This window comes from Morganella sp. Je.2.23 (assembly GCF_051129855.1).
Classification (GTDB): Bacteria; Pseudomonadota; Gammaproteobacteria; order Enterobacterales; family Enterobacteriaceae; genus Morganella; species Morganella sibonii.
This window is the reverse complement of record NZ_JBCPSQ010000001.1, coordinates 461,374-692,059: the sequence shown is the minus strand read 5'-3', so window position 1 is coordinate 692,059 and position 230,686 is coordinate 461,374. Positions and strand designations below refer to the sequence as shown.

The window sequence follows — 230,686 nt, the reverse complement described above, 5'->3', positions numbered from 1 at the left end:
TGTTTATGAGTGCCGCACCACAAGACACCGGAGATACCAAAAAGGGATTAGCCCTGATTATTGACCGCATTAAGGCTGATCCGAAGGTTCCGCTGATGGTCGCCGGCGCTGCCGCAATCGCCATTATTGTTGCATTGTTCCTCTGGATGCGCAGCCCGGATTACCGCGTTCTGCTCAGCAACCTGAGTGCCAAAGACGGCGGCGATATCGTCGGTCAGCTGACACAGATGAATATGCCTTACCAGCTCGCGGATAACGGCAGTGCCATTCTGGTTCCTGCCGATAAAGTGCATGAACTGCGCCTGAAACTGGCGCAGGCCGGTCTGCCGAAAGGCGGTAATACCGGTTTTGAACTGCTGGATAAAGAACAGTTCGGTATCAGTCAGTTCAGTGAGCAGGTGAACTACCAGCGCGCCCTTGAGGGGGAACTGTCACGCACGATTGAATCACTCAGCCCGGTACAGACCGCGCGGGTGCACCTGGCGATTCCTAAGCCGACCCTGTTTGTCCGTGAACAGAAATCACCGACAGCGTCCGTTACCGTCGGATTACTGCCGGGCCGCGCACTGGATGAAGGCCAGATCAGTGCAATTGTGCATATGGTCTCCGGCAGTGTGTCCGGATTAACATCATCCAACGTTATTATTGTTGACCAGGCCGGACGCCTGCTGACAAACAATGATAACAGCCAGCAGTCTGTCAGCACGTCACAGATGCGTATGACGCAGGAAACTGAAGCACGCCTCAAACAGCGTATTGAAGATTTGCTCGCCCCGCTGGTCGGCCGCGCCAACGTACAGGCACAGGTTACCGCTCAGGTGGATTACTCCAAAGTCGAGCAGACCGCTGAAGAATACAAACCAAACCAGCAGCCGGATTCCGCCGCTGTCCGCTCACGTCAGAGCAGCCAGAGTCAGCAGAACAGCAACGGCGGCCCGGGCGGCGTACCGGGCGCATTATCCAATCAGCCGGTCAGTGCCCCTTCCGCCCCTGTTGAAACAGCAAAAGCGGATACAAAAGATAACAAAAATGCATCCCCTGCCGATAATAACCGTAACAGCAACATTAATTCGCAGAGTGATGAAACCACAAACTACGAAGTGGATCGCAAAATCAGTCACACCCAGCGCCAGATCGGTGTGGTTGACCGTCTCTCTGTTGCGGTGATTATTAACTGGCTGCCGCAGAAGAAAGAAGACGGCAGTGAGGAAATGCAGCCGCTGCCGCCGGAGATGCTCAAAGAGATTGAATCACTGACCCGTGAAGCAATGGGCTATTCCTCCGGCCGCGGTGACAGTCTGAGCATCACCAACTCCCGCTTTACCGATGAAGGTCCGCTGACCGAAGAGCCGTCTGTCTTCACAAGCCCGGTCATCATTGCGCAGGCACTGGAGTACGGCAAGATTCTGCTGCTGTTACTGGTGGGCTGGCTGCTGTGGCGCAAAGGTATCAGACCGCAGTGGCAGCGCTACCGCAAAGCACAGCAGGCGGAAGCGGAAGCCCGTATGTTTAAGGCGACTCAGATGAAAACCCCGCTCGTGGCTGATGATGTTATCAGTGACGACATGGACGAGAAAACCCGCCGCCGCCTGACCCGTCAGCGTGTCAGTGCCGAAATTCAGAGCCAGCGTATCCGTGAGATGGCGGATAAAGATCCGCAGGTTGTGGCAATGGTTATCAGTCAGTGGTTAGGAAAAGCACAATGAATTTAAGCGGAACAGAAAAGAGCGCCGTCATGCTGATGACGCTCGGTGAAGATCAGGCCGCCGAGGTCTTTAAACACCTGAACAATAAAGAAGTCCAGCAACTGAGTATGGCGGTTTCCAATATGCGCCAGGTTTCCAACGCCGAACTGGCGGAAGTCCTGACGGAATTTGAGGAAGCGGCGATTCAGTACGCGGCGCTGAACATCAATACCAATGACTATCTGCGTTCCGTGCTGGTCAAAGCGCTGGGTGAAGACCGCGCCGCCAGTCTGCTGGAAGATATCTTCGAGAAACACGAAAGTGCGTCCGGGATCGAAAGCCTCAACTACATGGAACCGCAGACCGTGGCCGATATTATCCGCGACGAGCATCCGCAGATTATCGCCACCATCCTGGTGCATTTAAAACGCAACCTGGCCGCCGACGTACTGGAGCTGTTCGACGAACGCCAGCGCAACGACATCATGCTGCGTATCGCCACCTTTGGTGGTGTGCAGCCGGCAGCACTGGCAGAACTGACCGAAGTTCTCAACAACCTGCTGGACGGCCAGAATCTCAAGCGCAGCAAAATGGGTGGCGTGAGAACCGCAGCCGAGATCATCAACCTGATGAAGAGTCAGCAGGAAGAAGGTGTTATCGGTGCAATGCGCGATTACGACGGCGAACTGGCACAGCGTATTATCGACGAAATGTTCCTGTTCGAAAATCTTATCGAAGTGGACAACCGCAGTATCCAGCGCATCCTCCAGGATGTCTCCAACGACTCGCTGGTCATTGCACTGAAAGGCTGCAACGAAGAGCTGCGTGACCACTTCCTGCGCAATATGTCGACCCGTGCGGCTGAAATTGTGCGTGATGATCTGGAGTCCCGTTCTCCGGTACGGATGTCACAGGTTGAGAATGAACAGAAATCAATTCTGCTGATTGTCCGCCGTCTGATGGAAACCGGCGAAATTGTGATTGGTGGTGGTGACGATGTCTATGTCTGATAAGGAAAACGCCGGTCTGCCGTGGAAACGCTGGCAGCCGCGGGAGCTGAACCAGTGGGATCTCAATTCCTCTGTACTCCCTGCCCTGTCCGATGAGCCGGAGCCGGAAAAGCCCAAAGTTCCCTGCCTCGAGCCGAAAGAAGTGCTCGAGCAGATCAACCTGCTGGATAACCTGAAAGAAGAGGCGCAGCGCAGCGGTTTTCAGTCCGGTCATGAGCAGGGAGAAAAAGCCGGTTATGATGCCGGGTTTGCCCGGGGTTTGCAGGAAGGAGCGGAACAGGGGCGTCAGCAGGTACTGGCAGAGCAGCAGCCGGTTACTGAAGCCTGGCAGAAGCTGTTATCTGAGTTCAGTTACTCACTCGACAGCTTTGACAGCGTGGTGACCCCAAAACTGTTACAGATTGCCCTGACCGCCGCCCGCCAGGTGCTCGGACAGCCTGCGGTCTGTGACGGCACGGCGCTGCTGGAAGAGATCAGCCGCCTGCTTCAGCAGAAGCCGCTGTTTGCCGGTCAGCCGGAACTGCGGGTCAACCCGGTACATATTGAGATGCTGGAACAGCATCTCGGTACCCAGCTCAGTCTGAACGGCTGGCGTCTGGTACCTGATCCGCAACTGCATGCGGGCGGATGCCGTGTGGTGGCGGATGACGGTGAAATTGATATGAGTGTTGCCACCCGCTGGCAGGAGCTGTGCCGGTTATACGCGCCGGAGACATTATCATGACCGCGCGGATTGGCCGCTGGATAGGCGCGCTGGAAGGCTTTGAATCACGGATGTCCGGTGTGGCGATGACCCGCCATTACGGGCGTCTGACCAAAATTACCGGGCTGGTGATGGAAGCCGAGGGCATTAAAATGCCGCTCGGTGCCACCTGCTTTATCGAGCGTGTGATCAACGGAAATACCGAAGAAGTCATCTGCGAAGTCGTCGGTTTTAACGGACCGCGTATGCTGCTGATGCCGCTGGCTGAACTGGACGGTATCGCGCCGGGTGCGCGTGTCTATGCACAATCCACCGGAAGCGGCGGGCAGACCAGCCGTCAGCTGCCGCTGGGTGATGAGCTTCTTGGCCGTATTCTGGATGCCTCCGGCAACCCGCTGGACGGCAAAGGACCGCTCGACGCCAAAATCCGTGCTCCGCTTACCACACCGCCGATTAACCCGCTGGAACGTTCACCGATTAAGGATGTGCTGGATGTCGGTGTCCGCGCTATCAACGCCCTGCTGACCGTCGGGCGCGGTCAGCGGATGGGGCTGTTTGCCGGTTCCGGTGTCGGGAAAAGTGTGCTGCTCGGCATGATGGCGCGTTTCACACAGGCGGACATTATTGTGGTCGGTCTGATTGGTGAGCGCGGCCGTGAAGTCAAAGATTTTATTGAAAATATCCTCGGCGCGGACGGATTAAAGCGCGCCGTGGTGGTCGCAGCCCCGGCGGACGTTTCCCCGCTGCTGCGGATGCAGGGAGCATCTTATGCCACGCGGATCGCGGAATATTATCGTGATCTGGGTCGCAACGTGCTGTTAATTATGGATTCACTGACCCGTTACAGTATGGCACAGCGTGAAATTGCGCTCGCCATCGGAGAACCGCCTGCCACAAAAGGCTATCCTCCGTCCGTGTTCGCAAAATTACCGGCACTGGTCGAACGGGCAGGTAACGGCAAAAACGGTGGTTCGGTGACGGCGTTTTACACCGTTCTGACCGAAGGGGATGACCAGCAGGACCCGATTGCTGACTCCGCGCGGGCAATTCTTGACGGCCATATCGTGCTTTCACGATCGTTGGCTGAATCCGGACACTACCCTGCTATCGATATTGAAGCCTCCATCAGCCGTGCCATGACCGAGCTGATTGAGAAAAGTCATTACCGGAAAATTCAGCGCTTTAAACAACTGACCTCGGCTTACCAGCGCAACCGCGACCTGATCAATGTCGGTGCTTACGCGGCGGGCAGTGATCCGATGCTGGATGAGGCCATCCAGCTGTTCCCGTATATGGCGAAGTTTCTGCAACAGGATATCGATGAGCGCTGTGATTACCCGGCCGCCTGTGAGCAGCTCAGTCAGGTGATACCGGACGCATAACGAGGTCGTCAATGTCAAATACGCATGCACTCACCACACTGTTAAATCTGGCCGAAGATGCCGCCGAAGAGGCGGCTAAAGTGCTGGCGCAGGTTCGTCAGACACACACGCAGATGAGTCAGCAGCTGACCATGCTGGAGAATTATCAGGCAGATTACCGGCAGAAACTGAATCAGACACTGCATACCGGAATGGCTGCCGATAAATGGCAGAACTATCAGCAGTTTCTGGTCACGCTCGAGCTGACTATTGAGCAGCAGCAGGGCCAGCTGACATTGTGGGAGCAGCGGGTCAGTGATGCCAACCGTCACTGGCAGGAAAAACAGCAGCGCGTCAATGCCTTCGATACGCTGATCCGCCGTGCGGATCATGCAAAAAATCAACGACAAAACCGGCTGGAGCAAAAACAGATGGATGAATTTGCCCAGCGCGCGACTTTATGGAGAACCCGTTAATGGATGTCAACGCCGGTACCAAAGCCGTCAGCTCCGCTGACAATGCACTGAATAAACAGGAATCACCGCGTGCGGAAGATGCACAGGCAACCGCCCTGCCGTTTCAGGCAGTGATGGATGCACAACAGCCGCGCCCGGAAAAACCGGCACAGGCAGTACATGCAGTGAAACAAACCCGCAACGATGCTGCACATAAACAGGCGGCAGACAGCAAAACGGCTGCTGCGCAGGGAAAACAGACCGGTGCGGATACGATGGCACAGCTGAATTTCTCCCGCCGCCTTGCCGGAGATACGGCCTCACCAGCGCTGGATGCAAAACTGCTGACCACCGGGGATGATGCACCTGCATTACCGCTGACAGAAGGTGAAGCGGACAATGCCCTGGCTGCGCTGCTGAAAGAACGGCTGACCGGACGCGAAAGCCGCACTGCGGATAAAGCGGCTGCCGATACAAAGCTGCATATTGATGACAGCGGAAAAAACAGCGTCAAAACCACAGATCTGCCGGAAGAGGTACTGACGAAGACCAGTGATAAGCCTCTGCTTACGGATGAAAATAATGATGCCCGCACCCTGTTTGTTGATGATAAATCCAAACCGCGCGTGGATCAGCCGCGTTTTTCACTGACCGATGCCCAAAAACCGGATCAGAACACGCTGCCGGATGATTTCCTGCCGCTGAATAAGAAATCCGCGGATACCTCCGTGCCGTTATCTCTGGCTTCCGCCGCTGATAACAGTGCCGATAACAGCAAGAGCGCATTCAGCATCAAAACAGAAAGCAGCGCCTTTCAGACGATAACCGCGCCGGGCAGTCATACTGCTGTGCAGAGCCCGGCACTGATGCCAACTGCGGCACAAAGTACCTCAGCTCAGACAAATGCGCCGGTGGCTCAGCCCGCCATGCAGCTGACCGCCCAACTCGGCAGTGAGTTGTGGCAGCAGCAGGTCAGTCAGAATATGCTCTATTTCTCCCGTCAGGGATTGCAGCAGGCACAGTTGCGTCTGCATCCGGAAGAACTGGGCTCACTGAATATCCATCTTAAAATTGAGGATAATCAGGCGGTTATGCACTTTATTTCTCCGCACAGCCACGTCCGTGCTGCTATGGAATCCATGATGCCGGTTCTGCGTAACGCCCTTCAGGAGAGCGGCATTCACCTGGCACAGAGTTCCGTCGGGCAGGAATATCACGGTGATCAGCAAAGCGGCGGTGACGATCGTCACAGCAGTAACAGTGCTGATGCCGTGGCATCCGCCGGTGGTATCAGTGGTGTAAATATCAGCACAGATACCATTTCCCGTCCCGCGGCACTTCATGATGCCCGCGCCCGCGGCGGGATCGATACCTTCGCCTGATTTCAGCGCATAACGGCGGTACAGGGACTAAAGCCCCGAGTTACCGCCTTTTTGCTTCGTTTTTCCCCCCTTTAGTCCTTCAGAAGCACGCCATAATGGACGGGCTTACAGAGTATGAAACCCCTGACGGGTTTTGCTATCAAGAAATAGGAATTCAGTTAACATGTCGTCTTCACGCAATGCCTCAAAAGGTTCCAATACCGGGTTACTGGTTATCTTCGCCCTGATTGCCCTCGCAGGAGCAGGTTTCGGGGGTTACAGCTGGTGGTCTTCTCAGCAGGACAACACCACCGCCGGTACCGCAGACGAAATACGGGCCAACATGCCTGAGCCTATCTTTATGGGCATTGAACCGTTTACCGTGAACCTTCCCGGTGCGGATAACGGCCGTGATCGTGTGCTGTATATTGATATGACACTGCGCCTGGCCAATGAGCGTTCCCGCAAACAGCTTCATGAATATCTGCCGGAAGTCCGCAGCCGCCTGTTACTGCTGCTCTCTCAGCAATCACCGCAGGTCCTCGGCACCCACGACGGCAAACTCCGGCTGATGACGGCAGTTAAAACCACCTTAGCCCCGACATTAGTACAGGGACAGCCGGATCAGGAAATTTCGGATGTGTTATTCACCACCTTTATTCTCCGGTAAAACTGATGAGCGATAATATTTTATCTCAGGCAGAGATAGACGCGCTGCTCAATGGTGACTCGCCGTCAGAGCCGCAGCCTGCCGATACAGCACAGGGTAAGGGTAAGGACAAAGTCCGCCCTTATGACCCGAATACCCAGCGCCGCGTAATCCGCGAGCGTATGCAATCCCTGGAAATTATTAACGAGCGCTTTGCCCGTCAGTTCCGGATGGGATTGTTCAATATGCTGCGCCGCAGCCCTGATATCACCGTCGGTGGTATCAAAATTGAACCTTATCATGAATTTGCCCGCAACCTGCCGGTGCCGACCAACCTGAACCTGGTGCATATGCCGCCGTTGCGCGGAACGGCGCTGTTCACCTTTGAACCGGCACTGGTCTATATCGCCGTGGATAACCTGTTCGGCGGTGACGGCCGTTTTCCGGTCCGTTCTGAAGGCAAAGAATTCACCAATACAGAACAGCGTATTATCCACCGCATGCTGAAGCTGGCACTGAATGCCTACCGCGATGCCTGGAAGCCGATTGCTGAACTGGATGTGGAATATGTGCGTTCTGAAATGCAGGTGAAATTCACCAATATCACCACCTCCCCCAACGATATCGTGGTCACCACCTCTTTCCTGGTGGAAATCGGCAATACCGTGGGTGAGCTGAGCATCTGTATTCCGATCGCAATGATTGAACCTATCCGCGAGCGGCTGATTAACCCGCCGATGGAACACGGTCATCAGGAAAATGAAGCCTGGGTTTCCAGCCTGGTCACTCAGGTGAAACATTCCGAGCTGGAACTGGTGGCGAACTTTGCTGAAATCCCGTTGCGGATTTCAAAATTACTGCAACTGCAAAAAGGGGATGTGATCCCGGTGGAGAAACCGGATCGCCTGATCGTCAGTGTGGATGGCGTACCTGTCCTGACCAGCCAGTATGGCACCCGGGACGGGCAGTATGCGTTGCGTGTGGAACATTTGATTAATCCTGTATTAAACACTCTGGACGAGGAAAAAACCAATGAGTGAGGCGAACAACACTCCTGATATGAACCCGGAACACGATGGCGAGTCTCTGTGGGCAGAAGCAATGGAACAACAAAAAAAAACAGAAACCGGGAGCAGCCAGGCGTTTGATAATCTCGACAGCCAGAATCCGCTGAATCAGCTGTCTGATATCAATCTGATTATGGATATCCCTGTCCGTCTCTCTGTTGAACTGGGCCGGACAAAAATGACCATCAAGAAGCTGCTGAGTTTATCCCAGGGCTCTGTGGTGGCACTGGACGGACTGGCCGGTGAGCCGCTGGATATCCTGATCAACGGCTATCTGATTGCCCAGGGTGAAGTGGTGGTGGTTTCCGATAATTACGGTATCCGCATCACCGATATTATCACCCCGTCAGAACGTATGCGTCGTCTGAGCCGCTGATATGACACCGACCGCTTCCGGAAACCCCGTTTTACCGGCCGCAGAGAAAACGGCAGACAGTGCCGTTTTTTCTTCTGTTTCCCTGACGCCGCCTGCCGTTGGTTCTCAGGCGATTAACAGCACGGACAGCCTGATTCAGGTGTCCGGTGCCCTCAGCGGCATCATCCTGCTGATCCTCGGTCTGACCTGGTTTATCCGTAAATTCGGTTTTACGGCGAAACTGGCCGGGAAAAACCCGCTGCTGACAGTCAGAAGCACCTGCTCTCTGGGTAATAAAGAGCGCCTGGTGGTGGCGGAAATTCAGGGAGAGTGGCTGGTACTGGGCGTCACCGCGCAGTCGGTTAATCTGCTGCACCGCTGCCCGGCCGACCCGGCTGCGGTGACCGATGCCCCTTCCGCCTTTCAGGCGCTGCTGAAAACCAAACGTGCCGCCGGTAAAAATGCGGCACCGGCTGACGAACCACGCTGAGATTTTTCATGATGTTATTGCTCAAACGCGCCATTCCGGCTCTCGCTCTGTTTCTGCTGGTTCCGCAGGCTCACGCTTCATTACCGGGTGTCGTCAGTCATGTGCTGCCGGACGGCGGCCAGAGCTGGTCTCTGCCGGTTCAGACCCTGCTGTTTCTGACACTGCTGGGCTTTATTCCTGCCCTGCTGCTGATGACAACCAGTTTTACCCGCATCATTATCGTGCTGGGATTATTACGTAATGCCCTGGGAACGCCCTCCGCGCCCCCCAATCAGGTTCTGCTGGGTCTGGCCCTGTTCCTGACCTTTTTTGTGATGTCGCCGGTCTTCGATAAAGTCTACGAAGATGCTTACCGTCCGTTCAGTGAAGACAAAATCAGTCTGGAAACGGCTCTGGACCGGGGCACCGCACCGCTGCGCACCTTTATGCTCGGCCAGACGCGCGAAAACGACCTGGCGCTGTTTGCCCGTATTGCCAAAACCGGTGAGATTCAGGAAGCCAAAGATGTGCCGATGCGTATCCTGATCCCGGCCTTTATTACCAGTGAACTGAAAACCGCTTTTCAGATTGGCTTTACCCTGTTTATTCCGTTCCTGATTATTGACCTCGTGGTGGCCAGTGTACTGATGGCGCTCGGGATGATGATGGTACCGCCCGCCACGGTTTCCCTGCCCTTTAAGCTGATGCTTTTTGTGCTGGTGGATGGCTGGCAGTTACTGCTCGGTTCATTATCACAAAGCTTTTTTTAGTCAGGAGAGAATATGACACCGGAATCCGTAATGGCGATGGGCACCGAAGCCATGAAAATTGCCCTGATGCTGGCAGCCCCGCTGCTGCTGGCCGCGCTGGCAGCCGGCCTGCTGATCAGCCTGTTACAGGCAGCCACACAGGTGAATGAAATGACCCTGTCATTCATTCCGAAAATTCTGTCTGTTATCAGTGTGATTGTGATTGCCGGCCCGTGGATGCTCAATCTGCTCACTGACTACATGCGCACATTGTTAACCAATCTGCCGTTCATTATCGGCTGACCTATGCTAAGTATCACCAGTGAAACACTGACGCTGTGGCTCAGCCAGGGATTTTATCCGTTTATCCGGGTACTGGCACTGCTGGGAACAGCACCATTTTTCAATGAAAAGCAATCGATCAGTAAAGTGCGGGTGATGCTGGCATTCTTTACTGTCCTGATTGTCTCCCCGCAATTGCCGGTGGTGAATATCCCGCTGTTTTCCGCTCCCGGTTTATGGGTGATTTTACAGCAGGTGGTTATTGGTGTGGCGATGGGACTGACCATGCAGATGGCATTTGCCGCTGTCCGTCACGCCGGTGAAGTGATCGGTCTTCAGATGGGCTTATCTTTCGCCACCTTTTTCGACCCGAGCGGCGGGCCGAACATGCCGATTCTGGCGCGGATACTCAACCTTATCACCCTGCTGCTGTTTCTCGCGTTTGACGGGCATCTGTGGCTGATCCACATCGTGATAAGTTCGTTTGACCTCATACCGGTACAGGTCACCCCGCTCAACCGCGAGGGGTTCCGTATGCTGGTACAATCCGCTAACCATATCTTTCTCAACGGATTAATGCTGGCATTACCGTTTATCACGCTGTTCCTGATTCTTAACCTGGCATTAGGTATTCTGAACCGGATGACACCGCAGCTGTCTGTTTTTGTGGTGGGTTTTCCGCTGACACTGACTGTCGGTATCAGTATGATGGGTCTGATTATTTCCGTTCTGCCGGGATTTACCGAACGCGTGGTTCATCAGGCGTTCGAGCAGCTATCACTTATTTTAAATCTGTTTGCTTTACAGTAACTGCTTCTGACTCATATCCGGCGTCATAACCGCATAAATATCCGTTACCCCCTGTTAATAAAAAAACCGGTAATCACCGAGAAAGTGATTACCGGCTCCGGTAATGGCGTACAAATGAATATTGCTGTGTATAATCCGGAAAACGACTTGAGAAATAACACGGTTACCAGTTACCTGCTGAATATCCGCCATCAACCGGCATGATAGTGCCGTTAATATAGTCAGACTTCAGCAGAAAACGAATGCTTTCAATAATATCATTAATGGTTCCGACTTTATCCGCCGGTGATACTAAATTAATAAAATCCTGATTGAGTTCTGTATTTGCTGCCCCGGCGATATAGCCGGGTGCCACTGCATTCACGCGGATGTTTTTCTTCGCATACTCCAGCGCCAGTGCTCTGACCAGTCCGTGCACACCTTCCTTTGCCAGCACACTCAGTGCGGCAGGTATTTTTTGTGACGGTTGCAGGGCAATGCAGGAGGTTACCACGATAATTTTACCACCGTGATTTTTCAACATGTTTTTAATCGCCAATTGACTCAGATTAAATAAACTATAAATATTACTGTTTATTAAATGCATGAAATCATCCGGCGTCGTCTTTTCATAAGTTTTGCTGAGAAAAGCACCGGAATTATGAATAATAATATCGATATTTCCGAAGTTAATAATACCCTGCTGTATTAGTTGTCCGGCAAAATCGATGCAGTGGCTTTCACCGGTAACAGGCAGAAATGCGGTTTTATTATCCAATTCCTGTAAAAAATTTTGTTTATTCTCTTCACTGCTGAATATTCCGATCACATTGTAATGCTCATCAAGCAGTGTTCTGACTAATGCTTTCCCCAGACAACTTTCTGCATCAGTGATGATGGCAGTTCGCTGTTGTGGTTTCATAGATAGCCTGTGATTATGATTTAATACTTGCAATTGATGTAAATTATTATATTTCTTCGTTGCGTGAAATAAACTACCCTGATATCACTTCATTACCAACCTGAGGTTAATAATGCCGCGCCATTTTGATGACCTGATGCTGGGAACACTGGAACTGTTTTGCTGTGCTGCTGAACTGAAAAGCTTTACCGGTGCTGCCAAAGCCATGAATATTTCACCGGCAGCCGTCAGTAAAACCATATTACGGCTTGAGCAGAAGCTCGGCAGCGCGCTGTTTCTGCGCTCCACACGACATATCCGCCTGACAGAAGCCGGTGAACAGTATCTCGGTTACTGCAAAACCGCATTGCAGGCTATGTATACCGCCGAGGAAACGCTGCTGGATATGCGCACCATTCCGGCCGGGAAAATCCGCGTCAGCCTGCCGAATGACTATGCTTACCGTAAAGTGTTTCCGCTGATGCCTAAATTTCGTCACCGTTACCCGCAGATAGAGGTCGATTTTCATCTGCGCTTCCGTATCCTGAATCAGGAAACCACGGAGTGTGATGTGGTGGTCACCAGCTGGATTAACCGCCTGCCGGACTGGGTGGCAACCAAAATCGATTATGCCCGGTTCTGGATCCTGGCCTCGCCGGACTATCTGAAACATGCGCCTCCGCTGAACACCCCTGATGATTTGGTCCATCATAATTGCCTCCAGATGCACCTGCCGGAACATACCCGCCCGCTGCCATGGCCGCTGGTGATCAATAATGAAGTGGTACATGTCGAAACCACCGGCGATCTGGCCTTTTTTGAGGATGTGATGGCAGCTTATTATATGGCGGTTGACGGTAACGGCCCGGCGATGATGCATGATTTTATCGCGCATAAAGCGGTGGAAAGCGGAAAACTGGTGCGGGTCCTGGAAGAGTACGCCAATGTCTCACATATCTATTATCTTGCCTGTCCGGCAGATACCCGCCATTCACCGCGTATCCGTGCATTTATGGATTTTCTGACCGAAGAGCTGAAACCGGAAGCGGAATTCCCGGATCACTGGGTGATAGCACCGGTGCGCTGAGCCGTATCCGGCACAAAAAAAGGCCGTCGCAGGGACGGCCAAAGGAATTCAGTACTGCATACGGATAGTTTAACGACCGAACAGCGACATGCTGTTGAGATCTTTAAAGATATCCTGTGAGGCCTGGAACAGCGCCATTTCTTTTTGGTAATTCGACACCGTGCTGGTCCAGTCGGTGTCAACCAGGCCACTGAGACGGCTTTCATTCTGGATTTTCCGGGTCTGGGAGAGGAAGTCCAGGCTGTCAATTTCCTGTAATTGTAAACCCTGTTTAGCTTCAATATTGGAGATTTTTTCCATCCCGGCTTTCACCCCGCGGTTTGCTTCTTCCATGCCGGCTTTTGCTTTGTCCAGATCGGCCTGTGAGGCATTTTGCTGAGGGATCTTCAGGGCATCCAGACCTTTGTTAATCGCGGTGAACATATCAGCAACTTTTTCGCCTTTCGCGTTGGTAGTCGTGGCAAACACTTCCGATCCGGCGAAATAACTGATCATTTCCCGGTCACTGCCCACGTTCTGGGTAATGGATTTATCCCCCCCCTTATACAGCACGTCACCGGTCGTTGCATCCACCTCAAACGGCGGGGTACCTGATTCATAACCGCCAAAAATATAACGTCCGTTACCGTCCGTCGTGTTCCCCAGAGATACCAGCTGATCTTTCAGCCCCTGTAACTGCTCAGCCAATGATGCCCGGTCATTGTCACTGAGTGCTCCCTGGTTGGATGCCTGAATCACCGTCGTATCTATCTGCGTGGAGACTTCATTCATCTGCGATAAAATGCTCATCTGCAACGTCATCCCGGTTTTGGCATAGCCGCGGGTGGATGCATACTGCTGGTTGCGGGTTTCAGACTGACTGACCCGTACTGCCTGTGCAGATGCCTGAGGATCATCCGAAGGTTTGCTGACTCTTTTACCGGATGCCAGTTTACTGCCTGCTTCCATCCAGCGCGCAGTGGCATTGTTCATATCTGTTACACGCTGACTGAACATTAAATTGGTACTGAAACGCATGATAATTTCCTTCTTAATTCAAAATCAGAATGCACGCATCAGAACGTTGAATAAATCCTCAACAGTCGACAGCACTTTGGCATTCGCATTAAAGAATTGCTGCATTTTCTGCATCTGAACACTTTCTTCGTTGGTATTGACGCCTGAAATAGCCTGTTCCTGCTCATAAAAACTGACCGTCAGTTTATTCTGAACCTCAGAGTCAATCTGAGCCTGGCTCGCTTTACTGCCCACGTCATTAACCAGTGATGCATAAAAATCTGACAACGTTGATGTTCCGCCGACCAGTTTCTGATCCTGTAATTTCACCAGCTCTTTAATGTTTTCATTGTTACTGTCGCCTCCAGTACTATCTGCTGCGGCAAAATCTGCTGCATCAGTGATGAGGGTATTCATACCGCCGATAACATTATCCACCGGCTTGAGCAGAAAACTATCGCCCGCCTGTGCTGTGTTATTACTGATCTTAATATCCATGCCATCAAAGCTCAGTGTTCCGGAAGCAGCATCGAAATTCGCATTCACAGCCGTACCTTCCGGTAATTTGGTCACATTCCAGTTGGTACCGTCAAAACTGACATCATAGTTACTGCCGGTTATCTGAGAGGTATCACCATATTTAATATCAAAATCAGCTTTACCTTTGTTATGGGAGTTACCTACCGCACTACCACCGCCGACAGCAAAGAAATCTTTACCTGTCTGACCTTTGGAATCATAACCCTTACGGTGAATCTCATTGAATTTTTCCGCAAAGACCAGCGCCATCTGATTCAGTTTTTGTCTTGCCGGGTCGATAATTTCACGGCGTGAGCGCAGAACACCACTCAGTTCACCACCACGAATTTGTTCATCTTTGATTTCACGGACGTTACCGGAAGAATCAATAAAACCGACACTCAGACGGCTGTCATCCGTACTGGATGCCACTGCTTCGAGACGGTTAGCGCGTCCGCCTGTCACCAGCGGCAGACCATTCGCAAAGGAAACATTAAAGTTACCGTTCTGTTCGATCACTTTGACGCCGACAACCGAATTTAACTCGCTGACCAGGCGGTCACGCACATCCAGCAGATCATTCGGTTCTGCACCGGTAGTCGCACGGGAGTTACTGATCTGCTCATTCAGTTTGGCAATTTTTTCTGCATAGGTATTAATATCATTGATTTTATTATCAATTTGATGATTTACATCGCTATCCATTTCACGCAGCCGGCGATCAGATTCTTTCAGTTGCCCGACCATCGCCTTGGCTTTACCGAGAAATACATCCACCAGAGTTTTATCACTGGCATCACTGGCCGCTTCGTCCAGAGAGGTGAAGAAACTGCCCAGCATCCCGGCAATATCATCCGTACTGTTAGATAACAAGTCATCCACACCAGAGGCATTTTTCATGTACGCTTCATAGTCACCACTGCGGGAACGCGCATTGTTATACTGCCCATTGACGAACTCATCAAACTCACGGCGGACATGGCTGAAATAGGTGCCGTTACCAAAGTAGCCGTTGGTTGTCATGGTGCCCGGGTTTTCACCGAATACCGCACTCTGACGGTGATAATAGCCCACCCCGGCGTTAGCCAGGTTGTTGGAAATAACACTCAGCCCGCCCTGGGCCGCGTTAATTCCGCTTAATGCGTTATTCATTACATTATTCAGCATGTGCTTTTCCTTTCTCTGGCGACTGCTTTCCCGGCGACTTACTGAAAATGCAGCGCAGATAGCATCCGTTTAAAATTATGTCTTACTTGGTTATCGGAAAGACGGCGCAAAAATTTAGTGTTTCACTCTATTTTTTTACGCCGGAAACAGTCAGAAAATGTCACTCAAATCGAGTGTGTATGCCTGTACTGCCCGTGAAGCAACCGGAGCCGCCGCCGGCGTGCCGCGAATCTGATTGATGAGGACAATCAGTTTGTCCGAATAGCCCGGATCGGTGGCGTAACCGGCTTTATGCAGACGCTGTGCGGCCTGCTCCGGACTGACTGCCTGTTTCACACCGTGATAGCGCGGATTTTCAGTCAGCAGGCGGGTGTAATCGGCAATCGCCTCTTCATAAGAGCCGTAAACCCGGAAGTTATCCCGCATTTTGATGGTCTTGCCGTTGATCACCTCAGTGGTCATGATATTGGTGACCGGCCCTTCCCAGCCTTTTCCGGCTTTGATACCAAACAGGTTGTGACTGGTTTTGCCGTCAGCGGTCAGAATTTCCCGCTTACCCCAGCCGCTTTCCAGCGCGGCCTGCGCCAGAATCAGCAGATGATGCACGCCGCTTTTTTGTGACGCCGCTTTCGCCGGTGCTGTCAGTTTTGCAATGAAATTCTGACTGTTCAGCCCCAGTTCGCGCACTTTTTTCAACGGTGAACTCAGCGCATCCCCCGCGGAACTGAATTTCCGCATCAGTTGTGCCATCGCCTGCTGCGGCATCGACTGAATAACGGTGGCATCATCCAGCGGCATCATCGACGAACGCAGCGGCAGGTCCGGCTCATTACCCGCAGAAAGCTGCTTATACATCATATCGCCGAAGCCCAGCCCCTTTTCTGACAGGTTCTGGGCTATCTGCTGGTCATACATACTGGTCAGCATCCGCGTCTGATCGCTGGAGAATAATCCGTCCTGCGGCAGTGCGGCGCGCATGCTTTTGAGCATCATCTGAACAAAGGTCGCCTCCAGTTGCTGCGTCACCTGACGCAGCCCCTCCTGCGGTTTTTCATTCAGCTGCTGTTTCAGGCTGCCCAGCGACTGCACATCGTAGGCCGCACTCTGCATCAACTGTATGTCGCTCATCAGATGATCTCCAGTTTCGCCCGCAGACAACCGGCGCTTTCCATCGCCTGTAAAATCGACATCAGGTCAGTCGGTGTGGCGCCTAATGTATTGAGTGCCTGAATAACCTGATTAAGATTCGCTCCGGCATTCACTTTCTTCAGTGTACCGTCCTGCTCACGTATCCCGACATTGGTATTGCGGGTCACGACGGTCTGGCCACCGGCGAACGGGGTATCCGGCTGACTGACCTGAGTCTCGCGATCAACTGTCACCGCGAGGCTGCCGTGGGCGACCGCACAACTGTCGAGGGTGACAGTCCGGTTAATGACCACCGAGCCGGTACGGGAATTCAGGATAACTTTGGCTTCATTCTGCGGCGGACGGATATTCAGATCCTGCACCCGCGCCAGGAAGCGCACCTGATCACTGCTGCTCGGCGGTACGCGCAACTGTACGGTACGGGAGTCCAGTGGTGTCGCTGTGCCGAAGCCGTTCAGACGGTTCACTGCGTCACTGATATCCTGCGCCAGCGCAAAACTGTCTTCATTCAGCTGAAGATTAATCACGCCGTTCTGACCGAATCCGCCCGGCAGTTCACGCTCAATCGTTGCCCCGCCGCTGATACGGCCGCCGGCCAGCTGGTTCACTTTGACACTGCTGCCTCCGGCACTGACACCGGCACCGCCGACCAGGATATTACCCTGAGCCAGCGCATAAACCTGTCCGTCCACGCCTTTGAGCGGAGTCATCAGCAATGTGCCGCCGCGCAGGCTTTTGGCGTTACCCATTGAGGAAACGACCACATCGATTGCCTGGCCGGAGCGGGCAAACGGCGGCATTTTGGCGGTGACCATCACCGCCGCCACATTTTTCAGCTGCATATTCGTGCCCGGCGGGACAGTGATCCCCATCTGCGACAACATGTTATTCAGACTTTGTGTGGTAAACGGCGTCTGCATGGTCTGGTCACCGGTGCCGTCGAGGCCGACAATCAGCCCGTAACCAATCAGTGCATTCTCACGTACGCCCTGCACGGTGGTCAGATCTTTAATCCGCTCGCTGTGTGCGGGGATACTCGCCACACCCAAAACCGCAATCAGCAGGCCGGTCAGTACTTTTTTCATTCTCACTTTACCTCTGCTCAGTACGGTGACACATTCAGGAAGAAACGCTGTAACCAGCCCATATTCTGCGATTCATTGATATAGCCGTCGCCGACATATTCAATACGGGCATCCGCCACCTGCGTTGAGCTGACACTGTTATCCGCCCCGATGGTGCGCGGGTTGACCACACCGGAGAAACGGATAGATTCCGTGCCCTGGTTGATGGCGATCCGTTTTTCACCCACCACATGCAGGTTACCGTTAGCCAGCAGCTGATCTACTGTGACTGTAATCGTACCTTTAAAGGTGTTCTGGGCATTGGCACCGCCTTTGCCGGTAAATTCACTGTTACCTTTTACGTCCAGCTCTGTATTACCGCCGCCGAGCCAGCCCTGCATAAAGCCGGGCAGAATTGCGGCGAGAAACCCGGTTTTCCCGGCTCGGTTGGCATTCGCGGAGGAGTTTTTGCTGGCGCTGACGTTTTCCTGCAGATTGATGGTGAGGATATCGCCGACGTTACGCGGGCGTCTGTCCTCAAACAGCGGCTGATAGCCGTAGTAGGCCGGCTGTGCGCTCTGAAAAATAGCACCGTTCGCGGCCGGGGCAGTCGGTGCAGCCGGCAGCGCGGTGGTGTGGGTATCCACCAGCGGTTTGGGTTTGATGTAAGCACAGCCGCTGAGTGATACGGCAAGCACTGCCGCTGTCACCAGTCCGCGCCCGCAAACAGATGTTGCAGGAAAACTTGCGCAATCCTGCTGCCGTGGAACAATGCCGCTTTCAGTCATCTTAATACTCTTGCTGTTCTGTGCGTGTCTCAGTCAAAACGCCCCGGCGGTGATAATCTCAGCGCCGGGACAGGGATTACAGTTGTGTCAGACGCTGTAACATCTGGTCAGAGGCGGAAACGGCCTTACTGTTGATTTCGTACGCACGCTGCGTCTGGATCATATTGACCAGCTCTTCCGCCACGTTAACGTTCGATGTTTCCACCATGCCCTGATACAGACGGCCTGCGCCGTTGGTTTCCGGGGCACTTTCTGTCGGCGCACCTGAGCTGGCGGTTTCCATGTAGAGGTTTTCACCGATACTCTCCAGACCCGCATCATTAATGAAGGTGGTCAGGGTTATTTGTCCGACCTGCTGCGGCTGGCTTTCACCGTACATGGTGACAGAAACAGTACCGTCACGGCCGATTTCCATCTTCTGAGCCCCTTCCGGGATCATAATGGCCGGGACAATCTGATAACCGGATGAGGTCACCAGCTGGCCGTTCTGATCCGGATGCAGAGAACCGTCACGGGTATACGCATCAGAGCCGTCCGGCATCTGGACATGGATAAAACCCTGTCCGCTGATGGCGATATCGGTAGAGGTGCCGGTTTTGTTCAGCGCACCCTGAGCATGAATACGGGTGGTCGCCACCGGACGCACACCGGTACCCAGTTGCAGGCCGGTCGGCAGAGAGGTCTGTTCAGAGCTCATCGCACCCGGCTGGCGGATGTTCTGATAAAGCAGATCTTCAAACACCGCACGCTGGCGTTTAAAACCGTTGGTGCTGACGTTGGCCAGGTTGTTGGAAATAACATCCAGGTTCGTCTGCTGGGCTTCAAGCCCGGTTTTGGCAATCCATAATGAACGGATCATGATAATTCCTTACTGAATATTAACTCACAGAAAGCAGCTGATTGGCCCGCTGGGCATTCTCATCCGCGCTGTGAACCACTTTCATCTGCATCTCAAAATGACGCGCATTGGCGATCATTTCCACCATCGCCTGAGCCGGATTGACGTTACTGCCTTCCAGCACACCGGAAGACACTTTGCCGCGCTCACTGACCGGCAGTTCATTGCCGTTGGCGTTACGCGCCGCCGCCGTAAGATGAAACAGCCCGTCTTCCCCGCGCATCAAATCCTGCGGTTTCGCTTCCGCCACTTTCAGGCGGCCAATCTGTCCGAGCATCGTCGGCGGATCCGTCGGGATCAGCGCGGTGATAGTACCGTCACCGCCGATGGTCAGTTCTGCGTGCGGCGGCACATCAATCGCACCGCCGTCACCCTGCAGAAGGTGATCACCCAGCATCAGCTGACCGTCCGCTGAAACCTGAATACTGCCGTTACGGGTATACGCTTCTTCCCCGCCCGGCAGCGCAACCGCCAGGAAATGACCTTCGTTAAGTGCCACATCCATCTGACGGCCGGTGTAATTCAGCGGTCCCTGAGTCATGTCCGCCCCGGGTGTTGAAGAAACCACCAGTGTCCGGGTCTGCTCTGTATCACCGTTTACCGGCACGGCCCGCATCGCGGACAGTTGTGCCTTAAACCCGGACGTCGAGACGTTGGCAATGTTGTTCGAGACAATGGCCTGATTTTCCAGCGCATGCTTAGCGCCGCCCATTGCCGTATAAATGACGTGATCCATGGCCACCTTCTGTCTTTATGCTTAACGTAAGTTAACCAGCGTCTGCAGCATCTGATCCTGCGTTTTGATGGTCTGCGAGTTGGACTGATAGTTACGCTGCATCACAATCATGTTGATCAGTTCCTGGCTCATATCCACGTTGGAGGCTTCCACCGCACCGCCGGTCAGGTTACCGAACTGCCCGGTTCCCGGAACGCCGTCCATCGGGTTACCGGAAGCATTGGTCGCTTTCCAGACGTTACCGCCCTGGGATGCCAGACCATTATTGTTGGCAAAGGAAGAGAGTGCGATTTTACCGACGGTCCGCTTCTGCTGGTTGGAATAGCTGGCGGTGATGGTGCCGTCATTCTCAATTTTGAAGCTGGTATATTCACCGGACTGATAACCATCAACATCAATTTTGCTGACTGATGATTCGTTGACTTTCTGCTGACGGGTTTTGTTGAAACTCAGGTCAATCGTACCGTTATCCGCACCGTTTAAGCCTGTATAGTTGAATTTAAAATCAGCGGTACCTTTTAATTTACCGTTACCGTCAAATTCCATGTTGCCCAGATCCTGAACAGCCGCTGTTTTATCACTGCTGTCTTTGGCTTTGACGGTCCATTTATTGTCAGCGGTTTTAATAAAGTAAACCGCGACCTCATGGGTATTACCCTGGCTGTCATAGGTGGTCATGGTGGTGCTGAAGTTGTAACTGTCAGGGTTATCAGGGTCAAACGCAGCCACCGTCGGCACTTTATCATCTGAGTTCAGGTTGATTGTTAATTCACCTTTGGCTGACGCTTTGGCATCCATCATATCGGTCGGGATATTCAGTGGCTGCGGCACACCACCGGTCTGGATAGTCACGTCACCATTAGCATCAGTTCCCGCCGGGAAGCCGGTGACCATCATGCCCTGGTTGTTGACCAGGTTACCGCTCTTGTCACGGTGAAATTCACCATCACGGCTGTAAACCACATCACCATTACCATCCAGCAGACGGAAAAAACCGTTACCGGAAATCGCAACGTCTGTGGCACGGTCAGTACGGGTGATAGCACCGTCTTTGAAGTTCTGGGAAACCGCCGCAACGTTAACCCCGAGACCCACACCGGAACCGGCAAACATATCAGCAAAAGACGCATGCGCCCCTTTAAAGCCGTTGGTTGCGGAGTTGGCAATGTTGTTACCGATCGAATCAAGACCGGATGAAGCGGCATTCAGGCCGCTGACTGCTTGTGAAAAAGACATGTCACCTCCATGACAATTGGGTTTAGTAATTAAGAATCCGGATAAACTTTAAATATCTCAGACAGCAGCACGCTGTGGCCGATACCCACATCCAGTAACGGTGCATCCGCACCCGGTGTGACACCATTCACTTTTGCGTATTTCAGTCTGATTACACTACTTTCTGGTATTTCCTCTCCCTTCAGACTGGCCTTAACTTCAAAGGTATATTTTCCTTTGATATCAAGTACCAGCTCACCTTTATCATTACGCCCGTCCCATGTTCTGTCGTAGATATCCGGTTTTGTTTCACCGTCAATCGTGATAGTTCTGGCAATTCCTTTATTTTTATCGCGAATAGTTATCTCGATTTTATCCGCCGGTTTAGCGAGGAAGAAACCAAACGGAGAAGATTCAAATCCGGTCTGAATGTTATTATCGTCATCCTTGCTGTCATCACCTTTGTTATCATCGGCGAATGATGCAATTGATATATCTTCGCCCGGCAGAGGATTATCCGGTTTGACCAGGGTAATATCGTTGCTGACAGGAACCAACACCAAATCACTGCCCGGGATCAGAACATTTTTTCCGACCAGCTGTGTCGCCTGTAATGACTGACCGGAGTTAATTTGTTTTGATATACCACTGACACTGTCATTCAGATTATTCATACTTTCCAGTGTGGCAATTTGCGCCAGCTGACTGGTCAGATCCGTGTTATCCATCGGTTTGGTCGGATCCTGGTTCTGCATCTGCGTGACAATCATTTGCAGAAAGGTATCCCGCATATCGTCACTCTGACTTTTCTGCGGTTTTTTTTGCGTATCAATATCGTTATTGACCGGGTCATTGGTTGTTGCATTAATCCCCATGACTCACTCCGTTACTGTCCGAGGGTTAAGGTCTTCTGCAACAGCACTTTGGCTGTGTTCATCACTTCCAGGTTTGCCTGGTAGCTGCGGGACGCGGAAATGGTGTTGATCATTTCACCCACAGTGTCCACGTTAGGCATCCGCACATAGCCCTTTTCATCCGCCAGCGGGTGTCCGGGTTTGTATTCAAGACGCGGCGGTGCCGGGTCTTCAATCAGCTGGCTGACTTTTACACCGCCGATGTCATAACGCCCCTGCGGAGCGGTCTGAAATACCACCTGTTTTGCACGGTACGGCTCGCCGTCCGGCCCTGCGACACTTTCTGCGTTCGCCATGTTACTGGCGCTGACGTTAAGCCGCTGGGACTGTGCGGTCAGTGCGGAAGCGGAAATATCAAAAATACTCAGTAATGCCATGGTGATTACCCTTGCTGTAAGACAGCCAGCATGCTTTTCACACGGCTGTTAATAAAGGTCAGGTCAGCCTGATATTTCAGGGTGTTATCAGCAAATTGACTGCGTTCAACATCCATATCCACGGTATTACCGTCCATCGATGTCTGATACGGAACCCGGTATTTGAGATCGACCGCCGACGGCATTGCGGCACCGTGCCCGCTGATATGACCTTTTGCGGTCACCGCCATTGCCAGGCCGCTGTTTTTCACCGTGCCGTTATTCATCGCCTGTTTCAGCTGATGACTGAAATCGATATCCCGTGCCTGATACCCGGGGGTATCCGCATTGGCAATATTGGATGCCAGGATTGTCTGACGCGTTTCCCGCAGCGAAAGTGCCTGCTGCTGGAATGCAAACGTGGCATTTAACTTATCAAGCATGTCTGCCCTCTGTTGATGTGTTACGCCTGTTTTAGTGACAGGTATATTATCCGCCCCGGGAAAATCTAATGGCGGGATAAACGCGAAATAACCAACCTATTTACCGGATTCAACAGTGCGGAAATTGCGTAAACTGCGACCATCAGAAATAACCGTGTTTGTGCAAGGAGAAGAAAATGACATCCCGTTACCGCACCCTGTTTATCAGCGGATTACTGGTATTTTCCGCCTCAGCACACGCCGGTTTACCGGAAGATATCAACCGTTACTTCCGTCAGCTGCATCCGAAACCGATGCAGGTATCTGTTGAGATAAAAACCCCGATCGACCGCTGGCCCGCCTGCAAAAATCCGGTACTGCAACTGCCTGCGGGCGGACGCAACACCGGTAATGTGTCTCTGCCGGTGTTATGCGGCAAAAAACGCACCTTTATGCAGCTGGCTGTCAATGTCACCGGTCAGTATTACGTGGCGACCCGGCAGATTCAGCGCGGTGATACTGTTCAGTTTGTGGATATCGGCACAAAACGCGGATTACTTCACAAATTGCCTGCGGGCGCCGTTACCGATAAAATGTCGCTCCGCGGTGCAATTGCCCTGCGCAATATTGATGCAGGCCAGACCTATGTTGCCTCGATGACCCGCAAAGCCTGGGCAATAAAAGCCGGACAAAGTGTTTTTGTCATGGCGGACGGTGATAATTTCTCGGTAAAATATGAAGGCCGTGCCATTAATAATGCCGCCGCCGGAACGCCAATCCGCGTCCGGCTGGTCAATGGTCAGGTTATCAGCGGCGAAGCCCTTGAAAACGGCAGCGTGAAAGTGTCACTGTAGTTATATGCTGAGTGATAAATTTAGATATAAAGTTTCAGATAAGATTGCCGATAAACAATGAGCACAAGGGAGGCGCCCCTCCATCTCATACAGATCGGGAAAAGGAAAACAGATATGGCAATTGAGCAAACATCCGCGATTTCAGCACTGACCAAAGTGACTAACCGCGATCCGAAAGAGCTGGCCGCGCCGGTGCGCGATAAAAAAATTCAGGCTGAAGAGACAGTCCGCGAAAGCGCATTTTCGCCGAGCGAACTTCAGAAGCAGCTGCTTGCACCGGGTAAAAACGATATTAATACGGCAAGAGTCGCTGAAATCAAACAGGCACTGAAAGACGGCACATTACGGATGGACGCCGGTAAAATTGCTGACAGCCTGCTGCGCGATGCACATGAATGCATGTTATCCATGGACAGTGCTGATAAAAATGACTGATCAACTAATGGCTGATCAACTGCTGCCGCTGCTGGATCAACAACTCTCTCATTTGCAGTCACTGCACCAGGTGATGAAAAATGAAGAGTTGTTACTCGGCTACCCGCGCGTTCCGCAGTCCCCGTTTCAGGAAGCCACGGAGCAGAAACGCTTTCTGGTTGCCGCAATCGGCCATAATGAAACCCGCCGTCAGGCGCTGGAGCAGGAAAGCGGTCTGTGTGCCCCTTATGAAAATAATGAAACCATGCACACTGTCTGGAATGCGATCAGAGATCTGACCACCACGCTGAAAGAGATGAATTACCGCAATCATCAGATGCTGAAGCTGCATATGCAGTTTAATCAGGAACGGCTGGATTTTATGAAAAAGCATAATAACCAGGCAACTTACGGCTCTGATGGCCAGGAATCCCGTACTCCGGTGCTCGGCAAAAAAATTTCTGTCTGATAATTAACTGCCCTCCCCCGGCAGTTAATCTCCCCTGCGTATAATCTCACTGTTTATCATCCTGCGTTACTGCCGTGCCTTCCTGATATCACACCGGTAAACAGGATGCTCTCACATCATACCTTTATACACTTCCCGGAGTGCTGACCTGACATAATCAGTACCGGTTGTACCGATCATTTTTCCGGATACCCGGCTGGCAACCCAATCACTACACAACAATTCAGATATCCGGATAAACAAAGCCCGTCACCGCTTTTCATCAGTGATAAAAACTTTTTCCCGGGAAGAACGGCGGTGCATATAACAAAAAGGGGAACCTGCGTGCGCGGGTTCCCCTTTGGATGGTTATGTTGTCCGGTATTAACCGCCGATCATAGAGGTCATCCGTATCTGACGGCGGTCATTCAGTTCGAGATTAGACATTACTGCCAGCTGCGGCAGACTGCGGCGCAGGAAGCGGGATAAAATCAGACGCAGTGAGTGATTGACCAGCAATACCGTTGGTGCGCCCATGGCTTCCTGGTGCTGTACGGCATTCATTGCCTGCATTTCGATATTCTGTGCCAGGTTCGGCTCCAGGCCGCCACCGCTTTTCGACGCCTGTAACAGAATCTGCTCCAGCCCCGCATCCAGACCAATGACCTGAATTTCCCCGGACGCACCGAACCACTGCTGGGTGATGGCGCGACCCAGTGCAATACGCACCTGCGAGGTCAGAACATCCGTATCTTTCTGCTCACCATTCTCACCGGCCTGCTCTGCCAGCGTTTCAATGATGGTGCGCATATCGCGGATCATGACGTTTTCAGTCAGCAGATTCTGTAATACACGATGGAAGATAGTCAGTGACAATGTATCCGGAATCAGATCATCCGCCAGCTTCGGCATCTCTTTCTTCAGGCGGTCATACAGCATCTGCGCTTCCTGACGGCCGAACAGGTCACTCGCGTATTCCAGCAGGATCTGGTTAAAGTGCGTCGCCACCGCCGTACTGGCCGATACCACTGTGTAACCCTGAATTTGTGCCTGCTCACGCAGATCATCATCAATCCATACTGCCGGTAAACCAAAGGCCGGTTCCTGTGTGGCATCGCCTTCCAGAGAGCCGGCTGCATTGCCCGGGTCAATCGCCAGCCAGCGGCCCGGCTGCGCTTCACCACGCCCGACTTCCGCGCCTTTGATCAGAATCCGGTAGGCGGTCGGCGCCAGTTCCAGGTTGTCGCAGATATGCACCACCGGCGGCAGATACCCCACTTCCTGCGCGAATTTTTTGCGCAGTCCGCGGATACGTCCGAGCAGTTCACCCTGCTGATCATTATCCACCAGCGGGATCAGACGGTAGCCGACTTCCATCGCCAGCAGGTCTTCCGCCACCACATCATCCCAGGTCGCTTCCGTGACTTTGTTCGCCTCACGGAAATGCTGCTCCTGCGCATTGGTTTCGGTTTCTTTGACCGGCTCTTTACTTTTCTTCACCAGATACCAGCCGAGTGATGCCAGCGCCACCGTAAATAACAGGAACACAAAGTTCGGCATGCCCGGAATAAGCCCCAGCAATCCCAGAACCCCTGCACTCAGCCACATCACACGCGGGTTGTTGAACAGCTGGGTGACCATCTGTTCACCGGCATCTTCATCGGTTGCCACACGGGTCACAATCACACCGGCCGCAGTGGAGATAATCAGTGCCGGGATCTGTGCCACCAGACCATCACCGATAGTCAGCAGCGTATAGGTACTGGCGGCATCGCCCAGCGCCATATGATGCTGCGCCACACCGACAATCAGACCACCGACCACGTTAATGACCATAATCATGATCCCCGCGATAGCATCACCGCGGACAAATTTACTGGCACCGTCCATCGAGCCGTAGAAATCGGACTCCTGAGTCACTTCGGTGCGGCGGCGCTTCGCTTCTTCTTCATTGATGATCCCGGCGTTCAGATCCGCATCAATCGCCATCTGCTTACCCGGCATCCCGTCGAGAACAAAACGCGCACCGACTTCGGCAATACGTCCCGCACCCTTGGTGATAACCATAAAGTTGATTAACACCAGGATGATAAAGACCACAATCCCGATAGCAAAGTTTCCGCCGACCAGGAAGTGCCCGAAGGCTTCCACCACCCGGCCCGCCGCCGCAGGACCTGTGTGACCGTCCATCAGAATGATACGGGTTGAGGCCACGTTCAGCGACAGGCGCAGTAAGGTGGAAAACAGCAGGATAGTCGGGAACGCGGCAAAATCGAGTGTGCGGCGGGTGAACATCGCCACCAGCAGCACCATAATCGAAAGCGCGATATTGAAGGTAAACAGCAAATCCAGCACAAACGCCGGCAGCGGCAGTACCATCATTGACAGGATCATCAGGATGAGGACCGGCCCGGCAAGTAACTGCCATTGTGCTCCCTGCATCGTTTTCGGTAATCTAAAAAGTGCAGCCAGATTAGCCATTTCGGGTATTTTCTCCAACAAAATCAAGTGCCTTCGGCACCGGTAAATTCTTCGGTTTTTTCGGTTTCAGGCCGCCCTCACGACGCCAGCGGCGCAGCTGAAACACCCATGCCAGCACTTCCGCCACTGCGGCATACAGTGCCGCCGGGATCGACTGCCCCACTTCAGCATGACGGTAAAGTGCCCGCGCCAGCGGCGGAGCCTCCAGCAGTAAAATGCGGTTCTCCGCACCAATCTCTTTGATCCGCTGTGCCAGCACACCGGCACCTTTGGCCAGAACCCGCGGCGCGGTCATTTTTTTCTCGTCATATTTCAGAGCAACGGCGTAGTGTGTCGGGTTCGTCACAATCACATCCGCCTGCGGCACATCCGCCATCATGCGGTTACGTGCCATCGCACGCTGCTGCTGACGGATTTTCGCTTTTATCTGCGGGTCCCCCTCCTGCTGTTTAAATTCATCCTTGATTTCCTGGCGGCTCATCCGCAGCTTTTTCAGGTGCGAACGGAACTGCCAGAACACATCGAATGCCACCATCGGGATCAGCATAAAAATGATGAGGTAACCGGCAAAAAGTACTTTTTGCATCGCGTTTGCCATCGCTGTTGACGGGGATTCCATCGCCAGATGCAGTAATGACGGCCATGCCTGCCATAAAAAAATCCATGCGCCCAGGCCAATCAGCAGGGATTTGAGAATCGCCTTGAATAATTCGGCCAGCGCATTCATGGAAAAAAGGCGTTTCAGTCCCTTCAGCAGGCTGAGTTTTGTCAGGTCAAATTTGATGGATTTGGTGTTAAACGCCAGACCGCCGACCAGCGCCGAGGCGGAAATACCGACCAGAGCCAGACCACCGACAACCGGCAGCAGCGCAAACAAGGCTTCACCAATCACCTTTCCGAGAAAACGCAGCATCAGCCCCGGGTTCTGCAGATAAAAGTTATCGAAGATAAATCCCTGACGAAAAATATCCCGCAGCTGTCCCGCCAGATGGCCGCCGCTTAACCACAGCAGGCTGATACCCGCCAGCATCATCATCAGTGAACTGAGTTCTTTCGAGCGGACAATCTGTCCGTCTTCTTTGGCTTTCTGTTTTTTATGGGGGGTGGGTTCTTCTGTTTTTTCTACATCACTTTCATCAGACACACACGCCTCCGCCGTCTGCCGGGATTTTGCTTATGGCTATAGCATGACAGAGTGCGGCAAATTCAATGGTGGAAAATGACCGAACTTAACGGTGCAATTCCCTGATTAAAGCAGGAGTGGCGGTTTTATCAGCAGAAAATCACTCAGTGACGCCCGGAGGCAGTGGCCGGCCACGTAAAATAACCAATTTCAGCTGCGGAACCTGATGAAAGTCCGTATTTCGGACAATTCGTGAAATTAGGAACAATTCCGATAGGCACTTATTACCGGTACTTTATAATTTGCCACTGTTTTATTCCACGATAATCACAAGGTACTCACGAATGAAAAAAACAATTTTAGCCTGTTCTCTGGGTTTAATGGCTCTGGCTCTGACTGCGTGTTCCGGCGAAGAAAAATCAGCATCATCCGTTCCGGGTGCCACTGAAACCTGTAATAAATACTTCGCTGAAGTCGATGATTTAATGAAGAAAGCGACTGACAAAGCAGGTGATAACGAAGCGGTTAAAGCTCAGTTAGAACCAATGATGAAACAGTACGACGATGCGAAAAAACAGATCGCCGCACTGCCTGCTGACCAGCAGGATGCCGCATGTAAAGCCGGCAGCGAAGCAATGGCCCAGGTCAAACAGGCTATGGGTATCTGATTTCCGTTCTGACGGACTGACAGATCTGAACCGCGGCATCCCTGCTGCGGTTTTTTATGTCAGAAACCAAGCTCATCCAGCAGGTCATCAACCTGTGACTGAGATGCCATCACGTTTGTCCCTTTCGGATCAATCTGCGGCCCGTTTTTCAGGCTGTCGACCGGATGTTTGGCGCGGATGTCTGCCGGGGTGTTTTCCATCAGCAGAAACAGCAACTGTTTCTCCGTTTCTTCCACCACTTCCATCATTTTTTTCACGACCTGACCGGTCAGATCCTGGAAATCCTGTGCCATCATAATTTCCAGCAGCTCACTTTTGGTTACCGCACTGCCGTCAATCACCCGGCGGATAAAGGCCAGGGTGGATTCCTGCAATGCCGGATCAACCTCCGCGGACGGGCAGGATTGCCAGCGCGCCTGCAAATCCAGGGCATCCTCGTGCATTTTTACCTGTAACGGCTTGATGGTATCGATGCCGTTGAGCGTTTTTTCCGCCGCCTGTGCGGTCATCTGAGCGATGTAACGCAGTCTGTCTTTTCCGTCCGGAATTGTCGCGACCGCCTGCTGCACGCCCTTTTCTAATCCCAGTTCACGCATGCTTTCTCTTAACATCCTCGTTAAAAAACCGACTCTGGTGATGATCTGTTTTAAGTCATCATCACTGTTTTTGTTTCTGTCCGTTGATTTATTTTCCGTCATCCTGCTTTCCTTCTGCTGATTCCTCTCAGTTCAGACCCATCTTTTCGAAAACTTTATTCAGTTTTTCCTCGAGGATCGCGGCGGTGAACGGCTTGACAACATAACCGCTGGCACCGGCCTGAGCGGCGGCAATAATGTTTTCTTTTTTCGCTTCGGCGGTCACCATCATGACCGGGATGTGTTTGAGCGCATCATCCGCACGGATGGTTTTCAGCAGCTCCAGTCCGTCCATGTTCGGCATGTTCCAGTCCGCCACCACGAAATCAATCTGACCCGCCCGGATTTTCTCCAGGGCATCCACACCGTCTTCCGCCTCTTCAATTTTGTTGTATCCCAACTCTTTTAAGAGGTTACGCACGATACGGCGCATAGTGGAAAAATCATCAACTACCAGAAAATTCAAATCTTTAGCGGCCATAACCACTCCTGCAATAATACAATGAATAAATACAATGAATAATTACCGGTTCCGTCAGGCGGAAACGGCAGCAAGTCTGCCCAGCACACTAGGGGCAATTTTGACGAGATCCTGAATTTCATCGACTGCATTCAGTTCAATCGCCGCTCTCGGCATGCCGAAGACCACACAGCTGCGCTCATCCTGGGCGTAAGTGACCGCCCCTTTCTGCCGCAGATTCAGCATACCGCGCGCACCATCCATACCCATACCGGTCAGCAGTACCGCGATACATTTGCGTGCGGCACATTCGGCCACTGAATCAAACAGCACATCCACGGACGGACGGTGACGGTTCACCGGCGGAGTCTGCTGAAGCACCACCTGGTATCCGTGGCCTTTATCCGCGATCAGCATATGCGCATCCCCCGGGGCAATATAGGCATGCCCTTTGAGCAGCACATCACCGTGTTCCGCCTCTTTTACTGTCAGCGCACAGAGCTTGTTCAGGCGCTCGGCAAATGAGCGGGTAAAACCGGCCGGCATATGCTGGGTGATCACCACCGGCGGACACTCCGGCGGCAGCATCTCCAGGAACTGACGGATAGCTTCGGTACCGCCGGTTGACGCGCCTACCGCAATCAGGCGGTTGTGGCAGACATACGATGACAGCGGTTTGCTTATCACCGCCGGTGCTGCTGTCACTTTTTCCTGACGGCGGAAGCGGTTACCCTGCGTGATTTTTGACATCGCCGCCGCACGGATTTTTTCACCGATAAGGTCGCGGTAGCTCATCATGGTTTCACGAATTCCGATTTGCGGTTTGGTGACAAAATCCACCGCGCCCAGTTCCAGGGCTTTCAGGGTCACTTCCGAGCCTTTGGAGGTCAGCGTGGACACCATCACCACCGGCACCGGGTGCAGGCGCATCAGTTTTTCCAGAAAATCGATGCCGTCCATCCGCGGCATTTCCACATCCAGTGTCACCACATCCGGTTCATGCTGTTTAATCAGATCACGCGCGACGTACGGATCAGGTGCCACGTCCACCACAGTCATATCCGGATGGCTGTTAATAATTTCACGCATTAACTGACGCATCAGCGCCGAGTCATCAACGCAAAGCACTTTTATTTTTTTCATCACTTCTCCCGGCAGCCTGAATGCTGTAAACGGTCTGTCCTCTGATGACATAACGCGAAGAGAGCTGTGATAAGTTCTCCGAGTGTCCGATAAACAGCAGCCCGTCAGGCTTCAGTAACGGAACAAAACGTTCCAGTAGTTGTTTCTGCATGTCCTTATCAAAATAAATCATGACATTACGACAAAATATGGCATCAAACTGTCCCTGAAACTGCCAGTCGTTGTCCGTCAGATTCAGATAACGGAAATCAATCATCCGGCCGAGCGCCGGTTTAACCCGGGCATAGCCTTCATATTCCCCGACCCCTTTCATAAAATGGCGCTGACGCTGAAGGGCGTTGAGGTTTTTCAGCTCTTCGATACGGTAGACACCCTTGCGGGCCTTATCCAGAACTTCGGTATCGATATCACTGGCGATCACTTTGGCATTCATGGCGTTCGCACCGAGAACATCACTGAGTGTCATGGCGATCGAATACGGTTCTTCCCCTGTCGATGCGGCCGCACACCAGATAGAGATCGGCTGGTTACGGCGGGGACGGATAAAATCAGTCAGTGTCTGAAAGTGATGAGGCTCCCGGAAAAATGCGGTTAAATTGGTGGTCATAGCATTAATAAAAGCCTGCCATTCCGGGTGCAGCGGCTCCCGTTCCAGCAAACGCAGATACTCGGCGAATGTGCTCATATTGCAGTCTCTGAGCCGCTTTAACAGGCGGTTGTAGACCATATTCTTTTTATTCATGCTAAGGACGATGCCTGACTTTTTATGAATAAACCGGCACACCCGACCAAACTCATCATCTGTGAGTGGTTCTATCTGTGGCGCAAAAAGCATCGTACTTGTTGTCCTTTCGGTAAAAACGATTCAGTGACAGTTTCAATACAAACCAATCAGTTACCGCCCGCCGCGGGTCTGCGATACGAACCGGGGCGGGCGGGGATCAGCAGAACCGTCAGCCGGCAAAGCCGGACTGCATGCCCTTGTTCTCCGGCAGCTCAAAGAAAGCGACCGTATCGACCAGGTTATTCGCCTGATCCTCCAGTGCGGCTGTCGCCCCTGTTGACTGCTCAACCAGTGCGGCGTTCTGCTGGGTCACCAGATCCATCTGGCTGACGGCGGTTGCCACCTGTTCGATACCGCGGCTCTGCTCGTTGGAGGCAGACGCGATTTCGCTCATCAGTTCCGTCACCTGGTTCACGGCAGTGACCAGTTCTTCCATTGTCTTGCCGGCGCTGTCCACCAGCTGGGTTCCCTGACCGACACGGTCAACAGATTCATCAATCAGGGACTTAATCTCTTTTGCCGCTTCCGCACTGCGCTGTGCCAGCGCACGAACCTCACCGGCGACCACGGAGAATCCGCGTCCCTGCTCACCGGCACGGGCCGCTTCCACGGCAGCGTTCAGGGCAAGGATGTTGGTCTGGAAGGCAATGCCGTCGATCACGCTGATAATGGCGCTGATTTTCTGCGAACTGTTGGCAATCGAGGTCATGGTTTCGATCACGCTGTCCGTGATCTGGCCACCGCGGCTGGCGGTTTTCGATGCCGTGACCGCAAGTTCACTGGCCTGACGGGCGTTGTCAGCGTTCTGTTTCACCGTCGCGGTCAACTCTTCCATACTGGCGGCGGTTTCTTCCAGCGATGCAGCCTGCTGTTCTGTACGCGATGATAAATTATTATTGCCCAGCGCAATCTCGCGAATTCCGGTATACATTTGGTCTGTATTCAGACGAACGTTTGAGACAGATTCTGCCAGTGATTCCTGCATCAGTTTAAGCTGGCCGAATACCACTCCGATTTCATCGCGGGTGGTCACTTCTATTTTCTGGTTCAGTTTGCCCTGAGCAACCTGCATAAAATGCTCGCTCATGCTGGTCAGCGGGTTAATCACTTTGTGACGCATCCAGAAATGGGCCAGGCCGGAAATCAGCAGAATGGTGGCGGTGACGCAAAAGAACATGATCCACGCCAGACGGTTATAGAAGGTGCCGGACTCAATCGCACTGCGGCTTTCCTCATCCAGCAGAGCCAGATAATCATTGACCACAGCACCCATTTTATCCTGATACATCTGAGTCGGATGTTCCACATACGCCGGGATATTGGCGTTATCAATGTAACCACGCAGTTCTTTGATGACACTGAGGTAAGACTGGTACTGCTCCTCAATGCCGGCAAAATCCTCTTTCTCACTGAGAACCGGCTGGGATTTGAAGTTATTGTAATCTTCCGCTGCTTTCTCCAGCAGTAAATCAAACGCCGCTTTAACCTGGCGGATATCGCTCTCCTCAGAGCCGACTTTGATATGCACAACAACCTGGGTAAGCAGGTTACGGGCCTGCATCAGATCTTCATAAGAAGACACCAGCAAAGCCCGTTTTTTTGAGCCGAGATCGACCCGTTCCAGTGATGATAATTCTGATGAAACAATCCCCAGCGATAATCCGCTGGACACTATCTGCATACCGCAAAAGAAAATAAGCAACAGATATAAACTGACAGAAATCCGTATTCTCTTACCAAACATAATGCTATCCCCACTGCGTCCGGCCGGGCTCACCTGCTTCAATTATTATTATCGCTGTGATGCACAAAAGCGCCGTCAGGTTTCCCTGACAGCGCAAAGCACAGACGCGTCGTTAAAAAGTTTCCCAATTGTCATCATCTTGGTGATTCTTCGATGATATTTTGCTGAGATCCGGGGTTTTCACGACATTGGAAATCGTTCTTGCCGCCGGTTCAGTATGTTTATCGTCCTTGTGTTTCAGGGCCGGTAAACGGAAAATAGCTATCAGTTGTGACAGTTTCGCCACCTGTTCTTCCAGCACATTTGCCGCCACCGCAGATTGCTCAACCAGTGAGGCGTTCTGCTGCGTCACTTTGTCCATTTCGGCAACTGCAATACTGACCTGTGAAATACCTTTACTCTGCTCATCGGATGCGGTGGCGATATGCGCCATAATATCGGTGACCCGAGTGACGGATTCCACAATCCGGGTCATGGTTTTACCGGCATCTTCTGCCTGACGGGCACCGGTTCCGGTACGGGATACCGAATCTTCGATGAGGATTTTGATCTCTTTCGCCGCATCCGCGCTGCGCTGCGCCAGGTTACGGACTTCATCCGCCACCACCGCAAAACCACGGCCGTGTTCACCGGCACGGGCGGCTTCAACCGCCGCGTTCAGTGCCAGGATATTGGTCTGGAACGCAATGCTGTCGATAACAGCGGTGATATCGGAAATTTTCTGGGAACTGTCAGCGATATTCAGCATGGTATTGACCACGTTGGACACCACTTTGCCGCCTTCACGGGCAATCTCGGACGCCTGACCGGCGAACTCACTGGCCTGATGGGCATATTCGGTGTTCTGTTTCACCGTTGCGGTCAGTTCTTCCATACTGGCGGCTGTCTCTTCCAGACAGGCAACCTGCTCCTGGGTACGGGCGGACAAATCATTGTTACCGGCGGCGATTTCGCTGGTTCCCTGATAGATGTTTTCACTGCCGTCACGCACACCGCGCACCGTATTAATCAGCTCCTGCTGCATGTGCTGCACACCGCGGCCGAGATCAGCGATTTCATTATGGCCGTTGACAGGCACTGTCGGAGTCAGGTCACCGGCAGCAAACACTTTGATACGATCAACCAGGCCATTAAGAGGATGAATAATCCCGCGCTGTACATAGCGATAACTGATGATACCGATCAGCGCGAGGATAACCGCCAGTGCAATCAGCATATACAGTGATTCACTGAAGTTATCTTCCGCATTCTGCACTTCACCCCGGAATGCCACCGAAATGCTGTCGAAATACGAATTAAACTGCTCTTCGAATTTCATCTGATAGCCGGATGTGGCATAGGTGTAGAACTGTTCCAGCTGGTCTTCCCGGACGTAGGACATCAGCCGGGTCAGCGCATTACGGTAGGTTTCATAGGTGGAAAGCAGTTTTTCAAACTTAGCCTTGTCGTAACTGGTGCCTTCCATCATTTTCATATAGCGGGCATACGCGGCATCCGCATCTGCTAACTGACGGGTGGCTTGTTTGATCAGCTCGTCCGGGGTGGCATCGTCTTTAAAAGTGTGCTCTCTGAGCAGAAAACCGTTTGCAGCCCGGTTTAAATTGGCGCGGGCCTGGATCAGGTTAACCCAGCTCTGGGTAAGTACCTGTCTCTGGCTCTGAAGTGAATCCAAAAAATGAATACTGTCGCGGTTTTCACCCAGTTTGCTGAACATCAGTCCGCTGGATGCCAGCTGCAACAGTACGAATATAAGAATAACGGATAAAAGCCCTGATACAATTTTAATTCTGCTATACATAATTTTCTACTGGCATAGTGTTATTGTATTTTTGATATCGGTCACACGACAAAAAACTTTAGTGATGGATTAACCAAAACTATATGGCTGAATTATCATTCAGCCATGCTGTCGATCAGTGCCATTTCCTCGCTGGAAAGCAGCTTTTCGATATCAACCAGAATCAGCATCCGCTCACCGATAGTACCCAAACCGGTCAGATACTGTGTCGATAAAGTGACCGCAAAATCCGGAGCCGGTGCAATCTGTTCATCTTTAAGCACCAGCACGTCAGACACGCCGTCCACCACAATACCGACCACGCGATCTTTCAGATTGACCACAATCACCACGGTGTTGTCGTTGTACGTGACGTTCTGATGGGAGAACTTCACCCGCAGATCAATAATCGGAATGATCACGCCGCGTAAGTTAGTGACACCCTTAATAAAATCCGGGGTATTCGCAATACGGGTGACCTGCTCATAACCACGGATTTCCTGTACTTTCAGGATCTCAATGCCATACTCTTCTTCACCCAGCGTAAAAATCAGATACCCTTCGCCGTTTTTCTCTTCATCGAGTTTGTTTAAATCTTCATCCATCATCGACATGGTTATTTACCTTTGTTTATTGCATCACGACGTGTGACGTGTTCAGTTTCTTTTTGCACAAAATTTCGTTGTTCATTCTCTGCAATTCCGCCACATCAATAATCAGTGCAACGGAACCGTCGCCCATGATAGTGGCTGCGGAGATCCCCGGAATTTTGCGGTAATTACTTTCAACATTTTTCACCACCACCTGCTGCTGTCCGATCAGTCTGTCCACCAGCAGCGCGTAACGGTTACCGGCGTTCTGAACAATCAGAGCGATACTTTTTGCCAGATCATGCTCAGCCTCTTTAATGCCGAAGACCTTGTGCATTTCGACCAGCGGCAGATATTCACCGCGGACCAGCAGCATTTTTTCCTCACCGGCAAGGCGGTAAATATCTTCCTGACGCGGCTGGAGAGTACTGATAATGGCGCTGAGCGGTACAATAAAGACATCATCAGCCACTTTGACGGACATGCCGTCGAGAATTGCCAGTGTCAGCGGCAGCAGAATCCGGGTTACGGTACCGCGGCCCTCGGTGAAACCAATCTGAATACGGCCACCCATATCCTGGATGTTCCGTTTCACCACATCCATGCCCACACCACGGCCGGACACATCGGTGATGACTTCAGCAGTGGAGAAACCCGGCGCCATAATCAGCATCGCGATTTCATCGTTGGTCATGTTGTCGTGCACATCCATACCCTGCTGGCGGGCTTTGGCCAGGATGCGTTCCCGGTTCAGACCGGCGCCGTCATCCCGCACTTCAATGCAGATATTGCCGCTCTGATGTTCCGCCGCCAGGGTCAGCGTGCCGGCTTCCGGTTTGCCGTTGGCCGCACGGACTTCCGGTTTTTCAATACCGTGGTCGAGACTGTTACGCACAAGATGTGTCAGCGGATCGATAATCCGCTCAATCAGGCTCTTATCGAGTTCGGTGGAACTGCCCTCCACTTTCAGTTCGATTTTCTTATTCAGTTTTGAGGCGATATCGCGCACCATGCGCGGGAAGCGGCTGAAGACATAATCCATCGGCATCATACGGATGGACATAACGGATTCCTGAAGTGCACGTGAGTTGCGTTCCAGTTGCACAATAGAACTGAGCAGATCCGCATATTCAGCCTGATCCACCTGCTGGCTGTGCTGGGTCAGCATGGACTGGATAATCACCAGCTCACCGACGAGGTTGATCAGCTGATCCACTTTCTCCACCGCCACACGGATACTGCCGCTGTCACCTTTGTTTTTTGCAGCTGCAGCCGGTGCTTTACGGGCTGCCGGTGCAGCAGATGATGCCGCCGGTACCGCCGCGGCAGCCGGTGCGCTGACTGTTTCCGCTTCCGGCTCTGCCGGAGTGCTGTCTGCGGCCAGAATGGCGGCTAATTCCGCTGCCGGAGTTTCTTCATAAGCAATCTGTGAATCATCCACCACAAAACAGAGCACTCCGCTGATGTCATCAATTGCGGTATTGGTGCCCAGCCAGACTTTCAGGGTATCGGTGCCCTGTTCGGTTTTGTATACCGTGCCGAACAGTGACAATTCATCCGCCAGCAAAGCGACTTCACTTTCTTTCAGCTTACTGAGCGTGAAAGTGAAATGATGTGAAAAACCGGTTTCCGTTACCGTGCCGGTATCTTGCGCAGCCGGGGTATCCTCTGCGGCTTTGCTGACAGCTTGCGGTGCGGCAGTTTCTGTGACAGCCACAGTATCGGCCACACTCTGTTCCACATGCCCGAGCACTTCACAGATCCGGTTAAAGCTCTCTTCATCCGGCAGAGTGTCGCTCTTATAGGCATCCAGCTGTGAGCCCATCACATCTTTGGTATCGAGGAAAACGTCAATAATATCCGGCGTCAGCGTCAGTTCATCGTGGCGGGCTTTATCGAGCAGGTTTTCCAGCGTGTGTGTGGTTTTCTGCAACAGCGTGAAGCCGAATGTTGCCGCACCACCTTTAATGGAGTGTGCGCTGCGGAAGATAGCATTGAGCTGTTCATTGTCCGGTTCCCGGGGATCAAGTTCCAGCAGGTGCTGTTCCATATCCCGGAGCAGCTCATCGGCTTCATCGAAGAATGTTTGATAAAACTCGGTTATATCCATCGCGGTTATCCAATTTTTTCTTGTGTTACGGCTGACAGGTACTGCCGGAAATCCGGCAGTACCTGTCCATCCTGTTTATTGTGTGGTATCCGCCGCTGCGGCACTGTTCTGCGGCGGCGTCTGATCCGGAGCGACCGGTTCCGGCCCCTCTTCCGGCGGGATCTCCGGCGGTACCGGTGTTTCGCTGCGCGGCGGCAACTGCTTCAGCTGCTGTATATCCGTAACGGGAACGGCCCCTTCATATTCATGGAGGATATTTTCCATCTCCGCTTCATTCAGAACGATGATGCTGATACGGCGGTTCACCGGCGCAAGCCCGTCGTTTTTATCCAGGTGAATAGAGGATGCCATCCCGACCACCCGCAGAATTTTGTTCTCAGCCATACCACCGCGGACCAGTTCACGGCGGGAAGCATTGGCACGCTCGGCAGACAGTTCCCAGTTACTGTAGTTGCCGCCGTTGGCGTACGGCAGGTCATCGGTGTGACCGGAAATACTGATACGATTCGGTACGTCATTCAGAATCGGCGCAATCGCCCGCAGAATATCCCGCATATACGGTTCAACATGGGTCGAGCCGACCATAAACATCGGACGGTTGGCACTGTCCACAATCTGGATCCGCAGCCCGTCATCCGTGGTATCAATCAGCAGATGCGGTTTCAGTTCATTCAGCCGCGGGTCTTTAAGAATGGCCTGTTCCAAATCCTGTTTCAGTTTCTCAAAACGACCGGCGTCATCCTGTCCCTGCTGATCCTGCATGCTGTCAGGGTCCGGCAGAGTGTCACCCTCTTTATAAATAATGTCTTTGCCGCCGCCCGGAATCGGATTGGTCGCATCCCCGGTTTTTGTTCCCGGGTTGATGGCCGTTTTCAGCGGCGTGCGGAAGTATTCCGCAATCTGAGTCAGTTCCTGCGGGCTGGAGATAGAAATCAGCCACATCACCAGGAAGAACGCCATCATGGCGGTCATAAAGTCAGCATAAGCAATCTTCCATGACCCGCCGTGTCCGCCGCCGTGCCCGTGACTGCCCCGCTTTTTGACGCGGATAATATGCGTATTGCCCGGTTTCATCGTCCGTTTACTCCCCGTCCTGCGCTTCGGTACGGTGGCTGACTTTTACCTCACGGACTTTATCTTCCAGCTCGGTAAAGGACGGACGATCTGCGCTGAACAGCACTTTACGGCCGAATTCAACGGCGATTTGCGGCGGGTAACCCTGTAAGGAAGAAAGGAAAGTCACTTTGATGCATTCCAGCATTTTCAGCTGTTCACCACTGCGCAGGCGGATCAGTGACGCCAGCGGCAGAATAAAGCCATACGCAACGAGAATACCGAGGAATGTCCCGACCATTGCATGCGCAATCAGCGCCCCCAGTTCACCGGCCGGACGGTCGGCAGAACCCAGTGCGTTCACCACGCCGAGGACGGCGGCAACAATACCGAATGCAGGCATGGAATCCCCGACCATATTCAGGCCGGAAGCAGGCACTTCGCTCTCCTGACGGAATGTTTCCAGCTCTTCATCCATCAGTGCTTCAATTTCATGACTTTGCAGGTTACTGGTGATCATCAGGCGCAGATAATCCACCAGAAACATCAGTGCGGCCTGATCTTTAAGAATGCGCGGGTACTGGGAAAAAATATCGCTCTCCTGCGGATTCTCGATATCTTTTTCCAGGGCCAGCAGCCCCTGCTGGCGGGATTTATTAAGAAGCTGGAACAACAGCGCCATCAAATCCATTGACATCGCTTTGTTGTAGGAGGAGCGGCGGAACAGACGCGGCAGCACTTTACCCAGGGCAACAATGGATTTTCCGCTGTTACCGACGACAAATGCGCCAAATCCGGCACCTAAAATAATAACAAATTCAGCGGGTTGATAAAGTGCGCCCATGTGGCCGCCAACCATCAGATAGCCGCCGATGACCGTGCCCGTAACAATGATGTATCCGATGAGTATTAACACGCTATTCCCTTTAACTCAGTTAAGTATCGGATGGCTGTCAAAGGGCACTTTCAGGAAGGACAGGCAAAACGAATTTGCCTGTTTACCAAATCAATCCAGTCACATTACCGCTTTGGCAATGCCATCCTCTCGATATAGCGTAATATCGGCGGGAAGTGAGGAAAGTTTACGTTTTTTTATTGCCCGTGAAGGCGGCTGGCATAAACTGCAGGTAAAGCTGTTTTCAGGGATGTGAGCGTAGGTGACAAATGACCCGCTGCAGCAGCGGCAGACAGAACGCTGCAGCATTCCGCTCTCCACAAACCGCACCAGTGTCCAGGCACGGGTCAGTGCCAGCAGCGGCTCTTCACCGGGAGCCGGCGGACACTGCTCCAGGTACAGCCGGTACGCCTTTACTATCACATCAACACCGGAGCACTGTCCGCTGTTCATCAGGAACTCATAAGCATTATAAAACATGGAGGCGTGAATATTCTGTTCCCATGTCATAAACCAGTCTGTGGAAAACGGCAGCATCCCTTTCGGGGGAGGACATCCGCGCAGCTCTTTGTACAGGCGGATAAGACGTCCGCGACTGATTTGAGTTTCACTTTCCAACATCTGAAGACGAGCACCCAGAGAGATTAATTCCATCGCGAGACGGATATCCTGAGCCTCTTTGATGATACTTTTTTCGGCCATGATACTTATCTTTTTCTTGCGTGTGAGTCAGTGCCAGCCGCGCCGTGCGTTTGCAGCAGGCGGGTTGACAGTAAAATTCCGGTATGAACCTGTTGTAATTCATCCACGCGGGAATCACGTGTGAGTTTTTCAATGGTTTCGCTGCTCTCAAATCTGAACTGACAGATTAGCTGGTTGGTTTCTGCCAGTTTGACCAATTGAGAGAGCGTAAGGTTTGCTAACGTAGTTGCCATTGCATCGTTAATGCCTAAGCGGAACATGGCAGAAGCTTTTTCCTGAGCAATAAGTTTTTGGGCTAACAGCAGGTATGAGAGGTTAATATCATAAATATGCTTCAGAAAATCAGTCGTCTGGCTCATTTTTTATCCTATCCGAATATCAGCAGCATCAAAGTACAGCAGAAACTATCTCCGGCGCTGTGTGATACCGGAGATCCTGTTTTACGTAATGTTATAAATACCGGAGGAGCTCATTCCATTGTTTACTGCCAATCCATATAAATATCCGGCATGCGTGCGAAACACACAAAAGTAAACTTAAATTAAATACACATCAGGAATACCTGTAAACAATAAAAGTAACGATTAAAATCAGCACCAGCTTATTTAATGTCTGAATCATCTTATATCATTTATAGACGTTATTTATTATGCACCACAAAATTAACTATTCAAGCCACTGATGTTTGTTTTTATCTCAGAAAGATAAATATCCCACCATGCATTAGTACAATTTTACTATTAATTATATTTTGTCTCAACATATCTCAAATACCCACCGCACTTATCACCCCCTAAGTCAAATGCCAGTAATCTTTAGGTAAATATGACTCAAAATACGTGTCGGCTAAGTCCTTTGCACCATGCATATAATGAATACAGATATATTGATACAGATCAAATGGTCTTATTAGGAAAGTCTGCTTTATGCCATAGCCGCGGGGAATACTTGGCAAAAATGGCGGTGTAAAATACTTATTTTTAACCGGTATGGTGATATATCGTACGCTTTAGTTCATTTTTACCTGGTTTATGACCACGTTATAACAAAGTGTAACCATGAACATTTCAGATACCCTGCGCAGATCAATGTTTAGTAATTTTTAACAAAAAATGGGCTGTTTATGACATTAAACATAAAATTATCTTATGTTAATGAGGGTTCTTTATTTAGCAGAGAAGCAATTAAAGATTAAATGAATTTAATTCATTCTTGAGGTTTTCTATTCCGGATGTGCTTTATTTCTTTTAAAAGAATAATGCCTTTTTCTTTTTATATGCTCACTTATTTGTCTTTTCGGAGCGTATAAGGTTATGTATATACGTTCAGATGATACTTTTATAAACTAAACCGCCTCTCCGATTATCTGCCTTTGCTTCTGAAAGGTACATTACCACCCGTTTGTCACAGAAATGTCATTACGTCATCACAATCCCGGTATTTTCCTATTAGCAAAGTCGTTAATTAAATGTAGCATAGATACCGTCAGATAATCCTGAAGTAATCACCTTCAATATAGTAACATATAGTTACTATATACTTTTTTTTTTACAAATTAGAGTAGTATTACGGTTGTCCCCGGATTTTGGATAAACATTTCATCCTGTTCCGCCCGGTACGGAGATACATTTTTTCTGTCACACCCGGAATAAGTAAGCAGATCAAAATTTTCAGTTTTTTGCTTTTTATGTCAGCGACAGATTGCCGGGAAAAAAGTACCACCTTGTGATTACCATCACGATTTATCACCATTTTTCTGAAAACTTTCTTAAATCCGGGCAGGCCGTTATGATGAAAATCGTGTTTTTCATCCCGGGATCCCGCTTCACCCCCACGAAAAATCAGCTGTAGTGTGACACTGATCAGGTGATTTCTATCCGCCGGACAGCTGAGGATTTAGTTCTTTATTCTTAAAATAAGTAAAAAACACTCTGCATCCCTATCAAAAATTATCGCTAAATATGAATATTCTGTTGATACACAGAATAAAGCCGGTGGATTTACCCCCGGCTGAATCTTAAGAATTTATTAAAATAATCACGGTAGTCACTGTATAGCGCACAAAAAGTATCAAACCGGCAGTTCAGATGCAATCATCCAGTTTACTGCACTGACACTTCTTTCCAGACTGACCCGGCAGACAATACCTTCAATCTCTTTTTGCTCTGCCGGTGTCGCACGAACTTCGGCACAAACCTCCAGTTTGCCGCCGGTTGTATCTGCACTGCTGAGTGAGTGCAGCCGGACATGTGAACCATTCAGCGCCTGAAGGATCACCGTTCTGACCAGAATTTCATCTTTTTCATGACAGATAACCCGGATTTTGTAGTCCTGTACGAGATCTGTGGCGTGAATAACCGGCCGTGCATTGATACGCTGCGCAGCTTCCCGCAGCAAAATATTAGCGCATAAGATCACCAGTGCAGCTGTCAACGCCGGACCAAACTCCCCCAGTCCGCACAGCACGCCAATACCGGCAGAGCACCATAATGTGGCGGCCGTGTTCAGTCCGCGGATATTCATACCTTCACGCATAATCACCCCGGCACCCAGAAAACCGATCCCGGAAACCACCTGTGCGGCTATCCGGCCCGGACTATCCGGTGATGTCGTGACAGAACTTAAGATAAATACAGCGGCACCTACTGCCACCAAAGCATTGGTCCGCAGACCGGCCATCCGCTGACGCCACTGGCGCTCCGCACCAATCAGCGCGCCAAGTGCCAGCGCAGCCAGTAAATTGAGTAAATAAGGAATTGCAAACATAGTAACCTCCACCCGAAAGACGCAACAGCGTCAGGTGTTAACAGCAGAAAATGTAAAAATAACGAAAGAATTCTGCTCAGTAACCAGGAGGAAAGAGTGCGTGAGAAACGATAAACATACTGCATACCTGTCGCAGTGATACAACCGGGAACCGGCAGATCATCTGTAATTATAAAAAGTGCAGTACCGCAGAGAGGTGCTGCCCGCCATCATCGTACCGGCAGACAGTTTCAGAAAAGAAAGGTGTGCCGGATCAGTTATTAATTGAGTGATAACTGTGACTGTCCAAATCTGGGTCCTCTGTTCAGAAAAGATGCGCGGAGTATAGGGTGTCCGCAAAAATATGTAAAGTCAGAAATTATTTTTCGGCGTGATGAATACACCATCCCCGCCCTCCTTTTCATTGAAGAACCAGATGCCGTCCGGATATTCCGGCAGAGCCACCAGATACATCACACCTTCACTAAAAGGTTCGATCAGTAATATCCGGCCTTCGCGGGGCTCATCCGCATCCGTTTTGACATAAACGGTGTCGTTAATCTGCATAATCCGGCTCCCGGTGATCATAATAAGGTGATAGATATAAAAAAAAGATATAAAAAAAGCCTGCCACTTACGCGGCAGGCTTGGAATTCGGTTTGGCTATATCTTACAGCGGAGTTACGTTAGCTGCAGCCGGGCCTTTAGCACCATTCTCGATGGTGAATTCTACTTGTTGGCCTTCGCCCAGGGTTTTGAAACCTGCGCCTTGAATGGCAGAGAAGTGAACGAAAACATCTTTGCTGCCATCAGCTGGAGTGATGAAACCAAAGCCTTTAGATTCGTTGAACCACTTAACTTGACCTTTCATTTTGTCAGACATGTGACTTTCCTATATATAAATAAATGCATTGCCATTTTGGCAGGTACTGGCCGGAAGCAAAAACTAAATGGAGGCACACAGCATATGAAACGGTCAAAGGCTATCCTGGATAACACTCAACTTAAACGCTCAAACTCAGTTGTCATACATAAAGCTGCTCTTTTTAGGGCCGCAAACATTAACTCATGAGTGGGGATGAATAGCAACTGATTTATTGCCGTGAATTTTAAAAAAAGTGAAAGAGCTCATATTTATTAACTTTTATCCGGCTAATTGTCTGCGAATTCAGCAAATTGAGCTGCCGGACGCACCTGATTTAACAGCAGTAAGACTATTCTTAATAATCCTTACAACATAACAGTTATTCCTCACAAACGCCGTAACTGTTCTGCGCGGTTGTGTTCCGGACATGTTAATATAATGTATCAGAACAGCAGCAGACCTCCGGAGGTCATTCTATGGATGTCGTCAGAACACTAATTACCGGCGCTCTTGATAATATCAACCAGCGTGAGAAGCGGGACGGGAAACCCCGCTTCAGCAGTCATTTTATCCGCACCTATCCTTATTTATGTCTGGCGATGGTCGTATCCTATCTCGTGCTGGGTGTTCTTATTTATTATGCACCCTACTTCGGTTTTTACTGGCTGCTCGGTTTCAGCGCCCTGTTCCTGGTAATGGCCACGGTTTTACTTTTTGAAGTTAAGCCCGTTTACCGTTTTTCCGATATCGGCGTACTGGATTTACGGGTGTGCTATAACGGCGAATGGTTTGTCAGCGAAGCCGTGCCGCAGGAAACACTGGCCGCAATACTGAGTCACCCTCAGGTCAGCGATACACTGAAGCAGGATATCCGCCATATGACAGAGACAAAAGGTACAATGTCGTTTTATGACCTGCATCTGATGGCTTATCCGGAAGAACACCCGGAAAAACCACGCTCTCACTGGATGAAAGGTGCGGCTTAACCCTCTGTTTATGCCTGTTTTTTATTCACCCGGGTTACTTGCTGAGCAAACGGTATAAAATTGTTTTTTTCCCGTTGACACAACCGGGTCACCCCGTTAATATGCGCCTCGTTCCCAAGGGAACACGCTTCCTCCATAGTTCAGTCGGTAGAACGGCGGACTGTTAATCCGTATGTCGCTGGTTCGAGTCCAGCTGGAGGAGCCAGATTTAAGAGCCCGCTCACTGAGCGGGCTTTTTGCATTTCTGCCCCTGCTTATCTGCAATTGCTCAAGCCTTAGCCACTCAGTCATTTTTTTGCATTTTGCCCTTTACAAGCTGCCGCAGGATAGCTATGATTCACCCCGTTCTCGCGAGAACGCAATTCCTCCATAGTTCAGTCGGTAGAACGGCGGACTGTTAATCCGTATGTCGCTGGTTCGAGTCCAGCTGGAGGAGCCAAATTTAAAAGCCTGCTCACTGAGCGGGCTTTTTTCATTTCTGCTGATCATCTGTCTCCCTTATCGCCTTTCCTGTTATCTCCGTCAATTAAAAACCCGGATTTATACCTGTTAACCCTGTGATTTTGATGATTATTCCGCCTGAATGCTCATAAGTACAGCAAACAGATCACATTCCCTGATTTTCGCTTTGACAATCCGTACTGACCGCATTACTATGCACCCCGTTCTCACAGAGAACACGCTTCCTCCATAGTTCAGTCGGTAGAACGGCGGACTGTTAATCCGTATGTCGCTGGTTCGAGTCCAGCTGGAGGAGCCAGATTTAAGAGCCCGCTCACTGAGCGGGCTTTTTGCTTTCTGACACGCCGCCATCTTTTATTTAGCTGTTTTTATTTATCTGTTTTTATTTCCTGTGACTGACTGATTTACAGGCAAAAAATTCCGTTTCACGCTGTTATTTTCCGCAAAGTGATCATAAACAAAGCGAACGATTCAAAAAGTTATTTTTCATTTTGACAAACCCGCACCACCGCACTACTATGCACCCCGCGTTGAAGATATTCCTCCATAGTTCAGTCGGTAGAACGGCGGACTGTTAATCCGTATGTCGCTGGTTCGAGTCCAGCTGGAGGAGCCAACGTTTACCTCTCCTGTTTATTTCTCTGTTTTATCCGCCGTATCCCGTATCAGACCCTGAACATATAATGCGTGCCGTCCGGCAGCTCAACATCAATATTCAGTTTTCCGCCGATAGCGTCCACATAGCGTCTCAGCGTGGATAATTTGACATCACGCCCCGGTTTTTCCATCCCGGCGACCGTCGGCTGTTTGATTCCCAGCGCTTGTGCCATTTCCACCTGTGTTTTGTTCACTTTTTCCCGCAGTTCCGCCAGATGGATATTCAGCAGGATCTCGTCCGCCTGAACCCGTGCTGCTGCCGCAACTTCCGGCTTTTCCTCAGCCAGCAGTTGTCTGAGTGACTTTCCCATTGTTAACTCCTGTTTTCCGGCCTGTTCAGCCATTCTGTATACTCACGGTCAGCCTGCGGGATCATCTGCATATAAAAACGTTTTTCTTTGCCGGTTTTATATCCCGCGCACAGCAAAACACCTCTCCGTTCAGGGTCGAATGCGAAAAATGCCCTTATCGGCTGTCCTTTGCTTTGTATACGTAACTCTTTCATATTCGTATAACGCGAACCTTTCACAGTATCCGCATACGGTCTTGATAAACCGGGTCCGGTCTTCTCCAATACCAGCATCGCCGCCAGTATTGCTGTACGATCCCCGTCATCCTGCTCAGCAAACCACGCTGCAAAATTATCTGTTGTAATTATCTTCCACACGTTATGTCCTTATAATATAGATCAGATGCTATATAGGTGCAAAGCAATAGTGCGGATTTTACAACAGACACCAAAAACAACCGATCAATGATCCCGCTAATCCCGGTACACCTTCAATATTCCCCCGCCTGTTTCTGTAACAACACCGCCGTTTTTCCGCCGGTCACGCAGAAACGCAAATTAACATGGTATTTACCGGCGAATCGTTCTATCATTCTTTTCCGGCTTATGGCACCCGCCATCAGGTTATCCTTTACTTATTTCGGAGCCGGTTCAATGACTCATCCTGTTACTTCCCTGAAAATCCGCCGCCCTGACGACTGGCATATCCATTTCCGTGATGGTGCGATGCTCAGTACTGTTGTGCCTTTTACCAGTGAATTTTTCGGGCGCGCTATTGTGATGCCGAACCTGGTTCCGCCGGTTACCACGACTGATGCCGCAATAGCGTACCGCGATCGCATTCTGGCCGCAGTGCCGCAGGGACACAACTTTACCCCGCTGATGACCTGTTATCTGACCGATAACGCAGATGCGGCAGAGATTGAGCGCGGTTTCCGTGAAGGTGTGTTTACCGCCTGCAAACTGTATCCGGCAAATGCGACCACCAACTCCGCTCACGGCGTGTCGGATATCCGCAATATTTATCCGGTGCTGGAGATGATGTCCCGCAACGGCATGCCGCTGCTGGTGCACGGCGAAGTGACTCACGCCGATATTGATATTTTCGATCGCGAAGCCCGCTTTATCGATGATGTGATGATCCCGCTGCGCCGTGATTTTCCGGCACTGAAAGTGGTTTTTGAACATATCACCACCAAAGATGCCGCGCAGTATGTACTCGGCGGGGATGATAATATCGCCGCCACACTGACACCACAGCATCTGATGTTTAACCGCAACCATATGCTGGTCGGCGGTGTGCGCCCGCATCTGTTCTGTCTGCCGGTACTGAAACGCAATGTGCATCAGGAAGCACTGCGTCAGGCAGTGGCGGGCGGCTGTAAACGTTTCTTCCTCGGCACAGACAGTGCACCTCATGCGCGCCACCGCAAAGAGTCTGCCTGCGGCTGTGCCGGGGTGTTTAATGCCCCGACTGCACTGGCTGCTTATGCCACTGTCTTTGAGGAGATGAATGCGCTGGCACACTTTGAGGCGTTCTGCTCACTGAACGGCCCGGCGTTTTATGGCCTGCCGGTCAATGACGGTTTTGTCGAATTAACCCGCCGGGAAGTTATCACACCGGAAACTATTAACGGTGCAGAGGATATATTAGTTCCTTTCCTGGCCGGAACCGATGCCCGCTGGGATGTAAAAACCTGCCGTTAAGTAATACTGACCGGGTATAAATACGCAGCCCTTCAGAGCAATAAGATGAAAAACGTCTTATTGCTCAGTTTTTATGTTCAGAGAAGACAATTTTCCCGTTTTTTGCATAATAAAAGTCTTATCCCCCCCTTTTTACTTTGCAAAAAGACCTTATACTGATACTACCCGTTGTTAACGGGATGTCAGCTCTTAGTCAGAGATATTAACCATCTTGCAGTATGATTAGGAGGTTCAATGAACGATAAAAAAGCCGTCATTCAGACTCATCCGGTCATCGGATGGGACATCAGTACCGTCGACAGTTACGACGCTATGATGCTGCGCCTGCATTATCTGCAGGATCAGTCCCAGTCTCCCGAACATGCAGAAGTGGATAAAACCATGTGGCTGACGACAGATGTCGCCCGTCAGTTAATTGATATACTTCAGGCCGGTATCGATAAAATTGAATCCGGTGAATATTATAATCAGTCAGACAATATCAGACACTGACCGGTAAAGACTGCACAAGAGGGACACCATTTGGTGTCCTTTGTGTTTTCTGCGGCAAAAAAAGACCACCCGGAGGTGGTCAGAGGTATTGCATTACAGCTTTATAATAATTGTCGGATGATGGGTTGAGGCAGATAATGTAATCAGGCCGCGGAAATCCGTTCCACTCTCGCCGGCAGTCCCTGCCGTACAGAAGCACCGGTTACCCAGTCCAGCCAGGTGTTCGCCACCTGACGGGTCGGGTCAGCGAAGCCCAGGTCGTTAATATTAATACCGGACGCGATGCGCTTATCCGTCGCCAGCGCTTCACCGTCAAGATAATGCTGGCGTGCACCCATTTCGTGATGTCCGTAACCGTGTTCAATCGCCACCACACCCGGCATCACACCGCTCAGCAGGCTGATTTGCGCTTCGACGCTGCCGCCAGGTGTGGTGATACGTACCAGATCCCCGTGCTGCACACCGAATTTTTCGCCGTCGGCCGGGTTAATTGCCACCAGATTTGACGGTTTTACATGGTGCAGACGCTCTATCATGGTGGTTGAGCTGCTCATCACATGTGATTTAAAGGACATCAGTTTCAGCGGCCAGTTTTCTGCCGGATAAACACGGTCAATATCACTGCCGTCAGACAGGCGCGGCGGATAATAGGCCGGACATCCGCTGAAACGCTCACCGGTGATGGCATGGCGGTTTTGCGCCACATCCGCATTCCAGATCTGCAGCGGCTGTTTCCATTGCGGCCCGGTTTTCTCTCCGTCCCAGCCCTTTTCATACGGTGCAAAACGACCGCCGCGGCTGTAGAGATATGCCACCCGGCTGATTTCATCCGCTTTCAGTACCTGCTGCATGGCTGGCATGATGCGATCCACCCCGGAAAGACGGATATCCGCCTCTTTGGCTTCCGGCCCCGGTTTCTCGCCCATAAAGGCGGTATTCGCGGCCACACGCAGATAATAGTCCTCTGCCGTGTTCAGCGGGTACGTGTTGCCGTCATTGTCTGCGATAGCATTGTCGCCGAATCCCGGCAGATCCAGGGCTTTTGCCACAGCAATACAGAAGGATTCCATGGCAACCGGCTGGCCATCCGCTGTTTTTGCCACACGCGGCTCAACAACCGGCCAGCGGGCGGTGGTGGCTTTGGTCTGCACACCGGACCACGGCGCACTGAATCCCCAGCTTTCAAAGTTATGGGTATCCGGGACGATGTAGTCCGCCAGTGCGGTGGTTTCATTCATAAAGGCATCAATGCCGATAATCAGCGGCAGATGTGCCGGATCTTTCAGTTTCTCTTCCATCACCTGACGCATTCCCGCAATACCATACAGCGGGTTGGTCATATTGGTGATCCAGGCTTTCAGCTTGTGCGGATACCCCTCAAGCGCGGAGCCGAGCTGTTCTGTCAGCTGACCGGCTGCCAGCGGATACCACGGTGCTTTAGCCGGATACGGGTTCTGACCGGCAGACACTTTGTTTTTGTATTCATCGGATTTTTCATAAACTGACTTACTGCGCGCCAGATTCATGCCTTTCGGTTTCACTTTGCCCGGGAAGCTGTCCATTTTGTAGCACGGCCCGTCATTGGCGCCGTTGAACTTACCACCGCCGACAGACACACCACCTTTCAGGTTCATGTTGCCAATCAGTGCGTTAAGCATGATCACCGCCCAGGCATTATAAAAACCGTTACCGGACATCATACCGCCGTGGGAAATCACGGCTGCCTGACGCCCGTACGACGTCAGTGTTTTCGCCAGTGCGGCAATTGTTTCTTCCGGCACACCACAGCGGGCGCTGTATTCTGCCGGGGTAAAGCGCTGCGCGGATTCTTTCAGCAGCAGGAAGCTGCTTTTCAGATTCACCGTCGTACCGTCTGCCAGGGTGACCGGCTGACTGACTTCCAGTACCGCACGGTCACAGTTATCCGCAGGCACCAGCTCACCCTGCTCTGTCAGCACGATATACACCGGTTCTTCAGATGTCTGTCCGTTCAGAGCTTCCGCTGTCAGATGCTGACCGGCCAGCGGATGGGCATCATCGGTGATCACGAGGTGCGAGGCATTTGTCCAGCTGCACTCCCCCGTACGTTTCATTGACACTTCACCCGGAACCGCAAGATACTCCCTGTTGCAGCGGTTGTTCTCAATCATCCAGCGGATCATCCCCATCACCAGCGCGGAATCAGTACCGGGCGTGATCGGAACCCAGTGTCCGTGATCATTGGCGAGTGTGGTGGTCAGCGGCAGTGCCGGAGAGACAACCGCATAGTTAAAACTGTCCCGGATCCGTGCATTGGCCAGCTGGCGCCCCTGTCGTTTGAACGGGTTACCGGACTGCGCCGGAGAGGTGCCGAGGAACAGAGCAAACTTCACATAATCCCAGTCCGGTTTGACGTGGGCGTTTTTGTCGAGATCGTTCATCAGCGCCCCGGAACCGGCACGGTAAGCCAGCCCGCAGTACGAGCCGTGCGCACCAAAGTTTTTGCTGCCGAACGCATTCAGGGCAAAACGGCGGATAAAGGTATCGCGCCCGTCATCCCCGGCGTTGGTCACCAGTAGCTGGTTTGCCACCGGTCCGAGTGCCGGCTGTGCCGGGTCAATCAGCGTATTGAGGTCACGGATAGCACGCAGACCGTCCACATGACCTTCACCGAACAGATCCCCGCCTTCCGTCACTTCTTTTATCAGTTGTTCAAAGCTGATGCGCTGCCACTTGCCTTCGCCGCGTTTACCGGCGCGCTTCATCGGCTCAAGGATACGCAGCGGGCTGTGCAGGCCTTCCATCAGGGTCGCACCGCGGGCGCAGGCAGTGGATCGCCCCTCCAGGCCGCTTTCGCCGCCCATATTTTTCAGGGCTTCCGCCAGCGGCGTGTTATAGGCGATATGGCGGTCATGTGAGAGCGGATGATACGGGTTACCGGCAATGCGGATCACCTGATTGGTTTCACGGTCAACACGGGCGCGGATACCGCACTGCGTCCAGCAGCCGAAACACTGCGTCATCGAGACCGCCTGTGTGCTTTCCGCCTGCCAGCCCTTCACCGCGTTCCCTTCCGGGATCAGCGAGTTGCCGTTAATACGATGCAGAGTCACTTTTCCGGAGGTACCGTTCATCAGCCCGTCGACGGCGCGTTTCGCCACATCGCGGTAACTGTAACCGAACGCTGCCAGTCCGCCGATCGCCAAACCTGCTTTTAACCACTGACGTCTTGTTGACTTAGCCATGTTGTACACCCCCGTCCTGCGCGACTTTCTGTTGATTCTGTACTTTGTTATTAACCCAGCGGATACCTTCACGGAATATAATCACGAGAGCTATCCATAAACCGATCGTACCGATAATGGCCTGAATACCATCCGTCCCCATCGGCAGGCTGTACGGATTGTGCATGACATTGTATTTCGGTAACGTCTGTACCTGCATCAGAAGCAGCCAGCGCAGCGACCAGGTCAGGAACAGCGTCAGCAGCGTGTGAATGGTGACATACGCCACTGAACCACGATGTGTCAGCAGACGAACCGCCAGCACCATCAATGCAATCCACAGAACAATTTCCCCCATAGCCAGCGTCCATCCGGTTGTGCCGAAACGGAGCTGTTCACGGATAGCCGCACCGGAAATGGTATCACCGGCGATCCAGAACCCCATGCACACTGCCAGCAGCAGTAAGGAAACCACCTGTAAACGCGCCAGTTGTGCCTGGTACTGCGGCTCACGGCGGGCACCCAGCATCATCAGGGCAGGCAGAGCCTGCAATGCACTGAAAAAGAGCAGCACAGGTATCCAGTAACTGAACCAGATAGGATGCGCACGCACCACAGAAACCTCACGGCCGGTATACAGCAACAGGCCGATGGCGAATGCGGCACTGCCGAGCGCCACCCAGCGGGTCAGTTTAAATTGCTTATGCCAGATTTTGTCCGCCACCAGCGCCAGAAAATAGAGACCAATACAACCGGTAAACGCCGGCAGGAACACAGCTCCCCACGGCATCCATGACCACGGTGTCGGATAGGCGTAGAAGTGCCAGACGCGGGCGGTCTGATGCAGATCCGCCGTCAGTGCCAGCGGAGCAGCGATCCCGAGCGTGATACTGATAAAGACCGCGAGCATCTCCAGACGGGCATCCCGTTTATCTCCGCGCCAGCGCTGCCAGCAGGCATACAGGGCGGCACAGGCGGCTATCCCGATCATAAAGAAGTATTGTACCGCCCACGGCAGCCAGGTAATTTCCTGCGGCCGGACCAGCACTTCCTGAATTAACATCACTTGTTCAGTCATCAGTGGATCTCCTGCCATAATGCGGGCTGTCCGCGGTTTTCCAGAGGATGAACAAAAGCCTCATCCAGTCCCAGATAGAACACCTGCGGCAGTGTGCCGTTTTCCGGTTTCAGTACCTTAATCGCCGCTTCGTGCTCTCTGAGCATTTTGCTGATGGTACTGGACGGATCTTTCAGGTCACCGATAATACGCGCGCCGCCGACACAGGATTCAACACAGGCCGGTAATAACCCGGCTTCCAGGCGGTGGGCACAGAATGTGCATTTATCTGCGGTTTGTGTGCTGTGGTTAATAAAGCGGGCGTCATACGGACAGGCCTGCACACAATAGGCGCAGCCGACACAGCGGGTGTTATCCACCACCACGATACCGTCTTCCCGCTGGAAGGTGGCCTGTACCGGACAAACCGGAACACACGGCGGATTATCACAATGGTTGCACAGACGCGGCAGCAGCACGTTGGTTGTTGCCTCTTCATTACGGATCTGAATCTGATACTGACTGACACTGGTGCGGAACTGCCCCTGCGGGCTCTGATTTTCAACAGAACAGCTGACGGTACAGGACTGACAGCCGACACAGCGGCGTAAATCAATCAGCATACCGTAGCGCTTTGACGGGTCACCTTCACGGCGGGTCGGCGAAAAATGCAGACCTGCCTCCGCCATCGGAACCAGGGCCGTACCTGCTGTCAGGACGCCCAGGTTTTGCAGAAATTTTCGTTTGCCAAGATCCATACTGCTCTCCGGTGTATTTGGAACTTCATTGCTCGTCGTATTCAAACTCAACCAAAAAGGAATAAACATGTTGTTGAGTAAAGGGATATGTCATTATGGGGATTGTAAAAATTGCCGGAGACTTCCCCTATTGTGGTTAACCACATAACGGGGAATACGTTGATCTAAAACAACAGATTTTTCCCGGAAAACTGACTCAGGACGCACTGAACCCGGAACATATGTAAGATGGCCGTACGCACAGGGTTGCTGACCATACTGTTATTATTCACCTCCTATTCGTTTGCCGCACAATGGACTATCGGTGTGCTGGCTCTGCGGGGGGATGCACCGACACGTCATTACTGGGAGCCGCTGACAGAACAGCTTAACCGCGCGCTGCCCGGTGAACACTTCACGCTGCTGCCGCTGACGCTGGATCAGATGCGGGAAGCCCTGCACAGTAATAAAGTGCAGTTTGTCCTCACCAATCCGGCACAATTTATTCAGCTGGACAGTAATTTTCCCCTGCGCTGGCTGGTTTCCCTTCGTTCGGCTTATGAGCCGGATAACGCCACCCGGAATGTGATCGGCAGTGTTCTGCTGGTGCGCAAAGAGAGCCCTTATCAGACACCGGCGGATCTGACCGGTAAAAAAGTCGGTGCGGTCGCACCCGATGCCTTCGGCGGCTATTTATTAGGCTATAAAGCATTACGCGATGCAGGTATCAACCCGCCGCGTGATTTCCATCTTCAGTTCTCCGGTTTTCCGGCCGATGCCCTGCTCTATCTGTTACGGGACAACGCAATTTCCGGCGCGATTGTCCCGGCATGTCTGATTGAATCCATGGATAAAGAGGGGCTCATTCATCAGGATGATTTCCGCCCGCTGATCCGGCACGACAGCACCATTCCCTGCTGGACGAGCAGTGAGTTATACCCGAACTGGTCATTTGCCGCAGGCAGTGATGTCCCGGATGAACTGGCGGATGAAGTCACCCGCGTCCTGCTCAACAGTCACGGTGAAAAAGCGATGCGCTGGGGTGCGCCGTCATCCACCCGCCAGGTGGAAAACCTGCTGCGTGAGGTCAATCAGCACCCGCAACAGCGTCAGTTCTGGCAGGAGATTATCAGCTGGAGCCGGAAAAACAGCTGGCTGTTAGGCTCGGTTGCCCTGGTCTTTCTGCTGCTCGGCATTAATCATGTCTGGATTGCTTTCCGGGTACGCCGCCGCACCCGCCAGCTGGAAGCCGCGCATTCTCAGTTACAGCGCCAGCAGCAGGATCTGGAAAAAGCCCAGCAACTCAGTGTGCTCGGGGAGATGGCCTCCGGCTTTGCTCATGAACTGAATCAGCCGCTGTCCGCTATCCGTCATTATGCCCAGGGCTCGCAAATCCGGCTGGAACGGGAAGATCCCGCGCATCCGCTGCTGCCGGTTATGTCACAGATTGACAGCCAGGCCGAACGCGGCGCCAGTATTATCCGTAATCTGCGGCTGTGGGCGGGAAACAGCCCGTCGTCACCGGAAGGCGCACCGGTACCGCAAAATGTGGCCGCAGTGCCGGATCTGGTCTGGAAACTGCTGCGGGTTACGGAACGATATCCCGCTGCGGTTTTATATAACACCGTTGCTCATGATGCCGTATTACACTTACCCCCGGCACTGCTCGATCAGGTGCTTTCCAATCTGTTCAGCAACAGTCTTCAGGCCGGGGCGGACTGCATCCGGGTAACACATCACCACACTCCCGGCGGGCAGATAGTGGTGGTACAGGATAACGGCGGCGGGATGGATGAAACGCAGCTGATACAGCCTTTCTCACCGTTCCGGTCCACCCGTGCGGAAGGGCTCGGGCTCGGACTGGTGATCTGTCAGCGCCTGATGCGCAGCCAGGGCGGTGATATTCATATGGAAAATTGCACCGGTCCGGACGAACAGCCCGGCTTATGTGTTACCCTTATCTTCAGTGAACCGACAGAGGAGCCCCCATGCCCGTGATCCACCTGGTTGATGATGATATTGCTGTGACACAGGCGTGTCAGTTTTTACTGGAGAGCCTCGGTTATGACGTCTGTGTCTGGAATGACAGCCGGACATTTATTGCACAGGCACCGCTGCACACTTACGGTATTGTATTACTGGATATGCGCATGCCGTATATGGACGGCTGCCGGGTGCATCAGATCCTTCTGGAGCAGCACAGCACACTGGCGGTTATTTTCCTGACCGGCCACGGTGATCTGCCGATGGCGGTTGAACAGATGAAACTCGGTGCGGTGGATTTCCTGCAAAAACCGGTTGCCACACAGCCGTTACAGGCGGCGCTGACTCTGGCGGAGGCGGCGACTGCCAAAGCAGTGGCCTGCGCACAAATCCGCGAACGTTTTCAGACCCTGACACCCAAAGAGCGGCAGATCGCCGGTTTCGTGGCACAGGGGCTGATGAACCGGGAAATCGCCGATATCGCCCACGTTGCGGTAAGAACCGTCGAAGTGCACCGCGCCAAAGTGATGGAAAAAATGGCGGCCGGCAGTCTTGCTGAGCTGGTCACGCAACTCAACAGTATTACCGCTCCTGAAAACAGCACTGCGGAATACTGACATCTGCCGCCGATACAACGTATAATTTAGTGTTATATCATTTACATGAACCCGCATCTGCTGATGCTTCTGATAACAACGATGTCTGACTATGATTACAGCTCCTGAATTTCAACGCTCGTTTCTGCATCCCCGCTACTGGCTGACCTGGCTTGGCCTGGGCGTGCTGTATGTGCTGGTGTTGCTGCCGTATCCGGTGATTTATTGGCTTGGCACCCGGCTGGGCCGCCTGTCCATGCGCTTTCTCAAACGCCGTGCGGAAATTGCTGATCGCAATCTGCAATTGTGTTTTCCGGATATGCCGGATGAAAAACGCAAAGCGATGGTGGTGGCAAACTTTGAATCCGTCGGTATGGGGCTGTTTGAAACCGGCATGGCCTGGTTCTGGCCGGACTGGCGGATAAAACGCTGGTTTCGTACTGATGGCTTTGAGCACATCTATGAAATACAGAAAGAGCGTAAAGGCATCATTGTTGTCGGTATCCATTTCCTGACGCTGGAACTGGGCGCGCGGATTATCGGGATCATGAGCCCCGGAATCGGTGTTTACCGTCCGAATGATAACCCGGTCATGGACTGGGTACAGACAATCGGCCGTATGCGTTCCAATAAATCCATGATTGACCGTAAAGATGTCAAAGGGATGATCCGCGCCCTGCGTGACGGTGAGATTCTCTGGTACGCGCCGGATCATGACTACGGCCCGCATAAAAGTGTTTTTGCGCCATTCTTTGCAGTGGAGAAAGCCGCAACTATCACCGGTACCTCTATACTGGTTAAAGCAGGCCGCGCTGTTTTGGTGCCTTTTACCCCCCGCCGCTTACCGGACGGTAAAGGCTATGAATTACTGGTTCAGCCGCCGGCGGAAAACTTCCCGGAGAATGATGATATTGCCGCAGCAACGTTTATGAACCATATTGTGGAAACTGAAATTTTGCGCGCCCCGGAGCAGTATATGTGGCTGCACCGGCGCTTCAAAACACGGCCGGAAGGCGAACCGTCCCTCTATCATAACCGGGATAACGTCCATTAATCCGCTCACGGCTGTTTCATCTGAAACAGCCGTGTTTGTTTTACCGCTCTGACAAAGGAATGAAATCACAACACTAATGCAGAACAAAGCCCCCAACCGTAACTGGAAACGAAATCTTTATGTTGTGTGGTTCGGCTGTTTTCTGACCGGCGCCGCCTTCAGCCTGATCATGCCCTTTCTCCCGCTCTATGTGGAAGAGCTCGGGGTAACAGACCACGAAGAACTCAATTTATGGACGGGAGCGGCATTCAGTATTACTTTCCTGTTTTCTGCTATCGCTGCACCTTTCTGGGGCAAACTCTCTGACCGCAAAGGCCGTAAACTGATGCTGCTGCGCTCGGCGCTCGGTATGGCTATCGTCATGCTGCTGATGGGCTTTGCGCAGAATGTCTGGCAGTTGCTGTTTCTGCGCGCTCTGCTCGGGCTGCTGGGCGGTTTTGTACCGAATGCCAATGCCCTGATTGCCACTCAGGTGCCGGTTAAACGCACCGGCTGGGCGCTGGGCACACTCTCCACCGGGGCCGTCAGTGGTGCACTTATCGGCCCGCTTATCGGCGGTTTTCTGGCGGATCACACCGGGTTGCGCCCGGTCTTCTATATTACCGCCACCGTGCTGTTTATCTGCTTTTTTGTCACCCTGTTTTTTGTCCGCGAAAACTTCACCCCGGTTTCACGTAAAGATGCCCTCAGCACAAAGCAGGTCTTTGCAGCGATAAAAAATCCGCGCCTGGTGATCTGTCTGTTCTTTACCACGATGTGTATTCAGATAGCCGCGGGATCGGTCAGCCCTGTTATCACCCTCTATATCCGGGAGCTGGGCGGACATACTGAAAACCTTGCCTTTATCAGCGGACTGATTGCCTCCGTACCGGGACTGGCAGCGCTTATCAGTGCCCCGCGCCTCGGGAAGCTGAGTGACCGGATAGGGCCGGATAAAGTACTGATTGCCATGCTGGCTGTCTCTGTTTTTGTCATCCTGCCGATGGCCTGGGTAACCCATTACTGGCAGCTGGGTGCCCTGCGTTTTCTGCTCGGTGCCGTTAATGCCGCCTTACTGCCCGCTGTACAGACGCTGATTATTTATCATATCACCCATGAAATTGCCGGACGGATTTTCAGCTATAACCAGGCACTGCGCGATGCCGGTAATGTTACGGGACCGTTAATGGGCGCCTGGGTTGCCGCACATTTCGGCTTTGCTTCTGTCTTTTATTTCACCGCCGCCGTTGTACTGTTCAATCTGTTTTATTCGTGGCGGTGCATAAAATCGCAGAGCACACCGGAAATTAAACCGGCCGATATCGGATAGATATCGCCGGTTTTCATCCGCTTACTTTTCACTGTCAGCAATTTGTTACCGAAGTTTCATCTTTCCGTTACCCGTCAACTTTAACTTGTTGTTTTAAAATAATTTTATAATTATACGAAAGCCTCATAATCCACATCTTCTGTCAAGAGACCTTGTCACATTTTGTATAAATAAGTCTTGTGAAATGAGATTTTTGTCGACATTTCATCTAAAAAATGGTTTATAAAATAGAAAACGTGCTTTAAGTGAATACGATTCACGATAAGTATGTTAATAATACTTTAATAAGACAGGATGTTTATTGATACGCAAAAGTATCATTTTGTTAACAGGAACTGTTTATCCTTACCATTTTCAGGCTTATTCCCAGGAATAAGCCTTTGGGAAATTACAGATGCAATCAACAACAAACAAAAAACGTACTTTCTTCGGGCACCCTTACCCGCTGAGCTCTCTGTTCTTTACCGAGATGTGGGAACGCTTCTCCTTCTACGGTATTCGTCCGTTACTTATCCTGTTTATGGCAGCCACCGTCTATGAAGGCGGGATGGATATTCCGCGTGAACAGGCGTCCGCTATCGTCGGTATTTTTGCCGGTGCGATTTACCTGACCTCCCTGCCGGGCGGCTGGCTGGCGGATAACTGGCTGGGACAGCGCATGGCGGTCTGGTACGGCTCCATTATCATTGCACTGGGTCACCTCTCGATTGCCCTGTCGGCAATCTGGTCACCAAAGCTGTTCTTTGTCGGTCTGCTGTTTATCGTTATCGGTACCGGGTTATTTAAAACCTGTGTGACGGTGATGGTCGGTACGCTGTACAAACAGGACGATACACGCCGTGACGGCGGTTTTTCCCTGTTCTATATGGGGATTAACATGGGCTCCTTTATCGCGCCGCTGGCGACCGGCTGGTTAGTACCTAACTTCGGCTGGCACTGGGGCTTCGGTATCGGTGGTCTGGGTATGTTAGTGGCACTGCTGGTCTTCCGCTTCTATGCTGTACCGCTGATGCGTCAGTATGACGGTGAAGTGGGTCTGGATTCCAGCTGGGATCGCCCGACTGTCGTGCGCAAAAATGTCGGTATGTGGGTCGGTCTGGCAGCGGCGGTTATCGCGGTTGTCACAGCACTGATCGCTACCGGTGTTATCCCGTTCAACCCGATGCTGGTTGCCACCAACATGGTTTACCTCATCTCCGGGATGGTTATTCTCTACTTCATCTACCTGTTTGTGTTTGCCGGTCTGGAAAGCAGTGAGCGCATCCGGTTGTTTGTCTGTTTTATTCTGTTAGTCACCGCCGCCCTGTTCTGGTCTGCGTTTGAACAGAAACCGACGTCATTCAACCTGTTCGCGAAAGATTACACTGACCGCAACCTGTTCGGTTTTGAGATCCCGACAGTCTGGTTCCAGTCCATCAACGCCCTGTTTATCATTCTGCTGGCTCCGGTGTTCAGCTGGTTATGGCCTGCCCTGGCGCGCCGTAATATGAACCTGAGCAGTATCACCAAGTTTATGTTTGGTGTGCTGTTTGCGGCGGGTGGTTTTGCTGTGATGATGATGGCGTCTGAGCGTGTAATTGAAACCAGCGCCGGTGTGTCACCGATGTGGCTGACCTTCAGTATCCTGCTGCTGACGCTGGGTGAACTGTGCCTGAGCCCGATTGGGCTGGCGACCATGACATTACTGGCGCCGATGAAAATGCGCGGCCAGGTGATGGGTCTGTGGTTCTGCGCCAGTGCGCTGGGTAACCTCGCAGCCGGTATCATGGGCGGTAATGTGCGTCCGGATCAGCTGATGAACCTGCCGGGCTTCTTCTCACACGTTTCTGTTGCCCTGCTTATCTGTGCAGCGGTACTGTGTGTGCTGATTGTGCCGGTGCGGAAAATGCTGCAAAGCGCAGACAACAAATCTGCCTGACAGCGATAGTATATAAAGACAGAAAGGGTGAGCCGAAGCTCACCCTTGAGATTGCAGACAAAGCAGGATAAAACGTGGTTTTTCCTGCTTTGTGTTATCAGCCGAAAATCAATAAATTGATTTTCCTGGTTTATTTTTACAACCTCTGGCGGTCGTCGCCCCCCCCTGCGGGTTTGTCAACGGCCTGAAGGGTGAGCCGAAGCTCACCCTTTTTTTATGCGCAGGCTGCCCGGCGTGTCACCGTAAAAACGGCGGAACGCACTGGTCAGGGAGGATTGGGTACTGTAGCCGCAACGCAGCGCAATTTCCGGCAGAGCCAGCGACGTATGGCAGATAAGATGGTGTGCCCGGCGCAGGCGGATTTCTGTCAGAAAAACGGCCGGTGTCTTCCCGGTTGCTGTCAGCATGCGGCGTTGCAGTGTACTGGCCGACAGCGCACAGCACGAAGCCATTTCACTGACCGTCCACGGATAATCCGGGCGGGCTGTCAGCCGTTGCGTCAGTTTTTGCAGCCAGCGCCGATCCTGCCCGTCCGGCTGTAACTGAGACACGAGCTGTTCTGCCAGCAGGATGCGTGCACTTTCCGGATGCTGCTCAATCATGGACGGATAACAGATAAGCCAGTCCACATAAGCACGGGTGGCATCAGGCAGGACTGACCACAGAGAATCAAGGTTTGCGAAGGAAAAGCTGTCAGCAGGCAGTTCGAGCACCACCTGCCGGTTATGACCGGTACCGCAGAAACGATGATGATATCCCGGCGGGATCGCCGCCATCCGTCCCTTCTCCACCGAACCGCTGTCACTGCCGACCGTCAGTTCCATTGCGCCGCTGCCGCCGAGCACCAGCTGCCACATATCATCATGACTGTGTTCCAGGATCTCGTGCTGATAAGTACGTAATGCAATAACAGGTCGTTTCATGGGATATTGAGCCCGGCTTGCGGAAAACGACAGACGGCAGTGTATTACATCAGCCGGTGACCCGCCGGCACAGGCAGGGAAAATTCCGCGATAACGATATCCCCGTCCGCATTGGCGGCACCGGTGATCAGCACTTCAGATTTTACGCCTGCCACCCGTTTCGGGGCAAAATTGCATACGCATAATACCTGACGTCCGATTAATTCTTCCGGTTTATATAACACAGTTACCTGTGCGCTGGAGGTTTTCACACCGAACTCACCGAAGTCCACGGTGAAGATAAAGGCAGGCTTACGGGCTTTCGGGTTTAATTCTGCGGTCAGTATCACACCGACCCGCAGTTCCACTTTTTCAAAATCGGCCCATTCAATTTCTGCTGATGTCATAGCGCTCTCTGTCTGCTGTACAACGGTTAATAATGAGAATCTTTCACCTCATTATAACGGTGATACACTACCGCTGCTGTTGCCGGACAGTCAAATCTTATCGCCGGACAGGCAACTCAGCGGTAAGCCTCTGAACCCGGCAGTGATTCACGGGTCAGACCGAGAGAGAGCATCATTTCCTCCACTTCCTCATCCAGACGGCTGAGATCCAGGACCCGGTCAACAACAATATTCTGCTTATCATTATCCAGCAGTACCACCGGCACTGCACGATAACTGTTAATCATTTCAATCGCTTCTGACAGCGGAATCTTATTCAGCACCAGTGAACCGGATAACCAGTCAATATCGGTATATTTACGCTGAAATACTTTAGCCCGGCCTTCCGGCAGAATTTCCAGACGTTGTCCCGGCCCCACAGTTTCAGTTTTGCCGTTAAAAAAGGTAGTGACCGTTTTATCCAGCGGGCAGACAGAGACTTTGTTATCCGCAATATCCACCACAAAGTTACCGTTGCCGGACTCCACACGGACACCATTGGCAGAGACCCGGAACGGGCGCTGCTCCTCATTATTTTCGCTGACAGCAAAACGCGCACGGCCGGACAGCAGTTTTACCACACGGCTGCTGTTATCATAGGCCACCACAGCACGTGACTCGGTATCCAGCTTCAGCTGGCTGCCGTCCCGGAGGGCGTATTGTTTAATCTCTCCCCGGTGTGTGTAATGTTCCTCCACACCGTCAGCTTTCATCCTGATGGCATTGTATATTCCGTAACCTGCCATGATAATCAGGAAGATTAGTAATGTAATGAGTAAACGGCGTCGCCGTTGTCTGAAAAATAGGCGTTTCAACTGCATTCTCCTGCGGATTGTAATCCCCGGAATCTGTTTTTTCCGGCGTCACATATAGCGTCCGGCTGCCGGATTGTTCCGGTTGCCTGTTGATAAGAAATTCCGATTAATCACTGCCGTTATTGTCAAAAACTGCGGGTGTCAGACTGTTATTGTTAATTATCCGCAGAAGCCGCGTACAGTGATGAATATCAGATAATTATCATTTACAAAGAAAAATAAGCTCGCAGATATCTGGTGATATCCACAACAAAAATAAGGTAAAAATCAAAATATCATCTTTTAATTCAGCTAATTAATCGATGATTCGATTCCATTAGTGCAGCTGAGTATAATACACTTTGTCTGATGTAAAGCCGTGGTTTTACGTTTTGTTACACTATCTGCCATCCGGAAACACTCTTTTGATGCGTACTCTTTTTCCGCCTGTCTTTTGTACCGGGTTGATAATAAAGTGAGTAATTCATTATAAATATTAAACAAGTTTATATGATTCAGCTTATCAATAAATGCATACAAAAAACCGGCAAAAATGTCATTTGCCAGAGGATCATACTTAATGGCATTATATCTTCCATAATATAACGTTTTCTCTGACCCCGGAGGGCTGTCGCATGCTGGATATTATCCATTACCCGCTGTTTTTACTGTCTGTGTTTATCTTTGCAGTAACCCCGGGACCGGATATTGCCTATGTTTTGGGACAAAGTCTGGCTAACGGCCGCAAAGCCGGTATTTTGTCCGCACTGGGTGTGATGCTCGGCAGCAGCGTGCATGCGATTGCAGGGGCGGTCGGGCTGGGGGCGATTATTGCCGCGTCGCCGACACTGTTTACGGTGATTAAGTATCTCGGTGCGCTTTACCTGGCATTTCTCGGTGTCAAAATGATCCTCGGCACACTCAGAAAACGCGGGCAATCTGCGGATGAAGATAAAGACGTGGTGATTCAGAAAGCAGCAGCAAAATCGATTCTGATCCGCGGATTTATCACCACGCTGACCAACCCGAAAGTACTGCTGTTTTTTATTGCCTTTTTCCCGCAGTTTATTGCGGTTGGCGGAGGTTACTATGCAGAATCCTTTCTGCTGCTCGGTGCAACCTATGCCCTGCTCGGGTTCTGCACCGATACCATACTGGCTCTGATTGCCGGAACACTGGCCGCGCGGATTTCCGGCAGCCCGAAAGCACATTACTGGATTGACCGTCTGGTCGGCACCACTTTTATTGCGCTCGGGCTGCGTCTGGCGTCAGTGGCGCGCTGAGGATTCAGGCCGCGATATTCGCATCCAGATGGGTGAGATAGCGGCGGATATCCTCATCAATATGCGGATCTTTAACCACGTCGAAACAGGCAAATGTCGGCAGTGATGTCATCCCGGTAAACTGATTGGTTTTATGCAGCGGGAAATACACACTGTCGATACCCTGCCCCTCAAAAAACTGATTTTCATCCTCAAACGCGTCCTGCGGTGCGTTCCAGGTCACCGATAACATATACTTTTTATCTGTCAGCACACCGCCGGAACCGTATTTTTTACTGCTGTCACGGCGGCTGCGCCCGTCATTAATATGAAAACGGTCATCAGATTGTGTAAAGACCTCATCGATATATTTTTTCACAATCCACGGCCCTTCCATCCACCAGGCCGGCATCTGGTAAATAATCACATCCGCCCACAGGTAGTTCAGCACTTCCTGCTCGTCATCATAACCATCATCAATACGGGTGACGCGGACATTCATGCCTTTTTCTGTCAGATGGCGGCGGGCGATGTCTGTCATGTGATCATTCAGTTTGCCGTCAGAACCACCGAACTCTTTCGAACCATTAATAATAAAGATATTTTTCATTGTGTTACCTGATCAGTAATGATGCCGTTAATATCGTTATCCTAACCGGCTCACTCTGCAAATACGTTAGCCTGTCCGCTCTGATATTTGCCTGATCCTGTCATTTTGCGCAAAATCCATACGCAAATCAGATCAGAACCCGTTTTTTATCCTGACCCGGCGGCAGCCCGAACAACCGGCGGTATTCACGGTTAAACTGTGAGGCGCTTTCATACCCGACGCGGAAAGCCGCTTCTGATGCATCCGCAGATTCCACCAGCAGCAGACGCCGGGCTTCATTGAGCCTCAGCCATTTCTGGTATTGCAGCGGACTCATCCGGGTCACCCGGCGGAAGTGGCGGTGAAAGGAGGATTCACTCATCTGTGCATGACGGCAGAGCGTTTCAACCGATACCGGCTGATCAAAATGCGCTTTCAGGTAGTTCAGTACGCTGCTTATCTGACGGCACTGCTTATTATGGGAAGCCATCAGCTGAAGCCGTGCCCCCTGGCCGCTTTTCAGCAGGTAATAGAGAATTTCTTTGTGGATCAGCGGCGCCATTACCGGAATATCATCCGGTTTTTCCAGCAGCGCCACCAGGCGGCAGACCGCACTGAGCAGCTCTTCTGTGACCGGGCAGACTGCCTGCGGCACGGCAGATGCTGAGGAGAGCAGCCGGAAGCCGCTTTCCTGCAATAGTGCAGGAAGATCGCTGAGATTAAGACTGACCAGCAGCGCCAGAAACGGCGCCTGTTCTGATGCCTCACAGACCTGCGCGATAGCGGGGATATCCACGGACGTCAGCAGCACGTCCCCGGCACGGTAACAATAGGTGTGATCCCCGAGCGTGATCCGTTTTGCCCCCTGAACCGCGAGTGCGATACCCGGTTCGTAAGTCCAGGTTTGCGCCTCCGCCGGCGCGGTCCACCGGCACAGTGCCAGCCCCGGAACATCCGTATCCCACCCGCCGCAGCGCTCTGCGGTGTGGAACTGTAACCGCGCTTTCAGACAGCGCAGGCGATCATCCGTTTCCATTACACTCTCAGACAGTAATTAAGACGGTTACAGCATAACGGAAAATCCCGGCGCCGTACTGTCTTTTACACTACAGCGCCGGTTGTCAGATTCAGCGGAAGAAATTATCCCCCTGCGACATCAGAGTGGATTCTGTCGCTTCCAGTAATTCCAGCATATTCGCCATATGCGCTTTGATTTCACAACTCGCGGCATCCAGCAATGTACACATATTGGTGACTTTTTCGACATAATGCAGGCTTTCATGAAAACTCATCGCCAGGTCTGTCAGTTCTCCGCGGATCACGGATAAATCATGACTGCCGAGATGGTTGTGACTGTGGCTGTTCAGCAGTTCAATCCGCTGCTGAGTACTTTGTCCGCGGTTTTGCAGCACCACTACCGACTGTTTCAGCTTATAGAGATTGCGCTGTAAATCACCGCCGAGACCGCTGAGGGTTTTGCAGCTCCATTTGGCGGATTTACGTTGTGCTTCAGTTTCGCCGATTTCCGCTGCAACGCCCTTCTTGTCATGCAGATAATGTTTCATTTTGCGGCCACGGCGGATCGCTTTTCCCTGCGCCATTACAGTCAGTGCACAGGATGCGACCATTTTACTGATCCCGCCGTCAGGGATAAAGGCCAGCGGCGCGGTCAGCCCGGAGGTCAGATTTTTTTTCAGCTTATCACGTCCCATATCCGCCATTTTACGCATAATCCGGTAAGTGCTCTGACTGCGGCCTTTTTCATAGTAATCCGCCGTTTCCTCCAGCAGACTTTTTCCGCCGATCACGTCTCTGTCGAGGTGTGTGCGTTGTGTGCTGTCCGTACCGACCATCACTGCGGTATGCGTTCTGATGCTCAGTGCCTGAGAAATATAGGTCGCATACATTTTCTTCACCGATTGCGCAATTTTGGTGCGCTCTGCGGCCATGATTTTTTCATCCAGTGCAGTGAGCGGTATCGCCGTCACTGATGATGCGTATCCCAGTACCGTATTGGTATATCCGAGACCCGTATTGATATCTGCTGCCGATATTGCCATAAAATTCCCTTTTTATTGTTGGAGTCAGACTAGCCGCCGATCAGTACTGACGGCATTCCGGAGACAATGATGCCGCCGTGTGCCGTACTGTCACCCAGACGGGCGGCAGGTTTATTGTTAATAAGAACGGTCATGCTGCCGGTGATGATACTGTCAGGCACGCCAATACAGAGACACATCTGTCCCAGCGTCGCCGCCGGTAAGCCTCCGGTCAGTACGGTCGCCGGTGCGGGCAGTACCGGGCCGCCGACATGCGGAACCGGTACCGGAGGTGTTTGTGCCGGGCACAGATGCATATCGCCGCTTCTGGCCGCCGGTTTCATTGTTTATCTCCGCGGGCAATCGCCAGCCCGTGTGCCAGAAAGATCCGGTAACGTTCCGCAAGGTGCGCGCCATCAGGCATCACCGCCATCAGGTTTACCGCACCGCTCAGCGCCTGTGCATATAAAAACGGCGGTGCCGGTAACGGCGGCTGTTCTGCATCCAGCATGCTGCCGGTACTCCAGAAAACTGCCTGTGCCAGCCAGCCGGCGGCGGCGGATAATCCCTGCCGCTGTGCCGCCTCACCGCAGGCACGACGCTCTGATTCACCGGAACGGGTGATCCAGTGCCTGACACTGTCCAGCACAACACGCTCCGGTTCGCTCCACTCCGTCAGTTGCTGTGTACAGCAGTATCCCCACCAGAGTGCTTCTTTCAGCGGCAGGCCGTGTGCCAGAAAAAGGACGGCATCACCGTAATGTCCCTGCTGTTGCGCCGCACCCAGAAAATCAGCCGGATCAGGATATTGCGCTGCCAGCGCGGTTGCCTCACCGGATGGGGTATAGTGTTCCATCACCGGTATTACGCTGCTGTATGGCATTTTGTTCAGCATCGCCGCTCCTTAATTAATTTTTGTCAGTGCACCACTGATTTGCACCATTGCCCCGGCTTTGACTTCTGTCATTGCCGAACCATTGATTTCCACCAGCGCACCGCTCAGTTGTGCTTTTGCCTGTGCCGCCATAGTCAGCACCGCACTGTCGAGTGCAATTTTGCCGTTCCCTTTCAGGGTAATCTGAGGAGCCTGTATGGTAATGCCGGAAGCGGAAAGCTCAATTTTGCTGCCGCCCGCCGTCAGCGTCAGGGTCTGAGATGCGGATAAGGTGATCGTTTTTGCGTCCCCCGAAAGGGTGCTGTCAGCCTGTAATGTCAGGTTTTTTCCGCTGTTCTGGGTTATCCCCTCAGCTGCTTTCAGCTGCCATTGTTTATCGCTCCGATAGTGCGAATTTTCTTTGCTGCTGATAGTCAGGTTTTTTTCTGTTTCACAGCGGATGTTGCCTTTAATCAGACTGGTCCAGTCATTGTTGGCTGTCAGCTGTAAATCCTTCTGTGCCGCCAGCGCCAGACACTCCTCATCCCGTTTGTCCTCAAAGCGCAGCTGATTACCGTCGCCCCCGGCACCCGCCGGAGATGAGCGGCTGTATATGCCGCCGGTCAGCGGTCCGGAAAAAGGACGGGCATGATTCTGATGCCAGAGTGCGCCTGTGACCACAGGTTTATCCGGATCACCGTTGAGAAACTGCACCACCACCGCATCCCCGGCGCGCGGCAGAAACTGAATCCCCGCCCCGGCACCCGCGCTGTGCGAAAGTACCGGCAGCCAGGCCTGAGATAATCCGTTGTCCTGATCGTTATTTTCCCAGTGAAAACGGACTTTAACCCGCCCCTGAGCGTCATAACAGGTTTCGTCTCCTTCACGGGCAACGACGGTTGCCGCCTGAATACCGTCATAACGGGGCGCGGAAACCGGCGGCAGCCGGAACGGTGTGCAGACCTGATGACAGCGGAATGTATTGCTGTACACCGGGTTTCCGCCGCTTTCACTGCAATCAAGGGTGTGCGTGATATCGCTGACATAATATTCGCCGTTGTATTCCCCCGCCGGATGGTCACTCATCCGGAAGCGCATACCGGCACACAATGTCATCACCGCCGACCCGGCCTCATAATAATGCGCGGCCGCGGCGGCAGCTTCACAGGCAAACCGTGCCGCAGCAGGCTGGCCGTCATAATAGTGTGTCTGTTGCGTGGTACCGCTGCCGGTGAGTGTCTGCCGGTCAGTGCGGCTGTGATGCTGCTCCTGTGACCAGCTTTCTGCGGAGAATACCCCGCTGCTGACCCGGCGGCAGTCGCGGAACGGTGTGATAAGACGGGCGGAAATCTCCCCGGCTGACGGCACATGCTGTAATCCGTCCGTGATTGTCCACTGCGTGATATTGCCGGGATTGCGCAGGCAGAACCAGCCTTGCCCCGCCATTATCCGGCGGATCATGGCGCTGTCACTTTCATCCATCTGACACACGCAGGGACGGGTTTCCCCCTCCCCGCTGAGAGAAAAACGGACAAATGCCGTCAGCTGATGCAGATTGAGCAGTGTGCTGATCTGCCCTTTGCTGTTCTGATTCTGAAATAAGCGCCGCTGACGTCCGTGACGGAGAAAGGTCAGCGGATCAACCGCAATAATACGGTAAAAATAGAGCTGTTTATCCGGATGAAAACCGTCACATTCAATTTGTTGTATCAATCCGGCAAATGTCCGTTCACGACAGGTGACCACAGCCATTTTTCCCGGCAGCCCTTCATCCGGCGGTGACGGGCTCAGAAGATGTACTTCCAGCCATGTGCCGTCTGATAACGACTCCTTTGCATGCAGACGGGTCGCCACATACGGTGCACTGTTATCCAGCGTTACGGTAAGCGGACGGGGCTGACCGGCATAGTTTTCCATAACATAATACTCATCATTCAGCCTGACAGAGTACACAGAGTGCCACAGTACGGCGGCGTTCTGCCCTCACCTGTCAGCGGGATTTTGTGGATTTTCAGCGGAATTACCGCTGCTGAACAGTGACGGCGGCAGATGATAATCCGCAAACAGTCCGGCGGCTGACGATACCGCTCTGCCGTTGATCCGGCTGCGGAACCGGAACATATAACCGTTTTCCGTGACCACACTCTCCGGTGATGCGGCAAGCCCCTGAGACTGTGCCGTCAGCAGCCAGCGCAACAGTCCCCATTCCCCCGGATAAGAGGCGGAATACACGACTTTGCCGTGACGGAAATAGTCCGCTGTCAGCGGCTCTGCATCTGCGGCAGGCGGCCAGTAAAAATCCTGCCATAACGACGGGCCGTGCTGGTAGAGCAGCGTGTCATTTCCCTGTGCCAGCCGGATGCCCGATAATTGCGGTGTCAGCGCCACCGGACGTAATGAGATCCGCATATTCAGCGCCGCGGGGGCATCCGCATAGAATAACTGACGTAACTGTCCGGTCTGTGCTTCCGGCTTTTTCAGTGCCGCATACAGCGGATTGTTGTGGTGATCCGGCGGCAATAACTGCATAAAAGTGTCCATCACTCCGCCGGGGGTCAGAAAAGTATGCAGATCATCCGGTTTCACGCCCTGTGCATTGTGGCTGAACGGGTAGTACGGGGCGAGCCGGTCACGCCAGAACGGGTAGACGGTGGTCTGCCATTGTCTGTCAAGATAGTGTGCCGCCAGACCGGACTGTAACTGTGCAGACGTCTGCTGCCACTGCCGCAGCAAAGTCTCCAGTACCGGCGGCACATTTCCCGGCCCGGCCTCCGGCAGCTCCGTGCTCTTCATTACCTGCTGATAGCCCCATGCCTGCGGATCATCTCCGGCCATTCCCTGCTCCCAGTACTGCCGGAGAGATACCGACGATTGCTGCAGGGCAGCCAGCGCCGGTGACGGCATACCCTCCGGAGTCAGTAATACGTGCCATGCGGAAAACGCGCGGCTGATATTGCCCCCCGCCGGTTCATCTGTTTTTTTATATTGACTGAACGCGGATTGCAGCCGCCCTGCTTTTCTCAGCTTACTGCTGAGCTTGCTCATCCCCAGTAATGAGGCAGTCTGCTGTCCGGATTTCAGATCCGGTGCGGCACCGGGTTTCGCCGCCGCAAACGTGGTGTTGCGGCTGATCCCCTGCACCAGCGCCATCACCGGGTCACTGAACGGCTGTTCTGTCAGCCGCAGTACCGTGATCAGTGCTTCCGGCGAACCGGTATGACGCGGTGCCAGCGATAACAAAAACTGCTGCCAGTAGCGGATATATTCCTCATCATACTGACGGCTGATTTGCGCGATGATACTCTCCGGGGCAACCGGTGTATTCTCCGCCCACTGTTGCAGGAGATCCGCAAACCGGGACTGAAAATCCGGGTCTTCCCACTGTGCCTGCCAGGCGGTGTAACCGGCTTTGGTCATGTTATACGGGACCGACAAAAACCGGTGTTCCGGCTGAAACAGTGGTGTGATATCCGCCGGAAACAGGGTGTTCAGCGGCACCGTGCCATGTTCCCGGAGAAACTGCTCCCGCAGCACCGGGTAGATCCATTGCGCGGGTTCAGACGCAGCCACTTTCTGCCGTGCCTGCGCCACCAGCGCGGCGTTGTATAAACGGCGTTCCTCCTGAGTCAGCGGCTGAACCGGATAATCATCCAGCAGAGAAAGAATATCATCACCGCTGTCAGCATCACTGATATCTGTTCCGCGGTGGTCATCCGCAAACAACTGCCGGTAATCACCGGTAATCTGTAACAACTGCGGTGAAGATGATATCACCGCCTGTTGCAGACGCTGCTCCCGCTCAGCAGCCAGCAGCGGAAATAACACCGTGCGGATCTGCTGCTGATAATCACGGTACAGCGGCAGGAAAGAGGAGGAGAACCAGCGCTGATCATACTCACGGCGGATCTCTGTGACCACCGGCTGTAAAAGATGCAGGTGGCGGACCCGTTCTCCGGCCGGTGCCGGTGCAATGCGTGACAGATATTCAAGGTGTTCGCTGAGAGTCTCCTGCTGTACCTGAAAATGGTGCCATTGCATCACACCGGCGGCGGCCGTGCCCGCCAGACACACGCTGACCGCCAGACAATACCCCGTCAGTCTGCGCCGTTCCCGCCCCGGACAGATAACTTCATCACGGCCATGAATAACCCGTTCAAATAATGGTGTGGCGATATGCTGTTCCCCGCATTCCGCCGCGCACAACAGTGCCGATGACATCACCAGACGTGTGCCCGCCGTGTGCTGGTGCTGCAGGGCCGCCACATACTGTGTCTGTCTGTTAAGGTGTGCCTCCAGTTGTGCGGGGAACGACAGCACGGCCGCATTCTGTTCCGGCTGCCCGTCTGTCAGCCCGGTGAATTGCTTCCGTTGTAATGACAATATTAAATCCGCCGTAAACTGTACAAACGGGGCATCGGGCAGCGCTTTCCGCTCACGGCTGAAATCCGTGCTGTGACAAAACTGTGCCCGCTGCGGATCGGCAAATCCGCGCCGCAGAGCAGGCACACTGCCGAGCCCCGGGAACATCAGATGCAATGGCGGGCGGCATCCGAGCAAAACTGAAAATGTGATACAGGCTTCATGGTGCTGCCGCCCGGACTGAATCACCTGTTCATCACTGAGCGCCGCAAGTGCCGGTGCCGGAGACAATAAGATAAAACCGTGCAGCGGCTGAGACGGATTCAGACGCACCAGGTGACGCGCACTCTCCTGCCCGCCATCTCCGGTGAGCCACGCCGGTGTGCTGATACGGATCACGGTATTACCTGCCTGATAACAGAAAGGCACCTGCTCTTCCGCCAGCGGGGTAAACCCGTGCTGACGCATAAACACCTGTGCCTGCGGCAGATCGTCACACAGCAGCCAGTAAGTGCTGATGCGGCGCCTGTCCCACCGGGGTGCCCCGCCGCTGCGGCGCAGACGGCGGCGTGTCTGATACAGGTACCGTCGCAGCTCACGGCGCTGTTGCTGCCGCTGTAACTGCTTCACATCCGGCTCTGCCCGCCACGAGGTTTTAAACAGTCCGTAAACCGCAAGACACAAACTCAGCAGCGACACAAATACCGGCAAAAGTGCGCTGCCGCCCTCTGTCAGCCAGTAATACCAGGCCGTTGCGGTCAGTCCGGTAAGCAGCAGAATCACCAGCGCATACATTATTGCGGTTCTGATTTTCATCACCAATCTCCGTTGTTCAGAACAAGGCTGTCAGCGCATCACTCACTTGCTGTAATAACTGCTGATAACTGAAATCCGCCGCCGCCCGGAATGCTGCGCACAGCAGCAGTGAACAGGAAAAAATCAGCGGCAGAGGAATACATTTCGCAGGCCGGTTCCGGACGGTACAGCGTCCCGGCGGCGCAGACAGCGAGTCCTGACGGCTGCTGATCAGAATATGGCGCAACCGGCTGTAACAGGCGGCCAGAGCTTCCGGTCGTGCGCGGTATTCCCCGCGGAATCCGAGTGATAACAGATAAAACTGTAATTCGAGAAAATCCCGCAGCGGAACGGGGTTATGCACCGCAAGGTGCAGATAGCGGAAAAAGTCCTCTCCGCCGCGCCGGTTCTGAAACACCGCCCCGGTCAGCGTATGTTCCTGCCAGACCGATTCCGCTCCCCACGACGTGCTCAGCACCGCTTCATCCAGCGCGGCACACCAGACAAAGGCACTTTTCCCGATCAGGGAAGGATGCAGCTGACGGGCGGCGCAAATCCGGTAAAACCGGCTCACGCCCTGTAACATCTGCTGCCGGAACAGTGTCAGATCCGGCGGAGTCCCGCCCTGCACCAGCATAATCAATGCCTGAAGCAGCGGTTGTCCTGCGCTGATCAGCACATTTTGTCCGGTGTCCGGATGTCCGGCTTCTGCGGTTGTTACGGAACCTGTCTCCATGACGTATTACCTCCGGGTTATCAGGATGGCATTCAGCCGGGCATGCGGCAGCTGGCCGTCAATGTGCAGCGCCAGAACCGGGTCGTCCTGTGCCATCTGCGCCCACAGCGGGCTGCGGATATCCGGTTCAAAATAAATTGCGCCCGGATGTGTTGTGATCCCCTCCGGAACGCTGTTCAGATGCAGCAGCGGAATACCGGTCAGCCCGTTATTCACACAGGCCGCTATCTGACGGTTTCCGGCCAGTTTCAGCAGGCGTGCTGTCCGGCCTGCATCCGGCGGCCTGCCGCTGTCATCCGCATATTCCACGATCAGGCGGCTTTGCTCCGCAAAGGCGGATCCCGGCAGCGCAAGCCGCAGTAAACGCCGGGTTGTCAGCAGCCGGGTATCCCAGTTCAGCGGCTGTATATGCTGCCGGGTCTGCGGGGCAAGAAAGTGCTTCAGTGACTGAATACAGGGCGTAAACAGCCCGGCGTGATCGTCATTCCGCCACGGTTGCGGTTCGGGCGATGGTGTCGCGGCCAGCGCATATAAAACGGATTGCAGATGCAGACAGAAACGGTAAAAATCCCGGCAGAAGATACGATCGTCCGCCGCCAGACTTTGCAGTTGTGTCAGCAGCGGTTGTAAATGAAGACAAGCCGTTTCCCCGGCCGGAGCGTTATAAAGCCACTGAAGCCGCTGTACCAGCAGCAGCCGGATATCCTCAGCCCTGCGGCTCAGCCACGGGTTATCCTGCACAAACAGATACGGCGCACAAAATTCCGCCTCCGGCAGCGGGTGTCCGGCTCCCTCCCGGCAGTGCAGCCGGGCAACCGTCAGTCCGGTTTCATCCTCACGGCACTGTGAGGCACATTTAAGCTGAAGATTCAGATGCGCGGTACTGGTCATCACCGGTTCACGCATCTGCGGTTCCCGGTTTTCACTGACGCTGAGCGGTTTTGCGGTAAAACGATCCGGCGCACTGCTCAGCGGCAGAGTCAGCAGAAACGTCATATCCCCCGCCAGTCCGTCCAGACTGACACTCAGCGGCGTATCCGTGATAAACGGTGTACCGTCCGGCATCACACCGTGTGCCTGTAACAGCGTCAGTTTTCCCGCCCCCGTCAGGGACTCATCTGTCACCAGCCGGGAAAAACCGGCAAGACCGCCGCTCAGCTGTTGTGTCACATCACGCAGACAATGGCTGTGCAGACGACTTTCCTGGATAAAATGCTCCGGCTAGAGAAATAATCCCTCCTGCCACCAGATACCGGCCGTTTCATTAATCATCATTGCCCCCTGCTGAGAGTGACAATGTCTGCCCGTCCAGAAACAGCGATATCTGCATCACCGGCAGCGGAAGAACCGCAATCACCTGCTTGTTACCTGCCTCTGCCGCCGAGAAACCGGCAAGCACACCGATATGTGTCACACCGGGCTGCAATTGCAGCAACAGCGTTTCCAGACCGCCGGGATAGACCGGCGCCGTCACCTTTCTGGCCAGCAGCTGTTCTTTGAGTAACCTCTGATCCTGCTGCCACAGCGGCATAAAGCGTTCACGCTGAAAGATTTCATCGCTGCTGAGCTGGTAGATCCGCAGCACAACCGGCGCCGGACGGTTATCCACATTCGGGTTACTGTTTTCATGCGCCCGGATCACCACACGTAACAGACCGGTATCCGGCGGTGTCCCGAAGCGGCAGGACACCGGACCGAAAAATAAAAAAATAAAAATAAACAGATAGATACGTCGTTTCATGATGACTGAATAATTTGGGTGTAAAATTCACTGCGGAAATAATCTGTCAGTTTGGTTTTCAGATGGTCATCCGCGATCTGCTGGCTGAAGAAATGCTTGTAGGTCTGCCAGTAATCAATTTTTCCGGCAATTTTCTGGTCACGGTGCAGTGCTTCCAGATGCTGAGGGGAGATATCACGGATTATTTTTTCCGCCGCCAGGTCCAGTGCCCGGCTGATTTCCGGCAGCAGTGATTGCAGCAGCACCAGTTTGTCGCCGGCCAGTACCGGCGGTAAAACAGCTTCCGGCGCCGCCGTAAACACGGGAACGGGTTCAGGAACAGGCACACCGGCCGGTTCAGAAACACACGCCGGTTCCGGTACGGGTTCTGCAACCGGTGCAGGGCTGCCGTACGGTCTGGCCACCGCTGAAAAATGGTAACGGATATCATGCGGTGCCGGTTTTTTCACCGGCGCGGTGCCGAGGAACGGGTCATCATCAAAACAGGTGTTATCATCTGCCGGAGAGAACAGGCTGCGCAGGGCATTTTCTTCGCCCTGTGTATTCAGCGGCTCCGGTGTCCGGCTCAGCGGGGAAAAACAGGATACCAGCAGCCGGAAAGCGCCGATCCCCAGCATGTCGCCGTCCTGTAACAGATAGTCCGTGCCATGACCCAGCGCATCGTGCCGGTTATTGATAAACACGCCGTCACGGCTGGTATCGGTCAGAATATAACCGGCGGCAGTGCAGCGGAGTGTGGCGTGAATATCCTCAATACGGGAATGCGGGTCATCCAGCACAATATCGGCCTGAGCATCACGCCCGATAGTGCCGTCTCTGCCGTCAAAACAGTATTGTGACAGAGGGTTATTCTCCGGCGCGCTGACTATCCGAATCGTCAATGACATAGCGGTGATCCTGATGTTAATCAATAGAAACAACGGGGTTATTATCAGTCACTGATAATGAAACCCGGGTAATGGCAGTCTGCTGTCTGCGTTTTTCAATACAGGCTTCGGCAATCTGCGGCAGAAGTTTACCCGTGATCCCCTGCTCAACCGCTCTTGCGCCGGTTTCTGCTGAATAAGGCAGTGACAACAGATAAGTGACTAATTCATCTGAATAATCAAACGCGCACTGATAGGTTTCCTGAATGCGTTTACCCACCCGTTCCAGTGACAGCCGGGCAATCGCCGCCATTTCCGTGTCATTGAGCGGGTAGTACGGGATAATGGTGGTGCGGCCGAGAAACGACGGCCGGAAATGACGCAGCAGTGCCGGGAAGATCAACTGCACCAGCCCGGCTGTACCCGGACGCTCTTCACGGCAGTGCGCCGCAATCTCTTCTTCCGCCGCATTGCTGGTCATAATGATGATCGTGTGACGAAAATCGATTTCCAGCCCTTCACTGTCAGCGATACGGCCTTTGTCGAAAATCTGATAAAACACGTCATGAATGGCCGGATGCGCTTTTTCCATCTCATCAAGCAGCAGGATCGTATACGGATTGCGGCGCACGGCTTCGGTCAGCACACCGCCTTTGCCGTAGCCGGTATAGCCCGCCGGGGCACCCAGCAGCATGGAGACTTTATGCGGCTCTTTAAACTCCGTCATGTTCAGTGTGACCATCCGCCGTTCGTCGCCGCAGAGCGCCTCACAGAGTGCCAGAGCAGTTTCGGTTTTGCCGGTACCGCCCGGGCCGCACATCAGAAATACCCCCTGCGGCCGCAACGGGTTATTCAGACCACTGCGGGCAATGCGGATAGCCTGTGCCACCGCCGCAACCGGCGCGGTCTGGCCGATCACCCGTTCCGCCACTTTTTCTTCCAGGCGGCTCAGCCGGGAAATGTCATCCGCGGCCAGATGCCCGGCCGGAATGCCCGTCCACAGCGCAATAACCTCCGCAATATGATGGTCATTCACGGCATCTGCCGCACTTTCCGGAGTGACGGAGCGTGCAACCGATAACCCGGCGCAGGCGGTATCCAGCAGACTGATCGCTTTATCGGGCAGTTGCCGCTCCGGCAGATAACGGACAGAAAGCCGTACCGCCGCTTCACAGGCAGCTTCCGTCACCGGCAGGCCATGATGCTGTTCCAGTACCGGTTTCAGGGTATTGAGGATGGTCAGCGTGGTGGCCTCATCCGGCGGAGCGATTTTTACCGGCTGGAAACGCCGCGTCAGCGCGGGATCCGGCTCAATAAACTGTTTGTATTCGGACCAGGTGGTTGCAGCCAGCGCTCTGAATTCACCGCGTGCCAGCGCCGGTTTGAGGATGTTGGCCGCATCCCCCTGACCCGCCGTGCCGCCTGCCCCGATCAGGGTATGGGCTTCATCAATAAAAATGATTTTTTCTGTGCTGCCGGTGCGGATCTCCGCCAGCAGGTTTTTCAGCCGCTGCTCAAATTCCCCTTTCATAGCGGCACCCGCCTGTAATGCTGTCAGATCCAGCTCCCAGACTTCGCAGCCGCGCAGACGCTCCGGCACATTGCCGTCACTGATCTGCTGCGCCAGGCCTTCCGCAATGGCGGTTTTTCCCACACCAGCCTCGCCGACCATAATCGGGCTGTTCTGACGGCGGCGGCAGAAAATATCCAGAATCTGGCGGATTTCACTGTCACGGCCAATCACCGGGTCGAGCTTTCCCGCCCGCGCCAAAGCCGTCAGGTCGCGGGCATACGTCTCCAGCAGTGTTGTACCGTAGCTGTCCTGTGCCACCGGAACGGCGCCCGGCGGCAATGCCGTTATCTGCCGCGCCAGCCACTGTGCGTCCACGGATTGTGCCCATGCCGTCACTGCAGGCGGAATGCCGCTGCACGCTGACTGCCGCAGCAGTTGTAACAGATGAATATCACTGATCTGCTGCCCGCCCTGATTCAGCGAGACATGCAGCCAGAGCTGTTTCATCAGTTCTGTCAGTTCCGGGGCAAACACCGGGGACGCATCCGCCGCCTGCGGCAGCAGCGCCAGTGCATCATTCAGGCTGTATTGCAGTGCCGCATTATCTGCCGGTGCCTCACACCAGTACAGATCACGGCAGGCGGCGATCATCAGCAGCCAGTGCAGCGGTGTGACCGCCCGGTGATGACGGCGGACACACTCCTGCGCCGCATCCTCCAGTGCCGTCACCAGCGGCGGCGATAACCGCCGGATAAGTTGATGTAAATCGATAGTCAGCATAGCGGTTCCTTGTCAGAGCCGGGTATTTCGTCCCAGCCGTAATGCGGCAGCAGCAAGTTGTGCAGGCATCATCTGTGTGTTATCTGTCCGGAAAATAACGTCAAACGTCAGCGGACGGCGGAAAAAGGTACGGATAAATAATCCGAGATAATGGTGATATTCTCCGCCGGTCTGCCAGCTGTCGCGGGGTTGCAGCGGATCAGTAAATACATGTACCTGCAGATGCGCATTCCGCAGATAGCAGTGCGTGCCTGCCAGCGCACCGCCGCCGAGGCAGTTTCCGGTGCCGGCAGGCGGGTGATACGGCATACGGACAGGCGGGGCGTACTGAAATTCTGTGCGGCAGGCAAAAAAAGCCGATACTGTCCTGTTCAGTGCCCGCAGCCGGGTATTGCCGCCCCATACCTGCGCCGCTGCCGGGTAACAGACAGCCGCTTCCGGCAGCAATGTCTGTATCAGCGTTGTCAGCGGTAATTCCGCAGCAGCGGATTGTCCGCCGTGCTGCCGGTCTGCCGTCTGCTGTAACCGGCGGCAGACCGCATCAAAAACCAGAAAAAAATCCTGCGGGGCGGTCTGCTGGTGAGCCTGTGCATATTCCGCCACCGGGCCGGTAATATAACGCGGCAGCACACCACCGGTACCGAGCAGGCCGGGGGGATCAGAACGGCTCATCAGCGATCCTTACCGGCCCGTGATATGCCGCACCACGGTCATTACGGCAGCGCAGTATGAGCTGAATAAATTCATGGTCATGACTCAGTGCGGAGAAAAGTGCTTCCAGCAGTGCGGCAAAGAAGGCCGTTCCTGCCACGGGCGTGTTGTGTGCCAGTGTGACGGTAATATGCCGCCCCGGAATCGTCAGCGGAAGGTGATGATAAAAACGGACAGTCACGCCGGGTGAGGATGTGACCTCTTCAATGGCGGCAATCAGCGCGGTGATCACCGGTGAATTCTGCCGGTCATACAGCGACAACAGGGCTTTGAGTGGTGCGGCACCGTCCGGTGAATCAGTAAGATCCGTCAGCCGGGTCTGCCGGAGCCGTAAAAAGAGCGCGCACGGATCCGGCTGCACCGGCAGAGGAAGCTGCATTGCCCGCTGAGCAGCCATAGCATGATAGGTCAGCGGATCGGCCTGCTGCGGTGTGACCGGTTCTCCGGCCGCTGTCTCTGCCAGCGCTCCCTGAGTCCCTCGTCCGCACACAACCCAGAGCCGTTCATGTCTCTCCCCGCTGTCTTCATCAGATAACAGGCAGTTAAGATGTGTCACGTTTCCCGTCGTGCCGCACACCGGCTGCCAGCAGCAGCCAGAGCGCTGCGTGACCGGCTGATGGTACAGCTGCGGCACCGGCCGGGCAGGCAGTGTGGTGATATCCGTCACCGCGTCCGCTGAATACAAAAGTACGTCCGCCCGGGTATCTGCGCACAGCGGGTGCGGATTGGTGTCCGGCGATACCCGTAACGGCTCACTCTGATGTTCAAAGCAGTTTGTCAGAACCGTACGGAACAGCACGATGCTGTCACTGCGGGCAAAGCGTGCCGGTTCCGGCAGCATGTCGCGGAAAATAAATGTCAGTGTGAAATCCTGCCCGCTGCACTGCTGCAGTGAATCCGCCGGTGATATCACCGTGCCTGCCGCCTGTTCCGGATACCACAGCGCGTCATATAACAGTGCCTGCACATTATCTTCCGCTTCCGTACGCTGAGTCAGCGGTAATCGCTGACACGCCTGCGGCGGTAAAAACATCTCTGTTTCCCCGGCATTCAGCCGGATGGCGGCACACTGACGGTGAACAGCATCATCAATCAGCCAGGGAAGCTCGCCATCGCCGGTAAAATGCAGCGTCAGAGATGTCAGATTCAGTTCTGATACCGGAAGCCCCGGCACGGTCACCGAAAAAGTCAGTTGCAGGGAACAGGCTGCGGTACGGCTCTCCCCCTGCTCCGGATAGATCACCGCCTGCGGAATAAACCGGTGTCCGGTTATTGCCAGCGGCGTCAGCGTCAGCGGCTGCTGTGTCCGCCAGTGTATGGTATCCCCGGCGGCGTTCAGGGTGGTGAACGGTGTATCCGCCGCCAGCGTCTGCACCTGTGCCGCCGCCTGCGGTGTGAATACCACCGGCAGCAGCGCAGGCACCGGGCGCAGGTAGTCCGGAAACACAGTACGGACAAGTGTTTCTGTCAGCTGCGGCGCAGTCAGATCCAGCTGCTGCGCCGTCAGACCCGTCAGATACGCCACGCCATCGAGAAGCGCACGCAGTTGCGGATCGGTAATCGTCTGTCTGCTGATCCCCAGCAACTGCGCCTGATGCGGATGCTGACGACAGAAAGCATCCAGCCCCTCCAGCAGCTGCTGCCGCTGCTGTTCAAAATAATATAGTGTGTTGTCACGCACCGGCGGCCTCCGTGTTTATCAGTTGTCCGGCATTAAAATCCAGACAGACCGGCAGACACACTTCCCGGCCGCCGTACAGTGCGGTGATCTCAAAATGAATCTGATGCTGCCGGTATGAATGCGGCACGATGCTGACACTCACCTGCTGTAAGCGCGGCTCATAGCAGCGGATAAGACTTTCGATTTCCTGTGTGATTGCCGTGAGATGGAATTTTCCCTGCGCCCGCAGCAGATGGCTCTGACCAAACCCGGCGATACCGCTGCCTTTCCTGCCGTCCTGCCAGATCGGTGCTCTGGCGTTGATGATCCGGTACAGATGCGCCGTAACCGCCCGTTCCGTACAGGGCTGATACGGCGGCTCATCCGCTTCGTGGCACAGCCGTTCGAGCAGGCTCATAACAACACCTCTCCCTGCGGCCGGGAAAACCAGAGTGTGAGATCCACATTCGCCTCGCTGATATCGTACTGATACTGCGGCTGCAGGCAGATACGGCACTGATAACGCGCCGGATCCGCCGGGTCCGCACTCATGATGACAGACGCACGGCGCAGCGGATAATCAGCCATAATGACATCCTCGCCGTAATCAACATCGCTGACATAACGTTTCAGCCATTTTTCCACTGCACGCTGACACGCAGCCGGGGAATCAAAATTGCCGATTTTGTCGCGGATCTGCGTCCGGATGGCATGCGCAAACCGGCATGCCATCAGATTCACCGGCAGCATGGTCAGTTGCCGCCAGCGGGGCTCCGGCGGCAGCCAGACACTGTAATAACTGAAAAAACCGTACTGCCCGCTGAGATACAGTGAAGTACAGGCGGTCAGCCCCTGTTCTGCCCAGAAATTATCCTGTTCGCAGGCCAGATCGGTTTCCGTGACTATCTCCGGCGGCGTAAGCGCATCTCCTCCTGTCAGCGGAGCCACTATCGCCCCCTGCGTGCCGCCGCTGTCATAACTGCGCAAAAAGCCAAACCAGCTGATCCGCTCAAACTCACGGATAACATTCATCACCACCAGCCAGGCAGCATTGCCCCATAATTCCCCGCCATGCGGATTATCCGGCTGATAAACAAAACCGCAGCGGGGTGTTGTATGCGGATAACGCAGCAGAAAACGCGGCAGCGCGAGATAAAGAAAGCGCGCCTGTTCGTGACAACGTAACTTTTGCCACAGGCAGTAATCCGGGCTGTTCAGAATACGGGAAATTCTGTCGTGATCCGCGGAGAACCAGTGCAGGTCATCTCCGGTAAAATGCGGGTCAGTTCCGGTGATCACCGGACATAATGACACCTCTCCCAGCTCAGCCAGCCGGGTGGCGGTATACAGCTCGTCATACTCACCACCGCCGGTAAACACCATCTGGTGATCCACCAGCAGCAGCCCGAACGGCAATCCCCCCGCCGTGTTCAGTTCACGCTGATACAGCAGGCGGTATAACAGGGTATGACGGATATCAAAGGCGGTGTTCAGCTCCCGGGCCAGCAGCGGCCAGGAGAGATCCAGCAGACGGATAACCACCCGCCGGGGGGATGTAACCAGGGCGGTCAGATGACGCAGACTGCGCCAGCGGGCTTCCAGCGCGCAGAAATCCGGGTGATGCAGCACCTGTTGCAGCTGAGTGGTGCACAACCGGTCGATACTGTGAACAGCGTGTTGTATCAGCGCACAAAACTGACTGTGATCCTGCCGGGCCGCCGCCTGATGCAGCGCAGTCTGAAAATCCGTCATCCGTGACATCCTGTATTACCCGCCCGGAATATCCGCCACCATCCGCAGCGAAGCCGTAAGCGCTTCCATCTGCAGCCATGGCCGTATCCACGCCACCGCCGCATACATACCGGGACGGCCGGGTAAATCTGTCACAGTAACTTTGGCCTCCGCCAGCGGATGCGTGGCTTTGGCTTCATTGCCGATAGCATTGGGATTAACATACTGATGCAGCCAGCGATCGAGGGATTTTTCCACATCCGCCGCCGAAAGATTTGAACCGACACGGTCACGGCCAATCACCTTCAGATACTGTGCGATACGGCTGCTTGCCATGACGTAAGGCAGTCTGGCTGAAATTGCCGCATTAGCGGTCGCCGCCGGATCAGTATAGATTTTCGGTTTATGTACAGTCTGCGCGCCCATAAATACGCCGTGTGCAGCATTTTTGTAATGCACCAGCGGCAGAAAGCCAAGGTCACTGAGCTCTTTTTCCCGCTCATCGGTGAGATTCACCTGTGCCGGGCAAAGCTGAACGGTGTCACGGGCATCATTGCGGTAAATATAATTCGGCAGATTATCCACTTTGCCGCCATTCTCCGCCCCGCGCACCGCAGTACACCAGCCGAAGCGGCGGTAAGCCTGTGTCAGCAGCAACCCGTAAGCATAGGCCGCATTGCTCCAGACAAACTGATCCTGTGACGATACCTGCGCAGAGCCGTCCGCCCGCTGCGGTAATTCCTCAAACTCAAATCCGCTGATACTTTTTCCGCCGGTGCCGTAAGGCTGACGCGCCAGGGTTTTCGGCAGTGTCAGTGCCACATAACGGGATTCATCGGAGGAGCGGAATGCATTCCACGAGGCATACGCGGGAGCATCAAACCCGGCGGCCACCGGTTTGCCGTCTGCAAATTGGGTCACTGACTGAAAATCAAACATCGACTGCCCCGCCGCCGCCACAAACGGCGCATGTGAGGCACTGGCCACTTCGCCGATGTAACGCAGCAGCGCCACATCCTCATCACCGTAGCCAAATTCAAAATCCCCGAGCAGCACCCCGTACGGCTGACCGCCCGCGGTACCGAACTCCGCCTGATAAACACAGTTAAAAAACGGGCTGCGATCAATCGCCGGTGCATTCTCAAACTGTTGCAGCAGCTCGGTTTTGGTGTAATCCGCCATACGGATTTTCAGATCAGCGCCGGGGTCACTCTCCCTGACCAGCTTATGCAGCCCCAGCCAGCTGCCCTCCAGCCGCCGGAAATCCGGAGCGGTCATCACTTCGGATAATTGTGCTGAAATTTTTTCATCAATCAGTGCGATCGCTTTACGCAGCGTGAGCGTCAGGTTTTTGTCCCAGCTCACGGTGCCCGCCATGGCCTGACGGGTCAGCGCGCTCATCAGATCACGGGTGGTATCCGGCGGCGTCTGCACGGTGGCCTGCACTGCGCGATCCAGAAAACTGAGTTCCGCCGTGCTCTGTGATGCTGCCGCCTGTTGCTGCAGGGTGTCGCTCATCAGCGTTCCTCCTGTACAGCCAGCTCGGAGGAAAGCGAACTCAGCGCTTCAGTGTTTTGCAGGATTTCTTTGAGCAACTGCTCCAGATCACGGGAGCGGTCTGCTTTGCTGAGCAGCGTTTTCAGCTGATTACGTGTTTCAACCAGCGATTTAAGCGGTGCAATCTGATTAACCAGATTTTCCGGATGGAAATCCGCCATCGAGGTAAAAGAGAGTTCAACCGGAAATTCACTGCCGTCATCACTGAGTGTATTGGTGACATTAAAGGTCAGTTCCGGGTTTACCTGCGCCATCACATCATTAAAATTGTCGTTATCAATACCGGTAAATTCCCGGTCTTCCGGCGCACATTTTTTATCCGCCGGTTTGTGGCCGGAGAAATCACCGACCACCCCGACGACAAACGGCAGCTCCCGGTTTTCTGATTCCCCGTTTACTTCAACATCATACGTAATACTGACGCGGTTTTTATTTACCCGCTTGTGCTGTGCATTCATTGCCATAACAATTTTCCTGCGGTTATCAAGAAAACGGGAAGCCCTCAGGCTTCCCGTTCAGTATTATTTCGCGCCGGACAGCAGTTTGCCCTGCGGCAGGTTGTAAGTAACAATGCCGCCCTCTTTCAGCTCACCGCCTTCCAGTTCATAGGAATGTTTCTGTGAAATCTCCACATAGGAGAACGTGATCATTTCATGCGGCTGTGCGCCGTCATAACCGCTGACGTTGTAACCGGTCAGGCGGGCATGAGAAAGTTTGATCTGGAAATACACCGATGCACCGGAACCGTCAGCTTCCGGTTTGGTAAAGGCGATTTCCACCGTTTTACCTTCTTTGCCCGGATTAAACAGGAAAGAAAGCAGATCTTCCGATGCACCATCAATCTGTTTTGCCACACTGACCGGCTGAATCGCGACCATACCGGAATCGGCGTTATTGCCGTTACCGATATCCATCGCCACATTGCGGGAACCTCCCCAGCTGTAAGAATCCACCGCAAACCAGTTTGTGCCGTCCAGGCCGATAACTGTTGCGCCGCCTTTAATATCAACGCCATCAATTCGCATATAAATACTTGCCATAACTATCCTTATTATGTGTGTGTAATAATTACCAGCGCAGTGCGGTATTACCGCGCTCTGCCGGTAAGGTCGGGTTTTCATCTGCGGATGCCGTGCCGGATATAGCGCTTTCCGGCTCCGGCAATTCCGTCATCTGCATGTCATTCAGACCGGTCAGTGAAAAAATCCGGTCCAGCAGTGTACTGTTGTCTTCCAGTAATATTTCCTGCCACAGCCCGGCCAGAGACATCTGTCCCCAGCGGATGGCTTTTTCCAGCAGGTAGGAGATCGGGCTGTGAGGTTCGCTGTCTCTGAAATAGCGCGAAATTTCGCGCAACTGCCGCAGTGCCGTATCACGGTTATGATGATTACGCTGACTGAGTGCCGGAAAATCCGGGCGGGCGGTCTGTCCCGCTGCCGGCGATACCGGTTTTTGCGGCGGAGATTCCGGCTGTACATCCGTTACCGGGGGGGCTGACAACGGCAGACCGCTGACAGCCATCACAGCGCTGCGGTAACCGGTCAGTAATTCGGTAAAAAAGGCGGGATGTACTGTGCCGGCAGCGCTTCGTGCCGCAAAAAATGCAGCCAGCGGCTGTAAGTGCGCCAGGCACTGTGTCAGCATATCAATGCGCTGACGGGCATCTGTCCGGGCTTCTTCAGAGCGCGCCGGGAGATCCGGCAGCGCTCCGCGGTGCTGACATTGCAGATAATGGTAATAGGGGATGTCATCCGCCACCGGCAACAGTAATACCGCACTGTAAAACAAACAATTTTCGGTACCGGTGCCCAGAATCAGACTCAGTTCCTGTAATTTTATCTGCTCTGCCTGCGGGTCTTCCGTATGTTGCGGCGGCAGGTGTTCCCAGTGCTCTGTCATCTGGACAGAGAACCAGGCAAGAGACTGCTCAAGGGCGCAGAGAGACGGGTCCTGTAAAATCTGACACCAGAGATACCAGCCGGAAAGACTGATATCACGGGCAGTATCTGCCAGAACCGGAAACAGCGCATCCGCCAGTGCGGTCTGATCGGCAAGCATCTGCTGCCGGTGCTGCACCCTGCTGTCCTCATCGGTTTGCTGTAACAGGCGGCGCAGTGAAGACTGGGCGATATTGAACAGATTACGCAGCGGCCGGTAACGGGCACTGTCTGCTTTTAAATACTCCCCCTGCGGCTGTGTTTCACAGACGGGCAACCACAGTGCTTTCTGCTCATCCTGAGACAATGGCATACCTTTCCCTTTACTTTCCGAGCCTGTTTTCCGATGCGGAAAGTAAACCATATTGAAAGGATTACCACTGTCAGCAACTTCATTGATTTTTTTAGCTTTGCGCCAGACTGCGGCAGCAGATTGTGCAGGAGAACACCGTCGGCACTGAATTTACTTTATCTTTTAAAAACATAAAATTAGCTTAAATATCAGATAATAATCCTGATCATCCTTTATTAGCAGACTTATTATTTTAGCTTTACCCATTATTTTGTGATCTGTTGCTGTTTATTTTTGATGAATTTCAGCGGTAAAATAAAAACAATAATCCGCCCTGAAGATTTATTCAGGACAAAACTCGGTCGGCGGTGAAATTATCACCGCGTTTGCATAATGTGGCTAACTATCATGAGTAATGTAATTGCGTTTACTGATGCGGACACCAATCCCTGTATGCAGTGCGGGGCATGCTGTGCCTATTTCCGGGTCTCATTTTATCACGGAGAAATGGATATCACGGGCGGTGTGGTACCGGCAGAGATGACAGAAAAAGTGAATGATTTTATGGCCTGTATGAAAGGTACAGATCAGAAATCCCCGCGCTGTATCAATCTTCAGGGGGAAGTCGGTCAGTGTGTGGCATGCAGTATCTACACACAGCGTCCGTCCCCCTGCCGTGAATTTGATCAGTCATGGGTCAGCGGTGTGCACAATGCCGCCTGTGACCGGGCAAGAGCCGCACACGGCCTGCCTCCGCTGGAACCGCCATCCCGGCATAATGATCACGCCGCCTGAGCACCGCCGTTTTGCACTAACGTTTTTACGGCTGTTCAGGTAGGATAGCAGCATTAAAATCAGACTGAATAAGGACAGCCGTATGAGCGATTATGCACAAAGTGTTGCTGATGTGGAAAAAGCCATTGAGAGTAACAGTATCACTGAAATGAATGAACTGATGGTCAGCCTGGGTGACAGTAACCCGCTGCCGTATGAACAGCGTTATGAGTTACAGCAGCGCCTCCGTCAGGCGATAATGGATCACGGAAAAATACATCACTAGTTAATTCTTATTCCGTACCGGCTTTTATTCAGCATAATATGCCGGTGCGGAGTGTCATGTTTATTCCGTTAATGTCAGCTTTTGCAAAAATCGCTGTCATCCCTGTACTAACGGCCGCTTAATCCGCTATTCTTTTCCTGTCAGCTACCTTATTCATTCATCTGATTATTATTTATAACAAATCAATCTTATCTGCCCATTAATTAAAAACCGAAAATAAGACACAGTATATTATTGTTTTATATTACAGTTTTATGAAATTTATCATTTTATTCTCTGCTAAAAAATACCTTATTTATCTATAGAGGAAAGGGAATAATCAGCATATGATATTGAATATGTTTCACCGACGTGACCATTTAAACGTGCGTTGTATGTTGTGTTCTGTTTTGCTGAACATCTGCCGGGTTTGTAAGGAATGCTTATTATGGAAGTATCAAACTATTCACCGTTACTGAGCTATTACGCGTACATTAAAAAATTTATTGCGTCTCCGGCAACCATGGGAACCATTACCCCCTCATCACGCTGGCTGTGTCGTGCAATGGTCCGCCACGTCGACTGGAACGGTGTTCAGCATTTTGCTGAACTGGGTGCCGGTACCGGGGTTATCACCCGTCAGATTCTGGATCAGATGAATCCGCAGGCAAAACTGGATGCCTACGAGATTGATCCGTATTTTGTCAGTCTGCTGAATAAATTTCAGGACAGCCGTCTGGGGATTTTTTCGGACTCGGCAGAAAAACTGAACCACCCGTATAATGTGATTTTTTCCGGCCTGCCGTTCCTGTCAATTGACCGCCGGGTCGGGCTGCGTATTCTGAAAGCAGTACGTGACAATCTTGAAATCAGTAACGGACAGTTTATTCTGTTTCAGTACACCACCAAGTTTGAGAAATACCTGCACCGCTATTTCCATTTCCGTAAAGAGCGTGTGATGTTTAACGTTCCGCCGGCGTGGGTGTATATCTGTACCCCTAAAAGACGTCATACCAATAACTGATCATCCGCAGGTGTCCCGCCATACCGGGACACCTGCCATCTCAATACCTCTGATTTACAGGTTATTATGTTAACTGTCATTCCTGCAAAACCGGCTTATTTTCCGCGCCTTGTGGCTATCTGGGAATCATCCGTCCGCGCCACACATGATTTTTTAAGTGAGGCTGATATTGAAAAGCTGCGTCCGCTGCTGCTGAATACCTATCTGCCGAATCTGAATGTAGTGATGGCACAGGATGAAAACGGAGAGATTCACGGCTTCCTCGGCACAGACGGAAACCGGATTGAGATGCTGTTTGCGGATGCGGCAATACGCGGCAAAGGCACCGGTAAATTCCTGCTGAATTATGCGGTTGAGCAGTTACAGGCCGATGAGCTGGATGTGAATGAACAAAACCCGCAGGGCGCCGGTTTTTACCGCCATATGGGCTTTATACATACAGGCCGTTCTGAACTGGATGGTGAGGGAAACCCGTTCCCGCTGCTGCACATGAAATATACCGGCAAAACAGCGGGATGATGTCTCAGCCGAAGACACCGGTTGAGAGATAACGGTCACCGCGATCGCAAATGACAGCCACAATCACCGCTCCCGGTTTTTCTTTCGCAATCCTCAGCGCACCGGCTACCGCCCCGCCGGAGCTGACCCCGCAGAAAATACCTTCCTGCTGTGCAAGCTGACGCATGGTGTTCTCCGCGTCCTGCTGGGTAATATCCAGAATATCATCCACCAGCTGCGGCTGAAAAATACCCGGCAGATACCCCGGTGACCAGCGCCGTATCCCCGGAATCTGGCTGTTTTCCGCCGGTTGCAGACCGGTGATATTCACCTGCGGCGCGACCTCTTTCAGGTAACGCGCCACCCCGGTGATGGTGCCGGTGGTGCCCATCGCGGAAACAAAATGTGTGATACGGCCAGCGGTCTGCTGCCAGATCTCCGGGCCGGTTGTCCGGTAGTGGGCCAGCGGATTATCGGGGTTATTAAACTGATCGAGCACATACCCCTCCCCGTCCGCTGCCATCTGCCGCGCCAGATCCCGTGCTCCTTCCATGCCCTGCGCCCGGCTGACCAGCACCAGTTCCGCACCGTACGCCTTCATGGCGGCCTGACGTTCGGCACTCATATTTTCCGGCATCAGCAATTTTAATTTGTATCCGCGTATGGCGGAAATCATCGCCAGTGCAATACCGGTATTGCCGCTGGTGGCTTCAATCAGCGTGTCGCCGGGACGAATTTCCCCGCGCTGTTCAGCGCCTTCAATCATACTTTTTGCCGCACGATCTTTTACCGAGCCGCCGGGGTTATTGCCTTCCGGTTTGATCCAGATTTCCGCACCGTACTCTTCCCCCAGCCGGGCAAGCCGGAAAAGCGGGGTATTACCGATACTATTACTGATAGATGCCACGTTATTCAGCCTCCTGAGCCGTAAACTGAAACCATACCGCCGCAGCAAGGCAATATGCAACCGGATTTATTCTCATGTTCATGCGCACTGCGCCTGCGGCAGCAGTGCCAGTTCGTGTTCACCGCGGAACAGCCGCAGCTCTCTGATAGTCAGCCAGACAGAATCACCGGCAGCAGCGCGGGTGTCCGGCGGTAATATCACCGTCACTTCATCTTCTGCGGCTTCCGTGGTCACCACCGCAGTACGGTAGTGACCGTGTGAACGGAGCGTCACTATCCGTGCAGCAACCGCATCTGCTGAAAACGTATGTTTCAGTGTCAGCGACCACGGGCGGACAAATACCGCCACCGGCCCGGAACCGGCCGTCAGCGCGGTAACCGGCTGATGCACACCGCCGACCCGTACCACACCGTCAGTACCGATATCACCGCGAAAAATATTTATCTGACCAAGAAATTCCGTCACAAAACGGTTACTGTCATCATTGCCGAGGCTTTCCGGTGCCGCGACCTGCTCTATATGCCCGCTGCGCATTACCACGATACGGTCGGCCACTTCCAGTGCTTCTTCCTGATCGTGTGTCACAAACACAGCGGTGAATCCCAGCGACTGATGCAGCTGACGCAGCCAGCGGCGCAGTTCGGTTCTCACCCCGGCATCCAGTGCACCGAACGGCTCATCCAGCAGCAGGATACGCGGCTCCGCCGCCAGCGCTCTGGCCAGTGCCACCCGCTGCTGCTGCCCTCCGGAAAGCTGCGCCGGATACCGGTCCGCCAGGTGCGGCATCTGAATTTTTTCCAGCAGTGACATTACTTTATCGCGGATCTGTATTTTTGACGGCCGTGTTTTACGCGGCAGAACGGTCAGCCCGAACGCAATATTGTCAAACACCGTCATATGCCGGAACAACGCATAGTGCTGGAATACAAACCCGGCACGGCGCTCACCGGCGGCCATTCCGGAGACTTCCTCACCGCTGATATACAGTTCACCGGCGGTATGAGGCGTCAGCCCGGCAATAATGCGCAGCAGTGTGGTTTTTCCGGAGCCGGACGGCCCCAGTAACGCCACCATTTCACCGTCCGCCACCGACAGCGAGATATCCTGCAATACCGGCTCTGCGCCGAAATGATGTGTCAGATGACGGATTTCAATGCTCATATTTCCTCCGGTATCCCTGATATGCCATCACCCCGTGACGAATGCATAAGGTCACAACAGCCATCAGCGCCAGCAGCCCGGATGCGGTAAACGCCGCCACCGTCTGATAATCCTGATGCAATAATTCCACCTGCAGCGGCAAAGTGAACGTCTCCCCGCGAATCGCCCCGGAAACCACTGAGACCGCACCAAACTCCCCGATAGCACGGGCATTGGTCAGTATCACACCGTAAAACAACGGCCAGCGGATATTCGGCAGCGTCACCCGCCACCAAATCTGCCACGCACGGGCTCCCAGCAGTACAGCAGCTTCTTCTTCCTGAGCCCCCTGACTGAGCATCACCGGCACCAGCTCCCTGACCACATAGGGACAGGTCACAAAAATAGTCACCAGCACAATCCCCGGCAGCGCAAACATGATTTGGGTATCCAGCGAGCTTTCCAGAAACCCGCCAAGCCAGCTGTTCGAGCCGTACAGCAGCAGGTAAAGCAGCCCGGCAATCACCGGCGATACCGCAAACGGCAGATCAGCCAGCGTCAGCAGCAACTGACGGCCGGGAAAACGGAACCGTGTCACCAGCCACGCCAGCAGTGTGCCGAAAATCAGATTCACCGGTACGGTGATCAGCGCCACAATCAGCGTCAGCCAGATAGCATGCAGCATATCCGCCTCCGCCAGCGCCCGGACCACACCACCGATACCGTCAGATAACGCGGTGACAAAAATCCATATCAGCGGAACAATCAGGATCACAAACGTCAGCAGCAGACCGGCGCCAATCAGCAGCCACTTCTGCCACGGGAAACGCCTGCGGCGCAATGAATCAGCCATGTGACCTGCCTGTGCGCAACCCGGCGCGGCTCTGGATGATATTCACCGCCAGCAGCAGCACCAGTGATGTCATCAGCACCACAGAGGCAATAGCTGCTGCTGCCGGATATTCAAATTCCTGCAAACGGACAAAAATCAGGAACGATACCACTTCCGTCTGCCACGCCAGATTACCGGCGATAAAAATCACCGCGCCGAACTCACCGAGACTGCGGGTAAACGATAAAACGGTGCCCGCCAGGGCGGCAGGCGCAATTTCCGGCCAGATCACACGGCAGAATATCTGAAAACGCGAAGCACCCAGCGTTTCTGCCGCTTCCTCATATTCCGGTTTCAGGGTTTCCAGCACCGGCTGTACCGTGCGGACAACAAACGGAATACTGGTAAACATCATCGCGACAGCAATACCAATCCAGGTATTCACCAGCGTGATATTAAATGAGTCAAAAAAACGGCCGTACCAGCCGTTGGGGGCAAACAGTGTGGCGAGTGTCAGCCCCGCTACCGCGGTGGGCAGTGCAAAGGGCAGATCCATCAGGCCGTCGAGAATACGGCGGCCGGGAAAGCGGTAGCGGGTCAGAATCCAGGCCATCAGCACACCAAAAACAGCATTGAACAGACTGGCGGCCAGCGCAGCGAGCAGCGTGACTTTATAGGCGGCAACCACCTGCGGACCGGTGATCACCTGCCAGTACTGCGCCCAGCTCATCTGTGACAGCTGTAATACCAGCGCGGTGAGGGGCAGCAGCAGGATCAGCCCGCTGTAAAGCAGGGTAAACCCGAGGGACAGGCCGAATCCCGGCAATACCCGCCTTGCCATATCAGCGTCCCTGAGCCATCAGAGTGTCAAATTCACCGCCTGAATTAAAACGACTTTTCATCACTTCAGACCATGAACCAAACTGATCTTCCACTTTAAACAGCGTGACCGGCGGAAATTGTCCTTTGGTCGCCGCCATCACATCCGGGTCGGTAACACGGTAATTAAACTGAGTCATTTTTGCCTGCGCAGCCGGGCTGTACAGGAAAGTCAGATACGCATCAGCAACGGCCTGAGTGCCATTTTTTTCCGTGTTTTTATCCACCCGCGCCACCGGAAATTCCGCCAGAATATTCGATGCCGGAACGATAACATCGTAATCATCCGCGCCATATTCATTGCGGATATTATTCACTTCTGATTCAAAACTGATCAGTACATCTCCCAGCCCGCGGTCGATAAATGACGTGGTGGCTCCGCGGCCGCCGGTATCAAATACCGCGACATTACTGAGGAATTTTTTCATCTGCTCCTGCGTTTTAGCACTGTTTTTACCGTTTTTCTGCTGCCAGAAACCCTCCGCAGCCAGGTAAGTATAGCGGCCGTTACCGGAGGTTTTCGGATTCGGGAAGACGATTTTCACATCATCACGCAGCAGGGAATCCCAGTCTTTTATCTGTTTCGGGTTTCCTTTGCGCACCAGAAAAGCCATGGTGGAATAATACGGAGAACTGTTATTCGGCAGACGGGCCTGCCAGTCAGCCGCCAGCAGGTTTCCTTTATCATGCAGAATCTGCACATCTGTCACCTGGTTATAAGTGACCACATCTGCCCGCAGTCCCTGTAATATCGCCAGGGCCTGTTTTGAGGAGCCGCCGTGCGACTGGCGGATAGTCAGCGGATCGTCCGGGTGTTCCGCATTCCACTGTTTTTCAAACAACGGATTAATGTCCGTGAATAACTCACGGGCAATATCATAGGAGCTGTTCAGCAGCTGAGCAGCACCGGCGGCGCCACTCCACACCGCAGAGAGGAGCAGCAGACCGGCAGGTAATACAGCGTTGGCAGACAGTTTCACGGCGGAGAACCTCATTATGATGATGCGTTTCAGGGAACTCCGGTCAGTGTGCATATATCAGTAAAGTGATACAAGCCATTTACTTATACCATTATGGAATTATATATAGTGATTATTTCCTTCCGGATATTATGCATCGATATGTTTCTTTTCTTCCTGCTTTGCTGATGCTTTTTCATTATGCTGATTGTGATCACAACTGCCGTGTGAACCGTGTCCTCTGTGCATAAAGAAGTGCATCAGCGGGCAAATCAGTAACATCAGCAGAAACCAGTTTTCTCTGAAAAATTCGTACATGGGGAACCTCCTGTGTGGTTGATACCTGCAGGATAGGGGTTGCCCTCAGGGGAAGGTACAGCGGAATAGTGTCATTTAACCTTTGTTTTTGTAAGGATAAAGACAGTGCCGGTTGGTAGTGTCCGGGAGCGCTGCCACAACAGACAAAACGAAAAGCCGCTGTAAATACCTCCCTGTAAGCTCAGGCGCGTCATCCATGACGCGCATGCTTTTCGTTCACTTGTCCGTTGCTTCAGCTATACATAAGCAACTGTGTGACTCACCGCATAATCTGCTATTACAGCGCGCTCAGCTGTTCCAGCGACGGCGCATAATAGTAAGCACCTGTTTTCGGTTTACTGAAACGCAGCAGATCATCAAATTTGCCGTCAGTTTCACCGAACATACTCAGCAGTTGCTGCTCAATATTGTGCAGACGACCGCAGTACGCGATAAAGAACAGTCCGTGCTCACCACTGGCAGTACCGTACGGCAGGCTCTGGCGCAGAATGGAAAGTTCTTCGCCCTCCTCCTCAATGACCACACGGGATACATGGGAAGTCACGTTACGCACATTCTCATCCAGCTCGGTGCTGTCTGCTTTGGTGCGGCCAATCATTTTTTCCTGCTGCTCTTCGGAAAAACGCGTCCATTTATTCAGGCTGTGCGCCCAGCGCTGTGTGAGGATATAACTGCCGCCCGCATCTTCTCCATCCGCGATCAGTGCCACATCCGGACGCTCTTCCCCTTCCGGGTTTTCAGTACCGTCAATGAAACCGCTCAGGTCGCGCTCTTCTGTCCAGCGGAAACCGTGTGTTTCACCCTGAATATCAACCGCACCGGCAAATGCCGCCACCGCCGCCTGTGCCAGCGAGAAGTTGATATCATGACGCTGAGAATGAATGTGGATCAGTAAATCATACTGAGTGGCCGGTGCCAGACCGCGCCCCAGTTCACGGAAGTTTTTCAGTTCCGGCGCACTGCTCTCACTGCCCAGCTGACGCCACAGATCATGACCGAATGCCACTGTCGCACTCAGCTGATCAGAGGCAAATTGTGCCTGTAATTTTTTCAGTGCCGCCAGGAAAATCTGACAACCGCGCCGGATTGCCGGTAAATCATCTTTCGTGTTTGCTTCAATAAAAATACCGAAACGGCAGTGTTCCGGCAGAATACCGCTTTGTGCTTGTGACATATTGCTCCCTTTGCATCGTCAGTCTGATCAGGAAATGGCCTTATCATAAATCACTGACACGGAATTACATTGCTATTCCGCAAGTTCATCTGTCATTGCGGGTTATTTATTTGCCCAGACGATATAACTGACTGTCCAGTTTTTCAGAATATCATCTGACGGCATCAGTGTTTCAGGACCAAACCAGATTCCGCGGAAAACATAGGAAATACGCGGGGTCTGTGGTGAACGACAGATAACCTGTGCAACATTGTCAAATTCAGATGTCAGCGTACAGGCACCGGCAGCGGCCTGCGGATAGATATCAGAAAACCGTGTTCCGGTTCCGGTATCCCACTCAGTGCGGATATCCGCATCATTGACGACAATACGCTGCACAGTTCCGTTTTCCGGCCCGGACAGCCGGATAACGGTTTTATCATCCTTCCGGCCCTCAAAAATCTTAACGATCTCACCCTGCTCTGTCTGCATACCACCGCGCAGCGTGTATTTGTCGTCCAGACCCTGACTGATTGCACTTTCTGTCATGGCGGTCTGATTATTCACATCACCGACCCCCTGTGCCGTCATCGTCATTGCACTGCTGCTGAACCAGCTTACCGGCGATAATGATGACCATGAAAACGAACTGCACCCGTTCAGCATCAGTACGGTACCGGCCACGGCGGCCAGTTTAATTGCCTGATAACACTTCATTCATTGCTCCTTTCATTCGGTTCAGATATCAGACTCCGGAATTGACAAAACATTCATTCTGAATTATTACATCAAATAACTTTAATGAAATAAGTATATTTACGAATTCAGTAAATTAACGTTTCCGATAAGATATGTCCCGGCATATCACCGACATTCTCATTTACCGGCGTCGTAAGCTATGGCTGAAATGACATTCACATCATCGTCTTTTTACCTGTTTTCAGCAGTTGTTCTGACAGGTATATCAGGGTTTCAGCCTGCTGCTGCTTTGCCGTCATTTTCCGCGTATGAATATCATCAGAGTACTGTCAAATGTGAAACGCCGCAGCGTTTTGTCATCAAACAACTGCCCTATCTGCAGGATAACAGCCGTGTGATCCTGGAAGGTAATATTCAGTCTCAGATTTCAGCGGAACACTATCTGCTGGGGGATTACAGCGGTATTGTCGAAGTAAAAATCCCGGCAGATTTGTGGGGAAAAAAGATTATCACGACTAACGATATTATCCGTATTGAAGGCGGAATGGAAAAAGACCGCCATGAGATTGTGGTGACTGCCGATGCGCTCAGTGTGGTGAATCCGGGCAGTTAATATTCCGGATCGGTGAGCAGGCGTTTCGTGTAGGTCAGGCTGTCCTGCTGACATTCGTCGTAAGCCAGTTTGTCAAACATACTCAGCGTGGCGGTATTGTCATCCGGGATCACCAGCAGCAGTTGCGGACATCCCCGCGCCAGCAGCTTTTTCTCCAGTCTCACCACCATGGCGTTTGCAATTCCCCGCCCCTGAAACTCCGGATGCACGGCCAGGTAATAGGCATAACCCCGGTATCCGTCATAGCCGCCCAGCAGCGTACCCACCACTTCACCGTTGACCTCTGCCACCAGAAACAGTGCCGGATCATGTGCCATTTTCCGCTCGATCACGGTTTCCGGGTCATCCGGAGGGGTGACCAGATCACAGCGTTCCCAGAGCGCAACAACCTCTTCAAAATCACCTTGCTGAAATGTGCGAATGTCCATACCGTTACCTGTCTGCCGGTTGTCTGCCCGTGTCCGTGACGGAACGGGTGTGATATCTTATAAAAACAAAATGATATACTAAAGTTTATCCGCAGCTCAATGGTCGTGATGTAATGAATATCCCTGATAGTGACAGTGTTAAAGATTTTTTCCTTCAATTGCAGGACTCCCTTTGCGGACAACTGGCCGCCAGTGACGGCGGTGCGGCGTTTACTGAAGATAAATGGCAGCGGGAGTCCGGCGGCGGCGGACGCAGCCGGGTACTGAAATCCGGCGCACTGTTTGAGCAGGCCGGTGTCAATTTTTCACACGTCAGCGGGGATAATCTGCCGCCATCTGCCACCGCACACCGGCCGGAACTGGCCGGGTGCCGCTATCAGGCCATGGGTGTCTCTCTGGTGCTGCATCCGCATAATCCGTATGTGCCGGCCGCGCACGCTAATGTCCGCTTTTTTATGGCTGAAAAAGCCGGATGTGAGCCGGTCTGGTGGTTCGGCGGCGGTTTTGATCTGACACCTTTTTATCCGTTTGCCGAAGATGCTGTACACTGGCACACCGTGGCGCGGGATATCTGCCGGCCGCTGGGTGAGGATGCCTGGCCGCGTTATAAAAAATGGTGCGATGACTATTTTTATCTGAAACACCGTAATGAAGCCCGCGGTATCGGCGGTCTGTTCTTTGATGACCTGAATAAACCCGGTTTTGAGGAATGCTTTGCCTTTACTCAGGCTGTCGGCAACGGCTTTACCCGCGCTTATCTGCCCATCGCGGAGAAACGCCGTTCCGTCCCTTATGGTGAGCGCGAGCGGCAGTTCCAGCTCTACCGGCGCGGCCGCTACGTTGAGTTCAATCTGGTGTGGGATCGCGGAACCCTGTTCGGCTTACAGAGCGGCGGCCGGACAGAATCTATCCTGATGTCAATGCCGCCGCTGGTGCGCTGGGAATATGATTACCAGCCGCAGGCCGGTTCCCCTGAAGCCGCGCTGGACGATTTCCTGATCCCGCGGGACTGGGTCTGATATCAATTCACAGTGTGCTGACTGAAAAGCAGGCTGATAGTCTGCTGCGGTAAGTATTTTCCCCCGTAAAAATAGCGGTTCCAACCAGAGGAGAACCGCTTATGTCAGCACACGCCCCGCGCTATTCATTTTTACCGCCCTGGATTCTGAAGAAACGGCTGCTTCATGAAAAAAATAATGAAGAAGCGCTGTTATGCTATCAGCATATACACCAGCTTTTGGGTTACAGTCACCAGCCCGGCACAGACACCACTCCGTGCAATTATGCCTCTCTGACAGAAACCGGATGCCATTTACCGGTACACCGCCGTGTTATGCATCTGAAAAACCTGACTACCGTTCCTGCGCTGTATTACCGGGAAGACAGAAAAGCAAAAAACACACAGCACTATCCGGCCGTTCTCAGTGATACAGACACGGACAATATGTTTGAATACCTTAATATTATTTACGGTTTTTTCGACGATGTTTTTGATTACAAATCGTTCAATGACAGCAATGCCACTATCTCTGCCATGACACATTACGGGCGCGGCTATTGCAATGCGTTCTGGAACGGTGCTCACCTCGTTTTTGGTGCCGGTGATGCCCCGCTGAGTGAATCCCCGCTGTTCCTGAGTTTTGCTCAGCTGGATATCGCCACACACGAGTTTTCCCATGCCGTCATTGACCACCTTTCTCCGCTGACTTACAGCCATCAGTCCGGTGCCCTGAATGAATCCGTCTGTGATGTGTTTACCATCATGCTGGGCCATTATCACCGCCGCCACGCGAGCCACCAGGGGGACTGGCATATCGGCAGAACATTATTTAATAAACAGAGCGGCATAAAAGCATTACGTTCACTATCTTCACCGGGAAATGCCTATAACCATCCGGTGATTGGTAAGGATAAACAAGTGGCACATATGCGCGATTATGTTGAGCTGCCGGATGACCCGGAAAATGATAACGGCGGAGTGCATTGCTACTCCGGTATCCCGAATCATGCATTTTATCATTTCGCTTCCGCTCTCGGCGGGTACAGCTGGGAAGTGGCAGGCCAAATCTGGTTTGATACCCTGCGCAGAGGTAATCTGCCGCCGGAGTGTGATTTCCGGACTTTTGCCCGCGAGACCATGACCGTCGCCGGCGATAATTATGATGAGGAAGTTGCAGCGGTACTGATGAGTGCCTGGCACGCCGTCGGGCTGGAGCCGTGACCGCACCGGAGAAAGGCCACTGTATTCATTCCCGGGCTATCTTTCCCGGAATAACAACGGCTTTCATAACTGAGAGCCGTTTTATGCTATTTTCGCTTTTTTGCCGGCATTCTCCGTATTAGTCATTTCATTCTCATCTGATGGATTCGGCGTACTCAGCGTGATGATCGTGCTCTCCGTCAGGCCTGGGTTCTTCCCTGCATACCACAAGCCGGATCTTTATCCTCAATCAAAAAACTCAACCTACTTTAATTGGCCGCAAACTACGGCAGGGCAAGGCTATCCGGTTCCGCTGATTTACGGAGACCAAATTCTGCCGGATCCGCAGTTAACCGGCCTGAAACTATCGGTTGAGCAATTAATACCTGATCCGGTTATACCGGATATAGTACTACCATGACATTACACATATAGCGGAAAATTCTATTAATAATTTCATAAAAAACAATTTTTTCAATTCTCTAATGGTATTTATTGGTTAGGAAAACAGGTGCCAATAAATTGTACTTCCCCATTGCTTGATATTTCTGATGGAATCATATTTATTCCATTTTTTTTCATAAAATCGGATAATTCTTTAGTACAAAAATGATCTGTCCACTTTGTAATTCTTGATATATTTTTATCGTATGCAATGGAGTCGTTTGCTGCATCAGGTAAAGTAAATAGATTTTTATCAGATGTACTAAAGCGAATCATATATACATTTACAGGAGTGGTGGATGTATGTATTGAATCAATATATTTAACACGCCATTCTTTTGATTTTTCTGTTTTTTTATTAGCGTATTGTTCTAACCATTCGATCGCACTGTCATTTTCCTCAGATGTATCCGTTGAAATAAAATCTTTCTTAGTATATATATTTGATGCTAATACCTTTCCATTATTAATATCTCTAATTGTTAAAACATCATTAACAGTTGAAAAAAATATCTGAGAATCCGCCAAATCAGAACCATACCAACGAGCACCATTTAAGCGCTCATCTAAAGTACTAAGACGGGACATTGATTCTTTTCTGCAGAGGTACGACAAATGTGCTCCGTCTTGACTTCTTATATATTTTATTCTGACTACTTTATCTGATATTGATTGTGATTCCATTATATCAACATTACGTCCATAGACTGTAGATAAGCCAGCTTTACATATTTCATCCAGTGTGAATAGTTCCTGTTTTTCTGATGAAAAAGCATTTCTCATGCATACCATATTAAGAGAAAATAATATAATAAAAATTATCTTTGTTTTTTTCATATTAACACCCAATTATTTAAGTTAAGGCTATTTATTTTTAACTGGCAGGCAAAACAAAAAACCCCGGTAATCGGTTGTCCAATTATCGGGGGTCACTTCACAATGCCGGTTTTATTTTTTGTTAACGCCCTTTCTTAATATGGGACATCAGGCGTTTACGTTTCCGCAGTTGGGTCGCTGTCAGGACGTTTTTCTTATCCGCAAACGGGTTTTCACCCTCTTTAAACTGGATACGGATAGGCGTACCCATCACTTTCAGTGACTGACGGAAATAGTTCATCAGGTAGCGTTTATAGCCATCCGGTAAATCCGATACCTGGTTACCGTGGATAACAATAATCGGCGGGTTATAACCCCCTGCATGCGCATATTTCAGTTTGACACGGCGACCGCGCACCAGTGGCGGCTGATGATCGTCGGCTGCCATTTTCATAATGCGGGTGACCAGTGCGGTACTGACACGACGGGTCGCGCAGTCATACGCTTCCTGTACAGAATCGAACAGATTACCGACACCACTGCCGTGCAGCGCAGAGATAAAGTGGATACGGGCAAAATCAACAAAGCCGAGGCGCAGTTCCAGCATATCTTTGACATGATCACGGTCGTCTGCGGTCATACCATCCCATTTATTGATGGCGATAACCAGAGAGCGCCCGGCATTAAGAATAAAGCCCAGCAGTGACAGATCCTGGTCTGAGATCCCCTCACGGGCATCAATAACCAGCAGCACCACGTTAGCATCCTCAATGGCCTGCAATGTCTTGATGACCGAGAATTTTTCAACCGTTTCAGTGACTTTCCCGCGCTTACGCACACCCGCTGTATCGATAATGATATATTCGCGTCCGTCACGTTCCATCGGGATATAGATACTGTCGCGGGTTGTACCCGGCATATCGTAAACCACCACGCGCTCTTCGCCGAGGATACGGTTGGTCAGTGTGGATTTCCCGACATTCGGACGCCCGACAATCGCCATTTTAATCGGCTGATCAATCGGGTTGAAATCATCTTCCTCTTCACCGTCTTCCGTTTCTGCGGCCTGAGCCAGCGCTTCCTGCTCTTCCCAGTAAGCGGCGTTAGCTTCTTCTTCGGTTAACTCGCGATCATCATCCTCACTTTCCGGCTCGCCGTAGAACGGCACCAGAGCACGGGTGATCAGCTGACTCACGCCGCGTCCGTGTGATGCCGCGATAGGCACCACTTCGCCCAGACCCAGGCTGTAGAACTCGCCCAGCGCCAGATCCTGATCGATACCATCGATTTTGTTCGCCACCACAAACGTGGTTTTGTTATCGCGGCTGCGCAGATGTTTGGCGATACCGCTGTCCGCAGGCATCAGACCGGAACGGGCATCCACCATAAACAGCACGATATCGGCTTCTTCAATCGCCAGCAGTGACTGTGCGGCCATGTGGGTTTCAACACCCTCTTCCGTACCGTCAATACCCCCGGTATCGATAATAATAAATTCCTGTCCCTCAACCTCTGCACGACCGTACTTACGATCCCGCGTCAGGCCGGGGAAATCAGCAACCAACGCATCGCGCGTACGCGTTAAGCGGTTGAATAATGTGGACTTCCCGACATTGGGACGCCCGACCAGAGCAACGACAGGTATCATGCTTTTACTGCCTCATAACACTGAAAAAATCCCCTGCACCATACAGGAGATTAAAGACGAAACGGCCCCTGTCATTCAGGAGCCGTCAATGAAACCACTCCGCAGTCAGTTACCCTGCCGGAGTGATGCCGGAAACAGCGGTTTACTGTCAGCGGCGGAGTAAATACAGGCGTCCGTCACGGGCCTGTACCATCAGTTTATCACCGGCAACTGACGGACGGCTGAGAATACCTGAACTGCTCAGTTTATTCTGTGCCACGAACTGCCCGTTGGACGTATCCAGCCAGTGGAGATAACCTTCACCATCACCCACCACCAGGTACCCGTTAAAGAGTTCCGGTGCGGAAAGATTACGGTGCAGTAATTTATCCTGTGACCACATAGTGACGCCATCAGCAGCCCGCAGGCCATAGACGTTATCATTCTGATCAACGACATAGAGCGATTCGCCATCCAGCACCAGTTCATTCACTGAGCCGAAATCACGTTTCCACAGGATCTGCCCGCTGCGCATATCCATCGCCACCAGATTACCGTTATAAGCGATAGCATAAACACGGCCGTCAGCAACAACCGGCGTCATATCCACGTCATTCAGACGGCTGATTTCGGTGGTCCCGGTAGCCTGCGAAATACGCTGCTGCCAGATAAGCTGCCCCTGACCCAGCATAACCGCACTGACACGGCCGTTATCACCGCCGACAAACGCGGCGCCCATTGCCACGGCAGGTGCGGATTCACCACGGACCGACAGGCTCGGGGTATCCAGGTTCAGGCTCCAGCGCTGTTCGCCGGTAGCGGTATCGAATGCCTGCAGCAGACCATTACCGGTATGCACCAGCACCAGCCCCTCACTGACTTCCGGACGGGACAGCACTTCGCCGCCGGCGTTTGCCGTCCAGGCTATTTCACCGTCATTTGCGTTCAGGGCGATCAGTGTACCGCGTTCAGTACCCACATAAAGGTGTTCACCGGAAACAGTCAGACCGCCGGATAACATCGCCGGGATACCGGCAGATAAGAAACCGGTTTTTTCCGCCAGGTTCACTGACCAGATTTCAACGCCGGAATCGGCATCCAGCGCTTTGACCAGGCCATTGCGATCTGCGGCATAGATACTGCTGCCTTCCCATGCAGGGGAAAGGTGAGAATAGTATTTACCGATACCGTCACCGACGGATTTATCCCACACCGTTTCCGGTGTGAACTGATTTGTCACTTCTGGCAGTGGTGACATCACGATAGTATCCTGTTCACTTGAACAGCCGGCCAGCAGCACAGAAGCGACTAATCCCACCAGCAGTGTTTTACGCAGTTGCATTATCGATAGTCCCCTCACCCGGCTAAGTTATCGAGTTTGAATGTCATAACGGATTTGATAGTCCCGGCGCCTTCACTCTGAATACCGGCGGTATAGGCTTCCTGCGCGCCTTTTACATCCCCTTTCTGTAACAGGGCGTCACCGCGGATATCCTGTGCGTAAGCCGCCCAGCCTTTCCCTTTTATTGCCGCAACGGTTGCCAGCGCGGCATCCGGTTTTTTCTGTCCCAGCTGTACGCGGGCCAGACGTGCATTAATCAGATCTTTCAAATCTTCATTATCGGTTTTTGTCAGCGCCTGACTCAGGGCATTTTCCGCCGCAGGGAGGTCGTTGCTGTCAACCGCTTTCATCGCCAGATCAAGACCGGCGATGGCACCATAGTTATTGTTGGCATCCTTCGCAAAGGCCTGCAGACGGGCAGCCTGCTCCTCCGGAGAGCCTTTTGCCGCGATCGCCGTTTCATAGGCAATAGCCGCGTCCTGTAATTTGCTGACCTGGTGAGACTGATAATAGTTCCAGCCGGCGATACCGCCGATACCGATGATCAATCCTGCTGCGATTGCTTTGCCGTTTTCAACAAAGAAACTTTTCAGCGCTGATACCTGTTCATTGTCTGTGGTATAGACTTCCACACGTCTCTCCTTAACCTAAAAGTTCGCTCAGACGAGCGGAAAGCCCGCTCTGTGCCAGCGTCTGCTGCTCACCGGTGGCCAGTTCTTTGACAGTGACTGTCCCGTTGGCAATTTCATCCTCACCTAAAATCAGAGCGATACGCGCACCATTTTTATCCGCACGGCTCAGCTGTCTTTTAAAGTTGCCGCCGCCGTAGTTGGTCATGATACGCACATCCGGCAGGCTGTCGCGGATCTGTTCCGCCAGCATCATCGCTGCCACCTGGCTGCCTTCACCGAAAGACGCCAGATAAATATCGGTCACCGCTGTTTCGCTCACAAAATCAGGATTCACAGCCTGCACCAGCAGTACCATGCGCTCCAGACCCATCGCAAAACCAACCGCCGGGGTATTATGACCGCCGAGCTGCTCTACCAGCCCGTCGTAACGGCCGCCCGCGCAAACAGTCCCCTGCGAGCCCAGTGCGGTGGTTACCCACTCAAACACGGTGCGGTTGTAGTAATCCAGACCACGGACCAGACGCTGATTGATGCGGTACTGAATACCGGCAGCATCCAGAATCGCGCACAGGCCGTCAAAGTGAGTTTTGGATTCTTCATCAAGATAATCAAACAGTGCCGGTGCATCGTTCAGGAGCTCCTGAACAACTTTGTCTTTGGAATCCAGCACACGCAGCGGGTTGGTGTACATCCGGCGTTTGCAGTCTTCATCCAGCTTGTCTTTGTGCTGTTCCAGGAACGCGACCAGCGCTTCGCGGTAGTTTGCACGCGCCTGCAATGAACCGATTGAGTTCAGTTCCAGGGTGACATGCTCCGCGATGCCCAGTTCACGCCACCAGCGGGCGGTCATCATAATCAGCTCGGCGTCAATATCCGGACCGCTCAGGCCGAAAATTTCCGCTCCCAGCTGATGGAACTGACGATAACGGCCTTTCTGCGGACGCTCATGGCGGAACATCGGCCCGATATACCAGAGACGCTGTTCCTGATTATACAGCAGACCCTTTTCAATCCCGGCACGAACACAGCCCGCTGTTCCTTCCGGCCGCAGTGTTAAACTCACATTTTCTTCGCGGTCCTGAAAAGAGTACATTTCCTTTTCAACAACATCAGTCACTTCACCGATGGCGCGCTGAAACAGGGGGGTATGCTCGACGATCGGCGTACGGATTTCACTGATCCCGTAGCTTGTCAGAATGCGTTTAAGCGTGTTTTCAATACGCTGCCATACCGCAGTATCAGCAGGCAGATAATCATTCATACCACGAACAGATTGGATTTTTGTCGCCACGTTAATTCTCTTAACTCAATGAAATATGTTTCCGATTATAAAAGCGACCCTGTGCGGGCGCAATATCGGGAGGCGGATATATCGTCTTAAAACAGCATATCGTCTTAAAACCGTATCTCTGCCAAAACAGACAAAACCGGCTCATCAGTCATGAGCCGGTCCGCGATTACTCTTTATCAACCAGACTGATATCAATCCGGTTATTCTTATCCAGCATGGCCGCCTTGGCACGGATTTTCGCTTCCAGCTGATCAATCATATCCGTGTTATCCAGACGCTCTTTCTGACGGACGCCGTCTTCGTAGAATCCGCTGCGGGTTTTCGCCCCGGTCACGCCCAGTGTGGAGACTTCCGCCTCGCCCGGGCCGTTGACCACACAACCGATAATCGATACATCCATCGGTGTGATGATATCTTCCAGACGCTGTTCCAGGGCATTCACCGTGCCAATCACGTCGAACTCCTGACGGGAGCAGGTCGGACAGGCGATAAAGTTGATGCCGCGTGAGCGGATGCGCAGGGATTTCAGGATATCAAACCCGACTTTCACCTCTTCCACCGGATCAGCCGCCAGTGAGATACGCAGAGTATCACCGATACCCTCCGACAGCAGCATACCTAATCCGATCGCGGATTTCACCGAACCGGCGCGTGCACCGCCCGCTTCGGTAATCCCCAGGTGCAGCGGCTGATCAATCTTCTTCGCGAGCAGACGGTATGCACCGACCGCCAGGAAAACGTCAGACGCTTTTACACTGACCTTGAATTGATCAAAGTTCAGACGATCGAGAATATCCACATGACGCATGGCAGATTCGAGCAGTGCTTCCGGGGTCGGTTCGCCGTACTTCTCCTGGATATCTTTTTCCAGTGAGCCGCCGTTCACCCCGATACGGATAGGAATATTATAGTGACGGGCGCAATCCACCACCTGACGGATGCGGTCTTCACTGCCGATATTGCCCGGGTTGATACGCAGACAATCCACACCGTATTCCGCCACTTTCAGCGCAATACGGTAGTCAAAGTGAATATCTGCCACCAGCGGTACTGATACCTGTTGTTTAATCAGTTTAAAAGCTTCCGCCGCATCCATCGTCGGTACTGACACGCGGACAATGTCCACGCCGACGCGCTCAAGGGATTTTATTTGTCTGACGGTCGCCTCAACATCCGTTGTCCGGGTGTTTGTCATTGATTGCACTGCGATAGGTGCACCATCACCGACCGGCACATTCCCCACATAAATACGGGTGGATTTGCGTCTTTTTATCGGGGATTCATTATGCATATGTCTTTCTCCGGAACATCCTTGTGCCCTTAATCATTGCTGTGTTTATTATGTAGTAAAGATTTAATTTATAAATCAATTATTCACCGGCTTTCGGCACACTCAGTTTTGCCACTGTGTTTGCTTTGATGAAACGGCTCAGGTCAACGCTCTGACCTTTGAACTGTACATCGACGGCAGCCGGAGCGCCGATTTTCAGACGGTAAGGTTCTGCGCCCGCAAATTCCAGGGTATCCCCTTTCTGTTTGGTGCCGCTGAAAATTTTTGTTCCTTTATTATCAGTCACTTCCAGCCAGCAGGTATTTTTGAACGTCAGCACCAGACCATCCTGTGTCTGCGTGGTCGTCGGCAGCGTTCCGCCTTCGCTGTCCACGGCACGGTTAACAACCGGTGGTATGCGGTCACTGCCCGGCAGCGGTACGATTTTACTGCTGTCAATTTCCTGATCCTGCGGAGTGGCCGCTGATAATTCCAGTGCAGCGGTATTGGTATTACCTGCCGGTGCTGAATCCGGTGTTCCTGCCGGGGTATTCAGTACCTGAGGTGCGGTACTGTCTGCCGGATCGGTTCCCGGAACATCTGCCGGGGCATTGACCGTGACATCATTCTGTTGTGCCAGTGAAGCTATATCGGCCTGCTGTGCCTGATACTGCTGCCACCACCATACGCCCACCAGGGCCAGTACCACTAACAGAACCAGCCAGGTAAATTTCATCAGCCAGCCTTCGCGTTTTTTACGCTGACGCCCCAGCGTCACACTTTTCATCGGCTGGACTTTGGTCATTTGTGCGGGGGCGATTTTATCAAGATAAGGCATGATCTCCGGTTCGGGGATCTGCAGCAAACGGGCATAGGCACGGATATAACCGCGGATAAACGTCGGGTTGGCTTCTTTCAGTGCATCTTCTTCGATTTCACGCACTGTTGTCAGTTTAAGACAAAGTCTGTCGGCGACTGTTTCCCGTGATAACTGAAGTTGTTCCCTACGTTGTGTTAAAAGCTGGCCAAGAGTGAGTTGGAAATTATCTTGAGATTGAGAGTTATTCATGAGTTTCAGGACACAAACAGTTCTGGTTACGAGAAAGCGCGGAGATCTGCCCTTCCGCGCACCGAAGTTCCGTATTCCGGCATACAGCATGCCACCTGTGATGATAAAAATAATCCTGAAAACAACATCACTTTTATATTGTTTTACAGACTGTTATCCGGCGGACACTCATAAGCCAAAATGTACTGTACCACACTATCACTGCCTGACGGGGAATTCACGGCTAAATTCAGGTATTTTTCCGCGATTTCAGGCTGCTGATCGCATTTTGCACTCAGCGCCGCGCCTGCCAGCGCACCGGTATGCTGCGGCTGTGCTTTCAGTACCCGGTCAAAATGATAGCGTGCGGCATCATACCGGCCGGCCTGAAGATAAGCCTCACCCAATGCAAGACGGGTACCGGTCGCCGCCGGTACTGTCTGTGTCACGGGTGCTGTCCGGCATCCTGCCAGCAGCATGACTGCAATTAATCCCGGGGAATACGTCCTTATCATACTGCCTCCTTGTCTGTAAGGCAGGTATATTAACGTAAAGTGTCACACGGGAATGTTACTTAATATTACTGTCAGACTGTTTTGACAGAAATTGGTTCACCGGCCATGCGTTTTTTCAGTGTCCGTTTGGTCCGGTCGATGACATCACCGGCCAGCTGTCCGCAGGCGGCGTCAATATCATCACCGCGTGTCTTGCGGACAATGGTGGTAAATCCGTATTCCATCAGCACTTTGGCAAAGCGGTCAATCCGGCTGTTGGAGCTGCGTCCGTAAGGTGCGCCCGGGAACGGATTCCACGGGATCAGGTTGATTTTGCTCGGTGTATCCTTCAGACAGGCCGCCAGCTGATGTGCCTGATCAGTGCTGTCATTGATGTGATCCAGCATGACGTATTCCACAGTGACACGCCCGCCGTTCGCATTGGATTTTCCGAGATAACGGCGCACAGATGCCAGGAATGTCTCAATGTTATATTTCTTGTTGATCGGAACAATCTCATCACGCACATCATCCGTCGGGGCGTGCAGGGAAATCGCCAGCGCCACATCGATCATATCACCGAGTTTATCCAGCGCCGGTACCACACCGGAGGTTGAGATAGTCACGCGGCGTTTGGACAGCCCGAAACCAAAGTCATCCAGCATGATTTCCATGGCCGGAACAACATGGGTCAGGTTCAGCAATGGTTCACCCATTCCCATCATGACCACGTTGGTAATCGGACGGCGGCCGCTGGATTTCAGTGAGCCGATAATTTTCGCGGCACGCCAGACCTGGCCGATAATTTCGGAGACCCGCAGATTGCGGTTAAAACCCTGCTGGGCGGTTGAGCAGAATTTACATTCCAGCGCACAACCGACCTGGGAAGAAACGCACAGTGTGGCGCGGTCTTCTTCCGGGATATAGACGGTTTCCACTTCCTGATCGCCGACACGGATAGCCCATTTGATGGTGCCGTCCGCAGAGCGTTGTTCTTCCGATACTTCCGGCGCGCGGATTTCCGCCACCGCTTTCAGTTTGGTGCGCAGTACTTTGTTGATATCGGTCATCAGATCGAAATCATCATAGCAATAGTGGTAAATCCACTTCATTACCTGGTCAGCACGAAAAGGCTTCTCGCCCATATCGGCGAAAAACTGGCGCATTTCTTTGCGGGTCAGGTCGAGTAAATTAATTTTTCCGTTGATTTTTTCAGGAGCAATCGGAGCGGAGCCTGTTACACAGGCGTCTTGAGTGGTCAGTTCTGACATTGTTAACATTGCCTCGTTGTTACACTTTCGGCGGTGACACGCGATGCGCATCACAGATACAGGAATAAGAATAGCCGCTGAAACGGACTGCGTCACGGATACGGCGGAAACATAAAAGCCCCGTATCATGACGGGGCGCGGCATTGTACAAACATTAACGGTGATATGGCAAATTAAAACACGCAAATGTAAATCGATTTATTAAATAATAATACTTGTTTAAATCGATTTTTTAGATATTAATGATATTAACACTCATCTTTTACAGGTAATTAAATCTGAAACAAAGGAGTTGTTATGCATAAAATTATACTTGTCCCGATCGATCTGAATGCCGGTGCGTTATCTCAGAATGTCATTACTGAAATTAACGACTATGCTAAAGATAAAAATGTGAAGTTTCATTTTGTTACCGTTATCCTCCCGTCTGAGCAGCTGTTTGACTATGGCCTGACCTTTCCTGTTATGACCGAAAATGCAAAATCAGAAGATCAGCGCATCAAAATGCTGCTGGAGAAACTCGACGCGGTGACAGAAAAATTTGCCGTACAGAAAAGTCAGATATCCACCGGTGTTCTTATCGGAAGTGCGGCAGAAGCCATTCTTGAAAATGCAGAAAGAATCAACGCCGACCTGATTGTTATCGGTTCCAAAAACCCGACCATGAAAAGCCGTTTCCTCGGCTCCACCGCATCGGCACTGATCCATTACGCCACTATCTCTGTCCTTGTTGTCCGGTAAAAAAGCAAAAGCCCGGATTACCGGGCTTTTGAGACTGAATTCACTGATAAAGCAGGATAACACAGGGTTTTTCCTGCTTTATTTTATCAGCGCGGGCAGATTTCATCTTCAGTAAAGAAATAAGCGATTTCACGGGCGGCGGATTCTTCCGCATCAGAGCCGTGTACCGCGTTTTCAGTGAAGCTGTCCGCGTAATCAGCACGCAGTGTACCGGCCAGTGCGTTATCCGGATTGGTGGCGCCCATCAGGTCACGGTGACGCTGTACGGCATTTTCCCCTTCCAGAACCTGTACCATAATCGGCCCGGAAGTCATAAATTCCACCAGACCATCAAAGAACGGGCGGCCTTTGTGCTCGGCATAGAAACCTTCCGCCTGTTCGCGGCTCAGGTGCAGCATTTTGGCGGCAATAATACGGAAACCGGCACTTTCAAAACGGTGATAAATAGCCCCGATAGCATTTTTCTTTACGGCATTTGGCTTAATGATAGAAAATGTGCGTTGTACAGACATTTAATTGACCTCAAATGTGCGCATGTGCGCTGTTGTCATTGTTATTTGCGGCTGACGGCAGACCGGTCCACACCTTGTGGTAAGGTGATGATTATACGGGCTCACCGCTGTTTCGCCTACAGTTACGCAACATTTTTGCAAAGTATTTCTGATAACAGATCACAGATTTTCCGTCTGTATCACACTTTTTCCGCTGAACTTCCCGTCGTTTCTGCTATTTCAGGGTAAAACTGACCGAACTGACCTGCCCGCTGAGATCCAGTACCGTCAGCTGATAACGCCCCGGGGTATCCAGCGTCAGCAACAGCGGCTCACCGGATTCTGTGTTGCCGGCCTGATCACCGTTAAGAAACCACCACTGTGTGCCTTCGCCGCCCTGAGTCACCACCCGCAGATCAAGGGTTTTCGCCAGCGGCAGACGCCGCAGCACATCCCCTTCACGGATACCGGAAATCAGCAGGGGTGCGGCTTCCACCCGCAGCGGCGGGCAGGTTTTGCTCACCGGCGGCAGGCGATGACTGCGGCGCTCCCCCGGCGGCAGCCAGCTCTCCAGCGCAATCGGCCACAGTGCCACGGTTTTCTCCTGTGCATCCGGACAATCCGGAGACACCCGTTCCCCCTGCCCGTTCACCCAGATCACCGCATTGGTGCCGGACAGGCTCTCTTGTCCTGCTGACGGCAGTGTCGGCGGTACGGTATTATCCAGCACCAGCGCTATCCGCTGCTGGCGGCAGTTCGGGTCCTGCTTGTCAGCGGCCAGTCCGGACGGCCAGCAAATCATTTTACTGCTGACACTGACGGGTTTCGGGTCCGGTAATTTTTTGCCGCCGCGTGTGCGCAGATAGCTGTCAACCTGATACAGGATCGGAATCGCGGTCGCAAACCCGGCCTGTCCGGCCACCGGTGTCCCGTCCGGACGCCCGACCCACACCCCGATGGTGTAGCGGTTATTCACGCCCAGCGCCCAGGCGTCGCGGTAGCCGTAACTGGTGCCGGTTTTCCATGCCAGCGGTACGTCCTGTGCCAGACGGTCATCTGCCAGCGGCCGTGTTTCCCCTGCCATCACCCGCCTGGTGATCCACGCCGCCCCCGGGGAGATAAGCTGACGTTCAGCCAGCGGATCGTCCGGCCGGAAACGTACCGGTGCCACTTTACCCTGCCGGGCAAACGTACTGTACGCGGCAATCAGCTGATCCATCCGCGCCCCGGTACCGCCCAGAATCAGCGACAGGTTCGGATCACTGCCAATCGGGAAACGCAGTTCCAGGCCGACGTTACGCAGTTTGGCACTGAAACGTTTCGGACCGTAGACATCCAGCAACTGAACCACCGGCAGGTTCAGAGAGCGGCGCAGTGCCTCGCTGACACTCACCGGCCCGCTGAATCCGGTATCGAAGTTACCCGGCCGGTAATCATTAAAACGGCGCGGTACATCCTGCAATAAGGATTCACTGTGGATCAGCCCGTCATCTATCGCAAGGGCATATAAAAACGGCTTCAGCGTTGAGCCGGGCGAACGCCAGGCGCTGTTCACATCCACATGACCGAAACGGGTGTCATCAGAAAAATCAATGGAGCCGACATAGCCCTTCACACTCATGTCCCGGTTATCCACCACCATAATGCCGAGGGAGGTTTTTTCCGGCAGCTGATATTTGCGGTTGCGGGCCATCTCCTCCAGCTGACGCTGAATGGCAGGGTTGATGGTGGTGCGGATCACCGGGTCTTTCACCCCCGACGCCACACGCCGTGCCAGCAGCGGTGCGGAGTGCGGTACCTGGCGGGGTGCCAGCCAGATGCTTTCCTGTTTTAAGTCATTTACTTTTGCCTGCGGCCACACCTGAAACTCCGCCAGCCGGTCGAGTACTTTATTCCGTGCCGCTTCCGCCCGCTGCGGATAGCGATCCGGACGCAGACGGCTCGGTGCCTGCGGCAGAACCGCCAGCAGCGCCGCTTCCCCGGCAGTCAGTTCTGACGGCGGTTTACCGAGATACATCCAGCTCGCCGCCCCAATCCCCTCAACCGTCCCGCCGTACGGAGCGCGGTTGAGATACATCTCCAGAATTTCATCTTTGGAATAGTGCCATTCCAGCTGAATAGTCCGGAAAACCTGCTTCAGTTTGCCGGTCAGAGTACGATCATGGGGGTCAATCAGGCGGGCGACCTGCATGGAGAGTGTACTGCCGCCGGAGACAATGCGTCCGGAGGTCAGATCCTGTAATGCCGCGCGGCCGATAGCCACCGGGTTAATCCCCGGGTGCTGATAGAAATAGCGGTCTTCGTATGTCAGAAGCGCTTCAATAAACTCGGGTGATACATCCTTCAGTGTGACCGGGTAGCGCCACACACCGTTGCTGTCGGCAAAACGCCACAGCGGTGATCCGTCCTCAGCCGTGACCGTACGTGCCATCACCACCTCATCCAGCGGTAACGGCCAGATTTTATCGGCCAGCCAGAGCAGCGGCGGCGTCAGAACAATTGTTATCAGACCGGTGAGCGCAAGACGTTTAAACCACACTTTCATGTATCAAACCGCATTATCAGAATTTCTGAGATAAAAATGCCCTTATAGTTTGTTATAAGGGCATAAAACATTTTTCCATAAAGGCAATTTTGCTGCCGCAGCCCGGAGGCTGCGGACAACAAACGGTGCTGTTAACGAACCACTTCCAGTGTTGCCGGTGTCACACCAGTGGCGCGCCAGGACGGAATATACATCGATTCCACCTGCGGAGCCGGAACACTGTATTTACCCGGTGTGACCGCACGGGCCAGATAGACCAGCGTCACCGGACGGTACTCTTCCACCGCCACCTGGGAAACAAAGCGGTCATCACGGTACTCGGTATGGCGGATATTGGCCTGCTGCATATCCTGGATTGCTTCCGCCAGATTCGGCGCGCTGTCAGCCAGGCTGGCACTTGCCGCCGCCAGATTCTGGTTTTCCAGCTCCAGACCGGCCGGTAACAGATCCACCACCAGCGCATCCGGCACGTTGCGGTCAGCCTGAATATCCAGGCGGACAGCCACCAGATCACCGCTGCTCAGGCGGTCAATACTGATCGGATTACCGTTCAGATCCATATACGTCCGTTTGATCTTCAGCACTTCAGAAGACGGAGCCGGTGCCTGCAGCGGATAACCGGTGATATTGACACGTCCGAACAGCTCCGTATCGCCCCGGTTTGCCACACTGATACCATTATTCAGCTGTGCGGCAGTGAGGGTTTCACGCAGCGCACTGTCACGGCTGACTGCCGGGGCCTGCCCGTTGATCAGTGCCGACCACGGTTTTTCACTCTGATTAATGTACTGACGACCTGCCAGGTACAGCGCGTTACTCTCCTGAGTGGAGAAGTAACGGTTATTCTGTATCTCCGCAGAAAGCGCCTGCAACTTGCCGTAACGCTGATCTGCATTGGTATCTGCCTCGCTGAGCAGTGCAATAATCATCGCATCATCACGGATGGTGCTGCCGTAATCGCCGGTATAGACGCTGTCACGGTTTTTCATCACACCCAGACGGATGGCTTCATTACCGCGATCCGCATCACCCATTTTCTTCAGGGCAATACCGAGCTGCACCAGTGCCAGACCACTTGCGGCATCATCACGGCGCTGATACACCTGACGCAGTGCACCGAGCGGTGCTTTCTGCTGCTGTGCCAGCACATAACCGGCATACGCCTGTACCGCAAAGCGCATCTGGTCACTGTTGCCGTAATAGCTGCTGCTGATCACCGAGCGATCCTGCAGATAGCGCAGCAGGCGGTTATTGGCGTTGCTCAGGGCATCTGCCGGAACCTCAAAGCCGCGCTGTCCGGCACGGAACAGGAAATCGGTCGCGTAAGCCGTCAGCCACGGCTCTTCCGCACCGCTGTTGTCCCACAGGGAGAAACTGCCGTCGCTGCGCTGCATACCGAGCAGATGCGGGATGCCGGTCATCACCGCCTGGCGGCGTCCGGCGTCAGTCTGGGTTTTGATGCCCAGTTTTTTCAGTTCTGCTTCAGATGAGTACAGGGACGGATACAGCCCGCTCACGGTCTGTTCCAGACAGCCGTACGGATAGGCATAGAGTTCGCGGATGTAACGCGAGATATCCAGCGGCGGACGACTGGTCAGCATCATTTCACCGGACACCGTATTGCCGTCCAGATAACCAAGCTGGTCAGCCGGTAATGCCCATTCCGCGCTATTGCCGAGTGACATGGAGTAAGACACCGTTTCTGCCGGATACGCCGGACGGACACCGATTTTCCAGCTGTTTTTATAGGTATTGCTGCTTTCATCAGGCAGTTTCAGCCCTTTGACAGTCATAAACACCTCGCCCTGACCAAAGCCGTTTGCGGCTTCAACCGGGACATTCACAGATGTGCGCTGGCCTTTCGCCAGCGTGATTTCTTTCTCTGCCGCACCTTTGAGATGCACCATGCCGTCCGCGCTGAAATTAACGGTCAGGTTCTGTGTTTCATCGGTCAGGTTGGTCAGATCGAGTGTCAGCTGCGAGCGGTCACCGCCGGCCATAAAGCGCGGCAGCGCCATCTGGCTGATTACCGGCGCGGCAACAATCACTTTATTTTGTGCGTGGCCGAAATCCTCATCTGTCCACGCCTGCGCCATCAGACGCAGTTCGCCGTTGAAATCCGGAATCGCCAGGGTAACGGTACCTTCGCCCTGCGCATTCAGTTCCACCGGTGCCGCCTGCTGCGCGATAATCTGTACTTCGGTCAGCGGTTTCAGGCCGCCGCGATCAAGATCATCGCCGCCGTCACCACCAAACCGCAGCGTACCAAGACGACCGCCGCCCTCAATCAGCTGACCATAGACATCATACTGATCAACACTGTAGCGTTTGCGGCCGAAGAAGGCATCGTACGGATCAGGTGTTTTATAGTCGGTAATATTGAGCACACCGGTGTCCACGGCAGAAATCAGTACATTGACTTTTTCCGGTGCCGGTTTGCCGTCCTGTGCTTTTGCTTTGATTTTGACAGTCAGATCCTGATTCGGACGGATACGGGCCGGGGTATCCAGCGCCACATCAATCTTACGGGCCGGATCGGCCATCGGAATATGCAGAATACCGACCGCGCGTTTGACGGTCGCCTGGCGGGAGCTGTCCCCCGGACGGACAACCACGGCAGTCGCGTACAGGTCATGACGCGTCCACTCTTTGTTCAGCGGTACTTCCACATCGGTGCCGCCTTCCGGCACATCCACTTCCTGCCACCACAGCGGGCCGTCACTGGATTCCAGCAGCACATAGCCTTTACCGGCCTGTGGCGCGGTGACATTCAGTTTCACTTTATCACCGGCGTGATAATTTGGTTTATCCAGTTTCAGTTTCACCTGATCCGGGCGAACCGCGCCGGTGCCGCCGGTGTTATCCTGCCAGGAATATCCCGCCCAGAAACGTACACTGCTGGTCAGCCCGGTGGATGGATCCACCACCTCCAGGCGGTACGCCCCCCAGGAAACCGGAACGGTCACTTTTGCCGTACCGTCTTTGGCGATGGTGATTTTGTCATCGGACATCACCAGATCTTTCTGGTCATAACCGGATGACCAGCCTTCGGAATCAGACCAGCGCCAGTAATAATCGCGGCGCTCATAAATCAGACGCGCATTCAGATCATCGGCCTGTAACTTATTCCCCTGACGGTCGGTATAGACAATTTCAAATTCAGCCAGTGAATCTTCATCCATACTGTACTGAGATACATATTTGTCTGTACGGTAGTCATACACCTCTTTTTTGGCGAAGATCGGACGAATACCGGCCATTTTCGCTGCAGGCCATACCGCAACATCCGCACGGCGTGTCACCGGACGACCGCCGGTTTCCATCAGGCTTGCCTGGAGGATCAGTTTGAACGGCGATTTAACCTCTTTCCAGTAATCATTACTGATGGTGAATGCCAGCTCTCCGCTGTCATTCATGGTTTCATCGAATTCGTCCAGAGTACGGGTCAGGTTTTCTTCCTGAATGTTACCGAATTCAAAACCCGGCAGTCTGGCGGAGATTTCGCGATCCGGACGCATAAATAGCTGCCCGGTCAGCTGGTTACCGGCTGCCGGTGCACCGTAGAGATAATGGCCTTCAATCTCAAAATCGGCGGACTGCTGTGTGGTGATCGGCTGCTTGTCGGTTTTGATTTCCATCGCCATACGTTCCGGCATGAAATCTTCCACATTGACGCTGTAGAAGCGCGGTGTGTTGTCCCCGAGGTCAAAACGCAGTGTCAGTTTACCGGTTTCGATATTTTCCGGAATCGCATACTGGTACTGATAAAGGCCGTTTTCCGGCTGCCAGACGAAGGTGGAGGCCACCTGGCCGTCATTTTTCAGCACATCCACTTTGACCGGCTGATCTTTGACCGGACGTCCATCGCCGTCACGCAGCAGACCGTTGATAACCAGGGTTTCCCCCGGACGGTACAGATCACGCGGACCAAAGACGAAGAATTGTTTTGCATAGCCCTGCGGACCGGCGATATCAAATTCCGCCAGGTCGAGTGCCGGGTTTTTCAGGTCGATCATACTGGTCTGGCCGTTCTGAATAGCCAGCAACAGCGCGGCATCCGCCCCGCGATCCAGTTTTGCATGACCACTGCTGTCGGTTTCGGCTTTGCTCAGAAGCTGACCTTTGCTGTCGAGCAGACGGATTTCCACCCCTTTCAGGGCGCTGCCTTTCGCCAGCGACTGTGTGAACACATCCAGCTCATTCAGATAGCTGTGCATGGAAACGCCGATATCACTCAGGGTAAAGAGTGTTGCAGGCATGGTATAGCTGTAGCGCCCGGCCTGCTGCATAACCGCCAGGTACACGCCCTCTTCCTGTAACTGCTTGATATCTTTGAGCGGGATCTGCATATTTTCGCGGGTGTTTTTCTGCGGATTGAGATCAAAACGCCCGGTATAGACCAGATCGGTGTTATTCAGCAGGTCATCAGAATTCCAGTACTGCAGATTGTTACCGTACTGCCAGCTTGCGAGGAAAGAGGCCAGGGAATCCGGTTTGATCCGGTAAAAGTTAACATCAATGCTGTCCACGTTCAGTGCAAATACCGGCAGTCCCTGCAGGACATCCGACGGGAACAGTGAACCACGGCTGGCAAAGCCGACACTCGGGACCACATCAGCTGTGGTCAGTTTTAAATCATAACCGTTAACCAGTGTGCGTTCGTTAATACCGCGCACGCCGCGGTCGATACTCAGCTGTAATTCCCGCGACGGCGGCAGATGACGCATGCGCAGTTCCGTCAGGTTATCCGACAGCTCCCACGCGCCTTCCAGTTTTCCGTTTTTCACATCCACCAGACGGGCAAACTGACTGAAATCCTGGTTCGGGTCCAGCGGAACAGAGAACGTCACCACCATCGCATTCGCACCGTCGAGCTGAATCTCAGAGGCATCGATGATCGTCACATCTTTCCCGGCATAACGTTTGGCCAGCTCTGCCAGTGATGCGGCGTCATGTGTTTTTTTCGGAGACTGAGGGGAAGCAGATGAGGAAGACGAATTTTGTTTATTATTGGCCGGCGCGCTGTCATTACTGCCCGCCGCCGTGGTGTTACTGCCGGTATCATCACAACCCGTGAGTGCGAGCGCTGAAGCAAGCAGCACTGCAATGCAGCGCTTTTTGCCGGGACCCTGTCCTGCAATCGGAGAACGCATAATCAATCCTTTCTGGTGAGCCCGGAAAACGGGCACTTGTTCGGTATTATTTCACGAAGTGTAAACAAAGCCTAAACAAGCGTATAGTGCATTATTCTGAATATATGCACCATACATATTCACCATCCGGATAAATTATTGTTACGCCTCCGTTACCGGAATCGCATTACGCAGCCAGCCACCGAGACGGCGCTGATAGAATGCCTGTATATGTTGCGTCAGAAAGTGTGTCAGTCCGTCATTTTCATCCGGATTTAACAGACAAAAATCAATGTGTTCCCCGTCAGCGAGATGCTCCATGGCAGCCTCTGCCGCCTGCCGGATCACCGTATCCGCCTCTTCTTCCTCGCTGAGTTCCAGCACAATCAGTAATGCCGCCTCATCCGGGGCCGTCGTATTTTTTTCGGCTGCCATCACCCAAAATGCACGGCGTACCGGTTTATGCTGTTTAAACACACCGATCAGTGCATCAAGTACTGCGTCCGGTTTATTTTCCGGCACGCTGAGCAGCAGTGCTGTACCCTGTTCAATCATGACTTCCTGTACCGGGAGTATATCCGCCATCACAGATCTCCTTATTTCAGCTTCTGTATTTCAGTGTCTGTTTTTTTAATGTTACAGAAAAACGGCCACACGTGTGTGTGACCGTTTTACAGCAGAATCAGTATTGCGCTGTCCAGTTACTGTCCGGCTTTTTTCAGCAGCAGTGCCGCCACGGTGCGCACACCATACCCGGTTGCACCCGCTGACCATAATTCAGACGGCGCTTTGCGGTAAGTGGCTGAGCAGTCAATGTGCAGCCAGCTTTTGCGGTAATCTTCCACAAAGTGGGACAGGAATGCCGCTGCGGTGCTCGCCCCGGCGGTATTCGGTGCGCCGGTGTTGCTCAGATCAGCGAAAGAGGACGGCATCTGACGACGGTGGAATTCCGCCAGCGGTAGGCGCCAGAACATCTCTTTTTCCTGATCAGCGGCTGACATCAGTTCATTGTACAGTGCGTCATCAAAACTCATCACAGAGTGATAGTCGTTACCGACGGCAGTTTTTGCCGCACCGGTCAGTGTCGCCGCATCAATAATAAACCCGGCGTTATCTTTGTCCGCTTCAATCAGACCATCCGCCAGCACCAGACGCCCTTCCGCATCGGTATTCATGATTTCAACGGATTTGCCGTTGCTGTAACGGATGATATCACCCAGTTTGAACGCATTGCCGCTTACCAGGTTATCCGCGATGCACAGATACAGTTTGACGCGTTTTTTCAGACCACGGCAGACTGCCATCGCCAGTGCGCCGGTCAGTGTGGCCGCGCCGCCCATATCCGATTTCATGGAATCCATAGAGGAAGACGGTTTCAGGCTGTAGCCGCCTGAGTCAAAGGTGATCCCTTTACCGACCAGGCTGGCGAAGACAGGTGTGTTTTCCTGCTTGCCCGGGTTGAAATCCAGTGCCAGCAGTACCGGCGGGCGTACCGAGCCGCGCCCGACAGTGTGGATCCCCATGTAACCCTGCTCACGCAGGTCATCACCTTTGATGATACGGTAGCCGACAGAATCACAGGAAACACCGCACAGCAGATCAATCGCACGCTGCGCCAGCTGTTCCGGGCTCTGCTCTTCCGCAGGGGTATTGATAACATCACGTACCCAGTCAATGATGCGGATACGGTGTTCCAGTTCGGTTTTATCCGCTTCCGGCAATTCCGGCCATTCAATAGAGCGTGCGCCTTTCGGACCGCGGAAGCCCTGCCAGAATGCCCAGCTGGTTTCCAGATCCCAGTTGCTGCCGCTCAGGACCACATTGCGGATACCCTGACCGTCAATTTTGCGGCCTGCGCTCTGCACGGCGCACAGCATCCCTTTGCGGCTTAAATGAACGGTCATTCCTTTGTCAGTCGCGCTGACCAGGGCTTTTTCTCCCCACGCCGGAGAAGCAGGTTCATACGATAAGGTTACAGGCATGATGAGTTGCGTCATTTCGTTCTCTCTTTTGACTTTTAGACTGCCGTAACAGTCAGATTTTATTTGAGGAATGCACGGCGTGCCGGTCTGCACAGGAGGCGGTAACAGCATACGCGCATCAGAGACCGCACGCTAACACAATTGTGCGGCCTGATGCGCGTAACAAAAGACATCATTCGAATTCGTCGAGCCAGACTAACAAAATTGCTTCTAATACTTTTTCGTTAGATTTTTCCGGTGCATCGTCGAAATCATCCAGTTCGCAGATCCACTGGTGCATATCGGTGAAACGCACCGTTTTCGGGTCCGTGTCCGGGTACAGATCATACAGCGCTTCACCGATTTCACGGCTGTCCTGCCATTTCAGTCCCATTTCAGACTCCTTTATCAGTGCTCACGTGCATGGTTGATGGTGTATTTCGGGATTTCCACCACCAGATCTTCATCCGCGACTTTCGCCTGGCAGCTCAGACGGCTTTCCGGCTCCAGTCCCCAGGCTTTGTCCAGCATGTCATCTTCCAGCTCACTGCTCTCTTCGAGGGAGTCAAACCCTTCGCGGACGATACAGTGGCAGGTGGTGCAGGCACATGATTTCTCACAGGCATGTTCAATTTCGATACCGTTACGCAGGGCAACATCCAGAATTGACTCACCTTCATTTGCGTCGTATACCGCACCTTCAGGGCATAATGACTCATGCGGTAAAAAAACAATCTTAGGCATAATCTTCCCGTTATATCTCATCCACAGAGTGACCCGCGAGTGCCTTGCGGACAGAATTGTCCATCCGGCGTGCCGCGAATACCTGTGTTTGCTTGTCCAGTTGTTTAATTGCGTTTTCAATCGCGACAGGAGAGTCGCCTTCAACGCTCTCAATAAGCACGCCGACTGCCGCATCAATAGCGGCATTTTCGTCGTCGCTCAGTAAATTGCCATCCTCTGAAAGTGCCTGGGTCAGGCTCTCCAGCAGGCGGGCAGCTTCCACTTTTTGTTCCGCCAGACGGCGGGTGGATAAATCATTTTCTGCGTTTTCGAGTGAATCTTTGATCATCCCGGCGATATCGGTATCGCTCAGGCCGTAAGACGGTTTGATCTGGACAGAGGCCTGCACACCGGTGGATTTTTCCAGTGCGCTGACACTCAGCAGTCCGTCCGCATCCACCTGGAAGGTGACACGGATATGGGCATTACCGGCGGCCATCGGCGGGATACCGCGCAGTGTGAAACGGGCCAGCGAACGACAATCACTGACCATTTCCCGCTCACCCTGTAACACATGAATGCTCATTGCGGTCTGACCATCTTTAAAGGTGGTGAATTCCTGAGCACGTGCCGCCGGGATGGTGGTATTGCGCGGAATAACTTTTTCCACCAGGCCGCCCATGGTTTCCAGCCCCAGCGAGAGCGGGATAACATCCAGCAGCAGCATGTCGCTGTCCGGTTTGTTACCGGCCAGAATATCCGCCTGAATGGCCGCACCGACAGCAACCACTTTGTCCGGGTCAATCGAGGTCAGCGGCTCTTTGCTGAAGAATTCGCCGACCAGTTCACGCACCAGCGGCACACGGGTTGAACCACCGACCATCACCACTTCGCGGACTTCATCCTGATCCGTTCCGGCATCTTTCAGCGCACGGCGGCAGGTCATCAGGGTTTTTCTGACCAGCGGACGGATGAGTTCCTCAAACATGTCACGGGTCAGTACGCCCTGCCAGCCATCCAGTGTAATCGTGGTTTGTGCGGCACCGGACAGTGCAATTTTCGCTTCCGCCGCCGCGTTTAATACTTCGCGGTGCTGCGAATGCCCCTGCGGCTGAATGCCGCGCTGCGCATAAACCCAGTCGGCGATCAGGTTATCGAAATCATCGCCGCCGAGCGCGGTATCACCACCGGTCGCCAGAACTTCAAACACACCACGGCTCAGACGCAGCACTGAGATATCAAAGGTGCCGCCGCCGAGATCATAAACCGCAATCACCCCTTCCTGACCGGAATCCAACCCGTAGGCGATCGCCGCAGCAGTCGGTTCATTCAGAAGACGTAACACGTGTAAGCCGGCAAGACGGGCAGCATCTTTGGTGCCCTGACGCTGAGCGTCATCGAAATACGCGGGAACGGTGATCACCACGCCATCCAGTTCACCGCCGAGGGTTTCCTGCGCGCGCTGTGCCAGCACCGATAAGATATCCGCTGAGACACGGACAGGATCAGTCAGCCCGGCTGCGGTGCGGATGATCGGCAGGCCGTTTTCACCCGCCTGTAACTGATACGGTAAATCAGGGTAGCGCTGCGTGATATCTGCCAGTGAGCGTCCCATCATGCGTTTGACTGAGATAATGGTATTCTGAGGATCTGCCGCTGCATTTGCACGGGCATCCCAGCCGACCAGGCGGCTGTCCGCGCTGTACTGCACCACGGATGGCAGTAAATAACGCCCTTCGTGATCGGGCAGCACGTCGGTTTCCCCGCTGCGCACCGTTGCGACCAGTGAATGGGTGGTGCCTAAATCAATACCCGCGGCAAGGCGGCGCTGATGCGGGGCGGGAGCCTGTCCCGGCTCGCTGATTTGTAACAGTGCCATATTTTTCCCCTAGAAACTATCGAGCAGACGTTCTTCAAGATTTTCAATTTGTTGCGTCAGTTTACTCAAAAATCGTAATTTACGCACGCTGTCCGCCGCAGCGGCCCACTCTTCGCCATCAAGCTGACGAACCATCTCTGCCATCCGGGTTTTTGTCATTTTAGTGATATTGGCAGCAAAACCGGCCAGTGCATCACTGTCCTGTTTCTGTCCGATGATATCGAGGGCTTCGCGCAGCTCCAGCTGCTCCATCAGAAATGTGGTGTCATGCATTGTGTGCTGTTCATTATTGATATCAATATCATGTAACAGCAGCATATATTCCGCACGTTTGAGGGGATGTTTCAGGGACTGATATGCATCATTGATGGTTGCGGCCATCGTCAGTGCCTGCGCCTGCTCTTTTGCATCACCGGCGGCAAATCTGTCCGGGTGATACTGACGCTGCAAATCCTGATAACGACCGGCAAGTGCCTGTGTGTCAAGATCATAACGCACAGGCAGGCTGAACAGGGAAAAATAGTTCATAGTTTACTCTTCGCGGATAAATGGATCGGTTAAACGTGAAAACTCTCGCCGCAGCCGCATTCGCTGCCGACGTTCGGGTTATTAAATTTAAACCCTTCGTTTAACCCTTCCTTTACGAAATCCACTTCAGTTCCGTCAAGATAAACAATACTTTTTCCGTCGATGATCACTTTTACGCCGTGATCTTCAAACACAACGTCATCATCATTAATGACATCGGCAAATTCAAGTACGTAAGCCATACCAGAGCAACCGGAGGTTCTCACGCCTAACCGCAGACCTACTCCTTTACCGCGGTTTGCCAGAAAACTGGTGACCCGGTTTGCCGCACTTTCTGTAAGAGAAACGGACATTACACACCTCGCTCTATAAACCAGTATGGCGGATGACCGATGAGATCAGTATCCGCCATTATTTTATTGTTTTACCTGCTGCACACCGGCAGCGGCGGGCTATTAGTTGCCCCGGCGTTTACTTTTGTAATCCGCAATTGCTGCTTTGATTGCATCTTCAGCCAGAATCGAGCAGTGAATTTTCACCGGCGGTAATTCCAGTTCTTCCGCAATCGCTGTATTTTTGATGGCTTCTGCTTCATCCAGGGTTTTCCCTTTCATCCACTCAGTCACCAGTGAGCTTGATGCAATCGCCGAGCCGCAACCGTAAGTTTTGAAACGCGCGTCTTCAATCACGCCGTTATTGTCAACTTTGATCTGTAACTTCATTACGTCGCCACAGGCCGGTGCACCCACCATGCCGCTGCCGACAGTCGGGTCTTCGTTGTCGAATGAACCGACGTTGCGCGGGTTTTCGTAGTGATCGATTACTTTATCGCTATAAGCCATTGTTTATACTCCTGAAACCGTCTGATTAATGGTGTGACCATTCAATGCTGTTAATATCAACACCTTGCTTGTGCATCTCCCACAGAGGGGAAAGATCACGCAGGCGGCCAATTGCGCTATGGATAAGTTTAATCGCATAGTCAATCTCTTCCTCAGTCGTGAAACGACCCAGAGAGAAGCGGATTGAGCTGTGCGCCAGTTCGTCAGTCATTCCCAGGGCGCGCAGAACATAAGACGGCTCCAGGCTGGCGGACGTACAGGCAGAACCGGATGATACCGCAAGATCTTTCAGCGCCATCATCAGGGATTCACCTTCAACATAGTTGAAACTGACGTTAAGAATGTTCGGTGCCGAGTGCTCAGGGCAACCATTCAGATAGGTTTCTTCGATATCTTTGATGCCGTTCCACAGACGCAGACGCAGTGCGGACAAACGCTCAGATTCCGCTGCCATCTCTTCTTTGGCGATACGGTAAGCCTCACCCATACCGACGATCTGATGCACTGCCAGTGTACCGGAACGCATACCGCGCTCGTGACCACCACCGTGCATCTGTGCTTCGATGCGGATACGCGGTTTGCGGCGGACATACAGTGCGCCGATACCCATCGGGCCGTAAATTTTATGGCCGGAGAAGGACATCAGATCCACTTTCAGCTTGCTTAAATCAACCGGTACTTTACCGACGCTCTGGGTAGCATCCACATGGAAAATAATCCCTTTGCTGCGGCACAGTTCACCGATTGCTTCGATATCCTGAATCACACCAATTTCATTATTGACGTGCATGATGGAAACTAAAATAGTGTCCTCACGCATTGCCGCTTCCAGCTCAGCCAGGTCGATCAGACCATTACGCTGCGGCGCAAGATAGGTCACTTCAAACCCTTCGCGCTCTAACTGACGGCAGGTATCCAGCACCGCTTTATGTTCGGTTTTGCTGGTAATGATGTGTTTGCCTTTTTTACCGTAGAAATTGGCCGCACCTTTAATCGCCAGGTTGTCAGACTCAGTGGCACCGGAGGTGAAAACAATTTCACGCGGGTCCGCACCGACCAGGTCTGCAATCTGGTTACGGGCAATATCGACGGCCTCTTCGGCCTGCCAGCCAAAGCGGTGGGAACGGGACGCCGGGTTACCGAAGACGCCGTCCATTGTGAGGTATTGCATCATCTTTTCAGCAACACGCGGATCAACCGGGGTGGTTGCTGAATAATCTAAATAAATCGGTAATTTCATCGCTCAATTGCTCCATGAACTACGGTTGCGTTATTAACGCAGGTTTCTGCTTATGCTTGCAGATTGATAATTGTTTCGTTAATTGCCAGACTATGTGTACGACGTTTATCATCCTGCCGATCAGCAACATCAATCACTTCTTTATGATTTACTAACTCTTCAAGACTGATACTGCTTAAGAAATCAGTAATACGGTCACTCAGGTCACGCCACAGCGCGTGTGTCAGACAGCGGTCACCGCCCTGACAACCTTCCTGAGTTCCCTGACAGCGTGTCGCATCAACGGATTCATCGACGGCCGAGATGACCTGAGCAATGAAAATCTCACCGGCACCGCGTGCCAGCAGATACCCGCCACCCGGCCCGCGGACACTGGAAACCAGCTCGTTTTTACGCAGACGGGAGAAGAGTTGCTCAAGATAAGAGAGGGAGATACCCTGACGTTCAGAAATGTCAGCCAGTGGTACGGGCCCCTCATGGGAGTGCAGCGCTACGTCGAGCATAGCGGTTACCGCATAGCGCCCTTTTGATGTCAGTCTCATAACCGGATCCCCGTGATAAATGGTGAAGAAATTGTGTCATTCCTGAGTAATTTAGTCAACTATTTAACCCAGTAATTTACTCAACTATTTTTTCGCCCATTTTTCAACAGAAGTCAGGATGCCGCGCAGAATATTCAGCTCCTGAACTTCCGGATGCGCGCGGGTAAACAAGCGGCGCAGACGGTTCATAATCTGGCCCGGATGTGCCTTACGGATAAAACCGGATTCATTGAGAACCGATTCCAGATGCGAGTAAAATCGCTCCATATCATCCGCCGGCGGATAGTGTACCTCATCTGTGTCATCATTATTTGCCGGTTCGCTCTCATTCTGAGAGGCAAGAAATGCCATCCGGATCTCATAACTGACCAGTTGCACTGCCATCGCCAGATTCAGCGAGCCGTATTCCGGATTGGTCGGAATATAAAGATGATAATTACATTTCTGTAATTCATCGTTGGTCAGCCCGACACGTTCACGGCCGAAAATAATAGCGACCGGCGCAGTCTGTGCGGTTTTAACACTTTTTTCCCCGCATTCACGCGGTTCAACCATCGGCCACGGCAGCGTGCGCGAACGCGCACTTGTACCGATCACCAGTTCACATCCGGCAATCGCCTCATCCAGCGTGCTGACAATCTTTGCATTGCCGATAACATCACTGGCACCGGCGGACAGCGCGATGGCGTGAGAGTCCGGTTGTACCTGAGGATTGACCAGATAAAGGTTGGATAACCCCATCGTTTTCATAGCCCGCGCTGCGGAGCCCATATTGCCTGTATGTGAGGTTTCCACCAGGACGATTCGGATATTTTCGGACATAACACACTTTATTTGAGAAATTATCGCAATATCTTAACACAAGAATAGTCAGATTGACGATCACCTGTTATACTCTGCCGCGATTATTTTCGTTCTTTAACATCCCGGTGGACAACCCCATGCATCCGATGCTTACCATCGCCATACGTGCTGCACGTAAGGCCGGCAACCTGATTGCCAAACACTATGAAATGCCTGACACTGTTGAGACAACTCAGAAAGGTGCCAATGACTTTGTGACGAATATCGATCGCGAAGCTGAGCAGATGATTATCGAAATCATCCGCAAATCTTATCCGGCACATACTATTGTTTCTGAAGAGTGCGGCCTGTCAGCCGGCGAAGAAAGCGACATGAAATGGGTTATTGATCCCCTGGATGGCACCACCAACTTCGTTAAACGTCTCCCGCATTTCGCTGTTTCTATCGCATTTTGTATCAAAGGCCGCACTGAAGTGGCGGTTGTCTACGATCCGATGCGTAACGAATTATTCTCCGCGGTCCGTGGTCAGGGCGCACAGTTAAACGGTTACCGTCTGCGCGGTGCCACTGCCCGTGATCTCGACGGCGCAGTACTGGCAACCGGCTTCCCGTTCAAAGCAAAACAGCATGCTGATACTTATATCAAAATGCTCGGTAAACTGTTTACCCGCTGTGCAGATTTCCGCCGTACCGGCTCTGCCGCACTGGACCTGGCTTATCTCGCTGCCGGCCGTGTGGACGGTTTCTTTGAGATCGGTCTGAAGCCATGGGATTTCCTGGGCGGTGAACTGCTGGTCCGCGAAGCGGGCGGTATCGTTACTGACTTCACCGGTGACCACCGTTATATCGACAGCGGCAACATCGTTGCCGGCAGCCCGCGTGTGGTACGTGCACTGCTGGCAGAAATGCGTGATGAACTGACTGAGTCACTGAAACGCTGATCCTGCTCCGCCAGATGTGAAAAAGGGTTATGGCTCTCGTCATAACCCTTTTTTGTTATGCATTTTCCGGGGTCTGCGGGCGGATTTTAGGCCGCAGGAACAGCGCAGGAACCACCGTCAATGCCATCAGATAAAATATCCCGCCGTGGATATCTTCATACAGATACCCCGCCACCAGTGTCATCACCGCAATTGCCCCGCCCATGGCCAGCGCGGAATACGCCGCCTGCAACGGAATGATTTCGGTGGATTTGCGGGCGCCGATAAAGCGCATTGCCGCCAGGTGACACACAGTATAGGTACCGCTGTGCAGGATCTGCGCCACAATCAGCACCGGCAATGCGGCCGACATGCCCAGCAGCGACCAGCGCAGAATACCGCAGATACCGGAAAGCAGCAGCAGGTTTGCCGCGCTCCAGCGCCGGAACAGCTTATTACTGAACGTAAAGACGATCACTTCCGCCACCACGCCCAGCGACCAGAGATAGCCAATCGCAGCATCCGAATACCCGACCTTCTGCCAGTAAATCACACTGAAGCCGTAATAGGCGGCATGCGCCCCCTGCAATAAACTGACGCACAGCAGAAAGCGGACAACCGCACTATCTTTCAGCAGAACACTGAACTTCACCTGCGGCCCGCGCTGCTTCATTTCCCCGGACGGCATAATGCGCGGACGCAGCAGCGACGTCAGCAGCAGAGTTCCGGTACTGACCACCAGCGCCGCCAGAATCACCTCATGCTTCCAGATATCCATCAGCATGCCGGTGACAGAAGTGGCAATGATAAAAGCCACTGAACCCCAGACACGGATCGAGCCGTAATCCATCGGAAACTGTTTTTGCCAGGTCGCGGCGAGAGAATCCCCCAGCGGGATCATCGGTGAGAAAAAGAGGTTGAATCCGGCCATCACAAAAAAGAGCCAGAGCCAGTGTGAGCCGAAATAAAACGCCAGCGCAAACAGAAAAGCGCAGAGTGCCATCAGGCGCAATGCAAAAATCAGCCGTGACGGATCTTTAAACAACGGTGTAATAAACAGACTGCCGATAAAACGCGCCACCAGCCCCACACTGAGCAGCATACCGACCGTTGCCACATCATGCCCTTCACCTTTCAGCCATGCGCCCCAGTAGGGAAGAAAAATCCCGTAGGAAAAAAAATACGTAAAATAATCAAGCGCCAGCCAAAGCGATGACGGAACAAACATCTGCCTCTCCTTTTCAGAAATACAAAAAACCCGCTTGCGGCGAACGAAGCGGGTTTTGGTTACATCAGATTGGTAACGCGATTATGCGTAAACCGGGTATTTCGCGCAGATAGCCAGAACTTTTTGTTTCACAGTTTCAATGGTCGCTTCATCATTGAGGTTATCTAACACGTCACACATCCAGCCGGCCAGTTCACGGGCTTCTGCTTCTTTGAAGCCGCGGCGGGTAATTGCCGGGGAACCGACACGGATACCGGAGGTCACAAACGGGCTCTTCGGATCGTTCGGCACACTGTTTTTGTTCACAGTGATGTTAGCACGGCCCAGTGCAGCATCGGCATCTTTACCGGTGATGTCTTTATCGACCAGATCCACCAGGAACAGATGGTTCTCAGTACCACCGGACACCACTTTATAACCACGGTTCAGGAAGACTTCAACCATTGCTTTGGCATTTTTCACAACCTGGACCTGATTTGCTTTAAATTCAGGCTCCATTGCTTCTTTTAACGCCACTGCTTTACCGGCGATAACGTGCATCAGCGGACCGCCCTGGTTGCCCGGGAACACGGCTGAGTTCAGTTTTTTGTACAGATCTTCATCACCGCCTTTCGCCAGGATCATCCCGCCGCGCGGACCCGCCAGGGTTTTGTGCGTAGTGGTGGTGACAACATGCGCATGCGGAACCGGGTTAGGATAAACACCCGCAGCAACCAGACCGGCAACGTGTGCCATATCAACAAACAGGTAAGCACCGATGCTGTCCGCGATTTCGCGCATTTTCGCCCAGTCAACCACACCGGAATAAGCAGAGAAGCCGCCGATGATCATTTTCGGCTGATGTTTTTTCGCCTGTTCGGCGACATCGTCATAATCGATTTTACCGGCAGAATCGATACCGTAAGGGACGATATTGTACAGTTTACCGGAAAAGTTTACCGGAGAGCCGTGAGTCAGGTGACCGCCTTCCGCTAAATTCATCCCTAATACTGTATCGCCCGGTGAAAGCAGTGCGGAGTACACTGCAACGTTAGCCTGGGAGCCGGAATGCGGCTGAACGTTGGCATAATCTGCACCGAACAGTTCTTTTGCACGGTCAATCGCCAGTTGTTCCACGATATCCACATATTCGCAGCCGCCGTAATAGCGTTTGCCCGGATACCCTTCCGCATATTTGTTGGTGAGCTGGGAGCCCTGAGCTTCCATAACGCGCGGGCTGGTGTAGTTCTCAGAGGCAATTAATTCAATATGCTCTTCCTGACGACGATCTTCGTCTTTCATCGCCTGCCAGAGTTGTGGGTCGTAATCTGCAATATTCATTTCACGCTTTAACATTAGCTTCTCCTGACTCGCCTGATGCCGATAAAAAAACACCCCTTTCCGGGGACGAATGCCCTACAGTGTAAACCCTTTTTCTGAATTGAGATAGCCCCTGAAACAAAAAATACGCAAACGATTGCATAGTGGTAAAATCAGGTAATTACCGCACTTATTATTTCATAAGAATATCCTGTTCATCGGACGCAATACCGGATTTGTGATCCCCTCCTGCCCCCGCTCACTGATCAATTTCGCTATTTTCAGCGGATTTTCAGAAACAGCAGAAAAATTTGCGCTTTACAAATTCTGCCCTGTATTATAAGTTGCATTAAAAATACATGTTATAAATTTCACACTGATGTGATGCTTTTTCAGGAGCCCTGCTATGCTCGATGCACAAACTATCGCCACCGTAAAATCCACTGCCCCGCTGATTGCCGCCACCGGCCCGAAACTGACCGCGCATTTTTATGACCGCATGTTTCGTCAGCATCCGGAATTAAAAGATATCTTCACCATGAGTCACCAGCAGAATGGTGCACAGCGTGAAGCCTTGTTTAATGCGGTCTGCGCCTATGCCATGAATATTGATAACCTCGGCGCACTGGGCGCGGCAGTCGAAAAAATTGCCAATAAACACGCCAGTCTGATGATCAGACCGGAACATTACCCGATTGTCGGGGAAAACCTGCTTGCCACCATTGAAGAGTTACTCAATCCGGGTGAAGAAGTGCTGACCGCCTGGGGTAAAGCTTACGGCGTACTGGCAGATATCTTTATTCAGCGCGAAGCCGGGTTATATCAGGAAAAAGCGGCGTCACAGGGCGGATGGGAAGGTCTGCGTGAATTCCGCGTGATCCGCAAACAGCCGCAGAGTGAGCTGATCACCAGTTTTGAACTGGCGCCGGTTGATGATCAGCCCGTCGCGGATTACCGGCCGGGTCAGTATATCAGTGTCTATATCAATGATGACGCGCTGGATAATCAGGAAATCCGCCAGTACTCCCTGACACAGGCACCGGACGGTAAAACCTACCGTATTGCGGTTAAACGTGAGGACAAAGGTACGATTTCCGGCTGGCTGCACGCTAATATACAGGAAGGCGATGTGGTAAAACTGACGCCGCCGCTGGGTGATTTTTTCCTCGACGCTGAAAAAGAGACACCGGTCGTTCTGATTTCAGCCGGTGTCGGCCTGACACCAATGATGGCGATGTTACAGACACTGGCTGCACAGCAACATCCGGCGGATGTGACCTGGCTGCATGCGGCAGAGCACGGTGGTGTGCATGCCTTTGCGGATGAAGTAAACCGCACCGGTGCTCAGTTACCGGCGTTCAGTCAGACTGTCTGGTACAGAGAACCGCGTGCTGATGAAGCTCACCCTCACCTGACCGGGCTGATGGATTTAACCGCTCAGCAGGATGTCCTGCTCAGTAAAACACGCCACTATTACCTGTGCGGCCCGGTGGCCTTTATGCAGCATATTGCGCGTCAGCTGACTGCAATGGGCGTCAATGCAGACCAGATCCATTATGAATGTTTCGGTCCGCACAAAATTTTATAATCGCGACAGAATAACAATAACAACACACTGTCCGGGTATCGGACAAAACAGTTGTAACCCGCAGATATCCGTGTATTGGACTGAATAGTTGTAATACGCGGATATCCGGTAAAAATGCGGATGAATAACAGTTCAGAGCTTATATCATTTATACTGGCGCACCGGCCGAAAGAAAATGGTGTGATACTGAATTTTTTATATTGATTTTTATACCCGTCAGACAACCCTCTTTTCAGAAGATGTAATCAAATAAAAAACAGACCACATAAGTATCCGGTAAATTAATTCAGCTTATAATATCGAAATCAAAATACATTATTGATCTCATATATGGCAATTAAACGTCCCAAAATCTTTGTTTGAACTGTAGTAATGATGAACATGGCTTGTTGTTTTTACATTATGCTTTTTAGCAACAGATATCGAATGAGCATAAAATGTGGTAATACACATATTGATAGATTTTGCAGCCAGGCCCATATTTTCGTAATGTTTAAATGACTGTATGACTTCACGCTCAGTCGGAGTAAAAATATCCATGTGAGCTATTTTAAGTAATTTTTCCAGAAGGATATTAACTTTCATTGAGTTTTTAATAATTTTGGTGTTAGTCCAGGCGGATAATGCGCTTTCTATACGTATGCCTGCTATATTACTTAACATGCAGGATACGATATTATCAGCAAAGATTAGCGTTGCCCTCTGGTCATGGCTGAACATGCTAATATCCCGGATGACCTCCTCAATTTTATTATAGCTTTCCAGATCTATAAGAACGACGGGGGTTGCACAACTGTGTTGCCCTGTTTTCGATGTCACCCCTTCAGCAAGGAATATGTTTTTTGACAATAAAACAACATCAACACTCTGAGCGTGAGTCATTTTAATTCTCCGGATAGTTTTACAATATAGTCAAACGGTTTTGCCGCCGTATGTTCCTGTTGTTCCGGCACCGGGCTACTCTTATTACACGAGAGGCCATACATCCATCGGGACATAGGGTGATACGGAAAAACTCTGGTGCTGAGGATTGTAATGCGCAGAAAACCAGCGCGGTACAATTTATTGAATAAACCATGTTTTATAAATTAATATATTGAAAACATCAGGCGATATAGACATATATTCCGATAAATATAAGCCGGTGATCCGGCCCGGCAAGTGATAAGACATGTCCATCTGTTATCTCAGGTAGTTTATAACTGCACGTACAATGCAATTTCTTACCTTTGCTGAAAATGGCTCCCGTCATTGATAAGGCTCGTACCGCACTCAGTTGATAATTGTTTTTTATACCAGACGCAATTTTAACTCTAAACTTACCCTGCGCGGTATATTTTATAAAAACATGATTGCTTTATGTGATTTTATACCAAATAAAAGTCAGGTTATGATTTTTTATCCTGGCTGGTATTTTGATCTGTTTTCACTTCCCCCGGGAGTCTGTAGAATAAGTGATTAATAACATCTGTAAACTTGCAGGATAACGTACTCATATAATTTATTAATGTATAATATCCCTTTCAGCTCACTACTGGATTTGTTCTATGCTATACATAATCGATGATGAAATAATTTTCGATAACGATGGACGTTCTCTTTATCACAAATCAGTACCTGATGAAGCTATTTCTGTTTCTGAGACTGCATGCCGGTTACTACACTATCTGGTTCAAAATCCGAACATTGTACTTGGCAAAGAAAAAATTATTGAAGAAGTCTGGGGAAAATTTGGTTTTTCAGGCTCGGGAAACAGCCTGTCTCAGTATATAACTATTTTGCGTAAATATTTTACAGCATATGGTTTCAGTCAAATTATTAAAACCGTACCTAAATATGGATTTTCGTTTAACGCTGACATTACGGTTTTTGATCAGGATACAGATACTGATTTATTTCCATCACCCGTTGTTTCTCCTCCGAAAAAAACTGACGGGAGAACATTGCCAAAATTCAAAGCATTAATCACATGCTTCAATTTATCGCTCATCATACTCCTTATTGCTTACTCGGCAGATATGACGCGCCGGGACAAATTTGAGTTCAAATCTGTTTCACTTTATGACATTGGCCGAATCGGGACTTGTCCGGTGTTTACTATTTATCCCGGTTCTGAATCATTCAAAGAAACCAAAATAAACCTGGTAAAAAGCATGACCCATGAAGTGCTTCCTTGTGTAAAAGATAACTTTTATATCTTTGATTCCGAAGACCTCTTTGTTTTTGAATCAAAAGGACGAGCCTTCGTTTCGAGATGTGCATATCAGCAGAATACGGATAAAAAACTTTCAGGATGTGAGGTTGTTTATGTACGCAACTATTAAGAAGTCCGGTCACATTGTGACTTTACTTTTAATGGTGTTTACAGCGGCCGTTACTGGTGTAATTTATTACGATAAAAATAACCCGGATATTACGCTGGAATGTTCCGCAACAAATAACTGGGTTAAATTACCCGGAGGCTACAGGCTTAATGACACAATGACACTGATTCTTGGCGAAGGCAAAAAGGGCCGGATTCACTTATCGGGAATAATTGAAAATAAGGAAACTGAATACCTTCTGTCCAGATCAATTCTCTTTACTTACCAGGTCGTAAACGGAGAGACAGTTGCTATGAGGAATATCCGGCTTGTGAAGGGTGCCAGCGATTCTTTCCCTGACCCGCTTTTTAATAGTATGATTTACGACCTCTCCGAAACAGAAAAAGAACTTCATATACAAAAACTTCATAACAGCTATATTCTCAGTACACCTTATTCAGCCTATTCGATGTGTGTGGAATATAATTAGGTTATTCTGTGTCTCCGCGCCCCTCACACGCCTTTAACCGGGCGTGTTTTTTCCGGCTCACAACTTATCTGTATATTATCCCCCGCCTGATACAGGCGGCCACAGACCGGGTTTTCCGCTCTTACAAGAGGCATGCCATATAGTACTCCGGATGAAATAAGATCACAGAATTTTTACTGCCTGAAAATAACAGGCTGATATCAGGGAACAGAACAAATACAAAATTAATGAGAGGTCTGATTACTGAAAGATATTTGCAGCTGAAATTATCTCTTTATTACTAATATATTATTTTAAAGAATATTTTTATGTACTTTCAGATATACTTCCCCCATATTGAAATACAGCCTCACCTGAGTTTCAGGTGAGGCCTTTTTATCAGATCAGAAATTCCTTACACATATTGCCCTGCCATTTGATATTGCGGTTGCATTCTCCATCATATAACCATCCGTCAGATTGAAATAGTGGTTAATTAAACTATCCTCTAACACCCAGTAATTATTTACAGCACCGGGCACAAAACCAGCCAAAAAGTATGTATATGGCCATTGATTCATACTATTAACCGATGACGGCATGACATCAGCTTCATGCGCCCATTCGCCATAGGGCTGGCAAGCGGTTGATATATCTGCAACAGAACTCGCTGTTGTTATAAAAGTAAACCACTTTTTCACGTTAAAATCATATTTAAGCGGTGCACCCCCGTCTTTTGGCGCAGCAGTTATTGTTACAGCTCCCCCTGAATTAAGGGTTACAGTACCTGTCTGGTCAACATCAGCTGATGATGAACTGCTGCTCCACTGATAATCACTGTTTGATGTCGTTAAGTCATCTATCAGAAGCTGAAAGACTGCACCTTTAAACCCGGCGCCGGGAAAACCTTTTGTCACCCCCCGGGGCCTGGCGTCATTTTTACCTGCAGCATGAATAATCGCACCTGTAATTTTACTAACCTTCATAAAATTAACAGATACTGACGCATTGGCACCATTATTCAACGCAGCTGTGACATCAACAGAACCCTCAGTGGTATGAGTCAGAGAAGCATTTATCTTCCCGTTAGCGCGGGTTTTACCTGTGAAGAACACCTTATTATCCGCACTAAACGATACGTCAGTATCTGGTACAAGGTTACCATTGGCATCAGTGACTGTCGCCTCAACCTCACCGGTATCCTTTCCGTCTGCCAGAGCTTTGTCTTTCGTCACAATCAGATTACCCTGCTCAATCAGCGCTGTTGCAGGGTCCCCCGTAAACGTCGCTGCAACCATCCGACTGCGACCATTTTTCAATGTGGCGCGAACGTAAGCCTTTCCTGCCCTGATGCTGGTCAGGGTTACTTTCACTGTACCGTCCGTACCCGTGACACCAGACGCCACAATCACAGCATCGTTGTCCGCAGTGAAGCCGACATTGATACCTGCGGCCGGTTTACCGTTTGCATCGGTAACCTTCGCCCGCACTTCATCGGCAGCCTTACCATCTGCAACCGCGTTATCCTGCGTGACTGTCAGATCCCCTTGGGCAATGTTTGCTGTACTTTCGTCCGCGATGAAGGTGGTTGTAACCTGCTGACTGCTGCCGGTATTATCTACCGTGGCAGTGACGACTACCGGCCCGACTACCGGGCTTGTCACTTTAGCTTTCACGATGCCGTCTGCTGCAGTGTCGCCGGTAATGGTATTGTGGGGTGTGGTAAATGTCACGCGCGTGTAAGCCACCACGTTGCCCCACTTGTCGGTCACTTTCGCCTGTACTTCATTGGTATCTTTACGGTCAGCCAGAGCATTGTCCTTCGTAACGGTCAGGTTCCCCTTTTCAATGATACCGTTGTTCCCGTAGAATTTGCCCCGGTATTGTTTGCTGACGCCGTTTGGCAGCGTTGCAGTAATGGTGGTTTCTACTGCTTTTGTGCTTATCAGGAAAGCCTGCAGGGTTCCGTCCGGCCCCGTCACGTCAGACACTACACCACCATCGTAACCGGTATGGTCAATACTTACACCATTATCAGCCTTAAAGCTTACCTTTATCCCGTCAACCACCTGCCCATTTTGATCCCCGACCTTAACCCGTACCCAACCGGTATCTTTGTCACTGGCAGGCCAACCATCCGAACCAGAGTCCATACTCAGGAACACTAACTTACTGGTATCAACCCTGAATGTGGTTGCAACGGTCTGACTGGCTTTATTCACCGTGGCTGTGACATTCGCCACGCCGGCGGTCTGGCTGGTCAGGGTCACTTTCACGAGACCGTCCCGGTCAGTTTTGCCCGTCGCCGCAATAATTGCGCCGTTATCTGCGCTGAAGGCCACATCCACATCCGGAACCACGTTGCCGTTGGCATCGGTGACTTTTGCCCGGACTTCATTAGTCGCCTTACCGTCTGCAACAGCGTTATCTGTCGTTACGGTCAGGCTGCCGCTGATGAGGGTCGCTGTGGTCGCATCAGCTATGAACGTTGTGGTAACCGTCTGAGTGGTTTTATTCACGGTAGCGCTCACATCTGCCGGGCCCGCTTTCAGGCTCGTCAGCGTCACTTTCACCGTACCGTCAGCCCCTGTCGTTGCGGTTGCTGCAATAGTCGCCCCGTTATCTGCACTGAATGCGACACCTGCATTCGCGACCGGGTTACCGCTGGCATCAGTAACTTTTACCATAACCCCGTTAGTTGCCTTTCCGTCTGCAACAGCATTGTCCTGTGTGACCGTCAGGTTGCCTTTAATGATGGTAGCGGTGCTGCCGTCAGCTACAAAAGAGGTATTCACGGACTGACTGCTATTGGTACCGCTAACTGTTGCTGTTACCGCTGTGATGCCTGCAATGGTGTTAGTCAGGGTGACTTTCACCGTGCCGTCTGCGGCAGTTTTGCCGGTAGCGGTAATAACAGCACCGTTGTCTGCCGTAAAGCCGGCATCGATACCGGACAGCAGGTTGCCGTTCGCATCCGTGACTGTCGCCATAACTTCGTTGGTGTCGGTACCGTTGGCAATGGCGTTATCCTGCGTGACTGTCAGGTTACCTTTGGTGATGGTCGCTGTGGACGGGTCAGCGTTAAAGGTCGTGGTAACCGTCTGGCTGGTTTTATTCACCGTCGCCGTCACGTCTGCCGGGCCCGCTTTCAGACTGGTCAGGGTCACCTTGACGGTACCGTCTGCACCGGTGGTGCCGCTGGCGATGATTTTCGCGCTGTTGGTCGCCGTGAAATCAACCTGAACGCCGGACAGCAGGTTACCGTTGGCGTCAGTGACTTTCGCCATGACTTCGTTGGTTGCCTTACCGTCTGCAATGGCATCGTCTGCCGTAACGGTCAGATTTCCTTTGGTCAGGACGGCTGTCCCGCTATCTGCCGTAAAGTGAGTATCAACAGACTGACTGCTGGTGTTCACTTTCGCGGTGACGATAGCCTTACCGGCGTGAAGGTTAGTCAGGGTGACCTTCACCGTACCGTCCGCTGCTGTGGTCCCGCTTCCGATAACGGATGCACCATTGGTGGCAGTGAAGTTCACCGTCACACCGGACACCTGGTTACCGTTCGCGTCAGTGACTTTCGCCATGACTTCGTTAGTGGCTTTACCGTCAGCCGTTGCATCATCTTTGGTTACAGTCAGGTTACCCTGAGTGATGTTTGCAGTGCTGCTGTCAGCCTTAAAGGTGGTTTTCACCGTCTGACTGTTTTTGTTCACCGTCGCCGTGACGTTCACCACTCCGGCCTTCAGGCTGGTCAGGGTCACTTTCACGGTACCGTCGGTGCCGGTTTTGCCGCCGGCAATAATGGTGGCGTTATTGTCCGCCGTGAAGCCGACCGTGATACCGGACAGCACATTGCCGCCTGCATCGGTGACTTTGGCCATCACTTCGTTGGTAGCTTTACCATCCGCTGTTGCGTCATCCACGGTGACCGTCAGGTTACCCTTGATGATGGTGGCCGTGCCGGCATTCGCATCAAAGGTGGTGTTCACCGTCCGGGTACTGCCGGTGCTGCTGATGGTGGCCGTAACCGGGGTCTTGCCCGCAGTGGTGTTCGTCAGCGTCGCTTTGACCGTGCCGTCTGCACCGGTGGTGCCTGTCGCCACGATTTTCGCGCCGTTCGCCGCAGTGAAGTCTACTTTGATACCGGACAGCAGGTTGCCGTTGGCGTCGGTGACTTTGGCCTGTACCTCGTTGGTGGCCTGCCCGTCTGCAACAGCGTTATCCTGCGTCACGACCAGGTCGCCTTTCGCCAGCGTTGCCGTGGACGGGTCAGCCGTAAAGGTGGTGCTGACTGTCTGACTGCCGCTGGTACCCGCTTTCGCGGTCACGGCGGTGGTACCTGCGGTGATGTTGGTCAGGGTGACTTTTACCGTACCGTCAGCCCCGGTAGTGCCGGTTGCGGCAATTTTCGCACCGTTGTTGGCGCTGAAGTCCACCTGAATACCGGACAGGACGTTACCGTTGGCGTCAGTGACTTTGGCCATCACTTCGTTGGTGGCGTTACCGTCGGCAATCGCATCATCCCGGGTCACCGTCAGGTTGCCCTGAGTGATGGTCGCCGTACCGGTATCCGCCTTAAAGGTGGTGTTGACGGACTGGCTGCCGCTGGTGCCGGTTTTCGCGGTCACAACAGCCGTGCCTGCGGTGGTGCTGGTCAGGGTGACTTTTACCGTACCGTCAGCACCGGTGGTGCCGGTTGCCGCGATTTTCGCGCCGTTATCCGCACTGAAGTCCACTTTAATACCGGCCAGCACGTTGCCGCCCGCATCGGTGACTTTGGCCATCACTTCGTTGGTAGCTTTACCGTCTGCAATCGCATCATCTTTGGTGACCGTCAGGTTACCTTTAATGATGGTGGCAGTGGACGCATCAGGCACAAAGGTGGTGTTCACCGTCTGACTGGTTGTGTTCACGGTCGCCGTAACCACGGCAATACCTGCAACCGTGCTGGTCAGCGTAACTTTTACCGTTCCGTCTGCCCCTGTCGTGCCGGAGGCAATAATTTTCGCACTGTTGTTCGCGCTGAAGTCCACCTGAATACCGGACAGGATATTTCCGCCCGCATCGGTGACCTTCGCCATCACTTCGTTGGTGGCCTTGCCATTGGCAATTGCGCCGTCAGCGGTCACCGTCAGGTTGCTTTTGGTCAGTGTTGCCGTGGTTGAGTCAGCCTTAAAGGTGGTGTTCACAGACTGGCTGCTGGTGTTCACTTTCGCGGTCACCGCAGCAACGCCCGCTTTCAGGCTGGTCATCGTGACCTTCACGGTACCGTCCGCGGCCGTTTTGCCGGTGGCGGTGATTTTTGTGCTGTTATTCGCACTGAAGTCTACGCTGACGTTGGCCACCGGGTTACCGTTGGTGTCAGTGACTTTAGCCATCACTTCGTTGGTATCAGTGTCGTCGGCTTTCGCACCATCCCGGGTAACGGTCAGGTTGCCTTTGGTGATGGCGGCAGTGCTGCTGTCAGCCACAAAGGTAGTGTTCACCTGCTGATTATTGCCGTTTTTCAGGGTCGCTTTCACGGCAATGGTTCCGGCCTTCAGGCTGGTCAGGGTCACTTTGACCGTGCCGTCTGTACCCGTTTTGCCGGTCGCCGCAATCGTCGCGCCATTGTCCGCACTGAAGTTAACCATGATGCCGGGGGCCGGATTGCCTGAAGCGTCCGTGACTTTCGCCATGACTTCGTTGGTATCGGTGCCGTTGGCTGTCGCGTTATCTTTTGTGACGGTCAGGTTGCCCTTGCTGATGGTGACGGTGCCCTCATCCACAGTAAAGGTGGTGCTCACCTGCCGGGTGCTGTTGTTGACCGAGGCCGTCACCGGTGCGGTGCCGGATTTGAGATTCGTCAGGGTGACCTTCACGGTACCGTCTGCCCCGGTGGTACCGGTGGCGGTAATTTTCGCGCCGTTACCCGCACTGAAGGTGACCGCCATGTTTGTGACCGGGTAGCCATTCGCATCGGTGACTTTGGCCATCACTTCGTTGGTGTCGCTGCCGTTGGCCACGGCATTATCTTTCGTGACCGTCAGGTTGCCCCGGGTAATGGCTGCCGTGGACGGATCCGCCACAAAGCTCAGCGGGGTGTCTTTGTTATTGCCGTTAATACCAAACCGGTAGGTGTCGGTGCCCACTTTATGACTGGTGATGTTCACCAGCAGCTGGCCCTGACTGTCCGTCAGGTTACCGGCAGGCCGGGTGGTGTAGTGCGCCCCGGCCGGAACGGTGATGGTGACCGGCAGACCCGGCAGCACGTTGTGATTATCATCCGTGACCGTCAGCCGCACGCTGTCCTGCGCCTGGTCGTTAGCGTAAGCATTATCTTTTTCAACCTTCAGAGTATCTATCTGCGCATGGCTGATATCCACCATAAACTGCGCGCTGACGCTTTTCTGTGTGCCGGTACCGCTGACTGTCAGAACGGACTGGCCGGCTATGTTGTTGCTGAAGCGGGCAGTGATCTGTCCTGCAGCATCAGTGACCTGCGACGGGGTTTGCATCTGTGCCCCGTTGGATGCATCCGCACTCAGGGTGAAGTTTTCCACCGGGTTACCGAACTGATCCTGAACTGTCGCCAGGGCTTCATTCATGGCCTTGCCGTTGGCCAGCGCTTTGTCGTGCGTCAGGGTCAGAGTACGTATCTGCGCGGAGGTAATATCGGCGGCAAAAGTCAGCTCTTCCGCCAGGCTGTTGCCGTTTTTCATGGCAGCTTTCACGTTGCCGCTGCCGGAGACCTTACTGCGCACCTTCACGGCCGCCCGGCCCTGGCTGTCGGTTACCACGGTCTGGCTGCTGTCCGCGTGACCGCTGTTATCCAGCAGTGTCACGGCGGTGTTGTCCCGGAAGCCTGTCGTGGTAAAGGTGATTTCACGTCCGGCCAGCGGGACATTTTTCTCATCCAGCACCACTGCCGCGGCGGTAAAGGTATTTTTGTTGTCGGCCATCACCGGGGTTCCCGGGGTGACAGTCAGACTGGTAATAGTTTCCTGAGACGGACGAACCCCCACCCACATCACGGCAGTATTGGAGACATTGCCTTCAGTGTCAGTCCCGGTGGCGGAGACGCGGTAGATCTGTGGTTCATTGCTGCGGGTAAATACGTATGCAGGCAAAGTCAGGCTGGCGGTGGTCAGAGAAGTCATCACCAGTCGTCCGCCCTGTGAGGTCAGCTCCGGTGCGGACCAGTCTACGGACTTCAGGCCGTACTTCGCTTTATTCACGGTCAGCGGCACGCTCAGAACCCCGGCGGCTTCACCATCCATACGCGCCGGCAGAGAGATGGACAGCAGTTCCTGCTTACGGTACTGCATGACGATGTTGTAGTTACGGTCAACAAAGTCGTAGCGGTTCCCGGCCAGACTGCGCATCAGATCGACGTTCTCACTGTCAAGCTGACGGGAGAGCGGCACGCCAAACCGGTAGGTGATGTCCATGCCGATACTGCTGTCGTTGTCATCACCGAACGCGGTCTGCCCCCGGAAGGTCACCAGCGGTACCGGGGTATAGGTCAGCCCCAGGGTAGTGGCAGACGGATTGTTTTTCAGATCACCCGGCGTCGTGCTGTAGCCCGGATCAATACCGTCACCAAAATACTGTTCATAGCGGGCAAAAGCGCCGAGTTGCGGGTAAGACGGCAGATAAGCTTCGGTGCGGATGTCAAATCCGTTAGCCGGACGTTCGTCGTAGTCGCGCATCGCGTCCGGCGCAGACTGATGCCAGTTTGTCAGGCGAAAGTAGCCGTTGGCAGACACTTTCAGGTAGTCAGCCCACAGCTCTCCCCCGACACCCAGACGGGAGTTGTTCCCGGTCATGTCGTGGTCCCAGAAGGTATTGACGCCCCACATCCATTCATCCTGCATATGACGATAGCCGACCCCGGCATTCGCCGTGGTGCGGTCTTCGTTAGCACGGATGCCGGCCTGAGAGAAAAGCAGACTGTCCGGTGTTTCATGCAAAGGGATCAGCAGGTCCGCATCTCCGGTGCGGTCAGAGCCGAACTGCACCCTGGCGTGACCGAACTGGTTCAGCCAGTCGGTGACCTGCTGGTTAATGAGGTTCTCACCCATGCTCCGGGCGTAGCCGACAGAGGCATCGAGGGCGTTCGTGTTCTCCTGTGAGAGCATGCTGCCCACCTGACTGACGCCCTGCGCCACCCGGGCGGCACCACTGCCGGACCGGTTGTCATCGCCGGACGTCAGGTAGTCTTTTTTACCGTCTGCATCCGTGATTTTCGGGCTGCCCAGATCCGGCAGGGCACTGAAGATGTCATCCCGGCGGACGGTGTTGTCATGAGCCGGGATGTCGTGTGCGGTTACCGCTGCACTGCTGCCGGAAGAGAAGAAGCCATCCTGCCCGGGCATCATCATCGCATTCATGCCCTCAATGGTCTCACGGACCGCCTGATCATCAGCAGCAGACGTGCGGAAAGCTGCACGGGCCGGGAGGGATAACATGAGCGGAGTGAACAGCTGGGTGAGGATCACCAGCCACACAGTAACCACCTGACGGTTAAGTCGGGGGAAACGGCGAATACGTTTGTTCATTATATATTTCCTATGCACAAGCATCGCAAAGGACGACAGAAAATATCATCCCTTACGGTGCCGTTATTAATACCAGAGGAGGAGCAGGTTAAATATTCGTTAATGTCCTGAAATTATATTTCACCCAAACAAAGGCGGTGTACTGTACTTCAGCACACCAGGCTTCTTATTGAGGGTCATTGATAGTAGTTCATCAGAAATAGCCATTCATGATTTTTTTAATATTGTATTGTTAATATTATGTTGTTAATATTATGTAATGTGTAATTGCGACTGATATTGCTGTAATTCCGGGAACAAGTGTTAAACAGCCCCTGATTTATGCCTCTGAGAAAAATAAACCCGTCAATGCAGGCATGTTTGTCGCGGGTACTTTCATTTTATGTTGTGCAGTTACCCCTGAGCACACAGATAATAAGATTGTTGCAATTACGATACCCGTGCTTTTATAAAAAGTCATCACCTTACCCGTTTTGTAATAATAAATCAGATATTTCGAAGACGTCACCGCCATTCGCTGACAATAACTATAGCCATATAAATCAATCAATTAAGTTTGTATTGAAATTAAATATTTAAATTAAAAGTATGCGGATAGCAGAGAAATTAAGACATTATTCAGGCAGGCAGGGTTGAATAAATAACTGCAATTTGACAGGTGATATCTTTGATGAGGAAAAGTTGATTAACAATAGTGTGACATTACACTATTTATTAACTTTCCGGCTGTATTTTCACAGCATAAATATTTTACCGGACTCTATATACCCTTCCTGAGAAAAAACAAATATCTTTCAAAGAACATTCGTTACTTTTCGGAATATTATTGTTTGTTTATGAGTTTTATTCTGCACAAAACTTTATAACCGCGACAGAACAACAATAGCAACACGCCGGATATTCAGCATATGTGTTTAAAATACATCACATACGAGTGACAGTAACATAACCGCCGAATTTATATCTACCCCATCCTTTCGCCCGGTTCACTGTTACTCTTTTTTTTGGTTCTTTTTTTAGTTCTTATTTTTTCAGTTTTTATACCGCGCCCGGTTCACACACTTTTTTACTGCCTGTGAAAAATACATCACTTTGGCCGACTGAATGCATGTTTCCAGCTCTTCGCTTTCCTCTTTATTTAAATTCATTCCGGAAACCTGCGCAAACAGCGCCGGTAATTCATGCTGACCGGGATCTTTCAGTGCAAACTGCACAATAATCACCCCGGCCATCACCAGCATAATAACCACCGCACATACCGCAACGATCCATTGTATTACCCGTACATGTATTGTCCGCACTGCTTTCTCCTTTTGCTGACAGATAAAAAAATCCGGCGGTGTCAGAAATAACAGCCGCCGGATGAATATGATTGACCGATATGATCAGCAGAACTCAGATAGCATCTTCATCCTGTTCACCGGTACGTATCCGCACCACCTGTGCCACATCGAACACAAAGATTTTACCGTCACCGATTTTACCGGTCTGCGCCGTCTGCATAATGGTTTCCACACAGGTATCGAGAATGTCATCGGCGACAACAATTTCGATTTTTACCTTCGGCAGGAAATCCACCATATATTCCGCACCTCGATACAGTTCGGTATGCCCTTTCTGGCGGCCGAACCCTTTCACTTCTGTCACGGTCATCCCGGTGATCCCGACTTCAGCCAGTGCTTCGCGGACATCATCGAGTTTAAACGGCTTAATAATTGCCTCAATCTTTTTCATTGTCAGATCCTGTTACCAATTTTTGCGGCCAAACCCGGATGTAATCGGGTAACGGCGATCTTTGCCAAAGTTCCGGGCGGTAATGCGCGGCCCCACCGGTGACTGGCGGCGTTTGTATTCATTGATATCCACCAGCCGGATAACCTTGCGGACTACCGCCTCATCAAACCCGGCAGCAATCAGCTCATCTGCGGACATATCTTTTTCAACATACCCGGCCAGCAATGCATCCAGGATGTCATACGGCGGCAGGCTGTCCTGATCCAGCTGACCCGGTGCCAGCTCCGCAGACGGCGGACGGGTGATAACCCGCTCCGGAATTGCCGGTGACAGCGTATTGCGGTATCTCGCCAGCTCAAACACCATGGTTTTCGGCACATCTTTCAGGACGTTAAAGCCCCCGGCCATATCCCCGTACAGTGTGGAGTAACCGACAGCACATTCACTTTTATTACTGGTGGTCAGCACAATGCGGCGGCGCTTATTAGACATTGCCATCAGGATCACAGCACGGCAGCGGGCCTGTAAATTCTCTTCGGTCGTATCGGCCTGTGTTCCGGCGAATTTCGGCGCCAGTTCGTGCATAAAGGCGTCAAACATCGGCTCAATCGACACCACATCAAATTCCACCCCCAGCAGCTCTGCCTGCTCACGGGCATCGTGGATGCTGATATCGGAGGTGTAGCGGAACGGCATCATCACCGCCTGCACTTTATCTCTGCCCAGTGCATCGGCGGCAATCGCAACGGTCAGGCCGGAGTCTATCCCGCCGGACAAGCCCAGCAATGCCCCCTGAAAACCATTTTTGCGGACATAATCCCGTGTCGCCAGCACCAGCCCCTGATAAACCTGCGCAAGGACAGATAACGACGGTGCCGGATCCGCCATCGGTGTGATGGTCAGATCGGTAAAGTGGCATTGCGCGATTTGCTCTGAAAATGCAGCAAGACGATGCGTTACGCTGCCATCAGCTGCGAAAACAGCAGAATCACCATCAAAAATCAGTTCATCCTGGCCGCCGACCTGATTGAGATACACCAGCGGCAGCCCGGTACGGCGGCAATGTGCCTGTATCAGCACATCCCGGGTATCAATTTTATCAGTGGAATACGGCGATGCATTCAGCGTAAGGATGACTTCAGCCCCGGCGGCCTTCAGCGCATCAACAGGGCCGTCAGTCCAGATATCCTCACAAATGAGTAACCCGAGACGGTAACCACGGAAATCGATCACACAGCTTTCAGTACCCGCTGTAAACCAGCGTTTTTCATCAAACACACCGTAGTTCGGCAGTTCCTGTTTGAAATAACGGGCGCGGAGTTCCCCTTTCTCAAACAAAGAGAGAGCATTATAAATGCGGCCGTTTTCCTGCCACGGGTGCCCCGCCAGCACAGCGCAGTCACCGCTGGCCTGTTGTATCCGGGTAAGGCTCTGTGCTATCCGCTGATGAAAATCGGGACGAAAAACCAGGTCTTCCGGCGAATATCCGGACAATGCCAGTTCGGAAAACATGACCAGGTCAGCTCCGGCTGCCTGTTGTTCCGCCATGGTTTTCAGAATACGTTCACCATTGCCTTCGATATCTCCGACCAGAAAATTCAGCTGGGCCAGGGCGATATTAAGTGTACGACGCATAAAATCCTGCTCTCCCGGGATGAGTCTCACCGTATGTAAAAATTAATAATAAAACAGCTAATAATGAAGATGATAGCAAAATGTGCCGGCCAGAGCCGATTCTTTGCTTATTCTTTAAAGTCGGCCGCATCCAGCTCATGACGGGACAGCAATTTATAAAATTCTGTCCGGTTACGCCCCGCCAGCCGTGCGGCATTGGTCACGTTACCTTTGGTCATCTGGAGAAGTTTGCGTAAGTAATTGAGCTCAAACTGATTACGGGCTTCCGCAAAAGTCGGCAATGCGGTATTTTCGCCTTCCAGAGCCTGTGTCACCAGCGCCTCACTGATCACCGGCACGGTGGACAGCGCCACACATTGCTCGATAACGTTAAGTAACTGACGGACGTTACCCGGCCAGCTTGCGCCCATCAGACATTTCATGGCATCCGGAGAGAAACTGCGGACAAACGGCTTATGTTTTTTTGCCGCTTCACGCAGAATATGATTGGCCAGCAGCGGGATATCTTCTGCCCGCTCATGGAGTGTCGGAATTTTCAGGTTAACCACATTGAGGCGGTAATAAAGATCTTCACGAAATTCGTGTTTTTCCATCGCCTTGGGTAAATCGCGGTGTGTCGCGGAAATCACGCGGACATCAATATCAATGTCGCGGTTGCTGCCGAGCGGGCGCACTTTACGCTCCTGCAAAACACGCAGCAGTTTGACCTGCAACGGCATCGGCATATCCCCGATTTCATCGAGAAACAGCGTACCGCTTTCCGCCGCCTGGAACAGCCCTTCCCGGCTGCTGACGGCACCGGTAAAGGCACCTTTGGCATGGCCGAACAATTCAGATTCCAGTAACTGCTCCGGCAATGCGCCGCAGTTAATGGCAATAAACGGTTTTTTCGCTCTCGGGCTGGCTTTGTGGATGGCCTGTGCCAGTACCTCTTTCCCGGTACCACTCTGGCCGTTGATCAGAACACTGACATCGGACTGCGCCACCATGCGCGCCTGTTCCAGCAGACGCAGCATCAGCGGGCTGCGGGTAACAATACTCTCACACCAGGATTCATCACTGACCGTGGTGGTGGAAAGCGCCAGTGCATCATCGATAGCTTTATATAAGGCATCGCGATCCACCGGTTTGGTCAGAAAGCTGAAAACGCCCTCACGGGTGGCCGCCACCGCATCGGGGATAGAACCGTGGGCAGTGAGAATAATCACCGGCATCCCGGAATGGGTTTTCTGGATCTCGGCAAACAGCGCCATACCGTCCATTTCATCCATCCGCAAATCACTGATGACCAGATCAATCTTTTCTTTGCTGAGAACCTTCAGCGCTTCAGGGCCGCTTTCTGCCGTTGATACCCGGAAACCTTCACTGCTCAGGCGCATTCCCAGCAGTTTCAGTAAACCCGGATCGTCATCAACCAATAATAAGTTTGCGCTGCGGCGTGCTGTCATGCCGGGGTTACTCCTTTTTATCCTGTGCCGGTTGTTTTCCGGCGGTTTTCGGTTCTGCCGGTTTAACACTATCGACTGGTTTAACGCTATCGACTGGTTTAACACTATCGGCTGGTTTAACACCATCGGCCGGTTTAGCTCCATCGGCCGGTTTAATATCATCAGCCGGTTTTGCCTGCTCCGGTTTGACTTCCTCCGGTTTCTGCTCTGCCGTACCTGCCGCTTCCTCTAAGGCTTCACGACGCTCTTCAAGGGTGTTTTCCAGTTCCGCCTCTGCTTTGGTCGGCTGTTTGCGGCCGGCCAGCTGGCGCTCAATGTTGCTCAGGTTATCGAGCTTGCGGGTGGTATTTTGTAATTCAAACTGCAGACGGGCGTTTACCGCGCGCAACTGATCAATTTTACCATCAGTATCACTCTGCAAACGGCGGTAGCGCTGGCGTTCATCACTCAGGGCTATCGCCTGTTTCAGCTGGTCACGCCACAGGGTCATCAGCGGGCGCAGTGACACCGGGAACCCGGCACTGTAGGTATTCAGGGTATCGAGCACCCTGCGTTTATCATTCGCTGACGAGCCGGTATTATTCAGTAAAATACTCTGGCGGAATGCGGTATCCCAGCTGTCGGGTGTTATTTTCCCCGCCATAATGCGGGCCGTGTCACTGCTGAGCAGATCAGCGCAGTCGATCATCCGCAACCAGTAAAGGCCGTTTTCTGTTGCCGCTGCGGAGTTGAGTTCCCAGATAGCGTGGCAATCCGCAATCCGGTAATCCGTCGTCCGCTCCTGCGGCAGAACAACAGAAGCCAGTGCAGAGAGATCCGGCGGTGTTGCGGTTTTTACGCAGCCGGCCAGCAACAGCGGGACGGCGGCAATCAGGGACTTAAATGTCATTTTCAAGTTAATGCTGACCTGTTATTCCAGTAAGGTGTGGAACGGAAGCTGAACACGGAAGCACACATCCGCACCTTCAGAACCGACTAATATCAGTTCGCCGCCCATCCGGTTAATACAATCCCGGGCGATACTCAGTCCCAGCCCGCTGCCTTTGACAGCACCTTTGCGCTGAAGCGATCCCTGGTAGAACGGTTCGAAGATCATTTCCTGTTCTTCCTCCGGGATCGGCGTACCGGTATTGGCGACATCAATCTGTATATGCTGACCGGCTTTCCGGCTGGTTATCCGGATCTTACCCGATTCAGCGCCATAGTGTACCGCATTTGAATAGAGATTATCGAGTACACGTGTTAATAAGACAGGCTCTGCCCAGACACTTGTCTCATCCAGCCCGACTTCCGTAGTGATTTCTTTGCTTCTCGCCGGTAAGCTGTGTGCATTAACGACCCCATGCACTACCGTATCCAGGTTAACCCATTTGGCTTCTGTCGGGCTGTCCACCAGAGTGCGGTTATACTCCAGCAACTGTTCAATCAGAACCTGTAAATGACGGCTGCTTTCACTCAGGATAGAGACAACATCTTTCTGGTCAGTTGTCAGCGGCCCCGCCACTTCATCAGCCAGCAGTTCAGTACCTTCACGCATACTGGCCAGCGGTGTTTTCAGTTCATGAGAAATATGACGCAGAAATTCATGGCGCTGGGATTCCAGCCAGTCAAGACGTTCACTCAGCCAGACAATCCGCAGTGCCAGTGAACGCAGCTCTCTCGGGCCGTTAAAATGATCAAGGCGCTGTATCAGATTACGGCCTTCTCCCAGCCGGTTAACCATCCGCTCGATAACTTTCACCGGCCCGATAATCATCCGGGTAAACAGAATGATAAGCCCGGTACTCAGGACAAACACCAGCAGGCTCTGCCAGCCGAACGATTGCCCTTTGCGGGCGATGGCATTCTGAAGTTCTTCACCGCGCCGGAAATTGGCCTCGCGGATAGCCTGCACCAGGTCAGCATTACTGCGGGCAAAGGCTTCGAGATGGGTCATCATAGCCGCTACCGGCTCACCGTTTTCACATTGCAGGACGGACAACTGCCCGAGACTGGCGGCGATGTCATCAGTATAGCGCGGATCAGGCGTGGATTGTTTCTGGCGGGTGAGATAGTTCTCATAGCTGAGATACTGTTTATGCCAGACATTTTTCAGGGTTTCATTTCCCAGCACACAGTACTGGCGGTAGCTGCGCTCCATTTCCAGCGCCAGGCTCGACATTTCCTCACTGCGCCGCGCATCCTGTACTGTTGAAATACTGATTTGCGCCGCCTGATTACTCAGCTCATCAAAACTCTGATACGCCTGCCAGGCCAGTCCCAGCAACGGCAGCAGAACCAGACAGAATGCCACCACAACCAGCTGACGCAGCGAACGCGGAAATAATCGCCATTTTTTCAAGATTATCATCTCTTAACCTGTTGTCATGTCCATGATGCTAACCGGTTCCGGGATAAGAGAAAAGGATCAGCGTGCATCAGTGAGAAAAAGAGAACAGAAAGAATGCAGGGAAGGTATAAAATGATGACGGGACGACAGTTTCCTGCCGTCCCGCCAGTGAGATTAAGGTGGTGCCTCACTCAACGTGTCGCCCTGTGTCTGATAAAGCTTGCGCAATTATCGGTATTAACGGACGGTAGGCACCTTACTCTGGCATCATTCCCGGGCTTATGTGGCATGTTTCCGCCATATTGCGGGCCGACATAAAAAATTGAATGAGCAACTGCAGAAGATATTGCAACCGCCGTGCCAACTTTCAAAATTAAAAATTAACATGATGTTATTTAAAGAAAAATATTTAATATTATCCTTCTGTTATTTTACGGATACTGCCACAACTGAATTATTTCCCGGTTTTCCCGTTGTTTTGTGAAAAAACGTCTCCGATTTGCGACAGTCTTTTTTGCTCTTTTTTACCTCTTTAAATATCAATGCATTAGATGTCTCCTTTTGGAGACATTAAAAATGATGAATGTCGTTATTTTATGACACAGATGATTTTTTATACCGGACATGCAAACAAACACGCAGTTTACTTAATAAAATCCACCGTCAGGACAATGCTTTTGTCTAACCCCGGCGGAGGGATCCCCACCGGCTGATATTGACTGACCGCACCGAGGGCAATTTTATCCAGTATCCGGTTACCCGAACTTCTGATCACCACGGGGTCAGAAAGCGCGCCGGTTCCGGAAATACTGACATTAATATCAACGGCTGCGCTGACCTTTCTGATTCTGGCTGGATAATAAATATACCGCAGGATCTCTCTGCGCATTTTTTCCCGGTATAACCACAGGTCGTCGTCACTCTGCTGTCCGGCAACGGTATCGGCTGTTGTCAGGTTATGATTTCCGGCCGACAGAGATGACTGTAAACCGGTATCCGGAACCTCTGCCGGTTTATGCACATCTTTATCATGCCGCGGTGCAGTAACCGGCTTTTTAATTTTCTGCCGCGGTTTATTCTCACGTTTTTTTCTGTTTTTTTCCGCCTGCCATTCTGATTTTTTATCCGCTGCCGGGCTTATCACCGGCAACGGACTTTCCGCGCTCTGTTCCGGGATATCCGGAGAGTGTTCCTCCGCCTTTTCCGGCGCAGGCAGCAATAACATGGCATTGCGGTTATCCGCACGGATATTGCCGTTCTCCGCATAATCAGCCCGGCTGATACAGAATAAAAAAATAAGCAGTCCGCCGTGAAGACACAGAGAAAAGAATAAACCGGCCAGTTTGCAGCGATTCATTGATTACTCCGCAGGCAGTAATACCGCATGGAATTTTCCGGCATGACGTAAAAAGTCCTGTAAAACCATTTCAGTTTCTTCCGGAGATGCCTTTTCATTTGCCCGCAGTGAAGCACCGATTAATAACGGGCCGCCGGTCAGCATATAACTGCGTTCAATATCTTCCAGTATGCCGGTCACCGAATGACGGGTTCGCTCAAGGATATCGCGGCTCTGAACGATTTTATTTCTGAATACCTGCCGCTCAATCCCGTTGTGCTCAAATTCCGTCAGTACGCGTTCACTCAGGGCAATCAGTTCATCCACCCGTTCCGGTGCACAGGTGAACATGATCCGCCCCTCATCCTGTATTTCAGACGGGTTATGCCAGAACCATGCGGTGACACTGTAGACACCCGATGCTTCCTCACGTAATTTTTCCCGCAGTTTTTCCTGAATCAGCTCGCCGCCGATCTCCAGATAATAGGCATTATCCGGCCGCCAGCCATTTCTTCGGACAAGATAGATCTCCACTTCCGCCCGCGGCTCCTGCAATCCCCTGACAATTAATGGTGTTTCCGGTGTTCCGGCTTCAATCGCAACGGGTTTTCTGCCATCCTTTTTTACACCAACAGATGCCAGATATTTTCCTGCAATTTTTTCCGCATCGCGGGGCTGAATATCACCGGTAATAAAATACGTAAAATCGGTTTTATTACTGATATAGCGTTCATACAACTTCGTCAGTTTTTCCGCACTCAGTGCGTCAAGATCCTGCTGTGTGGCATCATATATGGTATGTTTTCCCGGATAACGCAGTGATGATATTTTCTGCATAAAGAGATGCTGACTGTCTTTATTATTCTCCGCCAGCTGTTTATCCGTTTCTGATTTATATTTACGCCATACTTTTTCCGTTACCCGGCTTTCATTTAATTTCAGATGAAAAAGTGTCAGAATTTTTTCAAGATTATCCGTCTCTGCCCAGCCGGAAAACCCCTGCTGATGTTCATCGAGTAATGTTGACATCACCACCGGACTTTTATTAAAAACAGCCTGTAATGCGGATAGCGGATAACGGCCAAAACCGGTTTCATCCGTCAGGCTGACGGCAATCCGCAGCGCATGATAATCGTCATCCGGTACTGATCGTAATCCGCCGGGTGTCAGCGCTTTAAAGAACACTTTCCCCGGATTATCATTATTGTACTGATAGATTAACCGGCTGCCGTTACTCAGCTGATATTCCCTGATATTATATTCTTCAACCGTTCTGATAAATTTCACACTGCCGGCCGTGACATTAATATCCGGTAGTTCCGTTATTTGTTCTGCGGCCGGGTCCCATTTTTTCTGTGGTAACCGGTGGCTTTCAATCCAGCTTTTTTCCAGTGCTGCCGCATCCATGGCCTGCGGCTGTATTTTCTCCGGATACGTGATCATCACCAGCCGGGATTTCACGGCTGTCATAGTATTAAATGCGCTGTTCACATCCGCTAAGGTGATATTTTTCAGATAATAGCGATTGAGAAGAAATTTATCATTCTGCCCTGCAAGCAGCTGATGGCTGGCTGCCGCCGTCATCATATCCGCCGCAAGATCGATACTGTAAATGGTTTTATCTTTCTGTTTTTCATTAAGCCGGGTTAACCGCTCAAGCTCTTCATCCAGCTCAGCCTGTGTAAACCCCTGCTGCTCAACAGCGGCAAGAAAATTAAAAATACTCAGCGTGGCTTCATCATATTTTTCATCTGATAATTGCAGGGAAAATACAGATTGTATGGTTTCCCGTCCGGTCGCTGAAGAGTAATAATTTGCGGTACTGATAAACTCATCATTCTCTTTTTCCAGATGCTGTAACCGGATATTTATCAGCCGGGTCATAATCTGATTAACCAGGTCATCCTTATAACGGGCCAGTGAATAATCCTCCTGATAAGGACTGAAAAAACTGATTTCCACCGCCGGTGTCCGGATTTCATCTTCATGAACAAAAGCCGCACGCCAGTGTTCCGGCAACGGTACAGAATAATCAATCATCTCAGGCGGATCTTTTCTGACCGGAAGCGTTGTTAATTTTGTTTTCAGCAGAGACAGGATGTGTTGTTTATTAATATCCCCGGCGACTACCAGAGACATATTATCCGGTCTGTACCAGCGATAATAAAAATCAGCCACCCGTTTACGGCTGACATGCTGTATTGTTTCCGCATCCCCGATAGGGTCACGTAATGCATAGCGCGACCCCGCCATCTCTATGGCGCTCTTTTTATCCCCCAGCCGCAGCATGGCCCCCAGTCTGGCGCGCCACTCTTCCAGAACAACGCCTCTTTCTGCATCCAGGTCCGCCTGATTTATGGTTACCCGCCCTGCCCAGTCAGCAACAATATCCAGTGCAAGGTTAATTTTTGCCGGGTCATTGTCCGGCAGATTTAATGTGTAGACCGTATTTTCAAAATCGGTGAATGCATTAATATCAATACCGAATTTTAATCCTGCTTTTTCCAGGTCACGGATCAGCTTATTACCGGGGAAATGCGTTGTTCCGTTAAATGCCATATGTTCGACAATATGTGCAACGCCTCTCTGGTCATCATCCTCATTCATTGACCCGGCATTAACAACCAGCCGGATATACACTTTTTTCTCCGGTGTGCTGTTTTCCGCCAGAAAATAACGGAATCCGTTATTCAGCGTACCGGTTTCTATTGCCGGGTCATACCGGAGAGTTTTCATTTTCAGCAGGTCATTAACCTGTGTCTGCTGACCGGAACAGGCAGCCAGAATAAATAACATACCGGTTATCAGTAGTATTTTTTTCATAAAATCAACCCGGGCTTATCATTGCTCACGTCTTCCCTGTGAGATATTTCGATAATATGACTGTGAGCCAGTTTTTCCCTGAGTAACCGGCTCAGTGTTTTATAATTTTCCTCATCGAGTGCAGATAAGGCCTCATCAAGAAACAGCCAGGCCGGTTTTTGTATCAGACACCGCGCCAGCATTATTTTCTGGAGTTCTCCGCCGGATAATGTGTGCTGCCAGTTTTTCCCGGTATCCAGTTCAGGAATAAAATGACTGAGTCCCACATCCGTTAATGCACCGGCCAGCAATACATCGTCATATTCCCCGTGAATATGGGGATATATTAAAATTTCCCGCAGTGTGGCTTCCGGTAAATACGGTTTCTGGGGAATAAACATGCAGTTATTATCCGGAGGCATGGATAATGAACCTTTATAATGCGGCCATAATCCGGCGAGTGTGCGCAGGAATGTACTTTTTCCGCATCCCGACGGACCTGTTATTGCGCTGCTGTCCGGAAAGGCGCCGGACATATTTTCCTGAACCGGACGGTTATCCGGTAAAAATACCGATAACTCAGACCATTCGGGAGAATCAGACTGACGGATTGTGCCGGTGCCGGTAATAGAATCGAGCTGTGAGCTGAATGTCACCAGACGCCCGGTGACTGCCCGCCAGTTTGCCACTGACTCATAAGAATCGACAAACCAGCTGAATGCTTCCTGTACCCGGTAAAATCCGGTTGCGGTCTGCATCATATCGCCGAGTTGCAGACTGCCGCTCATCAGTCGCGGCGATGCCACCAGATACGGGAAAATACGGGCAACCTCATTATATCCGCTGTTAAAGGCCTGATATTTCATTTTCATTCCGGTCAGATATTGCCAGTTCTGCCATATTTTTCCGAATAACCGTTTTGATGAGGATAATTCCGCCTTTTCACCGCGCAGAAAACTGATCGATTCCGCATATTCCTTTACCCGCATCAGATGAAAACGAAAATCGGCTTCGCATTTTTCCTGCTGAAATGTCAGCGGGATCAGTTTTCTGGTAATTTTATGGGTTAGCCATGTACCGATAACGGAATACAGTATTGCCACCCACACCATATATCCCGGTATTACCCATGTCATTCCGCCCAGTTCAAATGTCAGCGTTCCGGAAAGATTCCATAAAATAACGGTAAAAGACACCAGGCTGGTGACAGTCCGCAGTAATCCCAGTCCCAGCTGCAATGTCTGGTCGCAAAATTCTTTTATATCCTGAGCAATACGCTGATCCGGATTATCACTTTCTTTATATAAAAGCTGATGCCGGTAAATGCGCTTATGGCTCAGCCACTGTGTAAGAAACCGCTCTGTCAGCCAGCCCCGCCAGCGGATACGTAATGTCCTGCGCAAATACTCTTCAATAAGATCGACAGAAGAATAAACCGCCATGATCAGAACAAACTGGCTCAGCATCGGCCAGAAATTATCCCAGTCCTTATTCTGCATCAGATTAAAAAAATCACGGTTCCAGTCGCTGTATTTCACCGCAATTTCAACAACAATATAATTAAGTGCAATAACAGAAATAATCAGCGGCCAGGCTATTTTCCATTCCCGGCTTTTCCAGTACGGACAGGCCAGGCTCCAGACCTGTTTGATAAATTTATTTTTATTTAATTCGGATTTGCTATTCATACAATAATTTGCCATGGGCCTGCCGGCAGAAAACAGAATTTTCCGCCGGCAGTTGCTTATGTCTCAATTAAAATTCATAACCGACTTCAAGCCAGAATTCACGTCCCGGAGTATAAATTCCGTATTCATTTGAACTGTAGCCTTTATTTTCCATTTTCCTGACCTGGTTCAGCACATTGAGTACTTCGGCACGGAAATAGAGCTGATGTGAACCATAAATAGCCGGCTGCCAGCTCAGGCTGGTATCCCATTGAGTATGTGTTCCGAAGTTCTGCGTTTTATAAACAGTAATATCATCCGTACTGTTGGTTTCTGCATAAGAATGGACCGGTGCTTTAATATAAAATTTATTCGACCAGGTAATATTATTATCCGGGATCTTCATATCAACACCCAGACGGACCATCCACTCCTCTTCATTATTATTGACTTCTTTTTCCATCTGAGCACGGGACATCAGACGGCCATCAAGAATAACCGCCTCATCCGGATCTAATGTTTTCTCAAGATCGGCTCTGCCGGTATTCAGCCAGTCAGCACCTAATGTGGTATTCCACTCTGTCGCACCAAGAGTCCACGGTGTTTTATTAGTTATTTGCAGCGTATAAATCTGAGCATTGAAATCATCGCCGTTGGTGAATGAATCAACTTTCTTATCATCCTGAGTACTGCGCTTAACCACAATCCGCTGCTTATACTTTCTGTATGTATAATCCGCGGAAATACGCCAGTTATTCCAGTCCTGATTAACACCGAAGTTCAATTCATCTGAATGCGGCGTACTTAAATGTGACAGTGAACGGTAATCCCGGGTACGATCCTGATTCAGTTCCAGTATTTTCCCGGATAACTTCATCGTGGCAAATGAACGTCCGTAATAACGGTTAAGTCCGAACTTAAACCGGGTATCCGGTAATGCCTGCCAGTAAGCCGTAAAACGGGGAGCGATATTTGTGTTACTTAAATAATTATCCCGTTCCAGACGTAAACCGGGACGGAATGTGAAATCACCGGTTTTAATCGTGTCCTGAGCATAAAGCGCATAATTCTGGTGAGAGGTATTTACGGTTCCTTTTGACGCGGTCAGTTCACTTAAAAGAACATCCCGGCCGGTGCTGTCAATAAATGATACCGTTGAGTGAACATCTTCATCCCGCTTAAACGCATATGCCGTATGACGGTAATCGGCCCCGGTATTGAAAACGTGCTCTGTATTTCCGAAGAATACGGGATCAGTATTATAATCCAGAATTAAATTGATATTTTCCTGCGTCAGCTGACTGTTACCATATCCGCCTTCCTCAAAATCAAGACCGGTATCCAGGTCAGTCACCACACTGGCTTCGGTACTGTTGGAACGGCGTTTATCGGAAAACTTGTCATACGCTGCTGTTGATGTCAGTTTACCGCCCGGCACAGACTGAATATACCGGATCGTCGTACCGTAAGCCTGATGGGTATCATTGACGTTATTATCAATATTATTGGCGTAAAATTTACCCTCTTTATAATCTGACATACGGAACCCGGCTTCCAGCGTCCGGTCGGTATCCGGTGTCCAGTTAAAATTGACCAGCATATTATCGGAACGGCGGGTGTGATTACGGTTATCCGTCTCTCCTTTCGAATTCAGCATCCGGGTCTGGCGGATATCAGAATCACGGCGGCTGAAGCCGAATACCATACCGGTATTCTCCGTTAATCCGTATTCCGCCGTCAGATTAAAGAATTCTTTTTTATAAACGGGCTGAAATTCTGCATTCATTCCGTTGGGGACTTTTTTATCCAGCGCTTCTTTTACCGCCTCATCCGCTTTTAATGATGCCCAGGAAGACCGGGTGGTACGGTAACTGACTGATGCGTGATTTTCTCCGCTGTACTGCCGGGTTTCCGCCACAACTGCCCCGCCGGTAAATCCGCCCAGGTTTGCCGGAACGTTATTACTGTAAACCGTTATTCCCGAAAGCAGTTTCGCATCAAAGAAATAAGCCTGCTCTGAACTCTTATTCGGATTGACGCCCATGGTGCCATCAAATAAGGAGGATGCCGGGTCGATATCGTTATTAATATTCACCCCGTCTATCATATACGCCGTCTGTTCTGAAGGCGCACCGTTAATGGAAACAGAGAGCGGTTTAATCTCACCATTGGTAAATCCTGTTTCTGATTTACTCTCCACACGGGCACCGGGGACGGCTTTCAAATAATCACTTAGGTTACTATTAGACGATGGTGAATCCTTTATTTCCTGCTCTGTTATCGTTTGAGACGATAAAGGATCATCTGTCTCTGCGTGCGCATCCGATTTAACCGCAACCTTAATATGGTTATCGGGGTTATATTGAGCTGCATGTGTATAAAAACTACAAAATGAACTGCCTGTAATAGCTGCAATAAGTAATTTATCTGTATTTTTCATTGGGTTAACTTTATTTGAAAGCAAATGATAGTTATTCGCATTATCATTATTGTTTGCGAATGCTAACATGGTGAAACTACGTATTCAACGAAAAAAATGATAATGAAACTATGTTTCATCACATTACTGATAAAATCATTATTGAATATAATTGGATGGCAATATCGATACAGTGAAATTTAAAACTGGCTAAAATGCTATTTTTAAATAAATTATCTTATTATTTATGTTTGTATTCAGGCGGGAACTAATAAATAACGATTATCAATGCTGTTTCGCAACTGACAGAAGCAGAGAGGATTTATTATTGCAGTAATATTATTGTGGTAAATAAAAAAAGCGGGTAAAACTGAAAAGTTATACCCGCCTGTTTATCAGCCTAATTGTTTACGGGCATTACGGAAGATCCGCAGCCACGGACCGTCCTCGCCCCAGTTTTCCGGATGCCATGAGTTACTGACAGTCCGGAAGACCCGCTCAGGATGCGGCATCATAATGGTGGCACGTCCGTCATCGGTGGTCACCGCCGTGATACCGGCCGGTGAGCCGTTCGGGTTAGCCGGATAGCGTTCAGTGACCTGACCGTAGTTATCCACATATTGCAGTGCCACCAGGCCGCGCTGCATCAGTGCATGCTGATGCGCCTCATCACGGAATTCTGCCAGCCCTTCGCCGTGAGAAACCGCAATCGGCATCCGTGAACCGGCCATACCGCTCAGCAGCAGTGACGGGCTTTCTGCCACTTCGACCAGACTGAAACGTGCTTCAAAACGCTCAGAGCGGTTACGGGTAAAACGCGGCCATAAACCGGCTCCCGGAATCAGGTCACGCAGATTTGACATCATCTGACAGCCGTTACATACCCCGAGAGATAAGGTATCCGGACGCGCAAAGAACTGCGCGAATTCATCCCGCACCTGCGGATTAAACAGAATCGATTTCGCCCAGCCCTCACCGGCCCCCAGCACATCACCGTACGAGAAGCCGCCGCAGGCGACCAGCGCCTGAAAACGGTTCAGCGGAAGATGGCCGTTCAGCAGGTCACTCATATGCACATCGATAGCATCAAAACCGGCACGATGGAACGCAGCCGCCATTTCCACATGGGAGTTAACGCCCTGCTCACGCAGTACCGCAACCCGCGGGCGCACACCTTTTGCAATATAAGGGGCAGCGATATCCTCATTCTGATCAAACGTCAGTACCACGTTGAGACCCGGGTCTGCCGGATCCTGTTTCGCTTCATGCTCTTCATCGGCACAGGCCGGGTTATCACGCTGACGCTGCATCTGCCAGGTGGTTTCCGCCCACATAATACGCAGTTCACGGCAGGATTGGTGATAGACTTCTGTATTGTGGCTGCGGACAATGAAATCATCCCCCGGCACGGCTTCACCGAGAACATGCAGCATGTCAGCCAGCCCGGCATCGGTAAAGGCCTGAACAACCGCATTCAGATCGGCTTCACGCACCTGGAGCACCGCACCCGGCTCTTCGGTAAACAGCGCGCCGAGAATATCTTCATCAAACGCACTGATATCCGCATTCACGCCACAGTGTCCGGCAAACGCCATCTCCGCCAGGGTGACAAACAGACCGCCGTCCGAGCGGTCATGATACGCCAGCAGTTTTTCATCCCGCACCAGCGTCTGCATGGTGTCAAAGAATGCACGCAGCGCCTGAGGATTGCGGAGATCTGCCCCTTTCTGCCCCAGCTGACGATACACCTGAGCCAGCGCAGTCGCACCGAGAGTATTACGGCCCTCGCCAAGATCCACCAGCAGCAGACGGTTCGGCACATCCGCACGCAGTTGCGGAGTCACCGTCCGGCGCACATCATCCACGCGGGCAAATGCCGTGATCACCAGCGACAGCGGCGAGGTCATTTCGCGCTCTTCACCCTGCTCATTCCAGCGGGTTTTCATCGACATTGAATCTTTACCAACAGGGATAGTCAGGCCGAGCGCAGGACATAACTCCTCACCCACGGCTTTCACGGCCGCATATAACCCGGCATCTTCCCCCGGATGTCCGGCTGCCGCCATCCAGTTAGCAGACAATTTAATGCGTTTGATATCCCCGATCTGCACACCGGCGATATTCAGCAGCGCTTCCGCCACGGCCATCCGCGCAGACGCGGCAAAATCCAGTAAGGCAACAGGTGCACGCTCACCGATTGACATCGCCTCGCCGTAGTAGCTGTCGAGGCTGGCGGTCGTCACTGCACAGTCCGCCACCGGGATCTGCCACGGGCCGACCATCTGATCCCGGGAAACCATACCGGTCACCGTACGATCACCGATGGTGATCAGGAAGGTTTTTTCCGCAACCGCCGGTAAGTGCATCACACGTTTTACCGCTTCATGCAGATTGATATCACGGCGATCAATCGGTGTGCCTTCTGCGGTCAGTGTCGTAACATCTCGGCGCATTTTCGGGGTTTTTCCCAGCAGGATATCCAGCGGCATATCAATCGGCTGATTATCAAAATGGCTGTCATTCAGAATCAGATCACGTTTTTCTGTCGCCTCGCCAATTACCGCATACGGTGCGCGTTCACGCTGACACAGTGCCTCAAACAGCGGCAGCTGCTCCGGCGACACCGCCAGCACATAACGTTCCTGGGATTCATTACACCAGATTTCCAGCGGGCTCATGCCCGGCTCATCGCTGAGGATATCGCGCAGCTCAAAACGCCCGCCGCGGCCACCGTCACTGACCAGTTCCGGCATGGCGTTGGACAGACCGCCCGCGCCCACATCGTGGATAAACAAAATCGGGTTGTTATCACCCAGTTGCCAGCAGGCGTCGATCACTTCCTGACAACGGCGTTCCATTTCCGGGTTATCGCGCTGCACGGACGCAAAATCCAGATCCGCATCTGACTGACCGGATGTCATAGAGGATGCAGCACCGCCGCCCAGGCCGATATTCATCGACGGGCCGCCTAATACAATCAGTTTCGCGCCCGGCGGGATCTCCCCTTTCTGCACGTGGTCAGCACGGATGTTGCCGATACCGCCCGCCAGCATAATCGGTTTATGGTAGCCGCGCAGTTCTTCGCCGTTGTGGCTGCTGACTTTCTCTTCATACGTACGGAAATACCCGAGCAGTGCCGGACGGCCGAATTCGTTATTAAATGCCGCGCCGCCGAGCGGGCCTTCGGTCATGATGTCATACGCGCTGACAATACGGTCCGGTCTGCCGAAATCCTGCTCCCACGGCTGGGTAAAGCCCGGAATGCGCAGGTTGGAAACCGAAAATCCGGTCAACCCCGCTTTCGGTTTGGCGCCGCGCCCGGTCGCGCCTTCATCACGGATTTCACCGCCGGAGCCGGTTGCCGCCCCCGGCCACGGGGAAATAGCGGTCGGGTGGTTATGGGTTTCCACTTTCATCAGGATATGTGTTTCTTCCTGATGATACTGATAGCTGCGATCATCCCCTTCCGGGAAGAAGCGCCCGACGGACGAGCCTTCCATCACTGCCGCGTTATCTTTATAAGCGGACAGCACATGATCCGGGGTCTTTTCAAAGGTGTTTTTAATCATTTTGAACAGGGATTTCGGCTGTTCTTCGCCGTCAATCACCCAATCCGCATTAAAAATCTTGTGGCGGCAGTGTTCAGAGTTTGCCTGAGCAAACATATAGAGTTCCGCATCAGACGGGTTGCGGCCAAGCCCGGTGAATGCATCCGCCAGATAATCAATTTCATCTTCCGCCAGCGCCAGTCCCAGCGAAATATTGGCTTTTTCCAGCGCCGCACGCCCCTGTCCGGACAGATCAATCACGGTCAGCGGTGCCGGTTCATGACGGGCAAACAGCGCCTGAGCCTGCGACAGCTCACTGAAAACAGTTTCTGTCATACGGTCATGCAGCAGTGTACTCAATTGCTGATGTTCATTCTCAGTCAGCCCTGTGGTAGTAATATAGTAGGCAATTCCCCGCTCCAGCCGGGTAACGGCTGACAGACCGCAGTTGTGCGCAATATCGGTGGCTTTTGACGACCAGGGCGATAATGTCCCCGGACGCGGTGTGACAAGAAACAGAACCCCTTCCGGTGCATGTTCCGCCAGTGACGGGCCGTAACGGAGCAACTGCTGTAATTTGGTGTGCTCATCGTCGGTCAGAGGTGCGGAAAGATCAGCAAAATGCACATATTCCGCATAGATGTTGGTCACCGGCAGGTGGTGTTCAGTGAACGCGCTGATAAATTTTGATACGCGAAACGCAGATAACACAGGTGAGCCACGCAAAATTTCCATAATTGTCAGTTCTCTCTTTTTAACACGCAGAGCCATCGGCCCGGAGGGGAAACGGGCACATTATAGAGCAATACTGACGCCGACGAAACCGTTTGCGTGACGTTTTTTCCGGGAGGGAATTTTTCCGGATTTCAGCCCGGAAAAGCGGAATAAAGTTGCACCGTGACAAAATGTTGAGCAAAATGTCCGATTACTGGAAATATAACCATGGTAATTTATGCCTCTGAATGAACTCTTTTGTGTAACCGGTGAGATGCGCCTTTGGTACATAAAAAGCTAAATTATGTCGTTATCGTCGTCGTCGCGCTGTTCGCTGCGGCGCTGATCGCCATCAATATCAGCTGGCCGTCCCAGCAGCCGCAGCTCAACCGTATTCTTGCGCGGGGAGAACTGCGTGTCAGCGCGATCACTTCGCCGCTTATCAGCTTTAATAAGCAGGGACAGGCCAACGGTTTTGATTACGAGCTGGCGCAGCGTTTCGCCGACTACCTCGGTGTGAAACTGGTGGTGCAGGAGCGCGACAGCGTTAATGACCTGTTCAGCGATCTTGCCAGTAACGATGCCGATCTGCTCGCTGCCGGGCTTATCTACAATGAAGATCGCCTGGAAACCGCGCTGACCGGCCCGGCGTACTACACTGTCGCGCAGCAGCTTATCTACCGCATGGGTAACAAACGTCCGCGGGATTTGGGTGATCTCGGCTCACCGGTCTGGGTCACCGCCGGCAGTTCACATGCCCGCCTGCTCCGCCAGCTCAAAGCGGAAAAATACCCGGCTCTGGAGATCCGCGAGGTTGCAGATAAAAACAGCAATCATCTTCTTCAGCGCCTGGCAAAAGGCGAGATTGACTATGTCATCAGTGATTCTGTCAGCGTGGCACAAGAGCAGCATATTCACCCGAATGTTACTGTCGCCTTTGAAATTACGGAAAACCAGCCGCTGACGTGGTATCTGAAGCGCAGTGAAGACAGCAGCCTGCACGCCGCCCTGCTCGATTTCTTTAACCAGACACGGGAAACCGACACCCTGGCACGTCTGGAAGAAAAATATTTCAGCCACATGAATCAGTTTAACTATGTGGATACCAAAACCTTTATCAATGCCATCAATACCCAGCTGGCCACTTACCGTCCGTTATTTGAAAAATACGCGGGGAAAATGGACTGGCAGGTACTGGCAGCGATTGCCTGGCAGGAATCACACTGGAACCCGACCGCCACCTCGCCGACCGGTGTGCGCGGTATCATGATGCTGACACGGCCGACGGCGGATTTCTTCGGTATTGAAGATCGGCTCGACCCCGAGCAGAGCATCAAAGGCGGCGGAACTTACATTAATTATCTGATGGATAAACTGCCGGATTCCATCCCGGAAGATGAAAAAATCTGGTTTGCGCTGGCGGCTTATAATATGGGTTACGGCCATATGCTGGATGTCCGTAAACTGACCGAAATGCAGGGGGCGGACCCGGACAGCTGGCTGGATGTGAAATCCCGTCTGCCGCTGCTGAGCAAAAAAGCCTATTACCAGTCACTGCCGTACGGCTATGCGCGCGGCTATGAAGCTTACCGCTATGTGGAGGGAGTACGCCGTTATCAGCTCAGTTTACAGGGCTATCTCGATTTACATCAGGAAGAGCTGCGCTTACAGCAGCCGGAAGAAGAAACGGCAGAGGTTCTGACCTCTGCCGCACCAGACTGATCACTCACCCTCTGTCTGCTGACTGTCCGCATTCTGTTTTTTCAGGGCTTTTTTCTCCGCCCGGCGGCGGCGGAAAAATTCACTGAGCATCACCGAACACTCCTCTGCCAGTACGCCCCCTGTGACTTCCATATAGTGATTCAGCCGCGGTAAGGTCAGTAAATCAATAAATGACCCTGCTGCGCCGGTTTTGGGCTCTGCCGCGCCGTAAACCAGACGTTTTATCCGGCTGTGGATCAGCGCACCGGCACACATCATGCACGGCTCGAGGGTGACATACAGAGTGGCATCCGTCAGGCGGTAATTTTCCAGCACCTCTCCCGCCCCGCGCAGCGTGATAATTTCGGCATGAGCTGTCGGATCATGACTGAGGATCGGCTGATTGAAACCGCCGGCAATACGCTGGTTATCTTTTACCAGTACCGCCCCGACCGGGATTTCCCCGGCCAGCGCAGCCTCTTCCGCCAGCGCCAGCGCCTGTCTCATCCAGAATTCATCATTATTATAAGGTGTTGTACTATCAGTCACGTTAATACCTGCTTGTGTAAAATCAGGCACAGTATAACGTCACTTTTACCGGGCAGGCAGTTTCTTTACGCAGTAAACAGTGCCAGTTTCGCGGCAAATCCCATAAAAAACAGTCCGATGGTGCTGTTACCCACTTTCGCCGCCTGCTTTTTATGGCGGAAAAACTGCGATAATTTAGTACCGCTGTAAATTAAGAAGGAGAGATACAGAAAGCTGACCGTTTCCAGTATCAGTGCCAGCACGCCGTAACTCACCGCAGGATGAGCATAATTAAAATCAATAAACTGGATAAAGAAAGAGACATAAAACAGGATCGCTTTCGGGTTTGTCAGGCTCAGAATCAGCGCTTTATTAAACGCATTTTCCGCTTTCAGCGGTTTATCCTCATGATGCCCCTGTTTTTGCATAAACGTGGCATAGAGAATTTTCAGTCCCAGATACAATAAATACGCCGCGCCGAGATAACGTACAGCGGTAAATAATGCCGGAGAGGCTTTAATAACCGATGCCACCCCCAGAAATGACAGGATAATCAGTACCGCATCGCCGGTGAATACCCCCAGTGCGGCCTGGTAACCTTTTTTATACCCGAATGTCGCACTGGATTTCAGGACATACAGCGAGTTCGGCCCCGGCACAAGAATAATAAAGATAACGCCGATAATATAAGTACCGATATTCAGTATGCCCAGATTTTCAAACATAACGCCTCCGTGGTGTGTGCAAGTTTACTGCTGTCTTTTATTATTTTGTGTTCAGGTTAATTAAACACAAAATAAGCACCACGAACAGACCTTCTCTGTTATGAGGTTATTTTCCCTTTTTCCTGCGGCATTTTGCGGTGGCGGGGGTAAAATATCAGGATAAACACCCATACTGCCGATAATGCTGCGCCCGCCATGGCCAGATTAAATCCGCCCGCAAACGCCTCATAAACCGTATGCTGCACGGCTGACGTCAGTTCCCCGGACTGTGCGCCGGTGATCATCTGCTCTGCATCCGGTAACCTGCGGTGCTGCGCAATAGTGACCGCCCGCTGAATCATCAGTGTTCCGAGCAGCGCCACTCCCAGTGTCATACCAGTCTGGCGCATCATATTCAGTGTCGCCGAGGCCACACCGGAACGGGCCGGGTCAGCCGCGTGCATAATCAGTGCGCCGGTGGCGGGAATAGATAACCCCATACCGGTGCCGAGCATAAACAACATCAGCCCCGTCAGCAGATACGGTGTATCAGGTGTCAGCAGTGTCATCAATCCGCACGCTGCCGCTGTCAGCAGCAGACCGGTGCCGAGGATCAGACGGATACTCAGCCTGCGGGCGATCCGTCCGAATGAAAATGCAAACAGCGCCATGGCGATAAACTCCGGCGACATCCGCCAGCCCGCCTCCAGTGCATTCCAGCCCTGTGCTTTCTGCAAAAACAGTGCGATAAAAAACACATTGGTGTAAGCCGCAAAACCAATCACAAACGAGGCCAGATTGTAGTGCAGATACTCGCGGCGTCTGAAATCCGCCAGCGGCAGAAGCGGTTTTGCCACCCGGTTTTCGGTGTACAGAAACAACAGAAGAAAAATAATCCCGCCGGTGACAGTGAACAGCGTCAGCGGATGCAGCCAGCCATGAGTACCCGCTTCCGTCAGTCCGTACGTCACGCAACCCAGCGCCGCAATGCTCAGCAGTTGCCCGGCAGGATCAAACGCTGCTTTTTCCGGGTCCGCACTTTCACTGATGCCGTACTGCCCGAGCAGAAACGTGATAATACCGATCGGAATATTGATAAGAAATATCCCCTGCCAGCCGGTAGTATGCACCAGCACACCGCCGAGGATCGGCCCGGTAATCAGCGACAACGCACTGACGGACGACCAGATACCAATCACACGGATACGCTGCTGGTTATCCGCAAAGGTATGCGTAATCAGCGACAATGCGCCGGGGATCAGCAACGCCGCCGCAATCCCCTGCACAACCCGTCCCGCCAGCAGCAGCGGCAATGTCCCTGCCATTGCACAGAGCAGTGAGCCCAGAGTAAAAATCAGCACGCCTGCCAGCCACATTTTTTTACGTCCGTAACGGTCGCTCAGCGGCCCGGCTGACAGAATAAGTGCAGATAAACACAGAGCATAAGCATCTATCAGCCATTGCAGTGACACCATCGGTGCCTGTAAATCATGCTGAATGGCCGGGAGTGCCACATTCACAATACTGATATCCAGCGTTGCCATAAAGGTACCCAGGCAAATCGCGGTGGTAACGGCAAAATAACGAAGTCGGTTCATGATGTTCTCCTTTCTCACAGGCAGAATACACATCGACCGACCAACGGTCAATCGAAATGAGAACACATTTCATTTGCGTGTTTTTTTCGCCTTAACAACCGGGAAATGGCATAATCAGGTTTTTCCGTTATAAAAGGCGCATTTATGACTCAGTCAGCAGAACACAAGCCCCGTTTTAAACCTGCCGATGTCCGGATCAATGAACTGATGGATGCCGCCGAATCGCTGTTTCTCGAAAAGGGATTTGATGCCACCACCGTCAGTGACATTGTGGCGCGGGCCGGTGTCGCGAAAGGAACCTATTACCACTATTTTGCCGCCAAACCGGATATTTACGAGGCCTTGCGCCACCGTTATATGGACTGGTTTCTGTCGCAGACGCAGCAGGCGATGGATGCCTGTGCTGCGGGTGATGCGGATGCCAAACTGGCGGCCTGGTGTGATCGCTCTGTCACCGCTTATACTGAGAAACAGGAACTGCATGATGTCCTGTTTCATCAGGGGTTTCACCAGCAGGGAAATGATCACGAAAATGCGGTTCTTAATCAGTTGCTGGCTCTGATCGCTGAAGGTGAGCAACACAGTCACTGGCGTGCAGCACATCCGGATATCACCGCGATGATTATTTATCACGGCATGCATGCCGCCGTGGATACCCTGCCGCAATCCGATCTCTACACCGTACAGACACTGGGCGGCGTACTGTATGAACAGTTTCTCCGCTTTGTCAAAGCCTGACCGGCTCTGATAAAAAAAGAGCCCGGTCGCAGCCGGGCTTTTTACACTCTGTTGTTTATACTGATAAAAATCAGCGCAATGTTTCATCCGCACGCAGCGTTAATACTTCATAACCCGTTGCGGTGACCAGAATAGTATGTTCGGACTGCGCGGATAATTTTTTATCCCGAGTGACCACAGTCCAGCCATCTTTTTTGGTTTTGATTTTAGCTCCGCCCTGATTAATCATCGGCTCGATGGTGAAGGTCATCCCCTCTTTCAGTTCCGTTCCTTTACCGCGCACACCATAGTGCAGCACCTGCGGGGATTCATGCATCTCACGGCCGATACCGTGACCGCAATACTCGCGTACCACACTGTAGCCGCGTGACTCCGCATAATGCTGAATGGCAGAACCGATATCACCCAGCGTCGCACCCGGTTTCACCTGCTGAATACCTTCCCACATCGCTTCATAGGTCGCTTTCACCAGTTTGCGTGCCAGCGGTGAAGCTTCCGGCATCACATACATCTTGCTGGAATCCGCAATAAAGCCGTTCTTTTCCAGCGTGATATCCACATTAATGATATCTTTGTCTTTTACGATCTCATCCGCTTTCGGGACACCGTGGCACACCACTTCGTTCAGCGAGGTATTCAGCACATACTCAAACCCGTACTGTCCTTTACTGGCAGGACGTGACTGAAGGGTATTCACAATATAATCTTCAACTTTGTCATTAATCGCCAGCGTGGAAACACCCGGCTTAATGAAATCATCCAGCATGGCAAAAACGCTTGCCAGCAGACGGCCTGATTCCCGCATCAGCTCAATTTCTTCAGGTGTTTTTATAACGATACTACTCATGCTGTTCTCCTTTCCGGCTGACAGATTCTTTTTCCAGCATTTCGCTGACAAGCATTGTGAAGGTTTTATCCGGATTCATTTCAGCCTGCATTCCGATTTTGATCCAGAATTCTGCCTGTGCGTTGATAGAGCGGGACATTACTGTACTCGCCCGGCGCAGATATTCATGCAGTTCATCGGAGATTTTAACAATACCCACGTGAAATCCTTAACTGATAAACCATATATAAAACAGATATGGTTCGTATAATAGACCTCACGCAAACGGGAATCAATCGCATCCTGCCGAATCAGCATATTCTGTCAATCAGAAGAGCAGTAACCCCATACCCCTTTTCACCTGATCCAGTGTCTGCTGTGTCACTTCCCGCGCTTTTTCTGTTCCGCTGCGGATGACTGAGAGCAGATAAGGCTTATCCGCCATCAGACGTGCCCGCTCTTCGCGGACAGGTGCCAGCAGCGCCTGCAGACACTCATTCAGTACCGCTTTGCACTCTCTGTCACCTAATCCGCCTGCCTGATAGCGGATTTTCATCTCGGCCACCCGGGACGTATCCGGATGAAAGGCATCAAGATAAGCAAACACCACATTGCCCTCAATCCGGCCGGGATCGGACACCCGCAGATGCTGCGGATCCGTAAACATAGCATTGACGGCACGGGTCAGGTCATCCGCACTGACAGAGAGATTAATCGCATTACCCAGTGATTTTGACATTTTCCCGTTACCGTCAATTCCCGGCAGACGTCCGGTTTTACCGGTTTTCGCACGGCAGTGAACCAGTAATTCCGCCCCTGTGATGTTATTCACTTTACTGACAATTTCATTGGTTTGTTCAATCATCGGTAACTGGTCTTCCCCGACCGGCACCAAATCAGCTTTAAACGCGGTGATATCTGCCGCCTGACTGACCGGATAGATCAGAAACCCGGCAGGCAGTGTGCGGGAAAACTGCTTCTGAATAATTTCCTGTTTAACGGTCGGATTGCGCTCCAGCCGGGAAACGGTCACCAGATTGAGATACAGCAGCGTCAGCTCTGCCAGTGCAGGCAGCGCGGATTGCAGACAAATCACAGAAAGGCCGGGGTCGATTCCTGCCGCCAGATAATCCGCCGCCACATCATAAAAATAACGGTTTACCTTTTCCGGCTGCGCACCGTTATCCGTCAGTCCCTGCATATCGGCCATCAGAATATATTGTGTTGCTGTGTGCTGGAGAGTGACCCGCTGTTGCAGCGAGCCGGTATAGTGCCCGAGGTGTAATGGCCCGGTAATACGGTCGCCGGTCAGAATAACGGATCGGGTGTGATGAGCAGACATACGAATTCCTCTTTATAAAGTGATAAGAGGCCGCCGGGGTGAATGCAATATATCTGAAATAAAATCGCCGCACTCCGGCGGCGATTTTTGAAATTAAAACTGAATAACAAAACCGGCGCCGCACGTTGTGCGCCACCAGAAAGCATTGTGTGATAAACAGACTGCAATTTTATTATTCATCATGCAGACAATGTACAACCTTTATCGCTTATTGCCACTCTTTTTCTCTCCGCGACGGATATTTTCATTTCTGCTGTTTTTATTTACATACTTTATTCTTTGTCAGCACGAGCGGGGTAAAAATGACAAATCATGACAATAAATCAGTTTTCTTTCATTGAGTTACCGTCTTTATCCGGTAGAATCAGTCAATGAAAACCCATTATGATTTATCACCTCTTCCGGAGAATGTTTATCGGACCAGATTAAAGTTACGTTAAGGAGAATATATGTTTTTACTGACACTCGGATTTATTATCTTATCCTGTCTGTTTGCCACGGTTATGAGCCCGAAATGGGATGATTAAATGAACACAGACTTATTGTCTCTCTGAACGCCTTTCAGGAATATATCAATACTGAAAGGCGTTTTTATTGATACTGCTGCTCACTACGCCGTTCTCCTTCTCCCTCACATGATGACACACTTTTTGACGGATCATTTTTTGACTAATTCGCACAGCTTAACTATTCTTAAAATGTTACCACGCTGAAAGTAACACCTGACGCCTCTGAACCGGTTTCGTTTGTTCAGAGGCTTTTTTATCCCTCCGGGAAAAAGCACTACAAAAACTCGTCAACATATTGTATATACGAAGAAAATAACATTCGCACATCTCTTAACGACCTGATAAAAACAACTACGTGCAAATACTGTAAATAGCAGCAAGGGTGTTTTTGTTCTGTACTTCTCCGGATCAATGGCTATATTGATAAGCAGTTTTAATTAATTGATATTCACATTACTGGCCTGCTCCTGACCTTGCAGGCACTATTTCTGATATGATTTACCCGTACCCCATTTGTGCGGGTATTTTTTTATTCTCAGGATGACGGGCAACAACAGGATTTTTTTCCGGTTAACGCAGCTTCCTGTACCGGCGGGCAGGCAACGGTTCCGTATGAACAGAATACACAACAGTCACCCGGAAGCGGTTTTAATAATGTATGGCAGTGCTCACATTCATAAAACCACTGACAGGCGTTTACCGGCATCGTTTCTGTTTTTTCCGCACCACAAGCCGGACACCGCAGTGTCGATTGCAACTCAATTGCTGCTGAATTCCCCATTTCTTTAAGCCCCTGATTTTATCGTGACGTCGTATAAAACAACACGCTGTTCATCTGGTTTCACTGTAACGGCCTTGTGTTGTCTTTTTGTTTAGACTGCTGCCCTTATTATACATACATGAACTTTCCATTCTGTTCATGATTATCATACCTATATCCTTTCCGCCCGGTCACACTATGTGTCCGGGCTTTTTTTTTATTTTTCTTTTCTGTCCGCATAAAAAAAGGCCACCGCAGTGACCTTATGTATTATTCTGTATCAGAACGGGATTTTAATCATTCCGCCAATAAACTTCCCGATTATAAACGGAAAAATTCCGAAGCCCAGACCAATCCCGCCGCCGATAATCAATGTACCACCGGGTTTTACCGGAGTTACCGGTGTTACCGGCGGGGATACATTACCGGTGCCCGGACGAAATAAACCGGCTAACCCGCTGCCGCTGACAGCTTCACATTCACGAACAGATAATTCTTTCATACGGATATCCTTATCAATGAAATGAAATCGCATGATGACATACCGGATTTACAGATAAATATTACGATATGTCATTATCTATAGTCTGCTCTCTTTCAGCCTTAATCAAGCAATTCTTCTTTATGTCATGAAAAACAAACATTTGTCAGTATATATCATTATTTGCGTTAAATAATCTGTGGTCTTTTCTCTTATCCCGGCTGGCATGTTTCTTAACTAAGAATAATTATCATTAATTAACCATTAAATCTGAAACATATTTGTGGTTATTCTGAACAGCGCATTACGTTAATATGCTGCCGCTTTATTTCAGGAACAGTAAATTACTCGTTATATGCAATAAAGCCCAAAAGCCTGTCATACGCGTACAGACAATACCCGCATCCGCCTCCGCATAGTAACATTCCGATACATTTAGTCTGACTTTCATTGCCGTTATATGATATTTTATTAACATGGAGTATTTTTAGCATTTACACCTGTCTTTACTATCCTATATGCACAAAAACAGAACAATAAACCAATACAGTAAATGAGTATTTTTTTGATACAGATCAAAGAAAAATACTGAACACCATGAATAGTAACGCTTATTTACTATTTTACCAATATATGACCGGTTTATTCACATTTCTTCCATTCTTATTTTACACATATTACGACTATTGCATTAACAATTACCGTGAGTAAAATAAACATCGTCGCCACACAGATTATTTATATTGGTCAGGTACGGCATACTAATTAAATTACTTTTATTATTATTCCCGGATAACATTGTTTATCTGCTTATAAGGCACTTATTTATGCCCGTTAATAACAAACGAAATTCCGCTGCCATTAATCAGGCAGCCGGTGCTGTTATTCGTTCATTACGGAAAGAAAGAAATTTATCAGGCTATGACTTAGGTTGTTTAACCGGTTTAAGCCAGCAGCAGATCTCCCGCTATGAGCGCGGCAGCAACCATCTGACACTGAATCTGCTCATTGAGATATTACTTGCTCTGGATACGACACTGGACGAATTTTTGTATCAGATGAATATTCATTGCGGCTTTACTGACAGTAAGAACATGCTGTCAGTATTCAGAAAGGAACATAGTTTTAATTCATCGTTTAATGATGATAACACTATATTCCACAGCTGATATTTATCGCTGAATATCAGTAACATTATATTTGTTGTATAAAAGCTTCAATATAATTAAACAAAAAACGATGACAATAATATCATTTTATTCATTAAGAATAACTGATGAATATTTTGTCACGGATACTCTTTTATTTTTTATTACTATTCGATAGGAATTCAATATGACGTTCAAAACAAAATTACTTTCCGCTGCCCTGATCGCCGGCCTGTCTGCCACCAGCATGAATGCACTGGCGGCACCGTCAGCAGAAGTGACCTTACAGGGAATTCTGACGGATACCACCTGTGATGTGACCATCAACGGCGGCAAATCTGTCCTGAATGTTGGCGTGTTCAACACCAAAGTCGGTGGTGCGGATGCCGGATTCACCGCAGCCAATGCCATCACCACACAGCAGGCGGACATGCCGGTTACCCTGACCGGGTGTGCCAAAGGTGAAGCCGGTGACCTGATCATCCAGGGTATCACCTCTGTCGGTAACAATGAGCAGAGCGTGTTTGTTGCCCAGGATACCCAGACTGTCGGCTTTATGATTCAGGACAGCAGCGGTAAGACCGTCACTAACGGCAAAGGCGCTGCTGTTGCCCTGGATGCGGAAGAGACCAGCGCACAGTACACCTTCAAAGTCGGTATGGCGACCACCAACGCCACCCCGGCTGCCGGTTCTTACAGCGCACCGATCCTGGTTGCTTATATCGTTGACTGATAGCAGTCAGCCACGGCAGCGCGCTTCACCGCGCTGCCTTATCCCATTAATTATCTGACGGAAAACGCATGGAAAAATTTACCCTACTCAGACACGCAGTCAGCAGCCTGGTATTGCTCTCCGCGACCTCCGTTGCCGGGATAGCCATCGACAGCACCCGTATTATTTTTCAGGCGGCTGATGATACCACCGGCAAAAGTGTCGGTATCACCAGTTCATCCGGCTCACTGACGCCGTATCTGATCAAAACACAGATCCTGAAAACACCGGCCGGTGAGCAGGCGGATACCCCGTTTCTCGTCACGCCGTCACTGTTCCGTCTTGAGCCCGGCAGTACCAATCAAGTCCGGATTATGAAAAAAAATACCGCACTGCCGCAGGACAAAGAATCGGTATTTTATCTGCGTGCCATTGCGACACCGGCGGGTGAAAAAAACAATGCACAGCAGGAAAACCATATCGGCGGCACCGTACAGGTTTCATCCGGCAATATTATCAAATTATTTTACCGTCCTTCCGGGCTGAAAATGAAACCACAGCAGGCCATGCAGTCACTGCAGTTTTCTGCCGCCGGGAACGGATTACAGGTCACAAATCCGTCCCCGTATCACGTCACCCTGAAGTCCCTGACGGCCGGCGGACGCAAAGTCCCGCTGAGTATTAAAGCAGGCAATACCATGATCGCCCCGATGAGCAGCAATATCTATCCCGGCGCACCACATCAGGGCCGCGTGGAATGGAAAGCAATTAATGATTACGGGGGCACGGAGGTCTTTCATGGGCAGATCCGTTAACTGGTTACCGGGGCTGTGCCTGGCACTGTACTGCCTGTCTCCGGCGCTCCGGGCCGGAACAACCGAACTTTCCGCCGTTATTACCGATGATATCGGCTGCGGGATGAGCATTCCGTCCGTATTGCAGTTCACCCCTCAGCGCACCACGGATTTTCAGGGCGTACTGAAAACCCATGAAATCAAGAGATTACAGGCTGTATTCAGCTGTGTGGATAAGACAGGAAAACTGACACCGAAAATTACATTACAGGGCAACACCCCCTACAGCACCGATACCCTTTTTCTTGACGGTGCGCCCAACAGTGCCGGTTTTATGCTGCGTTTGTATGACGGTTCACAACCGTCTCTGAATGATTTTTACGACACCGGAAAGGCAATCGCCCGGGGTAAACAAATCGCTCTGACACCGCTGAATGCGGGAAACCATTTCCGGACAGAGGAGACATTCCTGGTCGGACTGGTCGGCCCGGTGGACGGCCCGGCGACCCCGGGAGAATTTTCGGCAGCCCTGATTTTTAATCTTATTTTTCAGTAAATTTTGAAGGTTCACACTATGTTATTTATCAGAAAACCTGTTTTTGCCTTTTTACTGCCGGTGATGATGAGTATGACAGCCGCAAACGGAGCGGTGGCGGCCACTTCCGCATCCACCGAATTCAAAGCGACCATTGTCGGCGGGGCCTGTGATATCACCGTTCCGGCCACCGTATCAGTGAATAAAGGGGCGGTGATCCCGTCAGAAGATATTATTGCCGGTAACAGCCCGGCGGAACCCTTCAACCTGAGACTGACCGGCTGCAAAGGCTATGGTCTGACACCGGAAATCACCCTTGAAGGGGATGTGGATAACACTTCCGGCATGCCGCTGTTCCTGACCAATACCAGCAGCACCAAAGGCTACGGTATTTTGCTGACCTTTGCCGGTAACAGCAATTTCAAAGCCAGTACCAACCTTGCCGCCGACCTGAAGCTGGCGGCTGCCAATAAAACCTGGTCAACCACGATGGCATCCGTGCTGAACGGCGACATTCCGTTAAACGCCTCTGTCAGCTGCGGCAGTTGTGCAGCAGATGCAGATATTCAGGGCGGTGAACTGAAAGCTAATGTCACCTTTAAATTTGCTTATAACTGACAGCCGCTGCGCATCAGTTTTTCCTGAAACCACGGGTTAACAATGAAAATAAATACTCTGTACAAAGCATTAGCCCTGACAGCAGGATTGCTCCCGGCGGCTTTTCAGACAGCGGAGGCGGGCAGCCTCACACAGACGATTAATTTTAATGCCACATTTTACGGCGGCAGCTGTGAAATTACCGCGCCGGCTCAGTTGCCTTATAACAACGGTAACCCGCTTCCGGATGACCTGATTACCGGTGATCAGCGTTACCGCCAGTTCAGCATCACACTGGCCGGTTGTCAGGGCTACTTTATGGCACCCAAAATCGCTGTTACCGGCAATACCATTACCACCAGCGACGGTGTGAAATTATTTGCCGATGCAACCAGTACCTCAAAAGGTTACGGCGTGCGCCTGGCGACAGACGGCAATACCCGTTTTAACGCCAACAGTAATGCGGCAGTCACCGGTACTATCAGTGCCAAAAACTGGCCGGCAGACGGCAGTAACAACGTCACATCGTTAAACGGCCCGCTGGAATTCAGAGGCTATCTCTCCTGCGGGGCCTGCACACCCGGCGCCGGATTACAGGGTGGCGAGCTCAAAGCCACAGTGACATTCACTTTTTTATATAACTGATCCCGGAGCGGCTATGCAACATTCACTTTTATCCCGCACATTTTTACCGGTGGCTGCATGTATTCTGCTGTCACTGCTCTCTGCAGCACAGGCAGCAGAAGGTGGTCTGCGTCTGGCGCAAACCCGCGTTATTTTTAATGCGGACAACAAAAATGCCGCTGCTGTTATCAAAAACAACAGTCAGCAGGTTTATCTGATCAAAGCCGGTGTGATGAATACCCCGGAAGGCAATAACCCGGCATTACCCGCCGCACCGTTTATGGTGACACCACCGATGTATCGTCTGGAAAAAGAGAGCCAGAGCACCGCCCTGGTTGTCCGTAACGGCACCGCACAATTACCGCCGGACAGAGAATCCGTCTTCTGGCTGAGCTTTCTCGCCATCCCCGCTGTCAGCAAAAATGGTGAGACGCCGGACAATATGACCAGCGCACAGGTGTCTGTCGGTATCCGCAATGTGATTAAGTTGTTTTACCGTCCTGCCGGGCTCTCCCCTTCTTTTGAACAGGCACAGGAAAAGCTGACATTCCGCCGTGAGGGTCGCAGTGTCTCGGTGAATAATCCCACCCCTTATTACCTGACACTGGCGGCACTGTCATTCAATGGCAAAGATGTCAGTCTTCAGGATCACAATCCGATGATAGCGCCGTTTTCTTCTGCGGTTTTCCCGGCAGAAGGGACAGTATCACAGGCTCAGTGGGCGGTGATCACCGATTACGGTGATATAGGACAAATACACACTGCCGCTGTCAGTGCAGGAGAATAATGATGATCCGCCGCTGCCTTCTGAATACTGCCGCATTGCTGTTTGCCGTGACTGCCGCACAGGCAGGAAACCTGTCGCAGGGACAGGATGGGATCACGCTCAGCAATACGCGGGTTATCTATCCGGGCGATGCCCGTAACGGTATCACTTACACGCTGACTAATAACACACCACGCCCGTATCTGCTGCAATCCCGGGTACTGCCGTACGGTGACAGCACACCGGAAGATGGGACCGGGGAAGCGGAAAAAATGCCCTTTATTGTGCTGCCGCCATTAACCCGTTTTGAACCGGATACTGCGCTGACCTTGCGTATCCGCCTGACTCAGAATGCATTACCGCAGGATCGGGAATCTGTGTTTACGCTGGCACTGAATGCCATTCCGGCACAAACAGAAACCGGTGAGCAAACCCGGCTGATCATGAGCACCCAGAACAATCTGAAGCTGTTTTACCGCCCTGCCGGTCTGCCGCCGGCGGATGAAGCAGTGCTTGCGGAGCAGCCGGTATTCCGGCGCAACGGTAATACGCTGACAGTGAAAAATCCGTCACCGTTTTATATCACGTTCAGTTCTCTGTCAGCCGGAAACACGGATATTGACCTGCGTAATGCCCGGATGGTCGCGCCTTTTTCAGAACAGTCATGGCCGTTACCTGCCGGTGCCGCCGGTGATCTCCGCTGGCAGCTGATAACAGATGACGGAAGGCCCGGCAAAACCGTCACCCGCCCTGCCGGCTGACCATATACAACAATAAAAACAGATGATAACCCCGTTTCTGATGAAACGGGAGGAGCCCTGCATCCGCAGGCCAGAGGAAGTCGATGAAAATACCTCATAATATGAATAACATAACATCACAGCGCCCGTTTTTCCGTTACCGCCCGCTGGCATGGCTGCTGCTTGCGGCTACAACGCCGGTGATGGCGGATGATTATTTTGACCCCGGTTTTCTGAATATTGCCGGAGATAATTCAGATGTTGATTTATCTGCATTTTCTCAGGCCGGCAGTGTGGCGGAAGGTGAATATACGGTTTCCGTTTTTGTTAACCAGCAGGATACCGGACAGTACACACTTAATTTCGTTAAAAATGCACAGGGGCAGATTGCACCGGAAATAACCCCTGCTCAGCTGGAAACCTGGGGAGTGAATGTTCCGCAGGTTCCGGAATTAAAACATCTGCCGAAAGATCTGCCGCTGACCGATTTAGACACGCTGATCCCGGATGCATCCGCTCGCCTTGAGCTCGGGCGCCTGCGTCTGGATCTCAGTATTCCTCAGGTTGCCATGCAGCCCGCACTCAGCCGCAATGCCGACCCCGCATTATGGGATAACGGTATTCCTGCACTGATGATGAACTACAACCTCAGTGCCGGACGGACAACCAACAGCTATAACGAAGGTCTGAAAACCCGCAGCGATAACCTGTTTGCCTCTGTCCGCGCCGGTGCCAACGCCGGACCATGGCGTCTGCGCAGCACCATCACGCATACCCGTTTTGAATACAGCGGCGGGCGTAATGAATCCGCCGGCAGCCAGAGCCGGACCACCTTTACCAATACCTATCTGATGCGGGATATCCGGCCGCTGCGTTCCTCGTTACAACTCGGGGAAACCAGCACCGGCAGTGATGTGTTTGACGGCTTTTCCTTCCGTGGTCTGAAACTCAGTTCCAATGAACAGATGCTGCCAAGCCAGATACGCGGCTATGCCCCGGCAGTCAGCGGTGTGGCGAACAGTAACGCCCGTGTCACTGTCCGCCAGAACGGTAACATTATTTATGAAACCTATGTCGCACCGGGGGCGTTTTATATCAATGACATCCAGCAGGCAGGGTTATCCGGTGACTATGATGTCACGGTAACCGAAGCGGACGGCACAGAGCGCCAGTTCGTGGTGCCTTACTCTTCCCTGCCGGTCATGTTACGCCCCGGCGGATGGAAATATGAGGTGGCAGCCGGACGCTATGACGGCAATATCACCACCAGCTCACGCCGTTCTGATTTTATCACCGGCACCCTGATCTACGGGCTGCACAATAATGTCACGCTCTTCGGCGGTGCATTGCTGGCAAAAGATTATCAGGCACTGAATGCAGGCACCGGAGTATCAATCGGTGATTTCGGGGCGGTATCCGCAGATGTCACCCATTCAACCGCAAAATTTACCAGTGAAAATCATCAGAATGATGAACGAAAAACCGGCCAGTCATACCGTATCCGTTACTCGAAAAGTATGATGTCAACCGGCACATCGGTGGATTTAACGGCGCTGCGCTATTCAACTGAACACTTCTATAACTTCAGTGAATTCAACAGCCAGGGATACCGTCTTGAGGAAGGCGTCAGTCCGTGGACCTTACAGCGCCGCCGTACCAGTTTCCAGACTCAGCTCAGTCAGCAGATGGGGCAGTATGGTTCCCTGCACTTTCGCGCCAACCGGGATGACTACTGGGGAAGTGACCGCACACTGACCGGGTTATCGCTGGGCTACAGTAACAGCATTAAAGGCGTCAGTTACGGCGTTAACTACAATATCGACCGGGTAAAAGATAATAACAATCACTGGCCGGAAAACCGTCAGTTATCCCTGAGTGTCAGCGTGCCGTTCAGTCTGTTCAGTTACGGGCAGAATATGCAGTCCATGTACGCCACCTATTCGGTCACTCATGACAATACCGGCAGAACTCAGAACAACACCGGCCTGAGCGGCAGCCTGGCGGACGGCCGGTTCTCGTACGGTGCATCACAGAATTGGGGAAATAAAAATCAGGTTGCCAACACCAGCCTTAATACCGGCTGGCAGGGTGACAAAGGCAGTATCAGTGCCGGTTACAGCTACAGTGATTCAACACAGGCCCTGAATATGAATGCCTCCGGTGGTGTGCTTGTACATCCGGAAGGGATAACGTTCAGCCGTTCAATGGGGGATTCCGTGGCACTGGTCAGTGCGCCGGGTGCCGAGGGTGTCAGTGTGAACGGCGGCAGTGCCGTCACCGACAGCCGGGGTTATGCAGTCGCACCTTATTTGTCTGATTACAACAAAAACAGCATCGGACTGGATCCGGCAACGCTGCCGGAAAATGTGGATCTGGTGCAATCCAACGTCAACGTTTACCCGACTCAGGGGGCCGTGGTGAAAGCTGATTTTGCCACCCGTGTGGGCTACCAGGTATTAATGACGCTGAAACAGGGTACCAAAAGTGTTCCGTTCGGTGCCATTGCCACCCTGATCGACAGCCATTCCGGCGAGGCGATCAGCGGCATTACCGGTGATGCCGGTCAGGTGTATCTCACCGGCCTGCCGGAAACCGGGAAATTACAGGTGAAGTGGGGAGAAACAGCGGCACAGCAATGTCAGATCAGTTTCGATCTGCGTCATCTGACCACCAGCGACGATATGCCTGTCCGCCAGGTGACGTATCAGTGTGCGGGCGGGGGTGCGGAGGGTGAACACATTATGGAAACACCTGTCTCCGCTGACAGTGAACCGGCAAAAATACCCTCAGCAGAGATACCTGTGAAATCACGTTGGTTACAAACGCAGTAACCTGACGGCTGTCAAAACTACCCACTATTTAATTTACGGACAACAACCATATGAAAATGAATAAAAATTTTCGTTTTATTAATCTGCTTAATCATAAGAACATACCAATCATTGCCGGAGTTTCATTCTTATTAGCATCAGTAACCTGCTTTGGTGCCTATACCATCAGGCCGGGGAGCCAGATTCAGATACCGGTTAATGTCGTCCAGAATAACAGAAATTATCCCGGAGGCCTGGGGGGGCAAATGAATGGCCCTATGTGGGGAGCTATAGTACCGGCAACCGGCACAATTCCCGGATGTGAAAAACCAGCCGGATATTCATTTGGCTGGTCAAGCGATAATAAAATATACGGACTTGTTTTGGCTGATGATGTCATCCTTGGTTTTACCGGAACTGGTTACAACAGCCCATACACATACAGAGGCAACGGGAACACAATATACGGAGAGTGGGCTGTTAATGCATCTACCGGAAAAACAACTTACGGTGGTGCGGCAAAAGCATGCAGTCTGAATAGCTGGGGAGGATACGAAGTCGGTCAACTGAATGTCGATGGTACAGGAACAGCCAGAGTCAGTGGCAATCTTATTGCTTATGCAGGCCCTAAAGCTCAGCCGGGAAGTTATCCCGTATCATTAATTCTGGTAACCGGTGATTTTCAGAATAAAAATACTCAGGTTTTTAACAATACTATTCTTGTGGAAAAGCCTTTACGTAAGTGTACAGTCAGTACAGACAACACCATCACCTTCCCGGCGGTGGATATTACAGATGCTGTCAACGCAAAAGCACTGGCAAATAAAGCAGGTAACTTTACTATTACCTGTGACGATACAACCAATGCCCCTGTTACGGTGGAAATGCAGGGACTCAAAGGACGGTATACCGATACCATGGCACTGACCATGACTGACGGCACAAATGCACCGGCCGAAGTCCGCGGATTTATCGGTTCTGATATCCCGCTTGGCGGTGAATGTAATGGCCGTCTTAACGGATATACCGGCATCGTTTATTTCATTCCGAATGCCGGACTGGAAAAAATGCCGTTCAAACCGGGGTCATATAAATATAACTGGGTACTGTGCAGTACCGGTGCATATAAAACCGGCAAAGCCACCGGTTCCGCTAAAATGGTTGTCAGCTGGGATTAATCGTGATGCCTGTATATTCTCCGCTTGTCCCGGCCGGGCTATGCCATTGTATAGCTGCAGCCATATTATCGCTGGCTGTATTACCGGCAGTTTCCGGTGCCGCTGACAATAACGCCGGAACAATACATGATCTCGGTGTTCAGTATATTAACGGCGATGGTCTCCCCGCCGATGCAGAAAAAGGGCGTTATCATATTCACCGCGCCGCCCTTCTGCATTTTCCGCAGGCGCAATATCATCTGGGGATTTTATTTTATACCGGGGAAGGCGGTGACAAAAATACCGCCTGTGCCCGCTGGTGGCTGGGAAAATCCGCACTTGCCGGTGGTGATATTAATATTATGGCACAGCAGGTACTGGCCGATATTTATCAGGAAATAACGGACAATCCTGCTGAACATATATTACTGACTCAGCCGACGGATATTACCCGTTGTGAAAAATTACCGGAGCGCACCGCTGCAAAAATGGCTGTTCAGGCTGTACAGCAGATTGTTTCCACCGCAGAAGCCCTTCCGGTTACTCCGCCTTTTCTGGCCCGGATGAAACAGTTTACCCGGCTGTCAGACCATCTGACAGACTTACTGGTAACACGGTTCCCGCCGCTCTGGTCTGTACTCTCCGCACCGCCGGTAACGGATGAAATGACCATTACAATTATTCCGCCGGTTAAAACAGAACAGGAAACCACAGCACCGGTTATCCCCCCGGAACCGCCGGTCGTCATCACCATTTATCCGTCTGAAACGGTTATTCCGGATAGTCTTATCAGTCCCTCTGTACCGGATAGCCACGCAGCTCCGCGCAGAGAGAACAAAAACGTACGCCCGGCATCACGCAATACCGGCCAGAATCTGCGTACCGCTCCGGCGCATCACTACACATTACAACTCAGCAGTGCCGCAACACCTGACGGCCTGTATCAGTCAGCCCGCCGTCATAAATTATCAAATTATCTGGTGTATGAAACTGTCCGCCATGGCCGCCAATGGTATGTGCTGGTTTACGGTGATTATCCTGATTTGTCATCGGCAAAATCAGCATTACACTCACTGCCACCAGCCTTTTATAACAATAAGCCCTGGGTACGCAGCCTGAAACAGGTTCAGCGTGAATTACCCTGACCGGTCATAATACCGGTTTTCTTACCGGTATTATGACATCGCGTACTATTTATACAGATGAAGGGGCGCATTTCAATATATCTATTTATTTCCTCGCAGAAGAGCAAAAGTAAATCCCGGATATAATTAAGAGTCCGCTTAAAAAATGATAACTGTGTAATTTTTCACTGAGGAAAAGCACGCCAAAGAAACCACCACTCAGCGGGATCAGGTGAGAGAAAATCTCCCCTCTTGTTGCGCCTATAGTCAGTATGCCTTTATTCCACAACAGATATGAGAGCCATGACGGAAAAATAACCAGATAAGCAAGCCCGGATATAAACAGTGGTGACGCATAATTCCCCACATTACTGATCTGAAAATCATGTGAAAACAGATAAATAATCAGTATCGGCAACATCATCAGGCTGCCGGTCACCGAGCTGATAGCCACAAAGGCATTACCGTTCACCTCACGGGGCTTCAGCCTTAAAAAAGCGCAATATAACGCCCAGCTGATGGCCGATCCCAGCGCCCACAAATCCCCTTTATTCAGATGACTGATGACTTTTGCGAAATTCAGGTCACCTTTAAATATCAGATAAATCACACCAAGCGTACTCAGTAATACGCCAATATAATTTTTACCCTGAATTTTTTCTTTAAATATCAGCGCATTTATCAGTAAAACAATTGATGGTGTTGCAGACATATAAATGGCGGCATTAAGTGCCGTAGTATATTGCAGGCCGATATACAGTGTGACCGGGAATAAAACCTGTCCGCATAGCGACAGAAACAAAATAATCCCTTTCGCCTTTTTCATAAATGCCCACTGCTGTTTCACCTGACTGAAATACAGCGTCATCAGTAAAACAGCGGTCACCAGCCAGCGAAGTTGCGATAAAATAACCGGGTCGGCCTCTGATACCAAAAGATGCCCGACAACATAGTTCCCGCCCCAGAAACACGCCGCCAGCGTCAAGAATAAATAAGGCATATCCTGCTCCCCGTTTGGTCAGTATTTATCCGACCGTAGCATGGCATCCACCGTGCAGGCTTGCTATTTGTCAAAATATTTATAGATATTTAAAATAATGTTTAGTGAATGTGACTTTGCCTGCCTGCGATTACCTTAAAAAGGCACTGGCTGAAAGCGGCAGGTTTTGAGACCGATTTCACATTTAAGGTGAAGATTTTAAACGGCTGTTTGGTATTAATACCGGACAGTGAGGATATCCGGACGATTAAGAAACAAAATCAGCAGCAACAAGCCCAGATCGCTGCGTTTAAGCTTAAGGTTAAGGCGCTGATCGGGGAGTGATAACATATCAAAATAAAGCAGTACACTCACAATAAATGTACTGCTTTGAAATATATGTTTCAGTCCAATTCATTTTCATTAATGAGGTGATCAATAAAATCACCGAAAGAATGTGTCAAATATCTTTGCGCATATTTATGATTATCTTCTAAACTTAATTCATCATCAAATGAATCTACAGAGTAGAAAACAATACTATTGTCGTTTTTATTTACACAGAAAAAATTTCCGCCCCAATCAATACCAAACGGTATTAAATTATCAGGGATCACAGCCTTCATTAACATATTGAAATAGCAACACTCTATTAAAGAATTATCTGAACCACCAGAAACCTCATTATACTTAAATGACTTAAATCTAGAAATTTCAATAGGTTCAAACTCATCATCACTACACCACCAACTATTTGAAGGTGTGCCACCATTAAACTGTAGATAATGCTCTATAAATATATCTTCAAAATTGTAATTTAACTTTCTTTCTATTTCATCAATGTCAGATTTTGTAACGCTTTTTTCGCAATTGATAAAAAAATTATTCATATACAGCATCCTTATATTCTAGCACTTACCTTTCAATGCTTTTGGTACTCGACCTTTTAACCATCCTTTGGTGTGTGATTTTTCTACTGCATCAGCAGTACCATATTTCACATCAAAGTGCTTTTCAAATTGGGATACAGAACCACCGTGCGGGAATGTTGCTTCATGCGCAGAGGTCTTAACCAACTGCATAGTTGTTTTTCCTGTTTTTGGATCAAAGTCGTCATAATGATGCCATGTATAATTCGCTGCATCAGCTTTTGATATACCAGCGGCTTTAAATGCCTCTGCAAAATCTCGGCTACGAGAACCTTGCATTGTTATCGATACAATATTTTTCTGATTACCTGTTGTTGGAAATAAATCAGGACTACCCGTAAAGTCCACACCTGAATATCTTGATAACCCCCACGGATCAACCCAACTCAACGGATTTGGCGCATACTGATACAGATTCAACCCGCCCAGCAGCCCTATCGGGTCCTGCTGGGTAAATCGTCCCGTATCCGGGGCGTAGTACCGGAAAGTATTATAGTGCAGTCCGGAATACTCGTATCATCCTGATACTCGCCCTACGGGTCAGCGCAAGCGCTGCTCAAATTTGTTCCCGACAAATTTGTCTCTGTCGAAATATTGACCCTGAAAACGTAAATTCTGCTGACCCCGGAATCCCGCTACCGGGTGTTGTTCCCGTTTTAATTTACCCCACAGGCTGTAGTCGCCGTGCCAGATTATACGTCCCTGACTGTCCGTCAGTTCTTCCGGCAGGCCGTTCAGTGCAACGTGGTAATAACTGATATCCGTTGTCTGTTTTTCCGGATGATCAAAGCTTTCTATCCGTGCCAGCGGGTTGTAGCTGCCGCTGTTATAGACGTAATGTAAGGTCAGATGTGCGGATTTACTGCTTTTCTCTGCTGCCAGCCGCAGGCCGTTCCAGCAGAACTGCACCGTTTCTTCCGGTGCCCGGTTTTCCGGGGGCTGCTTCAGCCGCTGTGCCTGTGCGGACTGCCAGACCCGTTTGCCGGTTCTTCGCCCGAGGATGTCGTACTCATATTCCGCCCGCTGGTGCCCCTGAGGGTCATGTTCAAAGGTCACCGCGGTAATACGGTGCTCCGCATCATAGTGATAATGCTGGCATACCGCGCTGTCACGCACCCGGCGCTGCGCCATTCGGCCGAAGCCGTCATACGTGTAATCGTATTCCTCACTGGTGGTGACCTGGTTATTAAATACCACCTGCCGCTGATGCCCCAGCAGGTTCGCCGCTTCGTCATACAGAAACAGCTCTTCACTGAACCCGTTCAGACGCCGGGTCAGCTGCCCAAGCGGATCATAACGGTAGGTTTCATACTGCCAGTGACCCTGAGTGGCCGGGGAATCGGTCTGTCCGTAACTGACGCTGCGCTCCGTCAGATTATTGTGCTTATCCCAGGTATAACGCTTATCAATGGTTGCCGCCGTGACCCGCGTACTGTTCGCCAGCCTGGCTATCTGTGCGGTGATACGCCCGCTGCTGTCATACTCCGTCCGCTGATCAAGTCCGCCGGAGAGCCGGTTAGTTTCACGGTGCAGCCGGTCGCGGCTGTATTCCGCCAGTACCGTCTGTTTACCGCGCTCACGCCAGTTCATCTGCTGAAGGTGTCCGGAGCCATAATACAGATAACTCAGGGACTGCCCGTCCGGCAGTTCCGTACTGTTGAGATTACCGTTGTCATCGTAGCTGTGACGGTATACCCCGAAGGGCAAAAACAGCAGCCCGCCGCCCGCCATTACCCTAAAAGGGCACTGGCTGAAAGCGGCAGGTTTTGAGACCGGTTTCACATTTACGGTGAAGATTTTAAACGGCTGTTTGGTATTAATCCCGGACAGCGAAGATATCCGGACGATTAAGCAGCAAAATCTGCAGCAACAGGCCCAGATCGCTGCGTTTAAACTTAAAGTTAAGGCGCTGATCGGGGAGTGATGTGGGGTGATTTACCTGCTTTGGTGTGCAGTGGTGCCAAAGCAGGTAATATATAATTTAAATCACAACCTCATGACCAAAAATCAATCGATATATGTTGTTCCTGGTGTACAGTGATCTTGTTTGATCAGCTTAATTTTTAACTCCCAACCTTCATCTATATACTTTCTTCCTGCAAACGTATACAGGACATCTCCTGTAGATAATTTATTTTCCATAATTTCATTATTTAAAAAAGTAACCTGATTAATAAATACCATTGGCTCTTCATCAATAAACCTCCAACTAGGCTCAGAAACCCATTTGGGATTATTATCCATGGAAATAAACTTATCTTTTAGGTAATTTGTCATCCACTTCATTACTGAGGACGGCAGTCTGTCCAACCATTCTATACTAGGAAAAGGCAATCCTAACTCACTGTATATTTTGAAAGATTTCTTAACAAAAAGATCAGCTTCCTCATGACCAATGCCTGCATGATATTTTTTTAATGCGACAGAAGACAAAGCAGATGTATAAATAATAAATTCTTTATTCATAAAATCACCATGAGTTTACACCTTTTATTACTTCAATTAGTTCAATGCCGGGATGCCTATAAGGATCTACATGTGCATGTTGCCAAGGATCAACTTCTGTTAGATTATTTTTATTATGAACATTTGGCCCACCTACTCTTTGAGGAATGTTTGTATGATGAAGTTCATAAGGTATATCTCTTGTTTCAATAGCTCCCGTTTTGGTGACTTTCACTTTTGCTCGTATTTTCGGTGCATTACCCAAAGCCATTTCTGAAATATTTCTTGCAGAATACATACCCGACGGCTTTTCTAACTCTTTTTTAGCTACATCTTTCCAATAATTCTTCTTTGATGTTCCCCAACAAGCCCAACCCCAAGGATCAACCCAACCCACCGGATTCGGTGCATACTGATACAGATTTAACCCGCCCAGCAGCCCTATCGGATCCTGCTGAGTAAATCGTCCCGTGTCCGGAGCGTAGTACCGGAAAGTATTATAGTGCAGTCCGGTTTCCCTGTCGAAATATTGACCCTGAAAACGTAAATTCTGCTGACCCCGGAATCCCGGTGCCGGGTGTTGTTCCCGTTTTAATTTACCCCACAGGCTGTAGTCGCCGTGCCAGATAATCCGTCCCTGACTGTCCGTCACTTCTTCCGGTAAGCCGTTCAGGGCAATGTGGTAATAGCTGATATCCGTGGACTTTTTTTCCGGATGGTCAAAGCTTTCTATCCGTGCCAGCGGGTTGTAGCTGCCGCCGTTATAGACGTAATGTAAGGTCAGATGCGCGGATTTACTGCTTTTCTCCGCCGCCAGCCGCAGGCCGTTCCAGCAGAACTGCACCGTTTCTTCCGGTGCCCGGTTTTCCGGGGGCTGCTTCAGCCGCTGTGCCTGTGCGGACTGCCAGATCCGTTTGCCGGTTCTTCGCCCGAGGATGTCGTAATCATATTCCGCCCGCTGGTTTCCCTGAGGGTCATGCTCAAGGGTCACTGCGGTAATACGGTGCTCCGCGTCATAGTGATAATGTTGACACACCGCGCTGTCCCGTACCCGGCGCTGCGCCATGCGGCCGAAGCCGTCATACGTGTAATCGTATTCCTCACTGGTGGTGACCTGGTTATTAAATGCCACCTGCCGCTGATGCCCCAGCAGGTTCGCTGCTTCGTCATATAAAAACAGCTCTTCGTTGAACCCGTTCAGACGCCGGGTCAGCTGCCCCAGCGGGTCATACCGGTAGGTTTCATACTGCCAGTGACCTTGTGTTAACGGCGAATCGGCCTGTCCGTAACTGACACTGCGCTCCGTCAGATTATTGTGTTTGTCCCAAGTATAACGTTTATCAATGGTGGCTGCCGTGACCTGCGTGACATTTGCCCGCTGCGCTATCTGGGCGGTGATACGCCCGTATGATCGCTGCACATAACTTTAATCTAAAGTTAAATATTATATTTCATAACCATATCACAGCACTCTATAAAAAAGATTAAATCATTTTCAATATTTTTAAATCAAGAAATGAAGTATCAAATCCCAATGAAAAAATATCATTCTTCATTTCTTCTGAAATAATTATATTAAATGCCCCACCCCAATCCTTGAGTCGAAATGCTTTTATTCCGTGTGGAATTTTATTATAATAAATAACTGGTTCTGTAAAAAACCTTCCTTTTTTGTTATCCCAAGGGTCTGGTTTGTAATCTACTGGCCATGGTTCAAATATTGATGACTCCCAACATATGCAATTTATATTATGTAGAACATTCATTAGGAAGTACTTTATTTTTTTTTCACTATTAAAAAGAGGAACTAATTGAACATCATTAGATTCCAAAATGTTTATATTCTCCAAACTTGAGTCATATGCAATAAATTTTGTTCCGATAGATGTTATAGGTGTGTAAAATCCATCTTTGATTATCTTATAAAAAAGAACTTCGTTTATCTTTCCATCAATCGAGGATAATTGAAATAAATTAACTCTTTCACCGAGGTTATTAAAAAGTTCATAACCGATGTTGATGCTTTTTTCCCATTTCTTATTTGATGAGTTAATTCCTAATTTATAATAACTTATCATTTATTTGCCTTTATTAAAATATCATTTAGCCAGGAACCTTGTGTAATAGCTTCAATTCTAAGCTTTTCTATTTCTTTTTTAAATGCATCAGGCCCGAACTGATCAGCCATAGATAATCGATCGAATATTTCTTGATGCATATCTTCCGGATGTGGCCCCTTATGGCCAGGAACATCTATTTTATTAAGTGGATCGTTAAGTACATCCTTTCTTAAATTACCGTTTTTAAATTTCCCTAATCCATTCTTTTTGAACAAATCTCTGAAACGATCTGACCAAACTGAATGTTTATTTGTTGCCAAGTGATGCGTCGGTGCGCATGCTGACAACCCCCACGGATCAACCCACACCACCGGATTCGGCGCATACTGGTACAGATTTAACCCGCCAGCCAGGCCAATGGGGTCCTGCTGAGTAAATCGTCCCGTGTCCGGGGCATAGTACCGGAAAGTATTATAGTGCAGTCCGGTTTCTCTGTCGAAATATTGCCCCTGAAAACGCAGATTTTGCTGACCCCGGAATCCCGGTGCCGGGTGTTGTTCCCGTTTTAATTTACCCCACAGGCTGTAGTCGCCGTGCCAGATAATCCGTCCCTGACTGTCCGTCACTTCTTCCGGTAAGCCGTTAAGGGCAATGTGGTAATAGCTGATATCCGTGGACTGTTTTTCCGGATGGTCAAAGCTTTCTATCCGTGCCAGCGGGTTATAACTGCCGCTGTTATAAACGTAATGTAAGGTCAGATGCGCGGATTTACTGCTTTTCTCCGCCGCCAGCCGCAGGCCGTTCCAGCAGAACTGCACCGTTTCTTCCGGTGCCCGGTTTTCCGGCGACTGATTCAGCCGCTGTGCCTGCGCGGACTGCCAGACCCGCTTCCCGGTTCTCCGCCCGAGGATGTCGTAATCATATTCCGCCCGCTGGTTACCCTGCGGGTCATGTTCAAAGGTCACTGCGGTAATGCGGTGCTCCGCATCATAGTGATAATGCTGACACACCGCGCTGTCCCGCACCCGGCGCTGCACCATGCGGCCGAAGCCGTCATACGTGTAATCGTATTCCTCACTGGTGGTGACCTGGTTATTAAATGCCACCTGCCGCTGATGCCCCAGCAGGTTCGCCGCCTCATCATACAGAAACAGCTCTTCACTGAACCCGTTCAGACGCCGGGTCAGCTGCCCCAGCGGATCATACCGGTAGGTTTCATACTGCCAGTGACCTTGTGTTAACGGCGAATCGGCCTGCCCGTAACTGACACTGCGCTCCGTCAGATTATTGTGTTTGTCCCAGGTATAACGTTTATCAATGGTGGCTGCCGTGACCCGCGTACTGTTCGCCAGCCTGGCTATCTGTGCGGTGATACGCCCGCTGCTGTCATACTCCGTTCGCTGATCAAGTCCGCCGGAAAGCCGGTTAGTTTCACGGTGCAACCGGTCGCGGCTGTATTCCGCCAGTACCGTCTGTTTACCGCGCTCCCGCCAGTTCATCTGCTGAAGGTGTCCGGAGCCGTAATACAGATAACTCAGCGCCTGCCCGTCCGGCATTTCTGTGCTGCTGAGGTTACCGTTATCATCATAGCTGTGACGGTATACCCCGGCACTGTTCTGCTCGGACAGCATCTGCCCGTTCAGGTCATACTCAAATTCCAGGATATCCTGCCACGGCACATCCTCCCCGCTGAGCTGCGCCGCTGACCAGACCGTCAGCGGTGCCCGCCGCAGTGTCAGTGCCGTTTTGCCGTACTGATACTCAGTGCGGTAATCACGGTTTTCCCGCATGGTCAGGCGGCCAGCCGGATCATAGCCATACTGTGTGATAACCGGCTCTTCTCCCGCCTGTGCGGGGATCTCTTCACGGCGGATAAGATTACCGCCCGCATCATACTGATACTGTTTTTGCTGGCCGATCAGATCCTGCTCACGGGTCAGGCGGTGCAGTGCATCATATTCAAACCGGTAAGATTCTTCTTTTTCATTGACCAGCGCTTTCAGCCGCCCGAAGCGGTCGTAACGAAAGCCGAGACGGTGTCCCGCCGGGTCGGTACGCTCTGTGATTTGCCCGAAGATATTACGGGCGAAGGTGATTTTCTTGTCACCGCTGTCAGTAAACCCGGTGACACGCCCGGCATCGTCATAGGAATAGCGGTTATCCCTGCCGTCCGGTAATTCCTCCCGCAGCAGCTGTCCACCCTCCGACCAGTGATAGCGGGTGGTCTGGCTCAGTGCATCGGTGATAGTGACCAGTTGCCCGCGATCATCATAGGACAGTGTGGTGTGATAACCGGAGCAGTCGGTATAGCGGGTCAGTTGCCCCCGGGTATTGTAGCGGTAACGGGTGATACTGCCGCCCGGGTCAGTCTGCTGAAGACAGTCCCCCTGTTCATCCCAGACCAGCCGGGTAGCATGCCCCTGCGGGTCCATATACAGATGGATATCCCCTTTGGCATTATAAAACCAGTGATGTGCCGCACCATTCGGCATTACCTGAATCAGCGGAAACGCAAAGTCTTTATCCCACTCAATAGTGGTACAGTCGCCGTTCGGATCTGTTTCAGCGGTCAGGTTACCGCGTTCATCGTAGGTGTACTGCGAGGTGTGACCCAGAGGATCTGTGGCTTTTTTCAGTTTACGGCTCTGATCCCAGTCAAAAAACCAGGTGGCGCCGCTTTCATCTGTAAATTCGGTGATCTGATGTTGTTCATTCCAGCGACGGAACGTTTCACCCAGTCCGGCTGACTCCGTGCGCAGGGTTCTCTCCGCCGGAGAATAGTGCAGTAATGTGTGTTCAGGCCGTCCGCCGTCCGGAGTCTGCAACCAGTGTTCCGCCACGCGGTATACCGGTCGCTGTTCATCATCTGTTTCATTTTCAAACTGTGCCCAGCGGTAATGACTCTGTAACCCGGCGGCATTTATATGCATGTTCATCAGCCCGGTGTCATCATCCCGGGAAAAACGGCGGGTCACTTTCCCGTCAGCACCCATGACGGCAACAAGAAACTGATGTTCATCATACTGATAGCTGACCAGCGTTCGCTCATCATCCGGATCAGATTGTGATACCGAGAGCAGGCGTTGTCCGTCATCCGTATAATGCAGCTGAACATTAATCAGTCCGCTGTTATCCTGAATGGTACAGAGCTGACCTTCCGGGCTGTAGCGGTAAAACAGCGTGTTACCGTGGCGATCATGTGACTGAGCAAGACGTAACCAGCCATTGCGCTGCGGGTCTGTTTCAAACAGCTGATAATCGCCGGTATCGGACTCCAGCAAAAAGATATTTTGCAGACTGCGGTAGACACGAAACCCCTCATCCACATAGAACGCGTCCTGTCCCAGCGCCAGTTCCCCCAGAGACAGGCGGCGGCCGGACATATCATGATAATACAGCGGTGCATCTTCAATAGAGCCGCCTGTGTAATCGATTTCAATACTGACATCAAACGGCAGTGCCCAGCCTGTTCCCAGACGGCTTTCACGGGTATTGCTGCTCTGATAGATACGGTGCCAGACCAGCGGGTAACGGCCTTCCAATACAAAATCCAAATCATCATCACCACTGAGGACTTTACTGCCGGTGGCTGCGTGAACAGGACGGGTGACGGCATTAAAAGAGCGGGTTAATCCGCTGATTACCAGTCCCATACCGATATTCCCGGCCAGTTCCATCACCAGGCTACAACCGGCTTTACTCAGGCACTGACGAACAGCTGCCATCCCGCCTTTCCGGATGATACTGGCCCAGCCGCCCAGTACCGCGCCGACAGCTTCACCAACAAAAGTACAAAACGGATTACGACCGCTGATAATATCCCGCACCACTTCTTTGTTACCGCCGATACGGACAACACGGGATTCCTGTGTGTGATCAATTTTTGCCTCGCAGGTGCTGCGGTCACCATTCCGGCAGGCAGGCTGGCTGTTTATCTGAACTTTTTTTGATCCTTCAGCCAGATAATACGGTGCTGAGGCAATATGCCATTTCTCACAGGTAATCTGATCATTATCGACAGGTGCGGCATAAAGGTTTTTATTTGCAACGGTGGGTGAAAAAAATCCTTCAAAAAAGCCACGCTCTGGTGAGGGATATTTCGGGAACGGATCATTTTCAACCGGCTCAGCCGGATTGAACACTGAAGAAACTAAATTATTTACTGCTGAACCCATACCCATAGGTGTCAGCATATAGGCTTTTTGCAAAACACCTTCAGCAAGTGAACGGGCTTTTCCTTTCGGCGGATTTTGCGTGTCCGCTATAATAGACTCGATCAATTTTTCATGCGGGATAATACCAGCTGCACGTGCTGCGGGCTGATCTTTTGTTTTGACATTCAGGGAACCGCTGATAATTGTACCGTCCGCACCCCGTCCGAAACCGCAAAAATTCAGCGCATCATCAACCCATCCTGAAACAGTATCGGCCACTTCATCAATAACATCACCGAGAACAAAGCCACCGGCAATAGCAAGTAATGGTGCAGCAAGCCCGCCGGTTCCTGCGGTCAGTGCGCCCGCAGCAACAAACAGACCAACGTACGCAGCACCTTTGACAACACCATTAACAAAATCTGCAATCATGGACTGATGAAACAACTCATCTCCGAGTTTGGCTGCATGAAATTCATTTCCCATGATGCAGGTTCCTTTTTAAATAACCGAAATCAGACTGTACGGGCAAAACGCAATTTCAGCGTTTGCCAGTCCTGTAAGTCAGCATCAGTAAACGGGTGCAGCAGGCAATACGTCATCACCAGAATTGAGTCATCCAGTTCATAACCTGCAATGTACTGATATAAATGTGTCCCTTTTTGTTCCGGTTCACAGTAGAAAGCCCACCCGTTCACACCGGACTCTGTTGTAAACGCAACCGGGTCAGTCATCGCAAATAGTTTTACCCCTTTGCGAATCACCGCAATTTGTGACACCAGATAGTGTTCCGCTGTCTGTCCGTCAGCCAAATCATCACGGGTCAGCGATAAACTGGCTTTTTTCTCCGGAAACTTAATAATATGCAGGCTGTTATCCCGGTAGTCTGATGAAGGCAGCGTTATGGCACCTTCCTGACATACATACTTCATTGTTATTCCTTATTTTCCCGCAAAGAAATTGCCTTTTTGACTTTTTATTGTGCCTGTATCAGGTTCGATTTTATCTTCAGCCGGTCCGCCGCCTTCCATATTCAGGTCAAGCACATGGCCGGTATTAATCTGTCCGTCATTTTTCGCTGAGATATTGAAGTTTTCACAAGTAATATTCACAGCGCCGGAAGCGGTCATTTCTATCGCTGATTTACCGCTGACCAACTTAATCCCCGTTGCTGATGCCAGGAGACAAACACCTTCCACATTCGTCAATTGTCCGCCAAAAATGTAATTCAGCTGATCCATCTGAACCGCAGTCGTCTGCTTACCGGCGACTGTGACTTTCTGGTTCTGCCCGACATTTTCCGTATGATTTGCCACTACTGACGTACTGCGGTCATTCTGCACCACCGTATTCATGTCTTTCTGAGCATGCATAAAGACTTCCTGCTTCCCGTTTTCATCCTCAAAGCGCAGTTCGTTGAAACCATCGCCTTTGTGGGTCTGTGTGCGGAACGCAGTCTGGGTTTTGCTGCCGGGGAAAGAGGATGGCGGGCCGTTACGGCCATTGTAGGTACAGCCGGTGACTATCGGACGGTCAATGTCGCCGTTGAGATAAGAGACGATCACTTCCTGGCCGATGCGCGGCACGGCAGAGAAACCATAGCCGCCGCCGTTCCAGCCCATCGCCACCCGCACCCAGCAGGAAGCGCTGTGATCGGGTCGTCCATAGCGATCCCAGTGGAAATAGACTTTCACTGCGCCCTGCTCGTTGGTGTAAATCTCTTCCCCTTCCGGCCCGACAATCGTTGCCAGCTCATCACCGTCGGCCTGCGGGCGGAAGCGGTACGGCGGCCGCCATTCACGGGTGCCGGGGATAAACTGCACGGTATTGCTGAATTTGGTTCCCTCTCCGCCGCCGTTATCCGCCAGCGGCTGGATACCGTGGTGATTGACCATAGTCACCTGCCAGGCTTTATTCATACTGTCAGACGGATGGTTTTTCAGGGTAAAGATTTTGCCCGGCATCAGTGCAAAGCAATTGGTACCTGCGGTACCGGTCTGGCGCTGGTTCTGAGATTGCTCGTAGCGCAGTTGGGTGAACGGTTTACCGGTCTCATCGTCACGGTAACGGCCATAACTTTCATAGACAGGGTGCTGTTTGTGAACGTCGCCGGTAACCTCGTGTTTAAACGGATAAGACGGACGATCGGGATTGTAATCTTTCTGGATAATGACATCACTGCACAGCTGTTCGGCGTAACGCCAGGAAAACGCGGTGCTGTCACTGATATCGGTATCTGCCTGCGGATTATAGGTCAGATTAATTCCGGCGGTCATACCGAGGTGGTTATCACTGTAAAACAGTTTCGGGCCTTCCTCGAACCAGAAGTTAATCCCCTCCTCGGCGGCCAGACGACACCAGAAATCATAGGCAGACTCGCGCTTCTGGGTGATGTAATCACGCTTCTGGTGTAATTCATTCTGATAGAATTTCAGGTCGTTTTTGACGTGCGCTTCGTCCAGGAGTGTCGCCAGCACTTCCGGAACGGATTGTTTCTGGAAGATGCGGCTGTCCTGGTTAAGGGTCATGATCCACATTTCAGGGCGGATCAAGAAGTAATACCAGGTTTTGTTGCCGTCAGTATTGCCTTGTTCAGCAGACGCCAGCAGCCCCTGCACAGTGCGGACTTTGACGCCGTCGCGGGTCACCGTCAGAGAAGAGGCTTTTCCCAGATGTTCATCAAATGTGATTGACGGCAGCGTGCTGACGGCACTGATCGACAACGAAAACAGCGAAGAAAGCCCTTCACTGAGTGAAAATTCGGTTACCTGAAAAGTTTGTTCCGGCAATCCGCCGATTTTACAGGTAAAAACAAGACCGGAAGGTGAACGTCCGGTAAGCGTGCCCGCCAGACTGCCGGCAGCACCGGGAAGTTTCGGGACACTGCTGAGACCACCGGCAATACCACCACCGGGAATAAGATCTGCCGCAGAAGGAACCTGCGCGGCGGCTTTTTGTGCCTGTTGTACGGCGGAGACGGCTTTTTGCGCCGGTTCTGACATTTTTTTGCTGACTTTTGATGCAACAGCATCCTCAGCATATTTTGCGGCACTGTCTTTCAGCGCTGCCGGGTCAATGACCTTTTTTTTGGGATCTTCAGCAAACATACCGGCTCCGGAACTGATCAGGCGGATGACCCGCCGGGGGACGGAGGATCACTGCGGTAAAGCAGGAACACCACAAATCCCCGGAGGAATTTGTGGTGTCAGTGACCACATTACGCTTCGATTGGCGCACGCCAGTCGTCAGCACCGGAGGTGCCTGCGACGGTGTGTTCCCAGTCGATTTTGCGGTAAGAGAGTGACACTTCGATCAGTTGGGTGTAATCCGTTTTTTCCGGGTCCTGGCAATGCGGCATTTTGCAGTCGATATTCACGATGGTCGCATCTTCCAGCGAGGTGGTGAAGAAATGCTCCTGCTTACCTTCAACCGAGGTGCGATACCATTTCAGCTGCACTTTCGGCAGCATTTCACCGGCCGCCAGGGCGTTGTACAGCAGCGGAACTGCTTTGTTCAGTGCCACAGTAAATTTAAACGGACGGTGTGCACGCTGGCCGGATGGCTGGCCTGATTGCGGGTCAGTCGGGACAGTCACAACATGGTCAAACTGCTGTACCAGCATTTCATCTTCATGACCCTGCACGTAGATGTTGCCGACAGACTCAGCAGTAAATGCACCGGCAGTGATATTGCCCTGCGTTTTGCCTTCGATAGAGATATAGCATGGAGTTGGCATGATAAAATTCCTTATTTATTAACAGGTAACAAGTCGTTACCGGACGAGTGACTTCGTCATCAGCCAATGCGCATGGTGATAATGCAGAAAGCATAAATTTAACTAATATCTATGTAAAGCCTTCTGGTGTTCAAATTACCCTCTGTATCTCCTGGGATAATCATCTTAAGTTAAAATCCATGCAAAAACAGGATATAAAACTTAAATAACTAAAATAGAAACATGTAATTGAAATTAAAAACCAGAAATCTGCGATCAGAAATTTAACAAAAAAACCATAAAAGCAGATAAAACATTAATAAAACAATGAATTACAAACATTTTAGGTTATGATCAGAAAAATAAAGTTTATAACAAGATATTATTTCTCATAAGGTAATGATATTTATAGATAAAAATACATTCATATAAACTACGCTATACATGGAGTGATAATGCCTCAATTTTATTGCACTGTTATTTTTTAATATACAAAATAAAGTATTGACCATGGGATAATAATATTCATTATTACTTATAATAAGAGTAACAGCTATATCCCCTATCCATGATATTCACCCGAAAAATACTTTCAGCTATCAAAAATGTTGCCGTTTATTAAAAAATACATCTGATGAAAAATACGTAACCGGATACCGAAATTCCTCTCGTTCTTGTTGACGCATTTTGAAAATCAGCACAGTGATATTTGTATCTTTACCAACAGATGTAAAATAATATTTCAAAAATAAAATTTACATTTCCCATGAATCAGTACATATCAATCTATGCCTGATATAGATATGCCACAGTTACCATCAATATGCTTCCCTGTCCCTCTGCTCTTTTCATTATTTTTCTTTATTTTCAATACATCATGGAATAATTACTACTTATACGGCGGATCTGTAAAACACATCACTAATTAAAGAAATAATTATTTTAACACCCACCTATCAGTTGACTAACATACGCATGTTATTGGTAAAATAATTTTACTGATTGACACCCGCATGCAGGAGAAGATAAATTTTGCATTAATGTAATTTTTAATTTACCTTAAGCTAAATATTTTAATTGACACTCAATACAATGAATTACGTAGCTTACGCGTATTTGCATGATAGCCAAACCCGGATAAGGCAATCGCTTATCTTATGTATATATACGGGGAAATGAATTCCCCAAACTTAATCCATAAGGATAATCAATGAGTAAGAATGGTCTTGGCAGCGTTGCGCCGAAAGAACGCATTAATATCAAATACACTCCGCATGATGGCGGAAGCCAGGCAGAAATTGAATTACCTCATAATCTTCTGGTTATTGGTGATTTCAAAAATAAAGAAGAAGATACCCCGATTGAAGAACGAAAAACGGTTTCGATTGATCAGAACAATTTTAATTCCGTGATGGAAAATGCAGGTATTAATCTGACATTTGCTGTTAAAAACCATCTTGAGGAAGAAAGTGATTCCGACATCCCTGTCAATCTTGATATTAAATCTCTCCGTGATTTCTCTCCTGACAATATTGCTAAAAATGTTCCGGAATTAAATAAGTTACTTGAATTGCGGGAAGCATTAGTCGCACTGAAAGGTCCTCTGGGAAATATTCCTGCATTTCGTAAACAGCTTCAGGCACTGCTGGATAATGAATCCACCCGTGAACAACTGTTAAAAGAGCTGGATATCGTCAGCAATAAATAATTGATGGGAATCGTGTTATGTCTACAGCAACAGAAAGTGTAAAACAGGAAGCAGGCCAAATCCCTGCCGGAACATCACTGCTTGATGAAATTATGTCACAGTCCCGGATGACCCCGGAAACCGAAGCATACGATATCGCCAGACAGGGTGTGGCAGCTTTCATCAGTAACATCCTGGCCAGTGATTCCAAAGAAGAACCGATCAATAAGTTACTGATCGATAAAATGCTGGTGGAGCTGGATAAAAAGCTGAGTGCGCAGATGGATGAAATTCTGCATAACGACAACTTTCAGGAAGTGGAGTCCTCCTGGCGTTCCCTGAAGTTACTCGTGGATCGCACTGATTTCCGTGAAAATATTAAGATTAATATTATTCATGCCACCAAATCCGAATTGCTGGAAGACTTTGAATTTTCGCCTGAAATTGTCCAGTCCGGTTTCTATAAGCATGTCTATTCTGCCGGTTATGGTCAGTTCGGTGGTGAACCGGTTGCCGCTGTGGTCGGGAACTATGCCTTCAGCAATACCACACCGGATATGAAACTGCTTCAGTATGTCAGCGCTGTCGGCGCCATGGCACATGCGCCTTTCCTGTCATCCGTTTCCCCGGACTTTTTTGGTGTAAGCAGCTATACCGAATTACCGGCAATCAAGGATCTAAAATCCGTCTTTGAAGGCCCGGCACACACCAAATGGCGCGCCTTACGTGAAGCGGAAGACTCCCGCTACCTCGGCCTGACCGCCCCGCGCTTTTTGCTGCGTCTCCCTTACGATATGGTTGAAAACCCGATTAAAAACTTCAACTACCGTGAAAGTGTTAAACAAAACCATGACCACTATCTGTGGGGTAACACGGCATTCCTGCTGGCTGCCGGTATCAATAACAGTTTCGCCAATTACCGCTGGTGTCCGAATATCATCGGGCCTCAGAGCGGCGGTTCTGTCAGCGATCTGCCGGTTCATTGCTTTGAGGCGATGGGCGAACTGCAGACTAAAATCCCGACTGAAGTGCTTATCACTGACCGTCGTGAATTTGAGCTGGCAGAAGAAGGCTTTATTACCCTGACGATGCGCAAAGGCAGTGATAATGCCGCATTTTTCTCCGCCAACTCCGTGCAGAAACCAAAGCATTACCCGAACACACGTGAAGGTAAGATGGCGGAAACCAACTATAAACTGGGTACTCAGCTGCCGTACATGTTCATTATCAACCGCCTGGCACACTACATCAAAGTGTTACAGCGCGAGCAGATCGGTGCATGGAAAGAGCGCCAGGATCTGGAACGTGAACTGAATATCTGGCTGAAACAGTATATCGCCGATCAGGAAAACCCGCCGTCAGATGTCCGCAGCAAGCGTCCTTTGCGTTCCGCACAGATTCAGGTACTGGATGTCGAGGGCGATCCGGGCTGGTATCAGGTCGCTATCCAGGTGCGTCCGCACTTCAAATATATGGGTGCCAGTTTCGAACTGTCACTGGTTGGCCGGCTCGATAAGGAGTAACCGGAATGGGGGCGTATTATCATCGTCACTCGTCACAACCTGTACGCCTTTTTGAACGGATAAGAGGGAAGCACGCCGGTGCTTCCCGTCAGTCCCGCACCGCTGCCCTGATTAATTCGGTCAAATCACATCTGACGCTGGTACTGAATACCCGGCCGGAAACCTGTCAGAGCAGCCGTGAACTGGGTGTGACCGATCTCAATGACGCCACCGCAACAGCAGTAGATTTTCGTGCCAGTCTGGAAACGGCCATCCGCGAATGCATTCTGCGCTATGAGCCGCGGATCAGTGATGTCGCGGTGGAAGGTGTGATTGATGAGCATAATCCGCTGCTTCTGGAGTTTCGGATCACTGCACTGGTATTACTGGAAAATCAGTCTCAGGTAATTGAATTTAATATGCAGATGGACAGTCACCGGCATTACAGACTGAAACAGGCCTGACAGTATGCCCCGTAATTCCCGTTTTTCTGATGAACTTGAGTACCTGCAACTGCTGGAAGATACCGTTGCGCGCCACAAGCCGCATCTGGTTAATTTTCTGGCAGAAAAGAGCACGGACCCGGATGTGCTGCGGCTGCTGGAGGGGTTTGCTTATCTGTCTGCCTCTTTACGCAGTCAGATTGAACGTCAGTTCCCGGAACTGACCAACAGTCTGGTCACAATGCTGTGGCCCAGCTATGCCCGGCCGTTTCCGTCAATGACCGTCATGCAGTTTACGCCATCCCCCTCTCTGCGGCTTCCCGTTTTTGTGCCGGAGGGAACGCTGTTTGAGAGTCAGCAAATCACACTGGATGAAAGCGATGCGGAAGACGATGTTCTGCATCAGATGACCTGTCATTTCACGCAAAGCCGTGATCTCAGGGTGATGCCGTTTACCGTCACGTCGGTCACCGCCGGCCCGCAGTCAGTGACGATTTCCTTTGCACTTTCGCAACCAGCCCGGTTATCGGATACCGGTCTGACAGCGTTACAGTTTTATCTCGGCGGGGACGATTATACCGCTCATGAACTCTATTTTCTGCTGAATCACGCGGTGTCCGGAGCAACACTGACAACGGATAAACACACGTATCAGCCGGAAAACTTTGCCGTGTCACCGGCGGGATTCAGCCGTGAGGATGCCCTTCTGCCCTATCCCAGAAACAGTTATGAAGGGCACCGGCTGTTACAGGAATACTTCAGTTTTCCGCGCGCCTTTTTGTTTCTGAATATTGAGGGGCTTGATGATATTCCGGCCGTGATGTCCGGAGATCACTTCTCCCTGACCATTCATTTCTCCCGTCCGCTGCCGCCGGCGGCGGATATTAACGATGACAGCATCCGGATCAACTGTGTGCCGGCGGCAAACCTGTTCCCGATGGAAAGTGAAGCAGTGGAACTGAACGGCAGACAAAGTGAGTACCCGCTGAGTCCCGGTTTTGCTCATCCGGCAGGTTACGATATTTTTTCTGTCACCCGGGTGGACGGACTGCGCCGCTGCGGTAACCAGCCGGCAAAAATGACACATTACACGCAGTTTGAAAGTTTCCATCATCAGGACCCGGTCAATAAAGGCGATGAAGAGCAGTATTATCGTCTGCGCACACTGCCGTCACCGGATGACAGCGGATTCCGTCACCGGATTTCCTTTGTCCGCAGTAATGAGCCTGCACTGACCGGCTGTGATGAAACGGTTTCTGTTTCTCTGCTGTGCACCAACCGGGATGTGGCCGGCTATCTGCGGACCGGCTCTGTTACACGCTGTACAGAGCAGCTGCCGGATATCAGTGCTGTCCGCAATATCATGAAGCCGACACAAACACTGCGGCCGCTGCTCGATCACTCGCTGCACTGGTCAGTACTGACGAATCTGTCTCTGAATTATCAGTCACTGCTGAGCCTGGAAGCGTTGCGGGAACTGTTGCAGCTTTATGATCTGACATCCGTTTTCCACCAGCAGACCGCCCGCCAGGCACAGAAATGTCTCGATGCGCTGGTCAGCATGACCACACAGCCCGTCGAATATCTGTACCGCGGATTACCGGTGCGCGGGCTGAAATCCACCTTATCTGTTTACCAGAGTGCGTTCTCATCTGAGGGCGGACTCTATTTGTTCTGTTCCGTTATTGCTCATTTTTTCGGGCTCTATACCAGTGTGAATACCTTTCATGAGCTGGAAGTGATCAATATGGATAACCGGGAAGTGTATTTATGGCCGGCGAAAATCAATCGCACCGTTCTGCGCTGACAACCTCTGTCAGCGACGGCACCGCCGCCATGACAGAGTATGACTTTTATCAGCTGGCAGAGTTGCTGAATAAATCCGTGACAGCCGCCGGAAAGTCCGCACAGGAGAATATCCGTTTTTCGGCAAGTGCCGGGATCGCATTTCCGACACGGGATGTCACCGGTGTAACCCGCCGTGAGGACGGCAGTTATGACGTCAAAGTGGCATTTTTGGGTCTGCACGGCAGTCAGTCCCCGCTGCCCGGGTATTACCTCGACAGCCTGGCGTGGGAAGAAGCACAGCAGACGGAAAGCGTTACGGACTTTCTTAATCTGTTTAATCACCGCTTTGTCACGCTGCTGCACCGGATCTGGCGGAAATACCGCTATTACATCTCGTTTGAGCCGGACGGCCGCGATCCGTTTTCCCGCTATATGTTCACGCTGCTCGGGCTGGGCAGTGAAAGTAACCGCAGCCGGATCCGGATCAATCACAACAAAATGCTGGCCTATGCCGGGTTACTGGCCAGTCCCGGACGTTCACCGGATGTGGTGTGCAGTCTGATTTCCCACTGTTTTGATCTGGACAATGTGAATTTATCCGGCTGGGAAACCCGCCGGGTGGCAATTGCCGATGATCAGCAAAACCGGCTGGGGGAAACCTTGTACAGCGCGAGCCGCACCGCGCAACCGCGCTCCCTGCTGGGGGAAAATTTCAGTCTGGGCGCACGCATTGAAGACTGTAACGGCAAATGCACCATCGAAATCAGTGAATTATCACTGACCCGTTATATGCGTTTTTTACCGAACGGCCCTGACTACCTGCCGCTGGTCGCGTTTGTGTCTTACATCATGCACGAACAGCTGGCCTGGGATCTGCGGCTGAGAATGGCGGAAAAACAGGTCGGCGGGATGGTTCTCGGCGAGAAAGATAACAATCAGCTGGGCTGGCGGAGTTTCATCGGGCAACCGGAACTGAAGCCTTTTATGACGATCTCAGTATTGGAATAACATAATGGATAAACCACAACTTAATTTTCATTTGGTGAACAGTAACCGGCTGGAAAGCGGCCGGGCTGCTGCTGCCCAGTTTACCTCACAGGGCGGTACCATCGGCAGTAATACCGACTGCACCTGGTCACTCCAGGACAGCCTCGGCAAAATCGCCGGGGTTCAGTGCCGCATTATCCGTCAGGATCAGACATTCTGCCTGAAAACCCTGACCGAGCCGGTTCGTCTTAATCAGACCGCCATTCCCCGCCACGCCGGTGCCGTGCGTCTGTCACAGGGCGATATTATTGAGATCGGTGAGTTGCAGTTTAAAGTGCATCTGACCATAACCGGTGAACCCTACCGTGATCCGATGGCAGTGGCACCTCAGGATATTGTGTCCGCCGGCAGCAACCCGCTGGATAGCCTGATAGATAACCAGACTGCACCGGATAATCCCCCGTATCAGGGAGATGATACCGCACCGACCGTCCGCGGTTCCCGTACCCGCGATCCGTTACAGGCTCTGGAAAATGAGAGCCTGACCACCGGCAGTTCACCGGCAGAACATAACGCCTCCGGCCTGCTGGCCGACCACCATACGGCGGCATCCGCCGCTGTGCCACTCTCCGATAACAGAGGGAATACCATTGTGCAGGAATATATGGATCTGCCCAAACTGTCCGCCACCGATCACGCGGATGATCTGCGGCCGGTCACCGATGCGGATCATATTGCGGTAAACCCGCTGATGCACGGGCTGGAAGCACATCTTCCGCTGCATAACTCCCGCCAGGCCAATGATTTTCTGACCGAGGTCGGCCGGACGCTCAAAGCCGCCATTGAAGGTCTTCTCGCATTACAAAAAACTCAGGATAACCTGCGCGACAAGCAATTACGCCCGATTGAGGATAACCCGCTGCGTCTGAATGTGGATTATCAGGAAGCCCTGCATCTGCTGTTCGGCGACGAACGCAGCCCGGTGCACCTGTCACCGACGGCGGCGGTCAGCGAAAGTCTGACCAATATGCAGCTCCATTACCGCGCCAATCTGGAAGCTATTTCCGTCGCGCTGGAGACCATGCTTGACGCGTTTTCACCGGAACGGCTGCTGGCACGTTTTGCACAGTATCAGCGGGCCGGTGAAGAGAGCAGTTCAGATCCGGCCTGGGCGTGGCAGATGTATGTCAGTTACTACCGTGAGCTGAAATCCTGCCGTCAGCAGGGATTTGAAAAACTCTTTTATGAAGTTTACACCCATGCCTATGACCGGGCGTTACGTAAAGGCTTATAAGGGACATCCATCATGAGTGTGAAACTGCGATACGGATTGTTGCTGCTGGTACTGGTACTCACCGGATGCAGCAAATCCTGGGAGGCAACCAAAAAGGTCGGCAAGGTGCTGTGGGACCCCGATATTCCGGTGGGTAAAGCGAACCAGCAGCCATCTGAAATTGCGATCACACTCCTGGCGGAGCCGGATATCAACCCGAACCCGGATGGTGAGCCGTCTCCGGTGGAGATGCAGCTGGTGTATCTCAGCGAAGACTCCCGTTTTGAGTCGATGGATTTTGACCAGCTGGATGAAAAGCCGCTGCCGGATGTACTCGGTAAAAACTATATCGACCACCAGGATTACACACTGACACCGGATCAGTACAAACCGCTGGCTCTGCTGCGGACCACCGGCGAAAACCGCTATCTGGGTGTCATTGTCCGCTATTCGTCCCCTAACGTTACCGAATGGAAGAAAATCATCAAGTTAAGCGGAATCGGACGACAGTATTACATCCTGGTTCATGTCAGGGAAAATGAAGTGGAATTGCGCAAAGAGGAAGAAGAATAATATGTCGATGAAAAACCGGGTTATCTGGCGCGAAGGTTTGTTTATCAAACCCCAGCATTTTCAGCAGCAGCAGCGCCACCAGGACTATGTGACAGAAAGCCTGCTCTCTGCGTTCTCCGGTCACTATTCCGGGTTTACCTCTCTGGTGATCAACGAAGATATTCTGCGGCTGGGCCGGGTCGGCATTTCAGAGGCGACCGGTATCATGCCGGACGGCACGCTGTTTTCCCTGCCGTCACAGGATGAGCTGCCGCCGCCGATTGATATCACTCCGCTAAATGATACCGGCAACAACATTATTTATCTTGCCCTGCCGCTGCACAGTGCCACGGTCAATGAAATTGCAGCCGGGCATAACAATCATCTGACGGCGCGCTATAAAGAATTCAGTCTGGATGTCCGCGATCTGCACACCGAAGCCGGTGATGTCAGTATGCTGAATGTGGCAAGACTCAGCCCGGTGCTGAAACAGGGCACTGCCGAGCTGAATGCGTATGTGTCGGTACCGGTCTGCCGTATCAGCGAACAAACAGCCGATGGCGGACTGATCCTCGATGATACGTTTATCCCGTCCTGCCTCAATGTGCGCTTATCACCCTCCCTGACCGGATTTCTGGATGAACTGAGCGGCACACTGGCTGAGCGCGCCCGGCAACTGGCCGGTCGGATCGGCTCACCGGGGCAGCAGGGTATCGCCGATGTGGCGGAATTTATGATGTTACAGCTTCTGAACCGGGCATCACCGCGTTTTGCCCACTTTGCCGCACAGGATGTGCTGCATCCGGAGCCGTTATTCTGCGAACTCCGCTCATTATGCGGGGAACTGCATACCTTTACTGATCAGTCCCGGCTGGCCGGACAACTGCCGAAATATAACCATCAGGCACTGACAGAGTGCTATCCGCCACTGATGCGGGCGCTGCGCCTGGCATTAAGCGTGGTACTGACACCGCGCGCTATTGCGATTCATCTTCAGGAGCAGGAACACGGTATCCGCGTGGCAACGATTCAGGATCAGCAACTGTTGCAGCAGGCCGAATTTATCGTGGCAATCCGCGCTCAGATGCCTCAGGAGCAGCTGCGCCGCCAGTTCACCCAGCAAACCAAAGTTACATCCATCAACCGCATCCGCGACCTCGTCAGTGTCCAGCTGCCGGGCGTACCACTGATTTCCCTGTCTGCCGCACCACGCCAGTTGCCGTATCACGCGGGTTACACCTATTTCCGTCTGGATCGCCAGGGTACCGCATGGCAGGAAATTCAGCAAAACGGCTCCGTCGCTTTCCACGTTTCCGGTAATTTCCCGGAACTGGATATTCAGTTCTGGGCCATCCGTAACGGGGGCGATTTATGACCGATGATTTACTGACCGGCAGCCTGTCTGATGATCTGTCCGGCGATACCGGTTATCTGCATCAGCGGATGCACAAGCAATACCGGATCCCGCTGCGCGGGGAAAATATTAACCCGATGATTGACGCGGCCACCCCGCTGCTCGGCATGGTTATGCGGATGCATACAATGTCCGGCTCACCGCTGCCGGATAAGCTTTATCAGCAGGTGGTGACCGATATTCAGGCGATTGAGCAGCAATTACAGTCTCAGGGTTATGAGCCGGGCGCGATTGTCTCCTTCCGTTATGTGCTCTGTACCTTTATTGATGAAACCGCACTGGGCCTCGGCTGGAACACAGATAACGGCTGGGTGAAAAAATCACTGCTGGTGCATTTCCATAATGAATCCTGGGGCGGGGAAAAGGTGTTCATTCTTATTGAACGCCTGCTCGGTGAGCCGAAACGCTATCTGGATCTGATTGAGTTTATCTGGCTGTGTCTGTGCCTGGGTTACCGGGGCCGCTATAAAGTGACGCAGGGCCATAACGATGAATTTAACCGCCTGTTACGCCGCCTGCAAAAACAGATCCGTCAGCTGCGCCCTGAACAGGGCTCTGTTGTGCTGTATGAGGATACGATCTCTGACCCGCACCGCTACCGGCTGGGGAAACGCCTGCGGCTCAAATATATCGTTATCGCCGGTCTGCTGCTGGCCGCCGGTATTTACGGCCTGTATCTGTCTCAGCTGAATAATCAGACACAACATATTCTGGAGCAACTCACTCCGTTACTGAATCAGGGTATACACTGATGATAAATGTCGATCTCTCAACGTTAGTTAACCGTCTCGATCCTGTGGCCAGACATGCACTGGAAAATGCCGCCGCCCGCAGTGTCAGCGAGCAGCAGCCGGAAATCACCACCGCACTGTTTTTCAGCAGCCTGCTGGAAACGCCGTTAACCGATGTGCGGGTGATCTGCCAGTGTGCCGGTATTGATAACACTGAACTGGCGGATATGACAACAGAACTGATCCCCCCGCATCAGGCACTGACTCAGGGTTATCCGGGTTTTTCACCACTGCTGACTGAACTGCTGAAAGACAGCTGGCTGGTCGCCTCCGCCGAATATCACCATACCACGCTGCGATCCGGTATTGTGCTGCTGGTGCTGCTGCAAATGCCGCAGCGCTATCTGCCGCAGCAGGCCTGTAAGCTGCTCAGCAATATCAACCGTGAACAGTTAAAACAACAGTTTGATGAGTGGACTGCCGGTTCGGCGGAAAGCCCGTCCGGTGATCTCAGCAGTCCGTCAGCAGGCGGCAGTACACCGGCCGCCGACAGTCTTCTTGCCCGTTTCACACAGAATATGTCTGAACTGGCACGGCAAAATAAGCTGGACCCGGTTCTGTGCCGTGATAACGAAATTGATCTGATGATCGATATTCTCTGCCGCCGCCGTAAAAGTAACCCGGTGGTTGTCGGAGAACCCGGTGTCGGGAAAAGTGCGCTGATTGAAGGTCTTGCACTGCGTATTGAGGCCGGTGATGTGCCGGAAAAACTGCGCGGATGCCAGCTGCACGTGCTGGATCTCGGCGCAATTCAGGCCGGTGCCGCCGTCAAAGGTGAATTTGAAAAGCGGTTCAAAGGGCTGATTCAGGAGATCATCAGCTCTGCCACCCCGGTTATCCTGTTTATTGATGAGGCCCACACCCTTATCGGTGCCGGTAACCAGCAGGGCGGCACCGATGTCGCCAACCTCCTCAAACCGGTGCTGGCGCGGGGTGAGCTTTGCACGATCGCGGCGACCACCTGGAGTGAGTACAAAAAATATTTTGAGAAAGACGCGGCACTGGCGCGGCGTTTTCAGTTAGTTCAGGTTAAAGAACCGACGGCCGCTGAAGCCGTGATCATCATGCGCGGCCTGCGCACCGCTTATGAATCCGCCCATCAGGTCTTTATTGATGATGATGCCCTGCGTGCCTCGGCTGAGCTGAGTGACCGCTATCTCTCCGGCCGTCAGCTGCCGGATAAAGCCATTGATGTGCTGGATACCGCCTGTGCACGTACCGCAATTAACCTGACCTCACCGCCGAAACAGATTTCAGCCCTGAAAACACAGTTACACCAGATTGGTATGGAGTGCGATGTGCTGGCGCGGGAAGATTTGCTCGGACTGACCGATCACACTGACCGTCTGGCCGCGCTGCATCAGCAGTCCGCACAGTTACAACAGTCACTGGAACAGTTACAGACTGACTGGCAGGCGCAGCTGACATTAGTCCGCGATATCATCCGCCTGCGGGCTGCATTGCTGAACAGTGCTGAATCAGCGGCTGAATCCGCAGAAACAGAAAAATCAGCAGAGACAGAAGAAACCGCAGAAGCGGAAACGCCGGAGAGTATCCGCGAACAGTTACAGGTACTGAATGCAGAGCTGGAAACCCGCCGGGAACAGTCTTCCCTGGTGTCTCCGCATGTCGGCAAAACACAGATTGCTGAAGTCATCGCCGAATGGACCGGTGTTCCGCTCAACCGTCTGTCACAGGATGCCCTCGCTGTCGTCACTGAATTACCGGCTTACCTGGAGGAATCCATCAAAGGCCAGGATCTGGCGATTGCTCATCTGCATAAACACCTGCTGACCGCCCGTGCTGATCTGCGGCGTCCCGGCCGTCCGCTGGGGGCATTCCTGCTGGTCGGCCCGAGCGGTGTGGGAAAAACCGAAACGGTATTACAAATCGCTCAGCTGATGTTCGGCGGCACACAATATCTCACCACCATTAATATGTCCGAGTTTCAGGAGAAACACACGATTTCCCGTCTGATCGGGTCCCCGCCGGGATATGTCGGTTATGGCGAGGGCGGTGTGCTGACAGAAGCCATCCGCCGCAAACCTTACTCCGTTGTATTACTGGATGAAGTGGAAAAAGCCCATCCTGACGTGCTGAATCTCTTTTATCAGGCTTTTGATAAAGGAGAAGTGGCAGATGGTGAGGGTCGCGTGATTGACTGTAAAAACGTTGCTTTTTTCCTGACCTCAAACCTGGGTGACAGCACCATTGTTGCGTATGAAAACCGGCCTGATGAGCTGTTGGATGCGCTTTATCCGGAGCTGACTACGTTCTTCAGACCGGCTCTGCTTGCAAGGATGGAAGTGATCCCGTTCCTGCCGCTCAGTGACGAAACACTGACACGGATCATCCGTTTCAAACTCAGCCAGCTGGAAACACGGCTGGTGCAGCGTTTCGGTGCTCAGGTCACTATCCATGATTCTGTTTATCAGGCCATTATTCAGCGCGCCAACCGGGCTGAAAACGGTGCCCGTATCCTGGAGTCGGTGATTGACGGCCACTTACTGCCGCCGCTTTCCCTGTTACTGCTGAAACACACAGCAGACGGAAAAACGATCCGTCATATCACCCTGTCTGCAACCGGCGATGAATTCACGGCTGAGGTGGATACGGAATAATGAGGAACCGACTGAAAAATGCGCTGTCACTGATGGACTGCCAGACCACCGAATCGCTGATATCGCAGTTTCTGCCGCACTGTTTTTCCCGCAGTTCCCTGAGTGCTCTTGCTGTGATGGTGCTCAGCCCGCGGGATAACCGGCTGCTCAGTTACTCTGTCAACTATGCACAACCGCAGGTCACCACCGGCCTGCTGGATACAGATGCATCGGATATCCGCCAGCCGCTGGTTCAGGTGACATTCAGCCGGACACCCACCTGCTGGGAAAACCTGTCACAGGGCAGCCATCTCGAAGACAGCAGCCTGAAGACATTTATCCGCGGGCTGCCTGCAAATACCGGTATACACGGGTTCCCGTTCTGCGATCACGAGGGTAAACCCGCGGGGGCTATCTGCCGCCTCGGCACCGATCTGAGCCACAAAGAACACGAAAAAGGAATGACAGCAATTTATTACCGGATCTTCTGTCATCACTACGGCACGCTGACCCGCCGGATGCAGGTCCGGACGCAAAACCAGCAACTGCACAAACTGCTGCAGCTGGCACAGGAAAAGGAGCGGCGGCTGGAAGCCATGATGACACACACTATGGTGACTCCGGCACTTTCGCAGGTATCCGCTCCGGATCTGTCCGGGATCAGCGATCTGACCGAAGCGCTCGACCGGTATGAATCTGACATTCTGACCTACCGGATGCAGGCGGACAACGACGACCTGAAAGAAGTCGCCACAAAGCTGAATATGTCCAAACGTGCACTTGTGTATAAATTAAAAAAATACGGATACCTATCATGACCAAAAGGATGCTTCAGAGCGTGTTCACCCTGCTGATACTGACGCCGCTGTGGAGTCCGGCACAATCTGTCCCCGCACTTTCCGGGGAAATCTCAGCGCTGCTGGACACCTGCCGCAAAGAGCCGTCACCGCTGATACGGCTGGACTGCTATGACAACATCGGACGGGAGAACGCTGTGCCGCCGGCTGACCAGACGGTAAAAGGTGAGATCCGGCTCCGGGCAGCAGCCAATGAAGAAAAACGGACAGCACATACCGTCACCTTCATTACCACCCAGCCCCGCGAAGGTACCTGGCCTGTGGTCATGACCGCCCCGGCGATCGGTACGCAACCACCCCGCCCGGTTCTGATGCTCAGTTGTGTGGATAACATCACCCGCATGCAGCTGGTAATGAATTCGCCGGTAACAACACGCAGTATCCGTTTATCCACCCCGCAGACCACATTCAGCAGTGACTGGTTTATCCGCGAAAACGGCTATGTGCTGGAATCCAGCCGGGGTCTGGCCGGCATTGATGAAATCAAACGCATTATGACCGGCGATAAGCTGACTATCACCCCTGAAAACGGGGAACCGGTAACTTTTGATCTGTCTCAGCTGACAGAAAGTATCAAACCTTTACGTGCGGCCTGCCGCTGGTGAATAGCATGATAGCAACACGTTTTAACTGGTCTGAACAACTGCTTGCCCCGCTTGAGCCGGAGCAGGTCAGCAGTGCGGTCAGTGACAGTCACCCGGACTGGGAATATATCGACAGCGAAATGGTTAAATTCGGCTCCCTGACGCATGCCTCTCTGGATACTGAGGCCATTCAGTCACGGATACTGACTCTGCTGGCCACCACCACAAAAGATTTCCGTCTGGTGGTCCATTTGCTGCGCACCCTGCAACATGCCGGAAACGCCGGTGAAGTCACACTCGGTGCGCACCTGTTTGCCCTGTTCTGCCGTCAGTTCTGGCACAACTGTTATCCGGAAAATATCAGACTGAAAGTCCGCCTGACGCAGCAGGTTTTGCAGCGCTTTGAGCTGGCACAGGATAACTTCATCCGGCAGGCTGCTGCGGCACAGCGGGATGATGTTTTAGGGGATTTTGCCGGACTGGCGCAATTCTGGAATGACGATCACCCTGCATTGTCACAAACGCTGGATGAGCTGAGCCGCGGCTACCGCCGTATTGAAAACCGTGTACCGGAAGAGACCACACCCGCCGTCCGTCCGGCAGAAGACACGACCGGAACCGCACCGTCCGCAGCATCTGTACCACAGGATACCCCCGCCGGAACCGATACAGACTTTCCGGCCGAAGATATTGACAGCGGAAATGATCGCACCCGTAAATCAGCGCTGCTGAATGCCGCAGATGCGCTCTGCCGCCGTGCCCCGGAAAATGCTATCGGCTATCAGCTGCGCCGCTATGCTGTCTGGCACACCATTCAGTCAGTACCGTCCGCCGATGCCACCGGCAAAACACCGCTGGCCGCCGTATCCGCCGACCGGGTTACTGCCTACCGCAAGCAACTGACACAGGCCGACCCGGTATTGCTGGCTGATATTGAACAGAGCCTCAGCCTTGCCCCTTACTGGCTGGATGGCCATTATCTGGCCGCGCAGGCAGCACAGCAACTGGGACTGGACGCCGTTGCACAGGCCATCCGCCGCTGTGCAGCGGAGTTTACCGCCCGTCTGCCGCAACTGACCACCCTGAGTTTCGCCGATAAAACCCCGTACGCGGATGCGGACACTCTGGCCTGGCTGAGCACCACAGAATCAGCCTCTGCAACCGCTGTCACTACCGCAGGGGAACACGATGAGATCACCCGCTGCTATCAGGAAAACGGTCTGGATGCCGCACTGCAAAAAATTGATGACGCCATGCAGCGCGCTGAACAGTTACGTGATCGTGTCTGTCTGCAATTTCTGGCCGCATCGTTGTTTGAGCAGTCAGGTATGACCGGGATTGCCCGGGCGCAGTATCAGCAACTGTATGACATCGTGTCACGCAGCACAGTAACGCAGTGGGAACCCGCTTTACTGCAACAGCTTACCGGAAAACTGCCGGAGTCCGATTTAAAAAGGAATAACGTTTAATGAAAAAACCATCCTTATCATCCGTGAATGCACAGGGTCTGATCAGAAAATGGTTTAAAGCCGACAAACCAAAACTCAAATCGGCATGGGCCATTTTTCTGGCCATCGTTCCTGCACTGATCCTTCTCTGGATTTGGATCTGGGGTGCGGATTTCCGCTTCCGCGATGATTATCCGCTGCGGCCGGTCAGCGCCCGCTGGCTGGCAACGCTCGGGTTATTCCTGATTGTTATCGGCTGGATTGGATACACCGCCCGGCGGCGTGTCCGCGAACTGGAAAAGCTGAAACTGGATGTTGAACTGGCCGTGGCAGATCCGGTCCGCAAAGATATTGAATTCCAGAACCGCTATCTCAGCCGCTGGCTCAGTGAGCTGCGCCGGCATCTCGGCGACAACGGCCGGTCGCTTTATCAGCGCCCGTGGTATCTGGTGCTCGGGGCGGAAAACAGCGGGAAACATACCCTGTTTTCAGCTAACCTCGGCCTGCTTGACCTGATACCGCAGGACAGGATCATCTCAGAAGAGGGTATCGGTCTGCATGTCCGCTGCTCGCTGACCGATAAAGCCGTCCTCCTGATGCCGCGCGGACACCTGATCACCCAGCCGCACGAGGACAGCGAAAAACCGCAGTTGTACCACCGCCTGTGGAACAGCCTGCTGGAACGCATGGTGACAGAGCGCACCCGCCAGCCGCTGAACGGTATTATCCTGACCATCGACACCGCACGGCTGATGACAGAAGATAAAGAAGCGGGCAGCCGTTATTTCACGGATATTCATATGCGTTTGCAGGAGATCCGTCTGGCCTTTAACACCCGTCCGCCGGTGTATATCGTGCTGACCAAACTGGATCTGTTACAGGGATTCAGCGCAATGTTCCAGTCACTGGATGTGGCTGAGCAGGAATCTGTTCTCGGCGTGACCTTTACCCGTGACAACCCGCACAACATGGTCAGCGAACTCACCACCTTCTGGGAAAAATGGATCACACGGCTTAACGCTGCCCTGCCGGAAATGATGCTGAACTGGGTGGATGACAGTCAGCGCAGCGAGCTGTTCAGCTTTATCCGCCAGATGGTCGGGCTGCAAAGCCGGGTAACAGAACTGACTGAACAACTTATCGGCAGCAATGACGCCGAAATTCCGCTGATCCGCGGTATCTATCTGACCTCCTCCGCACAACGCGGTCAGATTGACGATATCTTTACCCAGAGCGCCGCCGTGCAGTACAACCTGCCGCCGGCACCGACTCATACCTGGCCTGTCAGCGAAAACCAGACCTGGTTTACCGGCCAGCTGTTCCGTGATGTCCTGTTTTCAGAGCCGAACCTGGCGGCAGAAAACCGTTTCTGGTTACGCCGTCATCATTACAACCTCTTTTTTGCCTCAGTTGTCACCGCAGCGGGAATCATTGCCCTCTGGAGCGGCTGGCATCATTACTATGATCAAAACTATCAGGCCGGTAAAAATGTGCTCTCCGAAGTCAGTGCTTTCAGCAGTGTGACCGCGGATAACCAGCAGGACACCACCGGTGTACGCCAGTTGCCTATCCTCAATCCGTTGTCGGAAGCAACGCTGGCTTACGGTAATTACCGTGAGAAGAACGGCGTTCTGACCGATCTCGGTCTCTATCAGGGTAAAAAAATCGGCCCGTATGTGGAAAAAAGTTATCTGCAACTGCTGATCGAGCGTTTCCTGCCCGCCATTATGGCCGGATTACAGCAGGATCTGGCACAGGCTCCGGAGAACAGTGAGGAAAAACTCGCTATTCTGCGTGTGATGCGCATGCTGGAAGATAAAAGCGGCCGCAATGATGCGATTGTCAAAAATTACCTGCGCAAACGCTGGAGCCGTGAGTTTACCGGGCAAAACGAAATTCAGTCACAACTGATGACCCACCTGGATTATGCCCTTGAGCATACTGACTGGGCGGCAGACCGCAATCGCGGGGATATCGTGGCCAGTCAGGCCTTTAAGCCGTTCTCTGCGGTTATCCGTGACGCCCAGAAAGAACTGAGCCAGCTCTCACTCTATCAGCGGGTCTACCAGACACTGCGCCTGAAAGGTTTTAATGAGCTGTCATCACCGCTGGATCTGCGCCATATGATCGGGCCGGGCTTCAGCCATGTTTTCGTCTCACTCGATGATGAAAAACTGGAAGTACCGCAGTTTCTGACCCGCAACGGAATGATCAATTACTTTATCCGGCAAAATGAAGAGCTGGTGGATCTGACGGCACTGGATGCCTGGGTACTGAACCTGTCACAAAACGTCCGTTACAGTGAAAGCGACCGCCGGGAAATACAGCATCAGATCAGCGAACAGTATCTTGGTGATTATGCCGCGAACTGGCGGGCGGCCATGAGTAATCTGGAAATCCGTGAGTTTGAAACTATTCAGGATGAAATCAGTGCGCTGGAGCAAATTATCAGCGGCGAACAACCATTACGCCGCGCACTGCAAATACTGCGCGATAACACCAGCCTGCCCGCAGTGGACAGCAATCTGACGGAGAAAGAAAAACAGGCCGTTATGGCAGAGAGCCAATACCGGTTACTCAGCCGGATCAGCCGCGAATTTTCCCCGCAGACGGACATTCTGGTCAGTAACAACGGTGAGAACCTGCAAAATGTTAACCAGAAACTGAATGAACTGCATCGTTACCTGCTCAGTATCGAAAATGCCCCCGTACCGGGGAAAGCTGCACTGAAAGCCGTTTTCCTGCGTCTGGAAGAAAATAACCGCGACGCCATTTTTGAAGTCAGCCAGATGGCGAAAACCATGCCGGAACCGCTCGGCCGCTGGATTGGCGAACTCGCGGATCAGGCCTGGATTGTGGTGCAGAAAGAGGCTATCCGTTATCTCGAGGTGGAATGGAATGAGTCCGTGGTCAAACAATACAACAGCTATATCGCAGGCCGTTATCCGTTTGATCCGAAATCAAACCGTGATGTGCCGCTGAGTGAGTTTGAACGCTTCTTCAAACCGGGCGGAACACTGGACGCTTTCTGGCAGCAGAATCTGCGGCCGTTTGCCGAGAACAACCTGCTGGTTAATGAAGACGGACAGTCGCTGATCCGCCCGGATGTGCTGGAGCAGATTGAAACGGCCAACCGTATCCGCAACACCTTCTTTACACCGCAGGGCAACCTCGAAACGCAGTTTGCGATTGAACCGGTACAGCTGTCCGGTAACAAACGGCGCAGCGTGCTGAATCTCGACGGGCAGATCCTCGATTATGCTCACGGACGCAGCAACACCGCTCATATGATCTGGCCGAACTCGATGCGTTCCGGCGGAGAGAGCAAGCTGACGCTGGTTTCCGGTACTGCCGGTAAATCACCGCGTGCGATTGTCCGCAACGGCCCGTGGGCGCAAATCAGACTGATTCAGTCCGGAAAACTGACCAACGTAAACACCAACAGTTTCGATGTCCGTTTCGCGGTGGATGACGGGGAAATGACATACCGCATCTATATTGATGAGTCGGATAATCCGTTCTCCGGCAATCTGTTCTCCCGTTTCAGCCTGCCTGAAACACTGTACTGATGACGGAGCGGAATATGGACGGCATTATTATCCGGACCGGTGCTTCTCCGCTGGATTACCCGGAATTCGCGGAAATCCGTGAAGAGATCAATAAACTCAGCCACCCGTCGCAACCGGAGATCAGCTGGTCGCGGGTGGAAGCGAAATCCCTGTCACTGTTCAGACAAAACGGCGTGGATTTGCAGACCGCGGTCTACTACACCCTCGCCCGCCTGCACCGCAGCGGTCTGGCCGGGCTGACCGAAGGTTGTGAGCTGATCGCCATGATGGTGGTTCATGACCGGGAGACGCTGTGGCCGCCGCAAATCAATCACCGCATTGATATTCTCAACTGGTTTATCACGCGGGCGATGGCGGTGGTACGCCGCCTTACTTTCAGCCGTGACGATTTGCGCCTGCTCTACCGGGCTGAGCGGGCATTACAGCTGATCACAGAACGGCTGACACAAACGCCGTCCGGCAAAACGCTGACCACGGACAATCTGCAATTTTACTTCCGCAATGCCGCCACAGAGATAGAGCAACCCACGCCTGCGGCGGAAAGCGAGCTGCCGCCGGTCACCCTTGCCCCGCTGGTGTATATCGCGGAAGAAAGCCCGGCCGTTTCCGGAACAGACACGGCTCCGGCAGGCGGTGCGGGGCACAGCACCGTCCGCTTTGTGCAGATTGCGGCAGAAACGCCCCCGGCACCACGCAAAACCTTCCCGTTCGCCGGTTTTGCAGCCGGACTGCTCACCGGGCTCATTCTGATCGCCGTGTTATTCTTCACGGTTTATAAGCCGGTGAAAGATGAACTGGATACATTCGCCGCCCAGCCCGGCAGCGCACGGGTCATGTGGTTTGCCGATCCGCAGTTGGCGACTTACGGGCAATTACTGACCAGTGAGGAACAGCAATCTCCGGCTGCCGCACTGCTTCTGACGGAGAAAATAACAGAAACAGCCCGTCAGCGCTGGCCGAATGATCCGGATCAGGCGTATGCCACCCGCCGCTGGCAGGATGTATTACAGACACGGATTGCGGATGCATCCCAAACGGACAGTTGGTATCTCACCGGTAAGCGGTTACAGGCACTGACGGACACCATTGTTGCCAGAGAAAAAGATCGCGGCAGTTTTACCCTGTCCTATCTGAAAACCGAAATCCACAACATTCAGCAGGCTCACTCAAAAACAACCCCGGCAGAGGAGTATCTGCGAGTGCTGTCCGACGATATCCGCAACGGTAAACCGGTTTCGGCAGCACAACTGCACCGCATTGACCTGCAGCTCAACGGCCTGATCGCGCTTTATGCCGATCTGCAAAAACAGGCTGAACAGGCAGGACTGAAACCCGGTAACGGTAAACAGGAATAAGGAAGACAATTATGGCGAATATGATCTATTTGAGTCTCAACGGTAATCAGCAGGGCAATATTTCACAGGGTTGCTGCACGCTTGATTCCATCGGCAATAAATATCAGTCAGGTCATGAAAATGAAATCTTTGTGCTCCATCTGAATAATATGTTTAACCGTGCACAGAACCTGACGTTCAGTCCGGTAAATTTTGTCAAACTGCTGGATAAATCGACCCCGCTGCTGGCAAATGCCATCGCCAATAATGAAGTGATGGAGATGGTATTCACTTTTTACCGGACATCACAAAACGGCTCTCAGGAAAAATATTTTATTGTCACACTGCGTCAGGCATCCATTGTCAGTATCAACAGCCATTATCCGCACTCTGCGGATAACAATGACGCACAGCCGGAAGAAACGGTTAGTGTGAAATACAAGGATATTATTTTCCAGCATGTCATGGCGGGAACATCCGGTTATTGCTGCTGGGAAGAAAGTACGTGTTAATTATTCTGTACGATAAATACTGATTACCGGCAACCGCAGAGTCATTCATGAGCGAAATTAAATTTTTACAGGAACAACACTATTTACAGCAGCTCAGCCGCGAGTTTATCCGCGATTATCCGCACCTTGCGGATATTCTCGACCCGCATGATGAGCAGAGCGGCAGCCTGCTGGAGGGATTTGCGTTTCTCAGCGCACGGTTGCAGGAAAAGGTGGATGATGCATTTCCTGAAATTACCCTGCCGCTGTTACAGCGCCTGCAATCCCGGGCAATAAAAGGTATTCCGGCGACTGCGGTTGTCCGTTTTGATTCACAGGAACGAATTGGCTTCCCGCTGGATATCCCCGCCGGAACCGTGGTGAAAGGCACCGCAGAGGAAATATTCACAACCTGTAACCCGGTCGTGCTGCAGCCTTATACATTATTGCGCCGTTATGTGACTCACCATCCGTCAAAAAGCTGCCTGTCACTGGAATTTAAATACCGCGGCAATCACAAAGAGCCGGAAACCGCATTATTATCCTGTTTTCTTGATCCGTCAGTCACCTGCGCCGGGATTTTATTATTATGGCTGAGCCAGTATTTTGATCACATCGAACTGGCGCACGCGGATAACCTGTATCACGGTGATGAAACCCGGTTCAGTTTTATTCCGCAGATCGGAAAAAATAATTCAGTATTATCCGGTGCTGATGAAAAACCGAACTGGCCGCAAAAGTTGCTGGAAGGGTTATATATCGATCATGTCCATCATTTTATCGATATCGATATTCCGGCCATTGTTCCGGAACTGGACTGGGCATTATCAGACACTTTCACGCTGAATATTTATTTCAGCAAGCAGCTGCCACTGCGTAATGATCAACTGACAGAGAGCTTTCGTCTTAATTGTGCAGCCGTGGTAAATCAGGAAGAACAAAATGAAGTTATCCTGGATTTTCATGAAAATGAGGCTGTTTATCGTCTGCCGGTGGATGACAGCCACTATATTACCGAACTGAAGCATATTCAGCTGGCTTTTGAACCTCATGAGGAATTCAGGGGTATTATTGCGGATTTCTATCCGGTGACTCACCTGGCGCCCGCTTCCCGCCTGCTGCCGCAATATCAGGATGCCTGGTTCTACGCACTCAGCATTGATAAAACCATCACCGGCCGGAATCATTACTCTATCCACTTTTATGATAATCACGGCAAAGCACTCACCACCCCGCCCGGGCCGCACTTCCGCTGTACTTACCGTTGTATTATCAGTACACCGCAAAGCCGTGCTGAGGATATCTGCCATCTCAGCCCGCTGCTGCCGGATCTGCTGGAAGCCACCGGTGTCACACAATGCACGCCGTGCTATCCGCCGATAACGGATAATCATGCTTACTGGAATCTGCTGTCACACTACAGTGCCAACAGTTTTATGCTGTCATCTGTCGATTCGGTAAAACAGCTTATCCGTGATTATATACTGTATCAGGATACAGACCGGCAGCGCTGCAAACAGATAAGTCAGCTGCTGAGTGGTATTCACGCGGTTGACTCGGTACTGGACGACCGTCTTGTCCGCGGAAAACCTTATCGCTGTCTGGATCTGACAATGACACTGGACCCGCATATATATGACAATCCCGGCGATGCCTTTATGTTTGTGATGCACTTATATCATTTTTTCCCGTTCTGCCTGTCAGAAAATATGCTGCTGAAAATAAATGTGCAATTTACCGACAATGATACAGTCTGGCATTTAGCGCCTTATTTGCTGAATGGGTATAAATCGCTGATTTAACTAAAACGAAACGAAAATCAGAAATAAAGACGGTTAATTTTTTCCCGGAACGTCATCCGGATTCATCACTGCTGACAATTTCCGTCACTCAACAGGACTATGATATGAAAAACCACAGGAGGCAGCATGTTTAAGCCAAACAGCATTATTCTGTACGTCAGTGATGTTGAGAAAAGCACCCGTTTTTACACCAGATTACTCAATGCAGAGCCTGTTGAACAATACAGTGAATTCTCTGTTTTTGCCTTATCGGACGATATGATATTAGGGCTTCAGGCAAAGTCCGGCATCGATCCTGCACCACAACCGCACATTGGTGGTACGGAAATATGCATGTCTGATGTCAGTAACCGGGAAGTTGATGATATTTTCCGCAAATGGAGTGAACTGGGCGTGGAGATTATTATGAAACCCGCGATGCTGGATTTCGGCTATACCTTCGTGGTAACCGACCCCGACGGCCATCGTCTTAGAGTCTGCGCGACTGACACCACAAACATTGATTAATAAATAACCATGCACGATAAAAAATAACAGGGAATATACTCTCTGTTATTTATTGCATAAAGCAGCATCAAAAACATAAATCGTTGATGACCTGAATGAAGACTTCGGGCATCTAATATACCCCTCTGACATAAGTTCTTTATCCATATATATCGATCCAATGATTAAAAAGACAAAAGAAAAAAAAGCCAAAGCAAGAAAAAAGTAAACTAACACCCTGAACAATTTATATTTTCTCAACACTTTCTCTTTATTCAATAAAACCATGATACCAATGAATGAGAAATAAAGTAACAACGGCGCAAATAGGATAAAGAATTGACTAAAATGAATTTTGATGATGTCTTTTCTATTTATATAGTCCAGAAAATAAATTGATGACAACCATATATAAACAGCAGATAGCATAATCAGCAATAATACCCCGAACGCTATATTATCTTTTTTTATCACCAGTTCATCCATGTCTACTTTCCCTGAAAACATAAATCTATGATGAAAATTATGCCCTGAATCAGTACATATGTATATTATATTTATTTCCGTTCACTTTTAATCTTTTAAGGCCATACTCTCTGCATACAGGAATTTTTTGCGTATACTGTCATCAGTAACGGCCTTACCGGGTGTTCCCGGCCGGTAAAAGCCGCTATAATCAGTTCCGGGAATACTGCCGGAAGCGGCAGAGAGTAACGTATAAGTGCAAGATATAAGTTACTGAATTTTAAATAATTTATATGGTGATAGCGACTATGGCGTTACTGATTACTGCACGTTGCATAAATTGTGATATGTGCGAACCCGAATGCCCTAACGAAGCAATTTCGATGGGGGATTCCATCTATGAAATTAACCCTGATTTATGTACTGAGTGTGTCGGGCATTATGATAAACCGACCTGTCAGTCGGTCTGTCCGATTAACAACACCATTATTATCGACCCTGCGCATACCGAAACACAGGAAATGCTGTGGGATAAGTTTGTGCTGATACATCACGCCGATAAGATCTGAACAGACAGAGACGCCCGCAACCGGGCGCAACTGTCAGGTATTTGTTTCAAGAATAACCGTGGCACAGGCGTAATGACGCTCGTCGGCAATCGAGACATGGTAGTGTGTGACTTCACGGGCGGCAGCCAGTTCTCCGGCATAGCCGAGGAAAGTCAGATTGGGTTTTCCGAGTGAATCATTACTGACTTCAAACTGATTAAATGCCAGCCCCTGACGTATCCCTGTTCCCAGTGCTTTGGATGCGGCTTCTTTGACAGCAAACCGCTTTGCCAGAAAACGTACCGGCTGTTTATGCTGCCGGTAAACGTCCCACTCCGCCTCACTGAGGATCCGTTTTGCAAAGCGGTCACCGGAACGCCCGATAACCGCTTCAATACGACTTATTTCAACAATATCCGTACCGATACCGACAATAGCCATTAACGACGGGCTTCCCGCAGCAGGGTTTTCATATCCGCGACAGCTGCAGCCAGTCCGCTGAAGACTGCCCGGCCAATAATAGCGTGACCGATATTCAGCTCATAAATAGCAGGCAGTGCTGCCACGCGCTGAACATTATGATAATTCAGGCCGTGTCCGGCATTCACTTTCAGGCCTTTGCCTGCCGCATAGGCAACCGCATCTTTGATACGGACAAATTCTTTATCTTCTTCCTGAGATGTTTCCGCATCCGCATAGGCACCGGTATGGATTTCAATAAACGGTGCGCCGACATCATCCGCCGCATCAATCTGAGTATGGTCAGGATCGATAAACAGAGAGACTTTAATACCGGCTTCGGTCAGACGTTTAACCGCACGGGCAATTTTTTCTTTCTGACCGGCGACATCCAGCCCGCCTTCTGTTGTTACTTCCTGACGTTTTTCCGGGACCAGGCAACAGAACGCCGGTTTGATACGGCAGGCGATCTCCACCATCTCATCGGTGACGGCCATTTCCAGATTCATACGGGTCTGAATGGTTTGTCTCAGCAGTTCCACATCGCGATCCGTAATATGACGGCGGTCTTCGCGCAGATGCACGGTAATACCTTCCGCTCCCGCCTGCTCTGCGACAAATGCCGCCTGAACCGGGTCCGGATAGTTGGTGCCGCGTGCGTTACGGACAGTTGCAATGTGGTCAATGTTTACACCCAATAAAACTTCACTCATTTTTTCATCCTCCGGGTAACTTATATTGTTCAGTTTAACCTTTTTCAGACGAAGAGGAACCATCACGACTATTTTCTTTTGAAACCAACGGCGGGCGCACAAATTGACGAAATAATTCGCGGCTTTTCAATGGCTTTCCGCCGAGATAAGGTTTTAAAGCGATACGGGTGAAACGTTTGGCGGCACGTAAAGTTTCCGCATCAGGGAATTCCCGGGCGGCAAGGGCTTTCAGTTCACGGCCGGTAAAGCTGCTGTTATCCACCACCAGGCTGGCGATAAAGCCTTTTTCTTCGCGGTAGCGGTACGTCATGGTGTCAGAGACTTCCTGGCCGCTGCCCGCGCAGTGAAGAAAATCCACGCCGTAACCGATATGGTGCAGCAGCGCCAGTTCAAACTGACGCAGAGCCTGTTCCGGCGTGGTTTCGCTGGCCGCAAGATACTGAAGACAACGCAGATAATCAAAAAACAGCGCGGAATACGTGACACCGTTAGCCAGCACACGGGAAAGCAACTCATTGATATACAGGCCGCTGTAAAGAACAGTGCCACTCAGGGGTAATGCGAGGGAGATAGGGTCAGCATCGCGCAGGGTTTTCAGTTCCCCGCGCCCGCCCCAGCGGATCAGAAGCGGTGTAAAGGGCTGTAATGCCCCTTTGAGACCGGAACGGCGGCGGCGTGCCCCTTTTGCCAGCAGGCGCTGCCGCCCTTCCTGTTCAGTGAACACATCCAGCATCAGGCTGGTTTCACTGTAAGGGCGACTATGGAGTACAAATGCGCGCTGCCAGCCGTCCATCGGTGTGTTACTTCAGGTCGTCAACATAACCCAGGCTGCGCAGTGCACGTTCATCATCTGCCCAGCCGGCTTTGACTTTCACCCACAGTTCGAGGTGAACGCGGGCATCAAACAGGCGTTCCATATCAATACGGGATTCCGTCCCGATAGTTTTGATACGGCTGCCTTTGTTGCCGATAACCATTTTTTTCTGGCCTTCGCGTTCAACAAGGATCAGACCGTTGATCTGAAATACACCGTTGTCCTGCACAACAAACTGTTCGATTTCCACTGTTACCGAGTACGGCAGTTCATCGCCGAGGAAACGCATCAGTTTTTCACGGATGATTTCAGAGGCCATAAAGCGCTGTGAACGGTCAGTAATGTAATCTTCCGGGAAGTGGAACGGCGCCTGCGGAATGTGCTGACGCACGATGTTCGCGATGGTATCGACGTTCATTTTCTTCTCGGCACTCAGTGGCACCACGTCGAGGAAGTCCATCTGCTGACTGAGGAACGCAATATGCGGCAGCAGTTTGGTTTTGTCTTCCACGTTATCCACTTTGTTGATAGCAAGCAGAACCGGGCAGCGCAGCGAGCGGACTTTATTCAGTACCATCTCATCATCCGGCGTCCAGTTAGTGCCTTCAACCATAAAAATCACCAGCTCAACATCACCGATGGAGCTGCTGGCCGCACGGTTCATCAGGCGGTTGATTGCCCGTTTTTCCTCAATATGCAGCCCCGGGGTATCCACATAAATAATCTGGTAATTATCCTGTGTATCGATCCCCATAATGCGGTGGCGCGTGGTCTGCGGTTTCCGCGAGGTAATAGAAACTTTCTGCCCCAGTAACTGGTTCAGTAAGGTGGATTTGCCCACATTGGGACGTCCGACTATCGCGACGAAGCCGCAATAGGTGTTTTCTTCGCTCATTCAAGCTCCAACAAAATTAATGCTTGTTCCGCCGCGGCCTGTTCGGCTTTCCGGCGGCTGGAACCGGTTCCTTTTACCGGCTGTTCAACACCGCTGATTTGGCAGTGAATGGTGAACTCCTGATCGTGAGCTTCACCTTTTACCTGAACAACCAGGTAGTTCGGCAGAGGCAGATGCCGCCCCTGAAGGTATTCCTGTAACCGGGTTTTCGGGTCTTTTTGTTTATCCCCGGGCGAAATTTCGTTCAGTCTGGATTCGTACCAGCTGAGGATGATCCGCTCAATTGTCTGAATATCACTGTCGAGAAAAATCCCGCCAATCAGGGCTTCGACGGTGTCCGCAAGGATCGATTCACGGCGGCTGCCGCCGCTTTTCAGTTCCCCCGGCCCCAGGCGCAGACATTCGCCGAGGTTAAATTCGCGGGCCAGTTCCGCCAGGGTATTTCCGCGCACCAGTGTGGCACGCATCCGGCTCATATCCCCTTCATCCACTTTCGGGAAGCGGTGATATAAATCATTGGCAATAACAAAACTTAAAATAGAATCGCCGAGAAATTCCAGGCGTTCATTATGTTTGCTGCTGGCACTGCGGTGAGTGAGTGCCTGCATTAATAAGTCCTGACGGGTAAAAGTATAGCCGAGTTTTCGCTGCAGCTGGTTTATCACTATCGGGTTCATGTGCGACCAAAAATTAGGATGTTTATAAAACGCACACGCAACAGACCTGTAGCCGCGAAAACCGCGATACAAAACTGTTGCGTTTGCACTGGCTCCCCGCTACCGGGGAGCCAATCATTTTGCCGGGCATATTCTACACTGTGATTACATGTAATGCTCAGCAAATTCTGTTTTTTCTATTCTATCCGTCCGAAACGGCTCAGGCGCAGACCGGTAGGCCATTCACCTTCCTGTTTTTCAAGGCTTAACCAGATAAAGCTGGCACGACCGACCAGGTTTTGTTCAGGCACAAATCCCCAGACGCGGCTGTCCGAACTGTTATCACGGTTATCACCCATCATAAAGTAATGCCCTTCCGGCACTATCCAGGTGTACTCCGGTAATCCCGGCTGACGGAACAGACGCTGCCCGCTGATGCTGTCCGGTGTGATTTCCGGTACGGTCAGAATATGGTGAGCAACCGGCCCCAGGTTTTCAATCCGTTCCGCCTGACGGCGGTAACCGACTTCCATATCATCCTCGATCGGGAACTGATGTGCGCCGCCGCTCATAAAGGAGCCGCCCAGCGGTGATTTCTCCCAGCGGATAGCCCACTCGCTTTCGTATTCCTGACCATAGGTGACCGGCAGGGTTTCACAACTGCTCTGGTCTTTGGTACAGCCCGGATAGACCTGTAATTCTTTGGCATACGGATCATACACCACTTTATCACCCGGCAGACCAATCACGCGTTTGACATAATCGACACGCGGATCATCCGGATATTTAAATACCGCTATATCACCACGCTTCGGCTCCCCGGTTTTAATCAGAGTGGTCTGCGTGATCGGATCTTTTAACCCGTAAGCGTATTTCTCCACCAGCATAAAATCGCCGATTAACAGTGTCGGCATCATGGAGCCGGACGGGATCTGGAATGGCTCATAAATAAATGAGCGTACAATCAGAACAATCGCCAGTACCGGGAACAGGGATGCAGTACCTTCCACCCAGCCCGGTTTGGCCACAGTTTCAGCCAGATGAGCCTGATCCATGGTTCCTTCGGTCAGCTCTGCCATGCGCGCCAGTTTTTTCTTACGGGCCGGCTGAATTTTAAATTTATTCACCGCCCAGATGATCCCGGTAACCAATGTTGCCAGGGTCAGGATCAGCGCAAAGGTGTTCGCCATTATGTCTCCTTACAACCTGCTGAATGTTTAATCTTTGCCGACATGGAGAATGGCTAAAAACGCTTCCTGCGGTAACTCAACGTTACCAACCTGCTTCATGCGTTTCTTACCGTCTTTCTGTTTCTGCAACAGCTTTTTCTTACGGCTGACGTCACCGCCGTAGCATTTCGCCAGGACGTTTTTACGCAGCTGTTTCACTGTTGAACGCGCAATAATATGCATACCGATGGCAGCCTGGATCGCGATGTCAAACTGCTGGCGCGGGATCAGCTCTTTCATCTTCTCAACCAGTTCACGGCCGCGGTACATGGAATTATCACGGTGTGTAATCAGTGCCAGTGCGTCAACCCGCTCGCTGTTGATAAGGATATCAACACGCACCATGTCAGAAGCCTGGAAACGTTTAAAGTTGTAATCCAGTGATGCATAACCGCGTGAGGTGGATTTCAGGCGGTCAAAGAAATCGAGCACCACTTCCGCCATCGGAATTTCATAGGTCAGAGCAACCTGATTACCGTGATAGACCATGTTGGTCTGCACGCCGCGTTTCTCAATACACAGCGTAATCACGTTACCGAGATACTGCTGCGGCAGCAGCATATGACATTCCGCAATCGGTTCGCGCAGCTCTTCAATATTGTTGAGCGGCGGCAGCTTGGACGGACTGTCGACATACACTATTTCGCCGCCGGTGGTTTCCACTTCATAGACAACCGTCGGCGCGGTGGTGATCAGATCGAGATCATATTCACGTTCCAGACGCTCCTGGATAATCTCCATATGCAGAAGACCGAGGAAGCCGCAGCGGAAACCGAAGCCAAGCGCGGTAGAACTTTCCGGCTCATAGAACAGGGAAGCATCGTTGAGGCTCAGTTTGCCGAGCGCATCACGAAATGCTTCATAGTCATCAGAACTGACCGGGAACAGACCGGCATATACCTGCGGCTTCACTTTTTTAAAGCCCGGTAATGCTTTTTCGGCAGGCTGACGGGCCCCTGTCAGGGTATCCCCGACCGGCGCCCCGAGAATATCTTTAATGGCACAGACCACCCAGCCGGCTTCACCGCATCTGAGGACATCTTTATCCACCTGTTTCGGTGTGAAGATCCCCAGACGGTCAGCGTTATACACCTGGCCGGTGCTCATCACTTTAATTTTATCGCCTTTGCGCAGTGTGCCGTTTTTAATCCGGATCAGAGACACAACACCTAAATAGTTATCAAACCAAGAGTCAATAATCAGTGCCTGTAACGGCGCATCAGGATCACCTTCCGGCGGCGGAATATCGCGTACCAGGCGTTCGATCACATCGTTGACGCCCACACCGGTTTTCGCCGAGCAGCGCACCGCATCGGCCGCTTCAATCCCGACGATATCTTCAATCTCTTCCGCCACCCGCTCCGGGTCGGCAGCAGGCAGGTCAATTTTGTTGAGAACCGGAACAACTTCCAGGTTCATTTCCATCGCCGTATAGCAGTTCGCCAGTGTCTGCGCTTCCACGCCCTGACCGGCATCAACCACCAGCAACGCGCCTTCACACGCCGCCAGTGAACGGGAAACCTCATAAGAGAAGTCAACATGGCCCGGGGTATCGATGAAATTGAGCTGGTAGGTTTCACCATTCTGCGCGGTGTAATCCAGCGTTACGCTCTGTGCTTTGATGGTAATGCCGCGTTCGCGTTCCAGATCCATTGAGTCCAGAACCTGTGCGGCCATTTCACGGTCGGATAAACCGCCGCAAATCTGAATAATGCGATCAGATAAGGTCGATTTGCCATGATCGATATGAGCAATAATGGAAAAATTTCGGATATGGTTGATTTTCAAGATAAAATTCTTCTTTGTAATGCCCTATAAAACTAGCTTTGGACACCTGTAAGGACTCAAAGCCAACACTCTATATTGCTGGTTAACAGACTTATTGCCAGCATTCTACATGCTACAGACACTCAACTCAAAGAAACGTTCATTTTGCGGGGAAAAAACCCGCTTTCCCTATTAACCGGCCAATCATTCTGCACCAAGTGTAGTCATCCGAATCTGTTAAACCAATCATCTGATTATATAAATATAGCTGGATTTATAAATTTTAATGATGATTAGATAAAAAATAATAACACGAAAATATACCTAATAATCAAATAATTAATATAGCTATAAAAAATAAGCATCTTATGACAACCCGTTTATTTGACTAAAGAATCATTGGCTATAATGATTGTTTATAGTGACTTTTACTTACAAATGGATTTAGTTTAGCCATAGATAGGAACATAAAGTAAATCATAAGAATATTTTACCGGATAAATCACTTACATCAGATACTTTAACATTTATGAGGCAATCATTAATGGAAAAAATAACCAGAGTCCTTGAAAAGCTGAATCAGGGACGTACCGACCAGCCTCTCACCCTGACCGATTTTATGCCACTTTCCCTTGCCGAAATCCGTAATACGAGTCAGCTTTCACGGGATGAAGCACGGTTACTGTTCCGTGCAGCGCAAAAAGAAAAACAAAACAACCTGCTCTATACTGCACGGGCACTGACCCGCGCCAACCCGCTGCTGCGCAACGAGATGCGCCGGGCCCGTTATCACGGTGCCATGCCTTATAGCTATGATGATATGATTGTGCCGCGTGCCGATGAGTTTGCCGCCCCGGGCGCTGTCTCTTCCATGTTTTCCCCCGCCGGTTATTTGACTGAGCTGTACCGTGAAGCCCGGGGACTGCATCCAAAAGACAGTGACCATAATCTGGATAAGCGCCGTCCGGACCTGGCAAAACTGGTGCTCTCTCAGGACAATCTGGATAACGAAATCTCTGCTCTGTCACTGGCGAATGAGCAACTGGAAACGGCTCTGATGACACAAGCCGCCCAGACAGACAAAAGCAAATACTATGACGCACTGGCAACGTCCTGCAACAGTGGTGTAACGCCGTATAACCTGCCGTTTGAGGGAATGCATAACGCCCTGGCGCAGCGGAATTTTGTTCTGCCGGATAATATTCTCAGCACCCCTGCGAAGTTTGCCATACTGGCGGCATACAACGCCGGTATCTCACCAAAGTTGTATGCCATACTGACAGAGGATACAGAGTCATTAACCGGTTCCGATCTGAAAAAATCTCTGAAAAAAAACTTCCCGATGATTAAGATTAAAGACCTTATGACTCTGGATGCGCTGGCCAATTATTATGAGCTTCCGGCAGATGAAATTCAGGCCCTTATTGCCGCCGAAATAACAGGCCTGTTATCAACACCGGATATGTATGACGACGATTATAAACTGGTAATACCGGCAATAAGCACCGGCGGGAAAATGACATTCAGTGAACTGGCCAAAACACCGGATGATAAAAAACAGGCAATCTATATTGATTTAATTCCGCAGGGTGGTAATCAGTTTTTAGTTAATTTTAGTGTAACGGAAACCCTGAAAGACGCGACGCATTTTAGTATAGGCTATAATGAATCGTTTAATAATCTGGCAGATAAAAAGGGGTTTATTCCTCTGGCCGGGGAGCACTACAGTATCCCCGTCACACTGGATGCTAAGCTTTTAGAAGCAAAAACTAAAATCGGAATCACCAGAAAAAAACCTGAACCAGCCAGCGACGGGAACTATTACACCTCAACCACCTTCACCATCCGTCCCGATGCGAAACCGGGTACATGGCTCCTCAGACTCAATAAAACACTGCGTCTGGCAAAAGTCAGCGGTATGACCCCACGCGAAACACAACATGCATTAATCCACGAAAGAAATGATTCAGACGAATACGAATTACGCCGTTTCACCGAAACGCTGCTTTACCGTAAACGTTATGGCATTGATACTGAAACAGCATTAATGCTG

The 230,686-nt window shown here is 51.6% G+C and carries 203 protein-coding genes, 4 tRNA genes and 1 pseudogene (1 of these 208 cut by a window edge); 78 read left to right on the top strand and 130 right to left on the bottom strand.

Annotated features, from left to right (window positions below):
- Nucleotides 1-5 precede the first annotated feature (5 nt).
- From fliF to fliR, 13 genes are all read left to right on the top strand, one after another.
- Nucleotides 6-1,706: a flagellar basal-body MS-ring/collar protein FliF gene (gene fliF / locus AAZR23_RS03205; RefSeq protein WP_218428067.1), complete on the top strand. Its 1,701-nt coding sequence runs from the start codon at nucleotides 6-8 to the stop codon at nucleotides 1,704-1,706.
- Complete coding sequence (gene fliG / locus AAZR23_RS03200; protein WP_052927391.1) at nucleotides 1,703-2,695, top strand: flagellar motor switch protein FliG; 993 nt, start codon at nucleotides 1,703-1,705, stop codon at nucleotides 2,693-2,695. The genes fliF and fliG overlap by 4 nt, the downstream gene beginning before the upstream one ends.
- On the top strand, nucleotides 2,688-3,419 hold the full coding sequence (gene fliH / locus AAZR23_RS03195; protein WP_218428065.1) for a flagellar assembly protein FliH: 732 nt from the start codon (nucleotides 2,688-2,690) through the stop codon (nucleotides 3,417-3,419). Before fliG ends, fliH begins: the two co-directional genes overlap by 8 nt.
- On the top strand, nucleotides 3,416-4,780 hold the full coding sequence (fliI, locus tag AAZR23_RS03190; protein WP_046892411.1) for a flagellar protein export ATPase FliI: 1,365 nt from the start codon (nucleotides 3,416-3,418) through the stop codon (nucleotides 4,778-4,780). The genes fliH and fliI overlap by 4 nt, the downstream gene beginning before the upstream one ends.
- Nucleotides 4,781-4,791: 11 nt before the next feature.
- Nucleotides 4,792-5,235, top strand: coding sequence for a flagellar export protein FliJ (gene fliJ / locus AAZR23_RS03185; protein WP_046892412.1), 444 nt, complete (start codon nucleotides 4,792-4,794; stop codon nucleotides 5,233-5,235).
- Complete coding sequence (locus tag AAZR23_RS03180; protein ID WP_434690498.1) at nucleotides 5,220-6,596, top strand: flagellar hook-length control protein FliK; 1,377 nt, start codon at nucleotides 5,220-5,222, stop codon at nucleotides 6,594-6,596. Before fliJ ends, AAZR23_RS03180 begins: the two co-directional genes overlap by 16 nt.
- Before the next feature lie 163 nt (nucleotides 6,597-6,759).
- Nucleotides 6,760-7,245: a flagellar basal body-associated protein FliL gene (fliL, locus tag AAZR23_RS03175; protein WP_218428061.1), complete on the top strand. Its 486-nt coding sequence runs from the start codon at nucleotides 6,760-6,762 to the stop codon at nucleotides 7,243-7,245.
- A 5-nt stretch (nucleotides 7,246-7,250) separates the two neighbouring features.
- Nucleotides 7,251-8,264: a flagellar motor switch protein FliM gene (gene fliM / locus AAZR23_RS03170; RefSeq protein ID WP_218428059.1), complete on the top strand. Its 1,014-nt coding sequence runs from the start codon at nucleotides 7,251-7,253 to the stop codon at nucleotides 8,262-8,264.
- Nucleotides 8,257-8,667 (top strand): flagellar motor switch protein FliN, encoded by a 411-nt coding sequence (fliN, locus tag AAZR23_RS03165; RefSeq protein ID WP_218428057.1) that lies wholly within the window; start codon nucleotides 8,257-8,259, stop codon nucleotides 8,665-8,667. Before fliM ends, fliN begins: the two co-directional genes overlap by 8 nt.
- Before the next feature lies 1 nt (nucleotide 8,668).
- Entirely contained in the window at nucleotides 8,669-9,136 is a 468-nt protein-coding gene (gene fliO / locus AAZR23_RS03160) for a flagellar biosynthetic protein FliO (protein ID WP_218428055.1), read from the top strand.
- Nucleotides 9,137-9,147: 11 nt separating this feature from the next.
- A complete protein-coding gene (fliP, locus tag AAZR23_RS03155) occupies nucleotides 9,148-9,885 on the top strand; it encodes a flagellar type III secretion system pore protein FliP (RefSeq protein ID WP_373876591.1) in 738 nt (245 codons plus the stop codon).
- 12 nt (nucleotides 9,886-9,897) lie between these two features.
- Entirely contained in the window at nucleotides 9,898-10,167 is a 270-nt protein-coding gene (gene fliQ, locus AAZR23_RS03150) for a flagellar biosynthesis protein FliQ (protein ID WP_046892418.1), read from the top strand.
- Nucleotides 10,168-10,170: 3 nt separating this feature from the next.
- A complete protein-coding gene (fliR, locus tag AAZR23_RS03145) occupies nucleotides 10,171-10,956 on the top strand; it encodes a flagellar biosynthetic protein FliR (RefSeq protein ID WP_434690493.1) in 786 nt (261 codons plus the stop codon).
- Nucleotides 10,957-11,119: 163 nt separating this feature from the next.
- On the opposite strand, the gene AAZR23_RS03140 is transcribed toward fliR, so the two are convergent.
- Complete coding sequence (locus AAZR23_RS03140) at nucleotides 11,120-11,857, bottom strand: SDR family NAD(P)-dependent oxidoreductase (protein WP_218428049.1); 738 nt, start codon at nucleotides 11,855-11,857, stop codon at nucleotides 11,120-11,122.
- Nucleotides 11,858-11,969: 112 nt separating this feature from the next.
- Between AAZR23_RS03140 and AAZR23_RS03135 the strand changes: the two genes are divergently transcribed.
- Nucleotides 11,970-12,923, top strand: coding sequence for a LysR family transcriptional regulator (locus AAZR23_RS03135; protein ID WP_218428047.1), 954 nt, complete (start codon nucleotides 11,970-11,972; stop codon nucleotides 12,921-12,923).
- Between the two features lie 69 nt (nucleotides 12,924-12,992).
- Here AAZR23_RS03135 and flgL read toward each other — a convergent pair whose 3' ends face one another.
- From flgL to flgB, 11 genes are all read right to left on the bottom strand, one after another.
- Entirely contained in the window at nucleotides 12,993-13,940 is a 948-nt protein-coding gene (flgL, locus tag AAZR23_RS03130; protein WP_434690488.1) for a flagellar hook-associated protein FlgL, read from the bottom strand.
- A 24-nt stretch (nucleotides 13,941-13,964) separates the two neighbouring features.
- Nucleotides 13,965-15,605, bottom strand: a complete 1,641-nt coding sequence (gene flgK / locus AAZR23_RS03125; protein WP_218428045.1) for a flagellar hook-associated protein FlgK — start codon at nucleotides 15,603-15,605, stop codon at nucleotides 13,965-13,967.
- 150 nt (nucleotides 15,606-15,755) lie between these two features.
- A complete protein-coding gene (flgJ, locus tag AAZR23_RS03120; protein WP_052927386.1) occupies nucleotides 15,756-16,733 on the bottom strand; it encodes a flagellar assembly peptidoglycan hydrolase FlgJ in 978 nt (325 codons plus the stop codon).
- A complete protein-coding gene (locus AAZR23_RS03115; protein WP_218428043.1) occupies nucleotides 16,733-17,839 on the bottom strand; it encodes a flagellar basal body P-ring protein FlgI in 1,107 nt (368 codons plus the stop codon). The genes flgJ and AAZR23_RS03115 overlap by 1 nt, the downstream gene beginning before the upstream one ends.
- Nucleotides 17,840-17,856: 17 nt before the next feature.
- Nucleotides 17,857-18,606, bottom strand: a complete 750-nt coding sequence (locus AAZR23_RS03110) for a flagellar basal body L-ring protein FlgH (RefSeq protein ID WP_218428041.1) — start codon at nucleotides 18,604-18,606, stop codon at nucleotides 17,857-17,859.
- A gap of 76 nt (nucleotides 18,607-18,682) precedes the next feature.
- Nucleotides 18,683-19,465, bottom strand: coding sequence for a flagellar basal-body rod protein FlgG (gene flgG / locus AAZR23_RS03105; protein ID WP_046892427.1), 783 nt, complete (start codon nucleotides 19,463-19,465; stop codon nucleotides 18,683-18,685).
- A 19-nt stretch (nucleotides 19,466-19,484) separates the two neighbouring features.
- A complete protein-coding gene (locus AAZR23_RS03100) occupies nucleotides 19,485-20,240 on the bottom strand; it encodes a flagellar basal body rod protein FlgF (RefSeq protein ID WP_218428039.1) in 756 nt (251 codons plus the stop codon).
- Between the two features lie 21 nt (nucleotides 20,241-20,261).
- Nucleotides 20,262-21,476 (bottom strand): flagellar hook protein FlgE, encoded by a 1,215-nt coding sequence (flgE, locus tag AAZR23_RS03095; RefSeq protein ID WP_218428037.1) that lies wholly within the window; start codon nucleotides 21,474-21,476, stop codon nucleotides 20,262-20,264.
- Between the two features lie 29 nt (nucleotides 21,477-21,505).
- On the bottom strand, nucleotides 21,506-22,330 hold the full coding sequence (locus tag AAZR23_RS03090) for a flagellar hook assembly protein FlgD (RefSeq protein WP_218428035.1): 825 nt from the start codon (nucleotides 22,328-22,330) through the stop codon (nucleotides 21,506-21,508).
- Nucleotides 22,331-22,341: 11 nt separating this feature from the next.
- Nucleotides 22,342-22,746 carry a flagellar basal body rod protein FlgC gene (flgC, locus tag AAZR23_RS03085; RefSeq protein ID WP_004236840.1) on the bottom strand — a complete coding sequence of 135 codons (405 nt, stop codon included), beginning with the start codon at nucleotides 22,744-22,746 and terminating at the stop codon, nucleotides 22,342-22,344.
- 5 nt (nucleotides 22,747-22,751) lie between these two features.
- Nucleotides 22,752-23,168: a flagellar basal body rod protein FlgB gene (gene flgB / locus AAZR23_RS03080; RefSeq protein WP_434690483.1), complete on the bottom strand. Its 417-nt coding sequence runs from the start codon at nucleotides 23,166-23,168 to the stop codon at nucleotides 22,752-22,754.
- A 176-nt stretch (nucleotides 23,169-23,344) separates the two neighbouring features.
- On the opposite strand from flgB, the gene flgA reads away from it, so the two are divergent.
- From flgA to AAZR23_RS03065, 3 genes are all read left to right on the top strand, one after another.
- Complete coding sequence (gene flgA / locus AAZR23_RS03075) at nucleotides 23,345-24,001, top strand: flagellar basal body P-ring formation chaperone FlgA (protein WP_054425700.1); 657 nt, start codon at nucleotides 23,345-23,347, stop codon at nucleotides 23,999-24,001.
- A 114-nt stretch (nucleotides 24,002-24,115) separates the two neighbouring features.
- Nucleotides 24,116-24,436, top strand: a complete 321-nt coding sequence (gene flgM, locus AAZR23_RS03070; protein WP_434690480.1) for a flagellar biosynthesis anti-sigma factor FlgM — start codon at nucleotides 24,116-24,118, stop codon at nucleotides 24,434-24,436.
- A gap of 7 nt (nucleotides 24,437-24,443) precedes the next feature.
- Nucleotides 24,444-24,884 (top strand): flagella synthesis protein FlgN, encoded by a 441-nt coding sequence (locus tag AAZR23_RS03065; RefSeq protein ID WP_182105064.1) that lies wholly within the window; start codon nucleotides 24,444-24,446, stop codon nucleotides 24,882-24,884.
- 363 nt (nucleotides 24,885-25,247) lie between these two features.
- On the opposite strand, the gene flhA is transcribed toward AAZR23_RS03065, so the two are convergent.
- Nucleotides 25,248-27,344, bottom strand: a complete 2,097-nt coding sequence (gene flhA, locus AAZR23_RS03060; protein ID WP_434690477.1) for a flagellar biosynthesis protein FlhA — start codon at nucleotides 27,342-27,344, stop codon at nucleotides 25,248-25,250.
- Nucleotides 27,337-28,488: a flagellar biosynthesis protein FlhB gene (flhB, locus tag AAZR23_RS03055; protein WP_054425696.1), complete on the bottom strand. Its 1,152-nt coding sequence runs from the start codon at nucleotides 28,486-28,488 to the stop codon at nucleotides 27,337-27,339. Before flhB ends, flhA begins: the two co-directional genes overlap by 8 nt.
- 323 nt (nucleotides 28,489-28,811) lie before the next feature.
- On the opposite strand from flhB, the gene AAZR23_RS03050 reads away from it, so the two are divergent.
- Nucleotides 28,812-29,135 (top strand): DUF5339 domain-containing protein, encoded by a 324-nt coding sequence (locus AAZR23_RS03050; protein WP_046892437.1) that lies wholly within the window; start codon nucleotides 28,812-28,814, stop codon nucleotides 29,133-29,135.
- Between the two features lie 59 nt (nucleotides 29,136-29,194).
- Here the strand turns inward: AAZR23_RS03050 and AAZR23_RS03045 are convergent, their stop codons facing one another.
- From AAZR23_RS03045 to cspE, 15 genes are all read right to left on the bottom strand, one after another.
- Entirely contained in the window at nucleotides 29,195-29,833 is a 639-nt protein-coding gene (locus tag AAZR23_RS03045) for a protein phosphatase CheZ (RefSeq protein ID WP_046892438.1), read from the bottom strand.
- Between the two features lie 25 nt (nucleotides 29,834-29,858).
- Nucleotides 29,859-30,251, bottom strand: coding sequence for a chemotaxis response regulator CheY (gene cheY / locus AAZR23_RS03040; protein WP_004236857.1), 393 nt, complete (start codon nucleotides 30,249-30,251; stop codon nucleotides 29,859-29,861).
- A gap of 54 nt (nucleotides 30,252-30,305) precedes the next feature.
- Complete coding sequence (locus AAZR23_RS03035) at nucleotides 30,306-31,373, bottom strand: protein-glutamate methylesterase/protein-glutamine glutaminase (RefSeq protein WP_046892439.1); 1,068 nt, start codon at nucleotides 31,371-31,373, stop codon at nucleotides 30,306-30,308.
- Nucleotides 31,345-32,208: a CheR family methyltransferase gene (locus AAZR23_RS03030; RefSeq protein ID WP_218428027.1), complete on the bottom strand. Its 864-nt coding sequence runs from the start codon at nucleotides 32,206-32,208 to the stop codon at nucleotides 31,345-31,347. Before AAZR23_RS03030 ends, AAZR23_RS03035 begins: the two co-directional genes overlap by 29 nt.
- Before the next feature lie 118 nt (nucleotides 32,209-32,326).
- On the bottom strand, nucleotides 32,327-33,901 hold the full coding sequence (locus AAZR23_RS03025; protein WP_434690471.1) for a methyl-accepting chemotaxis protein: 1,575 nt from the start codon (nucleotides 33,899-33,901) through the stop codon (nucleotides 32,327-32,329).
- A gap of 112 nt (nucleotides 33,902-34,013) precedes the next feature.
- Entirely contained in the window at nucleotides 34,014-35,699 is a 1,686-nt protein-coding gene (locus tag AAZR23_RS03020; RefSeq protein ID WP_046892442.1) for a methyl-accepting chemotaxis protein, read from the bottom strand.
- Between the two features lie 95 nt (nucleotides 35,700-35,794).
- The gene (gene cheW / locus AAZR23_RS03015) at nucleotides 35,795-36,292 is read right to left on the bottom strand and encodes a chemotaxis protein CheW (RefSeq protein ID WP_046892443.1); all 498 of its coding nucleotides are present in this window, start codon (nucleotides 36,290-36,292) and stop codon (nucleotides 35,795-35,797) included.
- Between the two features lie 16 nt (nucleotides 36,293-36,308).
- Nucleotides 36,309-38,378, bottom strand: coding sequence for a chemotaxis protein CheA (gene cheA / locus AAZR23_RS03010; RefSeq protein WP_434690468.1), 2,070 nt, complete (start codon nucleotides 38,376-38,378; stop codon nucleotides 36,309-36,311).
- 75 nt (nucleotides 38,379-38,453) lie between these two features.
- Nucleotides 38,454-39,452 (bottom strand): flagellar motor protein MotB, encoded by a 999-nt coding sequence (gene motB / locus AAZR23_RS03005; RefSeq protein ID WP_434690465.1) that lies wholly within the window; start codon nucleotides 39,450-39,452, stop codon nucleotides 38,454-38,456.
- Nucleotides 39,453-39,459: 7 nt separating this feature from the next.
- Entirely contained in the window at nucleotides 39,460-40,347 is an 888-nt protein-coding gene (motA, locus tag AAZR23_RS03000; protein ID WP_046892445.1) for a flagellar motor stator protein MotA, read from the bottom strand.
- 99 nt (nucleotides 40,348-40,446) lie between these two features.
- Nucleotides 40,447-41,028: a flagellar transcriptional regulator FlhC gene (flhC, locus tag AAZR23_RS02995; RefSeq protein ID WP_218428022.1), complete on the bottom strand. Its 582-nt coding sequence runs from the start codon at nucleotides 41,026-41,028 to the stop codon at nucleotides 40,447-40,449.
- 5 nt (nucleotides 41,029-41,033) lie between these two features.
- Nucleotides 41,034-41,387, bottom strand: coding sequence for a flagellar transcriptional regulator FlhD (flhD, locus tag AAZR23_RS02990; RefSeq protein WP_004240016.1), 354 nt, complete (start codon nucleotides 41,385-41,387; stop codon nucleotides 41,034-41,036).
- A gap of 1,711 nt (nucleotides 41,388-43,098) precedes the next feature.
- Complete coding sequence (locus AAZR23_RS02985) at nucleotides 43,099-43,794, bottom strand: MgtC family protein (RefSeq protein ID WP_046892447.1); 696 nt, start codon at nucleotides 43,792-43,794, stop codon at nucleotides 43,099-43,101.
- Between the two features lie 351 nt (nucleotides 43,795-44,145).
- On the bottom strand, nucleotides 44,146-44,340 hold the full coding sequence (gene dsrB, locus AAZR23_RS02980; protein ID WP_046892448.1) for a protein DsrB: 195 nt from the start codon (nucleotides 44,338-44,340) through the stop codon (nucleotides 44,146-44,148).
- Between the two features lie 103 nt (nucleotides 44,341-44,443).
- Nucleotides 44,444-44,656: a transcription antiterminator/RNA stability regulator CspE gene (gene cspE, locus AAZR23_RS02975; protein WP_004240014.1), complete on the bottom strand. Its 213-nt coding sequence runs from the start codon at nucleotides 44,654-44,656 to the stop codon at nucleotides 44,444-44,446.
- 458 nt (nucleotides 44,657-45,114) lie between these two features.
- Between cspE and AAZR23_RS02970 the strand changes: the two genes are divergently transcribed.
- The 5 genes from AAZR23_RS02970 (at nucleotide 45,115) to AAZR23_RS02950 (ending at nucleotide 46,702) form a co-directional block, all read left to right on the top strand.
- Nucleotides 45,115-45,624 (top strand): YlaC family protein, encoded by a 510-nt coding sequence (locus tag AAZR23_RS02970; protein ID WP_434690461.1) that lies wholly within the window; start codon nucleotides 45,115-45,117, stop codon nucleotides 45,622-45,624.
- Nucleotides 45,625-45,753: 129 nt separating this feature from the next.
- Nucleotides 45,754-45,829: transfer RNA gene (locus AAZR23_RS02965), tRNA-Asn, on the top strand.
- A 158-nt stretch (nucleotides 45,830-45,987) separates the two neighbouring features.
- Nucleotides 45,988-46,063, top strand: a tRNA-Asn gene (locus AAZR23_RS02960).
- 245 nt (nucleotides 46,064-46,308) lie between these two features.
- Nucleotides 46,309-46,384 (top strand) — tRNA-Asn (locus AAZR23_RS02955).
- A 242-nt stretch (nucleotides 46,385-46,626) separates the two neighbouring features.
- Nucleotides 46,627-46,702: transfer RNA gene (locus AAZR23_RS02950), tRNA-Asn, on the top strand.
- A 49-nt stretch (nucleotides 46,703-46,751) separates the two neighbouring features.
- On the opposite strand, the gene AAZR23_RS02945 is transcribed toward AAZR23_RS02950, so the two are convergent.
- Complete coding sequence (locus tag AAZR23_RS02945) at nucleotides 46,752-47,054, bottom strand: helix-turn-helix domain-containing protein (RefSeq protein ID WP_046892450.1); 303 nt, start codon at nucleotides 47,052-47,054, stop codon at nucleotides 46,752-46,754.
- A gap of 2 nt (nucleotides 47,055-47,056) precedes the next feature.
- The gene (locus AAZR23_RS02940; RefSeq protein ID WP_434690458.1) at nucleotides 47,057-47,410 is read right to left on the bottom strand and encodes a type II toxin-antitoxin system RelE/ParE family toxin; all 354 of its coding nucleotides are present in this window, start codon (nucleotides 47,408-47,410) and stop codon (nucleotides 47,057-47,059) included.
- Nucleotides 47,411-47,686: 276 nt separating this feature from the next.
- Between AAZR23_RS02940 and pyrC the strand changes: the two genes are divergently transcribed.
- Nucleotides 47,687-48,739, top strand: coding sequence for a dihydroorotase (pyrC, locus tag AAZR23_RS02935; RefSeq protein ID WP_314048179.1), 1,053 nt, complete (start codon nucleotides 47,687-47,689; stop codon nucleotides 48,737-48,739).
- Between the two features lie 234 nt (nucleotides 48,740-48,973).
- Nucleotides 48,974-49,231: a biofilm formation regulator BssS gene (gene bssS / locus AAZR23_RS02930; protein WP_024473889.1), complete on the top strand. Its 258-nt coding sequence runs from the start codon at nucleotides 48,974-48,976 to the stop codon at nucleotides 49,229-49,231.
- Nucleotides 49,232-49,374: 143 nt separating this feature from the next.
- On the opposite strand, the gene ttrA is transcribed toward bssS, so the two are convergent.
- From ttrA to ttrB, 3 genes are read right to left on the bottom strand one after another with little or no spacing between them, the layout of a single operon-like run.
- On the bottom strand, nucleotides 49,375-52,455 hold the full coding sequence (gene ttrA, locus AAZR23_RS02925) for a tetrathionate reductase subunit TtrA (RefSeq protein ID WP_434690455.1): 3,081 nt from the start codon (nucleotides 52,453-52,455) through the stop codon (nucleotides 49,375-49,377).
- The gene (gene ttrC / locus AAZR23_RS02920; protein ID WP_218428016.1) at nucleotides 52,448-53,512 is read right to left on the bottom strand and encodes a tetrathionate reductase subunit TtrC; all 1,065 of its coding nucleotides are present in this window, start codon (nucleotides 53,510-53,512) and stop codon (nucleotides 52,448-52,450) included. The genes ttrA and ttrC overlap by 8 nt, the downstream gene beginning before the upstream one ends.
- Complete coding sequence (ttrB, locus tag AAZR23_RS02915; protein WP_046892453.1) at nucleotides 53,512-54,249, bottom strand: tetrathionate reductase subunit TtrB; 738 nt, start codon at nucleotides 54,247-54,249, stop codon at nucleotides 53,512-53,514. Before ttrB ends, ttrC begins: the two co-directional genes overlap by 1 nt.
- Nucleotides 54,250-54,477: 228 nt before the next feature.
- On the opposite strand from ttrB, the gene ttrS reads away from it, so the two are divergent.
- The 5 genes from ttrS to AAZR23_RS02890 all read left to right on the top strand — a co-directional run bounded on the left by ttrS (nucleotide 54,478) and on the right by AAZR23_RS02890 (nucleotide 61,088).
- Entirely contained in the window at nucleotides 54,478-56,226 is a 1,749-nt protein-coding gene (ttrS, locus tag AAZR23_RS02910) for a tetrathionate respiration histidine kinase TtrS (RefSeq protein WP_218428014.1), read from the top strand.
- A complete protein-coding gene (gene ttrR / locus AAZR23_RS02905; RefSeq protein WP_166707489.1) occupies nucleotides 56,217-56,828 on the top strand; it encodes a tetrathionate respiration response regulator TtrR in 612 nt (203 codons plus the stop codon). The genes ttrS and ttrR overlap by 10 nt, the downstream gene beginning before the upstream one ends.
- Nucleotides 56,829-56,919: 91 nt before the next feature.
- Nucleotides 56,920-57,861, top strand: coding sequence for a Kdo(2)-lipid IV(A) acyltransferase (locus AAZR23_RS02900; protein WP_107678427.1), 942 nt, complete (start codon nucleotides 56,920-56,922; stop codon nucleotides 57,859-57,861).
- A gap of 76 nt (nucleotides 57,862-57,937) precedes the next feature.
- A complete protein-coding gene (gene mdtG / locus AAZR23_RS02895) occupies nucleotides 57,938-59,170 on the top strand; it encodes a multidrug efflux MFS transporter MdtG (RefSeq protein ID WP_166707488.1) in 1,233 nt (410 codons plus the stop codon).
- 394 nt (nucleotides 59,171-59,564) lie between these two features.
- Nucleotides 59,565-61,088, top strand: coding sequence for a peptide MFS transporter (locus AAZR23_RS02890; protein WP_052927354.1), 1,524 nt, complete (start codon nucleotides 59,565-59,567; stop codon nucleotides 61,086-61,088).
- A gap of 203 nt (nucleotides 61,089-61,291) precedes the next feature.
- Here the strand turns inward: AAZR23_RS02890 and AAZR23_RS02885 are convergent, their stop codons facing one another.
- The 3 genes from AAZR23_RS02885 to AAZR23_RS02875 all read right to left on the bottom strand — a co-directional run bounded on the left by AAZR23_RS02885 (nucleotide 61,292) and on the right by AAZR23_RS02875 (nucleotide 63,182).
- Nucleotides 61,292-62,011: a helix-turn-helix domain-containing protein gene (locus AAZR23_RS02885; RefSeq protein WP_434690451.1), complete on the bottom strand. Its 720-nt coding sequence runs from the start codon at nucleotides 62,009-62,011 to the stop codon at nucleotides 61,292-61,294.
- A 44-nt stretch (nucleotides 62,012-62,055) separates the two neighbouring features.
- Entirely contained in the window at nucleotides 62,056-62,397 is a 342-nt protein-coding gene (locus AAZR23_RS02880) for a tRNA-binding protein (RefSeq protein ID WP_046892460.1), read from the bottom strand.
- A gap of 116 nt (nucleotides 62,398-62,513) precedes the next feature.
- Nucleotides 62,514-63,182, bottom strand: coding sequence for a FecR family protein (locus tag AAZR23_RS02875; RefSeq protein ID WP_434690449.1), 669 nt, complete (start codon nucleotides 63,180-63,182; stop codon nucleotides 62,514-62,516).
- A gap of 683 nt (nucleotides 63,183-63,865) precedes the next feature.
- Between AAZR23_RS02875 and AAZR23_RS02870 the strand changes: the two genes are divergently transcribed.
- A complete protein-coding gene (locus tag AAZR23_RS02870) occupies nucleotides 63,866-64,513 on the top strand; it encodes a LysE family translocator (RefSeq protein WP_046892462.1) in 648 nt (215 codons plus the stop codon).
- 4 nt (nucleotides 64,514-64,517) lie between these two features.
- Here AAZR23_RS02870 and AAZR23_RS02865 read toward each other — a convergent pair whose 3' ends face one another.
- From AAZR23_RS02865 to AAZR23_RS02770, 20 genes are all read right to left on the bottom strand, one after another.
- A complete protein-coding gene (locus AAZR23_RS02865; RefSeq protein WP_434690447.1) occupies nucleotides 64,518-65,102 on the bottom strand; it encodes an NAD(P)H-dependent oxidoreductase in 585 nt (194 codons plus the stop codon).
- A gap of 127 nt (nucleotides 65,103-65,229) precedes the next feature.
- Nucleotides 65,230-66,117, bottom strand: coding sequence for an AraC family transcriptional regulator N-terminal domain-containing protein (locus AAZR23_RS02860; RefSeq protein ID WP_434690444.1), 888 nt, complete (start codon nucleotides 66,115-66,117; stop codon nucleotides 65,230-65,232).
- A gap of 91 nt (nucleotides 66,118-66,208) precedes the next feature.
- Nucleotides 66,209-67,141: a hypothetical protein gene (locus AAZR23_RS02855; RefSeq protein WP_218428006.1), complete on the bottom strand. Its 933-nt coding sequence runs from the start codon at nucleotides 67,139-67,141 to the stop codon at nucleotides 66,209-66,211.
- A gap of 29 nt (nucleotides 67,142-67,170) precedes the next feature.
- A complete protein-coding gene (locus AAZR23_RS02850) occupies nucleotides 67,171-67,464 on the bottom strand; it encodes a PAAR domain-containing protein (protein ID WP_112549798.1) in 294 nt (97 codons plus the stop codon).
- A complete protein-coding gene (locus AAZR23_RS02845; protein WP_218428004.1) occupies nucleotides 67,461-68,015 on the bottom strand; it encodes a DUF6931 family protein in 555 nt (184 codons plus the stop codon). The genes AAZR23_RS02850 and AAZR23_RS02845 overlap by 4 nt, the downstream gene beginning before the upstream one ends.
- A gap of 9 nt (nucleotides 68,016-68,024) precedes the next feature.
- A complete protein-coding gene (locus tag AAZR23_RS02840) occupies nucleotides 68,025-69,911 on the bottom strand; it encodes a type VI secretion system Vgr family protein (RefSeq protein ID WP_434690442.1) in 1,887 nt (628 codons plus the stop codon).
- Nucleotides 69,912-69,977: 66 nt separating this feature from the next.
- Nucleotides 69,978-73,169 (bottom strand): ImcF-related family protein, encoded by a 3,192-nt coding sequence (locus tag AAZR23_RS02835; RefSeq protein WP_434690439.1) that lies wholly within the window; start codon nucleotides 73,167-73,169, stop codon nucleotides 69,978-69,980.
- Nucleotides 73,170-73,185: 16 nt separating this feature from the next.
- The gene (icmH, locus tag AAZR23_RS02830) at nucleotides 73,186-73,884 is read right to left on the bottom strand and encodes a type IVB secretion system protein IcmH/DotU (protein WP_434690438.1); all 699 of its coding nucleotides are present in this window, start codon (nucleotides 73,882-73,884) and stop codon (nucleotides 73,186-73,188) included.
- A 6-nt stretch (nucleotides 73,885-73,890) separates the two neighbouring features.
- A complete protein-coding gene (gene tssK / locus AAZR23_RS02825) occupies nucleotides 73,891-75,093 on the bottom strand; it encodes a type VI secretion system baseplate subunit TssK (protein ID WP_434692375.1) in 1,203 nt (400 codons plus the stop codon).
- 55 nt (nucleotides 75,094-75,148) lie between these two features.
- Nucleotides 75,149-75,625, bottom strand: a complete 477-nt coding sequence (gene tssJ, locus AAZR23_RS02820) for a type VI secretion system lipoprotein TssJ (RefSeq protein WP_434690436.1) — start codon at nucleotides 75,623-75,625, stop codon at nucleotides 75,149-75,151.
- Nucleotides 75,622-76,512, bottom strand: coding sequence for an FHA domain-containing protein (locus AAZR23_RS02815; RefSeq protein ID WP_434690434.1), 891 nt, complete (start codon nucleotides 76,510-76,512; stop codon nucleotides 75,622-75,624). The genes tssJ (AAZR23_RS02820) and AAZR23_RS02815 overlap by 4 nt, the downstream gene beginning before the upstream one ends.
- A gap of 16 nt (nucleotides 76,513-76,528) precedes the next feature.
- Nucleotides 76,529-78,784, bottom strand: coding sequence for an AAA family ATPase (locus AAZR23_RS02810; protein ID WP_434690433.1), 2,256 nt, complete (start codon nucleotides 78,782-78,784; stop codon nucleotides 76,529-76,531).
- Nucleotides 78,785-78,796: 12 nt separating this feature from the next.
- Nucleotides 78,797-79,456: a type VI secretion system baseplate subunit TssG gene (locus tag AAZR23_RS02805; RefSeq protein ID WP_434690431.1), complete on the bottom strand. Its 660-nt coding sequence runs from the start codon at nucleotides 79,454-79,456 to the stop codon at nucleotides 78,797-78,799.
- Entirely contained in the window at nucleotides 79,443-81,176 is a 1,734-nt protein-coding gene (locus tag AAZR23_RS02800) for a type VI secretion system baseplate subunit TssF (protein ID WP_434690429.1), read from the bottom strand. Before AAZR23_RS02800 ends, AAZR23_RS02805 begins: the two co-directional genes overlap by 14 nt.
- The gene (locus tag AAZR23_RS02795) at nucleotides 81,169-81,573 is read right to left on the bottom strand and encodes a GPW/gp25 family protein (RefSeq protein WP_218427985.1); all 405 of its coding nucleotides are present in this window, start codon (nucleotides 81,571-81,573) and stop codon (nucleotides 81,169-81,171) included. Before AAZR23_RS02795 ends, AAZR23_RS02800 begins: the two co-directional genes overlap by 8 nt.
- A complete protein-coding gene (locus tag AAZR23_RS02790; protein WP_434690426.1) occupies nucleotides 81,570-82,907 on the bottom strand; it encodes a type VI secretion system contractile sheath domain-containing protein in 1,338 nt (445 codons plus the stop codon). The genes AAZR23_RS02795 and AAZR23_RS02790 overlap by 4 nt, the downstream gene beginning before the upstream one ends.
- Before the next feature lie 15 nt (nucleotides 82,908-82,922).
- The gene (gene tssC / locus AAZR23_RS02785; RefSeq protein WP_434690424.1) at nucleotides 82,923-84,404 is read right to left on the bottom strand and encodes a type VI secretion system contractile sheath large subunit; all 1,482 of its coding nucleotides are present in this window, start codon (nucleotides 84,402-84,404) and stop codon (nucleotides 82,923-82,925) included.
- A complete protein-coding gene (gene tssB, locus AAZR23_RS02780; protein ID WP_166707469.1) occupies nucleotides 84,404-84,907 on the bottom strand; it encodes a type VI secretion system contractile sheath small subunit in 504 nt (167 codons plus the stop codon). The genes tssC (AAZR23_RS02785) and tssB (AAZR23_RS02780) overlap by 1 nt, the downstream gene beginning before the upstream one ends.
- Before the next feature lie 57 nt (nucleotides 84,908-84,964).
- Nucleotides 84,965-85,483, bottom strand: a complete 519-nt coding sequence (locus tag AAZR23_RS02775; RefSeq protein ID WP_166707468.1) for an Hcp family type VI secretion system effector — start codon at nucleotides 85,481-85,483, stop codon at nucleotides 84,965-84,967.
- 28 nt (nucleotides 85,484-85,511) lie between these two features.
- Entirely contained in the window at nucleotides 85,512-86,693 is a 1,182-nt protein-coding gene (locus AAZR23_RS02770; RefSeq protein ID WP_434690421.1) for an ImpA family type VI secretion system protein, read from the bottom strand.
- A gap of 387 nt (nucleotides 86,694-87,080) precedes the next feature.
- Between AAZR23_RS02770 and AAZR23_RS02765 the strand changes: the two genes are divergently transcribed.
- From AAZR23_RS02765 to AAZR23_RS02750, 4 genes are all read left to right on the top strand, one after another.
- Nucleotides 87,081-87,467 (top strand): YkgJ family cysteine cluster protein, encoded by a 387-nt coding sequence (locus tag AAZR23_RS02765; RefSeq protein WP_166707466.1) that lies wholly within the window; start codon nucleotides 87,081-87,083, stop codon nucleotides 87,465-87,467.
- Nucleotides 87,468-87,549: 82 nt separating this feature from the next.
- Entirely contained in the window at nucleotides 87,550-87,732 is a 183-nt protein-coding gene (locus AAZR23_RS02760) for a DUF2526 family protein (RefSeq protein WP_004241466.1), read from the top strand.
- 427 nt (nucleotides 87,733-88,159) lie between these two features.
- Complete coding sequence (locus AAZR23_RS02755; RefSeq protein ID WP_166707465.1) at nucleotides 88,160-88,735, top strand: class I SAM-dependent methyltransferase; 576 nt, start codon at nucleotides 88,160-88,162, stop codon at nucleotides 88,733-88,735.
- Nucleotides 88,736-88,801: 66 nt separating this feature from the next.
- Nucleotides 88,802-89,254, top strand: a complete 453-nt coding sequence (locus AAZR23_RS02750; RefSeq protein WP_434690418.1) for a GNAT family N-acetyltransferase — start codon at nucleotides 88,802-88,804, stop codon at nucleotides 89,252-89,254.
- A 4-nt stretch (nucleotides 89,255-89,258) separates the two neighbouring features.
- Here the strand turns inward: AAZR23_RS02750 and cysM are convergent, their stop codons facing one another.
- The 8 genes from cysM to AAZR23_RS02710 all read right to left on the bottom strand — a co-directional run bounded on the left by cysM (nucleotide 89,259) and on the right by AAZR23_RS02710 (nucleotide 96,138).
- Nucleotides 89,259-90,140, bottom strand: coding sequence for a cysteine synthase CysM (gene cysM / locus AAZR23_RS02745; protein WP_434690417.1), 882 nt, complete (start codon nucleotides 90,138-90,140; stop codon nucleotides 89,259-89,261).
- 78 nt (nucleotides 90,141-90,218) lie between these two features.
- The gene (locus AAZR23_RS02740; protein WP_434690414.1) at nucleotides 90,219-91,301 is read right to left on the bottom strand and encodes an ATP-binding cassette domain-containing protein; all 1,083 of its coding nucleotides are present in this window, start codon (nucleotides 91,299-91,301) and stop codon (nucleotides 90,219-90,221) included.
- A complete protein-coding gene (gene cysW / locus AAZR23_RS02735; protein WP_166707461.1) occupies nucleotides 91,291-92,133 on the bottom strand; it encodes a sulfate/thiosulfate ABC transporter permease CysW in 843 nt (280 codons plus the stop codon). The genes AAZR23_RS02740 and cysW overlap by 11 nt, the downstream gene beginning before the upstream one ends.
- Complete coding sequence (cysT, locus tag AAZR23_RS02730; protein WP_434690411.1) at nucleotides 92,126-92,953, bottom strand: sulfate/thiosulfate ABC transporter permease CysT; 828 nt, start codon at nucleotides 92,951-92,953, stop codon at nucleotides 92,126-92,128. The genes cysW and cysT overlap by 8 nt, the downstream gene beginning before the upstream one ends.
- 1 nt (nucleotide 92,954) lies before the next feature.
- Complete coding sequence (gene cysP, locus AAZR23_RS02725) at nucleotides 92,955-93,986, bottom strand: thiosulfate ABC transporter substrate-binding protein CysP (protein ID WP_046892484.1); 1,032 nt, start codon at nucleotides 93,984-93,986, stop codon at nucleotides 92,955-92,957.
- Between the two features lie 114 nt (nucleotides 93,987-94,100).
- The gene (locus tag AAZR23_RS02720; RefSeq protein WP_166707459.1) at nucleotides 94,101-94,268 is read right to left on the bottom strand and encodes a DUF2933 domain-containing protein; all 168 of its coding nucleotides are present in this window, start codon (nucleotides 94,266-94,268) and stop codon (nucleotides 94,101-94,103) included.
- 277 nt (nucleotides 94,269-94,545) lie between these two features.
- Nucleotides 94,546-95,442, bottom strand: a complete 897-nt coding sequence (locus tag AAZR23_RS02715; RefSeq protein ID WP_218427961.1) for a Dyp-type peroxidase — start codon at nucleotides 95,440-95,442, stop codon at nucleotides 94,546-94,548.
- Between the two features lie 102 nt (nucleotides 95,443-95,544).
- Nucleotides 95,545-96,138 carry an RpoE-regulated lipoprotein gene (locus tag AAZR23_RS02710; protein ID WP_218427959.1) on the bottom strand — a complete coding sequence of 198 codons (594 nt, stop codon included), beginning with the start codon at nucleotides 96,136-96,138 and terminating at the stop codon, nucleotides 95,545-95,547.
- A gap of 181 nt (nucleotides 96,139-96,319) precedes the next feature.
- On the opposite strand from AAZR23_RS02710, the gene AAZR23_RS02705 reads away from it, so the two are divergent.
- Nucleotides 96,320-96,733 (top strand): YgiW/YdeI family stress tolerance OB fold protein, encoded by a 414-nt coding sequence (locus tag AAZR23_RS02705; protein ID WP_166707456.1) that lies wholly within the window; start codon nucleotides 96,320-96,322, stop codon nucleotides 96,731-96,733.
- Here AAZR23_RS02705 and AAZR23_RS02700 read toward each other — a convergent pair.
- Nucleotides 96,730-97,161, bottom strand: a complete 432-nt coding sequence (locus tag AAZR23_RS02700) for a GNAT family acetyltransferase (RefSeq protein WP_127376424.1) — start codon at nucleotides 97,159-97,161, stop codon at nucleotides 96,730-96,732. The two genes, AAZR23_RS02705 and AAZR23_RS02700, sit on opposite strands and share 4 nt — an antisense overlap.
- A gap of 113 nt (nucleotides 97,162-97,274) precedes the next feature.
- Here AAZR23_RS02700 and hemF point away from each other — a divergent pair, with 113 nt between their 5' ends.
- Nucleotides 97,275-98,180: an oxygen-dependent coproporphyrinogen oxidase gene (gene hemF / locus AAZR23_RS02695; RefSeq protein ID WP_434690405.1), complete on the top strand. Its 906-nt coding sequence runs from the start codon at nucleotides 97,275-97,277 to the stop codon at nucleotides 98,178-98,180.
- A 101-nt stretch (nucleotides 98,181-98,281) separates the two neighbouring features.
- The gene (locus AAZR23_RS02690) at nucleotides 98,282-99,382 is read left to right on the top strand and encodes a M4 family metallopeptidase (protein WP_434690402.1); all 1,101 of its coding nucleotides are present in this window, start codon (nucleotides 98,282-98,284) and stop codon (nucleotides 99,380-99,382) included.
- Between the two features lie 471 nt (nucleotides 99,383-99,853).
- On the opposite strand, the gene AAZR23_RS02685 is transcribed toward AAZR23_RS02690, so the two are convergent.
- The 9 genes from AAZR23_RS02685 to AAZR23_RS02645 all read right to left on the bottom strand — a co-directional run bounded on the left by AAZR23_RS02685 (nucleotide 99,854) and on the right by AAZR23_RS02645 (nucleotide 109,596).
- Complete coding sequence (locus AAZR23_RS02685; protein WP_434690399.1) at nucleotides 99,854-100,642, bottom strand: hypothetical protein; 789 nt, start codon at nucleotides 100,640-100,642, stop codon at nucleotides 99,854-99,856.
- Nucleotides 100,643-100,763: 121 nt separating this feature from the next.
- Nucleotides 100,764-102,269, bottom strand: a complete 1,506-nt coding sequence (gene der / locus AAZR23_RS02680; RefSeq protein WP_112550682.1) for a ribosome biogenesis GTPase Der — start codon at nucleotides 102,267-102,269, stop codon at nucleotides 100,764-100,766.
- 148 nt (nucleotides 102,270-102,417) lie between these two features.
- The gene (gene bamB / locus AAZR23_RS02675; protein ID WP_434690397.1) at nucleotides 102,418-103,590 is read right to left on the bottom strand and encodes an outer membrane protein assembly factor BamB; all 1,173 of its coding nucleotides are present in this window, start codon (nucleotides 103,588-103,590) and stop codon (nucleotides 102,418-102,420) included.
- Between the two features lie 14 nt (nucleotides 103,591-103,604).
- Complete coding sequence (locus AAZR23_RS02670; RefSeq protein WP_107678392.1) at nucleotides 103,605-104,222, bottom strand: YfgM family protein; 618 nt, start codon at nucleotides 104,220-104,222, stop codon at nucleotides 103,605-103,607.
- A gap of 10 nt (nucleotides 104,223-104,232) precedes the next feature.
- On the bottom strand, nucleotides 104,233-105,513 hold the full coding sequence (gene hisS / locus AAZR23_RS02665) for a histidine--tRNA ligase (RefSeq protein ID WP_046892495.1): 1,281 nt from the start codon (nucleotides 105,511-105,513) through the stop codon (nucleotides 104,233-104,235).
- Nucleotides 105,514-105,679: 166 nt separating this feature from the next.
- Entirely contained in the window at nucleotides 105,680-106,804 is a 1,125-nt protein-coding gene (gene ispG, locus AAZR23_RS02660; RefSeq protein WP_046892496.1) for a flavodoxin-dependent (E)-4-hydroxy-3-methylbut-2-enyl-diphosphate synthase, read from the bottom strand.
- A 79-nt stretch (nucleotides 106,805-106,883) separates the two neighbouring features.
- A complete protein-coding gene (rodZ, locus tag AAZR23_RS02655; RefSeq protein ID WP_247717341.1) occupies nucleotides 106,884-107,852 on the bottom strand; it encodes a cytoskeleton protein RodZ in 969 nt (322 codons plus the stop codon).
- A 143-nt stretch (nucleotides 107,853-107,995) separates the two neighbouring features.
- Nucleotides 107,996-108,346: a tetratricopeptide repeat protein gene (locus tag AAZR23_RS02650; RefSeq protein WP_054424515.1), complete on the bottom strand. Its 351-nt coding sequence runs from the start codon at nucleotides 108,344-108,346 to the stop codon at nucleotides 107,996-107,998.
- A gap of 71 nt (nucleotides 108,347-108,417) precedes the next feature.
- Entirely contained in the window at nucleotides 108,418-109,596 is a 1,179-nt protein-coding gene (locus AAZR23_RS02645) for a bifunctional tRNA (adenosine(37)-C2)-methyltransferase TrmG/ribosomal RNA large subunit methyltransferase RlmN (RefSeq protein ID WP_046892498.1), read from the bottom strand.
- A gap of 297 nt (nucleotides 109,597-109,893) precedes the next feature.
- Between AAZR23_RS02645 and AAZR23_RS02640 the strand changes: the two genes are divergently transcribed.
- A complete protein-coding gene (locus tag AAZR23_RS02640) occupies nucleotides 109,894-110,337 on the top strand; it encodes a universal stress protein (protein WP_054424513.1) in 444 nt (147 codons plus the stop codon).
- Between the two features lie 86 nt (nucleotides 110,338-110,423).
- Here the strand turns inward: AAZR23_RS02640 and ndk are convergent, their stop codons facing one another.
- The 14 genes from ndk to trmJ form a co-directional block, all read right to left on the bottom strand.
- Entirely contained in the window at nucleotides 110,424-110,849 is a 426-nt protein-coding gene (ndk, locus tag AAZR23_RS02635; RefSeq protein ID WP_046892500.1) for a nucleoside-diphosphate kinase, read from the bottom strand.
- Nucleotides 110,850-111,063: 214 nt separating this feature from the next.
- Nucleotides 111,064-113,373, bottom strand: a complete 2,310-nt coding sequence (pbpC, locus tag AAZR23_RS02630) for a peptidoglycan glycosyltransferase PbpC (RefSeq protein WP_434690390.1) — start codon at nucleotides 113,371-113,373, stop codon at nucleotides 111,064-111,066.
- Nucleotides 113,374-113,504: 131 nt separating this feature from the next.
- Nucleotides 113,505-118,526, bottom strand: coding sequence for an alpha-2-macroglobulin family protein (locus tag AAZR23_RS02625; RefSeq protein ID WP_434690387.1), 5,022 nt, complete (start codon nucleotides 118,524-118,526; stop codon nucleotides 113,505-113,507).
- 141 nt (nucleotides 118,527-118,667) lie between these two features.
- Nucleotides 118,668-119,090: an enhanced serine sensitivity protein SseB C-terminal domain-containing protein gene (locus AAZR23_RS02620; protein WP_434690385.1), complete on the bottom strand. Its 423-nt coding sequence runs from the start codon at nucleotides 119,088-119,090 to the stop codon at nucleotides 118,668-118,670.
- 116 nt (nucleotides 119,091-119,206) lie between these two features.
- Nucleotides 119,207-120,502 (bottom strand): aminopeptidase PepB, encoded by a 1,296-nt coding sequence (pepB, locus tag AAZR23_RS02615; protein ID WP_046892504.1) that lies wholly within the window; start codon nucleotides 120,500-120,502, stop codon nucleotides 119,207-119,209.
- Between the two features lie 157 nt (nucleotides 120,503-120,659).
- Nucleotides 120,660-120,860, bottom strand: a complete 201-nt coding sequence (gene iscX / locus AAZR23_RS02610) for a Fe-S cluster assembly protein IscX (protein ID WP_046892505.1) — start codon at nucleotides 120,858-120,860, stop codon at nucleotides 120,660-120,662.
- A gap of 14 nt (nucleotides 120,861-120,874) precedes the next feature.
- Complete coding sequence (fdx, locus tag AAZR23_RS02605) at nucleotides 120,875-121,210, bottom strand: ISC system 2Fe-2S type ferredoxin (RefSeq protein ID WP_046892506.1); 336 nt, start codon at nucleotides 121,208-121,210, stop codon at nucleotides 120,875-120,877.
- A 10-nt stretch (nucleotides 121,211-121,220) separates the two neighbouring features.
- Nucleotides 121,221-123,068, bottom strand: a complete 1,848-nt coding sequence (gene hscA, locus AAZR23_RS02600) for a Fe-S protein assembly chaperone HscA (protein ID WP_434690381.1) — start codon at nucleotides 123,066-123,068, stop codon at nucleotides 121,221-121,223.
- 9 nt (nucleotides 123,069-123,077) lie between these two features.
- On the bottom strand, nucleotides 123,078-123,596 hold the full coding sequence (hscB, locus tag AAZR23_RS02595; protein WP_434690379.1) for a co-chaperone HscB: 519 nt from the start codon (nucleotides 123,594-123,596) through the stop codon (nucleotides 123,078-123,080).
- Between the two features lie 29 nt (nucleotides 123,597-123,625).
- On the bottom strand, nucleotides 123,626-123,949 hold the full coding sequence (gene iscA, locus AAZR23_RS02590) for an iron-sulfur cluster assembly protein IscA (RefSeq protein WP_046892509.1): 324 nt from the start codon (nucleotides 123,947-123,949) through the stop codon (nucleotides 123,626-123,628).
- 102 nt (nucleotides 123,950-124,051) lie between these two features.
- Nucleotides 124,052-124,438, bottom strand: a complete 387-nt coding sequence (gene iscU, locus AAZR23_RS02585) for a Fe-S cluster assembly scaffold IscU (protein ID WP_046892510.1) — start codon at nucleotides 124,436-124,438, stop codon at nucleotides 124,052-124,054.
- Between the two features lie 25 nt (nucleotides 124,439-124,463).
- Nucleotides 124,464-125,678: an IscS subfamily cysteine desulfurase gene (locus AAZR23_RS02580; RefSeq protein WP_046892511.1), complete on the bottom strand. Its 1,215-nt coding sequence runs from the start codon at nucleotides 125,676-125,678 to the stop codon at nucleotides 124,464-124,466.
- A gap of 50 nt (nucleotides 125,679-125,728) precedes the next feature.
- Nucleotides 125,729-126,220: a Fe-S cluster assembly transcriptional regulator IscR gene (iscR, locus tag AAZR23_RS02575; RefSeq protein WP_046892512.1), complete on the bottom strand. Its 492-nt coding sequence runs from the start codon at nucleotides 126,218-126,220 to the stop codon at nucleotides 125,729-125,731.
- An 84-nt stretch (nucleotides 126,221-126,304) separates the two neighbouring features.
- Nucleotides 126,305-127,042, bottom strand: coding sequence for a tRNA (cytosine(32)/uridine(32)-2'-O)-methyltransferase TrmJ (trmJ, locus tag AAZR23_RS02570; RefSeq protein WP_166707446.1), 738 nt, complete (start codon nucleotides 127,040-127,042; stop codon nucleotides 126,305-126,307).
- A 119-nt stretch (nucleotides 127,043-127,161) separates the two neighbouring features.
- Between trmJ and suhB the strand changes: the two genes are divergently transcribed.
- Complete coding sequence (gene suhB, locus AAZR23_RS02565) at nucleotides 127,162-127,965, top strand: inositol-1-monophosphatase (RefSeq protein WP_052927311.1); 804 nt, start codon at nucleotides 127,162-127,164, stop codon at nucleotides 127,963-127,965.
- 55 nt (nucleotides 127,966-128,020) lie between these two features.
- Here suhB and AAZR23_RS02560 read toward each other — a convergent pair whose 3' ends face one another.
- Complete coding sequence (locus tag AAZR23_RS02560) at nucleotides 128,021-129,172, bottom strand: 3-phenylpropionate MFS transporter (RefSeq protein WP_046892514.1); 1,152 nt, start codon at nucleotides 129,170-129,172, stop codon at nucleotides 128,021-128,023.
- An 81-nt stretch (nucleotides 129,173-129,253) separates the two neighbouring features.
- Entirely contained in the window at nucleotides 129,254-130,507 is a 1,254-nt protein-coding gene (glyA, locus tag AAZR23_RS02555; protein WP_434690371.1) for a serine hydroxymethyltransferase, read from the bottom strand.
- Between the two features lie 370 nt (nucleotides 130,508-130,877).
- Between glyA and hmpA the strand changes: the two genes are divergently transcribed.
- Complete coding sequence (gene hmpA / locus AAZR23_RS02550; RefSeq protein WP_434690369.1) at nucleotides 130,878-132,059, top strand: NO-inducible flavohemoprotein; 1,182 nt, start codon at nucleotides 130,878-130,880, stop codon at nucleotides 132,057-132,059.
- Nucleotides 132,060-132,383: 324 nt separating this feature from the next.
- On the opposite strand, the gene AAZR23_RS02545 is transcribed toward hmpA, so the two are convergent.
- Nucleotides 132,384-132,941, bottom strand: a complete 558-nt coding sequence (locus AAZR23_RS02545) for a hypothetical protein (protein ID WP_434690367.1) — start codon at nucleotides 132,939-132,941, stop codon at nucleotides 132,384-132,386.
- A 665-nt stretch (nucleotides 132,942-133,606) separates the two neighbouring features.
- On the opposite strand from AAZR23_RS02545, the gene AAZR23_RS02540 reads away from it, so the two are divergent.
- Both AAZR23_RS02540 and AAZR23_RS02535 read left to right on the top strand, forming a co-directional pair.
- On the top strand, nucleotides 133,607-134,383 hold the full coding sequence (locus tag AAZR23_RS02540; RefSeq protein ID WP_166707443.1) for a winged helix-turn-helix domain-containing protein: 777 nt from the start codon (nucleotides 133,607-133,609) through the stop codon (nucleotides 134,381-134,383).
- A complete protein-coding gene (locus AAZR23_RS02535; RefSeq protein ID WP_218427942.1) occupies nucleotides 134,367-134,852 on the top strand; it encodes a hypothetical protein in 486 nt (161 codons plus the stop codon). Before AAZR23_RS02540 ends, AAZR23_RS02535 begins: the two co-directional genes overlap by 17 nt.
- Before the next feature lie 383 nt (nucleotides 134,853-135,235).
- Here AAZR23_RS02535 and AAZR23_RS02530 read toward each other — a convergent pair whose 3' ends face one another.
- From AAZR23_RS02530 to purL, 12 genes are all read right to left on the bottom strand, one after another.
- On the bottom strand, nucleotides 135,236-143,371 hold the full coding sequence (locus AAZR23_RS02530) for an Ig-like domain-containing protein (RefSeq protein ID WP_434690363.1): 8,136 nt from the start codon (nucleotides 143,369-143,371) through the stop codon (nucleotides 135,236-135,238).
- A 1,031-nt stretch (nucleotides 143,372-144,402) separates the two neighbouring features.
- Nucleotides 144,403-144,672: a hypothetical protein gene (locus AAZR23_RS02525; protein ID WP_166707440.1), complete on the bottom strand. Its 270-nt coding sequence runs from the start codon at nucleotides 144,670-144,672 to the stop codon at nucleotides 144,403-144,405.
- A gap of 94 nt (nucleotides 144,673-144,766) precedes the next feature.
- The gene (gene glnB / locus AAZR23_RS02520) at nucleotides 144,767-145,105 is read right to left on the bottom strand and encodes a nitrogen regulatory protein P-II (RefSeq protein ID WP_046892517.1); all 339 of its coding nucleotides are present in this window, start codon (nucleotides 145,103-145,105) and stop codon (nucleotides 144,767-144,769) included.
- Nucleotides 145,106-145,117: 12 nt separating this feature from the next.
- Complete coding sequence (locus tag AAZR23_RS02515) at nucleotides 145,118-146,740, bottom strand: NAD+ synthase (RefSeq protein ID WP_434690359.1); 1,623 nt, start codon at nucleotides 146,738-146,740, stop codon at nucleotides 145,118-145,120.
- Between the two features lie 107 nt (nucleotides 146,741-146,847).
- On the bottom strand, nucleotides 146,848-148,188 hold the full coding sequence (gene glrR, locus AAZR23_RS02510; protein WP_046892519.1) for a two-component system response regulator GlrR: 1,341 nt from the start codon (nucleotides 148,186-148,188) through the stop codon (nucleotides 146,848-146,850).
- Nucleotides 148,189-148,195: 7 nt separating this feature from the next.
- A complete protein-coding gene (gene qseG, locus AAZR23_RS02505) occupies nucleotides 148,196-149,077 on the bottom strand; it encodes a two-component system QseEF-associated lipoprotein QseG (RefSeq protein WP_434690356.1) in 882 nt (293 codons plus the stop codon).
- Between the two features lie 21 nt (nucleotides 149,078-149,098).
- A complete protein-coding gene (locus AAZR23_RS02500) occupies nucleotides 149,099-150,538 on the bottom strand; it encodes a sensor histidine kinase (protein WP_046892520.1) in 1,440 nt (479 codons plus the stop codon).
- A gap of 622 nt (nucleotides 150,539-151,160) precedes the next feature.
- Nucleotides 151,161-151,874, bottom strand: coding sequence for a TonB family protein (locus AAZR23_RS02495; protein WP_434690353.1), 714 nt, complete (start codon nucleotides 151,872-151,874; stop codon nucleotides 151,161-151,163).
- Nucleotides 151,875-151,877: 3 nt separating this feature from the next.
- Complete coding sequence (locus AAZR23_RS02490; protein ID WP_434690350.1) at nucleotides 151,878-154,676, bottom strand: insulinase family protein; 2,799 nt, start codon at nucleotides 154,674-154,676, stop codon at nucleotides 151,878-151,880.
- Complete coding sequence (locus AAZR23_RS02485; RefSeq protein WP_434690348.1) at nucleotides 154,673-156,343, bottom strand: ABC transporter ATP-binding protein/permease; 1,671 nt, start codon at nucleotides 156,341-156,343, stop codon at nucleotides 154,673-154,675. Before AAZR23_RS02485 ends, AAZR23_RS02490 begins: the two co-directional genes overlap by 4 nt.
- A gap of 67 nt (nucleotides 156,344-156,410) precedes the next feature.
- Nucleotides 156,411-158,762: a TonB-dependent receptor plug domain-containing protein gene (locus tag AAZR23_RS02480; protein WP_434690345.1), complete on the bottom strand. Its 2,352-nt coding sequence runs from the start codon at nucleotides 158,760-158,762 to the stop codon at nucleotides 156,411-156,413.
- A gap of 374 nt (nucleotides 158,763-159,136) precedes the next feature.
- Nucleotides 159,137-163,027, bottom strand: coding sequence for a phosphoribosylformylglycinamidine synthase (purL, locus tag AAZR23_RS02475; RefSeq protein ID WP_434692372.1), 3,891 nt, complete (start codon nucleotides 163,025-163,027; stop codon nucleotides 159,137-159,139).
- 258 nt (nucleotides 163,028-163,285) lie between these two features.
- Here purL and mltF point away from each other — a divergent pair, with 258 nt between their 5' ends.
- Nucleotides 163,286-164,725 (top strand): membrane-bound lytic murein transglycosylase MltF, encoded by a 1,440-nt coding sequence (gene mltF / locus AAZR23_RS02470; protein WP_434690342.1) that lies wholly within the window; start codon nucleotides 163,286-163,288, stop codon nucleotides 164,723-164,725.
- Here mltF and tadA read toward each other — a convergent pair whose 3' ends face one another.
- The 3 genes from tadA to AAZR23_RS02455 all read right to left on the bottom strand — a co-directional run bounded on the left by tadA (nucleotide 164,726) and on the right by AAZR23_RS02455 (nucleotide 167,534).
- On the bottom strand, nucleotides 164,726-165,253 hold the full coding sequence (tadA, locus tag AAZR23_RS02465; protein ID WP_107678457.1) for a tRNA adenosine(34) deaminase TadA: 528 nt from the start codon (nucleotides 165,251-165,253) through the stop codon (nucleotides 164,726-164,728).
- Between the two features lie 65 nt (nucleotides 165,254-165,318).
- On the bottom strand, nucleotides 165,319-165,957 hold the full coding sequence (gene leuE / locus AAZR23_RS02460; RefSeq protein WP_107678368.1) for a leucine efflux protein LeuE: 639 nt from the start codon (nucleotides 165,955-165,957) through the stop codon (nucleotides 165,319-165,321).
- A gap of 98 nt (nucleotides 165,958-166,055) precedes the next feature.
- Nucleotides 166,056-167,534, bottom strand: coding sequence for an MFS transporter (locus tag AAZR23_RS02455; RefSeq protein ID WP_434690338.1), 1,479 nt, complete (start codon nucleotides 167,532-167,534; stop codon nucleotides 166,056-166,058).
- Nucleotides 167,535-167,678: 144 nt separating this feature from the next.
- On the opposite strand from AAZR23_RS02455, the gene AAZR23_RS02450 reads away from it, so the two are divergent.
- Nucleotides 167,679-168,272 carry a TetR/AcrR family transcriptional regulator gene (locus AAZR23_RS02450; RefSeq protein ID WP_052927302.1) on the top strand — a complete coding sequence of 198 codons (594 nt, stop codon included), beginning with the start codon at nucleotides 167,679-167,681 and terminating at the stop codon, nucleotides 168,270-168,272.
- A 70-nt stretch (nucleotides 168,273-168,342) separates the two neighbouring features.
- Here AAZR23_RS02450 and map read toward each other — a convergent pair whose 3' ends face one another.
- The 5 genes from map to AAZR23_RS02425 all read right to left on the bottom strand — a co-directional run bounded on the left by map (nucleotide 168,343) and on the right by AAZR23_RS02425 (nucleotide 172,211).
- Entirely contained in the window at nucleotides 168,343-169,119 is a 777-nt protein-coding gene (gene map / locus AAZR23_RS02445; RefSeq protein WP_046892528.1) for a type I methionyl aminopeptidase, read from the bottom strand.
- A complete protein-coding gene (locus tag AAZR23_RS02440) occupies nucleotides 169,112-169,318 on the bottom strand; it encodes a ParD-like family protein (protein ID WP_004241949.1) in 207 nt (68 codons plus the stop codon). The genes map and AAZR23_RS02440 overlap by 8 nt, the downstream gene beginning before the upstream one ends.
- 108 nt (nucleotides 169,319-169,426) lie before the next feature.
- On the bottom strand, nucleotides 169,427-170,440 hold the full coding sequence (trpS, locus tag AAZR23_RS02435; protein WP_434690334.1) for a tryptophan--tRNA ligase: 1,014 nt from the start codon (nucleotides 170,438-170,440) through the stop codon (nucleotides 169,427-169,429).
- A 1,044-nt stretch (nucleotides 170,441-171,484) separates the two neighbouring features.
- A complete protein-coding gene (locus tag AAZR23_RS02430; RefSeq protein WP_166707431.1) occupies nucleotides 171,485-171,730 on the bottom strand; it encodes a GDCCVxC domain-containing (seleno)protein in 246 nt (81 codons plus the stop codon).
- Nucleotides 171,731-171,989: 259 nt separating this feature from the next.
- Entirely contained in the window at nucleotides 171,990-172,211 is a 222-nt protein-coding gene (locus AAZR23_RS02425) for a hypothetical protein (protein WP_107678456.1), read from the bottom strand.
- Nucleotides 172,212-173,017: 806 nt separating this feature from the next.
- Between AAZR23_RS02425 and AAZR23_RS02420 the strand changes: the two genes are divergently transcribed.
- The 11 genes from AAZR23_RS02420 to AAZR23_RS02370 all read left to right on the top strand — a co-directional run bounded on the left by AAZR23_RS02420 (nucleotide 173,018) and on the right by AAZR23_RS02370 (nucleotide 183,218).
- Nucleotides 173,018-173,359 carry a helix-turn-helix domain-containing protein gene (locus tag AAZR23_RS02420; RefSeq protein WP_434690330.1) on the top strand — a complete coding sequence of 114 codons (342 nt, stop codon included), beginning with the start codon at nucleotides 173,018-173,020 and terminating at the stop codon, nucleotides 173,357-173,359.
- Between the two features lie 166 nt (nucleotides 173,360-173,525).
- Nucleotides 173,526-174,071 carry a fimbrial protein gene (locus AAZR23_RS02415; RefSeq protein ID WP_218427922.1) on the top strand — a complete coding sequence of 182 codons (546 nt, stop codon included), beginning with the start codon at nucleotides 173,526-173,528 and terminating at the stop codon, nucleotides 174,069-174,071.
- A gap of 68 nt (nucleotides 174,072-174,139) precedes the next feature.
- Nucleotides 174,140-174,865 carry a fimbrial biogenesis chaperone gene (locus tag AAZR23_RS02410; protein WP_218427920.1) on the top strand — a complete coding sequence of 242 codons (726 nt, stop codon included), beginning with the start codon at nucleotides 174,140-174,142 and terminating at the stop codon, nucleotides 174,863-174,865.
- Complete coding sequence (locus AAZR23_RS02405) at nucleotides 174,849-175,400, top strand: fimbrial protein (protein ID WP_434690326.1); 552 nt, start codon at nucleotides 174,849-174,851, stop codon at nucleotides 175,398-175,400. Before AAZR23_RS02410 ends, AAZR23_RS02405 begins: the two co-directional genes overlap by 17 nt.
- Nucleotides 175,401-175,418: 18 nt before the next feature.
- Nucleotides 175,419-175,997, top strand: a complete 579-nt coding sequence (locus AAZR23_RS02400) for a fimbrial protein (protein ID WP_166707428.1) — start codon at nucleotides 175,419-175,421, stop codon at nucleotides 175,995-175,997.
- Nucleotides 175,998-176,039: 42 nt separating this feature from the next.
- Entirely contained in the window at nucleotides 176,040-176,621 is a 582-nt protein-coding gene (locus AAZR23_RS02395; RefSeq protein WP_080947958.1) for a fimbrial protein, read from the top strand.
- Between the two features lie 13 nt (nucleotides 176,622-176,634).
- Entirely contained in the window at nucleotides 176,635-177,387 is a 753-nt protein-coding gene (locus tag AAZR23_RS02390; protein ID WP_434690321.1) for a fimbrial biogenesis chaperone, read from the top strand.
- Nucleotides 177,387-178,127, top strand: coding sequence for a fimbrial biogenesis chaperone (locus tag AAZR23_RS02385; RefSeq protein ID WP_434690318.1), 741 nt, complete (start codon nucleotides 177,387-177,389; stop codon nucleotides 178,125-178,127). The genes AAZR23_RS02390 and AAZR23_RS02385 overlap by 1 nt, the downstream gene beginning before the upstream one ends.
- A gap of 101 nt (nucleotides 178,128-178,228) precedes the next feature.
- Entirely contained in the window at nucleotides 178,229-180,937 is a 2,709-nt protein-coding gene (locus tag AAZR23_RS02380) for a fimbria/pilus outer membrane usher protein (protein ID WP_434690315.1), read from the top strand.
- Nucleotides 180,938-181,299: 362 nt separating this feature from the next.
- Entirely contained in the window at nucleotides 181,300-182,094 is a 795-nt protein-coding gene (locus AAZR23_RS02375; protein WP_166707424.1) for a hypothetical protein, read from the top strand.
- Nucleotides 182,095-182,099: 5 nt separating this feature from the next.
- On the top strand, nucleotides 182,100-183,218 hold the full coding sequence (locus AAZR23_RS02370) for an SPOR domain-containing protein (RefSeq protein WP_434690312.1): 1,119 nt from the start codon (nucleotides 182,100-182,102) through the stop codon (nucleotides 183,216-183,218).
- A gap of 85 nt (nucleotides 183,219-183,303) precedes the next feature.
- On the opposite strand, the gene AAZR23_RS02365 is transcribed toward AAZR23_RS02370, so the two are convergent.
- Nucleotides 183,304-184,197 (bottom strand): DMT family transporter, encoded by an 894-nt coding sequence (locus AAZR23_RS02365; protein WP_434690308.1) that lies wholly within the window; start codon nucleotides 184,195-184,197, stop codon nucleotides 183,304-183,306.
- 120 nt (nucleotides 184,198-184,317) lie between these two features.
- Between AAZR23_RS02365 and AAZR23_RS02360 the strand changes: the two genes are divergently transcribed.
- On the top strand, nucleotides 184,318-184,521 hold the full coding sequence (locus AAZR23_RS02360; RefSeq protein ID WP_434692369.1) for a SymE family type I addiction module toxin: 204 nt from the start codon (nucleotides 184,318-184,320) through the stop codon (nucleotides 184,519-184,521).
- 59 nt (nucleotides 184,522-184,580) lie between these two features.
- Here the strand turns inward: AAZR23_RS02360 and AAZR23_RS02355 are convergent, their stop codons facing one another.
- Nucleotides 184,581-185,066: an SMI1/KNR4 family protein gene (locus AAZR23_RS02355; RefSeq protein ID WP_434690305.1), complete on the bottom strand. Its 486-nt coding sequence runs from the start codon at nucleotides 185,064-185,066 to the stop codon at nucleotides 184,581-184,583.
- A gap of 18 nt (nucleotides 185,067-185,084) precedes the next feature.
- A pseudogene (locus AAZR23_RS02350) lies at nucleotides 185,085-185,858 on the bottom strand (RHS repeat-associated core domain-containing protein); the annotation flags it as partial.
- 976 nt (nucleotides 185,859-186,834) lie between these two features.
- On the opposite strand from AAZR23_RS02350, the gene AAZR23_RS02345 reads away from it, so the two are divergent.
- Entirely contained in the window at nucleotides 186,835-187,029 is a 195-nt protein-coding gene (locus tag AAZR23_RS02345; RefSeq protein ID WP_434692367.1) for a SymE family type I addiction module toxin, read from the top strand.
- 83 nt (nucleotides 187,030-187,112) lie between these two features.
- Here AAZR23_RS02345 and AAZR23_RS02340 read toward each other — a convergent pair whose 3' ends face one another.
- The 7 genes from AAZR23_RS02340 to AAZR23_RS02310 all read right to left on the bottom strand — a co-directional run bounded on the left by AAZR23_RS02340 (nucleotide 187,113) and on the right by AAZR23_RS02310 (nucleotide 197,500).
- Nucleotides 187,113-187,571: a hypothetical protein gene (locus tag AAZR23_RS02340; protein WP_369445123.1), complete on the bottom strand. Its 459-nt coding sequence runs from the start codon at nucleotides 187,569-187,571 to the stop codon at nucleotides 187,113-187,115.
- 4 nt (nucleotides 187,572-187,575) lie between these two features.
- The gene (locus AAZR23_RS02335) at nucleotides 187,576-188,970 is read right to left on the bottom strand and encodes an RHS repeat domain-containing protein (protein WP_434690302.1); all 1,395 of its coding nucleotides are present in this window, start codon (nucleotides 188,968-188,970) and stop codon (nucleotides 187,576-187,578) included.
- 64 nt (nucleotides 188,971-189,034) lie between these two features.
- Nucleotides 189,035-189,628: a hypothetical protein gene (locus AAZR23_RS02330; RefSeq protein WP_434690299.1), complete on the bottom strand. Its 594-nt coding sequence runs from the start codon at nucleotides 189,626-189,628 to the stop codon at nucleotides 189,035-189,037.
- Nucleotides 189,625-194,250: an RHS repeat-associated core domain-containing protein gene (locus tag AAZR23_RS02325; protein ID WP_434690297.1), complete on the bottom strand. Its 4,626-nt coding sequence runs from the start codon at nucleotides 194,248-194,250 to the stop codon at nucleotides 189,625-189,627. The genes AAZR23_RS02330 and AAZR23_RS02325 overlap by 4 nt, the downstream gene beginning before the upstream one ends.
- 29 nt (nucleotides 194,251-194,279) lie before the next feature.
- Nucleotides 194,280-194,696: a DcrB-related protein gene (locus tag AAZR23_RS02320; RefSeq protein ID WP_046892542.1), complete on the bottom strand. Its 417-nt coding sequence runs from the start codon at nucleotides 194,694-194,696 to the stop codon at nucleotides 194,280-194,282.
- Nucleotides 194,697-194,705: 9 nt separating this feature from the next.
- Nucleotides 194,706-196,871 (bottom strand): type VI secretion system Vgr family protein, encoded by a 2,166-nt coding sequence (locus AAZR23_RS02315; RefSeq protein WP_434690294.1) that lies wholly within the window; start codon nucleotides 196,869-196,871, stop codon nucleotides 194,706-194,708.
- Between the two features lie 110 nt (nucleotides 196,872-196,981).
- Nucleotides 196,982-197,500 carry an Hcp family type VI secretion system effector gene (locus AAZR23_RS02310; protein WP_046892544.1) on the bottom strand — a complete coding sequence of 173 codons (519 nt, stop codon included), beginning with the start codon at nucleotides 197,498-197,500 and terminating at the stop codon, nucleotides 196,982-196,984.
- A 1,189-nt stretch (nucleotides 197,501-198,689) separates the two neighbouring features.
- Between AAZR23_RS02310 and tssB (AAZR23_RS02305) the strand changes: the two genes are divergently transcribed.
- From tssB (AAZR23_RS02305) to AAZR23_RS02220, 18 genes are all read left to right on the top strand, one after another.
- Complete coding sequence (gene tssB, locus AAZR23_RS02305) at nucleotides 198,690-199,187, top strand: type VI secretion system contractile sheath small subunit (protein WP_046892545.1); 498 nt, start codon at nucleotides 198,690-198,692, stop codon at nucleotides 199,185-199,187.
- 17 nt (nucleotides 199,188-199,204) lie between these two features.
- Nucleotides 199,205-200,689, top strand: coding sequence for a type VI secretion system contractile sheath large subunit (tssC, locus tag AAZR23_RS02300; RefSeq protein ID WP_052927285.1), 1,485 nt, complete (start codon nucleotides 199,205-199,207; stop codon nucleotides 200,687-200,689).
- Between the two features lie 5 nt (nucleotides 200,690-200,694).
- The gene (tssE, locus tag AAZR23_RS02295) at nucleotides 200,695-201,132 is read left to right on the top strand and encodes a type VI secretion system baseplate subunit TssE (protein ID WP_046892547.1); all 438 of its coding nucleotides are present in this window, start codon (nucleotides 200,695-200,697) and stop codon (nucleotides 201,130-201,132) included.
- A 4-nt stretch (nucleotides 201,133-201,136) separates the two neighbouring features.
- Complete coding sequence (gene tssF / locus AAZR23_RS02290; protein WP_166707418.1) at nucleotides 201,137-202,918, top strand: type VI secretion system baseplate subunit TssF; 1,782 nt, start codon at nucleotides 201,137-201,139, stop codon at nucleotides 202,916-202,918.
- Nucleotides 202,882-203,907, top strand: a complete 1,026-nt coding sequence (tssG, locus tag AAZR23_RS02285; RefSeq protein ID WP_434690287.1) for a type VI secretion system baseplate subunit TssG — start codon at nucleotides 202,882-202,884, stop codon at nucleotides 203,905-203,907. Before tssF ends, tssG begins: the two co-directional genes overlap by 37 nt.
- 4 nt (nucleotides 203,908-203,911) lie before the next feature.
- A complete protein-coding gene (gene tagH / locus AAZR23_RS02280) occupies nucleotides 203,912-205,180 on the top strand; it encodes a type VI secretion system-associated FHA domain protein TagH (RefSeq protein ID WP_434690284.1) in 1,269 nt (422 codons plus the stop codon).
- 12 nt (nucleotides 205,181-205,192) lie between these two features.
- Nucleotides 205,193-205,732: a type VI secretion system lipoprotein TssJ gene (tssJ, locus tag AAZR23_RS02275; RefSeq protein ID WP_046892551.1), complete on the top strand. Its 540-nt coding sequence runs from the start codon at nucleotides 205,193-205,195 to the stop codon at nucleotides 205,730-205,732.
- 1 nt (nucleotide 205,733) lies between these two features.
- Nucleotides 205,734-207,086: a type VI secretion system baseplate subunit TssK gene (gene tssK / locus AAZR23_RS02270; RefSeq protein WP_046892552.1), complete on the top strand. Its 1,353-nt coding sequence runs from the start codon at nucleotides 205,734-205,736 to the stop codon at nucleotides 207,084-207,086.
- 68 nt (nucleotides 207,087-207,154) lie between these two features.
- A complete protein-coding gene (icmH, locus tag AAZR23_RS02265; protein WP_166708942.1) occupies nucleotides 207,155-207,877 on the top strand; it encodes a type IVB secretion system protein IcmH/DotU in 723 nt (240 codons plus the stop codon).
- A complete protein-coding gene (gene tssH / locus AAZR23_RS02260) occupies nucleotides 207,877-210,537 on the top strand; it encodes a type VI secretion system ATPase TssH (protein ID WP_166707416.1) in 2,661 nt (886 codons plus the stop codon). The genes icmH (AAZR23_RS02265) and tssH overlap by 1 nt, the downstream gene beginning before the upstream one ends.
- On the top strand, nucleotides 210,537-211,334 hold the full coding sequence (locus tag AAZR23_RS02255) for a hypothetical protein (RefSeq protein ID WP_434690279.1): 798 nt from the start codon (nucleotides 210,537-210,539) through the stop codon (nucleotides 211,332-211,334). Before tssH ends, AAZR23_RS02255 begins: the two co-directional genes overlap by 1 nt.
- Nucleotides 211,331-211,978, top strand: coding sequence for a type VI secretion system-associated protein VasI (gene vasI, locus AAZR23_RS02250; protein ID WP_054424996.1), 648 nt, complete (start codon nucleotides 211,331-211,333; stop codon nucleotides 211,976-211,978). The genes AAZR23_RS02255 and vasI overlap by 4 nt, the downstream gene beginning before the upstream one ends.
- A gap of 5 nt (nucleotides 211,979-211,983) precedes the next feature.
- Nucleotides 211,984-213,426: a type VI secretion system protein TssA gene (gene tssA / locus AAZR23_RS02245; protein ID WP_434690276.1), complete on the top strand. Its 1,443-nt coding sequence runs from the start codon at nucleotides 211,984-211,986 to the stop codon at nucleotides 213,424-213,426.
- Nucleotides 213,426-216,974, top strand: coding sequence for a type VI secretion system membrane subunit TssM (tssM, locus tag AAZR23_RS02240; RefSeq protein ID WP_434690273.1), 3,549 nt, complete (start codon nucleotides 213,426-213,428; stop codon nucleotides 216,972-216,974). Before tssA ends, tssM begins: the two co-directional genes overlap by 1 nt.
- A 14-nt stretch (nucleotides 216,975-216,988) precedes the next feature.
- Nucleotides 216,989-218,329 carry a VasL domain-containing protein gene (locus tag AAZR23_RS02235; RefSeq protein ID WP_434690270.1) on the top strand — a complete coding sequence of 447 codons (1,341 nt, stop codon included), beginning with the start codon at nucleotides 216,989-216,991 and terminating at the stop codon, nucleotides 218,327-218,329.
- 11 nt (nucleotides 218,330-218,340) lie between these two features.
- Nucleotides 218,341-218,820, top strand: a complete 480-nt coding sequence (locus tag AAZR23_RS02230) for an Hcp family type VI secretion system effector (RefSeq protein WP_107678339.1) — start codon at nucleotides 218,341-218,343, stop codon at nucleotides 218,818-218,820.
- Nucleotides 218,821-218,867: 47 nt separating this feature from the next.
- Complete coding sequence (locus AAZR23_RS02225) at nucleotides 218,868-220,601, top strand: type VI secretion system baseplate subunit TssF (protein ID WP_434690268.1); 1,734 nt, start codon at nucleotides 218,868-218,870, stop codon at nucleotides 220,599-220,601.
- Nucleotides 220,602-220,727: 126 nt separating this feature from the next.
- Nucleotides 220,728-221,108 carry a VOC family protein gene (locus AAZR23_RS02220; protein WP_218427896.1) on the top strand — a complete coding sequence of 127 codons (381 nt, stop codon included), beginning with the start codon at nucleotides 220,728-220,730 and terminating at the stop codon, nucleotides 221,106-221,108.
- 45 nt (nucleotides 221,109-221,153) lie between these two features.
- Here AAZR23_RS02220 and AAZR23_RS02215 read toward each other — a convergent pair whose 3' ends face one another.
- Nucleotides 221,154-221,573, bottom strand: a complete 420-nt coding sequence (locus AAZR23_RS02215) for a DUF1240 domain-containing protein (RefSeq protein WP_434690264.1) — start codon at nucleotides 221,571-221,573, stop codon at nucleotides 221,154-221,156.
- A gap of 287 nt (nucleotides 221,574-221,860) precedes the next feature.
- On the opposite strand from AAZR23_RS02215, the gene AAZR23_RS02210 reads away from it, so the two are divergent.
- Entirely contained in the window at nucleotides 221,861-222,121 is a 261-nt protein-coding gene (locus AAZR23_RS02210; protein ID WP_052927272.1) for a YfhL family 4Fe-4S dicluster ferredoxin, read from the top strand.
- Between the two features lie 33 nt (nucleotides 222,122-222,154).
- Here the strand turns inward: AAZR23_RS02210 and acpS are convergent, their stop codons facing one another.
- From acpS to lepA, 7 genes are all read right to left on the bottom strand, one after another.
- Nucleotides 222,155-222,541, bottom strand: coding sequence for a holo-ACP synthase (acpS, locus tag AAZR23_RS02205; protein WP_046892564.1), 387 nt, complete (start codon nucleotides 222,539-222,541; stop codon nucleotides 222,155-222,157).
- The gene (gene pdxJ / locus AAZR23_RS02200; protein ID WP_052927423.1) at nucleotides 222,541-223,272 is read right to left on the bottom strand and encodes a pyridoxine 5'-phosphate synthase; all 732 of its coding nucleotides are present in this window, start codon (nucleotides 223,270-223,272) and stop codon (nucleotides 222,541-222,543) included. Before pdxJ ends, acpS begins: the two co-directional genes overlap by 1 nt.
- A 34-nt stretch (nucleotides 223,273-223,306) precedes the next feature.
- Nucleotides 223,307-224,065, bottom strand: a complete 759-nt coding sequence (gene recO, locus AAZR23_RS02195; protein WP_046892565.1) for a DNA repair protein RecO — start codon at nucleotides 224,063-224,065, stop codon at nucleotides 223,307-223,309.
- 7 nt (nucleotides 224,066-224,072) lie between these two features.
- Nucleotides 224,073-224,981, bottom strand: coding sequence for a GTPase Era (gene era / locus AAZR23_RS02190; protein WP_004236984.1), 909 nt, complete (start codon nucleotides 224,979-224,981; stop codon nucleotides 224,073-224,075).
- Nucleotides 224,978-225,658: a ribonuclease III gene (gene rnc, locus AAZR23_RS02185; RefSeq protein WP_004236985.1), complete on the bottom strand. Its 681-nt coding sequence runs from the start codon at nucleotides 225,656-225,658 to the stop codon at nucleotides 224,978-224,980. The genes era and rnc overlap by 4 nt, the downstream gene beginning before the upstream one ends.
- A 176-nt stretch (nucleotides 225,659-225,834) precedes the next feature.
- Nucleotides 225,835-226,827: a signal peptidase I gene (lepB, locus tag AAZR23_RS02180; RefSeq protein WP_046892567.1), complete on the bottom strand. Its 993-nt coding sequence runs from the start codon at nucleotides 226,825-226,827 to the stop codon at nucleotides 225,835-225,837.
- A 27-nt stretch (nucleotides 226,828-226,854) separates the two neighbouring features.
- Complete coding sequence (gene lepA / locus AAZR23_RS02175; RefSeq protein ID WP_107678452.1) at nucleotides 226,855-228,648, bottom strand: translation elongation factor 4; 1,794 nt, start codon at nucleotides 228,646-228,648, stop codon at nucleotides 226,855-226,857.
- A gap of 529 nt (nucleotides 228,649-229,177) precedes the next feature.
- Between lepA and AAZR23_RS02170 the strand changes: the two genes are divergently transcribed.
- On the top strand, nucleotides 229,178-230,686 hold the beginning of the coding sequence (locus AAZR23_RS02170) for a neuraminidase-like domain-containing protein (protein WP_434690259.1). Its footprint extends 5,907 nt past the window's final position; 1,509 of the gene's 7,416 nt are visible here — the first part of the coding sequence; its start codon is at nucleotides 229,178-229,180; its stop codon lies beyond the right edge, outside the window.

Excerpts from the sequence above, each read along its gene's own strand:
- tssM (WP_434690273.1), top strand. The coding sequence starts at position 213,426 with ATGAAAAAACCATCCTTATCATCCGTGAATGCACAGGGTCTGATCAGA.
- AAZR23_RS02325 (WP_434690297.1), bottom strand. The coding sequence starts at position 194,250 with ATGGGAAATGAATTTCATGCAGCCAAACTCGGAGATGAGTTGTTTCAT.
- AAZR23_RS02705 (WP_166707456.1), top strand. The coding sequence starts at position 96,320 with ATGGCTGAAATGACATTCACATCATCGTCTTTTTACCTGTTTTCAGCA.
- AAZR23_RS02220 (WP_218427896.1), top strand. The coding sequence starts at position 220,728 with ATGTTTAAGCCAAACAGCATTATTCTGTACGTCAGTGATGTTGAGAAA.
- AAZR23_RS02715 (WP_218427961.1), bottom strand. The coding sequence starts at position 95,442 with ATGTCACAAGCACAAAGCGGTATTCTGCCGGAACACTGCCGTTTCGGT.
- tssJ (WP_434690436.1), bottom strand. The coding sequence starts at position 75,625 with ATGAAACGACGTATCTATCTGTTTATTTTTATTTTTTTATTTTTCGGT.
- flgK (WP_218428045.1), bottom strand. The coding sequence starts at position 15,605 with ATGCTGAATAATGTAATGAATAACGCATTAAGCGGAATTAACGCGGCC.
- AAZR23_RS02645 (WP_046892498.1), bottom strand. The coding sequence starts at position 109,596 with ATGTCAGAACTGACCACTCAAGACGCCTGTGTAACAGGCTCCGCTCCG.
- tssG (WP_434690287.1), top strand. The coding sequence starts at position 202,882 with ATGGCCGGCGAAAATCAATCGCACCGTTCTGCGCTGACAACCTCTGTC.
- flgM (WP_434690480.1), top strand. The coding sequence starts at position 24,116 with ATGGCAATTGAGCAAACATCCGCGATTTCAGCACTGACCAAAGTGACT.
- AAZR23_RS03045 (WP_046892438.1), bottom strand. The coding sequence starts at position 29,833 with ATGACGGAAAATAAATCAACGGACAGAAACAAAAACAGTGATGATGAC.
- AAZR23_RS02210 (WP_052927272.1), top strand. The coding sequence starts at position 221,861 with ATGGCGTTACTGATTACTGCACGTTGCATAAATTGTGATATGTGCGAA.
- AAZR23_RS02515 (WP_434690359.1), bottom strand. The coding sequence starts at position 146,740 with ATGCGTCGTACACTTAATATCGCCCTGGCCCAGCTGAATTTTCTGGTC.
- AAZR23_RS02855 (WP_218428006.1), bottom strand. The coding sequence starts at position 67,141 with ATGGCAATATCGGCAGCAGATATCAATACGGGTCTCGGATATACCAAT.
- AAZR23_RS03180 (WP_434690498.1), top strand. The coding sequence starts at position 5,220 with ATGGAGAACCCGTTAATGGATGTCAACGCCGGTACCAAAGCCGTCAGC.
- lepB (WP_046892567.1), bottom strand. The coding sequence starts at position 226,827 with ATGGCGAACACCTTTGCGCTGATCCTGACCCTGGCAACATTGGTTACC.
- AAZR23_RS02490 (WP_434690350.1), bottom strand. The coding sequence starts at position 154,676 with ATGAAAAAAATACTACTGATAACCGGTATGTTATTTATTCTGGCTGCC.
- ttrB (WP_046892453.1), bottom strand. The coding sequence starts at position 54,249 with ATGGATCTTGGCAAACGAAAATTTCTGCAAAACCTGGGCGTCCTGACA.
- hmpA (WP_434690369.1), top strand. The coding sequence starts at position 130,878 with ATGCTCGATGCACAAACTATCGCCACCGTAAAATCCACTGCCCCGCTG.
- AAZR23_RS02750 (WP_434690418.1), top strand. The coding sequence starts at position 88,802 with ATGTTAACTGTCATTCCTGCAAAACCGGCTTATTTTCCGCGCCTTGTG.
- cheA (WP_434690468.1), bottom strand. The coding sequence starts at position 38,378 with ATGGATATAACCGAGTTTTATCAAACATTCTTCGATGAAGCCGATGAG.
- AAZR23_RS03020 (WP_046892442.1), bottom strand. The coding sequence starts at position 35,699 with ATGTATAGCAGAATTAAAATTGTATCAGGGCTTTTATCCGTTATTCTT.
- fliQ (WP_046892418.1), top strand. The coding sequence starts at position 9,898 with ATGACACCGGAATCCGTAATGGCGATGGGCACCGAAGCCATGAAAATT.
- ttrC (WP_218428016.1), bottom strand. The coding sequence starts at position 53,512 with ATGACTGAACAAGTGATGTTAATTCAGGAAGTGCTGGTCCGGCCGCAG.
- ttrR (WP_166707489.1), top strand. The coding sequence starts at position 56,217 with ATGCCCGTGATCCACCTGGTTGATGATGATATTGCTGTGACACAGGCG.
- AAZR23_RS02685 (WP_434690399.1), bottom strand. The coding sequence starts at position 100,642 with ATGAAAAAAACAAAGATAATTTTTATTATATTATTTTCTCTTAATATG.
- AAZR23_RS02455 (WP_434690338.1), bottom strand. The coding sequence starts at position 167,534 with ATGAACCGACTTCGTTATTTTGCCGTTACCACCGCGATTTGCCTGGGT.
- AAZR23_RS02235 (WP_434690270.1), top strand. The coding sequence starts at position 216,989 with ATGGACGGCATTATTATCCGGACCGGTGCTTCTCCGCTGGATTACCCG.
- tssA (WP_434690276.1), top strand. The coding sequence starts at position 211,984 with ATGATAGCAACACGTTTTAACTGGTCTGAACAACTGCTTGCCCCGCTT.
- AAZR23_RS02690 (WP_434690402.1), top strand. The coding sequence starts at position 98,282 with ATGTCAGCACACGCCCCGCGCTATTCATTTTTACCGCCCTGGATTCTG.
- AAZR23_RS02870 (WP_046892462.1), top strand. The coding sequence starts at position 63,866 with ATGCTGGATATTATCCATTACCCGCTGTTTTTACTGTCTGTGTTTATC.
- AAZR23_RS02385 (WP_434690318.1), top strand. The coding sequence starts at position 177,387 with ATGATGATCCGCCGCTGCCTTCTGAATACTGCCGCATTGCTGTTTGCC.
- iscA (WP_046892509.1), bottom strand. The coding sequence starts at position 123,949 with ATGTCCGTTTCTCTTACAGAAAGTGCGGCAAACCGGGTCACCAGTTTT.
- tagH (WP_434690284.1), top strand. The coding sequence starts at position 203,912 with ATGGATAAACCACAACTTAATTTTCATTTGGTGAACAGTAACCGGCTG.
- AAZR23_RS02540 (WP_166707443.1), top strand. The coding sequence starts at position 133,607 with ATGCTATACATAATCGATGATGAAATAATTTTCGATAACGATGGACGT.
- recO (WP_046892565.1), bottom strand. The coding sequence starts at position 224,065 with ATGGACGGCTGGCAGCGCGCATTTGTACTCCATAGTCGCCCTTACAGT.
- fliG (WP_052927391.1), top strand. The coding sequence starts at position 1,703 with ATGAATTTAAGCGGAACAGAAAAGAGCGCCGTCATGCTGATGACGCTC.
- AAZR23_RS02420 (WP_434690330.1), top strand. The coding sequence starts at position 173,018 with ATGCCCGTTAATAACAAACGAAATTCCGCTGCCATTAATCAGGCAGCC.
- fliN (WP_218428057.1), top strand. The coding sequence starts at position 8,257 with ATGAGTGAGGCGAACAACACTCCTGATATGAACCCGGAACACGATGGC.
- AAZR23_RS02315 (WP_434690294.1), bottom strand. The coding sequence starts at position 196,871 with ATGTTTGCTGAAGATCCCAAAAAAAAGGTCATTGACCCGGCAGCGCTG.
- flhD (WP_004240016.1), bottom strand. The coding sequence starts at position 41,387 with ATGAGCCAGACGACTGATTTTCTGAAGCATATTTATGATATTAACCTC.
- AAZR23_RS03030 (WP_218428027.1), bottom strand. The coding sequence starts at position 32,208 with ATGCTTTTTGCGCCACAGATAGAACCACTCACAGATGATGAGTTTGGT.
- iscR (WP_046892512.1), bottom strand. The coding sequence starts at position 126,220 with ATGAGACTGACATCAAAAGGGCGCTATGCGGTAACCGCTATGCTCGAC.
- AAZR23_RS02230 (WP_107678339.1), top strand. The coding sequence starts at position 218,341 with ATGGCGAATATGATCTATTTGAGTCTCAACGGTAATCAGCAGGGCAAT.
- AAZR23_RS02430 (WP_166707431.1), bottom strand. The coding sequence starts at position 171,730 with ATGGGGAATTCAGCAGCAATTGAGTTGCAATCGACACTGCGGTGTCCG.
- cysT (WP_434690411.1), bottom strand. The coding sequence starts at position 92,953 with ATGGCAAGGCGGGTATTGCCGGGATTCGGCCTGTCCCTCGGGTTTACC.
- cheY (WP_004236857.1), bottom strand. The coding sequence starts at position 30,251 with ATGGCCGCTAAAGATTTGAATTTTCTGGTAGTTGATGATTTTTCCACT.
- pepB (WP_046892504.1), bottom strand. The coding sequence starts at position 120,502 with ATGACGCAACTCATCATGCCTGTAACCTTATCGTATGAACCTGCTTCT.
- AAZR23_RS02890 (WP_052927354.1), top strand. The coding sequence starts at position 59,565 with ATGCAATCAACAACAAACAAAAAACGTACTTTCTTCGGGCACCCTTAC.
- tssC (WP_052927285.1), top strand. The coding sequence starts at position 199,205 with ATGTCTACAGCAACAGAAAGTGTAAAACAGGAAGCAGGCCAAATCCCT.
- bamB (WP_434690397.1), bottom strand. The coding sequence starts at position 103,590 with ATGCAACTGCGTAAAACACTGCTGGTGGGATTAGTCGCTTCTGTGCTG.
- AAZR23_RS02850 (WP_112549798.1), bottom strand. The coding sequence starts at position 67,464 with ATGAAACCGGCGGCCAGAAGCGGCGATATGCATCTGTGCCCGGCACAA.
- ttrS (WP_218428014.1), top strand. The coding sequence starts at position 54,478 with ATGGCCGTACGCACAGGGTTGCTGACCATACTGTTATTATTCACCTCC.
- flhA (WP_434690477.1), bottom strand. The coding sequence starts at position 27,344 with ATGGCTAATCTGGCTGCACTTTTTAGATTACCGAAAACGATGCAGGGA.
- AAZR23_RS02765 (WP_166707466.1), top strand. The coding sequence starts at position 87,081 with ATGAGTAATGTAATTGCGTTTACTGATGCGGACACCAATCCCTGTATG.
- AAZR23_RS02355 (WP_434690305.1), bottom strand. The coding sequence starts at position 185,066 with ATGAATAATTTTTTTATCAATTGCGAAAAAAGCGTTACAAAATCTGAC.
- hscB (WP_434690379.1), bottom strand. The coding sequence starts at position 123,596 with ATGAACTATTTTTCCCTGTTCAGCCTGCCTGTGCGTTATGATCTTGAC.
- qseG (WP_434690356.1), bottom strand. The coding sequence starts at position 149,077 with ATGACATTTAAGTCCCTGATTGCCGCCGTCCCGCTGTTGCTGGCCGGC.
- AAZR23_RS02880 (WP_046892460.1), bottom strand. The coding sequence starts at position 62,397 with ATGACATCAGCAGAAATTGAATGGGCCGATTTTGAAAAAGTGGAACTG.
- pdxJ (WP_052927423.1), bottom strand. The coding sequence starts at position 223,272 with ATGAGTGAAGTTTTATTGGGTGTAAACATTGACCACATTGCAACTGTC.
- AAZR23_RS02225 (WP_434690268.1), top strand. The coding sequence starts at position 218,868 with ATGAGCGAAATTAAATTTTTACAGGAACAACACTATTTACAGCAGCTC.
- AAZR23_RS02485 (WP_434690348.1), bottom strand. The coding sequence starts at position 156,343 with ATGAATAGCAAATCCGAATTAAATAAAAATAAATTTATCAAACAGGTC.
- tssH (WP_166707416.1), top strand. The coding sequence starts at position 207,877 with ATGATAAATGTCGATCTCTCAACGTTAGTTAACCGTCTCGATCCTGTG.
- AAZR23_RS02330 (WP_434690299.1), bottom strand. The coding sequence starts at position 189,628 with ATGATAAGTTATTATAAATTAGGAATTAACTCATCAAATAAGAAATGG.
- AAZR23_RS03025 (WP_434690471.1), bottom strand. The coding sequence starts at position 33,901 with ATGTTTGGTAAGAGAATACGGATTTCTGTCAGTTTATATCTGTTGCTT.
- AAZR23_RS02365 (WP_434690308.1), bottom strand. The coding sequence starts at position 184,197 with ATGCCTTATTTATTCTTGACGCTGGCGGCGTGTTTCTGGGGCGGGAAC.
- AAZR23_RS02755 (WP_166707465.1), top strand. The coding sequence starts at position 88,160 with ATGGAAGTATCAAACTATTCACCGTTACTGAGCTATTACGCGTACATT.
- AAZR23_RS02970 (WP_434690461.1), top strand. The coding sequence starts at position 45,115 with ATGGATGTCGTCAGAACACTAATTACCGGCGCTCTTGATAATATCAAC.
- AAZR23_RS03100 (WP_218428039.1), bottom strand. The coding sequence starts at position 20,240 with ATGGATCACGTCATTTATACGGCAATGGGCGGCGCTAAGCATGCGCTG.
- AAZR23_RS02775 (WP_166707468.1), bottom strand. The coding sequence starts at position 85,483 with ATGGCAAGTATTTATATGCGAATTGATGGCGTTGATATTAAAGGCGGC.
- AAZR23_RS02760 (WP_004241466.1), top strand. The coding sequence starts at position 87,550 with ATGAGCGATTATGCACAAAGTGTTGCTGATGTGGAAAAAGCCATTGAG.
- AAZR23_RS02400 (WP_166707428.1), top strand. The coding sequence starts at position 175,419 with ATGTTATTTATCAGAAAACCTGTTTTTGCCTTTTTACTGCCGGTGATG.
- ispG (WP_046892496.1), bottom strand. The coding sequence starts at position 106,804 with ATGCATAATGAATCCCCGATAAAAAGACGCAAATCCACCCGTATTTAT.
- flgA (WP_054425700.1), top strand. The coding sequence starts at position 23,345 with ATGACATCCCGTTACCGCACCCTGTTTATCAGCGGATTACTGGTATTT.
- AAZR23_RS03140 (WP_218428049.1), bottom strand. The coding sequence starts at position 11,857 with ATGAAACCACAACAGCGAACTGCCATCATCACTGATGCAGAAAGTTGT.
- AAZR23_RS02495 (WP_434690353.1), bottom strand. The coding sequence starts at position 151,874 with ATGAATCGCTGCAAACTGGCCGGTTTATTCTTTTCTCTGTGTCTTCAC.
- AAZR23_RS02625 (WP_434690387.1), bottom strand. The coding sequence starts at position 118,526 with ATGCGTTCTCCGATTGCAGGACAGGGTCCCGGCAAAAAGCGCTGCATT.
- AAZR23_RS02535 (WP_218427942.1), top strand. The coding sequence starts at position 134,367 with ATGTACGCAACTATTAAGAAGTCCGGTCACATTGTGACTTTACTTTTA.
- AAZR23_RS02805 (WP_434690431.1), bottom strand. The coding sequence starts at position 79,456 with ATGAGCCGTTCTGATCCCCCCGGCCTGCTCGGTACCGGTGGTGTGCTG.
- AAZR23_RS02390 (WP_434690321.1), top strand. The coding sequence starts at position 176,635 with ATGCAACATTCACTTTTATCCCGCACATTTTTACCGGTGGCTGCATGT.
- tssC (WP_434690424.1), bottom strand. The coding sequence starts at position 84,404 with ATGAGCGACACCCTGCAGCAACAGGCGGCAGCATCACAGAGCACGGCG.
- AAZR23_RS02530 (WP_434690363.1), bottom strand. The coding sequence starts at position 143,371 with ATGAACAAACGTATTCGCCGTTTCCCCCGACTTAACCGTCAGGTGGTT.
- AAZR23_RS02395 (WP_080947958.1), top strand. The coding sequence starts at position 176,040 with ATGAAAATAAATACTCTGTACAAAGCATTAGCCCTGACAGCAGGATTG.
- cspE (WP_004240014.1), bottom strand. The coding sequence starts at position 44,656 with ATGTCTGACAAAATGAAAGGTCAAGTTAAGTGGTTCAACGAATCTAAA.
- AAZR23_RS02255 (WP_434690279.1), top strand. The coding sequence starts at position 210,537 with ATGAGGAACCGACTGAAAAATGCGCTGTCACTGATGGACTGCCAGACC.
- era (WP_004236984.1), bottom strand. The coding sequence starts at position 224,981 with ATGAGCGAAGAAAACACCTATTGCGGCTTCGTCGCGATAGTCGGACGT.
- AAZR23_RS02865 (WP_434690447.1), bottom strand. The coding sequence starts at position 65,102 with ATGAAAAATATCTTTATTATTAATGGTTCGAAAGAGTTCGGTGGTTCT.
- AAZR23_RS02740 (WP_434690414.1), bottom strand. The coding sequence starts at position 91,301 with ATGAGCATTGAAATCCGTCATCTGACACATCATTTCGGCGCAGAGCCG.
- vasI (WP_054424996.1), top strand. The coding sequence starts at position 211,331 with ATGACCAAAAGGATGCTTCAGAGCGTGTTCACCCTGCTGATACTGACG.
- AAZR23_RS03065 (WP_182105064.1), top strand. The coding sequence starts at position 24,444 with ATGGCTGATCAACTGCTGCCGCTGCTGGATCAACAACTCTCTCATTTG.
- flgL (WP_434690488.1), bottom strand. The coding sequence starts at position 13,940 with ATGCGTTTCAGTACCAATTTAATGTTCAGTCAGCGTGTAACAGATATG.
- flgC (WP_004236840.1), bottom strand. The coding sequence starts at position 22,746 with ATGGCATTACTGAGTATTTTTGATATTTCCGCTTCCGCACTGACCGCA.
- fliR (WP_434690493.1), top strand. The coding sequence starts at position 10,171 with ATGCTAAGTATCACCAGTGAAACACTGACGCTGTGGCTCAGCCAGGGA.
- dsrB (WP_046892448.1), bottom strand. The coding sequence starts at position 44,340 with ATGCAGATTAACGACACCGTTTATGTCAAAACGGATGCGGATGAGCCC.
- cheW (WP_046892443.1), bottom strand. The coding sequence starts at position 36,292 with ATGTCGATGATGGATGAAGATTTAAACAAACTCGATGAAGAGAAAAAC.
- motB (WP_434690465.1), bottom strand. The coding sequence starts at position 39,452 with ATGAAACCGGGCAATACGCATATTATCCGCGTCAAAAAGCGGGGCAGT.
- AAZR23_RS02450 (WP_052927302.1), top strand. The coding sequence starts at position 167,679 with ATGACTCAGTCAGCAGAACACAAGCCCCGTTTTAAACCTGCCGATGTC.
- AAZR23_RS02840 (WP_434690442.1), bottom strand. The coding sequence starts at position 69,911 with ATGGAAAACTATGCCGGTCAGCCCCGTCCGCTTACCGTAACGCTGGAT.
- tssE (WP_046892547.1), top strand. The coding sequence starts at position 200,695 with ATGGGGGCGTATTATCATCGTCACTCGTCACAACCTGTACGCCTTTTT.
- trpS (WP_434690334.1), bottom strand. The coding sequence starts at position 170,440 with ATGTCTGCTCATCACACCCGATCCGTTATTCTGACCGGCGACCGTATT.
- tssJ (WP_046892551.1), top strand. The coding sequence starts at position 205,193 with ATGAGTGTGAAACTGCGATACGGATTGTTGCTGCTGGTACTGGTACTC.
- tssB (WP_046892545.1), top strand. The coding sequence starts at position 198,690 with ATGAGTAAGAATGGTCTTGGCAGCGTTGCGCCGAAAGAACGCATTAAT.
- ttrA (WP_434690455.1), bottom strand. The coding sequence starts at position 52,455 with ATGGCTAAGTCAACAAGACGTCAGTGGTTAAAAGCAGGTTTGGCGATC.
- fliM (WP_218428059.1), top strand. The coding sequence starts at position 7,251 with ATGAGCGATAATATTTTATCTCAGGCAGAGATAGACGCGCTGCTCAAT.
- icmH (WP_434690438.1), bottom strand. The coding sequence starts at position 73,884 with ATGGAGACAGGTTCCGTAACAACCGCAGAAGCCGGACATCCGGACACC.
- AAZR23_RS02875 (WP_434690449.1), bottom strand. The coding sequence starts at position 63,182 with ATGGCAGGTTACGGAATATACAATGCCATCAGGATGAAAGCTGACGGT.
- AAZR23_RS02320 (WP_046892542.1), bottom strand. The coding sequence starts at position 194,696 with ATGAAGTATGTATGTCAGGAAGGTGCCATAACGCTGCCTTCATCAGAC.
- fliH (WP_218428065.1), top strand. The coding sequence starts at position 2,688 with ATGTCTGATAAGGAAAACGCCGGTCTGCCGTGGAAACGCTGGCAGCCG.
- AAZR23_RS02650 (WP_054424515.1), bottom strand. The coding sequence starts at position 108,346 with ATGATAAGGACGTATTCCCCGGGATTAATTGCAGTCATGCTGCTGGCA.
- fliF (WP_218428067.1), top strand. The coding sequence starts at position 6 with ATGAGTGCCGCACCACAAGACACCGGAGATACCAAAAAGGGATTAGCC.
- AAZR23_RS03050 (WP_046892437.1), top strand. The coding sequence starts at position 28,812 with ATGAAAAAAACAATTTTAGCCTGTTCTCTGGGTTTAATGGCTCTGGCT.
- fliL (WP_218428061.1), top strand. The coding sequence starts at position 6,760 with ATGTCGTCTTCACGCAATGCCTCAAAAGGTTCCAATACCGGGTTACTG.
- AAZR23_RS02985 (WP_046892447.1), bottom strand. The coding sequence starts at position 43,794 with ATGTTTGCAATTCCTTATTTACTCAATTTACTGGCTGCGCTGGCACTT.
- fliJ (WP_046892412.1), top strand. The coding sequence starts at position 4,792 with ATGTCAAATACGCATGCACTCACCACACTGTTAAATCTGGCCGAAGAT.
- AAZR23_RS02790 (WP_434690426.1), bottom strand. The coding sequence starts at position 82,907 with ATGACGGATTTTCAGACTGCGCTGCATCAGGCGGCGGCCCGGCAGGAT.
- AAZR23_RS02580 (WP_046892511.1), bottom strand. The coding sequence starts at position 125,678 with ATGAAATTACCGATTTATTTAGATTATTCAGCAACCACCCCGGTTGAT.
- tssK (WP_046892552.1), top strand. The coding sequence starts at position 205,734 with ATGTCGATGAAAAACCGGGTTATCTGGCGCGAAGGTTTGTTTATCAAA.
- AAZR23_RS03035 (WP_046892439.1), bottom strand. The coding sequence starts at position 31,373 with ATGAAAAAAATAAAAGTGCTTTGCGTTGATGACTCGGCGCTGATGCGT.
- rnc (WP_004236985.1), bottom strand. The coding sequence starts at position 225,658 with ATGAACCCGATAGTGATAAACCAGCTGCAGCGAAAACTCGGCTATACT.
- AAZR23_RS02215 (WP_434690264.1), bottom strand. The coding sequence starts at position 221,573 with ATGGATGAACTGGTGATAAAAAAAGATAATATAGCGTTCGGGGTATTA.
- pyrC (WP_314048179.1), top strand. The coding sequence starts at position 47,687 with ATGACTCATCCTGTTACTTCCCTGAAAATCCGCCGCCCTGACGACTGG.
- flgG (WP_046892427.1), bottom strand. The coding sequence starts at position 19,465 with ATGATCCGTTCATTATGGATTGCCAAAACCGGGCTTGAAGCCCAGCAG.
- AAZR23_RS02945 (WP_046892450.1), bottom strand. The coding sequence starts at position 47,054 with ATGGGAAAGTCACTCAGACAACTGCTGGCTGAGGAAAAGCCGGAAGTT.
- AAZR23_RS03110 (WP_218428041.1), bottom strand. The coding sequence starts at position 18,606 with ATGACTGAAAGCGGCATTGTTCCACGGCAGCAGGATTGCGCAAGTTTT.
- flgB (WP_434690483.1), bottom strand. The coding sequence starts at position 23,168 with ATGCTTGATAAGTTAAATGCCACGTTTGCATTCCAGCAGCAGGCACTT.
- AAZR23_RS02405 (WP_434690326.1), top strand. The coding sequence starts at position 174,849 with ATGGGCAGATCCGTTAACTGGTTACCGGGGCTGTGCCTGGCACTGTAC.
- AAZR23_RS02770 (WP_434690421.1), bottom strand. The coding sequence starts at position 86,693 with ATGCCATTGTCTCAGGATGAGCAGAAAGCACTGTGGTTGCCCGTCTGT.
- AAZR23_RS02700 (WP_127376424.1), bottom strand. The coding sequence starts at position 97,161 with ATGGACATTCGCACATTTCAGCAAGGTGATTTTGAAGAGGTTGTTGCG.
- glnB (WP_046892517.1), bottom strand. The coding sequence starts at position 145,105 with ATGAAAAAGATTGAGGCAATTATTAAGCCGTTTAAACTCGATGATGTC.
- AAZR23_RS03135 (WP_218428047.1), top strand. The coding sequence starts at position 11,970 with ATGCCGCGCCATTTTGATGACCTGATGCTGGGAACACTGGAACTGTTT.
- acpS (WP_046892564.1), bottom strand. The coding sequence starts at position 222,541 with ATGGCTATTGTCGGTATCGGTACGGATATTGTTGAAATAAGTCGTATT.
- glyA (WP_434690371.1), bottom strand. The coding sequence starts at position 130,507 with ATGTTAAAGCGTGAAATGAATATTGCAGATTACGACCCACAACTCTGG.
- iscX (WP_046892505.1), bottom strand. The coding sequence starts at position 120,860 with ATGGGACTGAAATGGCAGGACAGCCGTGAAATCGGTGAAGCGCTGTAT.
- AAZR23_RS02720 (WP_166707459.1), bottom strand. The coding sequence starts at position 94,268 with ATGTACGAATTTTTCAGAGAAAACTGGTTTCTGCTGATGTTACTGATT.
- AAZR23_RS02640 (WP_054424513.1), top strand. The coding sequence starts at position 109,894 with ATGCATAAAATTATACTTGTCCCGATCGATCTGAATGCCGGTGCGTTA.
- leuE (WP_107678368.1), bottom strand. The coding sequence starts at position 165,957 with ATGTTTGAAAATCTGGGCATACTGAATATCGGTACTTATATTATCGGC.
- trmJ (WP_166707446.1), bottom strand. The coding sequence starts at position 127,042 with ATGTCCGAAAATATCCGAATCGTCCTGGTGGAAACCTCACATACAGGC.
- AAZR23_RS02900 (WP_107678427.1), top strand. The coding sequence starts at position 56,920 with ATGATTACAGCTCCTGAATTTCAACGCTCGTTTCTGCATCCCCGCTAC.
- flhC (WP_218428022.1), bottom strand. The coding sequence starts at position 41,028 with ATGGCCGAAAAAAGTATCATCAAAGAGGCTCAGGATATCCGTCTCGCG.
- AAZR23_RS02545 (WP_434690367.1), bottom strand. The coding sequence starts at position 132,941 with ATGACTCACGCTCAGAGTGTTGATGTTGTTTTATTGTCAAAAAACATA.
- AAZR23_RS03090 (WP_218428035.1), bottom strand. The coding sequence starts at position 22,330 with ATGGGGATTAATGCAACAACCAATGACCCGGTCAATAACGATATTGAT.
- iscU (WP_046892510.1), bottom strand. The coding sequence starts at position 124,438 with ATGGCTTATAGCGATAAAGTAATCGATCACTACGAAAACCCGCGCAAC.
- cysW (WP_166707461.1), bottom strand. The coding sequence starts at position 92,133 with ATGGCTGATTCATTGCGCCGCAGGCGTTTCCCGTGGCAGAAGTGGCTG.
- AAZR23_RS02835 (WP_434690439.1), bottom strand. The coding sequence starts at position 73,169 with ATGAAAATCAGAACCGCAATAATGTATGCGCTGGTGATTCTGCTGCTT.
- AAZR23_RS02310 (WP_046892544.1), bottom strand. The coding sequence starts at position 197,500 with ATGCCAACTCCATGCTATATCTCTATCGAAGGCAAAACGCAGGGCAAT.
- AAZR23_RS02885 (WP_434690451.1), bottom strand. The coding sequence starts at position 62,011 with ATGAAACGACCTGTTATTGCATTACGTACTTATCAGCACGAGATCCTG.
- AAZR23_RS02845 (WP_218428004.1), bottom strand. The coding sequence starts at position 68,015 with ATGCTGAACAAAATGCCATACAGCAGCGTAATACCGGTGATGGAACAC.
- AAZR23_RS02500 (WP_046892520.1), bottom strand. The coding sequence starts at position 150,538 with ATGATAATCTTGAAAAAATGGCGATTATTTCCGCGTTCGCTGCGTCAG.
- hemF (WP_434690405.1), top strand. The coding sequence starts at position 97,275 with ATGAATATCCCTGATAGTGACAGTGTTAAAGATTTTTTCCTTCAATTG.
- AAZR23_RS02560 (WP_046892514.1), bottom strand. The coding sequence starts at position 129,172 with ATGTTTGTTCCGTCATCGCTTTGGCTGGCGCTTGATTATTTTACGTAT.
- cysP (WP_046892484.1), bottom strand. The coding sequence starts at position 93,986 with ATGAGGTTCTCCGCCGTGAAACTGTCTGCCAACGCTGTATTACCTGCC.
- mdtG (WP_166707488.1), top strand. The coding sequence starts at position 57,938 with ATGCAGAACAAAGCCCCCAACCGTAACTGGAAACGAAATCTTTATGTT.
- fliP (WP_373876591.1), top strand. The coding sequence starts at position 9,148 with ATGTTATTGCTCAAACGCGCCATTCCGGCTCTCGCTCTGTTTCTGCTG.
- tssB (WP_166707469.1), bottom strand. The coding sequence starts at position 84,907 with ATGGCAATGAATGCACAGCACAAGCGGGTAAATAAAAACCGCGTCAGT.
- ndk (WP_046892500.1), bottom strand. The coding sequence starts at position 110,849 with ATGTCTGTACAACGCACATTTTCTATCATTAAGCCAAATGCCGTAAAG.
- fliO (WP_218428055.1), top strand. The coding sequence starts at position 8,669 with ATGACACCGACCGCTTCCGGAAACCCCGTTTTACCGGCCGCAGAGAAA.
- AAZR23_RS02415 (WP_218427922.1), top strand. The coding sequence starts at position 173,526 with ATGACGTTCAAAACAAAATTACTTTCCGCTGCCCTGATCGCCGGCCTG.
- map (WP_046892528.1), bottom strand. The coding sequence starts at position 169,119 with ATGAGTAGTATCGTTATAAAAACACCTGAAGAAATTGAGCTGATGCGG.
- AAZR23_RS02620 (WP_434690385.1), bottom strand. The coding sequence starts at position 119,090 with ATGGCGGATATACTCCCGGTACAGGAAGTCATGATTGAACAGGGTACA.
- AAZR23_RS02795 (WP_218427985.1), bottom strand. The coding sequence starts at position 81,573 with ATGAGCCTGCTCGAACGGCTGTGCCACGAAGCGGATGAGCCGCCGTAT.
- AAZR23_RS02425 (WP_107678456.1), bottom strand. The coding sequence starts at position 172,211 with ATGAAAGAATTATCTGTTCGTGAATGTGAAGCTGTCAGCGGCAGCGGG.
- AAZR23_RS02410 (WP_218427920.1), top strand. The coding sequence starts at position 174,140 with ATGGAAAAATTTACCCTACTCAGACACGCAGTCAGCAGCCTGGTATTG.
- tssF (WP_166707418.1), top strand. The coding sequence starts at position 201,137 with ATGCCCCGTAATTCCCGTTTTTCTGATGAACTTGAGTACCTGCAACTG.
- flgJ (WP_052927386.1), bottom strand. The coding sequence starts at position 16,733 with ATGAGCGACATACAGTTGATGCAGAGTGCGGCCTACGATGTGCAGTCG.
- pbpC (WP_434690390.1), bottom strand. The coding sequence starts at position 113,373 with ATGAAAGTGTGGTTTAAACGTCTTGCGCTCACCGGTCTGATAACAATT.
- rodZ (WP_247717341.1), bottom strand. The coding sequence starts at position 107,852 with ATGAATAACTCTCAATCTCAAGATAATTTCCAACTCACTCTTGGCCAG.
- AAZR23_RS03115 (WP_218428043.1), bottom strand. The coding sequence starts at position 17,839 with ATGAAAAAAGTACTGACCGGCCTGCTGATTGCGGTTTTGGGTGTGGCG.
- glrR (WP_046892519.1), bottom strand. The coding sequence starts at position 148,188 with ATGACAGCACGCCGCAGCGCAAACTTATTATTGGTTGATGACGATCCG.
- AAZR23_RS02810 (WP_434690433.1), bottom strand. The coding sequence starts at position 78,784 with ATGCTGACTATCGATTTACATCAACTTATCCGGCGGTTATCGCCGCCG.
- hscA (WP_434690381.1), bottom strand. The coding sequence starts at position 123,068 with ATGGCACTGTTACAAATCAGCGAGCCGGGACAGGCTCCCGCCCCGCAT.
- suhB (WP_052927311.1), top strand. The coding sequence starts at position 127,162 with ATGCATCCGATGCTTACCATCGCCATACGTGCTGCACGTAAGGCCGGC.
- flgE (WP_218428037.1), bottom strand. The coding sequence starts at position 21,476 with ATGTCTTTTTCACAAGCAGTCAGCGGCCTGAATGCCGCTTCATCCGGT.
- fdx (WP_046892506.1), bottom strand. The coding sequence starts at position 121,210 with ATGCCTAAGATTGTTTTTTTACCGCATGAGTCATTATGCCCTGAAGGT.
- AAZR23_RS02370 (WP_434690312.1), top strand. The coding sequence starts at position 182,100 with ATGCCTGTATATTCTCCGCTTGTCCCGGCCGGGCTATGCCATTGTATA.
- AAZR23_RS02710 (WP_218427959.1), bottom strand. The coding sequence starts at position 96,138 with ATGAAGTGTTATCAGGCAATTAAACTGGCCGCCGTGGCCGGTACCGTA.
- der (WP_112550682.1), bottom strand. The coding sequence starts at position 102,269 with ATGATACCTGTCGTTGCTCTGGTCGGGCGTCCCAATGTCGGGAAGTCC.
- icmH (WP_166708942.1), top strand. The coding sequence starts at position 207,155 with ATGCACAAGCAATACCGGATCCCGCTGCGCGGGGAAAATATTAACCCG.
- AAZR23_RS02480 (WP_434690345.1), bottom strand. The coding sequence starts at position 158,762 with ATGAAAAATACAGATAAATTACTTATTGCAGCTATTACAGGCAGTTCA.
- fliI (WP_046892411.1), top strand. The coding sequence starts at position 3,416 with ATGACCGCGCGGATTGGCCGCTGGATAGGCGCGCTGGAAGGCTTTGAA.
- AAZR23_RS02340 (WP_369445123.1), bottom strand. The coding sequence starts at position 187,571 with ATGAATAAAGAATTTATTATTTATACATCTGCTTTGTCTTCTGTCGCA.
- AAZR23_RS02815 (WP_434690434.1), bottom strand. The coding sequence starts at position 76,512 with ATGTCATTGACGATTCGGATAGTCAGCGCGCCGGAGAATAACCCTCTG.
- bssS (WP_024473889.1), top strand. The coding sequence starts at position 48,974 with ATGAACGATAAAAAAGCCGTCATTCAGACTCATCCGGTCATCGGATGG.
- AAZR23_RS02860 (WP_434690444.1), bottom strand. The coding sequence starts at position 66,117 with ATGGAAACGGATGATCGCCTGCGCTGTCTGAAAGCGCGGTTACAGTTC.
- AAZR23_RS02380 (WP_434690315.1), top strand. The coding sequence starts at position 178,229 with ATGAATAACATAACATCACAGCGCCCGTTTTTCCGTTACCGCCCGCTG.